Genomic DNA, 230686 nt, shown 5'->3' with positions numbered 1-230686 from the left:
ACTACGCGGAGCGCGCCGCGGCAGGTCAGCGCACCGTGCTGTGGCCGTGGCTGCTGCTGGCGCTGGTCGTGCCGGTGGTGCTGCTGGGCGGGGCGTTCGTGAACGGCGACGACCGAGCCGAGGCGACCACCGTCCACCAGGCCGCGCCCGTCCCGGCGCGGGAGGCGACCGAGGGCGTGTACCGGGCCGGTCTCGACCTCGCACCGGGCACCTGGGCCACCGACGGTCCGAACCCGGGCCGGGAGTGCGGCTACACGCGCACCGGCGTGGACGGCACCGAGGTGTCCCGCGGGGTCCTGAACGGCCCGGCCGCCGCCCGGATCCTCGACGGCGAGTCGGTCGTCCTCAACGGCTCCTGCACCTGGTCGCTCCGCTGACCCGTCGGTCGGGATCGCCCGTCCGCGTGCCCGATCCGTACATTCAGCGGGGTGCGTGACGCCGAGTCGGGACCGGTCCCCGGACCCGCCGTGCTCCGTCGCGAGCCGGGGCGGCTGCTCTGGGAGCAGCTGCTCGAGGACCTGCGCCGCCGCCTGGACTCCGACGCGTTCACCCACGGCTTCCCCGGCGAGCTCGCCCTGGGCCGGGAGTACGGCGTCAGCAGACACACCGTCCGCCAGGCGGTGAAGGTGCTGCGCGACGAGGGCCGCGTCGTCGGGACGCGGGGCCGGCCGTCGCGGCAGGCGGCGCCGGTCGAGACCGCCCAGCGCCTGGGCGCGCTGTACAGCATCCACGAGTCCGTCCGGGCCATGGGCCTGGAGCAGCGCAGCGTCGTGCGCTCCCTGGACGTCCGCGCCGACGGCGTGGTCGCGGCGCGGCTCGGTCTGGAGGAGTCGACACCGCTGGTGCACCTGGAACGGCTGCGGCTGGCCGGTGGCGAGCCGCTCGCGCTGGACCGGGTGTGGCTCCCGCACGACCTGGCCGCGCCGCTGTTGCACGCCGATTTCACCGGGGTCGCCCTCTACCAGCGCTACGCCGAGCTGTGCGGCGTGGTGCTCACCGGTGGCCACGAGACCATCGCGCCGATCCTGCCCACCCCCGCCGAACACCGGCTGCTGGGCGGGAGCCCGTCGACCGCCGCGTTCTCGGTGTCCCGGCTCGGCAGCGCGAAGGGGCGCCCGGTCGAGTGGCGCCGCACGCTGGTGCGCGGGGACCGCTTCGTGCTGCGGGCCGACTTCTCCACCCGCGACGGCTACCAGCTCGACCTGCTCAAGGACCCCGACCGCAGCGACCCGCGTCGCTGAACGCCCCTACGCGGGGCGAGCAGGTTCGGAGCGGACGAGCGCACCGTGTACGGTCCGGGCCCCGACGACGAGCCAGGCCGCCACCAGCAGCACGTACAGCGCCGTCGCGACGACGGCGAGCGCCGGCGTCCCCAGCAGTTCCACCAGCAGGTTCGTGCCGGTCACGCAGGTCCCCAACGGGAAGGTGAAGCTCCACCAGGTCAGCGTGAACGGCAGTCCCCGCCGGGTGGTCCGCAGGGTCACCGCGGCCGCGAGCGCCAGCCACAGCATCGCGAACCCCCACACCGGGACGCCGTAGACCACCGCGACCACCGCCGCGGCGCCCGCGTACGGCTCCGGCACGCTGCCGGGCGCGGCGTTCGCCAGGAGCCCGGCCGCGGTGACCGACTGGCCGAGCGGGCCGAGCACGATCCACAGGGTGGGGACGGCCGCCGCCGGACCGGCCCCGTGCACGACGAGCCGGTGCCAGATCTGCGGGAGCAGGGCCAGCGTCGCGAACAGACTCATCCCGAACAGCGCGACGCAGGCGAGCAGCAGCGTGGTGCGGCCCTGGCCCGGCGCCAGGTGCACGACGAGCAGCGCCCCGGCCGCGGCCGACACCATCGGCGGCACCACCGGCAGCAGCCACGCGGGGGACACCGCGTCCGGCGCGACCGCGTGCCGGGTGATCATCAGATACGGCACGCCGACCGCGGTGACCAGCCCGAACACCGTCCCGACCAGCCACAGCACCGCGCTCGTCGCGAGCGCGGCCGGAGCGCCGAGCACGGCAGGGCCGAACTGGACCGCGCCCGCGCCGACCGTCATGAAGGCCATCGCGACCGCGCCGTAGGACTGCACGGCCACCGGGTCCGCGGCGTGCGCGCGGGCCCGCTCGGGGGAGCGCACCCGGTGTGCCACCGTCGCGGCCACGAGCACCACCAGCAGCGCCGAGGCCAGGCCCCACACCCCGGTCGCCCACGCGGTCAGCAATGGGGAGTGGAACGGCAGCGTCGCGGCGGCCCCGCCGACGATCCCGGTGCCCATCACCGCGGCGAACCAGTTCGGCCCGAACGAGCGGACCGCGTCGCCCGGGGTGTCGAGCCCGCGCAGCAGCCCGAGGCGGGCGAACGCGTGCGGCGCCGGCGGAGCGGTCGCGACCGGGGGACGGAGGTGCGTGGTCATGTCCCCACGGTGGGCCGGTCGGCGACCGGGCGGTACCCGTCGCGGCGTTGCAGAGTCACAATCAGAGGTTGTGACCCTGTCCCCGCGCGTCGCCGACCTCGTGCCCTACGACCTGCTGGTCTCGGTCGCCACCCTGGGGAGCATGGGCAGGGCTGCCGCGGTCCACGGCATCTCCCAGGCCGCGGTCAGCGCCCGGCTCAGGACGCTGGAGGCCGCACTCGGGCTGACCCTGCTGGAACGGTCGCCGCGCGGTACCCGGCTCACCCCGGACGGGGCGCTCGTCGTCGAACGGGCGCGGGCCGTGCTGGACGCCGCGCACGCCCTGGACGAGAGCGTCGCCGCGCTGCGCACCGACCGGGCGGCCCGGCTGCGGGTGGCCGCGAGCTTCACCGTCGCGGAGTACCTGCTGCCCCGCTGGCTGGTCGCGCTGCGCGCCGAGCTGCCCGGCACCGCGGTCACGCTGACCTCGCACAACACCGCCGAGGTGGTCGACGACGTCCGCTCCGGCGACGCCGACCTCGGGTTCGTCGAGGGCCCGGACCTGCCCGCCGACCTCGACGGCCAGGTCGTCGGGCGGGACCGGCTGGTGCTCGTCGTCGCGCCGGACCACCCGTGGGCGCGGCGCCGTGCAGTGGACGCGGCGCGGCTCGCGACGACGCCGCTGGTGGCCCGCGAGCCCGGCTCGGGCACCCGGGAGTTCCTGGAGCGCGCCCTCGGGGACGTCGCGCCCCCGGTGCTGGAGCTCGGCTCGACGACGGCGATCAAGAACGCGGTCGCGGGCGGCGCGGGCCCGGCGGTGATCAGCGGTCTGGCGGTGGCGGCCGAGGTGGCGGCCGGAACGCTGCGGACGGTCCCGGTGCGCGGCGCCGACCTGCAGCGACGACTGCGCGCCGCCTGGCGGCGGGGCCGAGCGCCGTCCGGGCCCGCGCTGGTCCTGGTGCGTCTCGCGGCTCGCCGCTGACCGGTCCCGGGGCACCGCGGCGCGGGTACCCGGCCGCGCCGGACGGGCGCCCGCGGACGGGACCGTCGCGGTGCGGGCTCAGGCCGCCAGGGCCGTGTCGAGGTCGGGGTACCAGGTGATGACCTGGTCCAGTCCGGTCATCCGCACCGGTCGGATCACCGCCCGGTTGTCCGGGCCGGTGACCCCGTCCAGGCGGACCCCGGCCTCGCCGGCCGCCCGCGAGGACCGGACCACCGCCGTCAGACCGTGCGACCCGAGGAACCCGACGCCGGACAGGTCCAGCAGGGCCCGCGCTGGCCGCGTCCGGTGGAGCATCTCCGACATCCGCACCCGGATCGCCTCGGCCTCGGCGAGGTCGACCTCGCCGATCACCTCGAGGACGGTTACCCCGGGCACCGGGGTGTGCTCGCGCAGGCTCACCCGGGGGTGCGGTTCCGGCCAGCTGCCCGTGTGGCCGAGCCGCCGGCGGTCGGGCTCGGCCGCCGTCACGACGGCCACCCTCCGACGTCTGCTCGCGGGCCGTCGGGCGACGACCCGGAGGGACCGGGCTCAGCCGCGGTGGCGGGGGCGGCGCGGCGTGTCCGGGTAGGGCTCGGGGTGGCCGTCGTCGACCGGGCCGGGCCGGGGTGCCTGCGGCGCGGGCGGCGGAGGCAGCGGACGGCCCTGCGGCGAGCCGGGCGGCGCCGGCGCCGTTGGCTGCCCGACGGCACCGGGCGACGGCGCGAGGGTCCGCTCGCGGTCCCGCTCGGCCTGGTCGCGGAGCAGGTCGCGGATCTCCTTGAGCAGGTCCAGGTCGGTCTCCAGGGCCGGGTCCTCCGCGTCGCGCCTGCGGCGGTCCTGGAGCCACTTCATCGGGAAGACGACCAGGAAGTAGATGACCGCGGCAGTGATCAGGAAGGTGATGACGGCGTTGAGGAAGCTCGCGTAGTCGAGCTGCACCTCGTCGGTCAGCGGGATCGTGCCCGGGGGCACGGCGTTCTCCCCGCCGGAGAACAACCGGAGCAGCGGCTCCAGGAACGCCTTGGTGAAGGCGGTGACCACGGACGTGAACGCCGCACCGATGACGACGGCGACGGCCAGGTCGATCACGTTGCCGCGCAGCAGGAATTCCTTGAAGCCCTTCAGCACGCCGGAGCACTCCTCGGGGTCGGGGGCGGGGTGGGTCCGGCGCAGGAGGGTAACCGGACCGGGACCGTCGCGCCCGGCCTGCGGCTGCCCGGTGCAGCACAGCGCCGCCCGGTGCCGCCCGGGCGGTGGGTCAGGCGGTGGGGCCGGCCCCGGCCGCCGGACCGTCCGTGCGGGCGGAGGCGTCCGGGACGCCCGGTCGGGCGGCGATGAGCCGGTCCAGGAAGTCCCCGGCCTCGCGGGCGGCGCGGTCCACGTCGCCGTCGGCGATGGCATCGACGATCCCGGTGTGCGAGATGTCGTCGTCGGTGCCCGCGGTGCCGGGCATCGTGGTCTTCACGCTGTCCGCGACCGCCTCCACCACGCCCCGATAGAGCTCGACGAGCAGGCTGTTGCCCGCACAGCGGACGACGGCGACGTGGAAGTCGGTGTCGGCCCGGGCGGCGACCTCCACGTCCGCGGCGTCCGGCTCCTCCCCGCGACGGCCGCACTCTGCGACGGCGGCGACGGCCCGGTCGCGCTCGTCCAGCGCGGCCCGCAGGACGGTCAGGTCGGCGTCGGTCCGGCGGGCGGCCGCCATCCGGGCCGCCTCGACCTCCAGGGTGCGGCGGACCTCCAGCACCTCGCGCAGCTCCGGGCCGCACAGCGTGCGCAGTGCCCCGGACAGCTCGGTGGTGGCCCGCACGTAGGTGCCGTCGCCCTGGCGCACCTCCAGCAGACCGCCGTGGGAGAGGGCGCGGACGGCCTCGCGGACGGTGTTCCGGCCGACCTCCAACGACGAGGCCAGCTCCGACTCCGGCGGGATCCGGGCGCCGACCGGCCACTCACCGCCGGTGATGGCGGAACGGAGCTGGCCGATGACCTGGTCGACCAGGCCACCGCGGCGCGCTGTGACGAGAGGCACCGGAACATCCTTCCATCCGAACATCCTACGTCTGTAACAATACTGTTTCGTGAGCATTGCTGAGCAGGAGACACGCGCGGAGGAGACCATCGCCACCGGACGGGCCGAGGACATCGGGCCGTCGCGCCGTGGCGCGTTGGTCGGGACCCCACTGCTCGTCGTCGGGGTGGCGCTCGCCGCCGCGAACCTCCGCCCGGCCGTGACCTCGATGTCTTCGGTGCTCGGCGAGGTCCGCGACGGCCTCGGTGCCTCCGCGATCTGGGCCAGTGTGCTCACCGCCGTCCCCACCATCTGCTTCGGTCTCGCCGCGATCGCGGCCCCGCTGCTCGCCCGTCGCCTCGGCACGGCCCGCGCGATCGGCCTGGCGATGGCGGTCCTGACCGGGGGGCTCGTGCTGCGCGTGGTCGACGGCCCGTGGGTCGTGCTCGGCGGCACCTTCGTCGCCGCGGCGGGCATCGCGATCGGCAACGTGCTGATCCCGGTGGTGGTCAAGCAGTCCTTCCCGCACGCCGTCGGCCGGGTCACCGGCATCTACACCGCGGCGCTGGCCGCGGGTGGCGGGATCGGCGCGGCGTTCACCCCGCCGCTGGAGCCGCTGCTCGGCGGCTGGCGCGGCGCGGTCGGGGCGTGGGCGCTGCTGTCGCTGGCCGCACTCGTCGTGTGGGCCGCCGGGGCCCGGCACGGCGAGCCGGAGCCGGTCGTGCGCACCGCGGGGGCCGTGGAGCGACGCCCGATGGTGCGCCGCCCGCTGGCCTGGGTGGTCACCGCGTTCTTCGGGCTGCAGGCCTGCGTCGCCTACGTCGCGATGGGCTGGCTGTCGGAGCTGTTCGTCTCGGTCGGCGTGACCCGCACCGACGCCGGCCTGATGCTCGCTCTGATCAACCTCATCGGCATCCCGCTGAGCTTCATCATCCCGCCGATCGCGCTGAACCGGCCGTCGCAGTCGGGCTGGATCGTCGGGCTCGCCTGCTGCTCGCTGGCCGCCGTCGCCGGGCTCGCGATCGCCCCGGCCGCCGCGCCGTGGCTGTGCACGGTCCTGCTCGGCACCGGCATGGCGGTCTTCCCGCTGGGGCTCGGCGTGATCGCGCTGCGCACCCGCGAGTCCGCCGAGACCACCGACCTGTCGGCGATGGCGCAGGGCTTCGGCTACCTCATCGGCGCGGCGGGTCCGTTCCTGTTCGGGGTCCTGCACGGCGCCACCGGTTCCTGGACGCCGTCGCTGGTGCTGCTCGGCGTGGTGATCGTCGTCGAGATGGTGCTGGGCTGGGTCGCGGGACGCCCGCGGCTCGTCTGAGACCCGCCCGCGCGGCACCGTCGCGGTGATGTATGAGAGCCCCCGGTGCCGCGTCCGGCGTCGTGGGCCCGGTGTACCGTCGTGGGCGTCCGATCTCCCGGCGCATCCCCGCCCGGCGGCGGCCCGAGATCGGGGTCCTCGATCCGTCAGGGAGTACTCGTGACCGACACCGCCCTTCCCCCGGCCGGGGACACGGCGCGGCTGGTCGACCAGACCGGCCCGTACTTCGGCCGCTTCGGCGGCCGCTACGTCCCGGAGGCGCTGGTCGCCGCGCTGGACGAGCTCGAGCAGGCCTATCACGCGGCGATGACCGACGAGGCCTTCCAGGCCGAGCTCGCCGAGCTGCACCGCACCTACTCGGGGCGGCCCAGCCTGCTCACCGAGGCGCCGCGGTTCGCCGCGCACGCGGGCGGTGCACGCATCCTGCTCAAGCGGGAGGACCTGAACCACACCGGCTCGCACAAGATCAACAACGTGCTGGGTCAGGCACTGCTCACCAAGCGGATGGGCAAGACCCGGGTCATCGCGGAGACCGGCGCCGGGCAGCACGGCGTCGCCTCGGCCACCGCCGCCGCCCTGATGGGGCTGGAGTGCGTCGTCTACATGGGCGAGGTCGACACCGAGCGCCAGGCGCTCAACGTCGCCCGGATGCGCATGCTCGGTGCCGAGGTCCGCCCGGTCACCTCGGGCACGCGCACCCTCAAGGACGCGATGAACGAGGCGATGCGCGACTGGGTCACCAACGTGGCCGACACGCACTACCTCATCGGCTCGGTCGCCGGTCCGCACCCGTTCCCGGCGATGGTGCGCGACTTCCAGCGGATCATCGGGGTCGAGGCCCGCCAGCAGGTCCAGGACCTGACCGGTGGGCTGCCCGACCTGGTGTGCGCCTGTGTCGGCGGCGGCTCCAACGCGATGGGCATCTTCCACGCCTTCCTCGACGACACCTCGGTCGAGCTGGTCGGCTTCGAGGCGGGCGGCGACGGCGTCGACACCGCGCGGCACGCGTCGTCGATCGGCGGCGGCGACGTCGGGGTCCTGCACGGCTCGCGCAGCTTCATCCTCCAGGACGAGGACGGCCAGACCCGCGACTCGCACTCCATCTCCGCCGGTCTGGACTACCCGGGCGTCGGCCCGGAGCACTCCTGGCTGCACGACATGAAGCGCGCCCGCTACGAGTCGGTCACCGACGCCGAGGCGATGGACGCCTTTCGCCTGCTCAGCCGCACCGAGGGCATCATCCCGGCCATCGAGAGCGCGCACGCGCTGGCCGGTGCGCTATGCGAGGCGAAGCGCCTGGGCGAGGGCAAGGTCGTGCTGGTCAACCTGTCCGGCCGTGGCGACAAGGACGTCGACACCGCGGCGAAGTACTTCCAGCTCATCGACGACGAGGGCAACGCCGTGACGGACGGAGCGGTCTGATGGCCAGCGTGCAGCAGCGGATCGAGGCGGTCCGGGCCGAGGGCCGCGCCGCACTGGTCGGGTACCTGCCGGTCGGCTTCCCGACCGTCGAGGGCTCGGTCGAGGCGATGCGGGCGATGGTCGCGGGCGGCGTCGACGTCGTCGAGGTCGGGCTGCCCTACTCCGACCCGCTGATGGACGGCCCGGTCATCCAGCGCGCCACCCAGCAGGCGCTGGACAACGGCGCCCGCTCCCGCGACGCGTTCACCGCCGTCCGCGGGGTCGTCGACGCCGGCGCGCCGGCGCTGGTCATGACCTACTGGAACCTCGTCGACCGCTACGGCATCGAGCGGTTCGCCGCCGACCTCGCCGATGCGGGCGGCTCCGGTCTGATCACGCCCGACCTGCTGCCCGACGACTGCGACGAGTGGCTCGCCGCGTCGGAGAAGCACGACCTCGACCGGGTCTTCCTGGTCGCCCAGACCACCACCCCCGAGCGGATGCGGATGACCGTCGGCGCGAGCCGTGGCTTCCTCTACGCCGCGTCGCTGATGGGCGTCACCGGCGTCCGCTCGGTCGGCGTCGAGGCCCGTGACCTGGTCACCCGCGCGCGGGAGCACGCGACCCTGCCGGTGTGCGTCGGCCTGGGTGTGCGGACCGCGGAGCAGGCGGCCGACGTCGCCTCCTACGCCGACGGCGTCATCGTCGGCACGGCGTTCGTGCAGGCCCTGGAATCCGGTGGGCCGTCCGCGGTCGAGTCGCTCGCCCGCGAGCTCGCCGAGGGCGTGCGCGCCGGGGAGCGCGTCTCCGCCTGACGGAGTCACCCGGCCGCGCCCCCGACCAGGGGCGCGGCCGGGCGCGGACGTGCCGCCGCCGTCGGCCCTGTCCGCAGCCCAGCGCGTGCCGTCGGAGGCCGATCGGACGGGACCAGCGGTGGTCGCGCGCGGTGAGCGTGAGGTCCCTGAGAGTCGTCGCGGCGGTCGGCCGTAGGTCGGTAGGCCGACCGGAGCGATCGGACCCGCCCGCCGGACGGCGACGACCGGACGGCGGTGGGCGCTCTCAGGAACGCAACCCCGCCGCGGTGAGGTTCCTATGTTCGTGTCACCGCACCGCGGCCCGCTCCCCTCGGATGCCGTGGCGGTGGCCGGGCTCCCCACCCGGCCGGTTCCACGAACCGGAGTGATCCGATGACCCGCCCCGCCCTGCGCGGACGCACCCCCGGCGTCCGTCCGACCGCAGCGTCGCACCCACGACCGGCCCGAGGCCGGTCGGTGACGGTCCACCGCTCGCGCACCCACCACCCCCGCCCGCTGCGGGCACCCTCACCAGCCGGGCGCACGCCCGGCGGCCGGTGAACCGCCCGGTTCCGCATCCGGTCACCGCACCCCTGCGGCGGGACACCCCGCCGCCCGCCGACGCCTGGCTGGCGCACCGCCGCGCCCGCACGGTGTGGGGATCCGTGCTGGTCACGGTCCTCGTCGGCCCGTCGCTGATCTGGATGCTCCGTTCCGGTCCGCAGCCGCTGCTGCACCAGCTCTCGGTCCTGACCGGGCTGCTCGCACTGTCGGCGATGGTGATCGTCGCGGTGCTGCCGTCCCGGGTGCGCGGACTCTCCGGAGCCCTCGGCCTGGAGACCCTGCTCGGCCTGCACCGCAGGCTCGGGGTGCTGGCCGGGGTGCTCGTCGCCCTGCACCTGGCCTGTGTGGTGGCCGACCACCCGGAACGTGTCGGACTGCTCGTGCCGTTCGCCGCACCGGCCCGCGGCCAGGCCGCCACCCTCGCGACGGTCGCGGTCGTCGTGCTGCTGGTGCTGGCGCTGCGCGGGGTCCGGACCGGCTCGCACGAGGTGTGGCGCTGGCTGCACCTGAGCCTGGCCGCGGTCGTCGTCGGCGCGTCGTCGCTGCACGTGCTGTGGCTGAACAACCTGGTCGGCGACGCCGTCATGGGACCGGTGCTCGGCGGGCTCGGCCTGCTGCTGGTCGCGGTGCTGGTGCTCCGCTGGGGTGCCCGCGCGGCGACCGGCGAGTTCCGGGTGCACGTCGTGCGCCCGGAGAGCCCGACCGTGTCGACGCTCGTGCTCGCCCGGCCCGGCCGGCACGCCGGGCCGTGGTTCCGGCCCGGCCAGTTCGCCTGGCTGCGGCTGGAGCGGATGTCGGTGGAGGAGCACCCGTTCACCATCGCGTCGTCGGCGTCGGACCGTGGGCGGGTCGAGTTCACCGTCCGGCACACCGGCGACTTCGCCGGGCGGCTGCGCGAGCTGCGCCGCGGCGACCCGGTCTGGGTGGACGGCCCGTACGGCTCGTTCACCCCGGACTCGGTGCCGTCGACCGGGCTCGTGCTGATCGCGGGCGGCGTCGGGATCACGCCGATGATGAGCATGCTGCGCACGGCCGCCGACCGCGGCGACCGGCGGCCGTACCGGCTGGTCGTGCACGCCCGCGACCGCGCCGACCTGCTGTTCCGGGCCGAGCTCGCGCACCTGCGCACACTGATCGACCTGCAGGTCACCGAGGTGCTGCGCCGCCCGTCCGCGGACTGGGCCGGGGCCACCGGGCCGATCGACACCGCGCTGCTCGCCGCCGTCCTGACCGATCTCGACGACCCGGCCCGCCGCCTCGACTACTTCGTCTGCGGCCGGCCGCAGCTCGTCGGCGGCGTCCTCGCCACCCTCACCGCGCTCGGTGTCCCGGACGACCGGGTGCACACCGAGCAGTTCGCCCAGGTCTGAGAAGGGGAGAGCCCATGTCGCGCCGGATCCCCGGCCCGCTCCGCTGGTCGGTGCTCGCCGCGCTGGCCGCGGTCGCCGCGGTCGCCGCGGTCGCGCTCGCCCAGTACTGGGTGGCCACCTCGGCCTCCACCGACCAGCAGCAGGGATGGACGCAGACCAGGTGGGGGCCGCTCGGCCCCGCCGATCGCGACCTGCTGCAGAAGGTGCGCCTCGCCGGTCTCTGGGAGGCGCCGACCGGGCAGCAGGGTGAGCAGCAGGCCACCTCGCCGGCGGTCCGCGAGGTCGCGCGCAAGCTCGGCGTCGAGCACCACGACCTCGACGCGTTGGTCCGCTCCACCGCCGAACCGCTCGGGGTCCTGCTGCCCAGCAGACCGAACGACCAGCAGATCGGCTGGATGAACGACCTGACCGCCCGCACCGGGACCGACTACGACCGCCAGTTCGTGCAGCTCCTGCGCGCCGCGCACGGCTCGGTCCTGCCGGTGATCACCGACGTCAAGGTCGGCACCCGCAACGAGCTCATGCGGCAGTTCGCGAACGAGGCGTCGGTGTACGTCACCCGGCACATCGGCTACCTGGAGTCGACCGGGCTGGTCGACTACGCGGCCCTGCCCGCCCCGCCCGATCCGGTGCCGACCGGCGCCCGCAGCGCGACCGACGTCGTCGTGCCGGCCCTGGTGGTCGGGGTCGCGCTGCTCGCCGCGGGTGGGCTGCTCATGACCCTGCGCCGGCGTGGCCGCCCGGCCGCCGGCCCGGCCACCGCCCTCGTCCCCGCCCCGCGCCACCCCCGCGACGGCGCCCGACGGGCCCTGCCGGTCGGCGCGCCCGACCCCTGGGACGAGCTGGCGCACGTGCCGCCGGTCCGGCCCCGGCCCGATCCCGATCCCGGCCTCGCGGACGCCACCCCCCACGACCTCGACCTGGACACCGACACCGGAGCGCCGCCCTCCCGCACCACCGGCGCGCACCGCACCGCCCCGAGGAGCCGATACCGATGAGATCCACCACCAGTCGCAGCAGGACGATCGCGGTCACCGCGCTCGCACTGGGCCTGCTCGTCGCCGGGCCCGCCGCCTACGCCGCCGGGGCCGCCTCCGTCGACCGGGGCGACCGGCCGGCGAACGTCGCATCCGGGCCGTCCGACTGGTCCGGCGGGTCCGGCTCGTCCGACGGGGCCGGGGTCACGTCCGATGCCGCGGGCTCCTCCGGGGGCGGGGGGCACGACCACTCCGGGCACACGGGGTCCGGCTCCTCGGGCCCGGGCACCTCGGACGCGGGCACGAGTGCCGACGGCTCGGGGTCCGGCTCCGGATCGGGCTCCGGTGCCGCCGACGGCCGGGGTTCCGACGGCGCGGGGGGCGGAGCCGCCGGGAAGGCCGACGGGAACGGCCCGGGCGCGCCGTCGGCGCTCGACATCCTTGCCGTCGACTGCTCCGGCAGCAGGCTCACCGCCCACGACGGGTTCCAGAAGGCGCCCCGCTGCGTGTCCACCGCGTTCGGCGAGGTCGCCGACGCCGGCCGCAGCCCGTCGCTGCTGATCACCCAGGCCCCGACGAAGGTCCGCCCGGGGGAGGCGTTCCGCCTGACCGTCAGCACCCGGAACCTGGTCCGCGACCGGTTCCTGCCCGCGGCCCAGGGCGGCTACTACGCCGAGGCGTCCCTGCTGAACGGCCAGGGGCTCCAGCGCGGCCACTTCCACACCGCCTGCCGGATCCTGCCCGACCCGGGCGAGGCACCGGACTCGGCGCCCGACCCGCTGTTCTTCCTGGCCACCGAGGACGGCGGCGGGGGAGCACGGCCGGACAGCGTCACGATCGACGTGCCCGGGGTCGAGCAGACCGGCGAGCTGCAGTGCTCGTCGTGGGCCGGCGACGGGTCGCACCGCACCCCGATGATGCAGCGGGCCAACCAGACGCCCGCCTTCGACTCGGTCCGGATCGAGGTGGGCTGACATGCGACTCTCCGGCCCCTCCTGACCATGGCCGCGGTCGGCGCGGTCGCCGCCGGGGCCGCGACGGCCAACGTCGTGCTCACCGCGGAACCGGAACCGCTGCCCGCAGCGGCTCCCGCCGCCGTCGACCAGGCGGCGGGCTCGCTCGCCCTCCCGGCGGCGCCCGCTCCGACGGTCGCCCCGGCACCGGCCGCGACCGGCACGGTCGCCTACACGGGCCGGTCGACGAACGGGACGGTCACCGTCGACAGCTGGGTCACCGACGGCGCGGTGAAGGCCTACGTCTGCGACAACCGCGGCGTCGAGTCCTGGACGACGGGCACCGCCACCCCCAGCGGTACCACCCGCCTGACCGGCAAGAACGGCGCGGAGGTCGTGTACACCGTCGCCGACGGCGTCGCCACCGGCACCGCCCGCGCCGACGTGCGGTCCTGGGAGTTCACCGCGGCCCGGACCGACGCGTCCGACCCGGCACCCGCACCGGCCCCCGCGCCCGCCGAGGCCCCGGCCACCGGCGGCAGCGGCTACGGCGGTGGGTACTGATGTCCCCCCGCTCGCGGCACGCGGACCGCGACCTCACCGACCCGGTCGGGTTCGCCCCGGTCCCCGCGGACATCCCGAACCCCCGCGGCCCCGAGCACAGCGGCGGCTGGGCCGCCGTCCCGGAGCCGTCCCGGGCACCCGATCACGACCCCGACACGGCCGCGGACCGGTGGGCGGGCACCGCCGACCGGCGCCGCGACGCCGTCGCGGGGGACCTGTTCACCCCGACCGGCCCGCTCACCCCGCCCCCGGGCGGCGGTTCGGGCGCCCAGGGGGGTCACCACGCCGCGCCGCCCGGCGCGGGACGCCGGGACCACCCGTCCCGGCCGCCCGCGCCGGGCCGCCGGTGACGTCCCGCAGTCCGGATGGTCCACGGGCGCCGCGCCGCGAGAAGGTCAACCAGACCGACCAGCTCCGCCAAGCCCTTGACCGCCTCGAGAAGTTCGGCAAGTCGAACTCGATAGGTCACGACCACGCGGCCGACACGAGCGCTTCCGGCTCAGCACCGAGTCCGTCCTGGCCGGCGAACCGATCGTCCCCTACAGCTACCCCGGTCCCCGCAAGACGACGATCTCGGTCCCGGCGACGTTCTTCACCAACGGCTGGGTGCACGTCCTGACCCCAGACGAGATCGCCGCGTACCTCTACGTGCTGTTCCGGTACCAGCAGGCCGACCAGGACCCCCCGACGGCCTGGCTCTGGCCAGCGAGGACTGGGCGCAGGTGTTCGAGAAGGACCGAGTACACCTCGAGCCCTACCGGTGGCTGCACCGCATGGGATCGGTGTTCGCCAACCGCAGCGGGACTCGACGCCGGGACGGAACCGTGCCCGATGCCGGAGAGGATGAGATTTACCCGCCGTCGGATGGGATGCGGTTCTTCCTTCACGGTGAGGGCCTGGACCAGGATGCGGTCACATCGGCTGCTGTTGCCGTTGCCGGCAGACAAGAACATCTCGGGCTCGACGCCGCGCTCGAGCAGTACTGGATCAGGATCAACGAGTAGTCACCCCGTCGCCCCGCCGCTGCGACGACCCCGGTGCCCCCGGTGGATCCAGCGCTATGATCTCCGCCCACTGCCTGGACCGGTGAGATCCAACCCCGTGCACGGAGGGCGTGTGGAGTCGGTGCTGGCGACCCACCCCGGCGTCGCGAGGGCCGCGGTGGTCGGGCTGCCGCACGACCGCCGGGGAGCTGATGGAGCACTGCCGCGCGACGCTGGCCGGCTTCGAGTGCCCGAAGGACGTGCTGTTCGTCGACTCCCTGCCCGAGACCGTCGGCGGGAAGGTCCTGAAGTACCGGCTGCGCCAGGCCCACGACGGGCACTTCACCGCGCACGCGTGAGGGCGCGTGTCGGACGACCTCGCACCGCCCGGCCGGCCGAGCACCTCGGCCGCCGGGCACCGGACCGACCCCGCTCAGGTCGCCGCCGCGACCCCGAGCGTCGGCGCGACGGGCCCGATGGCCGACGTCACACCGGCAGGTCTTGACCCGGCCGCGACGGCACCGATTCGAATCCAGGGTGCCCGCCCCGCGACCCCGAAGGTCCGCCATGACGACGACCGCAGCACCCGACCTGATCACCGTCGAGCAGTTCTTCGCCCCGCCCGCCCGCATCGGGGCCCGGCTCTCCCCGGACGGCACGACCGTCGCCTACCTCGCCCCGTGGCGGGACCGGCTCAACGTGTTCGTCCGCGACCTGGACGGGCACTGGCCCGACACCGACTCCCCGGACGACCCGGCCGCCCGTCGGCTCACCTCCGACGACCACCGCAGCATCGACACGTTCTTCTGGAGCCCCGACTCGCGCTACCTGCTCTATCTGCAGGACTCCGACGGCGACGAGAACCATCACCTGATGCGCGTCGACCCCGGCCGGCCGGACGAACCCGCAGTGGACCTCACCCCCGCGCCGGGTGTGCGCGTGCTGGGCACCCAGTTCTGCGCCGACCGGCCCACCTCGGTCTTCGTCCAGCTCAACCCACGCCGCCCGGACCTGATCGACCTGATCGAGGTCGACCTCGACACCGGCCGATCGACCCCGGTCGCCGAGAGCACCGGCGACACCACCGGCTGGCTGCGCACACCGACCGGGCGGGTCCTCGATGTCGGCATCGACGGGGACGGCACCCACCGGCTCTCGGAACGGACCGCCGACGGGATCCGGACGGTCGGGCGGTTCTCCGGCCTCGACCACCCCTTCGGTCCCGTGCCGTGCGTCCCCACCCCGGACGGCTCGGGGCTGTGGATCGGGTCGCCCCGCGGCTCGGACCGCACCCGCCTGGTCCGGCTCGACCTGGACACCGGTGAGCAGACCGGGGTGGACAGCCACCCGGTGTTCGACCTGGACACCCCGCGCCCCGAGGTCGACGCCCGCTTCCCGTCGTCGCTGATCGTGCACCCGGCGACCGGGGAGTTGCTCGGCGCCCGTTACCTCGGTGAACGCCAGGTGATCCACGCCCTCGACCCGCACTTCGCCGAGGTCCTGCCCCGGCTGGCCGAGCTGTCGGACGGCGACCTCGCCCACGTGTCCTGCGACGACACCGCCCGGCGCTGGGTCGTGGACTTCACCCACGACCGCGACCACCGCGCCACCTGGTCCTACGACCACACCACCGGCACCGCGCGGCGCCTGTTCCGCACCCACCCCGACCTCGACCCGGCCCGGCTGGCGCCGGTCACCCCGGTCACCGTCCGCTCGCGCGACGGCCTGGACCTGCCCTGCCACCTGACGCTGCCGGTCGGGGTGGAGCCCCGGAACCTACCGACCGTGGTGCTGCTGCACGGCGGACCCTGGTACCGCGACAGCTGGGGCTACGACCCCGAGGTCCAGCTCCTGGCCAACCGCGGCTACGCCGTGCTGCAGGTGAACTTCCGCGGCTCCACCGGCTACGGCAAGGCCTTCACCCAGGCCGCGATCGGCGAGTTCGCCGGCCGCATGCACATCGACGCCCTGGACCGGATGATCGCGCAGGGCTGCACCGACCCCGACCGCGTCGCGATCTACGGGTGCTCCTACGGCGGCTACGCCGCGCTCGTCGGGGCCGCGTTCACCCCGGACCGCTTCGCCGCCGCGGTCAGCTACACCGGCATGTCCGACCTCGCCGACCTCGCGCGGCGGGTCGCCCCCTTCGTCCGCAGGGGCGTGGTCAACAGCTACGGCCGCTACATCGGGGACCCCGGCGACCCGGCCCAGGAGGCCGACATGCTCGCCCGCTCCCCCATCAGCCGGGTCGACGACATCACCGCCCCGATGCTGCTGATCCACGGCGCCAACGACGTCCGCGTGCACCGCAGCAACTCCGACCGGGTCGCCGAGGCGCTGCGCGCCCGCGGCGCCGAGGTGGAGTACCTGGTCAACGAGCGGGAGGGGCACTGGTTCGTCAACCCCGACAGCAACATCGAGCTCTACCGCACCCTGGAGCGGTTCCTCGCCCGCCACCTCGGCGGCCACACCGCCGAGCAGGACTGACCCGTGCCCTACCTGCTCCTCGCCGGTGCGATCGCCCTCGAGGTGCTCGCCACGATCAACCTGCGGCTGTCCGAGGGTTTCAGCCGGCTCGTCCCGTCGGTCCTGGTGGTGACCGGGTACATCGGCGCGTTCGGCCTGCTGTCCCTGGTGCTCAAAGCCGGGATCCCGGTCGGGCTCGCCTACGGGATCTGGGCGGCCGCCGGGGTGGCGCTGGTCGCGATCATCGGCGCGGTGTTCCTCGGTGACACCCTGACCCCGGTGCAGTACGGCGGCATCGCCCTGGTCGTCACCGGGGTGCTGGCACTCGAGCTCGGCGCCGCACACTGAACGGTCGACCGACGCCGACCTGCCGCCCGCGGCTCGGCGTCGGTCGCGGTCCCACCTCGATCGTCTGGGGTCCGACGCGTCGCTGCAGGGGTGGCCGTGACTCCCTTCCCACCGGTCGAGCCCCCGGCTGCTGTTCGACCGGCGCGGATGCGGCCCCCGCCGCGCCCGGACCGTCCACCCCCACACCCGAGCCGACCACTCCGGCGCCCGCGCCGAGCAGCGCCGCCGCCCCGGTGCCCGCCGGACTCGCCGCCGTCGACGACGTCCCGGTCGGCGGCGGGCGGGTCTTCGCCGAGCAGCGGGTCGTCGTGACCCGCCCGGACGCGAACACCGTCCTGGCCTTCGACGCGACCTGCCCGCACCAGGGCTGCCTCGTCGACCAGGTCTCCGGGGCCGGCATCTCCTGCCCCTGCCACGGCAGCCTGTTCGCCGTCTCCGACGGGGCCCCGCTCGACGGACCCGCCCGGGCACCGCTCACCTCGCGACCGGTGCGGGTCGAGAGCGGGCAGGTGGTCCTGGCCTGACGGCGCCGAGGTGCCGACCGCTGTCACCCGGGAGCGGGCTGTCCGGCGGCCGCTGAGAGCCCCGCGCGCGACCGACGGGTCCGACTGCTCCGGACGGCGGAACGCTTTCCCGCCCGTCGCGCTCGCGGGTCCGTCCACCGGTCGGGGGACTCAGTCCGCGAACGGCGGCCGCCGCCGGTCGTAGCGTGCTGTCCGCATCGGTTCCGTGGTCGCTCCCCGACCTCCACGCCGCACGACGTGGCCGCCGGATCCGGCGACGCTCCCCGTCGCCGGGCCCGCGCGTCCCGCCCGCGGCGCCGGAGGACCGCCGTGCCCGGGACCTCGACCCCGGGCACGGCGGTCGCACATCCCCGGAATCGGAGCCCGGCCTCAGCCGAGGGTGAACGGGTCGCGGGTGCCGCCGGTCAGCTCCACCCACACCGACTTGTTCTCCAGGTACTCCTCGACGGCTGCGACGCCGTTCTCCCGGCCGAGCCCGGAGTGCCCGAACCCGCCGAACGGGACGCTCGGCGCCACCACCCGGTAGGCGTTGATCCACACCGTCCCGGCGCGGATCCTCCCCGCGACCCGGTGCGCACGGTGCACGTCCTTCGTCCACACCGCACCGGCCAGGCCGTAGGGGGTGTCGTTGGCGAGCGTCACCGCCTCGTCCTCGTCGGTGAACCTCAGCGCCGCGAGCACCGGGCCGAACACCTCCTCCCGGTAGACCGTGGACTCGGGCGTCACCCCGGTGATCACGGTCGGCTGCACGAAGTAGCCACCCAGGCCGGACTCGGCGGCCCCGCCGTAGGCGACGGTGTTGCCCTCCGCCTTCGCCGTCTCCAGGTAGCCGAGCACCTTCTCGTACTGCGTCCCGTTCGCGACGGGACCCATCTCGGTGTCCTCGGCGTTCGGGTCGCCGAGGGTGATCGTCGCCGCGCGCTCGGCGACGAGCCGGACGAGCTGGTCGTGGACGTCGGCGTGCACGATCAGCCGCGACCCCGCCATGCAGGTCTGGCCGGTCGCGGCGAACACGCCGGCGACGATCCCGTTCGCGGCGGCCTCCAGGTCGGCGTCGGGGAACACGACCTGCGGGGACTTGCCACCCAGCTCCAGGGTGACCGTGTTCAGGTTCTCGGCGGCCGCCTTCGCGATCGACCGTCCGGTCGCCGTGGAGCCGGTGAACGCGACCTTGTCGACGCCCGGGTGCCCGGCCAGGTGTGCGGCGGTGTCCCGGTCGTTCGTGGTGACGACGTTGACCACGCCGGCCGGGATCCCGGCCTTCTCGATCAGCTCGGCCCACTTCAGCGTCGAGGCGGGCGCGTGCTCCGACGGCTTCACGACGATCGTGCAGCCCGCGGCCAGCGCGGGTGCGACCTTCCAGGTCATCAGCAGCAGCGGGGAGTTCCACGGCGTGATCGCCGCGACGACGCCGACCGGTACCTTGCGCGTGTAGACCAGGTAGTTCGGGTTCGGCGTGGGGATCTGGCGGCCCTCGATCGTCGGGGCGATCCCGGCGTAGTACTGGTACCAGCCGCCGAGACCGCCCAGCTGGCCGATCATCTCCCGGTACAGCTTCCCGGAGTCGCTGACCTCGGTCCGGGCCAGCGCCTCGGCGTTCTCGGTGATCAGGTCGCCCAGCCGGCGCAGGCAGGCGGCGCGGCCGAACGGGGTCATCGCGCCCCACTCGCCGTCGAGCGCGGTGCGGGCGGCGTCGACGGCGGCGTCGACGTCGTCGGGGCCGCAGTCCGGCACGGTCGCCCAGGGCGCTCCGGTGAACGGGTTCTGCGTCTCGAAGGTGCGGCCGGACGCCGCGTCGGACGGCTTCCCGCCGATCAGCATCCTGAACGTCTCGAGCTCGGCCATGGACGGTCCTCTCTCCAGCGGCTCCTGTGGCGCACACGTCCTCGTCGAGGACCCTACGAACCCGGGCCGCGATTCGCAGCCGGTGCAGGATGGGCACATGGCACTCGATCTGCACCACGTCGTGGACGGTCCGGCCGACGCACCGGCGGTGCTGTTCGGCCCGTCGCTGGGTACCGACCTGCATCTGTTCGACGCCCAGGTGGCGGCCCTGTCCGACCGCTTCCGCTGCGTCCGGTTCGACCTGCCCGGCCACGGCGACTCGGCCCCCGTCACCGGTGACCTGACGATCGCCGCCCTCGGCCGCGGCGCGCTCGCCGCCGCCGATGCCGCCGGGATCGCGGACTTCCACTACGTCGGCGTCTCGATCGGCGGGGCGATCGGCCAGTGGCTCGGCGTGCACGGCGGAGAACGGGTGCGCAGCATCGCGGTCCTGGCGACGGCGGCGCGCTTCCCGAACCCGGACTCGTGGCCGCAGCGCGCGGCGACCGTGCGGGCGGACGGCACCGCCGCGATGGTCGGCTCCCGCCCCGGGACCTGGTACGTCGAGTCCTGGGCGCAGCGCGACCCGGCCGGAGAGCAGCGGCTGCTGGACATGCTGCGCGCCTCCGACGACGAGAGCTACGCCGCCTGCTGCGCCGCCATCGGCGCCTTCGACATCCGCGCCGAGCTGGGCGGGGTGTCGGTGCCGGCACTCGCCGTGGCGGGAGCGGACGACCCGGCGACGCCGCCGTCGTCGCTGCACGAGATCGCCGACGCGATCCCCGGCGCCCGATACGCCGAGGTCGCCGACTCGGCCCACCTGCTGAACTACGAGCGCCCCGACGAGGTGAACGCCCTGCTCACCGAGCACCTGACGGCCCGGAGCTGACCCGCCCCGGCCCGCCAGCGCCGGAGGAAGGGCACTCGGAGGAACGGGTGGCGCGGCGGGCGCGGTAGGCGGCGACGTGCGCGCGGTTCGCGCAGTTGCCGGTGTCGCAGAAGCGCTTGGAACGGTTGCGGGACAGGTCGACCAGCACGGCGTCGCAGTCCTCGGCGGCGCAGCGGCGCAGCCGGGACAGGTCGTCGCGGCGCACCAGGTCGACGACCGACATCGCGATCTCCGCGCCCATCCGATCCGCCAGCGGGGCGTCCTGCGGGGTGACGTGCAGGTGCCAGTCCCAGCCGTCGTGCCGTGCGAGGTGCGGGCGCGCGTCGGTCTCGGCGAGGATGGCGTTGACCAGGGTGACGGTGCCGTCGCGGTCGGGGCCGTCGTCCTCGCCGTGGGCGGGCCACAGCCCGGCCAGCCGCTCGCGGAGCACCCGGACGGCCCGGCGCTCGTCGTCGGAGCCGGCGCGGCGCCCCGAGTACGGCTGCTCGGCCAGCCATGCGGCGAAGCCCGGCACGTCGTCGAGCGGGTCCGGGTCGGCCCGACGGGTGTTCACCAGTGCCGCGGCCGCCGCGAGCAGCACCTGGGTGTCATGGGCGAATTCCATGTTGACCCCTGACATGGTCGGTTCCTAGTGTCAGGAGTCTATGGGTGCTTCGGTCGTGACACGGGATCACGTGGTCCGCGGGCTGGTGTGGGCGCTGGTCTCGGCCGCCGCGTACGGCTTCTCCGGACCGCTCGGTGCGGCGTTCCTGGAGGCGGGCTGGTCGCCCGGGCTCACGACGTTGCTGCGCATCGCCGGCGCAGCGGTCCTGCTCCTCCCGGTGACGGTCGTGATGCTGCGCCGGTACCCGCTCAGCGCGCCGAACGCCCGCAAGGTCCTGCTCTACGGCCTGGCCGCCGTCGCGGGTGTCCAGCTGTGCTTCTTCCAGGCGTTGCAGCACCTGTCGGTGGGCGTCGCGCTGCTGCTGGAGTTCCTCGCGCCCGTGCTGCTCGTCGGCTGGACGTGGGCGCGGACCCGGACCGCCCCGGCGGCGGTGACGCTCGTCGGCTGCCTGGTCTCGCTGGTCGGACTGGTACTGGTCGTCGACCCGTTCGGCCCGCAACGCGTCGACCTGACGGGAATCCTGTGGGGCCTCGGCTCGGCGGCGTGCGTCTGCGTCTACTTCCTCCTCCCCGGCGGCGACGACCGGGATGGCGTCCCACCGCTGTTGATGATCTCCGGCGCGATGGTCGTCGGCGCGGTGACGCTCACGGTGACCGGTCTGCTGGGCATCACGCCGTGGCGCGTGGGGGAGTCCAGCGGGAGCCTGGCGGGCACCGACGTGCCGTGGCCGGTGCTGCTCGGGATGCTGGTCGTGCTCGCGACGGTGCTGCCGTACCTCACGGGGATCATCGCGATCCGACGGCTCGACACGCGGGTCGCGTCGTTCGTGGGGCTGTCCGAGGTGATGTTCGGGGTGCTGGCGGCCTGGGTGCTGATCGCGCAGGTCCCGAGCCTGATCCAGGTGGCGGGCGGGGTGCTGATCCTCGGGGGGATCATGCTGATCCGGCGGGCGGAGAACCGGGTCGCGGCGACGCCGGGGGAGATCGCCACCCAGGGTTGAACGCCACTCACGCTCCCCGACCGGGACGAACGAGTGAACCTCTCCTCGGCCGAGCGCCGGTCACGCCCTTCGCCGGGGGCGCTCGTTGTACGGGTGTCGGTGCCGCTCCCCGCACCGACGGTGCTGCCGGCCCCGACCGGCGTGATGCGAAGCCGAGGTCGACTGTGTCCGACGGTCAGTTCGTCACCAGTTCCTTCTGCGCGAAGGGCGAGTGCGTCGCGGTGGCGGCCGACGCGGCCGGCGTGCGCGTCCGGTCGACGACCGCGGAGGCGATCGTCGTCGGCTTCACCGACGACGAGTGGACGGCCTTCGTCCGCGGGGTCAAGAACGGCGAGTTCGACCTCGACCGTCTGCGCGGCTAGGTGTGATGTCCAGGCAGGTTGGTCAGGCGACTGATCGGCGGTAGGCCGTTGGTTGCGCTGTGGGGCCGGTGGTGATTGTAGAAGTGCAGCCAGCCGGGGAGCGCGTCTCGCCGAGCCGTTTCGCAGGGGTGGAAGCGGGCGTATGCCCACCCGTCGGCGAGGGTGCGGTGGAAACGTTCGATCTTGCCGTTGGTCTGAGGCCGGTAGGGCCGGGTTCGCTTGTGGGTGATGCCCAGTTCGCTGCAGGTGTCACGCCAGGCGTGTGAGCGGTAGCAGCTGCCGTTGTCGGACAGGACCCGTTCGACGGTCACGCCGCGGGCGTTCAACCAGTCCACGGCCCGGCGTAGCACACCGGTGGCGGTGTCGGCTTTCTCGTCGCTGTGGATCTCGGCGTAGGCGACGCGGGAGTGGTCGTCGATGACGGTGTGGACGAACGCTCTGCCGGTGCGCGGCTTGTAGTCGGTTCCCCTGGGCAGTCCGGGAGTGGACCGCTTGTTCAGGGCGCCTTGTCTCGTCCCGGGTTTGATGGAGACCATCAAGCCTGGAGGATGATCGACCGATGGCCGCCCCGAGGAAGTACCCCGACGAGCTGCGGGAGCGAGCGATCCGGCTCGTGTTGGACGCCAAGGCCGACCCGGCGTCCGCGGGCGGGAACATCTTCAAGCGCATCGGCGAGCAGCTGGGGATCAACCCGGAGACGCTGCGGGGCTGGGTCAAGCAGGTCGAGATCGACAACGGCACCAGGCCGGGCACGACCACCGACGACGCGACCCGGCTCGCAGAGCTCGAACGTGAGGTTCGGGAGTTGCGCCGGGCGAACGCCATTCTCAAGTCGGCTTCGGCTTTCTTCGCGGCGGAGCTCGACCGCCCCAGCAGGTAGTCCTCGACTATATCGAGGAGAACAAGACACAGTTCGGGGTCGAGCCGATCTGCGCGGTGTTGAAGGACGCCGGTGTTCCGATCGCCCCGTCCACTTTCCATGCGTCGAAGAAGCGACCGCCCTCGGCGCGGGCACTCACCGACGCCGAGACTTTGAAAGAGATCGAACGGGTGCATCGCGACAACTTCAGCGTCTACGGCAGCCGGAAGGTGTGGGCGGCGTTATGTCGGGAAGGCGGAGTAGGCGGCCGCCGGGTCGCTCGCTGCACCGTGGAACGACTGATGCGCCGCAACGGGCTCCGTGGAGTGTCCCGGCTGCGTGTGCCGCGCACCACGGTCCGAGCCAAGGGCGCGGACAGGCGCCCGGACCTGGTCGAACGGGACTTCACCGCACCCGCCCAGGACCGCCTGTGGGTCGCTGACATCACCTACATCCGCACGTTCTCTGGATGGGTGTACGCGGCTTTCGTGATGGACGTGTTCTCCCGACGGATCGTGGGCTGGCAGCTCTCTCGTAACCTGTACACCGATCTCGCGCTGGACGCGCTCAACATGGGGATCTGGACCCGGCAACGGGCGGGCGCGGACCTCTCCGAGTTGATACACCATTCGGATCGCGGAGTCCAATATGTCGCCGTGCGGTACGGCGAGCGACTCGCCGAAGTCGACGCTGTGGCTTCAGTCGGGTCGGTCGGCGATTCCTACGATAATGCGATGGCGGAGGCGTTCAACTCGCTGTTCAAGGCTGAACTCGTCCGCAACCGGGGCCCGTGGCGAGGCACCGACGACCTCGAGCTGGCCGTCGCCGAGTACATCGACTGGTACAACCACCGCCGCCTACACGGCGAGCTCGGCCTGATCCCGCCCGTTGAGCACGAGGCCCTGCACGCCGTCACAGAACCCGCCCGGCAACCCGCCGGAGCGTGAGAACCGAGCCTCTATCGAACCCGGGACTTGACACCTTGTCGGCGTCCGACGAAGCGGTGTCCGCCTCCGTCGGGGATGTTGCCGAACTTGGTGACGTCGACGTGGATCAACGAGCCGGGGTGTGGGTGTTCGTAGCGGCGTAGGGGCTCGCCGGTGACCCGGTCGATGTGGGAGAGCCGGTTGATCCGGCAGCGGCGCAGGACCGCGTGCACGGTCGAGGCGGCGAGAGCGAGTCGGCCGCCGATCTGTACTGGTCCGAGTCGGTGGTGCCACCGCAGTCGCACGATCTGCTTCACCAGCCTCGGCGGGGTCTTGGCCGGCATCGACCGTGGTCGGGAGCTGCGGTCGACCATCCCGGGCGGGCCCTCGGCGCGGTAGCGGTCAGCCCACTTTCGGGCGGTGCGAGGGGCGACCATGAACATTCTGGCCGCGGTGGAGCAGGTCCAGTCCTGGTCGACGATCAGACGGGCCAGCCGTAGCCGGGCACGCGGAGTCAGCGCAGCGTTAGCGTGGGTCACAAGGGCCTCCGGTTGGTGAAGCGGTTCCTAGACAGCTCCACTTCACAACCGGGGGTCCTCGCCTGTCTCAGCGACAGGCCGTCATCAGCTCAACCTGGAACAACGTCCATGGACATCACAGCTAGGACCGCCCCGCGAACCGTCGCTCCAGCATCGCGCGGCTCTCGTCGGGGGACATGGCCCGGTCGAGGAGCCGGCGCCAGATCTGCCGGTAGTCGGCGACGGCCTGCGGGGTGTCGACGAAGACGTCGTTCTCCGTGCCCTCGACGTTGACCATCGGCCAGTCCGTCTCGGGACGGCGTGGCGTGAAGACGGAGAACGTGCTGGTCGCGCTCGTCCAGCCGGCGTGGAACGGCAGGATCTGCAGCGAGACGTTGGGCTGGTCGCCCCGGCGGATCAGCTCGCCGATCTGCGCCCGCAGCACCTCCTGGTCGGCGCACCGGTGCAGTGCGACCTCGTCGAGGAGGACGTGGAGCTCCAGGGGCGGGGCCTCGGCCCGGTCGGGCTCGATGACGTTCTGCCGGCCGAGGCGGATCTCCACCATGCGCTCGATCTCGCTCCGGGCCTGACCGGCGAACACCTCGCTCAGGAGCAACCTCGCGTAGTCCTCGGTCTGCAGGAGACCGGAGATCGGGATGCTGAACGTTTCCTTGGCCCGGGACTCCGCCTCCAGCGAGATGAGCATGTCCAGGTCGACGCCCGACGGTGCGGGACCGAAGGGCTCCCACCAGCCCGGAGCCTTCGCGTCGTTCGCCCATCCCAGGATCCGCTCGCGTTCGGCGTCGGATGCCTCGTAGATGTCCAGCAGGTCGCGGACGTCACGGAACTTCGGCTCCACCTGCCCCGTCTCGATGCGGGACAGCTTGGAGGGCGAGACCTCGAGGAGCTTCGCGATCTCGGAGAGCTGCCGGTGGCGCCCCGTGCGGAGCTGCTTGAGGGCCCAGCCCAGTCGTTTGCGGACGACGAGTGGGCCGTGTGCCGCGGTCATGACCACACGTCCTCCGGTGGCTCCTGCCGATGGTCGCCCACGATGCTACTGCGGGTGCAATTGCAGACCCCGACGGTGCGTCCGCTCCGCCGCCGGGGGCCGGACCCGCGTGGTCAGCCCGCGGCGACCGCCTGCGCGACGGCCTGCGGGGTCGCGTCGACCTGGGTGCCGTCGACCTTCACGGTCGGGGTGCCGGACACGCCGTCGCGCAGTGCCTGCTGGGTGATCTGGGTGACCCAGGGGGCGTAGCGCTGGTCGTCGACGCACTGGGCGAAGTCGCCGCCCGCGCCGACCTTCTGCCCGAGCGCGACCAGCTGCTCGTTCGGGAGCCCGGCGCCGCCCTCGGCGGGCTGGTTGTCGTAGAGCTCCTTCTCGAACTGCGGGAACACCCCCGCCGCGGCCGCGCACCCCGCCGCGGCGCCCGAACGGGTCGAGTACCGGGTCGACGAGGCCCGGTCCAGGATGGCGATGGGGTGGTAGACGATCTTCGCCTGGCCGGAGGAGACGAGCTGCTCGAGGGTCTGCCCGGCCTGCGCCTCGAACTGCTTGCAGATCGGGCACTGGAAGTCGAGGTAGATGTCGATCGTCTTCGGGGCCGCCTCGTTGCCGACGGTCACGCCCTGCGCGGACGCGTTGGCCGGGACCGCGATCCCGCCCCCGGAGTTCTTCCAGTAGACGCCGACACCGACGACCGCCGCGAAGGCCACGACGACGATCACTGCGATCACCGTGAACTGCGACGGTCCCTTCTTCGCGGTGAGCGGGTTCTTCGCCGCCGCCTTCCGCTTCCCGGTGGCCATCAGGGTCTCCTCCTCGGATGTCCGTGTGCCCCACTCCCGACGACCAGTTGTACGCCCTCTCGTCCCGCAACGGTTCGGCGGGGCGCTGGTCCGTCGCAGGTCAGGGGCCCGGGTGGCGGATCTTCGATCGCGTGTAGAACCATGGGGTCGTGAGTACCGACAGCGCCGTGGACCGGTCCGCACCGGAGACGGACGTCCGTACGGTCGAACTCAAGATCGACGGCATGACCTGCGCGGCCTGCGTCGGACGAGTCGAGCGCAAGCTCGGCAGGCTCGACGGCGTCGACGCGACCGTCAACCTCGCCACCGAGCGCGCGCTGGTCCGGTACCCGTCGGTGACCCCGGTCGCGACCCTGGTCGAGACGGTCCGCAAGGCCGGCTACGGCGCCACCGAGATCCGCCCCACCGACACCGGTGACGAGGCCACCTCCGACGACACCGCGCTGCGCCGGCTGCGGACCAGGATGGCCGTCGCGCTCATCCTGTTCATCCCGCTGGCCGACCTGTCGCTGGCGATGTCGCTGGTGCCGTCGCTGCGCTTCCCGTACTGGCAGTGGGTGGTCGTGGCGCTCGCGCTGCCCGTCGTCGGCTGGGCGGCGTGGCCGTTCCACCGCACCGCGGTGCTGAACCTGCGCCACGGGACGACGTCGATGGACACCCTCGTCTCGCTCGGCGTGATCTCGGCCTCGGTCTGGTCGCTGGGGGAGATGGCCTTCCTCGACACCCGGCAGACCCTCACCGGGTGGGACGCGGTGCTGCACCCCTCCGGGCCGCTCTACCTCGAGGTCGCCGCCGGGGTGACGACGTTCGTGCTGGCCGGGCGGTACTTCGAGGCCCGGGCCCGCCGTACCGCCGGGCGGGTCATGCGCTCGCTCGCCGTGCTGGAGACCGACGAGGTCACCGTCCTGTCCGGGAGTGTGGAGTCCCGCGTCCCGGTGCGACGCCTGCGGGTCGGCGACCGTTTCCTGGTGCGGCCGGGCGAGCGGGTCGCCGCCGACGGCGTCGTCGAGACCGGGCGGGCCGCCGTCGACACCAGCGCGATGACCGGCGAGCCGGTCCCGGCCGCCGTCGGGCCGGGCGACGCCGTCACCGGCGGCACGATCGCCTCGGGCGGGCGGCTGGTCGTCGTCGCCGAGCAGGTCGGGGCCGACACCCGCCTCGCGCGGATGATCGCGGCCGTCGAGCGGGCACAGACCGAGAAGTCCGCGACGCAGCGGTTGGTCGACCGGGTGTCGTCGGTGTTCGTGCCGGTGGTGCTGGGGTTGGCGCTGCTCACCCTCGGGGGCTGGCTGCTGGCCGGTGCGGGGTGGGCCGGCGCGCTGGCTCCCGCGATCGCCGTCGTGATCATCGCCTGCCCGTGCGCGCTGGGGCTGGCGACGCCGACCGCGCTGATGGTCGCGACCGGCCGCGGCGCCGAGCTGGGCATCTTCGTGAAGGGGCACCGGGCGCTGGAGACCACCCGGGCCGCCGACACGGTCGTGCTCGACAAGACCGGCACGCTGACGACCGGGCGGATGGCCGTGGTCGAGGTCGCGGCCGTCCCGGGTGGCGACGCGGCGCAGCTGCTGGCCCGCGCCGCCGCCGTCGAGAGCGGGTCCGAGCACGCCATCGCCGTCGCGATCCGTGCCCACGCCGGTTCGGACGTCCCGGCGGTGGAGGACTTCATCGCGCTGCCCGGGCTCGGAGCCCGCGGCACCGTCGACGGCTGCACCGTCACCGTCGGTCGTCCCCCGGAGGACCCGGGTGCGCTCGCGCCGCGGCTCGCGGAATGGGAGGCGGCCGGGCACACCGTCGTCGCCGTGCACGCCGACGAGGCTCTCGCCGGGCTGATCTCGCTGGCCGACCCGGTGAAGGAGTCCGCGCCGGTGGCCGTCGCCGAGCTGGTCGCGATGGGGCTGCGCCCGGTGTTGCTGACCGGTGACCGGCCCGCCGCCGCGCACGCCGTCGCCGCCGCCTGTGGGATCACCGAGGTCGTCGCGGGCGCGCTGCCCGACGGCAAGGTCGACCACATCCGTGCGCTGCAGGCCCAGGGCCGCACCGTCGCGATGGTCGGCGACGGGGTGAACGACGCCGCCGCGCTCGTCGCCGCGGACCTGGGCATCGCCGTGGGCTCGGGCACCGACGTCGCCCTGGAGGCCGCCGACGTCGTGCTCGTGCGCGACGACCTGCGCGTGCTCCCGGCGACCGTCGAGCTGGCCCGCGCCACGATGGGCACCATCCGCGGGAACCTCTGGTGGGCGTTCGGCTACAACACCGCGGCGATCCCCGTCGCGATGGCGGGGCTGCTGAACCCCCTGCTGGCCGGGGCCGCGATGGCGCTCTCGTCGTTCCTGGTGGTCACCAACAGCCTGCGGCTGCGGAAGGCCGCGAGCTGGGCCGACGGGGCGCTGGGCGGGTCACGCACCCCGGTTGGCGAGGAGAGCACCGACTACGTCGAGGCGCGGGACTGACTCCTGTCCGGGGCCGTCGGTGGGGGATTCCCGCATCCGGTCCGTGGGACTAGCTTCCACCGCCGTGAGCAGCTACCTCGTCGAGCGCCGGACCGTCGCGGACCTGCACGCGTGGCGGGGCTGGTTGCCCTGGGAGGGCCTCGACCCGGACCTGCACCGGGAGTACTCCGGGCCCGAGCGCGGCCTCGGCGCGCGGTACTCGTGGTCGGGCAACCGCCGGGCCGGCCGCGGGACGATGGAGGTCGTCGGTGACGCCGCGGACCAGGTCGACGTCGCGGTGACCTTCGAGAAGCCGTTCCGCTCCACCGCCACCTCGACCTTCCTGTTCGTCCCCGCCGACGGTGCCCGGACCGAGGTCGTCTGGCGGATGACCGGCGAGCAGCGGGGGATCGCCGCGCTGCTGGGCCGCGTCGTGCCGATGGACCGGATCCTCGGCGGCGACCTGGAGAAGGGCCTGACGCGGCTGGGCGTCGCGGCTCGCCCCTGAACGGGCGACCGTGCCCACCGTCCACCGCGACCGCACGAGGTGGTCCCGCGCCGCGGCCGTGACGAGCCGCTGCGCACCGACCGGAATAGCCGGTCGGGCAGCGTGGCTTATCACGGTGTGACCGCACCTCTACCCGATGCGATCGACTCCCGTCTCGACCGGATGCTCGCCGGCATGGAGTGGGAGCTGCGCCGGTCCCGCCGATCCCGGGTGACCGACGGCGCCGTGTCCACGGTGCTCCGCGACACCGCCGGGTTCGTCTTCCTGCACGACGGCCGCGCCGCGGTCCGGGCGGCGGCCGAGCAGGGCTGGACCCCGGTCGCGGCGGGCGACCTCGTCCTGGTCCCGCGGCACGCCGACCTGACCGTCCGCGGCGACGGCGGCGCCGAGGCCACCGTCGTCGAGCTGACGCGGCCCCCGGCCGGGCGGCCCGACGAGGGCCCGCTCCCGGACGCGGTGGTCGCCCGGTCGTTCGGGGCCGCCGAGCCGGGGATGGCGGCCCTGGTCCGCGGCATGGCGTGCGGGTGGAGCACCGTCGGCGGGGCGGTCCGCAGCGGCGACACGGTGATCTGCTCGCGGATCGCGACCACGATCGCGGTGACCGCGGTGCGCATGTGGGTCGAGCAGCAGCCCTGCTGCGCGGACCGGTGGCTGTCCTCCGCGCTGGACCCGCGCATCGGGCGTGCCCTGCGCGCCGTGTTCGCCGACCTCACCCGCGTCTGGACGGTGGCCGACATGGCCCGGGAGGCGACCATGTCCCGGGCCGCCTTCGCCGAACGCTTCACCGAGCTGGTCGGGCGCAGCCCCGCCGGGTACCTGACGGCGGTCCGGGTCGGGGTGGGGCGGGAGCTGCTCGCCGACGACACGGCCACCGTCGCGGAGGTCGCGCACCGGGTCGGCTACCGCTCCGAGCTGGGGTTCGCCCGAGCCTTCCGGCGGGAAGCCGGCATGTCGCCGTCCCAGTGGCGCGCCTCGGCCCGGTCGGTCCGGGCCCGCTGACCCGCCTACGACCGGCTCGGCTCCTGCGGCGCGGACCCGAACGCCAGCCCACCCACCGTCGCCACCACGGCCGCCGCCGCCAGCGTGACGCGGACCCCGACGCCGTCGACGAGCAGCCCGCCGACGACGGCGCCGACGGTGATGCCGAGCTGGAAGCCCGCGACGAGCAGCCCGCCGCCCGCCTCCATCCGGTCCGGCACCACCCGGGCCATCCACGTCGACACGACCGTCAGCCAGGCACCGAACGACAGCCCCCACACCGCGACACCCGCGACGACGACCGGCAGCACCGCGGGGAACGTCGCCACCGACGCGACCCCGGCGGCCAGCACCAGCGGGACGGCGTACCGCACCAGCCGCAGGTACCGGTCCACCAGCATCCCGACGACGAGGTTGCCCACCACCCCACCGGCGCCGAACACCGCGAGCAGCACGGCCACCCCGCCCGCGTCGAGCCCCGGGACGGTCCCCAGCGCGGGCCGGACGTAGGTGAACGCGGCGAAGTGCCCCAGGACGGTCAGCACGTGACCGGCCAGCCCACGCGGCATCCCGGGGGCGCGCAGCGTGTCGACCAGCGGTCGCAGCCCGTCGGCGGCGTCCGGCGCGACCGGGGGCAGCACGGTGCGGATCGTGAGCGCGGTCAGCGCGGACAGGACCGCGACACCGACGAACACGGCCTGCCAGCCGGCCAGCGCACCGAGGTAGACGGCCACCGGCACCCCGGCGACCGTCGCGAGGGTGGTGCCGGTGTTGACCAGCATCATCGACCGTCCGAGCCGGCCCGGCGTGCTCAGCCGGGACGCCACCGCCAGCGACATCGCCCAGAACCCGCCGATCGCGGCACCCAGCAGGAGCCGGGCGGCCAGCAGCACGACGAAGCTCGGCGCGATCGCGACCAGCAGGTTCGACACCGCGGCGGCCGCCGCGAGCACGGTCAGCAGGGCGCGGCGGTCGACCCGCGGGAGCAGCGCGCCGATCGTCGGGGCGACGAGGAGCCCGATGAACGCCGTCGCCGACACCGCCTGGCCCGCCTGCCCCTCGGTGATGCCGAGCGTGGTGGCCATCGGGGTGAGCAGACCGGGCGGGAGGAACTCCGCGAGGATCAGGACGAAGCTCGTGAGGGCCATGACGCCGACGGCGCCCCAGGCGGTGCGGTCCGGACGGGTGGAGGTGGATGTGTCGGTCACGCTGTCAGCCTTCGCCGTGGTGTGGCCGGGTACCCGTCCGATCGTCCGGTGTGACAGACCGGTCGTCCGGATCGGGGCCGTTGGTCAGAGCACGGGTTTCACCGGCAGCTCCCCGTGTGCCGCGAACGAGGTGGCGACGACGTGGCCCGCCGCGCCGAGGTCGAGGAACCGGGGCGGCGGGCCGCCGTCGGTGACGTGCCGGCGCCTGGGATGACGGTCGGGCACCACGTCCGCGGTGACCCCGGCCTCGGTGACCCCGGCCTCGGTGAGCAGCCGGGCGATGCCGTCGATGAGGCCGCGCGGCCCCCGCGCGATCAGGCCTCGACCACCTGCCAGGTGCGCGGGGAGGTCGTCGAGCCGGTGGAAGCACTCCGACGGCGGGTACCAGCCGCCGGTCTCGGACTCGACCAGCATGCGGAGCCGGTACGCCAGCAGCTCCGGTTCCGGCGGCGCACCGCGGACGTACACCGAGTCCGAGATCTCAGTGTGCAGGCGGAGCGCCGGGTGCTCCTCGTGGAGCTCGAGGTGCGTGACGTCCGGCCCCGGGGTGCCGGCGAGCTCCCAGCCGAGGACGCCGGCGGCGTCGATCCGGACGTGCGTCCGCGCCAGATCCTCGACGTCCTCCTGCCAGGTCTGGTCGAGGACGAGGTCGACGGACAGCCGCTCGCCCACGGTCCGCACGGCACCGACCCGTGCCTCGGCCTGGTACTCCGCGACGACCGTCCCGAGCAGCTCCAGGTCGAGCGGCTGCTCCGCCACGCTCACCCGCCCCGCCGCATCTGCTCCAGCATCGCGTTGTACGCCTTCAGCTCCGCGTCGTCGTCCCGCTCGGCCTGCCGGTCCTTGCGGGCGGCCTCCCGGGAGTCGTCGCGCGACCACTGCACCACGAGCGTGACCATCACCAGCAGCATCGGGATCTCACCGGTCGCCCAGGCGATCCCGCCGCCGGTGCGCTGGTCGTCGAGCAGGTCCACCCAGGGCAGCCCGACCTGGCGGTAGAAGTTCTCGCCGAGCACCGTGGAGGAGCTCATCACCGCGACGCCGAAGAACGCGTGGAACGGCATCGTCGCGAGCATGACCGCGAGCCGCCCCAGGTGCGGCAGCCGGTGCGGGGCGGCGTCGACGCCGATCAGCGGCCAGAAGAACAGGTAGCCGACCAGCACGAAGTGCAGGTTCATCAGCTGGTGGGTCCAGTGGAACCGCAGCGCCCCGTCGAACAGCGGGGTGAAGTACAGGACGTAGAACGAGCCGACGAACAGCATCGCCGCGAACGCCGGGTGCGTCACGACCTTCGCGACGCGCGAGTGCACCGCCGCGAGCAGCCACTCCCGCGGGCCGGGCGGGTTGCCGCGGCCCGCCGGGCGCAGCACCCGCAGCGCGAGCGTGACCGCGCCACCGAGGCTCAGCAGGATCGGCGCGAGCATGTTCAGCGTCATGTGGCTGATCATGTGGACGCTGAACATGGACGGGGAGTAGAAGCCCAGCCCCGACGACGTCGCCAGCAGCAGCGTCGCGCAGCCCAGCAGCCAGGCGACGGTGCGCCCGACCGGCCACGTCACCCCGCGGGCCGCCAGCCGTCGCACGGCGGCCAGGTACAGCCCGGCGAGCACCAGCGCGCCGGTGCCGAACAGCAGGTTCCAGCGCCAGTCGACGAGCACCGCGAGCGCCGAGAACGGCCGGGTGATGTCCCAGCCGATCAGGGTCTGCAGCGCCGAGTCGTCGGCGACGACGAACCGCGGCGGCACCAGCCGGATGCTCGCGACACCCAGCGTCGCCACCGTCGCCCCCAGCACCGCGACGACCGGCAGCAACCGGGCCGGCACCGGTCCGGCCGGGTCGGCGACGAGCCCGCGGGCCAGCAGCGCGGTCAGCGGGACCAGGGCCGCGAGCAGCACCGCGACGACGACGGCGACCCGCACGTAGGGCGACCCGCCGAGCGGCCCGGCGTCGGTCACCACCAGCTGGAAGACGACCTCACCGAGCAGGTACACGACCCCGCCGACCGCGAGCAGGCCGCGGACCCGGCCCGCGGTCCGTCCCTCGACGACGCCTCCGTGCGCGCGGAACGCGACCAGTGCGGCGACCAGCCCCAGCCAGGCGGTCCCGGCGACGGCGCGCAGCACGTTGGCGTCGCCGCTCCAGTCGTGCCCGGCCCCGGTCGCGGCGGGGTGCACCGCGGCGGGCACCGCCATCGCGCAGGCGGCGAGCAGCCCGAGCGCGGCGGCGGCCTTCCAGCTCAGCGAGAACGCCGACCCGAGGGCGACCAGCAGCAGCAGGGCACCGGCGAGCGCCCAGCCCAGCGGCTCCTCGATCGTCGCGGCGGCGTCGAGCCACCCGAACGGGCCCACCGACGCCAGGACGCCGGGGGAGTTGCCGGTCATGTCGGCCACCGACAGCCAGCCCGCGGCGATCGCCGACACCCCGGCGACGGTGGCGGCCAGGGTGCCCCGGCGCAGCGCGCGGTAGCCGTGGACGTCGACCGTTCCGGACGTCTGCGGGGCCGCGACCAGCCCGCCGACCAGCAGCGATCCGGCGGCGAGGGCGGTGGCGGCCACGGCCAGGGCCTTCGCGACGACCGTCGCCGCCTTCAGCCCCGGCTCGGGCACCGGCAGCCCGCTCTGCCGCCAGAAGCCGTCGTCGCCGATCGAGACGGCGACCGCGGCACCGGCGCACAGCAGCACCAGGGCGACCGTGAGCGCGGTCAGGAGGGCCCGGCGGTCCTGCCGCGCCGGCACCGCCGGTGCGGGCTGCGCACCGCCGGCCGCGTCGGTCGTCGCCTGCTCCGTGCTCGCGCTCACCGAGAACCCCTCCGCAGGTGGTCACCGGGCACTGACCGCGCCCGTGTCACCTCCGATGGTCCCCGTCCGGCCCGGCGCGCGCCGCACCGGGTCGGACGGGACACGTCAGTTCCCGGTGATCCCGGACCACCAGCGCTGGATCGCCTCCGAGAAGCCCTGCGCGTCCTGCCCGATCTGGCCCGGGTCGGGCAGGTTCGAGGGCAGCGACGGCAACGACGGCAGCTCGGTCGGCAGCGACGGCAGGTTCGTCGGCAGACCCGGGATGTTGCTGGGGATCTGGATGCCGCCGCCGTTCTCGCTGCTCGGGGCCTCGGTCGTCTCGGTGGTCGTCTCGGTGGTGGGCGGTGCGCTGGTCTCGGTGGTCGGCGGTGCCTGGGTGTCGGAGTCGTCGTTGCCGAACAGCAGGAACCCGAGCAGCAGCACCAGCAGCGCGACGACGAGTGCGCCGATCGCGATCCACTTCCCGATCCCCGACGAGCCGAGGTCGCGCTGCTCGGGTTCCGGCTCCGGTGCGACGACCGGTGTCGCGACGGCGGTCGGCTCGGCCAGGATCTCGGCGACGCGCCGGGCGTCCGGGCGCCGCGCCGGGTCGGTGGCGGTGGACTGCGCGATCGCCGTCCGCAGCGGCTCGGGCACGTCCGCGGGCACGACCGGGGCGCGGTTCACGCGCTCGGCGGCGCCCTGGAGTCCCTGTCCCTGGTACTCCTGCCGCCCGGTCCAGACCTCCAGCAGCACGAGGCCGAGCGCGTACACGTCGGTCGGCGGTCCGACCGGGCGGCCCTGGACCTGCTCCGGCGACAGGTACGCCGGCGTCCCGATGATCTCGCCGGCCGCGGTGTGGCCGTCGGCCCCGAGCAGGGCGGCGATGCCGAAGTCGGCGAGCCGGGCCCGGCCGTCGGAGTCGATCAGGATGTTCGACGGCTTGACGTCGCGGTGGGTGACGCCCTGGGAGTGGACGTAGGCCAGGGTCTGGGCGACCTCGGCGCCGATCCGGCGGATGTCCTCGGGCGGCAGGTCCTCGGACGCGATGACGTCCTTGAGCGTCGGCCCGTCGACGAGCTCCATCACCAGGTAGGCGCGGTCGGCCTCGACGGCGAAGTCGTGCACGGCGACCAGGCCGGGGTGGCGCAGGTTCGCCATGACCTGCGCCTCCTGCTCGAAACGCTGGTCGGCACTCGGGTCGTCGGCCGCACCGAAGATCTTCACCGCGACCGGGCGGTTGAGCCGGGTGTCGGTGGCCCGGTGGACGTCGGACATCCCGCCCTGGCCGATCAGCCCTTCCAGCCGGTACCGGCCGCCGAGCAGCTCGGGCTCGGTGATGGGGGCGGGCATCATCCGGGTCGCGTCCGGGCGCGACGGCCGCGGGGCGCCGTAGGCCGCGGTCGGCGGGGTACCGAGGTGGTGGGTCGGGGCCTCGCCGGGCCCGAGGCGCCGGGTCCCGTCCGCGGGACCACCGGGACCACCGGGACCGCCGGGGCCAGGACGGCCGGGGCCGGGGGGCGGCCCGACCCGGCGGGTGGCGTCCGGTGCGTTGCTGCGGGTGGCCGGGTCCTCGTCGGCGCGCCGCGGTGCGGGCCGGGACCCGCCGACGCGACGGGTGAGGTCGGGAGCGGGGCCGCTCGGCGGCCGCTGCCGGCGGTTCCCCGTCCGCCACGGGTCGGACGCGTCCCTGCGGGTGCGCTCCGGATCGTCGCCGCGGGTCACGGGCCCTCCCGGTCTGCTGGTGCGGCCGGACCGCGGGCGCGCGCACCGGCCGTCCGCCGTCGCGGCGGACCTCCTGGCGGGGACCGTACCGTCCGGGGCCGGTCACCCGGGTGGACGGCGCGCCAGCACCACCCGGTGATCCTGCGCCGCGGCGCGGTCAGCGCGCCGCGACCGGTGTGCGCAGGTCGGCGGCGGGGAACGGGGGCCGGTCGTCGAGGCGGACCGACAGCTTCCCGGCGGCCCGCCAGGCGCGGGCGGTGAGGTCGCGGTCGGCGTCGGTGACGAGGTTGCCCATCACCCGCAGCGCCACCGTCATCAGCGCCCGCGACCGCATCCCGACCGGCCCGGCCAGCGGCAGCAGCCGGGGGATCGTGATCAGCCCGGCGAGCCTGCGGGCGATGGAGAACGCCAGGCCGTAGTGCGAGCGCAGGGTCGCGGGCCATGCGCGGTCCAGGTCCGCACCCGAGGCGAGCAGCTCCGCGACCAGGCGTCCGGTCTCCAGGCCGTAGTCGATGCCCTCGCCGTTGAGCGGGTTCACGCAGCCCGCCGCGTCGCCGACCAGCGCCCAGTTCGGCCCTGCGACGCCGGACACCGCCCCGCCCATCGGCAGCAGCGCGGAGCGGACCAGCTCGACCTTCGGGCCGAGCTCCCACTCGGCGCGGCGCGCGTTCGCGTAGTGGTCGATCAGGCCGCGCAGCTTGATGTTGGCCGGGCGCCGGTCGGTGGCGAGCGTGCCGACGCCGATGTTGACCCGGCCGTCGTTCAGCGGGAACAGCCAGCCGTACCCGGCCAGGACCTCGTCGGCCTCGCCACGCAGCTCCAGGTGCGAGCTGATCCACGGGTCGGCGTGCCGGCCGGAGGTCACGTAGCCGCGGGCGGCGACGCCGTAGGCGGTGTCCTGGTGCCACTCGCGGCCCAGCACCCGCCCGAGGGTGGAGCGCGCGCCGTCGGCGACGACGAGCCTGCGGCACCGGACGGAGCGGCCGTCGTCGAACACCACCGAGTCGACCCGGCCCCCGGAGAACGTCACGTCGACGGCCTTGGCGTCCTCCATCGGGGTCGCGCCGGCCTCCAGCGCGACCCGGCGGATGCCCGCGTCGAGCTCGGTGCGCGGGATCGCCGAGCCGTGCGCCGGCAGCGATCCGCCCGGCCACGGCAGCTCCAGGACCTGCCCGAACCCGTGCGCGCGCAGCCCCCGGTTGGTGCCGTGGGAGTCCACCCAGGCACCGAGGCCCAGGTGCCCCAGCTCGGCGATCGCGCGCGGGGTCAGCCCGTCACCGCAGGCCTTGTCCCGGGGGAAGGTCGCGGAGTCGGCGAGGACGACGTCGAGACCGTGCCGCGCCGCCCACGCCGCCGTCGCCGACCCGGCCGGTCCCGCCCCGACGACGAGCACGTCGGTGGAGTCCGGGGTGGTGGCGGGCGGGACGGGACCGGTGCTCATGACCACAGTGTCGCAACCCGGCCGGGCCGCCGCCGCCGAGCGTGCCCCCGGTCACGACCGGGTCAGGTGCCAGAGGATCACGTCGTGGGCGTGGCGGGCCTTGTCGTCGCCGCGGAAGGCGACCTCGTGCACGGCCGTCCCGACGGTGACCGCGATCTGGCTCGAGCTCGCGAACCGGCCCAGCAGGTTCCGGTCGGCGACGAAGGAGACCGAGGAGATCCGGCCGTAGGGGATCGAGGTGATCGCCGTGCGCTTGCCGACGAAGGAGTTGTCCTGCAGGACCATCCGCAGATCGGTCAGGCCGAGGAATCCGGTGCCGGCGCCGATCGCGTCGTACACGGCGATGATCCGCTCGCCCTCCAGCAGGCCGGCGACGACCTTGTCGAGCTGGTCACGCTTGTCGAAGACGGGTTCGCTCATGCCCTCGATACTGCCCGGCGGGCGAGCAGTGTCCGCACCGTCCAGACCAGCGCGGAGACGGCGAACAGCACGACGGTCAGCCACACCCACCGCATCCGGTACGGCTCCTGGTCGAGCCCGGTCGCGTTCAGCGTGCTCAGCGCGCCCTGCCCGATGATCCCGGGCAGGAACATCAGCAGCGCGAGCCCGGAGCCGAGCACCGGGATCCGGACGTGGTTGACCAGTGGTACCCGGGTGCGGGGCAGCGTGAGCAGCAGCAGCCGGTCCCCGGCGGCGTAGAGCGGGAACAGCACGAGGTCGTGCAGCAGGACCGCGCCGGCGAACCACCAGGCCATCCTGACCAGGTCCGGGGATCCGGAGACGATCGCGTACGCCGCCCATCCGGCGAGCGCGAAGCAGCCGAGGGCGGCGAGCAGGCGGCTACCGGACAGCAGCACGGGAGAATCCGATCGTCGCGACCCACTTGGTGTTGTGCACCCCGGGCAGCGCCGGGACGATCAGCCGCGCCGGGTAGCCGTGGTCGGGCGACAGGTCGGCGCCGTTGACCCGCAGCGCGAGCAGCGAGTCCGGCGACAGCGTCTGGGCGCGGTTGAGCAGTGACCGGGAGAACGGGCTCCCCACCTCGACCGACCGCACCTCCGCGGTCGCCGGGTCGGTCACCCCCGCCGCGCGGGCCAGGTCGGTCAGCCGTACGCCCGTCCACACCTGGGAGGTCGACCAGCCCTCGACGCAGGCGAGCGGCAGTTCCGCGGTGTGCTGCGGCAGCGCGGCCAGCGCCGCCCGGTCGAGCACCACCGGTGCCGCGCCGCCGGTCAGGGTCAGTGTCCAGGCGCTCCCGACCGCGGCCGGCGCGATCCCGGAGGCGACGAACGTGCGGTTGACCGGGAAGTCGTTCGGCCCGCCCCGCTCGGTGCTGCCGGGTGCCGTCGTCCGGCCCCGGGGCAGCAGCAGCGCGGTCGACCGGAGCTGGTCGGTGAACTGTCCGACGGTCAGCGCCGCGACGAACAGCATCCCGCCACCGACCAGGGCGATCGCGCCGCGCCGCGACATCGTCGGCGGGTCCGGGACCGGCGCGACGAGCGGGTGCGCCGGCTCGGGACGGGTGTCGGCGAGCGGTGTCGCGAACTCGGCGCGCAGCGACCGGCTCCGCAGCGAGCGGACCATCGTCGGGAGCTTCGTGACCACGTGCAGCGCGAACGAGGCCAGGAACACCCAGGCCGCAGCGTAGTGGCCGTCGTAGAAGGAGAATCCGAAGACGTAGTCGTACTGGACGTTCAGCAGGCCGGTGACGATCAGGAACAGGATCGAGCCGACCAGCAGCACCAGCGACAACCGCTCCAGCAGCAGCACCGGGTTGCGCTCGGGCGGGGTGAACAGCTTCGGGATCACCGACCACAGCTTCGCCAGGACCAGTGGCACCAGCACCATGCCGAGCCCGACGTGCAGGCCCTCGGTGAGGCGGAACAGCCAGGCCGGTGATACCGGCCAGTCGACCCACGGCAGCTGCAGCCCGCCGACGGCGTCGGCGGCCGGGATGGCCTGCTCCCGGCCGTAGGCGAGCCGGTCCAGCAGCCCGGTGAACGCCACGACCGGCAGCCCCACCAGCAGCGGCAGCGCGAACATCGAGGTCAGCCAGGGCCCCCGGATCGGGCTGCGCCACCGCACGAGGCGCCTCACGGCCCGGTCAGTTCCAGGAACACCCGGGCACCGAGGTGCACGTCGGTGACCCGCAGCCCGGCGCGGCCCGCGGTCACCGCCAGCGGGACCGCGCCCTGCGCGGCCCACGGGATCGGCTCGCCCGCTCCGCCGCCGCACAGCACCCGGGCGGTGCCGCGCCAGCTGTGCTCGGCGCGCGGGTCGGCCTCCACCAGGACCGTCCCGCCGCGGGCGAGCAGCCGGGCGGCCCGGGCGAGCAGCGTCGCCGGGTCGCCGCCGATGCCGAGGTTGCCGTCGGCGAGCAGCACATGGGACCAGCTGCTCTCCCCGGGCAGCGGGCCGAACAGGTCGGCCTGGACCATCGCGACGCCCCGGCGGCGGCAGAGCACCCGGGAGACCGCGGAGCCGTCGACGCCGAGGGCGGCGGTCCCGCGCGCGGCGAGCGCGGCGAGCAGCCGGCCGGGCCCGCAGCCGAGGTCGACGGTGGGGCCGGTGCAGTGGCGGACCAGCCAGTCGTCGCAGCCACCGGCGGCCTCGGCCCAGCGGTCGACGTCCAGGGCGATCTCGGTGCCGTCGTCGCAGAGCAGGCGCGACGGTGCGCCGGACAGCGGCATGTCGAAGCCTTCGGCGGTCACGGTCACACCGACACCTCCGGACATCGCAGGGTCAGCTCGGCGACGGCGCGGGCGAAGCGGCTGCCCGGGACCTGCGCGGCGACGGCGACGGCCTCCGCGGCCGTGTCGACATCGGTCAGCGGCTCGGCGAGGACCACCCGCAGCCCGGTGGCACGCAGCGCGTCCAGCGTCCGGTCGCCGGTCTCGGCGGTCGACATCGGCACGCCGTGCAGCGCGGCGGCGGCGAGCGGGTCGCGCAGTCCCAGCACCCACCAACCGCCGTCGGTCGCGGGGCCCAGGACGGCGTCCACCCCCGGTTCGGCGAGCCGGTCCGCACAGCGGGACAGCAGCTCGGTCGACGCCTGCGGGGTGTCCATCCCGACCTGCAGGGTCGGGCGGCCGGGGTGGCGCGCCAGGGCGTCGGCGTGCGCGGCGGCGATCCGCGCGGCCAGCCCGTCCCCCCGCTGCGCGACGACGCCGAGCCCGTCCAGCGCGGCCGCCAGCTCGGTGGCCCCGGTGGCGGCGGCCCGGTCCCCGGTCAACGCGACGACGGTGTCGCCGGGCACCCCGGCGGCGGCGTCGAGGGTGTCGAGCAGCGCCGCCGAGGCGATCGCCGCGGCGAGCTCCGGCGTCGCGGGCGGGCACAGCCGGGTCTTGACCCGGCCCGGCTCGGGGGCCTTCGCGAGGACGACGGTGGTCACGGGGCCGGTCATCGCAGCAGCCGGACCATGTCGCGCCCGGCCCGGACGGTGCCCGTGACGGAGCCGGAGACCTTGGACCGCCCGCCGGCGCGGCGGGAGTAGGCGACCGGGATCTCGTCGAACCGCCAGCCCGCGCCCCCCGCCCGCAGCAGCAGCTCCAGCGGGTAGCCGAAGGCCCGGTCCTCGATCTGCAGGTCCAGCAGTGCCTGCCGGCGTGCGACCCGGATCGGGGCGATGTCGTGCACCGGGACCCCGCGGGTGCGCAGCATCCCGGCGATCACCGCGTTCGCCGCGCGGGCGTGCCAGGGCCACACGCCGGCCGTGTCCGGCACCCGCCGTCCGACGGCGATGTCGGCACGGCCGGACGCGACGGTCTCGGCCATGCCGGGCAGCACGTCGGGGTCGAGGGAGCCGTCGCCGTCGAGGAAGGCCACGAGCTCACCGGTGGCCGCCTCCAGCCCGGCGTGCACGGCGGCGCCGTAGCCGCGTCGCGGTTCGACGACCACGCGTGCCCCGTGCCCACGCGCGACCGCGGCGGTGTCGTCGGTCGAGCCGTTGTCGACGACGATCACCGGCCAGTCGTCGGGCATCCGCTTCAGGACATACGGCAGCGCCTCCGCCTCGTCGAGGCACGGCAGCACGATCTCCGGGTGCACGTCGCGATCCTCACCTCTCTGCCGGACCACCGCCCGCCGGATGCGGGACGGTCCTGCAGGGGGTTCGGACGGCGTCCCTCAGCGGTTCGGGGCGATCGGTGAACGGAGCGGGTCGGTCGCGAAGGCCGTCACCCCGTCGGTGAAGCTGGTCCGGGCGCGGAAGCCCAGCCGGGAGGCGGCGTAGGCCGGGTCGGCGACGACGTGGCGCACGTCGCCGGGCCGGGCGCCGCCGACGATCTCGGGCTCGGGACCGTCCATCGCGCGGGCCAGCTCCGCGGCGAGGTCACCGATGGTGTGCGGCTCGCCGGAGCAGACGTTCGCGGCGCCGAAACCGGTCGGCTCCGGATCGGCGACGAGTGCGGCCGCGTTGGCTGCGGCGACGTCGGTGACGTGGACGAAGTCCCGGCGCTGCCGGCCGTCCTCCATCACCCGCGGCGCCTCACCCCGCTCCAGCGAGGACCGGAAGATCGACGCGACGCCCGCGTAGGGGGTGTCGCGGGGCATCCGGGGTCCGTACACGTTGTGGTAGCGCAGCGACCACACGGTGCCGCCGGTCTGGCGGGCCCAGGCGCTCGCGAGGTGCTCCTGGGCGAGCTTGGTCGCGGCGTAGGTGCTGCGCGGGTCGACCGGCGCGGACTCCGGGACGAGGCCGGACTCGAGGTCCTTGCCGCACTCCGGGCAGCGGGGCTCGTAGCGGCCGGCCTCGATGTCGTCGAGCGCGCGCGGCCCGGGCCGGACGACGCCGTGGTCGGCACAGTCGTAGCGGCCCTCGCCGTAGACGACCATCGACCCGGCCAGCACGAGCCGGTCCACCTTGGCGGCGTGCATCTGCGCCAGCAGCACCGCGGTGCCGAGGTCGTTGTGGGAGGCGTAGTCGGGGGCGTCGGCGGGGGAGACGCCGTGCCCGACCATCGCGGCCTGGTGGCAGACCGCGTCCATCCCCGGCAGGAGCCGGGACAGGGTCTCGCCGTCGCGGACGTCGCCCCGGACCAGCTCGTGGTCCAGCTCCGGGGCCTCGCCGCCGTGGGCCTGCGGCAGCAGCGCGTCGAGCAGGACGACCGCGTGGCCGTCGGCGACGAAGCGGTCGGCGACGTGGGACCCGATGAATCCGGCACCGCCGGTGACGAGAACACGCATGTCCGCAGACGCTAGGGCGTGCCGGCCCCGCTCGCCGGGTGCACGTCCGGCCCGGCAGCGCTGTCCTCGGGCCCGGTCGCGCGGTCGGCGGTCCCGGCCGTGCGGTCGGTGTCCCAGGCCTCGGCGGCGGCCAGCGCCAGGCCGAACAGGCCGGCCCGGGCCTCGCGGGCATCGGTCCAGCCGCGGTGCTCCCACTCCGGCCCGGCGAGCGAGTCCGCGGCGAGGAACACCTGGCCGTAGCCGACCCCGACCCGGCGCGCGGCCGCGACCAGCGCGGACGCCTCCATGTCGACCACCGCGCAGCCCTCGTCGCGGCGTCGCGCGACCCGCGCCGGGGTCTCCCGGAACACCGCGTCGGTGGTCCAGCACCGCCCGACGACGTACGGCACCCCGGCCCCCGCCAGGGTCCGGGCCACCGCGTCGACGCCGTCCGGGTCGGCGTCGATCGTGCGCGACGGCGGCTGGTAGTGGAACGAGGTGCCCTCGTCGCGCAGTGCGCTGCCCAGGACGACGGCGTGCCCCAGCGTCAGCTCGTGCCGCAGCGCCCCGGCACCCCCGACTCCGACGACGGTGCGGACGCCCAGCGCCACGAGGTGCTCCAGGAACATCGCCGCCAGCGGCGCGCCGACGCCCGGGTGCAGCACCGCGACCGGTGTCCCGCCGGGCCCGGTCGTGCGCCAGACCGGGCTGCGGCCGAGCTCGCTGCGCAACACGGTCACCGCCGCGGAGCGTGTCCCGACGTCGGCGACGACCTCGGGGAACCAGCACAGCACCGCCGCGGACGGCATGTCCGGGCGGTGCGGGGTGATCGCCGACGCCCGGATCACGCCCTCGGCGTCCAGGTCGTCCTCGTGCAGGGGTAGGTCCATCGGCGACGATCATCCCCCGCGGACCCGGTCGGGTGGAACCGCAGGTCGACGGGGTGCCCCTCACGCCCGGCGTCCCCGAGACGCCGGTGCGCAGTATCGTCGGCGACCAGCGCCCTGACCCCGGGCGGATCGGAGGGTGGGACAGGCATGGCCGGAGACTTCCGCGGCCCGCCCCCCGCGGGCGGGCGTCCGCCGCAGGGCGAGCCACCGCGCGGTGGCCGTCCCGCCCGGCCCGGCAGTCCCGGCTGGACGAACCAGCCCCGCAACCCGCTGCCCGGTCACGGGGGCCGTCCGCTCCCGCCGCCGTCCCCGCCGCAGCAGCAGCCCGGGGCACCGCCCTCACGCGGGGGCCGCGGACCGCTGCGCAAGCCGCCGCTCGGCCGCGCCGCCGGGGCATCGCCGCCGACCCGGGCCGCCGCGCCGGCGCGCCTGGTGGTCATGCCGCGCCCCGCCGGATCCGGAGCAGGAGGAGCCGGGGCCGGGGTGCATCCCGCGTCGCAGGCGCCCCGCGACGGCCGGGTCACCCGTGGCCCGTCGATGCCGGACTGGCGCCGCGTCGGCCGGGCCACCCGCGGGCGCTGGAAGGCCGTGCTGATCCTGTTGCTGGTCGCGTTCGTCGGGTTCGGCGTCTACCTCGACCAGAACATGACCCGGGTGCAGGCGCTGCCCGCGGACTCCCAGGCGTCGTCGTCGGGGACGAACTACCTGATCGTGGGCTCGGACAGCCGCGAGGGACTCTCCGCCGAGGACGAGGAGCGCCTCGCCACCGGTGATGCGGCGGGCCAGCGCACCGACACGATCATGCTGCTGCACACCGGGAGCTCCGGGAGCGTGCTCGTCTCCATCCCGCGCGACTCCTACCTGCCCATCCCCGGGAAGGGCAGCAACAAGGTCAACGCCGCGTTCGCGTTGGGCGGGCCGGAGCTGCTGGTCGAGTCGGTCGAGGGTGCCACAGGCCTGCGCATCGACCACTACGTCGAGGTCGGCTTCGGCGGGTTCGTCGGCGCGGTCGACGCCGTCGGCGGGGTGGACATGTGCGTCCCCCGCGCGATCGACGACCCGAAGGCCGGGCTGAACATCCAGGCCGGCTGCCAGGAGCTCGACGGGACGACCGCGCTCGGCTACGTTCGCACCCGCGCGACGCCCGGTTCGGACTTCGACCGGGTCAAGCGGCAGCGCGAGTTCCTCTCCGCGCTGCTCGGCAAGGCCACCAGCCCGCTCACCCTGATCAACCCGTTCCGGATGGTCCCGCTGGCGTCCGCGGTGACCGGGACGATCACCGTCGACGACTCCGACCACATCTGGAACCTCGCCGGCCTGGCCTGGGGGATGAAGGGCGTCTCCGGTGGCGACGGCGTGCAGACGACCGTCCCGATCGGCGGCAGTGCGGGCGGGTCGAACCTGCGCTGGGACCGCACCCGGGCCCAGGCGCTGTTCGGCGCCCTGCAGAACGACCAGACCCCGCCGGAGTCCAGCTTCGGCCCGTGAGGGACGCCGGTCAGGCGGTCTTCTTCGTCGACCGCCGACGCGTGGTGGTCGACTTCGCGGGCGTCGCGTCGTCGGTGCCGGTGGCATCGCCGCTCGTGTCCGCGTCCGTGTCCTTGTCCGCGGTCTTCGACCGGGAGGAGGACCGGCGGGCCTGGGTCTTCTTCTCCGTCGATCCGGAACCGGAGTCCGACTTCGTCGACCGTGCCGCGTCCACACTGGCCTGCAGCGCGGACAGCAGGTCGCTCATCGAGTCCCCGCCGTCGTCGGCGGCCTCCGCGGCGGGCGCCGGGCGGGCCTCGCCGTCGGACTTCTTCGCCTCGATCAGGTCGGCCATCGCGTCGCGGTACTCGTCGTGGAACTCCGACGGGTCGAAGTCCGCGCCCATGCTCTCGACCAGCGACGAGGCCATCTTCAGTTCCTGCGGCTTGAGATCGACGTCGTTGTCCAGGATGTCGAAGTCCGGCTCGCGGATCTCGTCCTGCCAGATGAGGGTCTGGAGCACGATCGCCTTGCCGCGCACCCGCAGGAGGGCGAGGGTCTCGCGCTGGCGCAGCGCCACCTTCACCACGGCGGTGCGGTCGGTCTCCTCGAGTGCCTCGCGCAGCAGCGCGTAGGGCTTGGCGGCCTTGGTCTCCGGTTCGAGGTAGTAGCTCTTGTCGAACAGCATCGGGTCGATCTGGTCGTTCGGCACGAACTCGATCACGTCGATCTCGTGCCCCGTCTTCACGGGCAGCGACGCGAGGTCGGCGTCGTCGAGGGTGATCAGCTCGCCGTCGGGGGTCTCGAAGCCCTTCACGATGTCGGCGTAGGTGACCTCCTCGCCGCACACCTCGCAGGTCCGCTTGTAGCGGATGCGGCCACCGTCCTCGCCGTGGACCTGGTGGAACCGGACGTCGTGGTTGGTCGTCGCCGAATAGACCTTGATCGGGACGCTGACCAGCCCGAAGGACACGGCCCCGCTCCAGATCGCGCGCATGCGGTCCCCCCTCGCGTGCCGTCGATGGTGACAGCATGACGGTGTGCAGCCCATGCTCGCCACCCCCGGACCCCTCCCGACCGGCGCCGGTTGGTCGTTCGAGGTCAAGTGGGACGGCATGCGCGTGCTGGCCGAGGTCACCGATGGCGGTGGCGAGCCGGCACTGCGTCTGCGTACCCGTTCCGGCCGCGATGTCACCGCGAACTTCCCCGAGCTCGCCGGTCTGGTGGACCTCGCCCCCGACGTGCTCCTCGACGGCGAGGTGGTACTGCTCGACGGCGGTGTCCCCAGCTTCGCCGCGCTGGCCCACCGGATCCACGGTCCCGCGGGCGGGCGTCCGGTCACCTTCATGGTGTTCGACGTGCTGCGCCTGTACGGGGTGCCGCTGCTCGACCGCCCGCTGTCCGAGCGCCGGGCCACCCTGGAGCGGCTCGACCTCGCCGCTACCCCGCACGTCGAGGCGTCCCCGCTCTACCCGGACGGGGCCGCCCTGCTGGAGGTGACGGCGTCGCGCGGGCTGGAGGGTGTCGTCGCCAAGCGGGAGGACTCGCGGTACCGGCCGGGCCGGCGCAGCCCGCACTGGGTGAAGATCGCCCACCGGCAGTCGCAGTCCTGTGTGGTGGGCGGGTGGAAGCCCGAGCGCGGCGGCGGTGGCGGTCGGGTCGGGGCGCTGCTGCTCGGTGTCCCCGGCCCGGACGGTCTGGAGTTCGCCGGCCGGGTCGGGTCCGGGCTGGCCGGGGCGGCGGTGCAGGACCTGCTCGCCGCCCGGCTGACCGAGGTGCCGGAGTCGCCGTTCGCGCGGCTCCCGCCCCGGGCCGACGCCGCGGACGCACGCTGGTGCTCCCCGACGGTCGTCGTCGAGGTCGCCCACCTCGGGTGGACGGCGGCGGGCCGGCTGCGGCAGCCGGTGTTCCGCGGGATCCGCGACGACGTCGAGGCCGTCGACGTGCGCCGGGAGCCGGGCTGAGGGGCATCCGATCATCACCCGTTCGTATGGTCCGGGCGGCGGTGTGGTTCGGTGTGCGGCGACATCGATGATCCGGAGGTGACCTGCGTGGCGGTCATGCTGACCTGGCGATCCGACCCCGAGACCGACGGCGCCGCGGGCACGGAGTCGGCGCGCATCACGACCACTGCCGGCGGCTTCCGTGCCGTCGGCCGGATCATCCGTGGCGGGGAGGGCGGGGTGCTCACCGCGTCCTACCGGCTCGTCGTCGCGGGTGACGGGACGCTGTCGCGGCTCGCCGTCGACGTCGCCACCGCCGAGGGGGAGCAGCAGCTCACGCTCTCGCGCAGCACCGACGGCGTCTGGCTGGTCGACGACGGCTCCGGCGGCAGCCGCGGCCACTTCGGCGGCGCCCGCGACGTCGACCTCGCCTTCAGCCCGGTGTTCAACGCGCTGCCGCTCCGGCGCCTCGCCCTGCACCGCGAGCCCGCCGAGCACGTGCTGCCGATGGTGTTCGTCGACCTCCCGACGCTGACGGTCGAGAACACCGAGCAGACCTACCGCACCGTGACGGCCGGGTCGCCCGGCACACCCGGTGTCGTCCGCTTCGCCGGCGGGTCGTTCGTCGCCGACCTGACCGTCGACGACGACGGGTTCGTCCTGGACTACCCGGGCGTCGCGTCCCGGGTGAGCCTCTAGCGCTTCACCGGCTCGACGACGTCGCCGCGGCGGCCGAGCTCGCGCAGCTCGGCGAACACGTCGGGGGCGTCGAGGTCGACCGGCACCTCCAGCGGCTCGCGGGTGGAGGCCCACCGCGTCCGCGCCTCGTGCCCGGCGCGGACGGTCGCGGCCAGCCCGCCGGTGGAGGCCAGCGCCCCGCGCATCGCGCCGAGCCGGCCCAGTGCGTCGTCGACGGCGGCGAGCAGCGCGCCCCGGTTGCCCTCGCACATCGCCAGCACCAGCTCGGGGCGGGTCCCGGCGACCCGGGTGCCGTCGGCGAACGAGCTCGCGGACAGGGCGAGGGCGAGATCGTCACCCTGCTCCCAGGCACCGACGGAGGCGAGCACCGCGGCGAACAGGTGCGGCAGGTGCGAGATCCGCGCGACGGCGACATCGTGCTCGTCGACGGCCGCGGGCACCACCCGGGACCCGCAGTCCCAGGCCAGCCCGGCGACGTCGCGCCACACGTCGACGTCGAGACCGTCGTCGGCGGCGACCACCCAGGCGGCGTCGGTGAACAGCTCCGCGGACCCGGCGGACCAGCCGGACTCGGCCGTGCCGGCCATCGGGTGCCCGCCCACGAACCGGGTGCGCGGCGCGAACTGGGCGACCGCGTCCGCGACGGGCACCTTCACGCTGACCGCGTCGGTGAGCCGGCAGGTGGGGGCGACCGCGTCGACCCGCCGCAGCACCGTCTCCAGCGCGGTCAGCGGGACGCACACGACGACCAGCGCGTCGGCCTCGGCGGCCCGGGCCAGCGCGGCGTCGGTGTCGGTGGTGACGTCGAACCCGTCGGCGACGGCGGCGGCCGCGGTCGGCTCGGACGCGGCGGTGCCCCAGACCTCACGCCCGGCGCGGGCCGCGGCCCGCAGCAGCGACCCACCGATCAGTCCGGTCCCCAGTACGCACACCGCTCGCATGCGTCATGAGGGTAGAGACCACCCGTTCCGGGTCCCGCGCGGACTCCACCCGTCGCACCTCCCGGCCCGGTGATCACCGTGTGGGGAGTGTCGGGGCGAGCGACCTGCGCTCCACGCTCCACAGTCGGCGATCATGAACGGGCGAGCAGCGCGGCCCCGCGCGGGGACAGCCGGTAGCCGGTCTCCAGGCTCTCGGTCAGGCCCAGCTCCTTGAGCGCCCGGATGTCGCGCTTGAAGGCGAGGGTGTCCCGTCCGGCCCGCTCCGCGAGCTCGGCGGCCCGGACCCCGGGCAGCTCGGCGACCAGCCGCAGCGTGGGCCGGGTCCAGGGCCCCCGCCGCGACCGGCGGTCCATCCGGTCCAAAGTCGCGACGACCTCGTCGAGGTCCCCGGTCGCGTCCCGCAGCGACTCCCGCGGGTCGGTCCCGGCGAAGCGCAGCCGGATGCGGAACACCGGGTCGGACGGCGCGCCGCGGAACGCGCGGCGCACCCGGTCGGCCGACGGCTCACCGGCGGCGCGGGCGTCGTCGTCGGTGATGGCGGCCGGGTCCACCTCCTCCACGGCGACGACCTCGACGACCCCGGCCGCGGTCCGCAGTGTCGAGCCGGCGACGATCCGGGAGCGCGCCCACCGGCGGTAGACGCGATCGACGTCGCCCTCGGCCACTCCGCGGGCCACGGCCACCGGCAGGATCACCGCAGGGCCCCCTCCAGCGCCCGCGCCAGCCCCAGCAGCACGTCCTCGCCGACGGTGATCCCCACCAGCTGCACCCCGGCCGGCAGCCCCGGTACCGGCACCGGCAGCGCGACGACGGGCCGGTCGAGCAGGTTGAACGGCGAGGTCAGCTGCAGCATCGACGGCAGCACCGGCACCCCGTCGTGCTCGGTCGCGCCGATCGGGGCGGCCCGCAGCCGGGTGGTGGGGCAGAGCAGCACGTCGCAGGAGGCCCCGAGCCGGTCGAGCAGGGCGCGCCCGAGCCGGCGGCGCTCGCGCCGGGCGTCGACGTAGACGTGCGTGGGCACCTCGGCGTGCGGGGCGAGCCGGGCGGCGGTCGCGGGCTGGTACTCGTCGCGGCGCTCGGTAAACCAGTGCCGGTGCGTGGCGTAGGCCTCCGCGCCGGTGATCACGGGGTAGGTGGCGGCGAGCTCGGCGACGCCGGGGGTGTCCTGGGTGGCGACGGGTGCGCCGAGCGCGGTGAGCGCGTCGGCGGCGGCGCGGACGGCGTCGGCGATCACCGGGTCGTGCGGGCGCCACCAGTCGTCGTCGGCGACGCCGATCCGGGGCAGCACCGCCGCGGCCGACGCGCCGGGCTCCCCGAGCGCGGTGCGGGCGACGGCGAGCGAGGCGGCGTCGGCGGCCAGCAGCCCGACCGTGTCGAACGACTCGGCGAGCGGGAACACCCGCTCGCCCGGGATGGCCCCACGCCGCGGCTTCAGCCCGGCGACGCCGCACAGCGCGGCCGGGGTCCGCACGCTCGCCCCGGTGTCGGTCCCGACGGTCAGCGCGAGGTGCCCGGCGGCGACGGCCGCGGCGGACCCGGAGGACGAGCCGCCGGTGATCCGGGACGGGTCGTGCGGGTTGCGGGCCGGGCCGGTGGCCGCGACGTCGCCGGTGGGACCGTAGGCGAACTCGTGGGTGTGGAGCTTCGCGACGACCACGGCTCCGGCGGCCCGCAGCATCGTCACCACCGGCGCGTCGGCGGCCGCGGGCCCGGCGTCGGCCAGCAGCCGCGAGCCGCACCGGGTCGGCAGCCCGGCGACGTCGACGAGGTCCTTGATCCCGACGGCGACGCCGTGCAGCGGCCCCAGCCGTCGTCCCGCGGCGGACAGCGCGGTCAGCTCGGCGGCGCGCTCCCGGGCCCGGTCGGCGTCGAGGGCGATGACGCAGCCGGTGGTGTCGGACTGCAGCCGGGACAGTACGTCGTCGACGTGCTCGGAGGGCGAGAGCTCCCCGGAGTCGAGGGCCCACAACAGGTCGGGGAGCGGCAGCACGCGTTCAGCCTGCCGTCGCTCCCCGCCTCCGACAACCGGTGGTCAGCAACCGGTGATCAGCGCGCGGCCAGCTCCCTGGCGATCTCGCGGGCCTCCTCCGGCGACGACGCCGACGGCTGCCCGTCGCGCAGCGGGCGCCGCGCCGTCTCGGGCAGGAACAGCAGCGTGACGACCCCGATCACCCCGGCTGCCATCAGGTAGTAGCCCGGCCACAGCAGGTCCCCGGTGGCGAGGACGGCCGCGGACATCACCAGCGACACGGTCCCGGCGAACGCGGACACGAAGATGTTGAACGCGATCGACAGACCGCCGTAGCGGATCTGGGTCGGGAACAGCGCCGGCAGGGTCGAGGGGCTGGTGGCGGAGAAGCAGATCAGCAGCAGGCCCATGAGCAGCAGCCCGAGGAACACCGAGGGGATCGAGCCGTTCTGCATCAGCAGGATCATCGGGATGCCGAGCACGATCAGCCCGCCGGCTCCGGTCCACATGATCGGTTTGCGCCCGATCCGGTCGGAGAGCCGCCCGAGCAGCGGGATCACGAACACCGCCAGCCACAGCACGACGATCTGCAGCCACGACGACGTCGTGGAGTCGATCGAGGTACCGCCGTGCTGGTCGACCGTGGTCTCGAGGTAGGTCGGCATGTAGCTGGTGAGCATGTAGTTCGTGACGTTCCAGGCGACGACGACGCCGCCGACCATGACGAAGGTCGGCAGGTACCTCGTGAAGATCATCTTGAGGCCGTCCTTCACCTGGGTGCCCTCGTGCTCCTCGGACTCCGAGAGCATGGTCTGGAACGCCGGGGTCTCCTCCAGCCTGACCCGCAGGTACACCCCGACGATGCCCAGCGGCAGCGCGACGAAGAACGGGATCCGCCAGCCCCAGCTGGACATGTTCTCCGGGCTGAGCAGCAGCGGCAGCACCGAGGCGATGGTGGCGCCGAGGGCGTAGCCGACGAACGTGCCGAGCTCGAGGAAGCTGCCGAAGTACCCGCGACGACGGTCGGGCGCGTACTCGGCGATGAAGGTCATGGCACCGGCGTACTCACCGCCGGTGGAGAAGCCCTGCAGGACACGGGCGGCGACGAGCAGGATCGGCGCGGCCAGCCCGATCGAGGCGTAGGACGGGATGAGCCCGATCAGGAACGTGCCCAGCGCCATCAGGATGACCGTGATCGAGAGGACCTTGGTCCGGCCGATGCGGTCGCCCAGCGGGCCGAAGAACAGTCCGCCGAGCGGGCGGAAGAAGAAGGCGACCGCGAAGGTCGCGAACACCGCCACCTGGGACAGCGGCCCGGGCGGGAAGAACTCGGCCTCGATGGTCGTGGCGAGGTAACCGTAGACACCGAAGTCGAACCATTCGGTGATATTGCCGACCGCGGCCGCCGCGACCGCGCGGCGCATGGTCGCGGGGTCGGTGACGGTGACGCCGTCGACCGCCCCGTCTGCTGTGTCGTCCACTCGTTCCCCCTGGCGACTGGGCACGCCACGGTGACGCTTTCGTCGTAGAACTGTCGATCCGTGGCGTTCTGTCCGATTGCTTGAACAATTCTCCACGACGTTAACGAGGCTCCGCTCCCATTGCCGGATGGGGCGTCGTCGTGGCTGTGAGCGGAGTCATCCGATTCGGTGCTTCCGCAGGCGGGACAGCGCTTTTTCGACGTGGGACCGTGGTCGGCGGGCGCAGATGGCGCCCGTGGGACTCGCAAGCGTCGCGACTCCGCCCGGGTCATCCGGACCCGGTCACCGGACCCGGCGCGTGCCCGTGTGAGGAGGAGCCGTCATGGCTGTGTCGAGCGCCGTTTTCCTGTCGATCATCGCGAGCACGGGGGTGGGCCTGGCGGTCACCTCCGCGCTGGCCGCCTACGCCCAGCGCAACTGGAAGGGCTACGGCCGCGTCTCCGCCGGCTCGGCCGACGAGACCGCCTGAGCGACCGCACCCACGGCGCCGCGCTCCTTCCGGGAGCGCGGCGCCGTCGCGTGTTTCAGCCCGTCGCGGCCAGGGCGAGACCGGCGTACACGGCGACCCCGGCCGGGAACGCCGCCTCGTCGAACACCACCCGGTTCGAATGGTTCGGCGGGGCGAGGGCGGGGTCGACCGACGGGGCCGTGCCCCCAGGAAGGCCAGCGAGCCCGGCACCCGGTCCAGCGCGTAGGAGAAGTCCTCCGCGCCCATCAGCGGATCCGGCATGGCGACGCAGGCGCCGCGGCCGAGCACCTTCTCCGCGACGCGCACCAGCCCGGCGGTCGCCCGGTCGTCGTTGCGGGTGACCGGGTAGCCCGGGACGATCTCCACCTCGGCCGTGCAGCCGTAGGCCAGCGCGGTGTGCCGGCAGTGCTCGGTGACCACCTGGTGCAGCAGCGCGCGCACCGGCTCCGACAACGTCCGCAGCGTCCCGGTCAGCAGCGCGGTCTCCGGGATCACGTTGTCGGTGGTGCCCGCCTCGATCCGGGACACGGTGAGCACCGCTGACTCCTGCGGCCCGACCCGGCGGGTCAGTAGGGTCTGCAGGCCCCCGACCATCGCCGCGGCGGCGGGGACCGGGTCGCAGGCGTCCTGCGGGGCCGAGGCGTGCCCGCCGCGGCCGGTCACCCGGACCCGGAGCACGTCCGCGGCCGCCATGATCGGGCCCGGCCGGTGGTGGAGCTGCCCCGTCGGCACGGTCGAGGAGATGTGCAGGGCGTAGGCCAGCTCGGGGTCCTCGTCGAGCACTCCCTCGTCGATCATGTGCTGGGCACCGTGGAACCCCTCCTCGCCCGGCTGGAACATGAACACCACCCGGCCGGCGATGCGGTCCCGCCGGTCCGCGAGCAGCCGCGCGGCCGAGGCGAGCATCGCGGTGTGGGTGTCGTGCCCGCAGGCGTGCATGACGCCGTCGGTGCCCGAGGCGAAGTCCAGCCCGGTGTCCTCGGGCAGCGGCAGCGCGTCCATGTCGCCCCGCAGGAGCACCGTCGGTCCGGGACGGTCGCCGTCGAGGACCGCGGTCACCGACGTGCACGAGCCGCCGGTGCGGATCCGCAGCGGCAGCCCGTCGAGGGCGCGCAGCACCGCGTCCCGGGTACGGGGAAGGTGCAGTCCGAGCTCCGGGGCGCGGTGCAGCTCGCGCCGTAGCGCCACCGTCCGCGGCTGCAGGACGCGGGCGGCCTCGAGCAGGCCGCCGGGGAGCCCCGCGACCGAGGCGGGCGTGATGGGCATGGACCGATCGTCGCTGACCGGAGCCCGTCCGGCGCCCGCGGGCCCGGTGTGACCACGCGTACCTGGTCGTGGCGTGACTCACAAGCCCGGAGCGACGTACCGTTGACGCGTGCCCACACAGAGCGTTGAGGCAGCCCCGGACACCCGTGGCGCCGCCCTGCCCGGATTCGCGGTCGCCGCGATCCGGGAGGAGGGTCGTTGGCGCTGTGTCCGGCTGGGCTCCGAGGCGCTCGTGGATCTCGACGCGGCGATCGCCGCGCTGCGCGCGCAGCGTTCCACCGGCGCGGTGCTCGGCCTGCTCGACGTCGACGACGAGTTCTTCGTCCTGATCCGCCCGTCCGCGGGCGGGGTGCGGCTGCTGATCTCCGACGCCGTCGCCGCGCTGGACTACGACATCGCCGCCGACGTGCTCGACCTGCTCCGCGTCGAGCTCCCCCCGGACGACGACGCCCTCGACGACGCCTGGCCCGAGGGTGACCTGGGCATCGTGGCCGACCTCGGTCTGCCCGCCGACGAGCTGGAGATCCTCGTCTCCGACCTCGAGCTCTACCCCGACGAGCAGCTGGACACCATCGCCCGCCGGTGCGGGTTCGCGGCTGCGCTGGACGAGCTCGTCGGCTCCTGAGTGTTCCGCCCGGCCGACCGGCTCGCGCTGGGCCGCGCCCTCGACGTCGCGCGCGGCGCCGCGGCGACCGGAGACATCCCGATCGGCGCGGTCGTGCTCGCCGCCGACGGCACCGAGCTCGCCGCGGCCTGCAACGCCCGCGAGGCCACCGGTGACCCGACCGCGCACGCCGAGGTGCTCGCCCTGCGTGCCGCCGCTGCCGTGGTGGGGGAGTGGCGGCTGACCGGGACGACCCTCGCCGTGACCGTCGAGCCGTGCACGATGTGCGCCGGCGCGATCGGGCTGGCCCGGGTCGAGCGCGTCGTGTTCGGGGCGTGGGAGCCGAAGACCGGCGCCGCCGGCTCGCTGTGGGACGTGCTGCGCGACCGTCGGCTCGCACACCGGCCCGAGGTCGTCGGCGGGGTCCGCGCAGGTGAGGCAGCCGCTCTGCTGCGCGAGTTCTTCGGCCGGACCCCGTCCGCCGACCGTGACTGAGCCTGGAGTAACCTCGTCGGCGGTAGCGTGTCCGAGCGGCCGAAGGAGCGCGCCTCGAAAGCGCGTGAGGTTCACGCCTCCGTGGGTTCAAATCCCACCGCTACCGCTGGTCAGAGGGCCGGATCCCCGAGTCGGGGGTCCGGCCCTCTGTCGTTGGTTGCAGTTCCGGTTGCAGTTGCCCTCACGGGCGGGCCTCGACGTCGTCCCGGGGCCACAGTCGAAACCGCGTCGCGGACCACCGGCGCGCGCGTATAGCCTCCGCGGTCGTGCCTTACGAACATCCTCTTGCTTACTTGGTGGGTATCGAGGGCCTGGCGCTGCTGTGGGCTTTCGGTGAGGGGCATGACCCCGACTTCGTCGAAGCTCGCCTGGCCGAGGTTCGACGCCTGTTGGACGAGCGGGAGCGGTTCGGCCCGCCGGTCGAGGTAGAGCATCCGAAGCTGGACGCCGGGTATCGCGCATGGGCCGTCCTACGACACCCCGGACAATGCGGCGTTTGCCCTCGAGGAGCCTCATGTCTGGGGGATCCTCGACGAACTGCCCCCCGGCGACGCACTGGACGCCGCCTGCGGGACGGGACGGCACGCTGCTCGGCTCGCAGCACGAGGGCACCGGGTAGTCGGAGTCGACACATCGCCGGAGATGTTGGACCGTGCGCAGATCAATGCGCCCGCCGCGGATTTCCACGTCGGTGACCTCCACGAGCTTCCGGCCGATGATGGAACGTTCGATGTCGTCGTATGTGCGCTCGCGCTCGCTCACCTGACGGACTTGGCACCGGTCTACGCCGAATTCGCCCGGGTCGTTCGGCCCGGCGGGCACTTGGTCGTGTCCGACGTACACGCTGAGGCTGTCCTGCGCGGCTCGCAGCCGGCCGTCCGAGTGGACGGGCGACCGGCCCGAATCCGCAACTACCGGCACCACGCAGCCGACCACCTCCAACCGGCGTTGAAGCACGGGTTCGAGGTGGTCGGCTGTATCGAGCCGCGCGTATCGGCACTCCCTACGCCTCAGGAGCCGGCGTCGGCCCCGGGACCGTGGGACACCTGGCCGTGGTCGCTCGGCCCGATGATTCCGGAAGCTGCCTCGGCGGCGGCTGAAGGGGAACCTGTGATGGTCATATGGCACTACCGCATGCCCAGCGCTTGAGGTGTCCGGTCACGGACCAGGTTCGCGTTCCGGCGTCGGCGACGCAGGGGGCCGCCAGAGCAAGCCGCCCACCTGAACAGCGACATCGCGGCGGACGGCGGCCACGACATGTTGATACCGCACGGCCATCGCGGTGCTCGACCAGCCCATCACGGACATCACCGTCCGCTCGGTGACGCCGAGCAGCAGCAGGAAGGTCGCCGCCGTGTGGCGAGCATCGTGCAGCCGCCTCTCCGCGACACCCGCCCTGTCGAGCAGCACCTTCCAGTTCGTGTAGTCGGTCCGAGGGTTCAACGGCTGTCCGGTGGGCGTGGTGAAGACGTATCCGGTGTCTGCCCACACGGTGATCCGGAGCGGGACGGTAGTTCCGGCGAGCCGCTAGTGTACGAGGACTGGGCCCTATACAGGGGCCTAGAGGAGGCTCGCCGGGATAGGCGAGTCACGCCATACTGTCTGGGGATAGGGCTCGATACGCTGACGCTGACGGCGACAATTCTGACTGTCGCTGTATTCGATGACGACACATTTGACGAGCACTTTGGCGATGCGGTATCGGTCAATTCCGAGGGTTCTCTTGTCAGCACATCGTATTATGTTAATGTTACCGATGGCCTTAGGTTAGCGAACCGCCGCAGGGTCTCCGTGGGAGTGGCGCCGGTGCGGCGCAGGTGCAGGCCCGCACGTCGGTGTCGTTCGGGGGCGCTCGCGAGACCGTCTCCGGCCTCTGCCTGCGGGCGACCGACGCCGACCTCGTGATCGGGTCCGGCACGGAGGTGACCGGGACGGTGCTGGCCCTGCTCCTCGCGGTCTCGGGGAGGCCGGTCCGGCCGGGGGAGCTCGTGGGGCCCGGCGCGGCCGTGCTCGCGCGGGCGGAGTGATCCCCGCCCACCTCCGACCGTGGTCCGAGGCCGCGGATCATTCCCGGCTCCGATGTGGCCGACCCCTCTCCGCCGCGACAGTGGGTACACACCCCCACACCAGGAGCTGGAGATGACCACGATGACCACCACCCCGGAACCCACCCGCCCCGGAGACCCGGACGCCTACCCCGTTCTCACCGTCCTGATGCTGATGCTGGGCGGTTTCGTACTGCCCGTCGTCGGCTGGCTCGCCGGCGTCGTGATGCTGTGGACCGGTCGCTCCTGGACGGTCGGGGAGAAGTGGCTCGGCACCCTGGTGTGGCCGGGGATCGTCGCCGTGCCGGCGCTGGTGCTGGCAGTAGGCCTCGTGGTGCCCTCGGAGCCGGGCGCCGGGCACTGGGCGATCATCGTCGTCGGGATCGTCGGTGTCCTGGGTGCGCTGGTCGTGCTGCCCTGGACCTTCGTCCGGCTTCTGCGCGCCGCTCGGCCCACCCACTGACGTTGGCAGCGATGCTCGCATCTCGGACGAGATCACCACGATCGAGGGTCTGGGACGACGAGGCGGTCGACGACATCGAGGCACACGGAGTCGGACGGCCGGCGCGATCACTTCGGGTGACAGCGGCATTCGGTTCGGCCGCCGTCGACTGAATCACTCGGACGAGTGGCATCCCCGTCGCCGGAGTAGCCGCAGCCTGCGGTCTTTGTGGCGGCGAGTCATCCGCATCTGCGGGTAAGGGGACCCTGAACGCCAACTCGTTGACCTGCGAAACAACGGATGTCCAACAGTCCGGCCCGCGGAGTTAGCACGACATCCAGCGCGCGTGCCGACGCGTAACCGTCGAATCAGACGCGTCGTTGAGAGCCCGAATGCCCCGTGACCGTCCTCCGCTCCCCGCACCGGACGTCGTACCGGGCGTGCACCGCAGCACATTCGGAGAGGACAACGATGCCCGCTCACAGCGCCACCGCCATCGAGCGCCCGGCGTCCGGCGACCGCAAGCACGTCAGCCGGCGGCGGTTCCTCGGCTACCTGGTCGCCGCCCCCACGCTGGTCGTCGCGGCCGAGATCGGGCGTCAGGCGTGGTTCCCCGGCGTCCCGCAGGCGAACGCGGCGGCGATCCCGTCGCCGCCCCTGCCCGCCGAGCTCTACGACCTGCTCGACGCACTGCGCGACTCGATGCGGCCGACGGCGAACCTCATCCGCATCGAGGTGAACCGCGACGGCACCGTCTCGTTCGCGATGCCCCGGGCCGACAACGGCCAGGGCATCATCACCTCGACGCAGATGATCATCGCCGAGGAGATGAACCTCGACCCCGACCAGGTCGTCGTGACGCTCGCCGACGCCCGTCCGGAGCTGGTGTTCAACCAGCTGACCGCCGGTTCCAGCACGACGTTCTCGACCTACACCCCGATCCGGGTGGCGGCCGCACTCGCGCAGAAGAGGCTGCTCGACGCCGCGGCGAACGAGCTGCGACAGGACGTCAACGTGCTGCGGAGCCGGCAGGGCCTCATCACCGGCAACAACGGTGAGGAGCTGCCCTTCGGCGAGCTCACCGAGATGGCGTCGAGCGCGGTCAACGAGGCCGTCGACGTCGTGCTGAAGGACCGCGAGGAGTTCACCGTCATCGGGACCCCGCGCACCAAGTCCGACGCGCGGGCGATGGTGACCGGGACGAAGAGGTTCGCCACGGACCTGCAGATCCCGGACGCGCTGCCGACCGTCATCTGCCGCGGCCCGAACCTGAACTCGGCCCCGCGCGGGGCGAACAACATCGACGAGGTCCGCACCATGCCCGGCGTCACCGACGTCGTGGAGATGTCGACCGGTGTCGCGGTGCGTGCGAAGACCTTCGGCCAGGCCGTGGACGGGGTCAACGCGCTGGACGTGACCTGGGACGGCGGGACGGTCGAGGGCGAGAACGACCGCTCGGTGCTGGAGAAGGTGCGGGCGGGAGAGCTCCCGCTGGCCGTGCCGCAGGTCCCGGGCGAGACGCTCGAGGGCGACTTCGTCTTCTACTTCCGGAGCAACTCCTCGCTCGAGACCAACTCGGCGATCGCCGACGTCCGCGGCGACACCGCGGAGATCTGGGGCCCGGCGAAGAACCCGATCGCGGCGCAGGCCGAGATCGCGAAGAAGCTCGGCATCCCGCAGAGCGCGGTCACCTTCCACGTCATCGAGGGCGGCGGCTCCTTCGGCCGGAAGCTCTTCTTCGACGCCGCGGAGGAGGCCGCCGAGGTCTCGCAGCTGATGGGCAAGCCGGTCAAGCTCATGTGGACCCGTGCCGACGACTCCCGCCAGGGCCGGATGCACCCGATGTCCACCTGCCGGGTGCGCGCCCAGGTCAGCGGCGACGCCGTCTCGAGCTTCGAGATCCGGCACACCAGCGTCGCCACCGAGGGCAACCCCGGTCTCGGCGAGGCGATCACCGCCGCGGCCCAGAAGGCCCCGGGCGGCAACTACACGGTCTCGCAGGCCCTGTACGTGCTGACCCAGACCAACCCGTACAACGTCGGAGTCGCGACCTCGCTGCTCAACGAGGTCGACATGCGGTTCAACACCTCGTCGATGCGCAACATCTACTCGCCCGACACGTCCACCGCGCGTGAGCTGATGGTCGACCAGATCGCGAACAGGATGGGCAAGGATCCGTACGAGTTCCGGTCGGCCTACACCAAGCTGACGCGCTGGAAGGACGTCGTGGACCGCGCCGCCGAGGAGGCGGACTGGGGCAAGTCGATGCCTGAGGGCACCGCCCAGGGCATCGCGATGCACGTCGAGTACAAGGGTGTCGCCTGCGCGGTCGTCGAGCTCGACTGCCGGCCCGAGACCGTCAACCGCAAGATCCGCCAGGCCCGCACCGGCCCGCGCGTCACCAAGGTGACCTACGTGGTCGACGGCGGCCTGATCATCAACCCGCGCGGCTACGAGGCACAGATGATGGGCGGCATCAACGACGGCATCGCGATGACGCTGACCTCCGGGATGCACCTCGAGGACGGCCACTTCATCGAGGCCAGCTGGGACAACTACTTCTACACCCGGCAGTGGAACACCCCGCCCGAGATGAAGATCATCCTGATCGAGAACTCCGAGGCGCCCGAGCCCGGCGGTGCCGGTGAGTTCGGCGTCGCCGCGACCTGCGGTGCGATCGCGTGCGCCTACGTCCGCGCGACCGGGAAGGTCCCGACCGAGTTCCCGATCCTGCACAACGAGCCGCTGCCCTTCGATCCGTACCCGACGATCCCGCCGGTCCCGCCGTCGCCCACCGACGGGCTCGCGCTCGCCCGCTGACCAGGAGGTCTCCCATGCCCATCCAGACTTTCAAGCTCAACGGCGAGATCGTGACCGTCGACGTCGAGGACGATGTGCGCCTGCTGTGGGTCCTGCGGGACCTGCTCGGGGTGACCGGCCCGAAGTACGGCTGCGGGATCAACGTCTGCAAGGCGTGCACCAGCCACATCAACGGCAAGGCGTTCAACCCGTGCGCCACCCCGGTCGGTGACCTCTCCGACTCCGACGAGGTCACGACGATCGAGGGTCTCGCCGACGGCGACACGCTGCACCCCATGCAGGACGCCTGGATCGAGTACGACGTCGCGCAGTGCGGCTACTGCCAGCCGGGCCAGATCATGGCCGCGGTGGCGCTGGTGAAGCAGTGCGCCGAGGAGGGCCGCACGATCGACGACTCGGCCCTCGACGAGATCCGCAACATCTGCCGGTGCGGCACCTACAACCGCATCCGCGAGGCGATCAAGGCCGGCGCCGGCGCCATGTGAGGTCGTGCGGCGCGCCCCGCACGCCTCACTCCACTAGGCCGTTAGAGTTAACGGTCTGCTTCCCAGACGAAGGACGGATTCGATGAAGAACCGGATGCGCCGCTCCCTGATCGCCCTCGGCGCCCTCGGCGCCGTGGCGTTCCCGCTGGCCGGCATCGCCGCGGCGGACGACGACCGCGAGCACGGCTACCCGAGCAGCCAGAGCCCGACCCAGGGCCTCGACGCAGTGGGCGCCACCGTCGACACCTTCGGTGCGAGCTTCCTCGACGCCTCGGACACGTTCTCCCCGGACGACCGCCCGGACGGCGTCAACGGCACCGACACCGAGTTCCCGCAGGCCGACCCCCGCTTCGTCGAGGGGCCCGCCGGTGGGCTGGTGACGGACGGGCCCTTCGAGTAAGGGGCTCCCCGGCGGCGGGGCCGGCACCCTCCCACGAGGGGCCGGTCCCGCCGTTGTTCCGTGGCCCCGCCGGTCCGCTCGGCCCAGGATCGCTCAGTGCAGGACCTTGAGCCCCACGACGCCGGCGACGATCGCCAGCAGGCACAGCAGCCGCGCCGTCGTCGCCGGCTCGCCGAGGGCGGCCATGCCGTAGAGCGCCGTGCCGACCGCACCGATCCCGACCCAGACGGCGTACGCCGTGCCGACCGGCAGGTCGCGCAGGGCCAGGGCCAGGCCGCCCATGCTCAGCGCCAGCGCGCCCGCGAACAGCAGCGACGGGCCGAGCCTGCTGAACCCGCGGCTCTGCGACAGCGCCGCGGCCCACACCGTCTCCAGCACACCGGAGACCACGAGGTAGATCCATGCCATGACGAACTCCTTCCGGAGGGGATGCGTCGTCTTGGCGTTCCGGGTACGGCGCGTCTCGTCCGGGGAGCCGCCGGGGGCGGTCCGGTACCAGGATGGCGGAGCGCCGCGCCCGGGGCGAGCGATGGTGACCGGTCGGACCGGGACCTACGCTCGACGGGTGCGTCTGCTCGCCGTCGGGCTGCTGTGGCGCTGGGCCGGTAGTAGCGGGCGGTGGGCGAGCCGACGACCTGGCCGTTCACCCCGCCCCGGCGGGCGGTGAGCGCGGCCCGGAACGCATGGAAGTCGTTGGTGAGGACGACGCAGCGATGGTCGGGCAGCCGTTCGGTCATGAGCGCCCGGCTGAACTCGAGGTTCTCCTGCGTCGTCCTCGACCGGTCCTCGCGCAGGATCTTCTCCGACGGCACGCCGTGGGCGACCAGGTAGTCGGCCATCGCGACGGCCTCGGCGACCGGCTCGTCGGGACCGCGGCCACCGGAGGTCACCAGCATCGGGTTCCCGCCCCGCTCCCGCTCCTGGTCCCACAGGGCGGCCCCGCGGTCCAGCCGTCCGTAGACGAAGGCGTAGGCCAGCAGGCTGCACAGCAGGAACCCCAGGTAGGCTGCCAGCAGCAGCGCCGCGAAGGTCAGCGCCGTCAGGAACCGGTTCTCCACGCGCACCATGATCGGGACGAGGACGACGACCGCGAGGCAGGCGAGCCCCGCGAGCAGGGACAGCAGGTTCGCCGGCCGTCGCCCCTCCCTCCGCATCATCACGACGCCGTTGACGAGCAGGAAGCCCGTCAGTACGAGCACACCCACGATCAGCAGCGCCGCGACCACCACCTCACGGGCTCGATGACGCCGATGTCGAGCCGGAGGAGCTGGGCGAACACCGCCATCAGGAGCAGGACCGTCGCCGTCCCGCCGAGCAGCGCGTTGCGGAACCGTCGTCGCTCGACGAGCACCCCGACCACGCACAACGTCGCCGACAGCGCGGCCAGGGCGAACAGGGCACCGGCGACCGTCACCGGGCCACCTCCAGCCGCATCCCGTCGGACGGGCGGTCCGTTCCCCGCACGTGCTTCTCGCCGGTCACCGGTCCTCCTCGTCGCGACGGCGCTCCACCCGAGCCGTGGCTCACCCGATCATGACGCCCGGCCGTCCGGCTGGAGGGAGGTCCGCGCGTCCGGGTGGCTGCCGTCGGGCGGTGTCATCCGTACCGGGGTCCACCAGGAGATGCTGCGCAGCACCCACTCCACCGGCCCGTACCGGAAGTTCCGCATCCACCAGCGGCTCGCGACCACCTGGACCACCAGGATCGCCGCGGCGAACGGCAGCAGGACGCGGTACCCACCCGGGCCGGAGAACGCCGGGACCGAGGTCAGCAGCAGGACCAGCAGTGTCGCCGAGAGGTAGTTCGTCAGCGCGAGCCGCCCGAGCGGGGCGAGGACCGAGGAGACCCACGGCCCGACCGGGGACGCCGTCAGCAGGACGAGGGCGCTCGCGTAGCCGACGGCCATGACGAGCCCGGCGGTCGAGGACACCTGGTCGAAGCCGCTGTTCTCGATCGTGTCGACCTGGATGCTCAGCAACGGCACCGCCGCGACGACGGTCCCGGCCAGCACGGCCGTCCACGCGGCCCGGTTCGGTGCCGCGATCTGGCGGTGCAGGCCGTAGCGGGCGGCGGCGAGGCCGAGCAGGAACAGGCCGGGGATGAGTAGCAAACCACCGCTGGTGAACGTGAGCGCCACGCCTATCGCGACGGCTCCGCCGAGCGCGATCACCGGCCGCGGCAGCCAGGAGGCCGGGAGGAGCACGACGAGACCGACGATCGCGTACGGGAGCAGCGCCTCACCGGGCTGCAGGAGCTGGTGTGCGGCGCCCAGCACACCGAGCGCGAGCAGCCGGCGCAGCAGCACGAGCCACGGACGGGCGGTCCGCCCGGCCGCTCCGTCCAGGAGCAGGGCGGTGCTGAGCCCGAACAGGAACGAGAACAGCGGGAAGAAGCGTTGGTGCGCCGTGACCTCGAGCCACTGGGGCAACGCGCCCTGCCAGGGGCCCGGGAGGGCCGGCAGCCCGGCGATCGCGATCATGTTGACGGGAAGGATTCCGCACAGGGCCAGCCCGCGGAGGGCGTCGAGGGCCTCGACCCGGTCGGTCGCGGTCGGGGGTGCTGGGGCGCTCAGGTCTTGTCGGTGCACCGGTCCAGCATGGCGACCGCGCGACGCGGGCGGATCGGTCCGGAGGCCGGTTCTGCCCGCGGGGAATCGTCCTTTCGGCCGGGTCCCTGCCGTGGGAGCCTCGGATGATGCCGGCGTCCCGCGTTCCGCTCCTGCGATGGCAGTTCGACCTGACGTGGGCCCTGTTCGAGTACCACCTCGAGCGGCTCGACGACGACGAGACCCTCTGGCGGCCGGCCCGCGTCTGCTGGACGGTGCACCCGTCCGACGACGGGACGTGGCGGCCCGACTGGGCGGACTCCGAACCCGACCCGATCCCCGTCCCGACGATCGCATGGCTCACCTGGCACATCGGCTGGTGGTGGTCGGTGACGACGGACCAGCTCCGTGGTCGCACGCCGCCCGACCGCGCCGACGTGGTGTGGCCGGGCGACGCCGCCGCCACCGTCGTCTGGATGCGCGCTCTGCGTGACGAGTGGACGCACGTCCTGGACGGACTGTCCGACGACGACCTCGCCGCGGAGGCCCCGTTCCCGTGGCAGGGGGATCCGGCGATGACGGTCGGTCACACGCTGGCCTGGGTGAACACTGAGCTCGCGAAGAACGCCGCGGAGATCGGGCAGCTGCGGCTGGTGCGCGCGGCATGCCGCTGAGGTGATCTGCGCGGTCAGGCCCTGAGGTCGCGGAATCGTGCCGACGTCGGCACATACTCATCACAGCGGTGTCTGGTGTCCGGTAACGGGCAATGAGTGCATTCCGCAGCGCAACTGCGCCTGGTGAGCGCTAGGTGTGATGTCCAGGCAGGTTGGTCAGGCGACTGATCGGCGGTAGGCCGTTGGTTGCGCTGTGGGGCCGGTGGTGATTGTAGAAGTGCAGCCAGCCGGGGAGCGCGTCTCGCCGAGCCGTTTCGCAGGGGTGGAAGCGGGCGTATGCCCACCCGTCGGCGAGGGTGCGGTGGAAACGTTCGATCTTGCCGTTGGTCTGAGGCCGGTAGGGCCGGGTTCGCTTGTGGGTGATGCCCAGTTCGCTGCAGGTGTCACGCCAGGCGTGTGAGCGGTAGCAGCTGCCGTTGTCGGACAGGACCCGTTCGACGGTCACGCCGCGGGCGTTCAACCAGTCCACGGCCCGGCGTAGCACACCGGTGGCGGTGTCGGCTTTCTCGTCGCTGTGGATCTCGGCGTAGGCGACGCGGGAGTGGTCGTCGATGACGGTGTGGACGAACGCTCTGCCGGTGCGCGGCTTGTAGTCGGTTCCCCTGGGCAGTCCGGGAGTGGACCGCTTGTTCAGGGCGCCTTGTCGGCGTCCGACGAAGCGGTGTCCGCCTCCGTCGGGGATGTTGCCGAACTTGGTGACGTCGACGTGGATCAACGAGCCGGGGTGTGGGTGTTCGTAGCGGCGTAGGGGCTCGCCGGTGACCCGGTCGATGTGGGAGAGCCGGTTGATCCGGCAGCGGCGCAGGACCGCGTGCACGGTCGAGGCGGCGAGAGCGAGTCGGCCGCCGATCTGTACTGGTCCGAGTCGGTGGTGCCACCGCAGTCGCACGATCTGCTTCACCAGCCTCGGCGGGGTCTTGGCCGGCATCGACCGTGGTCGGGAGCTGCGGTCGACCATCCCGGGCGGGCCCTCGGCGCGGTAGCGGTCAGCCCACTTTCGGGCGGTGCGAGGGGCGACCATGAACATTCTGGCCGCGGTGGAGCAGGTCCAGTCCTGGTCGACGATCAGACGGGCCAGCCGTAGCCGGGCACGCGGAGTCAGCGCAGCGTTAGCGTGGGTCACAAGGGCCTCCGGTTGGTGAAGCGGTTCCTAGACAGCTCCACTTCACAACCGGGGGTCCTCGCCTGTCTCAGCGACAGGCCGTCATCAGCTCAACCTGGAACAACGTCCATGGACATCACAGCTAGGTGCCCTGAGAGAGTGTTTGAGAAGATCATGTTGAGGGTGTGACTACGTACTTCTGCTGGCGTCGGGCGGGTTCGCCACGGGCGATGCGGCGGGTGATGGTGTTGATCGCCGCCCAGCGGATCATGGCCTCGGACACTGCGGGGTGGCGTTCGTAGTCCCGGGCCAGGCGGCGGTGCGCGGTGACCCAGGCCAGGGTCCGCTCGACCACCCACCGCCGCGGGAGGACGGCGAATCCGCGCTGCTCAGGCGGTTTGCGCACGATCTCGACGCTGGTGTGCAGGATCGTGGTCGCCCAGTCCAGCAGGCGCCCGGCGAACCCGGCGTCGGCGTAGACGAACCGCACCCTCGTGCGCAGGTAGAGGTCGAGCAGGGTCGACTTGGCGCCATCGCGGTCCTGCACCGACGCCGAGCACACCATCGTGGTCAGCAGCAGGCCGAGGGTGTCGGTCACGATGAACCGCTTCCGGCCGTTGATCTTCTTCCCGGCGTCGTAGCCGCGGGTGTCCCGCCCGACCGTGTCAGCGCTCCTCACCGACTGCGAGTCGATGATCCCCGCGCTGGGTTCGGGGTCGCGGCCCTCATCAGCGCGTAGCTGACGGCGCACGATCGGGAGGATCTGCTCGGTGACCCTCTGCTGCTCCCACCGGTTGAAGTACCAGTACACCGTCTGCCACGGCGGGAAATCAACTGGTAGAGCACGCCACGCGCACCCGGCGCGCACGACATAGAGGATCGCATCCACCACATCACGGCGCGCGTGCTTCTCCGGCCGGCCTCCCGCCCCCGCCGCTGGCAGCAGCGGCTCGATCAACGCCCACTGCTCATCGCTGGTGTCCGAGGGGTACCGCCGCCTACGCCGAGCCACTCCTCCACGATGGACCACACCCGGACGCATCCAGCGCAGACACGCCGACCCGTCTCAAACACGCTCTAAGGTCCGGTCATGGCGATTCGCTGGGAGGCGCTGACGATCGACGCCCGCGATCCGGCCGCTCTCGCGCAATGGTGGGCGGAGACGCTCGCCTGGGAGGTAGTCGATTGGCGCCCTGCGGGAGTGGAGGTGCGCCAGCCCGAGCGCCAGTGAGCCTTTCCCAGTAGGTGCTGGTTGATCATGTGGTTCGGTCGTGCTCGACGTGGAGCAGGACGAGCGCGGCGGCGGTGATCGCGCCGATCCGCCAGGGGCAGAAGCTGACCCGGCGTAGCGCCTTGAAGGTGGTCTTGAGCAGGGAGTTCCCGCGTTCGGCCACAGCCCTGACGGCGGAGTGCAGCGTGTTGACGGTGCGCTTGTCCACCGACAGCCCACCGCCGGTGGGGGTCTTGAACGGGCAGGTCAGGCGGGTGTTCTCACCCTCGTAGCCGAGGTCGGCGAGCACGACGTGGGTGTCGTCGGTCCAGCCCTCGATCGCGTCGAGCAGGCCGGGGTGACCGCGGGCGCAGGTGGTGTCGTGCTCGCGGCCCGGGCGCACCGGGGAGGTCCACAACGGCCACCCGTCAGGCGCGGTGAGGACCTGAACGTTCCCGCCGTGGACGTGGTGCTTACCCGACCACCACAGATCCACTCCCGGGGTCGGTCCGGGAGTGCGGGAGCGGTCAGTGTGGATCACGGTGCCGTCGAGGTGAACGTGGGTGTGCCCGGCGGTGCGGGCCGCGAGCAGCGCGCCGGGCAGTCCAGGCGCGGCGGCGGCCAGAACGTCGATACCTTCGTGCAGGTAGCGGTAGGTACTCGACAGGCTCAGCTGGTTGTCGGCGGCGAGCTGGGCGACCCGGGTCGCGTCGAGGAACCAGCGCAGCACCAGCACCGCGTGGCGGTCACAGTCCAGCGCCCGACGCCCGCGCCGGGTCCCGCGCCGGAGGCGTTCCTCGGCCAACAGCCGCGACAACATGGACGCGGTGGGCTCCCCGATCGGGAGCACGGCGGTGTAGGTGACAGGATCGGGCACGCGGGACCTCGGTGGTGAGTCGATCTTTGAGCGGACCGATCTCTTCTACCGGGGTCCCGCACCCTCGTTGAGCACCTCCACGCCCCCGGCGTGTCGCCGCCAGCCGCTCCCCACTACTGGGAAAGGCTCAGTGTGCGTCGCTCTTCTTCATCTCGGTGCCCGAGGTCAAGCAGGGGAAGAATCGACTGCACCTCGACCTGTACGCGGATGATCAGAACGAAACCGTCGATGCGCTCACGGCGCGAGGTGCGACAAGGGCCGATGTCGGCCAGCCGGGGGATGCGCCCTACATCGTGATGCGTGACCCCGAGGGAAACGAGTTCTGTCTGCTCGACCCTCGCTGACGACGAGCACGCCACGGCGTCGCAGAGATGTCATGGGGATTCCGTGCCCTCGTGGCGCCGTATGTCATGTCTGACGGCTGTTCCCACGAGGAGCGCCAGCACCCCTATGGCGAGCCAGGCCAGTGCCCCGCCGTCGTTGAGCGCATCGGGAAGGAACACCGTCGACAGGAGTAGCAGGAAGAGGTCGATACGCAGCACGGTCCACTTCCATTTTCCGGATGCAACGGAGCATGCGTCGGAGGCGGGGAGCAGGTGGGTGTACCAGTGGAGTGCCGACCTGTCGATCTCCTGTGAACCTCGGGGCTTCCTCGAAGGGGACCGTCGGAGGGGTTGCCTCCGGTGGAAAGGATCGCGTCCTGCCTACGGCTGCCCGCACCCGCGTGACGAATCGTCGCATGTGTCCACCGGCGGCGTCAGGGGGCAGAGTTGCGAATTGTACTGCTGTGATGATGGCGTGTCCCGATGATCTGGCGGGCAGTTCGACCGCCGGCCGATCAGGTGGGAGATGGAGGCGTCTCGGAGCCATCGCGACCGAGGCTTGATCTCCGGCGTGTCCTGGCCCTGCGCCAGGACACCACTGCGAGCAGCACCACGAGCACGGGTATCGCAACGGCAAGCGCCTGGTCCACGCGAACGATTCCGGCGGCGAGCCGGGAACTGTCGTGAAGGAGGCGACCGATGAAGAGCGCGGTCGACGCCCACGCCACCGCCGCGGGTGCCGCGACCAGAACGAACGCGCGGAGCGACAGCTCAGAAACCACCAGCCGCGGGACGAGGGTCCGTACGACGGCGAACCACTGGGACAACACCACCACGGTGCGGGGTCGCGACGCGATGGCCTCGAGACACGAGCGGACCATCGGGACGTCTCGCACACGGGCGAGGGTCGAAGTCAGATCACTGCTCCGGCCTCGGAGAAATGCGAGAAGACGCCCCAGCACGGCCGCGATACAGATGCACGGGACGCTGGCCGTCCACGGTACTGCGCCCGCCGCGCTGAGTACACCGACCGCGATCGGCACTCCGAGCCCCGGCATCACGACGCCGATCAGTAGTGCCGATTCCGCAACCACCAGTGCGGTGGCGACCAGCAGCATCACTTCGCCCGGGCCGGACGAAAGGACGTCTACCAGCACCAGGAGTCTCCGATTGTTGCGTGCGCGGAACGACCACTGTGGCAGGCAACGTCGGCTGATCCACGAACGCCCGGAGTGTTCCGTCGCTGTCAGTCCCACCAGAGACCTTCCACGGTGGCTGCGATCGCGAGATTCCGGAGAGCTGCCGAGCCGGTCCTGCTCTCCGGGCGGTGACGGGTTCCAGGGCGGAGCCCTTCGATCTTCCGACCCACCTGGTCCACCGGCTACGGTGAACAGGTACCGCACAGGCAGCGGATCTCCGACGACATGTCGACGAGGGAGACCCATGTCTGCGATCACCGTCCGGCCGTTCCGGAGAAGCGACCGCGATCAGCTCACCGACCTGGTCAACGGCCATGCCCACGCCGTGATGCCCGGAGTGTCGATCACCGTCAACGCGGTGCTGAGCCGGCTCGAACACGAACCGGACGAGTTCATCGTCGACCCGTGGGTCCAGGAACGAGCCACCCTGGTCGCCGAGCAGCGCGGCCGGAAATCGCGGCTGCCCACATGGTCCGCTACGCCGACCACTCCGGCGTCGGCCCCGACCTGCGTGGCACGGGCGAACTCCGGTGGCTCCTGCAGTGGCCCGACGCGACCTACTGGCCCGACGCCCAACTGGCGGGCCGCTCCGTGGCCGATGCGGCGCTGACCGTCATGCGCTCCTGGAGCGTCCAGGCCGTGCTGGCCGATTTCACTCTCCCCGCACCCGGCCTGACCGGCGTCGCCGAGCAGTGGCCCCACATCGGTCAGCTACTCGACGGACTCGGGTTCGTGAGTCGTCGAAGCGAGCAGGTACTACTGGCCGACGTCTCGGACTTGCCCGCCGACGTCCGTGAGGACCTGACGATCCTCCGGACCCTCGGCGAGTGCGGCACCCGCTTCACCGCCCTGGCGGATGGGCGGGAGGCGGGATACGTGGAGATCGACACAACCGTCAACGGCGCAGGACGGCTGTCCGCTCCGACGGGGTGGGCAGACGTGGGGAATCTGCACGTCACCGAGTCCATGCGCAGGCAAGGTGTGGGATCCGCGCTCCTCGCCACCGCTGCGCAGTGGCTGCGGCTCGCCCGGGCAGATCGGCTGCTGGCATACACCGAACTCGACGAGTCCGACCTGGTCTCGTTCCTGAAGCGGTCCGGGTTCCGGATCGTGACGACGAACCGTCGGGCATGGGTGCAGACCACCCCTGTGCAGCCGGGCGTCTCGTGACCGAGGGAGGCGAACGTGCCGTAGTGGGTGTGCGCAGCGACGTCGCCCGGCGCGTGGGCGGTCCGATCCGGGGCCGACCGGATGACAAGTGAGACTGGAAATGAGACCGAACGCCGAACGCCGGGGGCTCCGCGTGGGAGCCGCCCGGCGTTCTGCCTGTTCAGGCTGGCGGAGGATACGGGATTTGAACCCGTGAGGGATTGCTCCCAACACGCTTTCCAAGCGTGCGCCCTAGGCCACTAGGCGAATCCTCCGCCAAGAAGGTTACGCGACGCCCTCGGTGATCCGACGCGGCCCCCTCGCCGCCCGACGGCGCCGTCCGTGGCACACTGTCCGCGGACCCCGTGCGGCGTCCATCCTGTGAACTCCCCCAGGGCCGGAAGGCAGCAAGGGTCAACAGGCTCTGGCGGGTGCGCGGGGTCCCCTTCTGTCTCCGAGCGGGTCCCCGAAGTGTCGGACCCCTGGGTAGCCTTCCCCTCGTGGCTCTGGCTCTGTACCGCAAGTACCGCCCGGCCAAGCTGGCCGACGTCGTGGGGCAGGAGCACGTCACCGAGCCCCTGGCCACCGCCCTCACCGCGGGGCGGATCAACCACGCGTACCTGTTCTCGGGGCCGCGGGGCTGTGGCAAGACGTCCTCGGCCCGCATCCTGGCGCGGTCGCTGAACTGCGAGCAGGGGCCGACCCCGGACCCGTGCGGCGTCTGCAACTCGTGCATCGCGCTCGCACCCGAGGGATCGGGCAGCATCGACGTCGTCGAGCTCGACGCGGCGTCCCACGGTGGTGTGGAGGACGCGCGCGAGCTGCGTGACCGGGCGTTCTACGCGCCGGCCGAGTCGCGCTACCGCGTGTTCGTCGTCGACGAGGCGCACATGGTCACCACCCAGGGCTTCAACGCGTTGCTCAAGATCGTCGAAGAGCCCCCGGAGCACCTGGTCTTCGTGTTCGCGACGACGGAGCCGGAGAAGGTGCTCCCGACGATCCGGTCGCGGACCCACCACTACCCGTTCCGGCTGATCCCGCCCGGCACGATGCGCTCGCTGCTGGAGAAGATCTGCGGCGAGGAGCAGGTGACCGTCGCGCCGCCGGTGTTCCCGCTGGTCATCCGGGCCGGGGGTGGTTCGGCCCGGGACACGCTGTCGGTGCTGGACCAGCTGCTCGCCGGTGCCGGGCCGCAGGGCGTCACCTACGAGCACGCGGTCGCGCTGCTCGGGGTGACCGACTCCGGCCTGATCGACGACACGGTCGACGCGCTCGCCGCGGCCGACGGCGCCGCCGTCTACGGCGCGGTCGACCGGCTCGTCGAGGCCGGGCACGACCCGCGGCGTTTCGCCTCGGACCTGCTGCAGCGCTTCCGTGACCTGATGCTCGTGCAGGCGGTGCCGGACGCCGCGGAGCAGGGCCTGGTCGACGGCGCCGAGGACGAGCTTGCCCGGATGGCGGACCAGGCCGCCCGGCTCGGTCCGGCGACCCTGACCCGCTACGGCGAGATCCTGCACCAGGGCCTGATCGAGATGCGCGGGGCGACCGCGCCGCGGCTGCTGCTGGAACTGCTGGTCGCGCGGATGCTGCTCCCCGCGGCCACGACCTCTGACGGCGGCCTGCTCGAACGCCTCGAGCGCATCGAGCGGCGCAACGCGATCGCCCCCGACCCCGCCGGCCCGTCCGACGACGGCGCCGCCAAGCGGTTCGTGCGGCCCAGCGAGCGCCCGCCGGCGCCCACCTCCGACGGCGCGGCCCCGGGTGCGGGCGGCGGCGTGCCGGCGCGTTCCGCGGAACGCGACGCCGGGGCCCCGGCCGCCGTTCCCGCCCCGGCGCCGGCGCGACCGGACGAGTCGGCACCGCGGCCCGCGGTGACCAGGGCTGCGGACGGGCCGCGTTCCGCGGAACGCGACGACGAGGCCGCCGGTCCGGCCGCACCGGCACGCTCCGGCGACCGGACGGAGGCCGACCCGCGTTCCGCGGAACACGCTCCGGCCTCCGTCCCCGATGTCCCTGTGCCCGATGCCCCCGTGCCCGACTCGTCCGTCCCCGCCGTGTCGGCGCCTGCCGAGTCCGACCCTGTCGCCCCCGAGGTGGGCGACGGCCCGGTCCCGGCGGACGGCCCCGCGGCGGACGCTCCCGCCACTGGTACCGGGCACACGGACGGCGAGCCCGCCCGGCAGGCCGACGGCCCCGGTGACGGCGCCCGGCGGGCGGACGATCCCGGCCCGGGCGGCGCCGGTGCCGGAGGCACCGAAGAACCGGCAGCGCAGGCGGCCCCGTCCCGGAGCCCCGCTCCGCCCCGCGACGGCGCGCCCCCCGACGCCGTGCCGCCGGAGTCGGCACAGCCGGTGTCGTCGGCGTCGTCGCTGGACGCGACCGCGGTCCGCCGGGTCTGGCCGGAGATCCTCGCCGCCGTCCGTCAGCGCAGCCGCAGCACGGAGGCGCTACTGGTCAACGCCACCGTCCGGGCGGTCGACGGTGACACCCTGGTTCTCGCGATCGGCGCCCCGCCGCTGGCCCGGCGACTGTCCGAGGCACGCAACACCGACGTGATCGCCGACGCCCTGCGCGCCGTCCTCGGGGTCCAGTGGCGGGTCCACTGCGACACCGGGGAGGCCGCGACCGCGCGTCGCGCCGCCGCACCGGACCGCGCCCAGCGGGCGGTGCCGCAGCGTCCCTCGCAGCGCGACGCCCCGCAGCGTGAGCAGGGCGGGCGCCCCGCTCGCCGTCCCGCGGGGGACTCCGACGTCCCGCTGCCGCCGGAACCGCCGCCGGAGGATGCACCGCCGGACCCTCGTGATGCCGGACCGCAGGGGGGCGACGGTCCGGGCGCACGACCGGCCCCGGTGCGGAACCAGGCCGCCGAGGAGGAGGACATGCTCGCCGAGGCCGCCGCCGAGGCGGCGTCGCCGGGCGCCCGTCGTGACCCCGAGGCCGCCGCGCTGGAGATCCTCACCTCGCACCTGGGAGCACGCAAACTCGACCCACGCTGACCCCGGCCCGGACGGAGCGCGGTCAGCGGCGCAGCTGTGCCAGCACCGCCGCGGTCACCGCCGCCGCGATCCGGTCCCGCCCGGCCGGGTCGGTCAGCACGGCGGCGTCGCCGGCGTTGCGCATGTTGACCGCCTCCACCAGCGCCGTCGGGACGGTCGAGGAGTTCAGACCGGCCAGGTCCGGGCGGCCGTCGAGCCCGTCTCGGCCGATGTAGCCGGCCGGGGCGAACCCGGCCGAGCGCAGCGCGTCCCGCAGCCCGGTGGCCAGGCGCAGCGACGCCGGTCCCGTCCCGTGCACGGCGGGCTCGGCGTATGCGACGTGGAACCCGCGGGCCGAGGCCGCCGCGCCGTCCGCGTGCAGTGACACGGCCAGCGCCGCGCCGGCCCGGGCGCCCGCCGCCCCGCGGGCGTCGACACACGGGCCGACACCGACGTCGTCGGAACGGGTGAGGACCACCCGCACGCCGGCGGCCTCCAGCCGGGACCGCACGCGCCCGGCCAGGTCCCAGGTGAAGGCGTGCTCGGCGTAGCCGGCGTTCGTGGAGGTGCCGGTCGTGTTGCACGGTTTGGTCCCGCCGCGCCCGTCGGGGACCGGCCGGTTCACCGCGGCCTCGTTCGCGGCGTTGCCGCCGTTGTGACCGGGGTCGAGCAGCACGACCGGGCGCGGGACCGGTGCCGGCGTGGTCGGCAGCGAACGGGTCGTCGCGGCCGGTCGCGGGGCCGCGTCGACGGGAGGCGGGACCGGCGCCGGCGCACCGCAGCCGGCGCACACCAACGCGACGACGAGCGGGAGGACGGCCGTGGCGGAACGGATCAGGGCGCGCACGGTCGGTCAGCCTGACACGTCTACCCTGGAGAACGACACGTCCGCGCCGGGGAAGCCCCCGATCGCGCGAGCCGGACCCGACAGCGAGGGGTACGCGTGCAACCCGGTCAGCCCGACATGCAGATGATCCTGCAGCAGGCCCAGAAGATGCAGCAGCAGCTCCAGCAGGCGCAGGCCGAGCTCGCGACCGCCGAGGTCACCGGCCAGGCCGGGAACGGGCTCGTCGAGGTCACCGTCACTGCGGGTCTGGAGCCGCGCTCGGTGCGGATCGACCCGAAGGTCGTCGACCCCGAGGACGTCGAGACCCTGCAGGACCTCGTCGCCGGCGCGCTCGCCGACGCGGTGCGCCGTGCGCAGGAGCTGCAGCAGGAGAAGATGGGCCCGCTCGCCGGCGGCCTCGACATGGGCGGCCTGGGCCTCCCGGGCGCCTGAGGTGTTCGAAGGACCGGTCCAGGACCTGATCGACGAGCTGGGACGCCTGCCCGGGGTCGGTCCGAAGAGCGCCCAGCGCATCGCGTTCCACCTGCTCGCCGCGGACCCGGCCGACATCAACCGGCTCCAAGAGGTCCTGCAGACGGTCAAGCAGGGCGTCGCGTTCTGCGACGTGTGCGGCAACGTCGCGTCGGACACCCGCTGCCGCTACTGCTCCGACGCGCGGCGCGACCCGACGCTGGTGTGCGTGGTCGAGGAGCCCAAGGACGTCCTGGCCGTCGAGCGGACCCGGGAGTTCAAGGGCCGCTACCACGTGCTCGGCGGTGCGCTCGACCCGCTGGCCGGGATCGGCCCGGACAGCCTGCGGATCCGTGAGCTGCTCGCCCGCCTCGGCGGCACCGGTCCGGCGACCGATGAGACCGAGATCTCCGAGGTCATCCTCGCGACCGACCCCAACACCGAGGGTGAGGCGACAGCGACCTACCTGGTGCGGCTGCTGCGCGACTTCCCCGGTCTGAGCGTCACGCGGCTCGCGTCCGGTCTACCGATGGGCGGCGACCTGGAGTTCGCCGACGAGATGACGCTCGGCCGCGCGCTCGCCGGCCGACGGGCCCTGTAGACCCGGACACGGAACGGCCGGTCCGTACCGGGCGCGACGCCCCGGTCGTGACCGGCCACCCGGCGCAGCAACCCCCCGCCGCTGCGCCTCCTTCCTGGTGAAATCCCGACTGCTCCTTCGGCGAGCCTCAGCGGGGCTGATGCTCCTTCGGCGAGCCTCAGCGGGGCTGATGCTCCTTCGGCGAGCCTCAGCGGGGCTGATGCTCCTTCGGCGAGCCTCAGCGGGGCTGATGCTCCTTCGGTAAGCCTCAGTCGGTGTCCTCGTCGCCCCACGCGTCCACGTGGTGCGACCGGCCGTGGAGCTGGCGCTGCCTGCGCTCCCACTCCCGGCGGCGCTGCTCGGCGATCCGACGCCACGCCTCGCTCTGGCGCCGGTCGGTCACCCCGATCACGATCGCCGAGAGGACCAGCGTGGCCAGCCCGGCCAGTGCCACTGCCACCAGCGCGATCACGGCGACCACCGCCCCGTACGGGCGCGGTGGTACGTGCCTGTGTGCGGCACCTGCGTCCTGCGGATCATGTCCATCTCCCTTCGTGTGTCGCGGTCGGTCCGTGGTCCCCGTCCGCCACGGTCGGTGTGGCTGCCGTCACGTCCGGGTGATGTCAGCATGCCCGACGGAGCGCTCCCGTGCAATTGCGGACTCAGGGAATTGCACGGAGCTGTAGATTGCACGGCGGGACCGGGGAGGGGTGCGGGGTGGAGCAGGAGCCGACCGGCGCACGACGACGGCTGGGTGCCGAGCTGCGCCGGCTGCGCGTCAACGCCGGGCTGAAGCTGGAGGACGCCGCGGCCGGGGTGGGCTGCTCGGCGTCGAAGATCAGCAGGCTGGAGAACGGCAAGGGGGTGCCGCGTCCGGCCGACGTCGCCGCGCTGGTCGAGGTCTACGGCGGGGTCGCCGGGGTCGAGGCGGAGATGCTCGAACGGCTGGTCACCGAGAGCCGTACCCGTGGCTGGTGGGAGCCGTTCACCGAGGGCCTACGCAGCGACCCGCACTTCCTGCCGTCGCCGGGTCGCTACGCGGCCGCCGAGACCGACGCGACCGCCGTCGCCGCGTTCGACCTGACCGTGCTGCACGGGCTGCTCCAGACGCCCGCCTACGCCCACGCCGCGCTGCGCGCCCGGCTCCCGGGTCGCCCGGACTGGGAGATCGACCAGCTCGTGCGGCTGCGCGGTCGTCGCCACGAGGCGCTCACTGCGACACCGCCGCTGGTGCTCGACGTGGTCGTCGACGAGGCCGTGCTCGTCCGCGCGACCGGCGGTCCCGCGGTGATGGCCGAGCAGCTCGACCGGCTGCTCACGCTGTCGGAGCTGCCCGACGTGACGCTGCGTGTACTCCCGTTCGACGCCGGGTCGCAGCGCGCCCACGCCGGCCGCTTCGCGATCCTGACCGTCCCCGACGCACTCGGACCCGACGTCGTCCACACCGAGGGGCACGCACGGGAGTCGTTCCTGGAATCGCCCACCGACCTGCGCACCTACCGTGAGGTCTTCGCCGAGGTCCGGGCCGCCGCGCTCGACGAGGACGCCTCACGGGATGCGGTCGCGAACCACCGGGACGCGCACCGGACGGCCGTCGTCGAGGGGTCGGGCGAACGGGACGTGCGTACCAGTTCGTAGCACTATCGTGACGCAAGGGTCTACCGGTTGGTAACGGACCGCTATAGGTTTCCCCGTCATCAGGTGTCCTCACGCGCACATCGGGTGGACACCTCTGCCGACGAGGGGACCGGAATGCGCAGACGGTGGATGACGGCGGTCATGGCGGGCGTGCTCGCAGTGGGCATGACCGCCTGCGCGAGCTCGGAGCGCGGAGCGGGCGGCGACGCCGCAGGGGGGACGTTCGTCTTCGGCGCCGCCGGCGCGCCGAAGAACTTCGACCCGATCTTCAACGACGACGGCGAGAGCTTCCGCCCGGCGCGGCAGATGTTCGACACGCTGATCACCTACAAGCCAGGGACCACCGAGCTCGAGCCCGGCCTGGCCACCGAGTGGAAGTCCACTCCGGACGGCAAGACCTGGACGTTCACCCTCCGCGAGGGCGTCACGTTCCACGACGGCACGCCGCTCGACGCGACCGCGGTCTGCGCGAACTTCGACCGCTGGTTCAACATGAAGGGCGCCGCGGCCCAGAGCCAGATGATCTACTACGGCGACGTCTTCGAGGGCTTCGCCAAGAACGAGGGTGACGCCTCGGGCGCACCGCTCTACAAGTCCTGCACGGCGCAGAGCCCGAACACCGCCGTCCTGACACTGAACAAGTTCAAGGGCGCGTTCCCGGCCGCCTTCGGCCTCACGTCGTTCTCGATCTCCAGCCCGACGGCGCTCGAGCAGTACGACGCCGACGCCGTCACCCAGAGCGGTGACTCCTTCACCTACCCCGCCTACGCGAACGAGCACCCGACGGGCACCGGCCCGTTCAAGTTCGAGAGTTTCGACAAGGCGAACAACACGATCACCCTGGTCCGCAACGACCAGTACTGGGGCGAGAAGGCCGAGCTCGACCGACTCATCTTCAAGATCATCCCGGACGAGAACGCCCGCAAGCAGGAGCTGGCCGCCGGCACCATCGACGGCTACGACTACCCGTCCCCCGCGGACTACCAGACCCTGAAGGACCAGGGTGACCAGGTGCTGATCCGCCAGCCGTTCTCGCTGCTCTACATGGGCATCAACACGAAGAACAACCCGAAGCTCAAGGACCTGCGGGTCCGCCAGGCGCTCGCCTACGCGATCGACCGCGAGTCGCTGGTCCGCACGAAGATGCCGGAGGGTTCCGCGGTCGCGAAGGAGTTCATGCCGCCGACCGTCGCGGGCTACGCCGACGACGTCACCGAGTACCCGTACGACCCGGAGAAGGCCAAGCAGCTGCTCGCGGAGGCCGGCGCGCAGAACCTGACGCTGAACTTCTACTACCCGACCGAGATCACCCGGCCCCTACATGCCGAACCCGGCGGACCTGTTCTCGGCGATGTCGGCGAACCTGAAGGCCGTCGGCATCACGGTCAACCCGGTCGCGCGGCCGTGGAACGGCGGCTACAAGGACGACGTCCAGAAGGCCGGCAAGCACGACCTGCACCTGCTCGGCTGGACCGGCGACTACAACGACGCCGGCAACTTCGTCGGCACGTTCTTCGGCCGGGAGAAGGCCGAGTTCGGGCCGCAGGACCCGGCGATGTTCGCCGAGCTGGCCAAGGCCGACGCCATCCCGGACCCGGCCGGCCATGCTGCGGCGTACCAGCAGGCCAACAAGGACATCATGGCCACGTACCTGCCGGCCGTGCCGATCCTGACCACCGGACCGGCGATCGTCGTCGGACCGAACGTGCAGGGCCTCATCCCGTCGCCGCTGACCGACGAGCGCTTCGTCTCCGTCAGCAAGAACTGACCGTGCCCCGGGCGCCGCGGAGATCCCGCGGCGCCCGGCCGCGTGTCCCGCCTCCCACCACTGAGGACATCCACGCATGCTGCGCTTCGTCGCGCGCCGCCTGCTCCAGGTCGTCCCGACGCTGCTCATCCTGTCCGTGCTGTTGTTCGCCTGGCTGCGCTCGCTGCCCGGTGGACCGGCCGGTGCGCTGCTCGGAGACAAGGCGACCCCGGAGTCGATCGCCGCACTCAACAAGACACTGGGCCTGGACCAACCCATCCCGATCCAGTACCTGCACTACCTCGGCCGGGCGCTGACCGGCGACTTCGGCGCCTCCCTCGTCACCGGAGACCCGGTGATCACCGAGCTCGGCCGCGCGCTGCCGGGCACGATCGAGCTCTCCCTGGCGGCGCTGCTGCTCGCCGTCGCCCTCGGGATCCCGCTCGGCTACCTCGCCGCCCGCCACCGCGGCGGGATCTGGGACAACCTGACCATCGTCGGAACGCTGGTCGGCGTCGCCGTGCCGGTGTTCTTCCTCGGCTACGTGCTCAAGCAGTTCCTGGCCGTCGACCTCGGTCTGTTCCCGCCGTCCGGGCTGCAGTCGACCGGCATCGACGCGACCTCGGTGACCGGCTTCCCCACCCTCGACGGCCTGCTCACCCGCGAGTTCGACGCCAGCTGGGACTCGCTGATGCATCTCGTGCTGCCGGCCGTCACGCTCGCGACGATCCCGCTCGCCGTCATCGTGCGGATCACCCGGGCCTCGGTGCTCGACGTGCTGGAGTCCGACTTCGTCCGCACCGCCAACGCCAAGGGTCTCGCGCCGGGCACCGTCCGTGGCCGGCACGTCCTGCGCAACGCGCTGCTGCCGGTCTCCACGACGATCGGCCTGCAGACCGGCCTGCTCCTCGCCGGCGCGGTGCTGACCGAGAAGGTGTTCAACCGGCCCGGCATCGGCACCCTGATCGCCGAGGGCATCGAGCGCCGCGACTACCCGCGGCTGCAGGCCGTGGTGCTGCTCGGCGCACTGATCTACGTGCTGGTCAACCTGCTCGTCGACCTGTCCTACGCCGTGATCGACCCGAGGGTGAGGCTGCGATGAGCGCACCGACCACCTGGGCGCAACGGCGCAGGGACCGGATCGACGACATCGCGGGCCGCAGCCTGTCCGCCGACGCGCTGCGCCGGCTGCGCCGCAGCCCCACCGCGATCGTCGGTGCGGTGATCATCGGGCTGTTCGTGCTGGTCTCGGTGTTCGCGCCGCTGCTGGCCCCGCACGACCCGGCCCAGGCCTTCCCGCAGCTGCTCGACCAGCTCCGCCCCGGCGCGATCCCCGGACCGCAGCCGGGCTTCCCGCTCGGCAGCGACCAGAACGGCCGCGACGAGTTCTCCCGGATGATCCTGGCGTCGCGCCAGACCCTGTTGGTCGGCGTGCTCGCCACCGTGTTCGGGCTAGCGGTGGGTCTGGTCATCGGCGTGCTCGCCGGGGCCTTCGGCGGCTGGATCGACACCGTCCTCATGCGGGTCACCGACGTCCTGCTGTCGATCCCGTCGCTGCTGCTCGCCATCTCCGTCGCGGCGCTGGCGGCCCGGCCCAGCCAGACCACGGTCATCATCGCCGTCGCGCTGGTGAACGTGCCGATCTTCGCGCGGCTGCTGCGCGGGTCGATGCTCGCCCAGCGCGACTCCGACCACGTCCTCGCGGCCACCGCGCTCGGGGTGAAGCGACGGGCGGTGGTGCTGCGGCACATGCTGCCCAACGCGATCGGCCCGGTGATCGTCCAGGCCACGCTGACCCTGGCGACGGCGATCCTGGACGCGGCCGCGCTCTCCTTCCTCGGTCTCGGCGACGCCGACCCGGCCCGCGCGGAGTGGGGCCTGATGCTCGCCTCCGCACAGCCCTACCTCGACGTCCGGCCCGGGCTGGCGGTCTACCCGGCGATCGCGATCATCGTCGTCGCGCTCGGGTTCACGCTGCTCGGCGAGTCGCTGCGCGAGGCCATCGACCCCAAGGGACGCCGATGAACCCCCTGCTGTCCGTCGAGGACCTGTCCGTGCGCTTCGTGCGCCGGGGCGAGGCCGACGTCGTCGCCGTCGACGGGGTGTCGTTCGACGTGCGCCCCGGTGAGGTCGTCGGCCTGGTCGGCGAGTCCGGCTGCGGCAAGTCCGTGACCTCACTGGCGATCATGGGGCTGCTCCCGGGGCGAACCCCCCGGGTGGGCGGCTCCGTGACGTTCGACGACGGGACCGGTAGCCCGACCGACCTGCTCACCCTGTCCGACGCGCAGCTGCGCGAGCGGCGCGGTCGCGACATCGGGATGGTCTTCCAGGACCCGCTGTCGTCGCTGAACCCGGTCGTGTCGGTGGGCGTCCAGATCACCGAGGCGCTCACCCGGCACCGCGGGATGGGAAAGGACGAGGCCCGCCGCGAGGCCGTCTCCCTGCTGGAGCGGGTCGGCATCCCCGACCCGGCCCGACGGGTGTCGGCCTACCCGCACCAGATGTCGGGCGGGATGCGCCAGCGCGCGCTGATCGCGATCGCGCTGGCCTGCCGGCCGAAGCTGCTCATCGCCGACGAGCCGACCACCGCCCTCGACGTCACCATTCAGGCCCAGATCCTGGAGCTGCTGCGCGAGCTCGTCGCCGAGACGGGGACGGCGCTGATCATGATCACGCACGACCTCGGCGTCGTCGCGGGGCTCTGCGATCGGGTCAACGTGCTCTACGGCGGCCGGGTCGTGGAACGCGCGGAGCGGCACGCGCTGTTCGGCGGTCCGCGGCACCCGTACACCTCCGGGCTGATCCGGTCGATCCCGCGGCTGGACTCCGACCCCGCCGCGGAGCTGCCCGCGATGACCGGGTCGGTGTCGGACAACCTGCCCTGGGACCACGCCTGTGCCTTCGCGCCGCGCTGCCCGCGGGCGCTGGAGACCTGCACCTCGGTCACCCCGGTGGCCGACGACGCGGCGGGCCGGCTGCTGCGCTGCCACAACCCCGAGCCGATCGGAGCGACGGCATGAGCCCCCTGCTGGAGGTCGAGGACCTGCAGGTCCACTTCCCGATCACCCGGGGTGTGCTGGTGCAGCGCACGGTCGGGCACGTCAAGGCCGTCGACGGCGTCTCGCTGCGGATCGAGCGCGGCGAGACCTACGGCCTGGTCGGTGAGTCCGGCTGCGGCAAGTCGACCCTCGGGCGGGCGATCCTCAAGCTCACCGAGCCGACCGCGGGCACGGTGTCCTTCGACGGCACCGACGTCGCCGCGCTCACCGGGGAGCCGCTGCGCCGGATGCGCCGCCGGTTCCAGATGGTGTTCCAGGACCCGATGTCCAGCCTGGACCCGCGCCAGTCGGTCGGGTCGCTGCTGCGCGAGGGGCTGGCCGCGCACGGGATCGAGGCCGGCCCGGACCGGCTCGCCGAGCTGATGCGTGCGGTCGGGCTGCCCGAGTCGGCCCTGCGCCGCTACCCGCACGAGTTCTCCGGCGGGCAGCGCCAGCGCATCGGGATCGCCCGGGCGCTGTGCGTGGAGCCCGACCTCGTCGTCGCCGACGAGCCGGTCTCCGCGCTGGACGTGTCGGTGCAGGCCCAGGTGCTCAACCTGCTGCGGTCGCTGCAGCGCGAGCTCGGCCTGACCTACCTGGTCATCGCGCACGACCTGGCCGTCGTGCGGCACGTGTCGGACCGGGTCGGGGTGATGTACCTCGGGTCGATCGTGGAGGAGGCACCCGCCCGCGCGCTCTACGACGGCCCGCTGCACCCCTACACCCGGGCGCTGCTCTCGGCGGTGCCCCAGCCGGACCCGACGGTGGAGGACACCCGCGAGCGGATCCTGCTGTCCGGGGACCTGCCGTCGCCGGCCGCGCCGCCCGCCGGGTGCCGGTTCCACACCCGCTGCCCGTGGCGTCAGGAGGACCGGTGCTCCACCGAGCGCCCGCAGCTCCGGACGCTCGACGGCGACACCACCGGGCACCGGGTCGCCTGCCACCACGCCGAGGCCATCCGCGACGGGGTCATCACCCCGCACGAGGTGACCGCGGAGGAGGCCGACGCCGCCGTCGGCCCGGGCAGCGGCCCGGAGGTACCCGGCCCGCAGATCACCCTCGGCGACGCGATCGGCCGCTGATCGGCCCACCGGTCACCCGTGACCGGGCCGTCCGTACGAGACCTCTCGTGCGGACGGCCCGTTTCGCGCGGTGGTGGAGGGCGTCAGCGCAGGGCGCGGTTGATCGCGCTCACGACGCCCTTGAGGCTGGCGCTGGTGATCGAGCTGTCGATCCCGACGCCCCAGAACACCTTCTCCTCGACGGCGCACTCGACGTAGGCCGCGGCGCGGGCGTCGTCACCGCCGCCCATCGCGTGCTCGTGGTAGTCGAGGACCCGGACGTCGAACCCGATCCCGGCCAGCGCGTCCACGAACGCCGCGATCGGCCCGTTCCCGGACCCGGCGATCTCGTGCAGGTCGGACTCGACGCGCACCGTCGCCACGATCTCGTCGCGGCCCTCGCCGTCGCTGTGGACGCGGTGGCGCACCAGCTTGAGCGGGGTCTCGCGGCCCAGGTACTCGACGTCGAACGCGTCGCGCATCGCCTTGGGCTCGACCTCGCCGCCCTCGGTGTCGGTGAAGGCCTGGATGACGTGGCTGAACTCGATCTGCAGCCGTCGCGGCAGGTCGAGCTGGTGCTCGGTCTTCATGATGTAGGCGATGCCGCCCTTGCCGGACTGGCTGTTGACCCGGATGACGGCCTCGTAGGTGCGGCCGATGTCCTTCGGGTCCACGGGCAGGTACGGGATCTCCCAGGTGTGGTCGGCGACCGGGTGCCCGGCCTCGGCGGCGTCGGCCTCCATCGCGGCGAAGCCCTTGTTGATCGCGTCCTGGTGGGAGCCGGAGAACGCGGTGTAGACCAGGTCGCCGCCCCACGGGTGGCGCTCGTGCACCGGCAGCTGGTTGCAGTACTCGACGGTGCGGCGGATCTCGTCGATGTCGGAGAAGTCGATCTGCGGGTCGACGCCCTGGGTGAACATGTTCATGCCCAGCGCGACCAGGTCGACGTTGCCGGTGCGCTCGCCGTTGCCGAACAGGCAGCCCTCGATGCGGTCGGCGCCGGCCTGGTGGCCGAGCTCGGCGGCGGCGATGCCGGTGCCGCGGTCGTTGTGCGGGTGCAGCGACAGGATCAGCGCGTCGCGACGGGCCAGGTTGCGGTGCATCCACTCGATGGAGTCCGCGTAGACGTTCGGCGTCGCCATCTCGACCGTCGCCGGCAGGTTGACGATCATCGGGTGCTCGGGCGTCGGCTGCCAGATCGCGCTCACCGCGTTGGTGATCTCGACGGCGTACTCCAGCTCGGTGCCGGTGTAGGACTCCGGCGAGTACTGGAAGGTCCAGTCGGTCGCCGGGTACTTCTCGGCGAACTTCGCGACCTCCTCCGCGCCGTCGGTGGCGATCTTGGTGATGCCCGCGCGGTCGGAGCGGAAGACGACCCTGCGCTGCAGGATCGACGTCGAGTTGTAGAGGTGGACGATCGCCGAGTGCGCGCCCTCGCAGGCCTCGAAGGTCCGCTGGATCAGCTCCGGCCGGGCCTGGGTCAGGACCTGGATCTGCACGTCGGACGGGATCGCCTCGTCCTCGATGATCTCGCGGACGAAGTCGAAGTCGGTCTGGCTCGCCGCCGGGAAGCCGACCTCGATCTGCTTGTAGCCCATGCGTACCAGCAGGTCGAACATGCGCCGCTTGCGCAGCGGGCTCATCGGGTCGATCAGCGCCTGGTTGCCGTCACGCAGGTCGACCGCGCACCACAGCGGCGCGGTGTCGATGACCTTGTCCGGCCACGTGCGGTCCGGCAGCGAGACCGGCTCGACCAGCTGATGGAACGGCTTGTACCGGTGCACCGGCATCTGCGAGCCGCGCTGGCGGTTCCAGGCCGGCTGGGTCGCGTGCGGTGCGCCCTGCGGGGTACGGACGTTGCTGCGGGCGCGGGCCTCGTAGGCGTCGGGAGAGGTGGTCACGGGAACTGCTCCTGGATGTCGGACGGTCGTGGCGACCGGCGGACACGCGAAACCCCGCGACGAGGGGCCGGTCGGTTCAGACCCCGCCGCGGCGGCGAAGGAGCAGGCGCGCCATGCCCCCACCGTAGACCCGACCCTCCGTTGCACGGCAACCCGCTGTCCCGGACCGGCGTTGGTGTCACCCGGACGACGGCACGCAACGAAGTGATCACAACCGAGAGCGTTCTCCCTCGTTGTGGGGGCAGTGAGGGCACGGCGGTGCGACCATGACGCCGTCGGAGACAAAGGGGTGTGTGATGGCGGCAACCGTGGGTACGACCGTGCGGCAGGGCGTGGGCATCATCGCGACGATCGTGCGGATCGTGGGCCTGGTGATCGTGGCCATCCTGGTCGCGCACATCGTGCTGACCCTGCTCGACGCCAACCCGGCCAACTTCCTCACCGAGTACATCTCCTCGTGGGCGGCCCAGCTGAACCTCGGCCTCGGTGACCTGTTCACCCCGGCCCAGCCGAAGATGGCCGTCACGCTGAACTACGGGGTCGCGGCGATCCTCTGGCTGATCATCACCACGGTCGTCGTCAGGCTGCTGCGCCGCGTCTGAGGACCGTCCGCTCCGCCAGCCGGGTGAGCGCCTTCGCGAAGATCTCGGCCGGCGGGGTCACGAGCCCGGCCCCGACCTGCCCGACGCCCGCGACCCGTCCGGCCATCCCCGTGTTGATCTGCGGGAGGATGCCCGTACGGCAGACCCGGGTGACGTCGATGCCGCTGGGGACACCGGCGAACTCCAGGATCGGGACGGTCCACCGCCGGCTCTCCCCGAGCGTGATCTCCCGCATCCGGCGGGTGGTGGCCAGTGCGTCCGGCACGGTCCCGCCGACGAACCGCACGATCGCCGGGGCCGTCGCCATGGCGAAGCCACCGATCCCGGCCGTCTCGGTGATCGCCGAGTCGCCGATGTCGGGGTTGGCGTCTGCCGGGCCGTAGTCGCCCAGGAACAGGCCGTCGGCCAGCTGGGCCGGGCCGGTGAACCACTCGTCGCCGGTGCCGGAGACCTGGATGCCGAAGTCGGTCCCGTTGCGCGCCATCGCCACCACCATGGTGGAGCCGTCGACGTCCCGGGCTGCGTCGAGGGCCAGCTTGCACGCGGGCATGGCGAGGTTCAGGAAGAAGTGGTCGTTGCCCCCGACGAACCGCAGTGCCTCCGCGACGTCGGTGCTCGGGACACCGGCGGCGGCCGCCGTCGCGACGAGGTCCGGGCCCAGGTCCCGCAGCAGCATCAGGGTCCCCGCCCGGTTGCGGTTGTGCGCCTCGTCCCCCATCTGCAGCATCTGGGTCAGCACGCCGGTCACGTCGACCGGCTCACCCGCGTCCCGCCGGGCCCGGACGGCGCCGCGCAGCAGCGGGCCCAGCACGTCGCCCATCCAGCGCAGCCGCCGGATCACCTCCGGGCCGTAGGCGCCGTAGCGCAGGACCTTGCCCAGCCCCTCGTTGAGCGAGCAGTGGGCCCGGCGGCCGGTGGCCGGGTCCTCGATCACGAACATCCACATGCCCGGGGTGACGACGCCGGCCATCGGGCCGACCGCCCCGCGGTGGTGGCACGGCTCCAGTGAGACCGAGGAACCCGACGCGAACAGCGCCGCGGCGTCCTCCGGGTCGGTGACCAGTCCCTCCAGCGCGGCGCCGCCCATCAGGGCACCGCGCAGCGGGCCGGATGCACGCTCCCAGGTGATCGGTGGCCCGGCGTGCAGGAACTCTCCCGGGGCGAGGCCGAGGACCTCCGAGGCCGGGGCGACGTCGACGAGTGTCGCGGTGACGTCGAGCATCGCGGCGAGGGCGCGCTCGTTCGCCGCCCGGCGCAGCGGGTCGGTGGCGACGGTCGCCAGATCGGCCGCGGTGCCGCCCATCGGCGGGTGCCAGTCGACCCGGGTGACCGGGACCGCCTGGTCGGCGGCGGCGTCGGCGAGCAGGTCGGTGCCGGTGCTCACCAGCGAGGGGTTGGTCATCGGGCGGCTCCGGTTGTCGTGTCGGCGGGCAGGAGTGCGAGTGCCCGGCGCGTGGCGCCGGCGTGCGAGAGGTGGACCTCCGCGCCGGCCGCGACCAGCGCGTCGATCTGCGCGGCCAGGTCCTGCGGGTCGGCGCCGGTCCCGACGACCGAGACGACGACCGGCACCCGGGACCCGGCGATCGCGGGGGCCAGCACGGAGGCCGGGTCCGGCTCGGCGCCGTGCCCCAGCACCAGGTCGAGCAGGACGACGGCGGTCTCCGGGTCGGCCAGCACGGCCGCGAGGTGCTCCAGGCGCACCGTCGGGTCGATCATCGGGTGGGCGCGGCCACGGGTCCACTCGTCGTCGCCGAAGTCGACGAAGGTGTGGCCGGCCCGGGCAGCGTCCTCGCCCGCGATCTGCGCGGACTCGGTGGCGAGCGTGCCGCCGACGAACAGGCCGCGCAGCCGGTGCCCGCCGGACGCCGGCCGCGCGGTGCCGTGCACCGGCCAGTCCGGGACGGGGCGACCCAGCCGGACCAGGGCGGCCTCGGTCGCCGCGGTCAGGTCGGGCCTGCCCGGCCCGAGCAGCGCGTACTCGACCGGCGTCGTGAGCGTCGCGACCAGCCGGTCGATCCGTTCGGCGACCTCGGCGGCGGGGGGCTTGGACACCAGCACGATCAGCACGACGGCCGGGTCCGCGTCGAGGCGGCGCAGGGCCTCCCGGGTGGCGAGGCCGTCGACCGGCGCGGACAGGTCCCGCCCGCCCACGCCGAGCGCGGCGCGCACACCGACCCCGGCGTGGTCGAGCAGCGCCATCACCTGCTGGCACCCGGTCCCGGACGCGGCGACGAGCCCCACCGGGCCGGGCTCGACGACGTTGGCGAACCCCAGGCCGAGCCCGTCCAGCACGGCCGTCCCGCAGTCCGGGCCCATGACCAGCAGGGATCGCTGCGCGGCGGCCTGCTTGAGCGCCACCTCCTGCTCCACCGGCACGTTGTCGCTGAAGATCATGACATCGCTGCCGGCGTCGAGGGCGTCCATCGCCTCGACGGTGGCGTGCGGCCCGGGCACCGACACGAGCACGACCGAGCCCGGTGCCCTGTCCAGCGCCGTGGCGGTGGTGCGCGGCGGCGCGACCGCACCGGCCCCGCCGTCCGGCGCCGGGCGAGTCGCCTCGGCGAGCGCGCGGTCGACACCCGCCACGGCGGCGGGCAGCGCGTCGTCACCGGTCAGGTGCAGGGCGACGACCAGGTCGTTCGCGCCGGTCCCGGCGGGCACGGAGAACCCCATGCCGGTCAGGACGTCGACGTTGAGCGGGGTGGCCATGGCGACCTGCGCGGCGACCACCCCGTCGAGCTGCTGGGCGGTGCGGCTGACCCGGAGCAGCGTGACCGAGTCGGCGTAGGCGCCGGGCCGGACCTCGACGTGCGTCGTCGTCATGCGGCGACTCCTTCGGTGTGCAGGGCGGACAGGGCGAGCGCGGCGCCGTGGACCATCGCGGCCCCGGAGGTGTGCCCGACGGCGGTGAGTGCGGCGCGGGCCGCGGGCTCGGCCGCCGTGCCGAGCGCGGTGACCAGCGCGGCGAACTGGGGCACGACCTCGCCGCGCAGGGCACACCGCAGGAGCTCGGCGGACAGCAGCGTGGTGCGGTGCAGGTGGGCCAGGACGGCGGCGTCCACCTCGGGGGTGGCGACGCCGGCGGCCCGGTGCAGGGCGAGCCAGCCGCACAGGACGTCGTCGCCGAGCGGGGTGAGTCCCTCGCCGCGTCCGACGAGCCCGGCGACGGCGTCCGGGGTCACCTCGGCCGGCAGGCCGGGGGTCGGCCGGAGCCCGGTGCGGGGCAGCGGGGACCGCGCGGGGACCCGGGTGTCGACCAGCCGCCGGACGACGACCGGCTCGTCGTCGAGGTGCAGGACCTCGCCGTGCACGGCGGCGGTGCCGACGGCGAGCGAGGGGAGCCGGGACCGCAGTCCGCAGGGCACCGGCACCGCGTCCGCACCGAGGACGCCGACGCAGGTCTCGCGACCGTCGTCGTGGACGGCGAGGTAGACGGCGGCGGACCCGCGGTGCACGACCCGGACCGGGCCGTCCGCGGCCCGCCGCAGCAGGTCGCGGACCCGGACGGGTGCGCTGACTCCGATCACGGACCGAAACTAGCCTGGGCAGTCGCGTCCGCCGATGTTAACTTGTGCCACCTTCGGACCGAAGGGGCGGCAACAGTTGCTGACGGAGGGGAACGGGGACCCGGAGTTCCCGGCCCGCGAGGCGCTGGCCCGGCTCGACGCGCTGCACACCGGGCTCACCCGGATCGCGCTGGAGGGCGGGGATCTCGCGGGGATCGCGGCCGAGGTCGGGCGGGTGCTCGACGTGGGCGTCGCGATCACCTCCACCGACGGGCGGGAGCGGGCGTCGGCGCTGTCGGAGGACCAGCTCCGGATGCTGACCGAGCACGACCTCGTCGACCCGACGGGCCGGCTGCGCGTCGAGCGGATGGGGATCGACGGTGTCCCGGTCGCGGGCGGGGAGGCCCGCACCCTGCGGGTCGCGGCCGGTGGGCAGAACCTCGCCCGGCTGGTCTGCGTGCGCCTGGCCGCCCGGCTCGCCCCGGACGACGTGCAGGCGCTGGAGCGCGCCGCCGCGGTGGCCGCGCTGCTGATCACCCGCGAGGAGGCGGTCACCGCCGTCGAGACCAAGTACCAGGGCGACTTCCTGCGGGACCTGCTGCTGCGCCGCACCGCCGACCCCGCCTACGTCGCCGAGCACGCGGACACCCTCGGCTGGGACCTGCGCCGCCCGATGGTCGTGCTGACCGCCGAGCTCGACCCGATCGACGCGCGGGTCCCGGCCGAGCAGTGGCGTGCCTGGCAGAAGCGGTTCTCGGCGGGGTGGCGCCAGGTCTGCTCCGGGCTGGGGGAGGGCATCCCCACCGTCGACTTCTCGTCCGAGGTCGTGACCCTGCTGCCGGTCGACGCGGACCCCGGTCCACCCCCCGGCCGCGACATCGTGCGGCGGGCCGTCACCGCGGTCGCCGGGGACAAGGGCGGCGGGCGACGGCAGTTCTCGGCGGGAATCAGCCGCCCGGTGCCCGACATCGACGCCCTGCCCGGCGCCTACGCCCAGGCACGGCGGGCGGTCGAGGTGGGCCGCCGGATCTCCGGGGGCGGCAGCACGACGTTCTTCGACCAGCTCGGCCTGCACCGGCTTCTCGCGCTCGTCCCGGACCCGGCGGAGCTGGACTCCTTCGTCCGCGACGCGCTGGGCCCGCTCGCCGAGGCCACCACCGAGGCCGCCGAGCTGCGCGAGACCCTGCAGGTCCTGCTCGACACGAACTTCACCGTGGCCGAGGCGGCCCGGGTGCAGTTCTTCCACTACAACACGATGCGCTACCGCGTCGCCAAGCTGGAACGGCTCCTCGGTCCGCTGTCGACGGACCCGAATCTGCGGCTCGACGTCGCCGTCGCGCTGCAGGCGCTGCGCATCGTTGGCCGACCGGGCGGAACGTGAACGACATCCAGCGGAAACCGCACGGCCCGACGCATGCAGGCATCGTGCTGGCGTCATCAATTCGTGCCAGTGAGCCTTTTTCAACCTGCCGTTCCGGCAGCTCAGGGGCCTGGTTGTGTGGGTGCAGACGCCGAGCTGGCGAGCCGGTGACCTGTGCAGCTGTGGTCAGAGCAGTTGCGCTGCAACCTTCGCGATCTCCTGACGCAGAAGCTCGCTGGTCAGGTTGAAAAAGGCTCATTAGCCCGGACTCTTCACGGGCTGTGCCGGTGATCTCCGACCCCAACTGAAGAAAGTGCCTCGTGACCAGGTAAGACAGCGGGTGTCGAAGCCCTGTCCGCCATGGTCGAGGAGGCACTTTCCGAGTGCAGACTACAAGCACGCGCCCACCGGTCATCGTGACCGCCGACGGCGCTGGGGTGGTGTCGCACGTCGGGTCGCGTCTGCTGGCCGATGTCGCCGACCGGACCACGTTGACCAGTGAACTCTCGACCGCGCTCGCACCGCTGCGACGAGCTCGGGCGCGTCATGATCCGGGGCGGGTGCTGGTCGATCTGGCCGTCGCGGTCGCCGACGGGGCCACGAGGATCTGCGAGATCGCGGTCCTGGCCGATCAGGGCGCGGTGTTCGGGTCGGTGGCATCGGACTCGACCTGCTGGCGACTGCTCGACAAGCTCGACGAGCGCCGGTTGTCCTCGATCGCGGCGGGGCGGGCGCGGGCCCGGGAGGTGGTCTGGGCCCAGCACGCCGACGTCGATGGTCGCGCGTTTCCCGCGGCTCGGGTCGCCGGCCGCGACCTGCGCCGGCACGGCCGGGACGTGCTGGTGATCGATCTCGACGCCACGATCGTCATCGCCCACAGCGAGAAGGAACAGGCCACGCCCACGTTCAAGAAGACGTTCGGGTATCACCCGATGCTGGCGTTCTGCGACAACACCGGCGAGTTCCTCGCCGCCCGCTTGCGCCGCGGGAACGCCGGTGCGAACACCGCCGCGGATCACATCAACGTGCTCGACGACGCGCTCGCCCAGATCCCTGACGCGTTCCGTCACGGGCACCCGATCCTGGTCCGCACCGACACCGCGGGCGCCACGAAAGCCTTCCTCGCCCACATCCGAGCGCAACAAGACACAGCGGTGAGCTGTGAGTTCTCCGTCGGCTGGGCCGTCACCGACCGCGAACGCACCGTGATCAGCCTGGTCCCGAAGACGGTGTGGGCCGAGGCGGTCGACGCTGACGGCGGGCACCGTGACGGCGCCGGGCTGGCCGAGATCACCGGCTTGCTCCCCGCCTCCGCGTTGGTCGACTACCCGGCCGGGACCCGCGTTGTCGTCCGTCGCGAACGGCCGCATCCCGGCGCGCAGCTCGATGCGTTCGAGGAGCGTGACGGCTGGCGCTACACCGCGTTCGCCACCGACACCCGCGTCGGGCAGCTCGCCTTCCTCGACGCCCGCCACCGCGCCCACGCCCGGGTCGAGGACCGGATCCGCTGCGGCAAGGACACCGGCCTCAACCACTTCCCGTCCCGGTCCTTCGCCGTCAACGCGGCGTGGTTGACCGTGGTCATGCTCGCGGTCGACCTGATCACCTGGACCCAGCGCCTGCTTCTCGACGGCGACCTGGCGAAGGTCGAGCCGAAGGCGTTGCGCTACCGGTTGTTGCACACCGCCGCGCGGATCACCCGCGGGCAACGCCGAGTCTGGGTCCGTATCCAACGGTCCTGGCCCTGGGCGGTCGATCTCGCCCGCGCGTTCGCGCGGCTGTGCGCGTTGCCTGTTCCTGCTGGTTGATCTCCGAAGCCCGACACGACGAGCGGCGGGAGCTCCCGGCAGAACGCGCAGGCCGGCCCCTTCGCCATGCCCACCCATCGAACGAACCGGACCGGATCCGCCGCCAGCCGATCACGCGGTCAATCCGCAGCTCCGTGAATCACCAGGGTTAGCTTGAGTCGGGTCTCCGGTGCCGTGTGAAGGGATCGCCATGTCGATGTTCAGGTGGGAAGTGGTCGATCCGGGGCCGGGGGAGGCGGTCGCACCCCGCCAGCGGCTCCCCTGGGGGAAGACGGTCGGGCTGGGGATGCAGCACGTCGTCGCGATGTTCGGGGCGACCTTCGTGTTCCCCGTGGTGATGGGGCTGGACCCCAACCTCGCGATCCTGTTCTCGGGCCTGTGCACCGTCCTGTTCCTGGTCGTCTGCAAGAACATGGTGCCCAGCTACCTCGGCACCAGCGCCGCCTTCGTCGGCGGGGTCGCGGCGATCCGGGCGGCCGGCGGCGACTCCGCCGCCGTGACCGGGGCGATCATGGTCTCCGGCCTGGTGCTGCTCGCGATCGGTGTGTTCGTGCACCTCGCAGGCGCCCGGCTCGTGCACCGGGTGCTCCCGCCCGCGGTGACCGGTGCGGTCGTCATGCTGATCGGGTTCAACCTGGCCCCGGTCGTCGCATCGGTGTACTGGCCGGTGGACCAGTGGACCGCGCTGCTCACCGCGACGTTCCTGGTCTGCGCCGCCGTGCTGTTCCGCGGGTTCTGGGGACGGATCGCGGTGTTCCTCGCGCTCGTCTTCGGGTTCGTGCTCTCCTGGCTGCTCGACCTCCTGAGCGGCCCGATCACCTCCTGCGGCGGTGCGGACTGCACCCCGGAGCCGCACTCGCGCGTCTCCTTCGAGGGCCTGGCCGACGCCGCCTGGTTCGGACTGCCCAGCGGGACCCTGGACGACGGCGTCCCGGCCGTGCACGCGCCCAGCTTCTCGCTGATGTTCGTGCTCCTGGTGCTCCCCGGCGTCATCGCGCTGGTCGCCGAGAACCTGGGGCACGTCAAGGCTGTCGCCGAGATGACCGGCGACGACCTCGACCCCTACCTGGGCCGGGCGCTGGGCGCCGACGGCGCCGCCACCGCGCTGGCCAGCCTGTTCGGCGGGTCCCCGACGACGACCTACGCCGAGAACATCGGCGTCATGGGTGCGACCAGGGTGTACTCCACCGCGGCCTACTACGTCGCGGCCGCCGTGGCGATCCTGCTCGGCCTGTGCCCCAAGTTCGGCGTGCTGGTCGGGGCGATCCCCGGCGGCGTGCTCGGCGGGATCACGCTCGTGCTCTACGGGATGATCGCGCTGGTCGGCGCCAAGATCTGGGTGGAGAACGGGGTCGACTTCGGCGAGCCCCGTAACCTCGTCGGCCTCGCGGCGGGCATGGTCGCCGGCATCGGCGGCGTCGCGCTGGACCTGGGCAACGGGTTCGAGCTGGGCGGCATCGCGCTCGGCACCATCCTGGTGATCGTCTACTTCCACGCCGTCGCGCTGCGCGACCGCCGGTCCGGGACGACCGGTCCGTCCGGGACGCCCGCCGGGACGATGGCGACCAGGGTCGACGACGGGGAGGCGAAGGACAGCCCGTGAAGCCCGCACCCTTCGACTACGTCCGCCCGACGGACCTGGCCGGGGCCGTCGCCGCGCTCGCGGCGCCGGACTCGAAGGTGCTGGCCGGTGGACAGAGTCTCGTGCCGCTGCTGTCCATGCGGCTGGCCGCACCGTCCCTGGTCGTCGACATCAACGGGGTACCCGGCCTGGACACGATCACCGAGGTCGGAGGGGGTGTCCGGGTCGGCGCGCTGGCCCGGCACACCGCGGTCCTGGAGTCACCGCTGCTCGCCAGGGTCCAGCCGCTGGTGCCGGCCGCGCTGGCCCACGTCGCGCACCCCACGATCCGCAACCGCGGCACGACCGTCGGGTCCCTCGTGCACGCCGACGCCGCCGCCGAGATGCCGGTGGTGCTGCGGCTGCTGGAGGGGTCGCTCGACGTCGAGGGGCCCGCCGGGCGGCGCACGATCGGAGCGCGTGAGCTGTTCGTCGGCCCGCTGGAGTCGGCGGTCGGCCCGGACGAGATCGCCGTCTCGGCGTTCTTCCCCGCCCTGCCGGCGGGCGCGGGCGTCGCCTTCGACGAGGTCGCCCGCCGGCACGGCGACTACGCCCTGGTCGGCGCGGGGGCGGTCGTCGACGGCGACCGGATCCGGGTCGGCTACCTGTCGGTGAGCGACGTCCCGGTGGTCGTCGACCTGACCGGTGTCGCCCCGGCCGACCGGGCCGACGCCGCCCTCGAGCACCTGGACGCGGCCACCGACATCCACTCCACGGCGGCCTACCGGCGACAGCTGGTCCGGGTCCTGACCGACCGGGTGGTGGCCGTGGCGACCCGGAACGCGACCGCGCAGGGAGGCGGGCGATGAGCGAGACGCTCCACGACATCCGGCTGACGGTGAACGACGTCGTCCACGACCTGCGGGTCCCGGCACGGCGGCTGCTGTCCGACGCGCTGCGCCACGACCTCGGCCTGACCGGCACCCACGTCGGCTGCGAGCACGGGGTCTGCGGGGCCTGCACGATCCTGCTCGACGGCGAGCCGGCACGGGCCTGTCTGATGCTCGCCGTCGCCGCGCAGTCCTGGGCGATCACCACCGTCGAGGGGCTGACTGAGCCCGACGGGTCGCTGTCCCCGGTCCAGCAGGCCTTCGCCGAGTGCCACGGTCTGCAGTGCGGCTTCTGTACCCCCGGCTTCCTGACGACGATCACCGCCGGGCTGCGCCGCGACCCCTGCCCCACCCGCGAGCGGGCCCGCGACATGATCGGCGGGAACCTCTGCCGCTGCACCGGCTACCAGAACATCGTCACGGCGGTCGAGCGGGCCGCCGAGATCGGGGCCGCCCGGTGACCACCAAGCTCATGGGCCAGCGCGTCCAGCGGGTCGAGGACCAGCGCTTCCTGCGCGGCGGCGGCCGCTACCTCGACGACGTCGACCCCGGACCCGGCGTGCTGCACGCCGCGGTGCTGCGCTCCCCGCACGCACACGCCCGCATCCGCGATATCGACGTGTCCGGTGTCCTCGACGTGCCGGGCGTGCACGCGGTCTACACCCACGACGACCTGACCGGCCCGATGGCGGAGCCGCTGCCCGTGCTCATCCCGCACCCCGCGCTGACCCACAGCCGCACCCAGTTCGCGCTGGCCGGCGACGAGGTCAACCACGTCGGGGAGGCGGTCGCGTTCGTCGTCGCCGAGGACCGCTACCTGGCCGAGGACGCCGTCGACCGGATCGTCGTCGACTACGAGGTGCTGCCCGCCGTCGTCGGGATCGCGGCGGCACGCGCGGCCGAGCGGCTCGTGCACGACGACGTGCCCGGCAACGTCGGCGCCCGGCTGGAGCAGGCCGTCGGTGACGCCCCCGCCGCCATCGCCGCGGCGCCACACCGCCTGGAGCTGGACCTGGAGATCGAGCGCAGCGCGTGCATGCCGCTGGAGGGCCGCGGCACCGTCGCCCGCTGGGACCCCGCCCTCGGCCGGCTTGTCCTGTGGACCTCCACCCAGAGCTCCACCGGGGTCCGCGCCGCCGTGGCGGCACGGCTGGGCCTCGACATCGGGCGGGTCGACGTGATCACCCCGGACGTCGGCGGCGGCTTCGGTGTCAAGATCGTCCACCCGTGGCCGGAGGAACTGCTGGTCCCGATGGCCGCCCGCGCCCTGGGCCGGCCGGTGAAGTTCGTGGAGGACCGGCGCGAGCACTTCGTCTCCTCCGCCCACGAGCGCGGCCAGGTCCAGCACGTCGAGGTCGGCTTCGACGACGACGGCAGGCTGCTCGGTCTCGACGTCGAGTTCTGGCACGACCACGGCGCCTACACCCCGTACGGCCTGATCGTCCCGATCATCACCTCGACCCAGCTGCTCGGCCCGTACAAGCCGGGCGCCTACCGGGTCGCCTTCTCCTCGCTCTACACCAACACCGTGATCGTGACGCCGTACCGCGGCGCCGGGCGCCCCCAGGGCTGCTTCGCCATGGAACGCACGATGGACGCGATCGCGGGCTACCTGGGCCGTGACCGCGCCGAGGTCCGCGCGGTGAACTTCATCCAGCCGCACGAGTTCCCCTACGACCACGGCCTGATCTTCCAGGACGGCAGGCCGCTGGAGTACGACTCCGGCGACTACCCGGCCCTGCTGGAGAAGCTGCGCACGCTGATCGACTGGGACGGGTTCGCGGCCTTCCGCCGCGCGTGCGCCGAGCAGGGCCTGACCGTCGGGATCGGGCTGGCCTGCTACGTCGAGGGCACCGGCGTCGGCCCCTACGAGGGTGCGCACGTGCACGTCGCGACGACCGGCCGGGTCACGGTCGCGACCGGGCTCACCACCCAGGGCCAGAGCCACGAGACCGCGTTCGCCCAGATCGTCGCCGACGAGCTGGGGGTGCGGTTCTCCGACGTCGAGGTCGTCACCGGCGACACCCGGCGGATGCCCTACGCGGTCGGCACGTTCGCCTCCCGGGCCGCGGTCATGTCCGGCTCGGCGGTCCTCAAGGCCGCCCGGCGGACGAAGGAGAAGGCCCTGCGGCTGGCCGCCGACGCGCTCGAGGTCGACGTCGCGGACCTGGAGATCGTCGACGGCGTGGTGGGAGTGCGGGGCACCGAGCGGTCGATCCCGCTGGGCACGTTGTCGGTGCTGTCCAACCCGCTGCGCTACGCCTTCGACGAGGCATCGAAGGCCGCCACCCAGTTCTCGGTCGGGGACACCGACGCGTTGCCGGTGCCCGACGGGGAACAGCCGGGTCTGGAGGGCACCGACTTCCACAGCACTCCTCGGGCGACCTACGCCTCCGGGATGCACGCCGCGATCGTCGAGACCGACCCGGACACCGCCGAGATCCGGATCCTGCGCTACGCTGTCGTCCACGACTGCGGTCACCTGATCAACCCGATGGTCGTCGAGGGACAGATCCACGGCGGCGTCGCCCAGGGCGTCGGCGGCGCGCTGTACGAGCGGATGGCCTACGACGAGTCCGGCCAGCTGCTCAACGCGTCCTTCATGGACTTCCTGATGCCGTACGTGTCCGAGGTCCCCGACGGGATCGAGATCGACCACCTGGAGACGCCCTCGCCGCTCAACCCCCTCGGCATCAAGGGGGCGGGCGAGGCGGGCGTCATCCCGGTCTCGGCGGTGATCGCCGCCGCGGTCTCCGATGCCGAGGGCTTCCCGGTCACCGCGATGCCGATCTCTCCGTCGGACCTGTTCAGCCTGCGTGAGGAGCACCGCTCGTGAAGATCAGTGGCAGCAACGTCGTCGAGCACCCGGTCGAGCGGGTCTGGGAGGCGCTGCTCGACCCCCGGGTGCTGGTCGCGACCATTCCCGGCTGCGAACGGCTGGAGCCGACCGGCGAGAACGCCTACGCGATGACGGTGACCGCCGGGGTCGCCGCGATCAGGGGCACCTACACCGGCAGCTGCGCGCTGTCGAAGCTGGAACCGCACGAGTCGCTGGTCATGACCCTGAACGGGGCGGGCGGGCCGGGCACGGTCGACGCCGTCGTCGACGTCACCTTCGACGACCTCGGCTCGGGCGGCACCCGGATCGGCTACACTGCCGACGCGACGGTCGGCGGCATGGTCGGCGGCGTCGGCCAGCGGATGCTCGCCAGCGTGTCCACCCGGATGGCGGACCGGTTCTTCGACGCCGTCGGCGCGGCGATCGGCGCGGGTGGTGCGGCCGCCGTGCCCGCTGTGCCCGCCGTCCCCGGGCCGGCCGTAGCGGTGGCGGAGCCGGCTCCGCTCGTCGGCGCCCCGGCCTACGCCGAGCCGATGACCGGCGCGGAGGTGTTCACGTCCGCGCCCGCCGCCGGGGGCCCGGGCAGCGGTGAGCTCACCCGCGGCATCGGGATCGGCGCGGCGGTCGCGCTGCTGGGCGTGCTGGTCGGCGCCGTGGTCGGGCGTCGCCGGTGAGCGCCGACATCACGGTCGCGACCCCGGCCCGCGAACAGGCCGCCGCGGTCCGGGCCAAGGAGATCTCCGCCCGCGAGCTGCTCGACCTGCACCTGGAGCGGATCGCGCTGCGCAACCCGCGGCTCAACGCGATCGTCTCCCTCGACGAGGAACGCGCCCGGGCCGGGGCCGAGGCCGCCGACCGCGCACTGGCCGCCGGGGCGGAGCCCGGTCCGCTGCACGGGCTGCCGTTCGCGTTCAAGGACACCCACGCCGTCGCCGGCTGGCGGACCACGTACGGCTCCCCGCTGTTCGCCGAGCACGTCCCGGACACCGACGATCTGCTGGTGGAGCGGGTGCGGGCGGCCGGTGCGGTGACGATCGGCAAGACCAACGTCCCCGAGTTCGCGGCCGGCTCGCACACGTTCAACCGGGTGTTCGGCACCACGCTCAACCCGCACGACCCGACCCGGTCCGCCGGCGGGTCCTCGGGCGGGGCGGCGTGTGCGCTGGCGACCGGGATGGTGCCGCTGGCGGAGGGCTCGGACATGGGCGGTTCGCTGCGCAACCCGGCGTCGTTCTGCGGGGTCGTCGGACTGCGGCCGTCCTGGGGGCGGGTGCCGGAGTGGCCGTCGGCGAACATGTGGGAGCCCACCTCGACCGGTGGGCCGATGGCCCGCACCGTCGACGACCTGGCGCTGCTGCTGTCGGTGCTGGCCGGGCCGGACCCGCGGGCGCCGCATGCGCTCGGCGACCCCGGCGCGGCCTTCGGGGCACCGGTCGTCCCGGCGTCGCTCGCCGGGCTGCGGGTGGGGTTGTCCGCCGACCTGGACGGGGCGTTCGCCGTCGACCGGATCGTCCGGGCGGTCGTCGAGGCGGCCGGGGTGGCACTGGCCGGGGCGGGCGCGGCGGTGACCGGCTCGATCCCGGACCTCACGGGTGCCGACGAGTGCTTCCGCACCCTGCGTGCGTGGCACTTCCAGGCCCGGTTCGGTCTGCAGCTGGCCGTGCACCCGACGGAGTTCAAGTCCTCGCTGGCCGCGAACATCCGGGCGGGGGAGTCGCTGACCGGCGCGGACGTCGCCGTCGCGTTCCAGCGGCGCACCACGCTGGCGCACCGGATGCGGGAGTACTTCGCCGACCACGACGTGCTGGTGCTGCCGGTGTCGCAGGTCCCGCCGTTCCCGGCCGACCGGGAGTTCCCGGACACCGTCGACGGGATGCCGATGGACTCCTACCTGGACTGGATGCGTTCGGCGTACCTGATCACTGTGACCGGCTGCCCGGCCGTCTCGGTGCCGTTCGGGACCACTCCCGACGGGCTCCCGGTGGGCGTCCAGATCGTGGCCCGCCACGGCGCCGACCGGTACCTCCTGGAGGTCGCGGCCGCGGTCGAGGCACTGGCGAAGAGTGCCACTCGAACGGTGTTGTGACGGCAGAAGTCGCCATGTCCCACCGCTCGGTCGGTGAGTTCAATCGACATCACCGACCCCAGGCAGGAAGGACCCCGATGACCCGGCGCATCCGGATCGGCATCGACACCGGTGGCACGTTCACCGACGTCGTCGCCTTCGACGAACGGTCGGGCGAGCTCGTCACGACCAAGACGCCCTCCACCCCGGCCAACCCGGCCGACGGTTTCCTCACCGGCATCGACAAGGTCCTGGAGCTGCTGGGGGCGGCCCAGAGGAGCGCAGGCGGAACGAGCATGCGCACCGCCGCCGACATCGAGGCCGTCAGCCACGGCACGACCGTCGCCACCAACCTCCTGCTCGAGGGGAAGGTCGGCCGGCTCGGTTTCGTGACCACCGCCGGCTACGAGGCCATGCTGGAGATCGCCCGCCAGTCGGTGCCGGACGGCTACGGCAACTCCTACTTCTGGGTCAAGCCGAACCGGATCGTGCCCCGCGACCTGGTCCGCGGGGTGGAGGGCCGGCTCGACTTCACCGGCGCCGAGGTCCGCCCGTTCGACGAGGCCGGGGCCCGCGCGACCGCCCGCTGGTTCCGCGACCACGGCGTCGACACCCTGGGCGTCTGCTTCCTCCACGCCTACGCCGACCCCACCCACGAGCAGCGGATGCGGGAGGTCCTCGCCGAGGAGCACCCGGCCGCCGTCGTGTCGCTGTCCAGCGAGGTCCTGCGCGAGTACCGCGAGTTCGAGCGGGCCACGACGGTCCTCGTCGACGCCGCGGTGAAGCCGCGGCTGTCGGCCTACGTCGCCAACATCACCGAGCGGCTCACCGAGTACGACGGCCGCGCGATCCCGTTCTACGTCATGAAGTCCAACGGCGGCGTCCTGTCCGCCGACGAGGTCGTCCACCAGCCGATCACGACCGTCCTGTCCGGGCCCGCCGCCGGGGCGCTCGGCGCCGCGCTGATCGCGCAGGAGGCCGGCTACGACAGGGTCCTCACCTCCGACGGCGGCGGCACCTCCACCGACGTCAGCGTCGTCATCGGGGGCGAGCCGACGCTCACCACCGAGGGCACGGTCGGGCGGTTCCCGTCCAAGATCCCGATGATCGACGTCGTGACCGTCGGCGCCGGCGGTGGCTCGATCGCCTGGATCTCGCCGGAGGGCACCCTCAAGGTCGGCCCGCACTCGGCCGGCGCCGACCCCGGTCCGCTCTGCTATGGCAGGGGCGGCACCGAGGTGACCGTCACCGACGCGCACGTCGTCCTCGGCCGCATCCCCCCGCACCTGCTCGGCGGGGAGATCCCGCTCGACGTCGACGCCGCCCGCGCCGGCATCGAGCGCCTCGCCAAGGAGCTCGACCTGACCCCGGAGGCCTGCGCCGCCGGCGTCCTGGAGATCTCCGCCTGGAACCAGGCCAACGCGTTGCGCCAGGTCACCGTCAAGCGCGGCCTCGACGTCCGCGACTTCGCCCTCACCACCTTCGGCGGGTCCGGCTCCCTGCTGCTGTGCCGGCTCGTCGACGTGCTCGGCGTCCCGACCGTCCTGGTCCCGCCGAACCCCGGCAACGTGTCCGCGTTCGGCCTGCTCACCGTGGACGTGAAGAACGACTACGTGCAGACCCACGTCGCGCTGGCCGACGGGCTCGACCCGGCCGAGGTCTCCCGCGTCGTCGACGACCTCACCGCGCAGGCCGCCGCCGCGCTGGACCGGGAGGGGTTCCCGGACGCGCAGCACGCCTTCGTCCGCACCGCCGACCTGCGCTACTTCGGGCAGGCTTTCGAGGTGCGCGTCCCGGTGCCGGACGGACCCGTCACCCCGGACACCCTGGCCGCGGTCGCCGACGCCTTCCACGCCGCGCACCGGGCCCTCTACGGCTACGACTTCGCGGGCGACCCCGGCCAGCAGGTCGAGTGGGTCAACCTCCGTGTCTCGGGCATCGGCCCGATCCGCCGCCCGGAGATCGCCACCCACGACCTCGTCGCCGACCCGGTCGTCGCCGCGGCGGGCCGGCGCCCGGTCTGCTTCGACGCCGCGCAGGGCTACCTCGACACCCCGGTGTACCGGCGGACCGACCTCGTCCCCGGCGCGGTCGTCGACGGCCCGGCCGTCGTCGAGGAGTTCGGCTCCACCGTCCCGCTGCACCCGGGCTTCACCGCCCGCGTCGACAGCCGCCTGAACATCATCGTGACCCGGAGGGCCGCCCAGTGACCCCAGTGACCCCAGCGACCCCAGCGACCCCAGTGACCCCAGCGACGACGGCGGCGACCGACCGCCCGGCCGACACCGGCTCGCGTCGCGCCCCCACGGCGTTCCCCTTCGGCCCGCTCACCGACGACGCCGGCGCGAGCGCCGACCCGGTCCTCGTCGAGATCGTGCAGGGCTCGCTGACCAGTGTGGAGTCCGAGGTCGAGACCGCCATCGCCCGCACCAGCCGCAGCCCGATGATCCGCGACGCGCACGACTTCCGGGCCGGCATCCACGACCGGAGGCTGCGCAAGCTCACCGGCCGCTCCTACTCCGCGCTCGTGCACCCGATCGCCCGGGAGTTCCCGCTGGACCAGATGCGCGAGGGCGACGTCTTCTTCCACAACGACGTCTACCGCTCCGAGGGCGGCATCGGGCACCTGCCCGACCTGTGCGTCACCGTCCCGGTGTTCGCGGGTCCCGCCGAGGACCGGCGGGTGGTCGCGTTCGTGCAGGCCTTCGGCCACCACGACGACATCGGCGGGGCGGTCCCCGGCTCGATGCCCTCGAACGCCACGAGCGTGTTCGAGGAGGGACTGATGGTCCCGCCGATCCGGCTGTGGGACGCGGGCGTCCCGAACCGGGCCGCCCTGGCGATCATGACGCGCAACTCCCGGATGCCCGACTCGCTCGCCGCCGACCTCGACGCCGAGTGCTCGGCCTGCCTGATGGGTGCCCGTCGCCTCGGTGAGCTCTTCGACCGCTACGGCATCGACACCGTCGAGTCCTGCTTCGACGCGATCATCTCCCGCACCACCGAGACCTACCGCCGGGAGATCCTCGGCCGGATCCCGGTGGGGACCTGGACCTGGGAGGACTACGCCGAGCACGACGGCGTCGACGAGCCCCGCCTGCACGCCCAGCGGATCACGCTCACCCGCACCGGCCCTGACGACCCCGACGGCGAGCGGCTGATCCTGGACTTCGCCGGTACCTCCCCGCAGGCCAAGGGGCCGATCAACCACTGCGGCGACTACTCCGACGGCGTCTTCCTCAAGAAGTGGCTCGCGCCGATCCTGCGCAACCTCGCCGACTCCCCGGAGCGGATGGCCGAGCTCGACGTCAACGAGGGGGTCGTCCCGCTCATCGAGATGCGGTTCCCGCCGCCCGGGACGCTGCTGACACCGGTGTTCCCGGCGCCGACCAATGCGCGCACCTTCGTCATCCTGCGGCTGCTCGGGGTGCTCGCCGGTGTCGTCGCCAAGGCCGTCGACGGCCGGATGCCGGCCGACCAGGAGACGATCCGCTACACAGGCGTCTACGGCGAGGACCTCGAGGGCCGCCCCTACCTCATGCGCGAGGTGCTGGGCGGTGGCTCCGGCGGCCGCTACTACGCCGACGGCGAGGACACCATCCACGTCGTCCCCGACTCGCGGAACCTGCCCACCGAGTTCACCGAGGCCCGCTTCCCGTTCCGGGTCGAGTCGCTGTCGCTGGCCACCGACTCCGGCGGCGCCGGGGAGTTCCGCGGTGGCCTCGGCTACGAGAAGCACGTCCGGATGCATCAAGGATGCGCACTTCATGTCGATCGCGGACCGGTCGATCCTGGCCTGCTGGGGGGGCGGCGGCGGGAAGGCGGGGCGGCCGTTCGAGGTCGTGATCGACCCGGGCGGGCCGCACGAGCGGGTGGTCGACGCGCTGGCCGACGCCGAGCCGGTCCGGGCCGGTGAGGTGATCCGGATCCGCACCACCGGGGGCGGCGGCTGGGGCGACCCGCTGCGCCGCGACCCGGCGGCCGTCGCGCGGGACGTGCTGTGGCGCAAGGTGTCCGCCGCGGCGGCGCTGGCCGACTACGGCGTCGTCCTGACCGGGGACCTCGACGACGGCACCCTCGGCTTCGACGCGGGCGCCACCACGGCCGAGCGCGCGTGCCGCGCCGTGTGGTCCCGCGACGACGACCCGTTCTTCGACCGCGGCCCCGGCTACGCGACCCTGGCCGGCGGGGCCGCGCACGCCGACGTCGACCGGCTCTGAGGTCGCCGTGCGGGTCGTGATCTGCGGGGGCCACGGCAAGACCGGGCGGGCGGTGGCGGCCGCGCTGCGCGCGCGGGGCGCCACCGCCGTCCCGCTGGGGCGCGCGGACGACGTCGCCGCAGCCGCGGTCGGCGCCGACGCCGCCTACCTGATCGCCCCGAACCTGCACCCGGACGAGCCGGCGCTGGTCGCGGGCTGGCTCGACGAGCTGCGTGCCGCGGGCGTCGGCCGGGTCGGCTACCACTCGGTGGCCGCGCCGTACGCCCCGGACATGCCCCACCACCTGGGCAAGGCCAGGGCCGAGGACGTCGTCCGCCGGTCCGGGCTGCGCTGGACGGTCCTGCAGCCCGGCGCCTACCTGCAGAACCTGGACCTGACCGGGCCGCTCCGGGTGCCCTACGACGTGCACGCCGTCTTCGGGTTCGCCGACCTCGCCGAGGTCGGGGCGGCCGCCGCGACCGTCCTGACCGACCCCGGCCACGAGGGTGCCACCTACGAGCTCGCGACGCGCACCGCGACCGTCGCCGAGCTGGCGGCGGAGGCGGGCACGACCGCCGAGCGGGTCCCCGGGCCGTCCGGCCTCGGCCAGGTCTTCGACGCGATGTTCGCCTACTACGACCGGTACGGCCTGCCCGTGGGCACCCGCCCGCTCGCCCATCTCCTCGGGAAGGAGCACCCATGATCGTCGGTGACCCCTGCCGGCGAGCAGGCCCGGTCGCCGGTGGCACGGCGAGCGGCACGGCGGCGACCCCGCTCCCGGGGGTGTCGTCGTGAGGGTCCTGCTGGCACTGGGCGGGAACGCGATGACCGCCGCCGACGGCAGCGCGCGGCCGGAGGACCAGATCGCCGCGGCGCGGGTCGCCGCCGGGGCGGTGGCCGGACTGCTGGCCCGCGACCACGACGTCGTCATCACCCACGGCAACGGCCCGCAGGTCGGGAACCTGCTGGTCAAGAACGAGCTGGCGGCCGCCGTCGTCCCCCCTGTCGGGCTGGACTGGTGCGGCGCGCAGACCCAGGGGACGCTCGGCTTCGTCCTCACCACGGCGCTCGACGCGGCGCTGGCGGCGGCCGGGGTCGACCGGCGCACCGCCGCCGTGGTGACCCGCACCCGGGTCGCGGCCGACGACCCGGGCCTGCTCCGGCCCTCGAAGCCGGTCGGGCGCCACCTCCCGGCCGCCGAGGCCGCCGTCCTGGTCGCACACGGCCAGACCTGGCAGGACCGTGGCGAGGGGGGATGGCGCCGGATGGTCGCCTCGCCCGAGCCGCTCGAGATCGTCGACGGCCCGGCGATCCGGGCCCTGGTCGACGCCGGGTTCGTCGTCGTCGGCAACGGCGGCGGCGGGATCCCGGTCGTGCGGCTGCCCGGCGGCGAGCTGGGCGGCGTCGAGGCCGTCATCGACAAGGACCTCGGTGCTGCGCTGTTCGCCCGCACGGTCGGCGCGGACGTGCTCGTCATCGGCACCGACGTACCGCACGCCGTGCTGCACTTCGGGACCCCGGCCGCCGAGCCGGTCGGCACGATCGGGGTCGAGACGCTGCGCGCCCACGCCGCCGACGGGCACTTCGCCGGCGGCTCGATGGGCCCCAAGGTCGACGCGGCCTGCCGCTTCGTCGAGGGCGGCGGCACCCGCGCCGTCATCACCGACCTCACCCACATCACCGAGGCCGTCACCGGCGACGCCGGAACCGTCGTCGTCCCGTCCTGAGACCGCTGGAGAAGGAGAGTCCGTCATGCCCGACGCCATCGAGGTGCGCAAGGTCCCGATCCACTCCGTGGCCGACGCGAGCGAGCTCGCGTCGCTGATCGACGACGGGGTCCTGCACGCCGACCGGGTCGTCGCGATCATCGGCAAGACCGAGGGGAACGGCGGGGTCAACGACTACACCCGCATCATCGCCGACCGTGCCTTCCGCGAGGTGCTGGTCGAGAAGGGCGCCCCGGCCGCGCAGGTCCGGGAGGTCCCGATCGTCTGGTCCGGCGGCACCGACGGCGTGATCAGCCCGCACGCGACGATCTTCGCGACCGTTCCGCCGGAGGACGTCGTGCCCTCCGACGAGCCCCGCCTGACCGTCGGCTTCGCGATGAGCGAGCAGCTGGCACCGGAGGACATCGGCCGCACGCCGATGATCACCAAGGTGGCCGACGCGGTACAGGCCGCGATGAAGAAGGCCGGCATCACCGACCCCGCCGACGTGCACTACGTCCAGACCAAGACCCCGCTGCTGACCATCCACACCATCCGTGACGCCAAGTCCCGCGGGAAGACCGTGTGGACCGAGCACACCCACGAGTCGATGGACCTGTCCAACGGCTGCACCGCGCTCGGCGTCGCCGTGGCGCTCGGCGAGATCGAGATGCCGACCGACGCCGACGTCATGCACGACCGCGGGCTCTACTCGGCGGTGGCGTCCTGCTCGTCGGGCGTCGAGCTGGACCGGGCCCAGGTCGTCGTGGTCGGGAACGCGACCGGGGTCGGCGGCCGCTACCGGATCGGGCACTCGGTGATGACCGACGCGCTCGACGCCGACGGCATCTGGAAGGCGATCCGCGACGCGGGCCTGGACCTGCCGGAGCGGCCGCACACCTCGGACCTGGACGGTCGCCTGGTCAACGTCTTCCTCAAGTGCGAGGCGTCGCAGGACGGCACCGTCCGCGGCCGGCGCAACGCGATGCTCGACGACTCCGACGTGCACTGGCACCGCCAGATCAAGGCCTGCGTCGGCGGGGTCACCGCCGCCGTCACCGGCGACCCCGCGGTGTTCGTGTCCGTGTCCGCGGCACACCAGGGCCCCGAAGGAGGCGGGCCGGTCGCCGCCATCGTCGACCTGGGGTGAGCGCGCCCCGGACCGCTGCTCGCCGGAGCGCGCGGTCCCGCCCGGCACTGGCCGCCACGGTGGCGGTGCCGGGCGCGGCGAGCCGGATGCGCCAGGCCCCGCACCGGCAGCGTTGGTAGCTCACGACGCCGTCGGAGGTGCGGTGCCGGGACGTGGTGCGCCATTCGTGGTCCAGGGGTGTGCTCACGACGACCACGCTGCTGTAATGGTTCAGTGCATATCAACCCTTACGGTCAGGATCCGGTCCTGCTCGCGGCCGACCTGGTGAACGTGCCGCCGTCGTCGACCGGGGAGCTGGTGGAGCGTTGCCTCGCCGCCGGGGTGTCCCGCGACTGGGAGCCGGTCGGGTCCGACCTGCCCGCCGTGCGGGACTTCCTGCGCCGGTGGGAGGAGGTCGTCGACGCCGGACCCGGCGCGGAGCGTGCACGGCTGCTCAACGCCCTGCTCGCCGAGTCGACCGGGCCGCCGCGGCTCACCGACCACGACGGGCACTGGCACCTGCACCACCGCGACGACGGCCTGGGTCTGGCCGGGGTGCTGCGTGCCCTGCTCGCGACCGGCACCGCCACCCATCTGGCGACCCGGGGGATGGACCGGCTCGGCCGGTGCGCCGCGCAGGGCTGCAGCCGCGTCTACGCCGACGTCTCCCGCAACGGCAGGCAGCGCTACTGCAGCGCACGCTGCGGCAACACCGACGCGGTCCGTCGGCACCGCCGTCGTACGACGGTCGGGTGAGGGGCGGCTCATACCCGAGCGCCAGTCCGTGGGCGAGCCCGTGTGGTCTGGGTCATCGGTGACCGTCCAGATCCTGAAAACGGGCGGTGCTCGCCGGTACTGTTCCGTTCCGACCAGCGCCGCCGATGCGTCACCTGCGCATCACGGCGGTCGAAGTGTGCACCCGACGGCTCCCACGCGGAGTCAGGATTGGAGGTCGGCGTGGCCCTCGTCGTGCAGAAGTACGGCGGTTCGTCGGTCGAGAACGCGGAGCGCATCAAGAAGGTCGCCGAGCGCATCGTCCGCACCCGCAAGGAGGGCCACGATGTCGTCGTCGTCGTGTCCGCCATGGGTGACACCACCGACGAGCTGACCGATCTCGCCGAGCAGATCTCCCCGAAGCCGCCGCTGCGGGAGATGGACATGCTGCTCACCGCGGGGGAGCGCATCTCGAACGCGCTTGTCGCGATGGCGATCCACTCCCTCGGCGCCGAGGCCCGGTCGTTCACCGGCTCGCAGGCGGGGATGCTCACCACGTCCAAGCACGGTGACGCCCGCATCACCGAGGTGAACCCGTGGCGCCTGCGCGAGGCCCTCGACGAGGGGCACATCGTGCTCGTCGCCGGCTTCCAGGGCATGAGCGCGGACTCCCGCGACATCACCACGCTGGGCCGCGGCGGGTCGGACACCACCGCCGTCGCGCTGGCCGCCGCGCTGAACGCCGACGTCTGCGAGATCTACTCCGACGTCGACGGCGTCTACACCGCCGACCCGCGGATCGTCTCGAAGGCCAGCCTGCTCGAGGCGGTCACCTACGAGGAGATGCTCGAGCTGGCCGCGTCCGGCGCGAAGGTGCTGCACCTGCGCGCCGTCGAGTACGCCCGCCGCTACGGCGTCCCGCTGCGGGTGCGCAGTTCCTACAACGACAAGCCGGGCACCCTGGTCTCCGGCTCGATCGAGGAGATCCCGTTGGAGAATCCGATCATCACCGGCGTCGCCCACGACCGGTCCGAGGGCAAGATCACCGTCACCGGCGTGCCGGACACCCCCGGGATGGCGGCGAAGATCTTCCGCACGGTCGCCGACGCGGAGATCAACATCGACATGGTGCTGCAGAACATCTCCAACGTGTCGGACAAGAAGACCGACATCACCTTCTCGCTGCCCCGCACCGACGGTGACACCGCCGTCGCGGCGCTGGAGCGCGCTAAGGCCGAGATCGGGTTCGCCGAGCTGATCTACGACAACGACATCGGCAAGGTCTCCCTGGTCGGCGCCGGCATGCGCAACCACCCCGGCGTCACCGCCAAGTTCTGTGAGGCGCTGTCGGACGCCGGGATCAACATCGAGACCATGAACACCTCGGAGATCCGGATCTCGGTGATCTGCCGCTCCGACCAGCTCGACGACGCGGTGCAGGCGCTGCACGTGGCGTTCGAGCTCGGCGCCGAGGACGACGCGGTGGTCGCCGCCGGAACGGGCCGGTGAGCGGGATGGCCATGGACAAGCCCGTGCTGGCGCTCGTCGGCGCGACCGGTGCCGTCGGCACCACCATGATCGAGATCATCGACGCGCGCGAGTCGGTGCCGTGGGGCGAGATCCGGCTGATCGCGTCCGCGCGCAGCGCCGGCAAGGTGCTGACGGTCCGCGGCCAGGACATCACCGTCCTGGAGCTCGCGCCCGAGGTCTTCGACGGCGTCGACATCGCGATGTTCGACGTGCCGGACGAGGTCTCCGCCGAGTGGGCGCCGATCGCCGCCTCCCGCGGCGCGATCGCCGTCGACAACTCCGGTGCGTTCCGGATGGACCCCGAGGTCCCGCTCGTGGTGCCCGAGGTCAACCCGGAGAAGGTGACCGAGCGCCCCAAGGGCATCATCGCCAACCCGAACTGCACGACGCTGTCGATGATGGCGGCGATGGGTGCGCTGCACCGCGAGTTCGGTCTCGAGGCGCTGGTGGTGTCGTCGTACCAGGCGGCGTCGGGCGCCGGTCAGCCCGGCATCGACCAGCTGCAGGCCGAGATCTCCGCGCTGGCGGGCAAGGACGCCGGCAAGGTCTCCGGCGACGTCGCCGCGGTGCTCACCGAGGCCGGCGTCCCGGTCGGGGACGGCTCGCCGTTCCCCGCCCCGCTGGCGCTCAACGTCGTGCCGTGGGCGGGCTCGCTCAAGGAGGACGGCTGGTCGTCGGAGGAGCTGAAGGTCCGCAACGAGTCCCGCAAGATCCTCGGGATCCCGGAGCTCAAGGTCTCCGCGACCTGCGTGCGCGTCCCGGTCGTCACCACGCACGCGCTGGCGATCCACGCGACCTTCTCCTCGGAGGTCTCGGTGGACGCGGCCCGCAAGGTGCTCGGCGCGCAGCCGACCATCGTGGTGAAGGACGACCCGGCCGCCGGTGAGTGGCCGACCCCGGCCGACGCCGTCGGCGGGGACCCGACCGTGGTCGGCCGGATCCGGCAGTCGCTGGACTTCCCGAACACCCTGGAGCTGTTCGTGTGCGGGGACAACCTGCGCAAGGGCGCCGCGCTGAACACCTACGAGGTGGCGGAGACGGTCGCCGCGGCCGGCTGACCCCTCCTCCACGACGACCCTCGACGACGGCCGCCGTCCCGGACATCCGGGGCGGCGGCCGTCGGTCGTGGAGGGTCTACGGCAGGCGCAGCGTCGAGACGATCGCGCGGTGGTCGGTGCCCGGCACCAGGTGCGTCGAGAAGGACTCCGCGCTGATCCCGCCGGTGTAGACGATGTGGTCGATCTGCGGCCCCAGCCACGCCGGTGCCCAGGTCGGCCAGGTCCCGGCCAGCCCGTTGCCGGTCTGCGACCCGGCGTCGCCGCAGCCCCTGATGGCGTCGCGGAACACCGAGTGGTCGAGGCTGGCGTTGAAGTCCCCGGCCACGATCGCCGGGCTCGTCCCGGAGCACCACTTGGCGACGGTCTCCAGGTCCGAGCGCCACTGCCCGACCGAGCGCGGCACCGGGGCGACGGAGTGGAACGCGACGAAGCGCAGGTCCCCCAGGCCGCCGCCGGTGATCTCGATGTAGTCGAAGCGGACGTCCTTGCCGACCCGGGTGCGGACGTCGCCGAGCCGGTCCGACCAGGCGACGGTGTTGCCGGTGACATCGCGGTCCCAGCGGTCGACGCTCGACGCGGTCAGGTAGCCCAGCGGCTCCAGCAGCGGGGCGATCTCGCTCTCGTAGCGCCCGCCCGCCTCCGGGATCGAGACGACGTCGGGGTTCTGCTCGGCGACGAGCGCGGCGAGGGACCGTGCGTCGGCGTTGCCCTCGTAGACGTTGAGCGCCAGCACCTTCAGCGGGGTCCCGCCGGCGGGGGCGGGGCTCGCCACGGTGCGGGGGAGCACCATCGCGGCGCCGACCAGCGCCACCAGCGCGAGGACGACCGGCACCGGCCAGAACCGGCGGGCGGCCAGAGTGATCAACAGGCCGACCACGACCAGCACACCGAGCGCAGCGACCATCAGCGGCCGGAACGCGATGACCTGCGCGAACGGCGAGTGGGCGTCGAGGCCGACGAGGTCGGGCAGCGTCGCGAGCGCGGCCGCGGCGCCGAGGAGCAGCGCGAACCCCCAGCGCACCCGACCTCCCCGGCGACGGGGCCGCCCACTCGGGATGGGCTGGGTCTCGGAGTCGGGGCGGGGCGGTGCGCTCACTCGGTCCAGTCTGCCCGAGTGGCACACCCGTCCGCCGCGCCCGGGCAGTGCGCTGCGCCGATCGTCTGTGGACGCTCTCAGTGTCCGACTTGCGCAACCGCTCGTCGACCATTCGGCGGCAGCGGGATCACCGAGATGCAGCCCAGCGGGCCTGGAAGATCCACAATTCCCGCTGAGGTGCATCTCGGTGACGCCGACGGCCGTGCGGCCCGGCCGGTCAGGCCCGGGCGCGCAGCAGCGGCGCCGCCACCGCGGCGGCGACGACCGCGACCGACCCGCACACCAGCATCGCCGTGCCGGGGGACGCGGTGTCGACCAGCAGCCCCGCGAGCGGGGTCGCGATCGCGATCCCGAGCGTCGTCGCGGAGCCCTGCAGCCCGGTGACCAGGCCGCGCACCCGGTCCGGGGCGAGATCGCCGATCGCGGCACTGCCCGCGGCGAGCGTCGGCGCGGTCGCCAGGCCCGCCGGAATCAGCAGGAACAGCAGGCTCCACCACGACCAGGCCAGCGCCGCCGGGAGCGTCGCCAGACCGAGGGCGGCGAGCAGCAGCGGCAGGGGCAGACTGCGGCGGGCACTGCCGTAGAGGAACCCGCCCACCAGCGACGCCAGGCACCACACCACGTTGACCAGCGCGATCGCCCACGCCTGCCCGGCGGAGGTGAGGGCGGCGATGAACGCGAATTCGGTGCCCATGATCGCGATCACCGCGGCGGTCACCGTCAGCAGCGCGCCGACCAGCGGCCGTGTCAGCCAGCTGCGCAGCGGTGGGCGGGGGCCGGAGCGGGCGGCCTCGTCGCCGTCGGCGCGGACCGGAGGGTCGAGCCGCCACAGCGCGATCCCGGCCAGGACGAACCCGGCGCCGATCACGCGCATCGTCGCCGCCGAGCCCAGCCACACCGTCAGCAGCGACCCGACGGCGGGCCCGGCCAAGTAGGAGATCTCGACGGTCATCGAGTCCAGCGCGAACGCGGGGCGTCGCCGTCCGGGCGGGACGGCGGCCGCGATGACCTGCCGGACCAGGGAGAACACCGGGAGGGTCAGGACACCGGCGACGAAGGCCGCGCCGAGCAGACCGGCGTAGCCGAGCAACGGCGCGACCGACCAGAACAGCAGGCCCGCGGTCATCGTGAGGGCCAGGACCGGGCGCAGACCGTAGCGGTCGACCACCGTCCCGAGCAGTGGGGCGCCGATCGCCATCCCGGTCGGGACCGCGGCGGCGACGAGACCGGCGGCGCCGAAGCCGTGGCCCAGGGTGGTGACGGTGTGCAGGGTCAGGGTGACGCCGACGGCCGTCGCGGGGATGCGGGCGGCCATGCCGATCGCGGTGATCGCGCCGACCCCGGGCAGGCGCAGCACGTCGGCGAACGCGCCGAGGCCGGTACGCGGTGCGGTGGCGGCGGTGTCGTGCACGACCCCATCCTGACCCGCGCCCCGGCGTCGTCGCGAACCGGTTCCGGGTTTCGACCTGGGCCGCACGGGAAGTCAGTGAGCCTTTTTCAACCTGACCAGCGAGCTTCTGCGTCAGGAGATCGCGAAGGTTGCAGCGCAACTGCTCTGACCACAGCTGCACAGGTCACCGGCTCGCTAGCTCGGCGTCTGCACCCACACAACCAGGCCCCTGAGCTGCCGGAACGGCAGGTTGAAAAAGGCTCAGTGGGTACCGAACACCGCCGACCGCGACGCGGCCGCGCAGCCGCGGGAGCGTCTCGGTCGCACCGGCGGGCCATCCGCCCGCCCCACCCACCACGCGTACGAGGAGGCTCGGCCGTGACTACGTCGCACCAGCCCAAGCCCACCACCACGGACTCCGGCAGCCCGGTCGCCAGCGACGAGCACTCGCTGACCATCGGCCCCGACGGCCCGCTCCTGCTCAACGACCACTACCTCATCGAGCAGATGGCGAACTTCAACCGGGAGCGCATCCCGGAGCGTCAGCCCCACGCCAAGGGCGGCGGAGCCTTCGCGAAGTTCGAGACCACCGAGGACGTCTCGCAGTACACCAAGGCCGCGTTCCTGCAGCCCGGCGTCGAGTCCCGGGGGATCATCCGGTTCTCCACCGTCGCGGGTGAGCGCGGCAGCCCCGACACCTGGCGTGACCCGCGCGGGTTCTCGCTCAAACTGTGGACCACCGAGGGCAACTGGGACATGGTCGGCAACAACACGCCGGTCTTCTTCGTCCGCGACCCGATGAAGTTCCAGCACTTCATCCGCAGCCAGAAGCGGCGCGTGGCGAACAACCTGCGCGACCACGACATGCAGTGGGACTTCTGGACGCTGTCGCCGGAGTCGGCGCACCAGGTCACCTGGCTGATGGGCGACCGGGGCATCCCGAAGTCCTGGCGGCAGATGAACGGCTACTCCAGCCACACCTACAGTTGGATCAACGACGCCGGCGAGATGGTCTGGGTGAAGTACCACTTCAAGTCCGACCAGGGCGTGGAGTGCCTCACCCAGGACGAGGCCGACACCCTCGCGGGCTCGGACCCCGACTACCACCAGGCCGACCTCTACAACGAGATCGAGGCGGGCAACCACCCGTCGTGGACGCTGTACGTGCAGGTCATGCCGTTCGCCGACGCGAAGACCTACCGCTACAACCCGTTCGACCTGACCAAGGTGTGGCCGCACAGCGACTACCCGCTGATCAAGGTCGGGAAGCTGACGCTGGACCAGAACGTCGAGGACTACCACGCCGAGATCGAGCAGGCCGCGTTCGAGCCGAACAACCTGGTGCCGGGAACCGGACTGTCGCCGGACAAGATGCTGCTCGCCCGCGGGTTCTCCTACGCCGACGCCCACCGCGCCCGCCTCGGGGTCAACTACAAGCAGATCCCGGTCAACGCGCCGCGCAGCGAGGTGAACAACTACCAGAAGGACGGCGCGATGCGGATCACGAACACCCGTGACCCGATCTACGCGCCGAACTCCTACGGCGGCCCGGCGGCCGACCCGAAGCGGGTCTCCGAGGCCCTCTGGTACGCCGACGGCGACATGGTCCGCAGCGCGTACACGCTGCGCGAGTCCGACGACGACTGGGGCCAGGCGGGGATCATGGTCCGCGAGGTCTTCGACGACGCCGCCCGCGAACGGTTCGTCGGCAACGTCGCCGGGCACCTGCTCGACGGCGTGACCGAGCCGGTCCTGCAGCGTGCCTTCGAGTACTGGCGCAACGTGGACAAGAACATCGGCGACCGGATCGAGCAGGCCGTCCGCAACGGCGGCTGACCGGTCCGCGCACCGACCGACGGCCCCGGGGACATTCCCGGGGCCGTCGTGCGTCCTAGGCTCGGGCCGTGGAGATCTGGCACAACCCGCGCTGCTCGAAGAGCCGCGCCGCCCTCGCGTTGCTGACCGAGCACGGTGCCGAGCCGACGGTGCGCCGCTACCTCGACGACCCGCCGACCCGCGCCGAGCTCGAACGGGCGCTGGCCGCGCTGGGCACCGAGGACCCGTTCGCGATCACCCGCACCGGCGAGCCGGCGTTCCGCGAACAGGGTCTCGCCGGGGCCGACCGGGACACCCTGCTCGACGCGCTGGCCGCCGAGCCGAAGCTGATCGAGCGGCCCGTGGTGATCGACGGCGACCGGGCCGTCGTGGGCAGGCCGCCGGAGAACGTGCTGGGCCTGCTCGGCGACGCGCCCCGGTGAGTCAGCCCAGGGCGCGGCGCACGAAGTCGACCTCGGTCGCGATCAGGTCCAGCTGGTCGGACACCACCAGCGAGCCGTGCCCGGCGTCGAACCGGCTGACCTCGTAGGGCACGTCCCCGCGCGCGGCCAGCGCGTCCAGGTAGTTGTCGATCTGGCGGATCGGGCAGCGCGGGTCGTTCTCCCCGGCCAGCACCAGGACCGGCACCCGGACCTCGTCGACGTAGGTCAGCGGCGAGGCCTCCCGGTAGAGGTCGGGCAGCTCGTCGGGGGAGCCGCCGAACAACGCCCGGTCGAACGCACGCAGCTGCTCCATCTCGTCGGCGTAGGCGGCGACGTAGTCGGCCACCGGCACCCCGGCGACGGCCGCGGCCCACCGCTGCGGCTGGGTGCCCGCCGCGAGCAGCGACAGGTACCCGCCCCAGGACCAGCCGTCGACGACGCAGCGGGCCGGGTCGACGGTGCCGTCGGCGACCAGCGCGTCCTGCACCGCGGCGACGTCGGCCAGCTCGGTCAGCCCGGGGCGGCCCTCGATCGCGTCGCGCCACGCCGAGCCGTAGCCGGTGGAGCCGCGGTAGTTGACCTCGACGACGGTGAACCCCGCCTCGACCCAGGTGGCCCGACCGGCGTCGAAACGGTCCTCGTCGGCGGCGTGCGGGCCGCCGTGCAGCACGAACACCGCGGGCGCCGGGCCGTCGTCGGTGCGCGGCGCCTCGGCGACGAGGCTGTGCACGGCGCCGCCGGGGCCCTCGGTCCACACGTCGCGCACGGCGACCGAGCCGGGCGGGCGCTCCCCGTGCGGGGCGATCAGGACGTCGTCGGTGCCGTCCGGGCGCAGCGCCCGGATCTGCGACGGGGTGGCCGCCGACGACGCCGAGTACTCCACGGTGCCGTCGTCGCGGACCTCGGCGGACCCGACGCAGCCGGGCGCGGTCGGAAGCTCGGTCAGCTCGCCGGAGTCCAGGGCGTAGCGGAACAGCCGGGTCCTGGCGGCGTGGGTGTGCGCGACGAGCAGTGCCGAGGCGTCCGGGACGAAGCCGCCGACGAGCTCGCCGGGCAGGTCGACCGCGAGCTCGGTGACCTCGCCGGTGGTCGGGTCCCAGACGAGCAGCTCGTCGCGGCCGCGGCGTTCGTGGCCGACGAGCAGCCGCTGGTCGCCCGCGACCGGGGAGAACTCCAGCGCTGCGAGACCGCGGCCGGGTCCGTCGTGCAGGTCGGCGACGGTCTCGCCGGTGGCGACGTCGAGCACCCGCAGCGACGGGTGCCGGGAGTCGCCGTGCTCGGAGTGTGAGATCGCGAGCAGCGTCTCGTCCTCGGACAGCGCGCCGACGCCCGCGTCCTCGGTGTGCCGGTAGACCTCACGGGCGTCCACCCCGGAGCCGCGCTCGTGCACCGACAGGACGGTGCCGTCGTCGGTGGACACGCCGATCGCGGTGATCCGGCGGCCGATCTCCAGACCGGCCGGGTAACCGTCGCCGGCACCGGGGACGGCGGGGACGGTGTCCGCCCCCGCACCGGCGGTCCACGGCTGGGCGACCCAGTGGCCGAACTCGTCGCCGTCGGTGTCGGCGAACCACCAGACCTGTGCGCCGTCCGGGGGGAGTACCGCGGAGGTGGTGCCGTTGCGCCGGTCGGTGACCCGGCGGTGCTCGCCGGTGTCGCGGTCCCAGGCGTGGATCTCGAAGGTGCCGGACGCGTTGGACACGTAGACCGAACGCGACGGTGCGTCGCGGGCCCAGCCGGGCCGGGACATGCGCGCCGCGGTGAACCGGGACCGCCAGCGCTGCTCGCGCTCGTCGTCGAAGAGCGTCGGGGGAACGGGGGCGATCGGGTGCTGGCTCACGACCCGATCGTGCCGAATGCCACGAACGGGTGCACCGGGCGGGGTCGGCGGCCGCGCATCCGGCAGCATGGAGGCATGCGGAGACCGGCCCGGCTGCTGCTCGCCGGGATGCTCGTGCTCTCCCTGGCCGCCGCGGGCTGCGGTGCCGTCGGACCGACGACGGGCACCGTCGCGGCCGGGCCGACCGTCACCGCGTCCGCCGACTCCCACGGCCTGACCCCGGTCCGCTTCGACCACTGGGAGGCACGGCCGGTGACCGCGGTCCCGACCGTGCGGGTGAGACGGGGTACGACGGTGGTGCTCACCGTCGGCAGCGACGTCGCGCGGCGGGTGCTGGTCCCGGAGCAGGGCCGCGCCGTCGACGTCAGCGCCGGGGGCACCGTCACCCTGCGCTTCCTCGCGCTGGGGACGTTCACCGTGCGGGTGGCCGAGCCCGGTGCTGTCCGTGGCGGGACGATCATCGGCCGGGTCGAGCCCTGGCACTGACCGCCGGGGGATCAGGCGAAGGCATCGGCCCGGTCCGCGATGGCGCGCAGCCCCTCGGCGATGTCCACACCGGACGGCGCGGTGTCGGGGTCGACCATCCACTGGACCATGAGCCCGGTGAGCAGCGCCTGGTAGACGGAGCCGAGCACGTGCACGCGGCGGTCCGCGGCGGCCGGGTCGTCGGGCAGCGTGTGGAAGGTGAGGGCCAGGCCCTCGCGGATCTCCCGCTGGGCCTCGGCGAGCTTCGCGCGCAGCTCGGGCAGCCGCTCGGCATGGGCGAGCGCCTCGACGTGGGTGGCCCACAGACGTCGCTGGGTGGAGAACAGGCCGACCACCCGGCTCCAGGTCTCCTCGACCCGTCGCTGCGGGTCGGTGGGCCCGCCCGCGGGCTCGGCGAGCGCCCGGTCGAGCTCCTCGCCCCAGGCCGTCGTCGCCCGCAGCAGGGCCTCGGTGAGCAGGGCGTCCTTGGAGCCGAAGTGGTACCCGATGGAGGCCAGGTTCGTCCCGGACGCGGCCACCACGTCCCGTGCGGTCGTGCGGCCGAACCCCTTCTCATAGAGGCACTGCGCGGCCCCGTCCAGAAGCTCCTCGCGGTGTCCCATGATCGCGGAACCTATCGGGTCGTCACGGACGTCCGTACACCGGCCGTTCACCCGGTCTGCCACCCTCGTGCAACGCTTGCGTGACGCCCGTCACGGCAGGTAAGGACTGTCGTGACGGCGTCCTCGACGGAGTGGGCGCCGGAGCGACGAGGAGTCACCGTGAGCAGACTGCGATTCGGCACCTTCCTGGCCCCGTTCCACCAGCCCGGGCAGAACCCCACACTCGCGTTGCAGCGCGATCTCGAGCTGGTGGAGCACCTCGACCGGCTCGGCTACGACGAGGCCTGGATCGGGGAGCACCACTCCGCGGGTTCGGAGATCATCGCGTCCCCCGAGATCTTCATCGCGGCCGCCGCGGAGCGGACCCGGCACATCCGGCTGGGCACCGGCGTCACCTCGATCGCCTACCACAACCCGTTGTGGGTGGCCGACCGCATGGTGCTGCTCGACCACCTCACCCGCGGGCGGGCGATGCTCGGCTGCGGCCCCGGCTCGCTGCCGACCGACTCGGCCATGATCGGCCTGAACCCCACCGACACGCGCGAGCTGCTCGAGGTGAACCTCGACATCATCATGCGGCTGCTGCGCGGGGAGACCGTCACCGCCCGGACCCGCACCCACACCCTCGTCGACGCCCAGCTGCAGCTGGCGCCCTACTCCGACCCGTGCTTCGACATCACGGTCGCCGCGGTGGCCTCGCCGACCGGGCCGCGGATGGCCGGACAGCACGGGGTCGGGCTGCTGTCGATCGGTGCCACCCTCACCCAGGACGGCTTCGACGCGCTCGCCCACCACTGGGGCGTCGTCGAGGAGCGCGCCGCCCACCACGGGCAGCCGACACCGGACCGCAGCAAGTGGCGCCTGGTCGGGCTGATGCACGTCGCCGAGACCCGGGAGCAGGCCTACCGCGAGGTCGAGTACGGCATCGAGCACTGGTTCCGGTACTTCCAGAAGGTCGCGGCGTTCCCGCAGATGGCGGTGGCGGGCGGTGACGTCAAGGAGATGATCGACTTCATCAACGACGCCGGGATCGGCGCGATCGGCACCGTCGAGGACGCGAAGGCCCAGGTGCGCAAGCTCGTCGACCAGTCGGGAGGGTTCGGCGCGTTCCTGCTGCTCGGCCACGAGTGGGCCGACCCGACCGCGACGAAGCGCTCCTACGAGCTGATCGCCCAGCACGTCATGCCCGAGTTCCAGGGACAGGCCGCGGGCACCCTGGCCGCGAAGGACCGGGCCAGCTCCACGCGGGAGGAGCACGCACAGAGCCAGCTCGATGCCGTCGACACCATGACCAAGCGCTACGAGCAGGAGCGGTCGGGCGGCTGAGCGGTACCGGCGCGGAGGCTACCGGCCGCCGCGCCGGGCACGTCCGGCCCCGGCGCCCCACAGCGTGAGCAGCACCGCACCGGTGGGGGCGGAGAACACGAGGAACCACCAGGGGCTCAGCTCGGTGAGCAGGGCCAGCACGCTGGTCCCGGCGGCAGCCGCGGCGGTCAGGCAGAGCCAGATGATCGACAGGACTTTCATCGCGACGCCGCCGGGCGTCGCGGAGAACACCGTGCCGTCGCGCCGGGCGGCCGCCGAGGCCGCCGGCAGGTCCCGGGTCACCCGGCCCAGGTCGCCCCGGGTGCGCATCCGCCAGACCTCGGTGACGCGCTCATCGTACTCGGCGAGGTCGAGGTAGCCCTCGGCGTGGGCCGCGCGCAACCGGTCGGCGACCGCCTGTCGGTCGGCGTCGGAGATCCGCACGTCCTCGGGTTTCAGCGCCTCGCTCATCTCCTCGATGATGCCTGCGCCGGCCCGGTTCGTGCCAGGTCGTCCGGGTGCCTCGCCCGCAGGCGACGCCGTCGCCGTCGCGGTCACGCTTGCTGCCGTACCCGTGGTCGCCGCGGTGCGGGCGTGGCCCGACGACCCGGCGGGGGTCCTGCGCGGTGACCGTGCCCGCGGCGACACCGGGCAGCGGCCGGGAGTGCCTGCTCCGGTGCGGTGGCGCCCCGACGATGCCGCTGGTGGCCGCGAGCAGGCAGAGCACACCGCCCGCCACGCCCGGCCAGAACCGGCCGCCGCCGGGGTGTTCGTCCGCCGCACGACGGGGATGGCGCCCGGGACGGCCAGGAGTCAGGGAGCGAGCACCAGCTTCCCGACCGCGGAGCGTTCGGCGTAGGCGCGGGTCGCGACGGCGGCGTCGGCCAGCGGCAGCGCCCGCGGCGGCGCCGGGTGCAGCTCGCCGGCGGCGATCCGGCGCAGCACGTCCTCCGCCAGGTCGCGCGAGGCCACCGGGTCGGTACGCGACCAGTCGCCCCAGTCCACCCCGACGACGGTCCGGTTGCGCAGCAGCACGACGTTCGCCGGCAGCCGCGGGATGCCGCCGGAGGTGAAGCCCAGCACGCAGAACCGGCCACCCGTGCCGAGGGCCCGCAGCGCGGCCTCCGCGGCGTCCCCGCCGACCGGGTCGATCACGACGTCCGCTCCCCCGCCGGTGTGCTCGCGGACGGTGTCCTTGAGGCCGTCGTAGCCGACTGCGGCCTCGGCGCCTGCGGCGAGCGCGGCCGCTCGCTTGTCCGGTGTGGACGCGACGGCGAGCACCCGCGCCCCGGCCGCGCGGGAGTGGTCGATCGCGGCCCGGCCGATCCCGCCGCTCGCGCCGAGCACGACGACCCACTCGCCGGGGCGGACCGCGACCCGCTCCCGCAGTGCGAAGGCGATCGTCCCGTGGCTCTCCATCGAGCTCGCCGCGACAGCCGGGTCTACTCCGTCCGGCACCGGCACGAGGAGGTCCTCCGGGACCACGACGTGGCTGGCGAACCCACCGAAGGACATCAGCAGTGCGGCGACCCGCCGCCCGTCCGCGGTCGTCCCGGCGACGGCCGTGCCCGGGGTGAACGGGAGCGGTGGGCGCAGCTGGTAGCCGCCGCGGGCGATCAGGCCGTCGACGAAGCTGACCGCTGTCGCCTCGACCGAGACGAGCACCTCGCCCGGTCCCGGCTCCGGGGTCGGCTCCTCCACCAGCTCGAACCGCTCCGGATCGGCGAACTCCCTGCAGACCACCCGTCGCACCACGCCTCCTCGCCTCGTCCAGCGCGTCCGCGGGCGAGCCTCGCACGCGGGTGCCCGAAGTCGGCCGCCGGTGTGGCCGTGGTCATGGCCGGACGGGGCCGGCCTCGCGCAGCACGTCCCGCACGCTGCGCGGGTCGTGCCCGGTGATCCGTCGCACCGCGTCGCTGGTGGCCGCCTGGGCGCCGTCGGCGATGAGCCCGTCGAGCCCGGCGAGCACGGCCGCGTAGTCGGCGGGCATGCCGTCCGCGACGAGCCGGTCGGCCATCGCGGGCACGTCCACCCGGCGGTGCCGGGCCGCCCGGCCGGTGACCTCGGTCCAGATCGAGCACACGTCGTCGTAGGACAGCGCCTCCGGGCCGGTGACGACCACGTCGTGCTCCGGTGGTGCCGGGTCGAGCAGCAGCGCGGTGGCGACGGCGGCGATGTCCGCGGCGTCGACGAACGGGACCCGTCCGTCCCCGGTGGCGGTGACGACCTCGCCGGCGCGCAGCCCGCGGGCGGCGAGGTGCTCACCGACCAGGTTCTGGGCGAACCACGACGGCCGCAGCACGCACGGCTCCGGGGCCGTGTCCCGGACGACCTGCTGCACGACACCGGGGCCGGGCGTGCCGCGCCCGACCGCCGAGGAACTCAGCAGTACCACCCGGCGCAGCCCCCGCCGGACGGCCCGCTCCAGGACGGGCGCGACCACGGGAGCGGGGTCGGGTGTGGCGACCGGCGGGAGCAGGTACATCCGCTCGACGCCGTCGAACGCCGCGTCGTGGGTCGCCGGGTCCAGCCAGTCGAACCCCGGGGAGGTGGACCGAGCGGCCCGCCGGACGCCGGCCCCCGCGGCGTCCAGGAGTTCGGCGACCCGCCGGCCGGTCGTACCGGTGGCCCCGGTGACCAACACGGTCATCGCGCGGCCTCCACCAGTCCCGTGCGGCCGAGTACCTGCTGGGCCTCCAGCGGGCTCCAGTGGTCGCGGTAGCCGGTGATCCCGTCCGGGCCGACGGTCACGACCGCGACGTAGCGCAGGGTGTAGTCCGTCCCGGTCGCCACGACCGTGCCGCGCACCGCGAACTCGACGACGAGGGTGTCCGGGTCGCCGGTGGTGTGCCGTACCTCGTCGGTGACGGCGGCGGGCAGCAGCAGCTCGTTGTACCCGGCCACGTAGGCGGCGACGGCGTCCCGGCCGGCGAGCGCCCGCGGCGAGCCCGGGGCCACGAACGGGAAGGTCATCGTGCCGTCGGGGGCCCAGAGCGCGGCGAAGCCCGCCATGTCGTGGGCCAGGACGCGGTCCAGGACCGCGTCCACGGCGGCGTGGGCGCGCCGTCGTCGTGCGTCGTCGTCCATTGGGAGGTCTCCGTTACGGCGATACGGTTCCGTCCCGACGACTATGGACGAGACAGGTCCGTCCCGTCCAGTCGCTATGCTGCGACCGTGCCCAGCCCGCGCCGTGCCCCGTCCGGAGCCGCCGTCCTCCGGCCCGAGCTGACCGAGGCGGTCGTCGACGCCGTGCTGGCCGAGCTCGCCGAGGTCGGCCACGGCCGGCTGTCGATGCAGCGGGTGGCGGCGCGTGCCGGGGTCGGCAAGAGCGCGCTGTACCGGCGCTGGCCCGGCAAGGACGAGATGGTCATGGACGTCGTCGGCCGGTTCGGGGTCCCGCCCGAGCCGTCCCCGGACACCGGCACGCTGGTCGGTGACCTGCGTGCCCTCGTCGTCGGGATGCGGGACTGGCTCGACCACCCCCGGCTGGCGCCGATCGTGCCGGACCTGCTTGCGGAGTCCCGGCGGTCGCCGGGCCTGGCAGAGGCGTTCCGGTCCCGGCTCGCCGGGCCGCGCCGGGCCCGGTCGCGGGAGGTGCTCGACCGGGCCGTCGCGCGGGGGGATATCGCGCCGGAGCAGGCCCGCGGGGTGGAGGCGGAGCTCGTCGTCGACCTGCTCGGCAGCGTGCCGTTCTGGCGGCTGGCGGTGCACGGCGGGCCGATCGACGAGGACGGCGCGACCGCCCTCGCCGAGCTCGTCGCGCGCGGGATGACCGCGCCGCGCTGAGCCGGCCGGGGGGCGCATGATCCACTGTTGTCCGGGGTCCGGTCCTCCTCCGGCCGGGCCCGCCGGGGAGGAGCATGGTCGGCGTGTCGTCCGAGCACGGGGAGCCCGGGGCCGCGGGCGACCCCCGGTCCGACGGCCGCAGCACGCGCTGGGAGACGCACCGCGCGCGCCGTCGTGAGCAGGTGGTCGACGCGGCGCTCGTCGTGCTGGGCCGTGACGGGCAGGACTTCGGCCTCGACCAGGTGGCCCACGAGGCGGGTGTCACCAAGCCGGTGATCTACCGGCACTTCGGCGACCGGGCGGCGCTGCTCGACGCGATGGCGGCCCGGGCGACCGACCGGCTCATGGAGCGGCTGATGCCCGTCCTGTACCGGGAGAACGCGGCGCGAACGCGGATCCACGACTCGGTCGACGCGGTGCTGGGCTTCCTCGAGGACTCGCCGGGCGTCGACCTGCTGTTCCGCCGGCGGCTGCCCGGCCAGCGGGGCGAGGTCGTCGACGCGGGCCGAGAGTTCATCGCCTCCGCCCTGGCCGGGGTGCTCGGCTCGTCGGCCGCGGCGCTGGGCATCGAGGAGTCCGAGCTGGTCGGGGTGTGGTCGCGGTCCCTGGTGGGCTCGGTGCAGGCGACCGCGGAGTGGTGGCTGCGCGGCCGCGAGACGGGGACCGCCCCGGCCCGCGAGGTCGTGGCCGAGCACCTGACGGTCCTCATCTGGGCCCAGATCGCTGGTCTGGCCCGGCGCAGAGGGGTCACCCTGAGTGGTGAATCGCCACTCCCCGTCGATACCGTCCCGAAATAGGCGTTACTCCATGTATAGGGTACCGTCCCGACCCGGTCGCCCGGCCGGTCCCTGACACGGCGGCGGCCGCCGGATGTATCTGCGCACGGGCCCCGTCCACCGGGGAACGCCGGGCGCGCAGTCGTGCGGAGGGGGAACCATGCCCGAGGGGACGAACGGCGGGGGAGGTCCGGGACCGGTGCCGGTCCCGTCCGGCGAGCTGGCGCCGGGTGGGCCGCGGGCGAAGGCCCAGGGCTGCCTGTGCTCGGTGCTGGCGAACGCGGCCTACCGGTCGGGGGCGCAGGCCCTCCCCTGCATCGATCCGCGCTGCCCGATGCACGCGCCCCCGTCCGAGGACTGATCCCGCCACGGTGGGGCGCCGCCTGCGCCCCACTCGTCCGGGCAGGGCGGGGACGCACCTCGGGGGATGTGCGTTCCCGTCCTGCCACCTCCCCTCCCCAGGAGGCGACCGTGTTCGACCTGGAGCGTGTCACCGCCGAGCTGCGCCGCGAGCTCGGCGCGGTCCGCGAGGGGCGTGCCGCCGCCCGGCACGCCGGTCTCGTCGCCCAGCTGCGGCTGGCGGGTGAGGTCGGCGTCCGCGACGGCACCACGACGATCCGCGCCGAGTTCGACGCCCCGGCCCCCGCCCTGCGCCTGGGCGCGGAGCTGAACGCACTCCACGGCCGTGGCGGGCTGCGCTCCGAGGTCGTGACCGGCGGCGCCGGGACCCTGCGCTACCAGGTGCGGGTGACGGCGCCGGGCGCCGACCTCGCCCGGGCGACGGGCCTGGTCGACCGGACCGGGCGGCCGGTGCTCGGGCTGCCGCCGGCCGTCGTCGCGGCGGGGCCCGTCGTCGCGGCCGGGGTCTGGCGCGGGGCGCTGATCGCCCGCGGACGGGTCGTCCGGCCGGCCGGGCGTGTCCGGCTGGTGGTCACCTGCCCCGGGCCGGCCGTCGTGCTGGCCCTGGTCGGGGTGGCCCGCGGGTTGGGGGTCCTGGCCGAGCCGCAGGAGACCGTGACCGAGCACCGGGTGGTGGTGCGCGACCCGGAGAGCGTCGAGTCCCTGCTGCGCAGCGTCGGAGCGCCGGGCGTGGCCGAGGTGCTGGGCCGGTTCCCGGTCGTGCCGCGGGCCGCGACGCCTGCGGACGGGTCGTTGCAGACGGTCAACGCCCGCCGCGCCGCGACGGCCGCCGCCGCGACGACGGAGCGTGTCCGGGCCGCGCTGCGGGTGCTCGGCGACGACGTCGTGCCCCACCTGCGCGAGACCGCCCTGCTGCGGCTGGAGCACCCGTCGCTGTCGCTGGCCGAGCTCGGCCGTCTCGCCGACCCGCCGCTGACCAAGGATACCGTCGCCGGACGGCTGCGCCGACTGGTCCGGCTCGCCGGCGTCGCCGGGCCCGACGAGGACTGACCGGGTCGCCACGATCCGCCCGCCGGGTGCACCCGGGGTACGGTGTGGACTCAAGCATTCGCCGCCTAAATTCGTCGAAATCGGGAGGTTGCCTTTCCATGCCTCGGTCCGACTCAGTCGCCAAGAATCCGGAAAAGGGATACGTCGCTCTTCTCGGGTGGAGTCTCAATGCGGTGGAGGCGATCGACCGCTTCGACCGCCGGTACGTCGTCGTGGCCCCGGACTGGGCGGAGAAGTATTGCAAGGAACACGAGATCCCGTACGTCCCGTGGAACTTCGAGCGGCTGAACGACCGTTCGATGGAGATCGCGGAGACCTTGCAGGGGATGGGCGTCGACGTCGCCATCCCGCTGTTCGAGGAAACCGTGGAATGGGCCGGCGCGATCAATTCGGTGCTGCTCGACAACCCGCGGCTGTTCGGGCAGGCGATGCTGCTTCGGGACAAGGCGCTGATGAAGCGTCGCGCGCAGCTCGGCGGGATCCGGGTGGGCATCTTCGAGGAGGCCCACGACCGTGACGACATCGTCCGCTTCCTCAAGCGCGTCAACCAGACCCTGCTGAAGCTCGACGGCGACCCGAACGACCCGATCCACATCAAGGCGTTCGACAAGGCGGGGTGCCTCGGGCACCGCGTGGTGCGCACCTACGAGGACATCGACAACATCCCGGACGAGGAGTTCCCGCTCCTGATGGAGTCCCACCTCGACGGGTGGGAGTTCGCCGTCGAGGCGTGGGTGCACAAGGGGAAGATCAAGTTCCTCAACATCTCCGAGTACGTCACCCTCGGCTACTCGGTGTTCGTGCCGGCGACCCCGGAGCTGGAGAAGTACCGGCCCGCGATCACCGCCCAGATCGAGAAGCTGATCAAGACCTTCGACATCGAGTTCGGCTTCGTCCACCCGGAGTACTTCGTCACCTCCGACGGCGAGATGTACTTCGGCGAGGTCGCGTACCGGCCGCCGGGCTTCAAGGTCTTCGAGCTGCTCGAGCGCTCCTACGGCTTCAACGCCTACCAGGGCCTCGTGCTGGCGTTCGACCCGAAGACCACCGAGGAGGAGATCGACGCCTTCTTCCCGAAGGAGGTCGAGGGTGCCTCCGGCGTGGCCGGCTGCTTCGGGGTCTACCCGCGCCGCCGCGTCGTCAGCAGCCTGCAGATCCCCGAGGAGACCGAGGACGACGACTACTACGAGTCGCACGACCTCACGTCGCCGGTCGAGGAGACGGTGACGAAGAGGACCGCGTTCGGCACACACTGGGGTCTGCTCTACTTCTTCGGGGACGACCCCTACCGGATGCGGGATCTGTTGAAGAAGCAGGAAGAACTCGACTTCTACGTCTGAGGGCGGGTACCCCGCCCACGGCCGTGGAGCCCGAACGAGGGAAGCCGTGTGAAACCGACCGTCGACGTCGCGAGTGGGACCTCCGTGCTGGACAGGCGCCTGGTCTCGCTCGACGACGCCACCCGCGACCTTGCCCGGACCCCGGACTTCGGCAAGACGACGAAGATCCGCAGGGTTCTGGAGCAGCTCCGTCGCGTGCTGTTGCAGGAGGGTGGCCCCGCCGCCGTGCAGGCCCGTGCCCGGCAGCTGGAGGAAGCCGGTGTGTTCGCCGGCACCGACTGGGCCCAACCCGACATCCTCGTCCCGGCGTTCGTCGGGGCGGGGCTGCACAGCGGCGTCGCCGACACGGTGGTGATGGAGGCGACCAGCGAGCTGCGGATGCTCGCGGTCGCCCTGGGGGAGTACGACCACCCCGCGATCTCGGCCGACGAGGCCCGCCAGTTCCTGTCCCAGGTGCTGGCGATGAACCTGGAGCTGCTGTTCACCCCGCCGACCGAGGCGGAGCGGGTCCACGAGGGCCGCACGGCCCAGATGATCCGCGATCTGTTCCGGCACATCGCCGAGGGCATCGGCTACGACAGCATCCTCGACAAGCTGGTCGCCGAGATCTGGCGGATCCTGCGCCAGCGTCCGATCCAGGTCGACCAGGTGACGTCGCTGATCACCCGGCTGTCGGTGTGGCGCGGCGACCCCAGCGTCGACCTGTCCTCCGGGCAGGGCCTCGATCGGCTGATCACCGCGCTGTTCGGGACCACCGAGGCGAGTCGCGAGGACCCGGGCATCGACGTCTTCCGCTCGCGTCTGGAGGCGATGGACACCGGCGGCCTGCAGTACGAGGCGGCCGGGTTCGCCCGGGCCATGCACGACACCGGGCTCGTGTCGCCGTACCACGCGGAGCTGCTGCAGTTCCTGCGGCACGAGAGCGACTACCTGCTCGCCGAGGCGCTCGGTCTGTCCGACACCGGCAAGAACTGCCTGCTGCGCTACCGCGACCTGGTCCACCGGCTGATCGAGGAGGCCGTCACCCCGCACACCGCGCAGTGCATCTACGGTCTGGCGCTGCTGCTCGACCGCGGGATCCTCTACGAACCGCCGGTCGTGCCCGGGCTGTGGCGCCAGATCGCGCTCGAGATCGGCCCGGCCGCCCGAGAACGCCTGGTCGCCGCATTCGGCGAGCAGCCCGAGCCCGAGGTACGGCTGCTGGCCGGCGTGCTGTCGATGCTGGGCCAGCCGCTCGGCGTCGGGCAGGGTGACAACCCCACCTGCCAGTCCGCGCGCGCCCTGTCGATGTGGGCCTACAACGACCCGGACTACCTGCTCCAGATGGTCGTCTGGGCGGCCCGCGACGACGAGATCGTCATGCACTTCGAGGGGCAGCGGATCTCGTCGCAGGAGATCGGGGCCGGGGTCGCGGAGAAGCTGCCGATCGACCTCGACCCGGTGTCGCTGGTCGTCGTCCCGCACCTGGACCGGATCTACGCCGAGATGGGCCGCCGCTGCGCGGACCGGCCCGGTGACCCGCACCGCTGGGTCAACCCGGAGTTCCACGGCTGGTGGGCGGCCCGTGGCTTCCACATCAACGTCGACGTCGGGACCGGCAACCTCATCGACCTCGACGAGTTCCTGCGCCAGTTCCACGCCGGGTACCACCCCGGGTACAACGGCGGTCAGCCGCTGATCCACCCGCAGCCCGCGGGGATCGCGGTCACCGACAGCGCCGCCCGCTACGTCGGCTGGCACGCGATCGCGATCCTGCGGGTCGCACCGGACCCGAACGACGTGATGCGGGTGTACTTCTACAACCCGAACAACGACAGCGGGCAGGACTGGGGCGACGGCGTCGTCGTCTCGACCGCGGGCAACGGGGAGCGGTTCGGCGAGGCGTCGCTGCCGTTCGACCAGTTCGCGTCGCGGCTCTACATCTTCCACGGCGACCCGCTGGAGCACGGGGAGCCCGAGCGGGTGCCCGCCGAGGACATCGCCACGATCGTCGGCTACATCGAACGCAGCTGGGGTGTCGACCGGCTCCCCGCCGGCGCGCTCCAGGCCTCCGACGGCCCGGCGGCCCCGACCGTCTGACCCGGGCCGTGGGGGAGGAACGCCGCCCGGACCCGCCGCCGCTTGCGCCGGGTCCCGCCGAGGAAGCTCCGCCTGCGCCCGGGGCCGTCGACGGGGTGCCGACGGTGCTCGGCGCGGCCGGAGCGGTGCTGCTGACCGGCGGTGCCTGGGCGGTGGTGCTCCGGCCCGGGTCGGCGCTCGCGCTCGGCGCCGCGGTGGCCGGGATGGGTCTGGTCGTCGTGGCGTGGTTGCTGCTGGTGCGCGCACCGGTGGTCCCCGCCCACGCGGTGCGTGCGCTGCTCGCGTGGGCCGCGCCGCTGCTCGTCGCGCCGCCGCTGTTCTCCCGCGACGTGTACAGCTACCTCGCCCAGGGGATGGTCGCGCTCGGCGGGGCCGACCCGCACCGGACCGGTCCGGCGGCCGGGCTGCCCGCCGGGTCGCCGGTCCTCGTGCGGGTCGACGGCTACTGGCGGGGGACTCCGTCGCCCTACGGGCCGGTGACCGACCTGTGGCAGAAGGCGGTCGCCGCGGTCGCCGGGGACGGGGTGGTCGTCGGGGTGGCGGCGTACCGGCTGCTCGCCGTCGTCGCGGTGGCGGGGATCGCGTGGGCCGTGGTGCGCCTGGCCCGCGTGCACGGGGTCCCGCCCGGGACGGCGCTGGCGTGGGGGGTCGCGAACCCGCTGGTGCTCTGGCACGTCGTCGGCGGGATGCACAACGACGGGCCGATGCTCGCGCTGCTGCTCCTGGGGCTCGCCGTCGGGCTGTGCGGGCAGCGGGCGTCGCTCGTCGCCGGCACCGCGCTCGTCGCGCTCGGGGCGCTGGTGAAGGTCCCCGCGGCGGCCGGGCTCGTGGTCCTGGCGGTCGCCGCGATCCGGTCCGCGTCCGGCCGTGCCCACCGGTGGGCCGCGGTCGCACTGGTCGCGGGGGTCTCCGTGGTGGTCGCGCTCGTGGTGTCGGCCGTCGAGGTCGGCGCGGGGAGCTGGCTCGCCGCGGTCTCCGCACCCGGGCAGCTGTTCAGCTGGATGGCGCCGACCAACTGGGCCGCGGCGCTCGCGGGCGTGCTCGGCGCGGACCCGGTCGCGGCGCTGACGGTGGCGCGGACCGTCGGGACGGTGCTCGCCGCGGTGCTCGCGGCCGGGGTGCTCGTGGCGCACGCCCGCGGCCGGACCACCGCGACGACGGCGCTCGGCCTGGTGCTCGGCGCCGTCGTCGTGCTCGGGCCGGTGCTGCATCCGTGGTACCTGCTGTGGGCCCTGACCCCGCTGGCCTGCGTGCCGCACCGCCCGCGGCCGCGGGCGGTGCTGACCGGGGTCGTGGCGGTGTCCGCGGTGCTGGTGCCGCCGCTCGCGGGGGACTTCTCCGGTCGGCCGGGGCAGCTCGTGGCCGCCTACGCGGGCGCGCTGCTCGTCGTCGGCGTGGTGGTGGCGGTGCTCGTCCGGACCCGCGCGCGGGCCCGCGCCGCGACCGGATCATGCTGACCCCGTGGTGAAGGCACTCGCGCCGCGGATCGCGGCGGTCGTCGTCGGCGGGGTGCTGCTGCACCTGGCGTTCCCGCCGCGCACCGTGTGGTGGACCGCGATCGTGGCGTTCGCGCTGCTCTGGTGGGCCCTGTCCGGGGTCCGGGTGCGCCGCGCCGCGTGGCTCGGTGCGGTGTTCGGGTTCGCGTTCTACCTGGCGCACCTGATGTGGATCCAGGACTTCCTGGGCCGCGACTACGGGCCGTTCCCGTGGGTCGGCCTGTCGCTGGTGATGGCGGGGTTCCCGGCGCTCGGCGGCGCACTCGTGGCCCTCGCCGCCCGGTTGCCCGCCGCACCGGTGTGGGGTGCGCTCGCGTTCGCCGCGCAGGAGTGGCTGCAGAGCAGGTTCCCGCTGAACGGTTTCCCCTGGGGCCGGGTCGCGTTCGGGCAGGTCGAGGGCCCGTTCCTGCCGCTGGCCGCGAGCGGTGGGGCCCCGCTGGTGTCGGTCGCGGTGGTCGCGGCCGGATTCTGCGTGGCGGCGTTCCTGCAGCGCCCCCGCCGGGTCGTCGGCCTCGTCCCGGTCGTGGCGATCGTGCTCGTGCTGCTCGCGGTGCCGACCCCGCCCGTCGACGCCCAGGACGGCAACCGGACCGTCGCGGTCGTGCAGGGCAACGCCCCCGACATCGGGCTCGGCCTGTTCTCGGCCGGTCGGACCCTGCGCGCGAACAGCCTCGCCGAGACCTCCGTGCTGGCCGACCGGGTCCGGTCCGGAGCGGTCGCGCGGCCGGACCTCGTCGTGTGGCCGGAGAGCTCGCTGTCGACCGACGGCGTCGACCCGGCGGTCGACCGGGCCGTCGACGCGCTCGGCGTTCCGTTCCTGATCGGCGCCAACTACGAGGCGGGTGCGACCGACACCGAGAACGCCGTGGTCGTCTGGAACCCGGGGACCGGGGCGGGGGAGCGCTACGCGAAGCAGGAGCTCGTGCCGTTCGGCGAGCGCATCCCGCTGCGGGCGGTCACGCAGTACCTGACCCCGTTCGTCGCGCTGGCCGACTTCACCCCGGGTACGGCGCCCGGGGTCCTGCCCGTCGCGGGCACCCGGGTGGCCACGGCGATCTGCTACGAGACCGCCTACGACCACGTGCTGCGCGACGGCGTCGCCGACGGCGGTTCGCTGCTGGTGATCCCGACCAACAACGCCTGGTACGGGCGGGGTGAGATGACGTGGCAGCACCTCGCGATGTCGCGGCTGCGGGCCGTCGAGCACGGCCGGGCCGCGGTCGTCGCGGCGCTGTCCGGGGCGAGCGCGGTGATCCGGCCGGACGGCTCCGTCGTCGCCCGGACCGGGCTCTACACCGCCGACACCCTGGTCGAGCAGGTGCCGCTGCGCACCGAGCTGACGTTCGCGACCCGCTGGGGCGCCTGGTTCGAGCACGGTCTGGCGCTCGCCGGGCTGCTCGCCGCCGCGGCCGGGTACCTGCTGCGCCGCCGGGAGCTCAGCCGGACGTCGACCGGCGCATGAACACCCGCGGGAACCCGCCGGACACCCCGGTGGTCTTCGCGGCGACCGTGAACCCGCCCGCCTCGAACAACGCGCGGGTGCCGACGTAGGCCATCGTCAGGTCGACCCGGGCTCCCCGGTCGTCCACCGGGTAGCCCTCGACGGCCGGTGCTCCCTGGTCGCGGGCGTACCCGACGGCACCGGCGAGCAGGGCGTGCTCGATGCCGCGGCCCCGGTGGCCGGCACGGACCCGGAAGCACCACACCGACCAGACCGGGAGATCGTCGACGCGCGGGATGGTGCGGGAGCGGGCGAACGGCAGCTCCGCGCGTGGGGCCACGGCGGCCCAGCCGACCGGTTCGCCGTCGTCGTGGGCGACGACGCCGGGTGCGACCGCGCGGGTCGTCAGCTCCCGGACGTACTCGCCCCGGGCCCGGCCGGTCAGGGCCCGGTTCCGCGCCGCGGGCAGCCGGTGCGAGAGGCACCAGCAGACCGACGCGTCGGGGGAACGCTTCGGGCCCAGCAGGGTCGCGAGGGCGTCGAAGGAGGCGGCCGGAGCGACGACGAGGGGCACCGCGCCACGCTAGTCCGGGCACGTGTCACCGAGTATCCGGCGCCCGCGGGCCTCGATGCCGTCGTACCCGGGAAGCCGGCCTCGATCAGCGCGGACCGACGGACGGCGACCGGGTGCCAACGACCCGGAAGACGCCGATGGCGGCACCCCCAGTGGGGACGCCGCCGTCGGACGGAGGAACTACTGCCCGGCGCTACGGCCGGGCGGGGTGTCTCAGCGAGGGGACACCGAGGAGGCCTGCGGGCCCTTGGCGCCCTGCGTGACCTCGTAGGACACGGCCTGGTTCTCCTGCAGCTCCTTGAAGCCGCTGCCCTCGATCGCCGAGTAGTGGACGAACACGTCAGCGCCGCCGTCCTCGGGAGCGATGAAGCCGAAGCCCTTCTCGGCGTTGAACCACTTCACGGTTCCGTTGGTCATGGTGACTCCTTGTCATGCAGCTTTCGGACGGAACAACCACGTCGTGCGGCTGCCCGGGTCAGAGGAATTCCCAGACGGCAGCCAGCTTCAGCTACACCAAAGACAGCGGATCCGCCCGCATCATCATTCTGCGGACGCGTGCGAAACACGAAACTCAGAACTACGGTGACCGAGAGGAACGCTACCGCAGCACGCGGTGTGGGCCAAACACCCGTTCCTCCCGGCGGGCCCGGAGGCGACGATCCCGGGTCCGTGACCTGCTGATCATGGTGCCGATCGTGACCCTCGTCACCGACGGGTCGTCGCCCCGGGGACCAGGGCGACGACCCGTCGTCGGGGGATCAGGCGCCGGTGGCGGCCCGCTGCCGCACCGCGATGGGTGCGCCGGCGAGGTCCTCCTCGTTGCAGAGCAGCTTGAGCTCGTAGTACGCGGCCTCCGAGGCCTCGTTGTAGTCGAGGTGGATGGCGATCACGTCCACCGGCTCGCCCAGCCAGGTCTCGGTCTCGCGCAGCCACTGCGCGGCACGTTCCAGCGCGGTCGGGAGGTCGTTGTCGCGGAACTGGACCGGGCGGAACGGTACGTCCTGGATCCCGTCGAGCTGGTGTGCCGGGCGGGGGAGGCCACCGGCCAGTCCCGCGTCGTCCAGTTCGAGCGCTACCGGGTTCTCACTCATTCCTCCAGGATCCCGCATCACACCCTGTCGTCGCACCCCACCACCCCGGCGGGTCGCCCGTGCCCCGGTGGCTCCGACCACGGGTCCGTCGGGCAGCCGGTGGCGATCCGCTACCGGGGAGCGATCGCCCCCTTCCAATCGATGAGCTGGACGACGACGCCGTTGGGGTCGCGGACCTGGAAGGCTCGCTCGCCCCACTCCTCGGTGGTCAGCGGCATGGTGATGGCGACCCCTCCTCGACGAGGCGTGCCGGCTCGCCCTCCAGGTCGTCGACGGTCAACGCGAGGATCTGCCCGGCCGCGTGGACCTCGCGCTGGTCGTCCGGGAGCGTCTCCAGGGCTGCGGCCGTCTCCACGCACCGGCCGTCGCTCGGTCCGGCCAGATGGCGAAGTACGAGTACGAGCTGCACGCCTTCGACGGCCTGGGGCTGTCGGACCTGGACCGGGACGCTGCACTGTCGCACCTGCTGGCCTTCGTCCGTCAGCACGCCCTCGCCGAGCAGGAGGCGCGCGAGGCGGCCCTGGCGTCGTCGCTGACCGACGAGCAGTGAGCCTTTTTCAACCTGCCGTTCCGGCAGCTCAGGGGCCTGGTTGTGTGGGTGCAGACGCCGAGCTGGCGAGCCGGTGACCTGTGCAGCTGTGGTCAGAGCAGTTGCGCTGCAACCTTCGCGATCTCCTGACGCAGAAGCTCGCTGGTCAGGTTGAAAAAGGCTCAGTGGCTCTACTCGTCGTCGTCTCAGGATTCCTGTCAGTCGCATTGCTTCGGAGGTCAACGAGCGACACCGACTCCGACGCTGGCTATAAGCGCCTGGAATCAGACACGCCTTACAATTGCAACTCAACAGAGGAGACATGATGAGTGGCCGGATCATCGTTAATGGATTCGAGATGAATTGCCTGGCGCACATGGCGCACGGCCTTTGGGCACATCCCCGGGACCGACGACGCGGCTACACCGGGCTAGAATACTGGATTGAGCTTGCGGCGCTCCTTGAGCGGGGTCGTCTCGATGCGTTGTTCATCGCCGATGTCTTGGGCGTCTACGACACGTTCCGAAGCAGCCCGGACGCCGCTGTAGCGGCTGGTGCTCAAATTCCAGCAAACGATCCCGCGCTGGTCGTACCAGCCATGGCGGTGGGCACGACGAACCTGTCGTTCGCCGTATCGGTGTCGACAAGCTATGAGTCGCCGTTCGGCCATGCCCGTCGCTTCTCCACCTTGGACCACCTCACTCAGGGTCGGGTCGGGTGGAACGTCGTTACATCGTACCTACCGAACGCAGCCAAGAACTTCGGTTGGGAGCGAATGGTGCTGCATGACGAGCGCTACGACAGGGCCGACGAGTACCTCGACGTGTGCTACCAGCTCTGGGAAGCTAGCTGGGAGGAGGATGCGGTTTCCGTCGACGGGACGACACAAAGGTACGCTGATCCGGCGAAGGTGCACCCGATCGATCATCGCGGCGATTTTTTCTCCGTAGCCGGCCCCCATCTATGTGAACCATCGCCACAGCGAACACCGGTGATCTACCAGGCAGGTAACTCGGCTCGTGGCCGCAAGTTCGCGGCCAGGCACGCCGAGTGTGTGTTTCTCAGCGGGGTAGTCCCAGCTTCGTTGCGGCGCAGTGCTGATGACGTCCGTACGCAAGCTTCGGCGGCTGGACGTGCCCCAGACGATGTCAAGATTCTCACCAGCTTGTCCGTCATCGTGGCCGAAGATGAGACGGCCGTCTGCCGCAAGCGAGAGGAACTCCAGCGGTGGGTGAACGTCGACGGCATGCTGGCTCAGTACTGTGGGACAACTGGATTCGACTTGGCTGCGATGTCCCGATCAGACGTCGTGACTTATCGGGACACGGATCATGGTCAGGGTGGGGCTGCCCTATTTACCAGCGATGTGCAACGTCCCGTCACTGTTGGCGACATCGTCGATAGCATGACCCAGCTTGGCGAGACCACATTGCTAGCAATTGGGACTCCCGTCCAGGTTGCCGATCAGATGGAGGAGTGGATCGATGAGATCGGTCTTGACGGATTCAACATTATTCAATTTCTCACACCGGAAACGTTCACCGATTTCATTGACATGGTTGTTCCAGAGTTGCAGCGTCGGGGCCGCTATCAAACCGAGTACACGCCGGGAACGTTTCGGGAGAAGCTATTTGGTCCCGGTCGGGCACTACTTCCGGATCGGCATCCAGGTGGACTAGTGCGACCACCTGCGTGCGTGCCGTCAGATCAACCGTAGTGGGGGAAATAGACAAACTTAATCTTGTCCTGATGCGCTCGAGTAAACCTAGCCACTTCCGCCGCGGCGTGCAGTGCAGACACGTTCGTGATCAGAATGAGGGGACCAGCATAATCCTCGGCTACTCCGCGGCAGAAATCGATGAAATCCTTGGGAGTGGCTGGCCGTGGCGAGAGCCGAAAACTCTGCTTACGACGGAGCGTGAGCGCTGCGAAGATTGTGCCGTTCTTACCAGGCCCGTCGATGCGGGCATCTATGTCCGGTCGCATCTCGTCCAGGAAGAGGATCTCAGCTCCCCGACTGTGGGCCTCGGCCCGAATGCCAGGGTAGACATCCTCTTCCCACATCCGCACCTCGACGAGGTTCTGCCGAAACGCCGAACACAGTGAGCCTTTTTCAACCTGACCAGCGAGCTTCTGCGTCAGGAGATCGCGAAGGTTGCAGCGCAACTGCTCTGACCACAGCTGCACAGGTCACCGGCTCGCTAGCTCGGCGTCTGCACCCACACAACCAGGCCCCTGAGCTGCCGGAACGGCAGGTTGAAAAAGGCTCAGTGGCCGAGGATGCCGGGGCCGGTGATCGCGCAGAAGATCGGCTGGCCCTACTCCGAGGGGCCGTTGAAGAAGCTGTTGGCCCGGATCCGGCCCGAGTACGTCGGGATCGATCCGTCGGACCGGACCGTCTACGAGCCGGGCGAGATCGCCCAGTGCGACCTGTGGTTCCCCGAGACCCTGATCCCGGTCGCGGCCAGGCAGGCGCGGATCCTGCCGGTGCTGGTGCTGACCTTGGCGTTCTCGAGGTTCCTGTCGGCGACGATGATCCCGTCGCGCCAGGGCGGTGACATCCTGTCCGGGATGTGGCAGCTGATCGCTGCCCTGGGCCGTGTCCCGAAGACGCTGGTCTGGGACCGGGAATCGGCGATCGGCGGCACCGGGAAGGTCTCGGTCCCGGCCGCCGGGTTCGCCGGAACCCTGGCCACGAGGATCCGTCTGGCTCCGGCGAAGGACCCCGAGTTCAAGGGCATGGTGGAGCGCAACAACGGGTTCTTCGAGACCTCGTTCCTGCCCGGACGCGAGTTCGCCTCTCCAGCCGACTTCAACGACCAGCTCGCCGAGTGGCTGGTGACCAGGGCGAACACGCGCACCGTCCGCGCCATCCATGGCCGGCCGGTGGATCTGCTCGAGGTCGACCGCCAGGCGATGATCGTTCTGCCGCCGGTGGCTCCACAGGTCGGTCTGACCCACCGGATCCGGCTGGCCCGTGACTACTACGTGCGCGTCGACACCAACGACTATTCCGTCGATCCGCGGATGATCGGCCGCTTCGTCGAGGTCGTCGCATCACCCACCGCGGTCGAGGTGTTCTGCGGCAACGAGCGAGTCGCCAGCCACGACCGCAGCTGGGGCCGCCACCTGGTGATCACCGACCCGGCCCACGTCGCCACCGCCGCCGACATGCGCCACGCACTGGCCGAGCAACGCCGCGCCCAGCAGCGGTCCCAGCAGTCCGGGACCCGCCGCCACAACGATGGCCACGCCGTCGCGATCCGAGCCCTGCCCGACTACGACGCCCTGTTCGGCGTCGACTTCACCCCCACCGGCCCAGCCGACCCCACGGCCGCGCCCGCAGCGGAAGCGAGCAACCCATGACCGCCACCACGACCGGGGCTGCGCCGAGCGAGGGGTTGCCCTCGATGCTGGCCTACCTGACCCGGGTGCTGAAGACCCCGACGATCGGGCGCTGCTGGGCTGAGCTCGCCGAGCAGGCCCGCGACGAGACCTGGTCGCACGAGGAGTACCTGGCTGCGGTCCTGCAACGCCAGGTCGCCGAACGCGAGTCCGCCGGCACCACGATGCGGATCCGGACCGCGCACTTCCCAGCCGTGAAGACTCTCGAGGACTTCAACCTCGACCACCTGCCCTCGCTGCGTCGAGATGTGCTGGCGCACTTGGCGACCGGGACGTTCGTGGCCAAGGCGGAGAACGTGATCCTGCTCGGTCCACCCGGGCTCGGGAAAACCCATCTCGCGATCGGGCTCGGGGTCAAAGCCGCCCACGCCGGCTACTCGGTGCTCTTCGACACCGCGAACAATTGGATCACCCGCCTCACTGACGCCCACCAGGCCGGACGGTTGGAGGCTGAGCTGAAGAAGATCCGCCGCTACAAGCTGATCATCATCGACGAGGTCGGCTACATCCCCTTCGACCAGGACGCGGCGAACCTGTTCTTCCAGCTCATCGCCTCCCGCTACGAGCAGGGCTCGGTGATGGTCACCTCGAACCTGCCCTTCGGACGCTGGGGCGAGACCTTCTCCGACGATGTCGTCGCCGCAGCCATGATCGACCGTCTGGTTCACCACGCCGAGGTTCTGACCTTGACCGGAGACTCCTACCGGACCCGCCAGCGCCGTGAGCTGCTGGCCAAACAGAACCGCGCCGACCGGGACTGACAGACCAACCGAGGGGTCAAACTTGCCGATCCCCAGGAGGGTCAGTCTTCAGGATCCGTTGACAAAGCTCGCTGGTCAGGTTGAAAAAGGCTCCATGCTCGGACTCGGGGACCCCGGCGTGATCGCCGAGCACGTCGGCCGCCTGGTCGACGACATGGACAAGCGGATCTCATCAATCCCCCGAGACCGGGACTGCCTCCCCGACGCTGACGGACTCCTGTTCGTGGTCCTGGAGGAATACCCCGGTCTGCTGCGCTACCTGGACGCTGCCGACACCAAGATCGGCAAGCGAGTCCGTGGGTACGTGGCCCGGCTACTCGCCGAGGGCCGGAAAGCCGGTGTCCGGGTCGTACTCGTTGCCCAGCGCGCCGAGGCGTCCGTGATCGGGTCCACCGAGCGCGGGCAGTGCTCTACCCGCCTGAGCTTCCGGGTGGACAACCACGACGCGGTCAAGCTCCTGCACCCCGACACCGACCAGGACACAGCGGCTGCACACGCATCCGCCCTTCCTGGCATCGCTCTCGTGTCCTCCCCCGGCCGTCCCCTGACCCGGGTACGGGCACCGTGGATCGGCGGGTACGGCGAGTACGTCTCCCGGATCGGCAGTGCCGCGTGAACGGGAATCGCTCTGCGGAAGCTACCCCCCGCGACCCTGGCCCTCACTTCGGCACGCGTAGCGCGTGCACGGTCGTCGTAGGGCCCGCAACCTTTGTCCCTGACCGGCGGCCGACCTCCGCAGGCTTGCGGGTCCTGCGGCGGCCGTGCGGTCCTGTGGATGCCGTAGTGCGGGTCGGGGTTGCCACCCTGGCCCGAGCCGAGGCCCTGACCGGAGGTCCCGCTGGAGGCACGTCCCGGACGACCATCGCCGGAGGTGACCGGTGACCGCCCTGGTCGGCGGGACCGCCCCGGGCCGGAGGCCCGAGGGGCGGGCCCCGGCCGCCGGAGGCGGCCGCTTGGTAACCATTGGTAACCATTGCGGGCAAGTCTTCCGCCGGGCCGGAGACCCGTCGGAGAGATCGTCGTCGGGAAGTGATGGCATGGCGTTCCCGGCTGTGGGAGTTCACCGGTCTGAAGCGTCTCCGGAACTGCGGCCGGGTGGCTCACACGTCGTCGGGTGGTGCGATCGTCCGGGTGTCCCAGACAGCGGATGGTCCGCGTGCTGGTCTGTCAGGACTCCAGTCGTGCGGTTCGCCGTGGTCCTGTCCTGTGTGTGCTCGGAAGATCGGTGCTGAGCGCTCTGCGGAGGTTGCTCGGGCTCTGACCCGTGTAGCTGCTGACGGCGGCTCGGCGGCTCTCGTGACGCTGACCATGAGGCACGACCGGGGTCACCGGCTGGCCGATCTGTGGGACGCGTTGTCGGCTGCCTGGACGGCAGTCACGTCCGGTTCGGGTTGGACCCGAGACCAGAAGACGTTCGGGGTTGTCGGGTGGGTCCGGACCGTCGAGGTCACCCACGGGGCCAAGGGCTGGCACGTCCACGTTCACTCCGTGGTGGCTCTGGACGGCCCCACTAGCCCGGAGATGATGTGGGCAATGGGAGACCGGATGTTCGCCCGGTGGGAACGATCTCTGAGCGGTAAGGGCTTCTCTGCCGTGGCGGACAAAGGCGGGTTGGACGTCCGGCCGGTCCGGATGACCGGCGAGAGCATCGAACAGGTCTCCGACTACATCTCCAAGATCACTGCTGAGATCACCAGTCCGTCGACCAAGGATGGTCGGAAGACCGGGAACAGGTCTCCGTTCGCGATCCTGCGGGACGCTCTGGCGACCGGTCTGGCCGATGACCTGGACCTATGGTTCACCTGGGAGCAGGTCTCCCACGGGCGTAGGCAGCTCACCTGGTCCCGCTCTCTGCGGGCCCTGGCCGGGGCCGAGAAGTCCGACGACGACATCGCCTCCGAGGACAAGGGTGGGGACGATCTGCTGACCATCCCCCGGGAGTCCTGGGAGCGGATGCGGCACGACGTCGCGGACCTTCTGGACGCTGTGGAGATCGGCGGGGTCGAGCAGGGCGTGAGGTGGATGCGGTCCCGCGGGTTGGGGTTCCGGCTGGTCTCGCGCGGGGATGTCCAAGCGGGAGTGGAATACGCCGTCGGCACCGTCGCCGCCGCGGCCTTCGCCGCGCTCCTCTACGCGATCGTCAGCGGCGGAGACGTCCTCGCCGCCCTCACCGGGATCGTGCAACGTGCACTGTCCACGACGCTCTGACAACGGCCGCGACAGCCCGAGCCGACCCGATCGGCCCGACCGGGCGGACCGGCACGACCGGCACGACCGGCACGGCCGCGGACACGGTGGCCGCCGTGTCCGCGGCCGCGCCACCCGCCGTGGTGCCGCCGTCGGCCCCACGAGCGGCCCGCCGTCCTGGCTGGCGGACGACCGCGGCGCGGTCACCGTCGAGGCGGCGCTGGCGCTCGGCACCTTGGTCGCGGTGACTGCGGCGGCGGTCGGAGCCGTCGCCGCGGTGGCGGCCGGGGTCCGCTGCACCGACGCCGCTCTCGAACTGGCCCGCCAGGCTGCGCGCGGTGACACCGAGCGGGGTCGGGCCGCGGCAGCGCAGCTCGCGCCGGCCGGGGCCCAGCCCGAGCTCCGCGTCGACGGCGATCTCGTCGTCGTGACGGTGCGGGTCCGGCCGGTCGGGCTGCTCCCGGTCACGATCAGCGGCGCCGCGACCGCCGCTGTCGAACCCGGCGTCACGGCAGGCGCGGTCCGTTCCGGGTCGGCGCCGGCGCAGCCCGGTGGCGCGCCATGAGCCCGCACGTCCCGGTACGCCGCGGAGGCGACGCGGGCGTCGCCTCCGTCTGGGCCGCGACGGCCGCAGCGGTGCTGCTCCTGATCGGCACCGTCGGTGTCGACCTGGCCGCCGCGGCGCGCGCCCGGCACGTCGCCTCCGCCGCCGCAGACCTGTCCGCGCTCGCGGCCGCGGGACAGTCGGTGGACGGCACCGCTGCCGCCTGAGCCCGTGCCTCCGACCTCGCCGGCCGCAACGGCGCCGAGCTGCTGACCTGCCGCCTCGACGGCTGGGACGCCCTGGTCGAGACCCAGGTCGCCTGGTCGGGGCTGCTCCCGCTCCGGGGTCCCGCACGGGCGAGGGCACGCGCGGGTCCGGCTCCCGTCGACGCGGGCACGCGCCCGGCGAGCGGGCCCGTGGACGGTTCGGTTCCTGCCGTAGAGCCGTCGTGAACACGCCCGGACGTGATCACGATCTCGGTGAGCGGTCGGCGCCTCCAGATGAACGGACGGCGAAGCCCGGAGCACGCCGTCATCACGATTTCTTACCACGAACGTCCCAACGCAACGGCATTTCGTCGTGGGGGCGTGACCGATCACCGACGTTGCGCGGCCCACATCTGGTCACTGTCGCGACACTCGGGCCTACTAGGAGTCGCGAGGACGGGCAGGGTCCGGTCCGCCCCCGCCACGAAGACCACGCTCCCCAGACAGCGACGACGTCGGAGCGCCCCTGGCGCCCCCGTCCGATGTCGTCGCACGTGGTTGCCACCGGTCCGCCCCCGCCCCCGACGGGCGGGCCGGTGGTACCCTGTCCGGTCCCGCGGTCACCGCGACCCGGTCGGGGTCCCGCCTTCCAGCCCGGCCAGGACCAGATCCAGCACCTGCACCGCCCCGCTCTTGTCCAGCGGGTTGTTGCCGTTGCCGCACTTCGGGGACTGCACGCACGAGGGGCATCCGGTGCGGCACTCGCAGTCCCGGACCGCCGCGCGGGTCGCCGCCAGCCATCGCCCCAGCACCTCGTGGCCGCGTTCGGCCAGCCCTGCGCCGCCGGGGTGCCCGTCGTGCACGAACACCGTCGGGAGCCCGGTGTCGGGGTGCAGCGCGGTGGACAGGCCACCGATGTCCCAGCGGTCACAGATCGCGAACAGCGGGAGCAGTCCGATCGCGGCGTGCTCGGCGGCGTGCAGGGCACCGGGGAAACGTGCCTCGTCGATGCCGGCGTCGGCGAGCGCGTCGGGGTCGATCGTGTACCAGACCGACCGGGTGTCCAGACTCTGCGGCGGCAGGTCCAGCGGCGTCTGGTCGAGCACCGTCCCGTCCGGGGTCCGTCGGCGGTACGCGACGACCTGGCTGGTCACCGTGGTGGCGCCGAAGCAGACCTGCACCGGCCCGCACCGGCGGTGCTCCAGTACCTCGAGCACGGCGACGTCGGAGACCGACTGGGCCTCGGTGCGCCAGTCCGGGGCCTCGGCGTGGACGAGCGCGACGCCGTCGTCGAGGTCCAGCTCGTCGACGACGAAGCTGTCGCCACGGTGCAGGTACACCGCACCGGAGTGGATCGTGCCCGGGGCCGAGCCGCCGTCGACGGTGCCGAGCATCCGCCCGGTGGCCGCCTCGACCACGGCGACCTGCCCGAGTCCGGAGCCGCGGATGTCGACGTGCGCGGCAGGTGCGTCGCCGGTGTCGGGCCAGAACCAGCCGTGCGGTCGGCGGCGCAGCACGCCCTCCTCGACCAGGGCGTCGAGGACCTCCACCGCGGGCGCTCCCCCGAACGTCTCCTCGACGTCGACCGTGGTCAGCGGCATCTCCGCGGCCGCGCACGCCAGCTGCGGAGCGAGCACGTACGGGTTGACCGGATTGAGCACGCAGCTCTCGACCGGCGCACCGACCAGCGAGCTCGGATGGTGGACGAGGTAGGTGTCGAGCGGGTCGTCGCGGGCGACGAGCACGACGAGTGCCTCGTCAGCGGCGCGCCCGGCACGCCCGGCCTGCTGCCAGAACGACGCGCGGGTTCCGGGGAAGCCGGCCTGCACCACCGCGTCGAGCCCGGAGATGTCGACGCCGAGCTCGAGGGCGTTGGTGGTCGCGACCCCGATCAGCTTGCCCGACATCAGGTCGGCCTCCAGCGCACGGCGCTCCTCCGGCAGGTAGCCGCCGCGGTAGGCGGCCACCCGCGCGGCCAGCTCGGGAGCGATCTCGGCGACCTGGCGCTGCGCACCGAGCGCGGTGAGCTCGGCGGCCCGCCGGGACCGGACGAAGGCGAGGGTCCGCGCGTCCTCCAGGACGAGGTCGGCGAGCATCCGGGAGACCTCGGCCCCGGCGGAGCGGCGGACCGGCGCCCCGTTCTCCCCGGTGATCTCGGCGAGCAGCGGCGGCTCCCAGAACGCGACGGTGCGACCGGCATGCGGGGACCCGTCCTCGGTGACGGCGACGACGTCGCGGCCGGTCAGCCGGGACGCGAACTCCTCCGGGCGGGCCACCGTCGCCGAGGCGAGCACGATCGTGGGGCGTGCGCCGTAGCGGGCGGCGAGGCGCAACAGCCGCCGGAGCAGCAGTGCCACGTGCGAACCGAACACCCCGCGGTAGGTGTGGCACTCGTCGACCACGACGTAGCGCAGCCGGCGGAGGAAGGTCGTCCAGCGCCCGTGCCGGGGAAGGAGCGACCGGTGCAGCATGTCCGGGTTGGAGAAGACCCACCGGCAGTGCCTGCGGACCCAGTCTCGCTGGTCTATGGGGGTGTCACCGTCGAAGGCGGCGGGCCGGACACCGTCCGGGGCGAGCCCGTCGAGGGACCGCAGCTGGTCGGCTGCGAGTGCCTTGGTCGGGGCGAGGTACAGCGCCGTGGCCCGCGGGTCCTCGGCCAGCCCGGCGAGCACCGGGAGCTGGTAGACCAGCGACTTCCCCGAAGCCGTCCCCGTCGCGACGACGACGTCGGCGCCGGAGTGCACCAGTTCCGCCCCGTGTGCCTGGTGCGACCACGGGCGGGTCACGCCGCGGGCCGCCCAGGCCGTGCGCAGCGGTTCGGGTGTCCAGCCCGGCCAGTCGACCTGGCGGCCGGGCCGTGCCGGAATCCGCACGACGTGCCGCAACGGGTCGTCGACGGCGCCGACCGGGTCGTCCCCGTCGACACCATGAAAGCCGGGAGGACTGCTGAAACCGGCAGGATCGCGGGAGCCGGCAGAGCCGTCGGAGTCGGTCGGCCTCCCGGCGCCGCGCGCTCCGTCCGGACCGTCGAACCCGTCCTGTGCCGCGAACGCCCCGGCGCCCGGTCCCGGCCTCAGCTGGACCGCCTCCGCCGGACCGGACGTCCACGTGGCGTCGGCACGAGCCGGGTCGAGGCCCGAGCCCGCCAGCACTCGGCGCAGCAGCTCCATCCCGCGCTGCGACCCGTCCGGGCCCTGCGTGCTGTCCGCCGTCGCTCCCACGACCGACCACGATGGCACAGATGTTCGAACGATCCGCGGTCGCTCCCGGTGTCCGCCCCCGGCCGACGGGCGCGGGACGGGCGGATGACAGAAGCGGTTGCGTCGCAGGTGATCTGCGGGTTCCCGGATTGCATCGCGACATCGTGTGGGATTGATCACTTTTGCCAGTTCGTTACGTCTTGTGATCCCAATCGCACTGAGGGATGTCCCACACTCATAGACTGCACCAGCCCGGTCACCGGTGGACGCCGCCCGGGCCCAGTCGACGCCGACGAGGTCGTCGCCGCCCGGCCGGGTCGCGTCACAGTGACCCCGACCCGGCCGCCGGGGACCTCGCCGGCCGGATCCTTTCCACCGGGAGGACACGGATGTCCCAGCCCACCTACCTCGCCCAGGGCCTCGAGCTCGGCGCGGGAGACCTCACCATCGTCGGTGTGGTCGCGGTGGTCGCCCTCGTCGCCCTGGTCGTCGGCGGTCTACTGCTGCGGGAGGTGCTCTCCTACGGCGAGGGCACCCCGAACATGCAGGAGATCGGCCGCGCGGTCCAGGAGGGCGCCACGGCGTACCTCAACCGCCAGTTCCGCACGCTCGCGATCTTCGCCGCGATCGTGTTCGTTCTGCTCTTCGCGCTCCCCGCCGAGGATCTCGGTGAACGCATCGGACGATCGATCTTCTTCGTCGTCGGCGCGGTCTTCTCCGCGATCATCGGCTACCTGGGCATGTGGCTCGCCACCCGCGCGAACATCCGCGTCGCCGCGGCCTCCCGCGAGCCGGGCGGCCGTGAGAAGGCGACCCGCATCGCGTTCCGCACCGGCGGCGTCGTCGGCATGTTCACCGTCGGCCTCGGCCTGTTCGGGGCCGCGATCGTCGTGCTCGTCTATGCCGGCCAGGCGCCCCGCGTCCTGGAGGGCTTCGGCTTCGGCGCGGCACTGCTCGCGATGTTCATGCGGGTCGGCGGCGGCATCTTCACCAAGGCCGCCGACGTCGGCGCCGACCTGGTCGGCAAGGTCGAGCAGGGCATCCCCGAGGACGACCCCCGCAACGCGGCCACCATCGCCGACAACGTGGGCGACAACGTCGGTGACTGCGCCGGCATGGCCGCCGACCTGTTCGAGTCCTACGCGGTGACGCTGGTCGCCGCACTGATCCTCGGCACGGCGGCGTTCGGCCTGCAGGGCCTGCTGTTCCCGCTGATCGTCCCGGCGATCGGCGTGATCACCGCGATCCTGGGCGTCTACCTGACCAAGGCCCGCGCCGGGGAGAACACCCTGCGGGCGATCAACCGCAGCTTCTACCTCTCGGCGCTGTTCGCCGGCGTGCTGTCGATCATCGCCGCCTACGTCTACCTCCCGAGCACCTTCGGCGAGCTGCTGAACCCGACCGACACCAGCGTCGTCGGGCTCGCGGGCGACCCGCGCCTGATCGCCTCGGTCGCCGTGGTCATCGGGATCGTGCTGGCCGCGGTCATCCTCAAGCTGACCGGCTACTACACCGGCACCGAGGACCGTCCGGTCAAGGACGTCGGCGAGTCGTCACTGACCGGTGCGGCCACCGTGATCCTGTCCGGCATCTCGATCGGCTTCGAGTCCGCCGTCTACACCGCGCTCGTCATCTCCGCGGCCGTCTACGGCGCGTTCCTGCTGTCCGGCTCGATCGTCGTGTCGCTGTTCGCGGTCGCACTGGCCGGTACCGGCCTGCTGACGACGGTCGGCGTCATCGTGGCGATGGACACCTTCGGCCCGGTCTCGGACAACGCGCAGGGCATCGCGGAGATGTCCGGCGACGTCGAGGGCGACGGCGTCGACATCCTCACCGAGCTCGACGCGGTCGGGAACACCACCAAGGCGATCACCAAGGGCATCGCGATCGCCACCGCGGTGCTCGCGGCGACGGCGCTGTTCGGCTCCTACCGCGACGCGATCAGCCAGGCGCTGGCCGGGGTGAACATCGCCGCGCAGGACGCCGGGACCGCGTTCGCCTACGAGGTGTTCAGCCCGAACACCCTGGTCGGCGTGATCATCGGCGCCTCGGTGGTCTTCATGTTCTCCGGCCTCGCGGTCAACGCGGTGACCCGCGCCGCGGGCGCCGTCGTCTACGAGGTGCGCCGCCAGTTCCGCGAGCACCCCGGGATCATGGACCGGACCGAGCGCCCGGAGTACGGCCGCGTCGTCGACATCTGCACCCGGGACTCGCTGCGCGAGCTGGCCACCCCCGGCCTGCTCGCCATCTTCGCCCCGATCGCGGTCGGGTTCGGTCTCGGCGTCGGCCCGCTGGCCGGCTACCTGGCAGGTGCCATCGCGACCGGCGTCCTGATGGCGATCTTCCTGGCCAACTCGGGCGGTGCCTGGGACAACGCCAAGAAGCTCGTCGAGGACGGCAACCACGGCGGCAAGGGCTCCGACGCCCACGAGGCGACGATCATCGGCGACACCGTCGGCGACCCGTTCAAGGACACCGCGGGTCCCGCGATCAACCCGCTGATCAAGGTCATGAACCTGGTCTCGGTGCTGATCGCCCCCGCGGTCGTGGTGCTGTCCACCCCGGACGCCAACCCGGTGATCCGAGTGCTCATCGCGATCGTCGCGGTGGTGATCATCGCGGCCGCGGTGGTGGTCTCGAAGCGCCGCACCTCGGCGATCACCGACACCCCGGCCGAGAGCTCGGTCGGTTAGCCGACACCTCGCAGGACCACGGCGGCCGCTCGTCCCATCGGGACGGGCGGCCGTCTTTCGTCTCGGGACGATTCGGATACTCTCCGCCGGACCGCAGTGATCACCCCCGACGGAGGAGCGATGCGGACATCGCGAGGTCTCGCCGCGCTCCTCGTCGCCTCGGCCGTGGTGCTGGCGGGCTGCGGCCCCTCCGGGCCGACCGTCGAACAGTGGACCGACTCGATGTGCGCGGCCGTGCTGCCCTTCGTCCGCACCGCCGTGGACGCGCCCGCGGAGACCCCGGATCCGGCGCAGCGGCTGCGGGCCCTCTCCGACTACCTGACCCGCACCACCCAGGCCGCCGACGGCGCGCTGGGCGACCTGGACCGGCTCGGCCCGGCCCCCGTCGACGACGGCGAGGCCCTCGCCACGCGACTACAGGGCGGGCTCGGCGAGATCCGCTCGGCGTTCTCCGGGGCACGCTCGCGGGTCGATGCCATCGACCCGGCCGACCCGGCCGCGGTGCAGCGTGACCTGCCTGCCGCGCTGGAGCCGCTCGCCCGCCTCGCCGGGACCACCGGGCCGCTCGACGAGGTCACCGGCAACCCGGCGATCGCCTCGGCGTTCCGGGCCTCGACGGCCTGCACGGACCTCACCCGAACGGCAGAGCAGGCCCGCCCGACACCGCCGCCTGGCGGCCCCGCCGATGCCCCGAACGGGTCAACCGGGGAGGGCGGAGGCAGCTGACCCGCGGCGGCGTCCTACCGTCGACCACTGTCCGTGTCCCGGGCCCCCACGGGCCCCGACCCTGGAGCCCGACGATGGCCACCCCCCGCCCGGCGCGCACCGCCCGGGTCCTGCTCCCCACCCTGCTCGCCGCGCTCCTGGCCGGCGGCTGCGCGTCGAGCGTGGCCGGCACCCCCGCGGCGGACCCGGCCCCTCGACCGACCGCGGGCGTCGGCGCCGACCCGGTCGCCTGGGGCGACAAGGTCTGTGGCGCGACCCTGGCCTACTACCAGCCGCTCAACACCCCGCCGAACTACGACGGCGCCGACCTCGCCGGGATCAAGACGCGCCTGTCGGAGTACCTCGGCAAGGTGGCGGCCGGCATCGACACCGGCAAGAAGCAGCTGGCCGCGGCCGGGCAGTCACCGGTGAGCGGCGGCGACGCGTGGGCCACCGCGGTCCGCGACATGCTCGACCGGTCCGGCACGACGATCGCCCAGGCCAAGAAGGACGTCGACGCGATCGACCCGAACGATGTCCAGGGCTTCAAGGGCAAGCTCGACGGTGCCCAGCAGAAGCTGCGGACGATCTCCGGCGCCCAGGGGCTGGACAAGATCGGGCCCACCCCGCGGCTGGACAAGGCGTTCGCGACCGCACCGAAGTGCGTCGCACTCAAGAAGATCAACGGCCCCGCCTGACCCGCTGCGTCACCCGTCCGGCGCTCCCCGCTGGGCAAGGTCGAACATGCGTTCTATGCTTCGCGGGTGCCGCAGATGTCGCTGTTCTCCGCGGAGGCCCGGCCGGCCGGGCTGACCGACCTGGCCGGGCTGCTCTGCGGGCCCGGGCGGATCGAGCGGTTCGGCGCGGGGGACACGGCCCGGTTCGACGTCCCACTGCCGATCGAGGGGCGCGAGACCGCGCTGGCCGCGCTGGCGGCCGCCCGCGGCGTCACCCTCGCCCCCGGGGCGTCCGGGATGCGCAGCGCGTTCCGGCGCGACCTGGTTCCTCTGGCCCGCGCCTGGTGCACGCCGGACGGTCGCAAGCAGATTCCGCCGGACTTCCAGCTCGACGGCGCCGCGCTCCGGCTGTGGGCGCTAGCCGCGGGCACACCCGACCTGCGGGGCGGGTACCTGCTGCTGCTCGATCCACAGGCGTCGTGGACGCACGGCCCGCTGATCGCCGTCGCCACCCGGGCCGGCCTGCCCCCGGCACGGCTCGCCCCGGGGGAACACGGCGCGCCCGGCCCGGCGTTACGCCTGCACGGAGCGCGTCGACTGGCCCGACTGGTGGAACTGGTGGGCCCCGCGCCGCGGATGACGAATCCGGCCGACTGGCCCCGGTACCGCGGCCGACCGGCCGCCTGACCTGCCGAACTACGGCGGGGTCTACGCTGGCGACTCGCCCGCTCCCAGTGGCACGAGCCACGACACGGAGCGACGACGGTGTGAGATCGTGCGATCGTCGACCCCGAAGAAGACGCTCAGCGCAACCGTCCCGGCACGCTCCGGGACCGCACGATGCACCTGTGCGGGGTCGGATAACGGCGACGACGTCGCAGGGACCGCGACGCAGCCGAGGAGATGAGGTAGGACCACGTGGCAGCAGCGACAACGGGAACGACGGGTTCGGCACGTACGTCGGGGGGCAGCACGCGCAAGCCGACCTCGACGGCGAACGCATCCGGCCGCCCGACGCGCCGCCTGGTGATCGTCGAGTCCCCCAGCAAGGCGAAGAAGATCCAGCCCTACCTGGGCAACGACTACGTCGTCGAGTCCTCCGTCGGGCACATCCGTGACCTGCCGCGCGGCGCGGCGGACGTCCCCGCCAAGTACAAGGGCGAGTCCTGGGCGCGGCTCGGCGTCGACGTCGACAACCAGTTCAGCCCGCTCTACATCGTCACGCCGGAGAAGCGCAGCACCGTCTCGGAGCTGCGCGAGGCGCTGAAGACCGTCGACGAGCTCCTGCTCGCGACGGACCCCGACCGCGAGGGCGAGGCCATCGCCTGGCACCTGCTGGAGACCCTCCAGCCCAAGGTCCCGGTCCGGCGGATGGTCTTCCACGAGATCACCGAGTCGGCGATCCGGGCGGCAGCGGAGAACACCCGCGAGCTCGACCAGCACCTCGTCGACGCGCAGGAGACCCGCCGCATCCTGGACCGTCTCTACGGTTACGAGGTCTCCCCCGTGCTGTGGAAGAAGGTCATGCCGAAGCTGTCGGCGGGCCGCGTCCAGTCGGTCGCGACCCGGCTGATCGTGCAGCGCGAGCGTGACCGCATCGCGTTCCGCTCCGCGGAGTACTGGGACATCGCCGCGACCCTCGACGCCGGGGAGAAGGCCACCCCGCGCTCGTTCGGCGCACGGCTGGTGCAGGTCGACGACAAGCGCGTCGCCACCGGCCGCGACTTCGACTCGCTCGGGCAGCTGAAGAAGGGCTCCGCCGAGGTCGTCACCCTGAACGAGGCGCAGGCACGCCGCCTCGCCGAGGGGCTGCAGGACCATCCGATGGAGGTCGCCTCCGTCGAGTCCAAGCCCTACACGCGCAAGCCGTACCCACCGTTCATGACCTCGACGCTGCAGCAGGAGGCGGGCCGCAAGCTGCGGTTCTCCTCCGAGCGCACGATGCGCAGTGCGCAGCGCCTGTACGAGAACGGCTACATCACCTACATGCGTACGGACTCGACGACGCTGTCGGCGACGGCCATCGAGGCCGCCCGCTCGCAGGCCCGTGAGCTCTACGGCGACGCCTACGTCGCGGACTCGCCGCGCCAGTACACGCGCAAGGTGAAGAACGCCCAGGAGGCCCACGAAGCCATCCGGCCCGCCGGCGAGACCTTCCGGACCCCCGGTGCGATCGCCCGCGAGGTCGACGGTGACGATTTCCGTCTCTACGAGATGATCTGGCAGCGGACCATCGCCTCGCAGATGAACGACGCCCGCGGGACCACCGTGAGCATCCGGATCGCTGGCACCGCGGGGACCGGCGAGAAGGTCGTGTTCGCGTCCTCCGGCCGCACGATCACCTTCCCCGGCTTCCTGAAGGCCTACGTCGAGACCATGGACGACGAGTCCACCGGTCAGGCCGACGACGCCGAGTCCCGGCTCCCGGAGCTGACCGAGGGGCAGGCGCTGACCGCCACCGAGCTGGTGCCCGACGGGCACTCGACCAGCCCGCCGTCGCGCTTCACCGAGCCCGCGCTGGTCAAGGCGATGGAGGAGATGGGGATCGGCCGGCCGTCGACGTACGCGTCGACGATCAAGACCATCCTCGACCGCGGCTACGTCTGGAAGAAGGGCTCCGCGCTCGTCCCGTCGTGGGTGGCCTTCGCCGTCGTCGGGCTGATGGAGCAGCACTTCGGCCAGCTCGTCGACTACGACTTCACCGCCGCCATGGAGGACGACCTCGACTCCATCGCCTCCGGGGACGACTCCCGCGTGCACTGGCTGTCCGGCTTCTACTTCGGCGACGAGGGCGCGGACACCGGGTCGGAGATCGCGAAGGCGGGCGGACTGAAGAAGCTCGTCGGCGCGAACCTGGAGGAGATCGACGCCCGCACGGTGAACTCGATCCCGATGTTCACCGACGCCGAGGGCCGCGACGTCGTCGTCCGGGTCGGGCGCTACGGCCCGTACCTGGAGCGGATCGTCGACGGCGAGTCCCAGCGGGCCAACCTGCCCGACGACCTGGCCCCCGACGAGCTGACCGAGGAGATCGCCGAGAAGCTGTTCTCGGTGCCACAGGAGGGCCGCAAGCTGGGCACCGACCCGGTCACCGGCCACGAGATCGTGGCGAAGGAGGGCCGCTTCGGCCCCTACGTCACCGAGCTCCTGCCCGAGCCGGAGGTGCCCGAGGGCGCCAAGAAGAAGCCGGCCAGGCCGAAGCCGCGCACCGGGTCGCTGTTCAAGTCGATGTCGGTCGACACCGTCACCCTCGAGGACGCGCTGCGGCTGCTCTCGCTGCCCCGGATCGTCGGCACGGACCCGGACTCCGGTGACGAGATCACCGCGCAGAACGGCCGCTACGGCCCGTACCTGAAGAAGGGCACGGACTCGCGGTCGCTGTCGAACGAGGAGCAGCTCTTCACGGTCACCCTGGAGGAGGCCCTCGAGATCTACTCCCAGCCCAAGCAGCGGGGCCGTGCCGCCGCGGCTCCGCCGCTGCGCGAGCTGGGTGAGGACGCCTCGACCGGCAAGAAGATGGTGATCAAGGACGGCCGGTTCGGCCCCTACGTCACCGACGGCGAGACGAACGCCAGCCTGCGAAAGGGCGACTCGGTCGAGGAGATCACCGACGAGCGGGCCTCCGAGCTGCTCGCCGAGCGGCGGGCGAAGGCCCCGGCGAAGAAGACCACGACCCGCAAGCCGGCTGCGTCGAAGAGCACTGCGGCCAAGAGCACTGCGTCGAAGAGCACTGCGGCCAAGACCGGCACCCGCTCGGCCGCGGCGAAGAAGACCACGACGCGCAGCACGGCGGCGAAGAGCACCACGACGAAGTCGACCGGGACGCGCACCCGCAAGACCCCCACGACCTGAGTCGAGGACGGACCCCGCACCGGAGCGATCCGGTGCGGGGCCCGTCGTCGTCGACGGGGGCGGGTCAGCCCGCGGCGAGGGCCTTCTTCACCGCGGCGGCGACACGACCGCCCTCGGCACGGCCCGCCGCGGCGGCGTTCGCCTTCTTCATGACCTGACCCATCTGCCGCATGCCGGGCCGCTCCCCGGTCTCGGCCTCCACCTCGGCGACGGCGGCGGTCGCCAGGGCGGCCACCTCGTCGTCGTCGAGCTGGGTCGGCAGGTACCGGGCGAGGACCTCGCCCTCGGCGCGCTCGCGGTCCGCGGACTCGGGACGGCCGCCGTCGGCGAAGGCCTGGGCGGACTCGGCACGCCGCTTGGTCTCCTTGGTGATGACCGCGCGGACCTCGTCGTCGGAGAGCTCCCGGGCGGTGTCACCGGCCACCTCGGCGTTGCCGATCGAGGTCAGGACGGATCGCAGGGTCGTCCGGACCAGCTCGTCCCTGGCCTTCATCGCGGTGGTCAGGTCGGCCCGCAGCTGCTCCTTGAGGGTGCTCACGGGTCGCCACGATAGTCCCGCGTCGTACGCTGGATCGCGTGAGTATCGCTGGGACCCTCGCACGCACCGCCGCCGGAGCCGCCCTGCTCGGGGCCTCGGGAATCGGGTACGCGGCGGGGATCGAGCGGCGGCACTGGACGCTGCGCCGGGTCGAGCTGCCCGTCCTCGACGAGGGTGCGCGGCCGCTGCGGATCCTGCACCTGTCGGACTTCCACCTCATGCCGGGCCAGCGCAGCAAGATGCGGTGGATCGCCGCGCTCGACGAGCTCGACCCGCACCTGGTGATCGACACCGGGGACAACCTGGCGCACCTCGACGCCGTCCCGGGCGTGCTGACCGCGCTGGGGAGGCTGCTGGAGCGGCCGGGCGCGTTCGTGTTCGGCAGCAACGACTACTACGGCCCCACCCGGAAGAACCCGGCCCGCTACCTGCGTCGCGGGGACACCAGGCGGGTGCACGGGGCGGACCTGCCCTGGACCGACCTGCGCGCCGCGTTCCGCGAGCACGGCTGGGTCGACGCCACCCACGCCCGGCACCTGCTCGATGTCGACGGCCGGTCGGTCCGGATCGCGGGCGTCGACGACCCGCACCTGAACCTGGACCGCTACCCGCGCATCGCCGGCCACGACGCCGACGCCGACCTGCGCATCGGGCTGACCCACTCCCCCGAGCCGCGGGTGCTCGACGGCTTCGCCGCCGACGGCTACGACCTCGTCCTCGCCGGCCACACCCATGGCGGCCAGCTGCGGCTGCCCGGCTACGGCGCACTCGTCACCAACTGCGGGATCGACCGGGCCCGTGCCCGCGGGGCGAGCCGCTGGGGCAGTCGGATGCGGCTGCACGTGTCGGCCGGGCTGGGCACCTCGCCGTACGCGCCGGTGCGCTTCGCGTGCCCGCCGGAGGCCTCGCTGCTGACCCTCGTACCGTGGACGACCGGCCCCGATGCGCGGACGGGAACCCCCGCGCAGGCCACTGAGGGCATCGGGTAGAGTTCTCCACGGCTCACGGGGAGACCCGAGTGTCCATCGGGGTGTGGCGCAGCTTGGTAGCGCGCTTCGTTCGGGACGAAGAGGTCGCAGGTTCAAATCCTGTCACCCCGACCACACAAAGGCCCTGGTCAGAGACTCGATAGCGAGCCTGGGACCAGGGCCTTCGTCGTGTCCGGAGTTGCTGCCGGAGCATTTCCGGAGCATCCGCCTACACCGGAGCGGGTGCCGCTCCCTCACCGTCGTCCGGATCTTCATCGTCATCGAGCGCTCGCAGGATGCGATCCGCGTTGTCGGTCCGCCGGGTGTAGAGGTCCAGCGTCGTCGACGCGTGTTCGTGACCGAGGACGCGCTGGACCATGTTGGGCGGGACGCCGTCGTCGACGAGCCAGGTGGCGTACGAGTGGCGCAGATCGTGGAAACGCAGCCCGCCGGCCTGGTTGCGGGCGACGTGGTGCACGGCGGCAGGTTCGCTCCGCAGGGTCTCGACGTGCTTGCGGCCGTCGGTGTCGGTCCACTGCGCCTGCCACCCGTCGTCGAGTGGGACGACGGCACCGAGCAGCCCGGCCCGGACGAGCGAGGGCCGCCAGACGCGGGACCGGAACGAGGTACGCAGCAGCGGCGCCCCGACCTCGTTGGCGAAGATCGGCGCGTTGGGTTCGGTCGGCCAGCGGTCCAGGTGTTCGCGGATGACCGGCAGCAGCCAGCCAGGCAGCGGCACCGTCCGGCGTCCTGCGCGGCTCTTCGGGAAGGGCTTGAACGAGGTGCTTCCCGAGACCTCCACGACGGTCCGGATCACCGACAGCCGGGCCGCATCGAGGTCCAGGGCATCGGTCCGGAGGCCGGCGACCTCACCCCAGCGCAGCCCCGCCCCGGCGGCGGTCGCGACGATCCCGCGGTAGCGCTCCGGGACGACCGGCAGCAGCCTGGTCCGCAGGTCCGGACGACTGACGATCCGTTCGTCGGTGTCGCGGGTCCGGACACGAGGCACGCGGACGTCGTCAGCCGGGTTGAACGGGATCAGCCGGTTCCGCACGGCCGAGCGCAGCACCGCCGACGCGAGTCGCAGCGCCTCGACGACCGTCGCCCGGGACCGGCGCTGACCCAGGTCGCTGACCCACGCCTGGAGCGCCAGGTGATCGATCTTCGACAGCGGGACGTCGCCCCAGCGCGGGAACACGTGAGTGCCCATGATCGAGCGGTCCCGCGCCGCGGTGGTGATCTCGGTGTTCCATGTCGCCATCCACTCGGTGGCGTGCGCGGCGAAGGTCATCCGTCCGGCGTGCGGGGACACGTAGGCACCACGAGTCTTGGATGTCTCGATCTCGGCGAGGAAGGTGGCCGCGTCCTTCTTGAGCCGGAAGGTCTTGGACCGCTGCTTGCCCGACGGGTCCCGGAAGTACGCTCGGTACCGACCCTCGGGAGTCTTGTCGATGAAGCCCATCAGGCCACAGCTCCGATCTTAGTCGTGGGCTCGGGCTCGCCGTCGAGTCAGGCGTGGAACCGCCTGCGCGGGACCAGCCAGCGGCGACCGACGCGAGTCGCGGGGATCTCCCCGTTGCGCACGGACTCGTAGGCGACGCCTCGGGCGATGCCGAGCAGCGCAGCAACCTGGTCGACGGTGTAGGTCAGGGACTCGGTGTCGGTCATGACGTCCTCCGTGGGTCGGTGCCGGGCTGATGGCGGGTGCGGCGTTGTTCGCGTCGTCGTTCGGCGATGCCGAGTGCGATCTCTCGTTCGGCGTCGTTGCGGTGCCCGATCTGGACGACCTGCCAGTCGTTGACCACCAGCACCGACCCCGCCGCGGGGGACTGTTTCAAGATCGGTGTTTTCGGCCCGACACGCCGGGCTGAGGTCCGGCGAGATGGGCACGGACAGTGATGACATCGGACCTTGTGGATCCAAGCGAGGGTGACCCGAAGCCTGCTCGGCAGGCGTCGGCGGAGCGGGCCGCTGCGGCGGCGATGGTGGCCGAGGCGAAGGCGCGCGGGCTGGCGTTGACCGGCCCGGACGGCCTGTTGAAGCTCTTTACCAAGAATGTTCTGGAAACGGCGCTGAACGAGGAGATGACCGAGCACCTCGGGCACGACAAGAACCGGGCCGACCCCGGCCGGGAATCCACCAACGTGCGGAACGGGTCCCGCTCGAAGACGGTTCTCTCGGATGCCGCGGGTGACGTGGAGATCGACGTTCCGAGAGACAGGGCCAGCACTTTCGAGCCGCAGATCGTGAAGAAGCGTCAGCGGCGCCTCACAGATGTCGACGAGGTCGTACTGTCGCTGTATGCGAAAGGGATGACGACCGGGGAGGTTTCCGCACATTTCGCTGACATCTATGGGGCGTCAGTATCGAAGGAGACGGTCTCGCGGATCACCGACAAGGTCGTCGCCGAGATGAATGAGCCTTTCCCAGTAGGTGCTGGTTGATCATGTGGTTCGGTCGTGCTCGACGTGGAGCAGGACGAGCGCGGCGGCGGTGATCGCGCCGATCCGCCAGGGGCAGAAGCTGACCCGGCGTAGCGCCTTGAAGGTGGTCTTGAGCAGGGAGTTCCCGCGTTCGGCCACAGCCCTGACGGCGGAGTGCAGCGTGTTGACGGTGCGCTTGTCCACCGACAGCCCACCGCCGGTGGGGGTCTTGAACGGGCAGGTCAGGCGGGTGTTCTCACCCTCGTAGCCGAGGTCGGCGAGCACGACGTGGGTGTCGTCGGTCCAGCCCTCGATCGCGTCGAGCAGGCCGGGGTGACCGCGGGCGCAGGTGGTGTCGTGCTCGCGGCCCGGGCGCACCGGGGAGGTCCACAACGGCCACCCGTCAGGCGCGGTGAGGACCTGAACGTTCCCGCCGTGGACGTGGTGCTTACCCGACCACCACAGATCCACTCCCGGGGTCGGTCCGGGAGTGCGGGAGCGGTCAGTGTGGATCACGGTGCCGTCGAGGTGAACGTGGGTGTGCCCGGCGGTGCGGGCCGCGAGCAGCGCGCCGGGCAGTCCAGGCGCGGCGGCGGCCAGAACGTCGATACCTTCGTGCAGGTAGCGGTAGGTACTCGACAGGCTCAGCTGGTTGTCGGCGGCGAGCTGGGCGACCCGGGTCGCGTCGAGGAACCAGCGCAGCACCAGCACCGCGTGGCGGTCACAGTCCAGCGCCCGACGCCCGCGCCGGGTCCCGCGCCGGAGGCGTTCCTCGGCCAACAGCCGCGACAACATGGACGCGGTGGGCTCCCCGATCGGGAGCACGGCGGTGTAGGTGACAGGATCGGGCACGCGGGACCTCGGTGGTGAGTCGATCTTTGAGCGGACCGATCTCTTCTACCGGGGTCCCGCACCCTCGTTGAGCACCTCCACGCCCCCGGCGTGTCGCCGCCAGCCGCTCCCCACTACTGGGAAAGGCTCACTGAGCCCTTTTCAACCTGCCGTTCCGGCAGCTCAGGGGCCTGGTTGTGTGGGTGCAGACGCCGAGCTAGCGAGCCGGTGACCTGTGCAGCTGTGGTCAGAGCAGTTGCGCTGCAACCTTCGCGATCTCCTGACGCAGAAGCTCGCTGGTCAGGTTGAAAAAGGCTCACTGCCCGCCCCACCGCTCGCGGAACTCGGCGAACCGCGCCGCGGCGGCGGTCTTGTCGACGACGGGCTCAGACTGACCCCCTAGCGTCGGCTTGGGATTGACCCCCTCTGCACGACGCTGAGGGGGTGTTGTCGGTGGAGGACTGGGCCGAGATCCGTCGTCTGCATCGGGCCGAGGGTGTCCCGATCAAGGAGATCGCCCGCCGGCTGGGGGTGGCCCGCAACACGGTGCGCTCCGCGTTGCGGGCGCCGGGCCCGCCGAAGCGGGAACGGGGCCCGCGGGGATCGCTGGCGGATGCGGTCGAGCCGCAGGTGCGGGCATTGCTGGCGCAGTTCCCACGCATGCCGGCCACGGTGATCGCAGAGCGGATCGGGTGGGAGCACTCGCTGACCGTGCTCAAGGACCGGATCCGCCAGATCCGCCCCGAGTATGTCGGGATCGACCCGGTCGACCGGGTCGCCTACGCACCGGGCGAGATCACCCAGTGCGACCTGTGGTTCCCCGAGACCACGATCCCCGTCGGCCCAGGCCAGGAACGGGTCCTACCGGTGCTGGTGATGACGCTGGGCTACTCGCGGTTCTTGTCCGCGACGATGATCCCCTCGCGCCAGGCCGGGGACATCCTGTCCGGGATGTGGCAGCTGATCAGCGACGTCGGGCGGGTGACCCGCACGCTGGTCTGGGACCGGGAGTCTGCGATCGGCGGGACCGGGCGGGTCTCGGCACCGGCCGCTGCGTTCGCCGGCACTCTGGCCACCCGGATCCGGCTTGCCCCACCGCGGGATCCGGAGTTCAAGGGGCTGGTCGAACGCAACAACGGCTACTTCGAGACCTCGTTCCTGCCCGGACGTCGCTTCGCCTCCCCAGCCGACTTCAACCACCAGATCGACGACTGGCTGGCCCGGGCCAACACCCGCACCGTCCGAGCGATCGGCGGCCGCCCGGTGGACGTGCTCGCCCACGACTACGCGGCGATGACTCCGCTGCCGCCGCTGGACCCGCCGATCGGGCTGGCCCAGCGGATCCGGCTGGCACGGGACTACTACGTCCGCGTCGATGCCAACGACTACTCCGTGGATCCGCAGATGATCGGCCGGTTCGTCGATGTCGCCGCCTCACCGCGCGAGGTCGTCGTCTACTGCGCCGGCCAGGTCGTCGCCCGTCACGACCGCAGCTGGGCCCGCCACGCGGTGATCACCGACCCGGCGCACCAGCACACCGCCGCGGCGATGCGCCGCGCCCTGGCCCACGACCGCAACACCCGACAGGCCGCAGCACGCCGTCACCTCGACGGCCACCCGGTGACCCTGCGCGCACTGCCCGACTACGACGCCCTGTTCGGTGTCGACTTCGTCTCCACTGCCGAGGAAGCGAGCAGCTCATGACAACCACACCACCGAAGATCACCACCGACCCCGCTGGGAGCTCGGGGCCGGCCGGTCCGGTGCTGGCCGCGGTCCCCGACGGACTGCCGGCGATGATCGCCTACCTGACCCGGGTCCTGAAGACCCCGACCATCGCGGCCAGCTGGGAACAGCTTGCCGCCCAGGCCCGTGAGGAGAACTGGTCGCACGAGGAGTATCTGGGCGCGCTGCTGCAGCGCCAGGTCGCCGACCGCGAGTCCAAGGGCACGGTCATGCGGATCCGCACCGCGCACTTCCCCCAGGTCAAGACCTTGGAGGACTTCAACCTCGACCATCTGCCCTCGCTGCGCCGCGACATCCTGGCCCACCTGGCCACGAGCACGTTCGTCGCCAAGTGCGAGAACGTGATCCTGCTCGGCCCGCCCGGGATCGGGAAGACCCACCTCGCGATCGGGCTCGGCGTCAAAGCCGCCCACGCCGGCTACTCGGTCCTGTTCGACACCGCCAGCAACTGGATCACCAGACTCGCCGCCGCGCACCAGAGCGGCCGGCTCGAGGCCGAGCTGAAGAAGATCCGCCGCTACAAACTGATCATCATCGACGAGGTCGGCTACATCCCGTTCGACCAGGACGCAGCGAACCTGTTCTTCCAGCTCATCGCTTCCCGCTATGAACAAGGCAGCGTCATGGTCACCAGCAATCTGCCCTTCGGCCGCTGGGGCGAGACCTTCTCCGACGACGTCGTCGCCGCAGCCATGATCGACCGCCTCGTCCACCACGCCGAAGTCCTGACCCTGTCCGGGGACTCCTACCGCACCCGCGCCCGACGCGAGCTCCTGGCCAAACACAACCGCGCCAGCAACGACTGACCATCACCACACCACGCCGGGGGTCAGTTCCAATCCGTCGCTACGGGGTCACTCCCAACCCGCCGTTGACAACCGGGACGGGCCGCACGAGGTGGACGATGCGTTGGAAGCCCGTGATCAACGCGTTCGCCATCACGTTCGGTGACCGCTGGCCGGGAGCCGAGACCTACTGAGCAACGACGCCGAAACACCGATCACGAGACAGGCCCGATCTCCGGGACGATGACCGTAGGGCCGGTGACGGTGGAGACATCTCGAACCAGTCCGGCGCCCTGGCAGGCGCGGTCCCATGCGTGGGTGAGCCGCTGGACTTCCTCGGCATCGGCTCGTTCCTCAGCGGTCAGTGCACGACGACGGAACACGCTCGTTTCCCTCTCTAGCCCGGACTCTTCACGGGCTGTGCCGGTGATCTCCGACCCCAACTGAAGAAAGTGCCTCGTGACCAGGTAAGACAGCGGGTGTCGAAGCCCTGTCCGCCATGGTCGAGGAGGCACTTTCCGAGTGCAGACTACAAGCACGCGCCCACCGGTCATCGTGACCGCCGACGGCGCTGGGGTGGTGTCGCACGTCGGGTCGCGTCTGCTGGCCGATGTCGCCGACCGGACCACGTTGACCAGTGAACTCTCGACCGCGCTCGCACCGCTGCGACGAGCTCGGGCGCGTCATGATCCGGGGCGGGTGCTGGTCGATCTGGCCGTCGCGGTCGCCGACGGGGCCACGAGGATCTGCGAGATCGCGGTCCTGGCCGATCAGGGCGCGGTGTTCGGGTCGGTGGCATCGGACTCGACCTGCTGGCGACTGCTCGACAAGCTCGACGAGCGCCGGTTGTCCTCGATCGCGGCGGGGCGGGCGCGGGCCCGGGAGGTGGTCTGGGCCCAGCACGCCGACGTCGATGGTCGCGCGTTTCCCGCGGCTCGGGTCGCCGGCCGCGACCTGCGCCGGCACGGCCGGGACGTGCTGGTGATCGATCTCGACGCCACGATCGTCATCGCCCACAGCGAGAAGGAACAGGCCACGCCCACGTTCAAGAAGACGTTCGGGTATCACCCGATGCTGGCGTTCTGCGACAACACCGGCGAGTTCCTCGCCGCCCGCTTGCGCCGCGGGAACGCCGGTGCGAACACCGCCGCGGATCACATCAACGTGCTCGACGACGCGCTCGCCCAGATCCCTGACGCGTTCCGTCACGGGCACCCGATCCTGGTCCGCACCGACACCGCGGGCGCCACGAAAGCCTTCCTCGCCCACATCCGAGCGCAACAAGACACAGCGGTGAGCTGTGAGTTCTCCGTCGGCTGGGCCGTCACCGACCGCGAACGCACCGTGATCAGCCTGGTCCCGAAGACGGTGTGGGCCGAGGCGGTCGACGCTGACGGCGGGCACCGTGACGGCGCCGGGCTGGCCGAGATCACCGGCTTGCTCCCCGCCTCCGCGTTGGTCGACTACCCGGCCGGGACCCGCGTTGTCGTCCGTCGCGAACGGCCGCATCCCGGCGCGCAGCTCGATGCGTTCGAGGAGCGTGACGGCTGGCGCTACACCGCGTTCGCCACCGACACCCGCGTCGGGCAGCTCGCCTTCCTCGACGCCCGCCACCGCGCCCACGCCCGGGTCGAGGACCGGATCCGCTGCGGCAAGGACACCGGCCTCAACCACTTCCCGTCCCGGTCCTTCGCCGTCAACGCGGCGTGGTTGACCGTGGTCATGCTCGCGGTCGACCTGATCACCTGGACCCAGCGCCTGCTTCTCGACGGCGACCTGGCGAAGGTCGAGCCGAAGGCGTTGCGCTACCGGTTGTTGCACACCGCCGCGCGGATCACCCGCGGGCAACGCCGAGTCTGGGTCCGTATCCAACGGTCCTGGCCCTGGGCGGTCGATCTCGCCCGCGCGTTCGCGCGGCTGTGCGCGTTGCCTGTTCCTGCTGGTTGATCTCCGAAGCCCGACACGACGAGCGGCGGGAGCTCCCGGCAGAACGCGCAGGCCGGCCCCTTCGCCATGCCCACCCATCGAACGAACCGGACCGGATCCGCCGCCAGCCGATCACGCGGTCAATCCGCAGCTCCGTGAATCACCAGGGCTAGAACGAAGAACAGCCCCGTCCCCGGGATAAGCACAGGGACGGGGCCGCGTATGGGTCAGTGAGCCCTTTTCAACCTGCCGTTCCGGCAGCTCAGGGGCCTGGTTGTGTGGGTGCAGACGCCGAGCTGGCGAGCCGGTGACCTGTGCAGCTGTGGTCAGAGCAGTTGCGCTGCAACCTTCGCGATCTCCTGACGCAGAAGCTCGCTGGTCAGGTTGAAAAAGGCTCAGTCAGGGAGGACTAGGCAGCGTTCTCGGCGGGCTTGCCCCGGCCCTGGTGACCGGGGGTGTCGATGCCGGAGGCTCGGAACGACATCTGGACCCGGCGGGCGTCGTCCACCCACGGGACGGCGACCAGGTCACGGAAGATCACGGGCTGTCCGAGCTGGGTCTCAGGGGCGACAGCGGATGCGATCTTCACCCCGGCGATCTCCGCACGGTTGTTCTCGGGGTCGTTGACCAGGACGTCCACGATGAACACCGGGAGGCCGGTGGTCTCGTCCTTCGCCTGGTTCCCCGAGCGCTTACGGGAGCCGTCGGAGAGCTGGACGTACTCGGCTCGCTCGGCAACCTTGCCGGTGCCGATGAACTGAACCTTCGTCGTGTCAACCGGGATGGAACGCATTTTAGACAGTCCTCTCGTGTGTTTCGAATGCGGAGAATCGGCCCTCGGGCCACGCATTGCCATAGCGGCAATGGTTTGCTAGATAAAGCAGAACGCGAGAATCAGAATCAGCGCGGCGACAGCGGCGCCTAGGAGAACGGGAAGAACGGACGTCTTTCGGGGGACCTCGGGGGTCCAACGTTCGTGGCTTTCCTCGGGGTCGCCACCCCAGTGCTTAGCCACTACGCCGTGAGCGAAAGCTGTTCGGGCTGAGACGCCCTGAGCCTGGTCCCGGCGGACATGGTCAGCGTGACGACAGCGGTTCTCGACCGGATGGCGACTCCATCGACCGGTAGCGGCTCCAGGACTCGCATGGTGGACAGAACGACGTCCCCGCCGGAACGGCTGACGTGGTCGACCCGGTGTCGTTCTCCACCGTGCAGAACGACGTCACCGGAGCGAATCTCGTCCGCCTTGACCACGTTCAGCGGGTCCGGCTCGGCTTCCTCGCGAGGCGCCGGAGCCCCGTTCGGCCACAACGGCGGCCAGCCGCAGTCCTGAGCGTCGTGGTCGGGAGTGGACGGAGCGTCCACGACCTCAGCAGCGGCCCTGTGGGTTGCTGCCTCGGACTCGACGTGCGCCCCCGCGTCCTCGCACTCGGGGAACGTCGGGCCGTCGTCCGTGGTGATGTTCGGAGTCTGGTCCTCCGGCTCCGCCGTCAGGTTGTGCAGCTCGTCGGCCACGTCCTGGCCGGTAGCGGTGAGGCGGTAGCCGCCGTCGTCGGCGGGCTCGACCAGTCCACGGGACTCCAGAGCCGTCCAGGTGGGACGGCGGGGTGCCAGGACACCGATCAGAGCGAGGCACATGGTCATGGTCAGGCGGTGGAGCTTGGCGGGGGCGGTGGCGTCGTACGTGGTCACGTGGTCCTCCAGCAGTCGATGCGATCTAAGCGAGCTAAGCAGCAAGCTACGGGAATGCTGCGAACTATGCAAGGACTGCGAGCGAGCTAGTACCTGCGAACCTTCTGAGCTGTGCCAACATGGCGACCATGAGCGAGCCCCAGGACCCTCAGCGCCTCGTGAGCACGACGCAGGCTGCCAAGGCTCTGGGTGTCCACCAGACGACCCTGAGTCGGTGGGCGGCTGCCGGACACGTGAAACCAGCCCAGAAGACGGTTGGCGGGCACATGCGATGGAAGCTCGACGACCTTCGGAAGCAGGTTGCAGCAATCACGGAGCCCTGAACTGTGCCACCGATCGACCTCCCACCGTTGCCCCCCCCAATCTGGTGGATTGGGCTCAGGTGCCTGGTACCGGGTTCGGATTCCTCGCAATATTGGTGGAATTCTTTGCCTTATGGCGCCAGCGGCGCTACGAGGTCCGCGATCAGCGGTACATCAATGATATTCAGACTCTAGAGCAACTACAACTTGTGCTCGAAGATATCTGGGAAACACGAGTTCGTGCCGATTTGCACCAGCGCGTAGATCCTGACAAGTGGGCGAAACTTAAAAACCTCGGAATAAGCTCAATACTTCGACTCAGAAACCGAACCGCCTACCACATAGTTGGCGATGAGCTAAGCAGCCTGGATGATCCGCCGACGTATAGACAGATTGTTAGATTGCTTCAGATAGTCGAAACGGGACTGCATATCATCCGCGTGAAGCATCTTCGGTAGCACGTTTGGCCGACGAACCGCCCGCTCACCCCTTACCCCCGGCCACCACCTGTCAGGCAATAGGGTGCCGGTTACAGGTCCGGTCGGTCATACCCTCCGCAAAGATGTCTACCGAACGCCCATCGCTGATTGCGATTCCGGAAGAAGAGAAACCCTTAGCACAGGTGAGCATCCACCATGAGATCCTGCATGCTCTCTGCCAGTCCTCGGCGCTACCGTAACCGGCTCTCATGGCACACCCCGCCGGGTCTTGCGCTCGACTGACCGCGCTGATTCGAGCGTTCACAATCCATCGCCATGCTTCTACCGGGTCCGCCGTATGGTGTTCGTACTTGGCGCCGGTCAGACCGTGCCAGCGCTCAGCGCTGAATCGGAAGTTGCTGTCCTTCGTGCTCACGTCGTCGGTGCCTAAGTGCCAGTGAGCCTTTTTCAACCTGCCGTTCCGGCAGCTCAGGGGCCTGGTTGTGTGGGTGCAGACGCCGAGCTGGCGAGCCGGTGACCTGTGCAGCTGTGGTCAGAGCAGTTGCGCTGCAACCTTCGCGATCTCCTGACGCAGAAGCTCGCTGGTCAGGTTGAAAAAGGCTCAGTGGGTGACCCCCAGGTCCCGCCACCGACCGGTGTCGTTGAGTTCCATCTCAGGAACCTGGAGATCCGTCGTCGCCACGGGTCGATGCTATCGCACAGACGTTCGATCTTGGTCGCACGGCGCGGTGTTCTCGTTCGGTGGGACCACGTGCCCGTTCCGGTCGATCACGTACAGGCGGTTCGTGTCCCGTTGGTGCTCCGGGAAGTAGCGGTTGAGCAACCATCCCTTGACCGCGATCCGGTCTGAGCCCTCGGCGCGGGTGAACAAGTCTGCCACGAGGTCCGGCCAATCAAGGCCGTTCACTGGTCCAGTCATAGCCTGATCCTGTTATCGCTAGTGATTGTGTAGGTCCCGAGCGATTCCCCCCGGGGTTCAACGCCTGAGAGAGTGTTTGAGAAGATCATGTTGAGGGTGTGACTACGTACTTCTGCTGGCGTCGGGCGGGTTCGCCACGGGCGATGCGGCGGGTGATGGTGTTGATCGCCGCCCAGCGGATCATGGCCTCGGACACTGCGGGGTGGCGTTCGTAGTCCCGGGCCAGGCGGCGGTGCGCGGTGACCCAGGCCAGGGTCCGCTCGACCACCCACCGCCGCGGGAGGACGGCGAATCCGCGCTGCTCAGGCGGTTTGCGCACGATCTCGACGCTGGTGTGCAGGATCGTGGTCGCCCAGTCCAGCAGGCGCCCGGCGAACCCGGCGTCGGCGTAGACGAACCGCACCCTCGTGCGCAGGTAGAGGTCGAGCAGGGTCGACTTGGCGCCATCGCGGTCCTGCACCGACGCCGAGCACACCATCGTGGTCAGCAGCAGGCCGAGGGTGTCGGTCACGATGAACCGCTTCCGGCCGTTGATCTTCTTCCCGGCGTCGTAGCCGCGGGTGTCCCGCCCGACCGTGTCAGCGCTCCTCACCGACTGCGAGTCGATGATCCCCGCGCTGGGTTCGGGGTCGCGGCCCTCATCAGCGCGTAGCTGACGGCGCACGATCGGGAGGATCTGCTCGGTGACCCTCTGCTGCTCCCACCGGTTGAAGTACCAGTACACCGTCTGCCACGGCGGGAAATCAACTGGTAGAGCACGCCACGCGCACCCGGCGCGCACGACATAGAGGATCGCATCCACCACATCACGGCGCGCGTGCTTCTCCGGCCGGCCTCCCGCCCCGCCGCTGGCAGCAGCGGCTCGATCAACGCCCACTGCTCATCGCTGGTGTCCGAGGGGTACCGCCGCCTACGCCGAGCCACTCCTCCACGATGGACCACACCCGGACGCATCCAGCGCAGACACGCCGACCCGTCTCAAACACGCTCTAAGCGATTCGATCGCATTCGTAGAGCAGATCACCCTTCGAATCTCGACGTCGTAGTCCAAGAACGGCACGAACTCTTCCCACGCGTTGCGCCATAGCCGGATCATCGCCGCGTACTTACGGCCCCATTTCTCGTCGAGCTCATCCATAGCGATAAGTGCTGCATTCGGGTTGGGCGCGGCATAGATTGGTTTGATGTCGCGCTTCACCGCGTCCCAGTCCTGTCGACCCACCAGCCGGAAAGTGTTTCGGATCAGGTGCACGACGCAGGTTTGGACAATGGTTTGCGGCCACACGTTGGCCACGACCTCCGGGAGTCCTTTGAGGCCGTCGCAGACCAGGAACAGCACGTCACGCACGCCGCGGTTCTTCAGGTCGACCAGCACGCTCATCCAGAACTTCGCGCCCTCACTGCCGACGCCCATCCACAGCCCCAGCACGTCCTTGCAGTCGTCCATGGTGACGCCGATGGCTGCGTAGACCGGCCGGTTGGCGACCTGCCCGTCCCGGACCTTGACGTGGACAGCGTCGATGAACACCGCGGCGTACACCGAATCCAACGGCCGACCAACCCAGTCATTCATCTCGGCGACGACCTTGTCGGTGATCCGCGAGACCGTCTCCTTCGATACTGACGCCCCATAGATGTCAGCGAAATGTGCGGAAACCTCCCCGGTCGTCATCCCTTTCGCATACAGCGACAGTACGACCTCGTCGACATCTGTGAGGCGCCGCTGACGCTTCTTCACGATCTGCGGCTCGAAAGTGCTGGCCCTGTCTCTCGGAACGTCGATCTCCACGTCACCCGCGGCATCCGAGAGAACCGTCTTCGAGCGGGACCCGTTCCGCACGTTGGTGGATTCCCGGCCGGAGTCGGCCCGGTTCTTGTCGTGCCCGAGGTGCTCGGTCATCTCCTCGTTCAGCGCCGTTTCCAGAACATTCTTGGTAAAGAGCTTCAACAGGCCGTCCGGGCCGGTCAACGCCAGCCCGCGCGCCTTCGCCTCGGCCACCATCGCCGCCGCAGTGGCCCGCTCCGCCGACGCCTGCCGAGCAGGCTTCGGGTCACCCTCGCTTGGATCCACAAGGTCCGATGTCATCACTGTCCGTGCCCATCTCGCCGGACCTCAGCCCGGCGTGTCGGGCCGAAAACACCGATCTTGAAACAGTCCCTGAGCACGTTCTAAACCGTCCCCCGGTGAACACACGGGTGGAGCTGTCTCGGGGGTGTATGGCCCACACCAGCGTCAGGAACGCGTGTCTGGGGCCATGAGCCTTTTTCAACCTGCCGTTCCGGCAGCTCAGGGGCCTGGTTGTGTGGGTGCAGACGCCGAGCTGGCGAGCCGGTGACCTGTGCAGCTGTGGTCAGAGCAGTTGCGCTGCAACCTTCGCGATCTCCTGACGCAGAAGCTCGCTGGTCAGGTTGAAAAAGGCTCAATGGCCCCGACCCTGGAGCAGGCCATCGACGTCGCCATCGGGAAAGCGTTCGTCATCCTCGACGGCACCCTGCTGCGCATCGACCGCGTCGGGATGGCCTCGGGCTATGACCGCGGGTTCTACTCCGGCAAGCACAAGTGCCACTGACTCAACGTCCAGGTCATCGCCGACCCCGCCGGCCGGCTGGTGTGGATCTCCCCGCCGCTTCCCGGAGCCCGCCACGACATGGGCGCCGCCCGCGAGCACGGCATCATCGACGCCCTGACCGAGCACCGGATCCGGGCGGCTGCCGACACCGCATATCAGGGCGCCGGCCCGACGGTCGCGGTCCCGCACCGGCGGCGACGCAAGGACCCCGACACCGGCCGGTTCCGTCCGCTGTCGCACAACCAGCGCGAGGTCAACGCCGCTCACTCACGCCGCCGCGGACCCGGTGAGCGGGTCAACGCCGAGCTGAAGAACTGGAAGATCCTGCGCAAGATCCGCTCCAGCCCGAACCGGGCCGGACAGCTCATCGCCGCAGTTCAGACCCTCATGATCGTCAACACCTGACCAGGTTGGCAAAGGCTCACTGCCCGCGGCGCCGGGGCGGTCCCGGTGGCGGGCCGTGACCGGCACCGGGACCGCCCTGCCGACGGCCCGGCTGCTCGCTCCGCCGTTGCCGCTGCTCGCCGCCCCGCTGGGGTGGCTGCTCCTGGGCCCCGCCGGCGCGGTGTGCGCAGCGGGGGTGGTATGGGGAGTGCGGCGCCGGATCGCCACACGGCGGGCCGCGGACCGGGCCGGGTCGACGGCGGCCGAGCTCGCCGACGCACTCGCCCGGATCACCGACGAGCTGCGCACCGGCGCGCACCCCGCGGCCGCGCTGGCCGGGCACGTGCACGACGGGCCGCTCGCCCGCGCGCTGCTCGAGCCGGCCGCGGTGGCCGCGCGGATCGGCGAGCCGGTCCCCGAGGCCTTGCGTCGGACGGCGCGGGGCCCGGCCCGGCGCGACGTCGAGCGGGTCGCCTCGGCCTGGGAGCTCGCCGACACCCACGGTGCCCCGCTCGCCGACCTGCTCACCGGTCTGCTCGACGACATCCGCTGGCGGGTCGCGCACGGAGCCCGGGTGCGAGCCCAGCTCGCCGGGCCTCGGGCGACGGCGTCGGTGCTGACCGCGTTGCCGTTGGCCGGGATCGGTCTCGGGCAGTTGATGGGCATCGCGCCGCTGACCGTGCTGCGTACCGGGCTGCACGGGCCCGCGCTGCTGCTGACCGGGGTCGGCCTCACGGTCGTGGGGGCGGCGTGGGCCGACCGGATCCTGCGTGCGGCGGTGCCGACGTGACCGCGGCCGCACTCGGGCTCGCCGCGCTCGCCCTGGTCGTCGGCTGCGGGCGTCCCGGACCGGGGCGGCTGCGAGGGCTGCGTGCCGTCACCGGGGCGACGACCGCCGCGGCGCCGCCCCGCACCGCGGTCCTCGCGGTGCTCGTTCCCGCCGGGGCCGCGCTCGGCGGAGCCCTCGGCGGGATGGGCGGCGCGGTCGTCGGCGCCACGCTGGGCGGCGGGTTGCTGTGGCTCGCCCGGTGGGCGGCCCGCGGGCCGGCCGCGTCGGTGGACTCCGCGGATCTGGCCGCCGCCTGGGACCTCCTGGCGACTTGCCTCGCCGCCGGTCTCGCCGTGGCTGACGCCGTCGGAGCCGCGGCCCGGCGGCTCGACGGCCCGGCCGGTGAGGCGTTGCGCAGGGTCGCGGGCCTGCTGGCGCTGGGCGCCGACCCCGACGACGCCTGGGCCGCCGCCGGCCCGGTCCCCGAACTCGCCGGGTTCGCCCGCGCGGCGGGCCGGTCGGCCCGCACCGGTGCCGCCCTCGGACGCTCCGCCGCGGCGGAGGCCGCCCGGCTGCGCGCCGGGCTGGCGGATCTCGCCGAGGAGCGGGCGCAGCGCGCCGCTGTCCGCATCACCGCCCCGCTGGGGCTCTGCTTCCTGCCCGCCTTCCTGGTCCTCGGCATCGTGCCGGTCGTGATCGGGCTGGCCGGGGAGGCGTTCGCACGGTGGTGACCACCGCCGCGCGGCAACCGGGTCCGCACTCCGCGGGCCCCCGACGAAGGAGACACCGATGACCCTCACCCGTTCCCTGCTGCACCGCCGGCTCCGCGCACTCGCCTCGGACGACGACGGCATGTCCACCGTCGAGTACTCAGCTGATCGTTAGACACACCGCCTAGAATCGTCCTGTGCGTGCCCTGATCCTGATCCGGTTGTCTCGGGTCACCGACGCCACGATGTCGCCGGAGAGGCAGCGACAGGCGTGTGAGCGCTACTGCCAGGAACGCGGCTGGTCCGTGGTCGGCATCGCCGAAGACCTGGACACGTCCGGCGCCGTGGACCCGCTGAAGCGAGTAGGTGCCGGGCCGTGGTTGCGGGATCGACTGGACGAGTTCGACGTGATCGTTGCGTGGAAGTTGGACCGGGTCGGTCGCAACGCCAGGGACATGTCGTCGCTGGTCAACTTCCTGACCGACCACGATAAGACTCTGGCGACGGTGCAAGACGCGATCGACATCGCGACCCCGGTCGGCCGGATGCTGGTCTACATCCTCGCGACGCTGGCCGAGATGGAGCTGACGTCGATCAGCGACAGGAACACCGCGTCATCGCAGTACCTGATCCGGTCCGGCCGGTGGCGCGGCGGAGTCCTCCCGGCGGGGTACCGCTCGGAGCAGAACCCGGAGGGCTCGGGGCTGGTCCTGATCCCTGATAAGCAGGGCACCGCACCGACCGTGCGGGAGATCGTGGCCCGCGTGCTCGCCGGGGAACGACTGGCCGGGATCGTCCGAGACCTGAACGCCCGTGGTGTCCAGACAGTGAGCCTTTTTCAACCTGCCGTTCCGGCAGCTCAGGGGCCTGGTTGTGTGGGTGCAGACGCCGAGCTGGCGAGCCGGTGACCTGTGCAGCTGTGGTCAGAGCAGTTGCGCTGCAACCTTCGCGATCTCCTGACGCAGAAGCTCGCTGGTCAGGTTGAAAAAGGCTCAGTGTCAGCACCGCCAGCGCTAGCAGGACGGGGACCGTCACGCCCTGCGGTGTCCCGGGAAGTGCGCTCAGCACGGCACACCGACCCCGCGCTCGCGCAACAGCGTCGCGAGCTCGTCGCGGCCCGGTCCTACCCCGGAGCCGCGGCTCCAGACGGCGGTGACGTGGGGGGTGCCGTCGTCGGAGCGGCCCAGCACACCGATCTCGTCGAGCGTCCGACCGGCGCCGGGGCGGCGTCGCATGTGCAGCACGACCTGCACGGCGGCCGTCAGCTGCCCGTCGAGCGCGGCGGGGGACATCCCGCCGAGCCCGGCCAGTGCGCGCATCCGGGCCGGGATCTCGCGGACCGAGTTCGCGTGCACGGTGCAGCCGCCGCCGTCGTGACCGGTGTTCATCGCCGCCAGCAGGTCGCACACCTCGGCGCCGCGGACCTCGCCGACGACCAGCCGGTCCGGCCGCATCCGCAACGCCTGACGCACCAGTTCGCGCAGCGGAACCCCGCCCGAGCCCTCGATGTTCGGCGGCCGGGCGACCAACCGCACGACGTGCGGGTGGCGTGGGGAGAGCTCCTCGGCGTCCTCGACGGTGATCAGGCGCTCGCCCGGGTCGACCGCGCCCAGCAGCGCATTGAGCAGAGTGGTCTTGCCACTCCCCGTCCCGCCGGCCACGAGCACGGCCAGCCGGGCGCCGACGATCGCGCGCAGCAGCGCCTCGCCGGTCGCGTCGAGGGTGCCGGTCCGCCGGAGCGCGGCCAGGTCGTGCCCGGCGGGACGCAGCACCCGCAGCGAGATCGCGGTCCCGGCCGCCGCCACCGGTGGGAGGACGGGGTGTAGCCGGACCCCGGCGTCGGGGAGCCTGCCGTCGACGCAGGGACTCGCGTCGTCGAGGCGGCGGCCCGCGGCGAGCGCCAGGCGCTGGGCGAGTCGCCGGACCGCGGACTCGTCGGTGAAGGTGATGCCGGTGCGGCGCAGTCCGTCGCCGCGGTCGACCCAGACGGCGTCGGGCGCTGTGACCAGCACGTCGGTGGTCATCGGGTCGCGCAGCAGCGCGTCGAGCGGGCCCGCTCCGGTGAGCTCCTGGCGCAGGGTGCGGAGCGCGGCGAGGACGTCCAGATCGGACGCGACCCCACCGGACTCGGCCCGCACCGCAGCGGCGACGGCGGCCGGCCCGGTCTCGCCGCCCGCGTCGGCCAGCCGGGCCCGCACCCGGTCGACCAGCGGGTTCACGACGCCGCCTGCCGGATGCCGGCCGTACCGGAGAGGCGCTCGTGCACGGTCCGGGCCCCGGTGGCCAGCGGGCCCCGCCCGGAACCGGGCGTGCGGCCCCGTTCGAGAGCGCCAGCGAGGTCCCGCTCGGGCCGCATGGTCGTGAGCAGCGGCAGCCCGAGAGAGGTGACGACCTCATCGGGCGTGATCCCGCCGGGGGACGGCCCGCGCACGACGAGCTCCACAGCCCGGGCATGCTCCGCGAGCACGTCGGCGACCCGGGCGGCCGCGGCACAGGACCGCAGCCCGGCGGGCACCACCAGGACGGTCAGGTCGGCTCTGCCGAGAGCGGTGAGCGCGGCATCGGTGGGGTAGCGGGGCAGGTCGCACACGACCGTGCCGCCCGCGCGGCGCCCGGCGTCGAGGACGGCGGTGACCGCGGCCGGTTCGGGTCCGTGCGGGGAGCGCGCGCAGGACAGCACCGACAACGCGGTGCGCCCGGACCCGGCCCGTGGGAGCGCGGCGTGCAGCGACGCGGCGCGTACCCGGCCGTCGCCGACCGACAGCTCCGGCCAGCGCAGCCCGGCCTCCTGCTCCAGCCCGACCATCAGGTCGATGCCGCCGCCGAGCGGGTCGCAGTCGACCAGCAGCGCGGACTCCCCGGCTCGCGCGGAGGTCAGCGCGACCGCGGTGGCGAGCACCGAGGCACCCGCCCCACCGCAGCCGCCGACCACGGCCAGCACCCGGCCCGCCCGCCCGTCGCCCGCTGCGCGTTCCCGGGCGTCGGCGAGGATCCCGGCCAGGCCCGCCTCGCCCTGGGGGAGCTGCACGACCCTGTCCGCGCCGAGGGCGACGGCGAGCTGCCAGTCCTCCGCGGCGGGCTCGCCGTAGACGGTGATCACGACGCCGTCGCGGCGCGGGAAACCGGCCTCGCCGCAGCGCCGGGCCCCGGACCGGTCGAGTAGGACGACCGGTGCACGGGCCCAGGCCCGGCGGGCGTCGGCCGCGTCGACCGCGCGTTGGGCGTCCATGTCGGCTGCTGCCGCGAGCCGTAGCAGCGCGTCGAGCAGCTCGGGATCGTCGGCCACGATCAGGCAGCGCCGGTCCATCGCGTCGTCCTCCACACCGGCCCGCCGGTGCGAGCCCCGGTATCGAGCGTGCGGCCTCGGGAGGGCTCCGCCGGCCTCGATCGCGAGCCTGTGGACAACTTCGTGGAAACGGCTCGGCCTGTGGACAACTCCCCGGTTCCGTCGGCCCCGCGCGGGAGGATGGAGCACAGGGGCGGGCCCTCGCGGGCGTGGGACGCAGGAGCGGCGCCGGAGCCACGAGGAAGGGCGCGGAGGCGGAGGCGTGGGACACGACCGTGTCCGTCCCGGCCCGGACGTAGGACGACCCCCGCCAGGGGGATTGGCGGGGGCCGTCGGGCGGTTCAGCCCCGGGGGGTCGAGCTGAACCCGCTCGGACCAGGTCCGAGCTCGGTCAACTGTAGCCGGAACATGCCGGTCGCGCCCATACTCCGGCCGTGGCCTGCGCCGACCGGTACTGGTGACGACGTCACTCCCGGCTCCCGACGGCGTGAAGTGCGCCACTGACCGGTGGGCGCGTCCGGGCGACCGGCCGCATGCGGCCGGTCACTCTCCGCTGCTGCGCATCGGTCTGCTCGCAGCCGGGCGGAGCGGTGCAGGGACGGTGGGGCACACCGTGGGGTCGACGGTCGAGGATGTGGACGGAGCGGAGGGCCGGGGACGTGCGCTCCGCGTTTCGGGCACGCTGGACGTTGTGCCCGAGACCTCCAGAGCCCCCGCCGCACCGGACCGGACCGCCGGTGCCACCGCCCCCCAGGCGGTGTTCCTCGACCTCGACAACACGATCATCGCCGGGTCGAGTGCGCTGGCGTTCGCGCGGCCGTTCGCCCGTGCCGGTCTGATCGACCGCGCGACCGTCCTGCGCGGGGCGTGGACCCAGCTGCTACTCGTTCTCGCCGGGGCGGACGCGTCCACGATGGACACCCTGCGCCGTCGGATGGTCCTGATCTGCAAGGGCTGGGAGGTGGCGCGGGTCCGCACGATCGTCGCCGAGACGCTGCAGGAGATCATCGGTCCGCTCGTCTACCCGGAGGCGCTCCGGCTGATCGAACACCACCGCCGACAGGCGGCGGAGATCGTGCTGCTGTCGGCGTCGGGGCTCGAGGTCGTCGAGCCGATCGCCGAGCTGGTCGGGATCGAACGGTTCCGGGCGACGCGGATGCACGTCGTGGACGACCGCTACGCCGGGGAGATCGAGTTCTACTGCTACGGCGAGGGCAAGGCCGTCGCGGCCCGGGAGATCGCCGAGGAGCTGGGGTTCGACCTCGCGCACTGCGCCGCCTACACCGACTCGATCACCGACCTGCCGCTGCTGGAGGCGGTCGGCCAGCCGTCCGTCGTGAACCCCGACCGCGAGCTGCGGGCGATCGCCCGTGAGCGGGGGTGGCCGGTGCTCGCGTTCGTCCGCGCGGCGTCCCGGCGGGACCGGTTGTTCCGGATGCGCGACCGGTTGTCGGACCGGTTCGCGGCCGGGGCCCGGGGCGGTGCTCCCGCCGGCTCGGCCATCGAGGCGGAGGGTCCGGACGCCGGCGGGGTCGGTGCGGCGGGGCCGTGGCGGGACCCGGCGATGCTCGGCGCGGCCGCGGTCGGCGGGGTGCTCGCGGCGTTGCTGGCGGGCGCAGCCGTCACCCGTTCCGCCCGCGGCAGTCGCTGACACGACGGCCGGCCTGGGGACAGGTCGGCGCTGCCCGACGTCGGGTGGTCCGCACCTCGCGCGACCAGTGTTCTCGGCTCGCCCCGCCCGATTCCTGCGCACTGCATGACCGGGGAGCGCTCGGCCGCGCGAGCCCGGTACTCGTCGATCAGCGCGTCAGTGCTGGTCGCGGCGCCCCGGACGACGCTCATGTGCTGATCGATCCGTGAGGAGGGGCGGCACGGGACAAGGGGCGACAGGGCAGGGCGCCGGAACAGGGGGCCGCCGGAACAGGGGGCGCGGGGCGGGCATGGAGCGGGGCGGGCATGGAGCGGGGCGCAGGTGCGGTGCCCGGTTGGACCGTGCGGGGGTACGGCGCGGTGACGTCCCCGTTGGTGGTGGAAGTAGCGGCCCTGTCCGGCGTGGCTGACTACGTAGGAGGGGCCACCGCGTGAGTCTCTGCGTGTACCCGCCAAGGAACACGTAGAGAGGTGCCACGCGATGGCCCTGGACCAGTCTGCCCTGCTCGAAGTCCTCGACGCTCTCAAGGTCGCTGATGTCGGTGACCGTGTCCGCACCGCCGCGGAGACGATCTATCAGGCGTTGATCGAAGCCGAGCTCACCGACACGATCGGCGCCGCGCTGCACGAACGCACCGACGTCCGGACCGCCCAGCGCAACGGGCACCGCACCCGCACCCTGTCGACCACTGCCGGTGATCTGGAGCTGCGGATCCCTAAGCTAGTGAGCCTTTTTCAACCTGCCGTTCCGGCAGCTCAGGGGCCTGGTTGTGTGGGTGCAGACGCCGAGCTGGCGAGCCGGTGACCTGTGCAGCTGTGGTCAGAGCAGTTGCGCTGCAACCTTCGCGATCTCCTGACGCAGAAGCTCGCTGGTCAGGTTGAAAAAGGCTCACTAGGCACCGGGAGCTTTTCCCGTCGCTGCTCGAGCGCCGACGTCGGGTCGACCAGGCGTTGTTCGCGGTGGTGATGGAGGCCTACCTGCACGGCGTCTCGACGAGGAAGGTCGACGACCTGGTCAAGGCCCTTGGTGCCGACTCCGGAATCTCCAAGTCCGAGGTCTCCCGCATCTGCTCCGACCTCGATACCGAGGTCGGAGCGTTCCGGGACCGGTCCCTGGCCGAGCAACCCTTCCCCTACGTGTTCCTCGACGCCACCTACTGCAAGGCTCGGGAGAATCACCGGGTGGTGTCCCAGGCGGTGGTGATCGCCACCGGGGTCCGCGCGATGGCTGGCGCGAGGTCCTCGGCTTCGCCGTTGGTGACTCCGAGGACGGGGCGTTCTGGACTGCGTTCCTGCGCAGCCTGAAGGCCCGCGGGCTCGGCGGCGTGCAGTTGGTGATCTCCGATGCCCACACCGGGCTCAAGCAGGCGATCTCGGCGGTGCTGCTCGGCGCGGCCTGGCAGCGTTGCCGCGTGCACTTCCTGCGCAACGTTCTCGCTCAGGTCCCCAAGGGCAACGCCGAGATGGTCGCCGCCGCGATCCGCACCATCTTCGCCCAGCCGAAGGCGGAGATGGTCCGGGAGCAGCTCAACGTGATCGCAGGGATGCTCGGCCGCCAATCAGCCAAGGTCGAGACGATGCTGCGTGACGCCGCTCCCGACCTGCTGGCCTTCGCCGACTTCCCCGCCGCGCACTGGAAGAAGATCTGGTCGACCAACCCGCTGGAACGGCTGAACAAGGAGGTCAAACGCCGCACCGATGTCGTCGGGGTGTTCCCCAACCCCGAAGCGCTGCTGCGCCTGGCCGGCGCCGTCCTGGTCGAGGCTCACGACGAGTGGCAGGCCGGTGACCGCCGCTACCTCGGCGAAGCCACCATGGCGCTGCTCGCACCACCACCGCCCGGCGACGAAACAGTGGCCGGACCCGGACTCATCACGGCATGATCTGACCTGCAGAGACCCTCGCGAGCGACTTACACCATCCGAGGGGACGTCACCCCGTGCCGCGCCGTCCAGCGCCGGCTCTCTGTCGATCAGTACATGAGTGCTGCCCAGACAGCGGCCACCAGCGCTCATGTACTGATCGACGGCGTCGCACGGCCCCACGGCGCACCTGGTGGGCTGGTGACCGGGGCGACGGGCAGGTGTGGGCGGATAGGCAGGCGCGGCGGGCGGACGGCTCGACCGGAGCGGCCCGGCGTGGCCGACGCCGTCCGACAACACCGACGCCGTCCGACAACACCGACGCCGTCCGACAACACCGACGCCGTCCGACAACACCGACGCCGTCCAACAACGCGGCCGGTCAAGCCGATGTAGGCGGTCCCGGACGGGGTGCCGCGGTGCGGAAGGTGTGGGCGTGCGAACCCTGTCAGTTGCGCAAACCGCGGCGCAGGCACGCGCCCAGAGCCCCGACCGCGACCGCCGTCCGTGCGTCGTCGTGCACCTCCCGGCGGTCGTCGCCGGTCACCCTGTGCTGCTGAACCGGTGCACATCGGTGAGGGGGTTGCTCACATCACTTTCCGGGTCTACGAAGGAGCCACGGACCCCGGCCGGGCCAGGGGCGTCTCGGAGGAGAAGAGGCGTCTCCCCTGACCGGGCTCCGTACGTGGGGACCGGGCCACGTCCACGCCGAGCACGCCGCGGGAGGCATGTCGTCGTGGGCCTGCGAACCGGGACGCCGGGCGCCGAGGCCGCGCAACACGGCACGTAGTGCACGCCAGGACGCCGGTTCCCGCGTCGGGCCGGGTGGCGCCCTTCGGGGCACCACCCGGCTCCCTTCATGCGCTCAGCCGGACTGCGCGGCGGCGATCGACAGGCCCTCCCGGCCGCCCGCCTCCCACTCCGCGCAGGTGTGGACAATCCAGCGGGCCAGTCCGTCGGGCGTCCCGGAGGCGAACGCCGCCGCGGCCTCCCGGTACTCCGCGGTGCGGCGCAGGAACCCCACCTCGGGCACCGACAGACCGCGCGGGTCCAACCCGGTCGACATCGCGGTCAGCCGGGCCGCCGCCCGGGCCACGACCCCGTCGGCGGTGCCGAACGGCGCCAGGGTCAGCAGCTCGCCGTGCACGACGGCGACCAGCACCGGAGCCGGCACCGAGGTGCCCCCGCCGATCAGGTCGGCCAGTGCAGTGAGCCGTGCCGACGTCGCCGGGCGCGGCCTGCCCAGCACCTGCTCGTGCTCGTCGGCGGGCACGAGGTCCCCCGCGGCCAGCACGTGCAGCCGGGCGAGCCCCTGCAGCGGGGCCCGGCGCCAGGTGTCGAGGAGCTTGGCGCGCTCGTCGGCGATCCGGACGGCGCCCGCGAGGACCGGGTCGGAGACGTGGTCGGCGGTGACCGGCCGCAGCGGGGCCCCGTCGATCGCGGCGGAGGAGCGGGCGGCGCGCAGGGCGGCCTCGGCAGCCGTCGCGGGCCAGCCGCGCCGGTTGACCGGCTGGTTGTGCACCTCGGTGGCCGCGTCGCGGGCGCGGGCGACCGCCTCGGCGACGCCGGGGAGTGCGGCGAGCGGGGCGAGTGGATCGGCTGCTGCGGGGCGGGCCATGGACGTCATCGTCCCAACCGGCGGGCTACCGCCCGGTAAGTACCCCTGCGGTGTGGACCGCTCGGCGCCCGGTCGTGGTGATCCGTCGACCGCCGGACATCCGCCCGCTCGCCCTCGGGGGTCCCGCGGACACCCTGTCGCACCCGGGAACGGCTCCCCACCTGCGCGGACGGTCAGGTGTGGCGTTGGCGTCCGGTCGGTACCTGTCCCGACAGACGGTGCACGGGCGAGGACGGTTCACTAGCGTCGGACCGCACACGTGTGCGCACACCGAGTGCGCCCGAGGCCGCCACGTCGGCCCGAAGTGACCCGCCGCGTCGAGGAGGACACCAGGACATGGCCGAGTCCGAGAAGAGTTCCGCGCTCAGCGCGCTCTCCAGCGAGAGCAGGTCGTTCCCACCGTCGGAGGAGTTCGCGTCGCAGGCGAACGCCACCGCCGACTGGTACGACCGTGCCGATGACGACCGCGAGGGGTTCTGGGCCGAGCAGGCCGACCGTCTGCACTGGACGAAGAAGTGGGGCACCGTCCTGGACTGGCAGCCCCCGTTCGCGAAGTGGTTCGTCGGCGGTGAGCTGAACGTCGCCTACAACTGCGCCGACCGGCACGTCGAGGCCGGCAACGGCGACCGCGTCGCCATCCACTGGGAGGGCGAGCCCGGAGACTCCCGCACCATCACCTACGCCGACCTGCAGCGCGAGGTCTCCAAGACCGCGAACGCGCTGACCGAGCTGGGCGTCGGCAAGGGTGACCGCGTCGCCATCCAGCTGCCGATGATCCCCGAGGCCGTGTTCTCGATGCTGGCCTGCGCCCGCCTGGGCGCGCTGCACAGCGTCGTGTTCGGCGGGTTCTCCCCGGGCGCGCTCAAGGCGCGCATCGAGGACGCCGAGGCCAAGGTGCTGATCACCAGCGACGGTCAGTACCGCCGCGGCAAGCCGGCCCCGATGAAGGAGAACACCGACGAGGCCGTCGCGGGCACCTCGATCGAGAGGGTCCTCGTCGTCAAGCGGACCGAGACCGACGTGCCGTGGACCGACGGCCGCGACGTGTGGTGGCACGACGTCGTCGACGGTGCGTCCGACCAGCACACCCCGGAGTCCTTCGACTCCGAGCACCCGCTGTTCATCCTCTACACCTCGGGCACCACCGGGAAGCCGAAGGGCATCCTGCACACCTCCGGCGGCTACCTCACGCAGTCCGCGTACACCCACGACGTGGTGTTCGACCACAAGCCGGGCGAGAGCGTCTACTGGTGCACCGCCGACATCGGCTGGGTCACCGGGCACACCTACATCGTCTACGGGCCGCTCGCGAACGGCGCCACGCAGGTGATCTACGAGGGCACGCCGAACACCCCGCACGAGGGCCGGCACTGGGAGATCGTCGACAAGTACAAGGTCTCGATCTACTACACCGCCCCGACGCTGATCCGCACGTTCATGAAGTGGGGCGAGGACATCCCCGCGAAGTACGACCTGTCCTCGCTCAGGGTGCTCGGCACGGTCGGCGAGCCGATCAACCCCGAGGCCTGGATGTGGTTCCGGGAGAAGATCGGCAAGGAGCGCTGCCCGATCGTCGACACCTGGTGGCAGACAGAGACCGGCTCGCAGATGATCGCCCCGCTGCCGGGCGTCACCGCGACCAAGCCGGGCTCGGCCATGCGTGCGCTGCCGGGCATCTCGGCCGCCGTCGTCGACGACACCGGCACCCCCGTCGGCAACGGCGAGGGCGGCTACCTCGTCCTCGACAAGCCGTGGCCGTCGATGCTGCGCGGCATCTGGGGCGACACCGAGCGCTACAAGGAGACCTACTGGTCCCGCTTCGCCGAGCAGGGCTACTACTTCGCAGGCGACGGCGCCAAGTACGACGAGGACGGCGCCATCTGGCTGCTCGGCCGCGTCGACGACGTCATGAACATCTCCGGGCACCGCATCTCGACCACCGAGGTGGAGTCGGCGCTGGTCAGCCACCCGACCGTCGCCGAGGCCGCGGTCGTGGGCGCCTCCGACGAGACCACCGGCCAGGGGATCGTCGCGTTCGTGATCCTGCGCGGGAGCGCGTCGAAGGACGAGGCGAAGGGCGAGCAGGCCATCAAGGCGCTCCGCGACCACGTCTCCAAGGAGATCGGCCCGATCGCCAAGCCGCGCCAGATCCTGGTCGTGGAGGAGCTGCCGAAGACCCGCTCCGGCAAGATCATGCGCCGCCTGCTGCGCGACGTCGCCGAGAACCGGGACGTCGGCGACGTCTCGACCCTCGCCGACTCGTCGGTGATGGACCTGATCTCGTCCGGCATGAGCGAGTCCAAGGAGGACTGACCGGGTCCCCGGGCCCCGCGCGTGCCGCGGGGCCCGGGACCGATGGGCGACACTGGGGTGGTGGACGACCCGATCGAGGTGCGGCGCGGCTTCGTCGTGCCCGCCCGCGAGCTGAGCTGGCGGTTCTCCCGCGCCTCGGGGCCCGGTGGGCAGGGCGTCAACACAACCGACTCCCGGGTGGAGCTGTCCTTCGACCTCGCGGGCTCGCCGAGCGTCCCCGAGGACCTGCGCGACCGGGCCCTGTCGCGGCTGGCGAACCGGCTCGTCGACGGCGTGCTGACTGTCGTCGCGTCCGAGCACCGCAGCCAGCTCCGCAACCGCGAGGCCGCCCGTGGGCGGCTCGCGACCCTGCTCGGCGAGGCGACCGCGGCGGGCCCGCGCACCCGTCGCCCCACCCGCCCGACGCGCGGGTCGCAGCGCCGCAGGCTCGACGCCAAGAACCGGCGCGGACAGATCAAGAAGCTGCGCGGCCGCCCGGACGAGTGAGGCCCCGTCCCCGGCGTGGCGCAGCCGAGCAGCCCGGCGGACCCCGTGGCACGATGGCGGCTCACCGAACGACGGCCGTCCGGGGGATCCCCAGCACCCCGGGCAGGCGAGTGCACCAGCAGGAGGGAAGACGGTGGCCAGCAACAGCCAGTCGGGCAACGCGGAGGTTCCGCCGGTCCTGCCCTCGATCCCGCTCACGAACGAGCCGGGGCCGCGCGACGCGTCCCTCGGCGCCCTCGCGAAGGACGTCACCACCCATCTCTCGACCCTGGTCCGGTCGGAGGTGGAGCTCGCCAAGGCCGAGGTCACGGCCGAGGTGAAGAAGGGCGTGCAGGGCAGCGTCTTCTTCGTGATCGCCGCGGTGATCGGGCTGTTCAGCCTGTTCTACCTGTTCTTCACCCTCGCCGAGTTCCTCTCGATTTGGCTCAACCGTGCCGCTGGCTTCGGGATCACGTTCCTGTTCATGCTGCTCGTGGCCGGCCTGTTCGGCTTCCTCGGCTACCTGCGGGTCCGCAAGATCCGCAAGCCGGAGCGCACCATCGAATCGCTCAAGGACTCCGCGCAGGTGCTCGCCCAGCGCGGCCAGCGCGGTGACCGCGACAACGTCCGCGAGATCGCCGACGGCACCTCCGGGCGGCACGCAGCCGCGGGCTGATCCGACGTGTCCGCGACTGCCGGCACTCCGCCCGGCCCCTCGGTCGTCCGGATCCCCGGTCCGTGGACGCACCGTGCGGTGTCGGCGAACGGCATCCGCATGCACCTCGCGGAGTACGGCCCACCGACCGGCCCGCTGGTCGTGCTGCTGCACGGCTTCCCGGAGTTCTGGTGGACCTGGCGCCACCAGCTCCTCGCCCTCGGCGACGCCGGCTACCGGGCCGTCGCGCCCGACCTCCGCGGCTACGGCGACACCGACAAGCCTCCCCGGGGCTACGACCTGTGGACCCTCGCCGGGGACTGCGCCGGGCTGATCCGGGCGCTCGGGGAGTCGCGCGCCCACGTCGTCGGGCACGACTGGGGCGCCACGATCGGCTGGACGGTCGCCACGCTGCACCCGCGTCTGGTCGTCTCGCTCACCGGGCTCGGGGCGCCGCACCCGATCGTGATGCGGGACGCGCTGCTGCGCGACCCCCTCGGGCAGGGGGCGGCCAGCCGCTACATGGCCGGGTTCCAGCTGCCGCGGCTGCCGGAGCGCTCGCTGCGCGCCGACGGCGGCGCCCGGGTCGGCCGGATCATGCGGGCCTGGGCGGGGCCGGAGTGGGCCGCGACCGCCGACTTCGCCGACGTCGTGGCCCGCAACGCCGAGGCGATGCGGATCTCCACCGTGGCCCACTGCAGCCTCGAGTACTACCGCTGGTCGATGCGCTCCCAGCTGCGCCCCGACGGCCACCGGTTCGCCCGTGAGGTCTCCCGGCCGGTGGGGGTGCCGGTGCTGCAGGTGCACGGGGCCGACGACCCGTGCGTGCTCGACACCACCATGCGCGGCGACGAGCGGTTCGCCGGCGCCGGGCTGACCCACCACACGCTCCCGGCCACCGGGCACTTCCCGCAGCAGGAACACCCCACACACGTCACCGCCCTGATCGGTGCCCACCTGCAGCGCTGCGACGGCTGATCCGAGACCGGTTCCCCGTCGTCCGACGTGCACGGATACGCTCGGCCACCGTGCGGATCCTGATCGTGGGAAGCGGTGCGCGTGAGCACGCCATCGCCGTGGCTCTGGCGCAGGACCCGGAGGTGACGGCGCTCGCCGTCGCCCCCGGCAACGCGGGAACGGCCGCGGTGTCCGAGCAGCTCGGGCTCGACGTCACCGACAACGGTGCCGTCGTCGAGCTGGCGCGGACCTGGAAGGCCGACCTCGTCGTCATCGGGCCGGAGGGTCCGCTGGTCAACGGCGCGGCCGACGCGGTCCGGGAGGCCGGGATCCCCTGCTTCGGCCCGAGCGCCGAGGCGGCCCGGATCGAGGGGTCCAAGGCGTTCGCGAAGGCCGTGATGAGCGCGGCGGGGGTGCCGACGGCCTCGTCGGTCGTCGTCGACAATCCGGCGCACCTCGACACCGCGCTGTCGGTGTTCACCCCGCCCTACGTGGTCAAGGACGACGGATTGGCCGCGGGCAAGGGCGTCGTCGTGTCCGACGACGTCGAGGTGGCCCGCGCGCACGCCCTCGGGCTGCTCGACGCCGGCCACCCGGCGCTGCTGGAGTCGTTCCTCGACGGGCCCGAGGCGTCGCTGTTCTGCCTCGTCGACGGTGCCACCGTCGTGCCGCTGCTGCCCGCGCAGGACTTCAAGCGCGTCGGCGACGACGACTCCGGCCCCAACACCGGCGGCATGGGCGCCTACTGCCCGCTGCCCTGGGCGGGCGAGGACCTTGCCGAGGAGCTCGTCGCCCGGGTCGTCGCGCCGGTCGCCGAGGAGATGGTGCGCCGCGGGACCCCGTTCACCGGGCTGCTCTACGCCGGTCTCGCGCTGACCTCGGAGGGCCCGGCGGTCATCGAGTTCAACTGCCGCTTCGGGGACCCGGAGACCCAGGCCGTGCTGGCGCTGCTGCGCACCCCGCTGTCGCAGCTGCTGTTCGCCACCGCGATCGGCACCCTCGCCGAGCAGCCCGCGATCGAGTGGGCCGAGGGGGCGGCGGTGACCGTCGTCGTCGCCGCGGAGGGGTACCCGGCCACCCCGCGGCTCGGTGACGTCATCACCGGCGCCGAGGGTGACGGCGTGCTGCACGCCGGCACCCGTCGCCGCGACGACGGCGCGGTCGTCTCCTCCGGCGGGCGCGTGCTGTCGGTCGTGGGCACCGGCTCCGACCTCGCCGCCGCCCGGGCCGAGGCCTACGCGCGGCTGACGCCGGTCCGCCTCGCGGGCTCGCACCACCGCACCGACATCGGTCTCAAGGCCGAGCGGGGCGAGGTCAGCGTCCCGGTTGCGCAGGGTTGATGTTACCGCCGCGTAACGCCCGTATGGCCTAGCGCGATTAGTCCGAATGGGTCCACCTGGGTGTTCGAAGGCCGGTTGTTCGATGATCATGAAGAGCCGGTTAAAACGGACACCAGGATTTGATCTCCACCGGTGCGGCGGGGAATCGTCCTGTGGCACAGGGGCACAGCCGGTGCCCCTGAACCTCAGGAGGATCATCATGGCCCACGCTCCCCAGCAGGCCCGTCGTCGTCGCGCCCTCGCCCTCGTGGGTGGCGTCGTCGCCGCGCCGCTCGCCGCCCTGGCGTTCACCGGTACCGCGCAGGCGGCCGAGCTGACCCCGGTCGCCGAGTACCTCGACGAGACCGTCGCCGACACCGACGCGCAGGTCGGCGCGGTCGTCGACGCCCTGGGCTTCGAGGCCGAGTGACACCGGGCGGGCCCCGTGCCCGCCCCGGTTCGTGACTGACCGCGCGCCCGGGAGGGGCTCCCACCCGGGCGCGCGGTCCGGTCCTCCGCGGGCCGCCGCCTAGGCTCGGCGGCGTGACCCGCCTGACCGTCGCCGCCCGCGTCGCCGTCGCCCCGTTCCATGTCATGGACGTCTGGGCCGCCGCCGCCGAGCGGGCCCGCACCCACGGCGACCTGATCAACCTCTCGGCCGGGCAGCCCTCGACCCCGGCGCCGGGACCGGTCCGCGCGGCCGCCGTCGCCGCCCTGGGGTCGCAGGTGCTCGGCTACACCGTCGCGCCCGGCATCGCGGAGCTGCGCGAGGCCGTCGCCGGGCACTACCGGCGGACCCGGGACCTGGACGTCGACCCGGGTGACGTCGTCCTCACCACGGGGTCCTCCGGCGGGTTCCTGCTGGCCTTCCTCGCCGCGTTCGACGCGGGCGACCGCGTGGCCATGGCCCGTCCCGGCTACCCCTGCTACCGCAACATCCTCGCCGCGCTGGGCTGCGAGGTCGTCGAGCTGCCGTGCGGTCCCGCCACCCGGTTCCAGCCCACGGTCGAGATGCTCGAGGCGCTCGACGAGCCGGTGAAGGGCCTGATCGTGGCCAGCCCGGCGAACCCCACCGGCACCGTCCTCGACCCCACCGAGCTCGCCGCGCTCGCGTCCTACTGCGAGGACCGCGGCATCCAGCTCGTCAGTGACGAGATCTACCACGGCATCACCTTCCCGGGCAGCCCCGCGACGAGCAGCGCCTGGGAGACCTCCCGCGAGGCCGTGCTGGTCAACTCGTTCTCGAAGTACTTCTCGATGACCGGCTGGCGGCTCGGGTGGCTGGTCTGCCCACCGCGGCTGCGGCGCACCGTCGAGGGCCTCGCCGGCAACTTCACCGTCTGCCCTCCGGCGCTGCCCCAGCACGCCGCGCTCGCCGCGTTCGACGAGGCGAGCTACGCCGAGGCCGACGCCCACGTCGTGCGCTACGGCCGCAACCGCGACCTCCTCCTCGACGGACTGCGCGCACTCGGGATCACCCGGCTCGCCCCCGCCGACGGCGCGTTCTACGTCTACGCCGACATCGCGCACCTGCTGCACGACGGCGAGGACTCGATGGGCCTGACCTACAGGCTGCTCGACGAGACCGGCATCGCCGTCGCACCGGGGCAGGACTTCGACCCGGTCGACGGCGGCGGCTACGTCCGCTTCTCCTGCGCCGGGACGCCGGAGGCCATCACCGAGGCGCTGGAGCGGCTGCGGGCCTGGGTCTGAACGGGCCTCAGAGCACCAGCTCGGGCTTCACCGCCGTCGCCGTCCACACCCGCTTGCGGTACGCCGCGAACGTCGCCAGTGCCAGCGCGCCGACGAACCAGGCCACCAGCACAGGCACCGCCGTCCCGACGACACCGGCCAGCTCACCGCCGTACATGAGGTGCCGCAGCGCGTCGACGGCGTAGCCCATCGGCATCACGTGGTGCACCGGGTACAGCGGCGCGGGGATGGTCTGCCACGGGAACGTGCCGCCCGCCGAGACGAGCTGCAGCACCATCAGGACCAGCCCGAGGAACTGCCCGACCGCGCCGAGCAGCGCGTTGAGGGCGTGCACGATCGCGGTGAACGTCATCGAGGTCATCCACAGCAGGGCCAGCGTCGCGGCCGGGTGCACCGGTGCGATACCCAGTAGCAGCGACACCACCGCGTACATGCCGGTGACCTGCACGATCCCCAGCAGGCCGGCCGGGATCCAGCCGCCCAGCGCGATCCGCAGCGGGCTCTGCCCGGCCGCGATCGCCCGCCGGGACAGGGGCTGGACCAGCAGGAACAGCACGTAGCCACCGATCCAGGTGGCCAGCGCCATGAAGACCGGGGCCAACCCGGCGCCGTAGGTGTCGGCCTGGGAGTAGGCGACGTCGCGGGTGGCGACCGGGTCGCCGATGTTCGCGGCGGTGGCCTCCCGGACCCCCGGTGCCGGGTTCGGGATGTCGCCCAGCCCCGAGGCCAGGCCGTCGTGCAGCTGCGTCGCACCGCCGGCGAGCTCGCCGGTGCCGGCGTCGAGCCGGCGCGCCCCGTCGGCGAGCCGGTCGGTGCCGTCGACGGCGGTGCGCTCCCCGGCGACGAGCTGGTCCGCCCCGGTCCGCAGCGCGGTGGCGCCGGTGGACAGCTGTGTGGAGCCGTCGGCGAGCTTCCGCACGCCGCCGGACAGCTCGCTCGCGCCGTCGCGCAGGGACCCGGCCCCGTCGGCGGCGCTCGCGATGCCCTGGCTGAGCTGCGGCGCGGACGCGGCCAGCTGCTCGGCACCGTCGGCGACCTGCCCGGCGCCGGACCCCAGCCGGTCGAGCTGCCCGGACACCTGCTGGACGCGGGCGTTGCCGTCGACGAGCGGCTGCTTGGCCGTCGCCAGCGCGGCGAGGGCCTGCTGGACCTGCTCGTCGGTGAAACCGCGTTCGCGCAGCGACGCGGCGATGGTGCCGTCCGCGGCGTCGAGCTGGTCGGCGAGCCGGGCGCTCTCCTGGGCGACCCGGTCCCCGGCCGCGGCCAGCTGCGCGTTGCCGTCGGCGACCTGGCGGGCGCCGTCGGCGAGCCTGCGCGACTGCGCGGGCAGGTCCGCGGTGGCGCTGCGGAGGGTGCCGAGCCCGGTCGCGAGCTCACCCGCGCCCGAGGACAGCCGGTCCGCCCCGGTCGCCGCGGTCCCGGCACCGGAGGCGAGGCTCCCCGCCCCGGTCGCGAGCCGGTCGGCGCCGCCGGAGAGCTGCGTCGCGCCGTCGAGGAGCCGGCGCTGCCCGGACGCGAGCTCGCCCGCCCCGGAGGCCAGTTGGCCCGCCCCGTCGTGGGCGGTCGCCGCGCCGTCGGCGAGCGTCCCGGCGCCGTCCGCGGCCTCCTGGGTCTTGGAGTGGATGGTGGAGAAGCCGGTGAGGAACCGGTCCGCGGCCTGCGTCCCGACCTCCTTGGCGACCGACTCGCGGACCCGGGTGGTGAGGGTGTCGGCGATCGTGCGGGCCAGGTAGTTGTTGGCGTCGTTCGTGGTGAGCACGAGGATCCCCTGGCGCGGGGTGAACTCACCGGAGGACTGCAGGGCCGCGGTGAAGTCGCGGGGGATCGTCAGGGCGAAGGTGTAGACGTTGTCGCGCACACCGCGGTCGGCCTCGGCGGCGGAGACCCGGTGGAAGTCGAACGAGCCGGACTCGGTCAGCTCCGTGGCGACGTCCTGGCCGACGTTCTGGGCCTTCCCGTCGGCGTCGGCGCCACCCGTGTCCTCGACGACGAGCGCGGCGGGCACTTGGTCCAGGCGGGAGTAGGGGTCGCCGTTGGCGTAGAGGTAGAACCCCGCGTAGAGCATCGGGATCAGCAGCAGGGCGAGCACGGCCAGGACCGGCAGCCGCCCGGCGGTGATCCGCCTCAGCTCGCTGATCGCCATCCTGACCGCGCTCATGAGGTCCTCTCCGTGGTGTCGTTCCCGGTGGTGTCGTTCCCGCTGGTCCCGCTGTCGGCCGTGGACCCGGGGGGTTCGGTGGCGTCGGGCGGTTCCGGGGCGGGCTCCGCACCGGGCGGGATCGCCGTACCGGCGTCCTCGGTGCCGATGGCTGTGCCCGGGTCGGGGACCGGCGCGGCCCCGGACGGGCGGCGCAGCAGCCGCCGGGTCCAGCCCTGGGGCAGGTCGTCGGCCCCCTGCCGCGCGACGACGGTCAGCGGCCCCGTCGGGTCCTCGGGCCTGCTGTGCCGCCCGGGCGGTTCCGGGAACGCGCCGGCGTCGCCGCCGCCGAGCCGGACCGCCGGCACCCCCAGCAGCGCCGCCGACCCCTCGGTGCAGGTCACGATCACGGTGAACCCGGCACGGGCGTGCTCGGAGGCCACCTGCCACCAGGTCACCGGCGTGCCGCCGTGCCGGTCCGGCGCAGTCAGGACGAGCACCCGCACCCCGGGCCGGGACGCGGCGAGTGCGGTCATCAGCCCGATCCGCACGGGTGCGGGCACGTCCTCGAACCGTGAGCGCACCCAGCTCTCGGCGCCCCGTGCGCCCAGCCACTCGGTCACCGCCCGCGGGGTGGTGCCGCGCCCGGCCATCGCCAGTTCCTCGCCGACGACGGTCCGCAGCGGCAGCACCGGCTCCGGCTCGCTGACCCCCGGTGTGTCGACGACGGCGACGGCCCGGCGCAGCCGACGGGGGTCGTCGTCGCCGTCGAGGGTGACGGTGCCCTGGTCGGGCCGCATCCGCCCGGCGAGCGCCAGCGCGAGCGCGGTGTGCCCGGACCCGGGGGTGCCCGTGACCAGCAGGACCGAGCCGGCGACGGCGCGCAGCGAGGTCGGCGCGAGCAGCACCCCGTGGGCGCCGTCGACGGCGACGCCATCGGCGACGAGGGCCGTCTCCGGATCGGATGCGGAGACGAGGGCGGACGAGGGGGTGGAGCTGGTCATGACGGTCCTGCTGTCCTGGGTGCCACGGGCCGCGCGACTCCCGGCGATCGCGGGTCCGCGCAGCTCACCGGCACCGGTCGGGGGTCGGGGCCACCGGCGCGCAGCGGTGCGGACGCACGGGCACGACGGCGGCGGAAGCCTAGGCCGACGCCTGCTCCGGCGTCCGGCCGTCGCCCAGTGTGGACCCGATCGTGCGGGCCGACTTGACCTCGGACGACAGTGAGTTGACTCTGCGCGACACCGTGACGGCGGCGACGACGGGCCTCCGACGCGGCGACGGTCGCCGCCGCGGCGGCCGCGTGCCCGCTGCCGATGCCGCCCGACGGGTTCCCGACCGGATCGACGGTGGAGCGGGGCGGCGGCCTCAGTTGCCGAGGGCGGTGCGGGGCAGCATCCCGGGACCACCCGGGGAGCCGGTGCTGGCCGGGCCGACCTCGCCGATCCGGTCCAGTGCCGCCTTGATGTGCTTGTCGCCGACGTCGCGGTGGGTCATCAGCCGCAGCTTGCCCGCGATGGCACCTGCGCGGACCCCGGCCTCGGCGAACGTGGCGATCGTGCCGCGCACGTCGGCCACGTCCACCAGCACGATGTTGGTCTGCGGCTCGCGGACCCGCCAGCCGCGCTCGCGCAGCCCGGCGGCGAGCCGCGTCGCGAGGTCGTGGTCCTCGGCGAGCCGGTCGATCTCCTCCAGCGCGACGAGTCCGGCCGCGGCCAGCACCCCACCCTGCCGGACGCCGCCGCCGAGCATCTTGCGCAGCCGCCGGGCGTGCTCGACGAACTCCGCCGACCCCGCGACGACCGACCCGGCCGGCGCACCCAGCCCCTTGGACAGGCACACCGCGACCGTGTCGGCGCCGACGGTCAGCGCGCCCGGCGGGACCCCGAGTGCGACCGCGGCGTTCCACAACCGGGCGCCGTCGAGGTGCACCGACAGCCGGGCGGCCCGTGCCGCCGCGGCGACGGCGGCGTGCTCCTCCGGAGCGGTCACGGTGCCGCCCGCGGAGTTGTGCGTGTTCTCCAGGCACAGCAGCACCGGGCGCAGCGCGGCGTAGGAGCCGTCGTCGACGGCGGCCCGGCGCACCGCCGCGGCGGTGACCTTGCCGGGGCCCGCGTCGTGCGGCAGCGGCCGCGGCATCCCGCCGGCCAGCCAGGCGGCCGTGCCCAGCTCGAAGTCGAGCACGTGGGCACCCTGCGGGGCGAGGAACGCCTCGCCTCGGCCGAGCCTGCTCATCAGCGCGATCAGGTTGGCCATCGACCCGGTGGGGGTCCACAGCGCGTCGGCGGCGCCGAGCAGGCCGGCGACCCGTTCCTCCAGCTCGCGCATGGTCGGGTCGCCGTCGAGCACGTCGTCGCCGACCTCGGCCTCGGCCATCGCCCGGCGCATCGCCTCGGTCGGCAGCGTGACGGTGTCCGACCGCAGGTCGACGGGCTCACCGGGGGCCGGGGCGGCCGCCGTGCCGCGCGTGCCACCACGCGACGACCAGCGGCTTCTGGGTGACGGGCGCACGCCTCCAGTCTGTTCCATACCGGTCACGGTGAGAACGGCAGGGTCACGAAACGGTCACGGTCCCCTGTCCCACCTGGGCGTCGAGTCCGGTATCTCACTCGTCCGGATGGGGCCTGTCTTGGCACTATGTGGCGATGGCGGCCCCGAAACAGACCGAGAAGGGTGAACGGCGCCGCGCCCTGCTGGTGGCGGCAGCAGCGGACCTGCTGGCCGAGAGCGGGTTCGACGCGATCCGCCACCGCGCCGTCGCCGAGCGCGCCGGGGTGCCGCTGGCCGCCACCACGTACTACTTCTCCTCGCTGGAGGACCTGGTGTCCGCCGCGCTCGACCGGCTGGCCCGCACCGAGCTCGCGGACGCCCACGACTGCCTCGCCCGGCGCGACGACCCGGCCGAGATCGTGCTCGACCTGCTTCTCGGGCCGCGCTCGCGCACCGACGGCCTCGACGCCGTCCTGTGCCGGTTCGAGCGGCTGATCGGCTCCGGCAGGCGCCCGTTCCTGGCCGGGCTGCTGCGGGCCCAGCGCGTCGAGTTCGACGCCCTGCTCGACGAGGCTCTCACCCGCGCGACCGGCCGTCGCCCGGGGCCGGGGGAGGTCCGCAGGCTGACCGCGCTCGTCGACGGCGTCGTCCTCACCGCGCTGATCGAGGCCGACCCCGACCCGCGTGCGGTCGGCCGGGTCGCCCTGCGCGAGGCGTTGGACGTGCTGCCCCGGACGTGAGCCCCCGGGTGTGAGCCCCCGGGTGTGAGCCTGTGCTCCCGACCGTGGCGGGGCCGTGAGCAGCCATTACCATCGCGCCACGTGATTCCCAACGTGCTGGCCGCGCGCTACGCGAGCCCCGAGCTGGTTCGCCTCTGGTCTCCGGAGTACAAGATCCAGCTGGAGCGACGGCTGTGGATCGCGGTGCTGCGCGCCCAGCGCGACCTGGGCATCGAGGTGCCGGCGTCGGTGATCGACGACTACGAGGCCGTCGTCGAGCAGGTCGACCTGGGCTCGATCGCCGCCCGCGAGCGCGTCACCCGGCACGACGTGAAGGCCCGCATCGAGGAGTTCAACGCCCTCGCCGGCCACGAGCACGTGCACAAGGGCATGACCAGTCGCGACCTCACCGAGAACGTCGAGCAGCTGCAGATCCGGCTGTCGCTGGAGCTCGTCGCCGACAGGACCGTCGCGGTCCTGGCGCGGCTCGGGCGTCGCGCGTCGGAGTACGCCGAGCTGGTCATGGCCGGGCGCAGCCACAACGTCGCCGCGCAGACGACCACCCTGGGCAAGCGGTTCGCCACCGCGGCCGACGAGCTGCTCGTCGCGCACGCCCGGCTGGAGGACCTGCGCTCGCGCTACCCGCTGCGCGGGATCAAGGGCCCGATGGGCACCAGCCAGGACATGCTCGACCTCCTCGACGGCGACGCGGCCAAGCTCGACGAGCTGGAGCGGCGCGTCGCCACGCACCTCGGGTTCGCCGAGGCGTTCACGAGCGTCGGGCAGGTCTACCCGCGCTCGCTCGACCACGACGTCGTCACCGCGCTGGTGCAGCTGGCGGCGGCGCCGTCGTCGTTGGCCACGACGATCCGGTTGATGGCGGGTGCGGAGCTCGCCACCGAGGGCTTCGCCCCCGGCCAGGTCGGCTCGAGCGCCATGCCGCACAAGATGAACGCCCGTTCCGCCGAGCGCATCAACGGCCTCATGGTGATCCTGCGCGGCCTGTCGGGCATGACCGCCGACCTCGCCGGGTCCCAGTGGAACGAGGGCGACGTCTCCTGCTCGGTGGTGCGCCGCGTCGCGCTGCCGGACGCGTTCTTCGCCCTCGACGGCCTCTACGAGACCACCCTGACCGTGCTCGACGAGTTCGGTGCCTACCCGGCCGTGATCGCCCGCGAGCTCGACCGCTACCTGCCGTTCCTCACCACGACCGCGGTGCTCATGGCGGCGGTGCGGGCCGGGGTCGGCCGGGAGACCGCGCACGAGGTCATCAAGGAGCACGCGGTCGCCGTCGCGCTGGCGATGCGCGAGCAGGGCCAGGCCGACAACGACCTGCTCCAGCGCCTCGCCGGCGACGACCGGCTCGGCCTGCCCGTCGGCACGCTGGACCGGCTGCTGGAGGACCCGCTGCGCTTCACCGGTGCCGCGTCAGCACAGGTCACCACGGTGACGGAGAAGATCGCCGCGATCACCGCGAAGCACCCCGAGGCCGCCGCCTACACCCCCGGAGGGATCCTGTGAGGCTCGTCCACTCCGGCAAGGTCCGCGAGCTCTACCTCGACGAGTCGCGAGACCCGGCCCAGCTGCTGCTCGTCGCCTCGGACCGGCTGTCGATCTACGACGTGGTGCTCCCGACGCCGGTCCCGGACAAGGGCGCGATCCTCACCGCGCTGTCGCTGTACTGGTTCGAGCGCACCGGCGACCTCGTGCCCAACCACGTCATCGGCACCGACGACATCCCCGCCGAGTTCGCCGGACGGGCCGTCCGCTGCCGTCCGCTGGAGATGCTGCCGGTCGAGTGCATCGCCCGCGGCTACCTCACCGGCCTCGGGCTCAAGGAGTACCAGCGCACCGGCGCCGTCTCCGGCGTCACGCTGCCCACCGGCCTGGTCGAGGGCTCGAAGCTGCCCGAGCCGATCTTCACCCCGACCACCAAGGCGCCGGTCGGCGAGCACGACGAGTTCATGACCTTCGACGACGTCGTGGCCCTGCTCGGCGCCGACACCGCGGCCCGGCTGCGGGACCTGACCCTGGAGGTCTACCGCCGCGGCGCCGAGTCCGCCGCGCAGGGCGGGATCCTCGTCGCCGACACCAAGCTGGAGTTCGGCCGGGACGCCTCCGGCGAGATCGTGCTGGGCGACGAGGTGCTCACCCCGGACTCGTCGCGGTTCTGGCCCGCCGACTCCTACGAGCCCGGTCGCGTGCAGTTCTCCTTCGACAAGCAGTACGTCCGCGACTGGTCCGCCGGTCTGGACTGGGACCGCACCGCTCCCGGCCCCGAGGTCCCCGACGACGTCGTGAAGGTCGTCCACGACCGCTACGCCGAGGTCTACCGCCGGATCACCGGCACCCCCTGGACCTCACCCACCGCCTGACCCGCGTCGCCACCACGCCCTGCCACCGGCCCGCCCGCGGCAGCGCGGCACGTCGCACCCCACCGGCGGTCGCCGCACCCTCCGCGCGGGGTGCGCCGACCACCGGTGGGGTACGACGGACGTGGCGACCCACGCGCGGGGCGCCGGGGAGGCCGCGGGCCGCCGTGGTGGCGGCGCCGAGGTGCTGGTCAGGCCGGGGGCAGGGCGTCGAGCAGGGCCCGGGCGGTCGGAGCGTCGGTGACCAGGCGGTTGAACAGGCCCGCCCTGGCCCCGCCGACGATGCTCGGCACCTTCTCCTCCCCGACGGCGACGGCGATCGTCCGCGGCACCCGGCGCAGCTGGTCCGGGGAGATCCGCACCATCCGGTCGCTGCCCGGGAAGGCGATCGGGCGTCCGTCGGCGCGGTAGAAGTTCAGGCAGACGTCGCCGACGCCGGCGCGCAGCCCCTCGTCGTCGAGGGGGACCGAGGTCGAGATCGAGTCGCGGCCCGCGGGGGGTGCGCCGACGCCGACCAGGGCGGCCTGCGCCCGCGACCAGAACCCGGTGACCCGGCGGAACTCCGGGTCGTCGGCGAGCGTGCGGCTCATCGCCGGTGACGGCATGGCCTGGGTGAACAGGAAGTGCGGGCGCCCGTGCCCGCGTTCGGCGACCGACCGGACGATCTCGTTGGTCTGGTGCCACGCCTCGGGCTCGGCGACCCCGCCGACGGTCGGCACGATCTCGCAGCCGGCCAGTGTGGGCAGCGCGGTGTGGCTCAGCTCCCACACGGCGCGCCCGGAGGACACGAGCAGGACGTCGCCCGCACGCAGACCGGCCTCCCGCAGCGCCTCACCGACCGGTTCGGCGAGCGACCGGCCGAGGTCACCCGTGACGACCGGGGCCAGCCACACCCGGTCCAGCCCGAGCGCGGCGGCGAGCCGGGGCGCGTCGTCGTCGCCGGTGTGCAGCGAGTCCGGGTCGTGCACGGTGATCTGCACGATCCCGACCCGGCGGGCCTCGGCGAGCAGCCGGGAGATGGTCGGGCGCGACACGGTGAGCCGTTCGGCGATCGCGGCCTGGTTGAGTTCGTCGACGTAGTACAGCCGTGCGGCCCGGTGCATCAGCCCCAGGTCGCGTCGGGAGACGTCGTTCGGCGCCATCGCCATCCTCCACTGCGTCGGACCGGTGTCGGTCCAGCCTACTGCACGTTTGTTCAATCAGGAACGGATGTGTTGACGGATGTTCACGGGAGAACGCATGCTCACCGACAGAGGTATGCAGCAGCCCGCATGGCACCAATGGAGGTTTCGCCGTGGCAGAGAACATCCCCACCCGGATGCAGGCGGTGGTCGTGCACGGCCCCGAGGACTACCGCCTCGAGGAGGTGGACGTCCCGAAGCCCGGCTCTGGTGAGCTGCTCATGCAGGTCGAGGCCGTGGGCGTGTGTGCGAGCGACCTGAAGTGCTACCACGGCGCCGCGAAGTTCTGGGGCGACGAGAACCGCCCCGCCTGGGCCCAGACCGGCGTGACCCCGGGCCACGAGTTCGTCGGCCGGATCGTGTCCGGCGACGACGAGGGCCTCGCCCTGCACGGCGTGTCCGTCGGCGACCGCGTCGCCTGCGAGCAGATCGTCCCCTGCGAGCAGTGCCGCTACTGCCTGCGCGGCCAGTACTGGATGTGCGGGCCGCACGACATGTTCGGCTTCCGCAACTTCGACGGCGCCATGGCCCAGTACATGCTGGTCCCGACCCGCGCCAGGGTGCACCGGGTCTCCCCGGACCTGGCACCGCAGCACGCCGCGTTCGCCGAGCCGCTGTCGTGTGCGCTGCACGCCGTCGAGCGCGCCACGATCTCCTTCGACGACGTGGTGGTCGTCGCCGGGTGCGGCCCGATCGGCCTCGGCCTGATCGCCGGCGCCCGCGCGAAGAACCCCCGTCTGCTGATCGCGCTCGACCTCGACGACGAGAAGCTGGAGCTCGGCCGCCGCACCGGCGCCGACCTCACCATCAACATCTCCCGCGAGGACGCGGTCGCCCGGGTCAAGGAGCTCACCGAGGGCTACGGCGCCGACGTCTACCTGGAGGGTTCCGGCGCCGTGCCGGCCGTCGCGCAGGGGCTGAACCTGCTGCGCAAGCTCGGCACCTACGTCGAGTACTCGGTCTTCGGCTCCGAGGTCACCGTCGACTGGTCGATCATCTCCGACGACAAGGAGCTCGACGTCCGCGGCGCCCACCTCGGTCCGCACTGCTGGCCCGCCGCGATCAAGATGCTGGAGGACGGGAAGCTTCCGATCGACGACATCTGCACCCACCAGGTGCCGCTCGCGGAGTTCCAGAAGGCCCTCGACCTGGTCGGCGACACCTCCGGTGCGTCGGTCAAGGTCTCGATCCTCCCGAACGCGTGAGCGCCGCCATGTCGACGACGACATCGCGCGAGACCTTCCTCGACCGCATCGGTATCCCGCACTCCCTGCGCTGGGGCTTCCTCGGCGTGCTGGTCTTCATGACCGGCAACGGGACCGAGTCCAACTTCATCTCCCCGCACATCGAGGCGGTGCTCGGCTCGCCCGAGGCCACCGTCGCGACGATCATCACCGGCTACAGCCTGGCCGTGCTGATCGGCAGCTACCTGTCCGGCGCGCTCGCCGACCTGTGGGGGCCGCGCCGGGTCATGACCCTCGGCGTCGTCGTCTGGGTCGTGTTCGAGGTGTTGTTCCTGCTGAGCCTGCAGCTCGGCAGCCTCCCGCTGGTCGCCGCCACCTACTTCCTGCGCGGCTTCGGCTACCCGCTCTTCGCGTTCGCGTTCCTGGTGTGGATCAACGTCGTCACGCCGTACTCGCGCAACGGCGTCGCCGTCGGCTGGTTCTACGTCATGTTCACCGGCGGCCTGCCCACCCTGGGCTCGCTGTTCGCGCTCGGCATGATCCCGGCCTTCGGCGGCGGCACCGGTGGCGAGACCGCCGCGATGGTCGGCTCGACCGCGCTCGTCGTCGCCGGGTTCCTGATCGCCCGCTTCGGGGTGCACGAGCCGCACGCCACGCAGCGGCTCGCGCCGGCGGGGGAGACCACCGGCCAGGTGCTGACCGCCGGGCTGCGGCTGACCGCGGCCAACCCGAAGATCCTCATGGGCTTCCTGGTCCGGCTGATCAACACCGCGCCGCAGTACGGCATGTTCATCATCCTGCCGACCGTCATCGCGGTGGACCTCGGCTGGGGCCAGAGCCGCTGGCTGACCATGACCGTGTTCGTCTACGCGACGAACATCCTGGTCAACGCGGTGTTCGGGGCGGTGGGCGACCGGTGGGGCTGGCGTCGCACCGTGCAGTGGTTCGGCGTCTTCGGCTCCGCCGTCGGCCTGCTGCTCTGGTGGTACGTGCCGCACGCCGTCCCGGCCGGATCGACCTGGGGCTTCTGGGTCTCGGTCGCCGCGGGCTGCGTGTTCGGCTGCCTGCTCGCCGGGTTCGTCCCGATGGGCGCGATCATGCCCGCGCTCGCACCCGACCACAAGGGCGCCGCGATGGCCATGTACACGACCGCCGCGGGCGGTGCCGCGTTCCTCGGGTCCGGCGTCGTCGCGCTGATGCTGGGGATCGGCGCCGGGAACGTCGGAGTCGTGTGGGCCTTCGTCGCCCTCTACGCGGCCGCGTTCGTAATGGTCTCGTTCCTGAACGTCCCGCAGGACGCCCCCACGCCGCGCGCCGCCGTCGCGACCCCGGTGAAGGAGACCTCGTGACCAGGATCTACGACGACCCCGCCACGTTCGCCGACGACCAACTCGACGGCTTCCTCGACCTCTACGCCGACCGTGTCCGAGGGGTGCACGGCGGCGTGGTGGCCCACCGTGGCGACGGCGACCCCCAGGTCGCCGTCGTCATCGGGGGCGGGTCGGGGCACTACCCCGCGTTCTGCGGGACCGTCGGGCCAGGGTTCGCGCACGGCGCCGTCGTCGGCAACATCTTCACCTCGCCGTCGGCCGCGCAGGCGTACTCGGTCGCGAAGGCCGCCGACCAGGGCCGCGGCGTGGTGTTCAGCTTCGGCAACTACGCCGGTGACAACATCAACTTCGGGATCGCGGCCGATCGGCTGCGGGAGGAGGGGATCGACACCCGCATCGTGGTCGTCACCGACGACGTCGCCTCCGCCGACGAGGAGTCACGGCGCCGCGGGATCGCCGGCGACTTCACGGTGTTCAAGGCGCTGGGCGCCGCCGCCGCGCGCGGCGCGGACATCGACGAGGTCGAACGGCTCGGCCGGGCCGCCAACGCCGCCACCCGCAGCCTCGGCGTCGCGTTCACCGGCTGCACGATGCCCGGCGAGGACGAGCCGCTGTTCTCGGTGCCCCCCGGACACCTCGGGCTCGGCCTGGGCATCCACGGCGAGCCCGGCATCCGCGACGTCCCGATGCTGCCCGCCCGCGAGCTGGCGGAACTGCTGGTCGACGACGTGCTGAAGCACGCTCCCCCGGGAGCCCCCGCCCGGGTCGGGGCGATCCTGAACGGGCTGGGCACCACGAAGTACGAGGAGCTGTTCCTGCTGTGGCGTCACGTCGCGCCGCGGCTGCGCGCCGCCGGGTACGAGCTCGTCGACCCGGAGGTCGGCGAGCTCGTGACCAGCCTCGACATGGGTGGCTGCTCGCTCACCCTGATGTGGCTCGACGACGAGCTGGAGCCGCTGTGGCGGGCGGACGCCTACACCCCCGCCTACCGCAAGACCGCCGCGCCGCTGGCGGCGCTGCGCGAGCCGACCGCCGACGAGCTCGCCGAGGCCGACGCGGTCGTCACCGCGCCCGCGGCGAGCGCCGCGGCCCGGGAGCTGGCGGGCACCGTCCGCGCCGCGCTGGCGGCGACGGAGTCGACGATCCGCTCCCACGAGCACGAGCTGGGCCGGATCGACGCCGTCGCGGGCGACGGTGACCATGGCCGCGGCATGCTCAAGGGCGTCACCGCCGCCACCGCCCGGGTCGCCGAGCTCGGCGACGACGTCGGCGGCGGCTGGGTGCTCCGGCAGGCCGGGCAGGCCTGGGCCGAGCGTGCCGGCGGCACCTCCGGGGTGCTGTGGGGTGCCGCGCTCGAGGCGTTCGGGCGACACCTGGGTGACACCGCCGACGGCTACCCGGCCGCGACCGTCGCCGCCGGGGTCCGCACGTTCGCGACGACCATCGAGCAGCTCGGTGGGGCGCGGGCGGGGGACAAGACCCTGCTCGACGCGCTGCTGCCCTTCGTCGACGAGCTGGAGCGCCGGGTCGGCGACGGCGAGGGCCTGGCCACCGCGTGGACGGCCGCCGCCGCGACCGCGACCGACGCCGCCGCCGCGACCGCCGACCTGCGGCCACGGATCGGACGGGCCCGCCCGCTGGCCGAGAAGAGCGTGGGCACACCCGACGCCGGGGCGACCAGCCTCGGCCTGATCGTCACGGCCGTCGCCGACGCCCTGACGTCGCAGGAGGAGCAGACGTGAGCGAGAAGCTGCGCATCGTGGTGGGCGCCGACGACGCCGGCTACGACTACAAGGAGAAGCTGAAGGCCGACCTGGAGGCCGACGACCGCGTCGCCGAGGTGGTCGACATCGGCGTCGGCGCGGACGGGCACACCGCCTACCCGCACATCGGCGTCGCCGCGGCCCGCCGGATCGCGGACGGGGAGTCCGACCGTGGCCTGCTCATCTGCGGGACCGGGCTGGGCGTGGCGATCTCGGCGAACAAGGTGCCGGGGGTCCGTGCGGTCACCGCGCACGACCCGTTCTCCGTCGAGCGCTCGGTGAAGTCCAACAACGCGCAGGTCCTCTGCATGGGCCAGCGCGTGGTCGGGATCGAGCTCGCGCGCACGCTCGTCGACGGCTGGCTCGACCACCGCTTCGACCCGGCGAGCGCGTCGGCGGAGAAGGTCGCCGCGCTCGACTCCTACGACCGGCGCGACGGCGAGCGCCTCGCCGAGGCGGAGACCGTCGGGACGGACTGCTGATGTTCGACCTCACCGGGTCGGTCGCGCTCGTCACCGGGGCCGCGTCGGGGATCGGCGCCGAGGTGGTCCGGGCGCTCGCCGGGCAGGGCGCGGTGGTCGCCGCCGCGGACCTGCGCACCGACGGCGTCCCGGACGCCCGCGCGTCGACCCACGTCGTCGACGTCGCGGACCCCGACGCCGCGGCGGCCTGCGTCGACGAGGTCGTCGCCCGGCACGGCCGGGTCGACGTGCTGGTCAACTCGGCCGGGATCGCGCGGCTCGCCCCCGCCCTGGAGCTGGGGATCGACGACTGGCGCCGCACCCTGGACGTGAACCTCACTGGGTCCTGGCTGATGGCCCGCGCCGCGGGCCGGGTCATGGTCGGACAGGGGTTCGGGCGGATCGTGAACCTCGCCTCGCAGGCGGCGAGCAGCGGGCTGGAGCAGCACGCGGCCTACTGCGCGTCCAAGGCTGGGATCAACGGGCTCACCCGCACCCTCGCCGTCGAGTGGGGGCCGCACGGGGTGACGGTGAACGCCGTCTCGCCGACGGTCGTGCTCACCGACCTGGGCCGCGCGGCGTGGGACAACCCGGCCGGGGACGCGCACCGCGCCGAGATCCCGGCGCGACGCTTCGCCGAGCCGTCGGAGGTCGCCGCGGCCGTCGTCTACCTGGCCTCGGCCGAGGCCGCCATGGTCAACGGGGCCGAGCTGCGGGTCGACGGCGGGTTCACAGCCCGCTGAGAACGCCCGCCGATCGTCGTCCGCGCGATCCGGCGGCTCCACACGGGGTTCATCTCGGTCGGGTCGGATGGGGCCATGAGCACGCTGCTGGTCTCGCTGTCCGGCCTGACCGACTCCGACGACGCCGACCGCGCCCGCGCCGCCGCGTTCGCCGCGGAGCTGGACCGGCGCGGCGTGCCGCTGACCCATCTCGTGCAGCCCAAGGGCCCCGACGGACCGCTGCGCCGCGGCGACGACCTGGTCCGCTGGATCGCCGGCCGCGTCCGCGCCGGGGACGACCTGCTCCTGCACGGCTTCGACCACACGAGCGACCCGGTGGGCGCCTGGCAGAACGGCACCGTCCCGCGGATCGGGCGGCGCACCGAGTTCGGCGCGCTGCCTCGGCACGAGGCGGGCCTGCGGCTGACCGGTGCCCGGCGCATCCTGCTCGCGACCGGGCTGTCCACCGACGGCTTCGCCCCGCCCGGCTGGATCGCCTCCGAGGGCACCCTCGACGCGCTCGCCGACCTCGGCTTCGGTCTGTGCGCCGACGAGACGACCGTCCGCGCGACCGGCGGTCCGGTGCTGCGCTCGCGGGTGCTCACCTTCCGCTCGTCCGAGCCCTGGCGGGGCGAGCGCCGCGCGGGGGAACGCCGTCGCGGACGGGCGCTGGAACAGCAGGCCGTGCGTACCGCCGAGCGCGGAGGGCTCGTCCGGCTCGCGCTGCGGGCCAAGGACCTGCGTCGCGAGCACCGCGTCGAGACCGCGCTGGCCGCCGTCGACGCGGCGCGCGGAGCGGGCGCCGTCGGCGCCGTGCACCGCACGCTGTTCCCCGCCGCGGCCCCGGCAGCCTAGCTCCCCGGCGGTCGGCTCGGTTGTCCACAGTGTGTGTTCCCCTGTGGACAACCGGTGCCACCTGTGGACAGGTGTCAGGTCCGCCGCTCGCCGAGCACACAGAACTCGTTGCCCTCGGGGTCGGCGAGCACCGTCCAGGACACCTCGTCGGCCGGGACGCGGTGTTGGCCGACGTCGACCCGGGTCGCGCCCAGCATGAGCAGCCGGGCGACCTCGGAGTCGCGCACGCCGTCCGGTCGCAGGTCGATGTGCAGCCGGTTCTTGGTCCGTTTGCCCTCCGCGACCGGCACGAAGATCAACCCGGGGGTGACACCCACGGCCGGCTGGATCTCGAACTCCGCCGCCGAGGCGTTCGCCACCGTCCAATCCAGGGCCTCGGCCCACCAGCGGCCGAGCCGGATCGGGTCCCGGGCGTCGACGACGACCTGCTCCCACTGCAGCGCCATCAGACGGTGATCGCCTTCTCCAGGTCGGGGACCAGGAGGGTGGTGGCGTCGGGACCCAGGTCGTCGAAGAACCGGTAGTGCAGCGCCGGGTTCGCGAGGGTGCCCTCGTGGATCGGGACGACCGTGCGCGGCGCGACCGCCCGCAGGTAGTCGACGGCCTCGGACACCTTCAACCACGGCGCGCCGGTCGGGAGCAGCAGCGTCGCCAGCTCCTCGACGCCCGGCGGGACGTAGGCGTCGCCGGGGTGCAGGAGCGCGCCGTCGACGAGGTAGCCGTTGTTCGCCACCAGCGGGATGTCCGGGTGGATCTGCGCATGGTCCCCGGACCCGACGACGGTCACCTCGGCGCCACCGAGGGCCAGCACGTCGCCGGGGGCGGCGGTGCGGGCGTCGATGCCGTCCAGCTGCTCGGCGGTCTGGCCGTCGGTGACCAGGGCGGCGTCGGGGTTGGCGCGCAGCAGAGTGCGCAGCGCGTCGGCGTCGACGTGGTCGAAGTGCTGGTGGGTGACCAGGATCGCGTCCAGGCCGTCGAGGGTCTCGAAGCCGGTGGAGAACGTGCCCGGGTCGAACAGGAGCCTGGCCGACCCGGTGTCGACCAGGACGCAGGCGTGGCCGTAATGCGTCAGGTGCATGGGACCAGCATGCCCGGTCGGGGGGCGGGGGAACGTCGCTCTACTCAGCCGAGCGCTCGCAGCACGGCCCGTTCCTCGGCGTCGGTGAGCCCGGCCCGGCGCTCCCGACCGGCGCCGAGCCCACGGTCCCACGCCAGCGCGGCGCGAGCGGTGTCGGCGAGCGGGCGGGGTGTCAGGCCCGCGGCGAGCGTCGCAGTGACGTCCCGGTCGACCATGCCCCAGAGTTCCTCCGGCAGCCGGAGCGGCAACGACCGCGGACCGGCCCAGCTCCCCATCCGCTGCTCCACCAGCGTCGGTTCCGGGACCCGGACGAGTTCCAGGTCGCCGGCGCCCACGGCGGCGGCGGTCGCGGCGAGCACCCGGTCCAGGGTGGACCGCGGGCCGGTGCCGTCGTGGGTGCCGGTGGTGCCGTCGGCCGCGCAGGCCACGATCCAGGCGGCGAGGTCGTCGACGTCGACGAGCTGCATCGGCTGGGCGGGCACGTCCGGGACGACCACCCGGCCCCCACGGGCGAACCGGTCCGCCCAGTAGCCGTAGCGGTCGGACAGGTCGCCGTTCCCGCACATCAGCCCGCCGCGCACCACGTGCGCCCGGTCGCCGGCCCGTTCCCGCACGGCCTGCTCGCTCGCGACCTTCGCGGCGCCGTAGACGTCCGGGTCCCGCTTCGCGAGCTCCTCGTCGGGCCGGCCGTGCAGCGGTGCCAGGGTCGGCTGCGCCACGGTCCCGCCGCGCAGCGACAGGTCGGCGTAGGTGTTGACCGAGGAGACGAAGGTCCAGTGCCCGAACCGGCCGTGCAGCGCGTCGAGGGCGTCGCGGACCCACGGCGCCGACATCGTCGCGACGTCCACGACGGCGTCCAACGTGCGCCCGTGCAGCGCCGCGGCCAGCGCCCCGGGCCGGGACCGGTCGGCCGTCACCGCCTCCGCGCCGTCCGGTGGCGCCCCGGAGACCCCACGGGACACGCAGGTCACCGTGTGTCCCGCGGCGAGCGCTGCCGCGGCGACCGCGCGGGAGAGGAACACCGTTCCCCCCAGGACGAGCATCTGCATGGGCCGATGGTGAGGGCACGCACGTCGAGCCGTCGCCCCTGTTCACCGTAGGCTGACCCCGTGGCCAGAGTGGTGGTGGACGTGATGCCCAAGCCCGAGATCCTCGACGTGCAGGGTCAGGCCGTGACCCGGGCGCTCGCTCGGATCGGTGTGTCCGGGGTGAGCGGGGTGCGGCAGGGCAAGCACTTCGAGCTGGAGGTCTCCGACGGCGTCGACGACGAGACCCTGCACCGGCTCGCCGGTTCGCTGCTGGCGAACCCGGTGATCGAGGACTGGACGGTGACCCGGCTGTGAGCACCCGCGTCGGTGTGATCACCTTCCCGGGGACCCTCGACGACGCCGACGCCGCCCGAGCGGTCCGCCGCGCCGACGCCGAGGCCGTCCCGCTGTGGCACGGCGACCACGACCTGCAGGATGTGGACGCCGTCGTCGTGCCGGGTGGGTTCTCCTACGGCGACTACCTGCGCGCCGGGGCGATCGCGAGCCTGGCGCCGATCATGACCGAGGTCGTGGCGGGCGCCGGGCGCGGTCTGCCGGTGCTCGGCATCTGCAACGGCTTCCAGATCCTCTGCGAGGCACACCTGCTCCCGGGCGCGCTCGTCGCGAACGCCGGGCTGCACTTCCTGTGCCGCGACCTCGAGCTGACCGTGGAGAACGCGCAGACCGCGTGGACCAGCGACTACACCGCGGGGGACCGGCTGACGATCCCGCTGAAGTCGCAGGAGGGGCGCTACGTCGCCGACGCCGCGACCCTCGACGAGCTGGAGGGCGAGGGCCGCGTGGTGTTCCGCTACAGCGAGCCCGCCCCCAACGGCTCGACGCGTGACATCGCCGGCATCACCAACCCGGCGGGCAACGTCGTCGGGCTCATGCCGCACCCGGAGCACGCGACCAGCGGGCTGACCGGCCCGTCCGCCGACGGCCTCGGCCTGTTCACCTCGGTGCTGGCCCGGGCCACCGCCTGACCCGGCGCCCGACCCCCCTCGTCGACGCACGGCCCGGCCGGTGGTCCCCGCTGACCACCGGCCGTCTCCGTCTCCGCCCCCCCGGGGCCCGCTGTGGGGAACCCGCCTGTGGGCCCCGGCACCGTGCCGGGACGCGGACCGGGGCGGCCCGTCTACCCTGGCCCCGTGACGCAGTCCCAGGTGCCGGTCGATTCCGTCAAGAACGCCGAGGCCACTCCGGAGCAGCCGCAGCCCTTCCGGGAGCTGGGGCTCAAAGACGACGAGTACGCCCGCATCCGGGAGATCCTCGGCCGCCGGCCCACCGACGCCGAGCTCGCGATGTACTCGGTGATGTGGAGCGAGCACTGCTCCTACAAGTCCTCCAAGGTCCACCTGCGCTACTTCGGTGAGACCACCACCGAGGAGATGCGCTCGACGATGCTCGCCGGGATCGGCGAGAACGCGGGAGTCGTGTCCGTCGGCGACGGCTGGGCGGTCACCTTCAAGGTCGAGTCGCACAACCACCCGTCCTACGTCGAGCCCTACCAGGGCGCGGCGACCGGTGTCGGCGGCATCGTCCGCGACATCATGGCGATGGGCGCGCGCCCGATCGCCGTCGGCGACCCGCTGCGCTTCGGCCCGCTCGACGCCGACGACACCGGCCGGGTGCTGCCCGGCATCGTCGCCGGGGTCGGCGGCTACGGGAACTGCCTCGGTCTGCCGAACGTCGCGGGCGAGGTCGTCTTCGACCCGTCCTACGCGGGGAACCCGCTGGTCAACGCCCTGTGCGTGGGCGCGTTGAAAACCGAGGACCTGCACCTCGCGTTCGCCTCCGGCACCGGCAACAAGATCATCCTGTTCGGGGCGACGACCGGGCTGGACGGCATCGGCGGCGTGTCGGTGCTGGCGTCGGAGACCTTCGACGCCGAGAGCGGCGGCACCGGGCGCAAGAAGCTCCCGAGCGTCCAGGTCGGCGACCCGTTCACCGAGAAGGTCCTCATCGAGTGCTGCCTGGAGCTGTTCGCGGCCGGGCTGGTCGTCGGCATCCAGGACCTCGGCGGTGCCGGGCTGTCGTGTGCGACCTCCGAGCTCGCCTCCGCCGGCGACGGCGGCATGCACGTCGACCTCGACGCTGTCCCGCTGCGCGCCACCGGCATGACCGCCGCCGAGATCCTCTCCTCGGAGTCCCAGGAGCGGATGTGCGCCGTCGTGACCCCGGAGAACGTCGAGGCCTTCCTCGCCGTCTGCCGCAAGTGGGACACCATCGCCACCGTGATCGGCGAGGTCACCGACGGCGACCGCCTGGTGATCACCTCCCAGGGGGAGACCGTCGTCGACGTGCCGCCGCGCACCGTCGCCCACGAGGGCCCGGTCTACACCCGTCCGGTCGCCCGGGACGACGCGAAGCAGGACGCGCTGAACGCGGACTCGCCGGAGGCGCTGCCCCGCCCGGAGACCCCGTCCGAGCTGCGCGCGGAGATCCTGCGGATGGCCGCCGCGCCGAACCTCGCGTCGCGGGCCTGGGTCACCGACCAGTACGACCGCTACGTCCGCGGCAACACCGTCGCCGCGCACGGCGCCGACTCCGGGGTCGTGCAGGTCGACGAGTCCACCGGCCGCGGCATCGCCGTCGCGACCGACTGCAACTCCCGCTTCGTCGTGCTCGACCCGTACGTCGGCGCGCAGCTCGCGCTGGCCGAGGCCTACCGCAACGTCGCGACCTCCGGCGCCGTGCCGCTCGCCGTCACCGACTGCCTGAACTTCGGCTCGCCGGAGGACCCGCACGTCATGTGGCAGTTCGAGCAGGCCGTGCGCGGTCTCGCCGACGGCTGCGCGGTGCTGGGCACCCCGGTCACCGGCGGCAACGTGAGCTTCTACAACCAGACCGGGACGACCGCGATCCTGCCGACCCCGGTCGTCGGCGTGCTCGGCGTGGTCGACGACGTCACCACCGCGGTCCGGTCCGGGTTCGCCGGTGCCGACGGCGACACGATCGTCCTGCTCGGCACCACCGCCGCCGAGTTCGGCGGGTCGGAGTGGGCGCACGAGGTGCACGGGCACCTCGGCGGACGGCCGCCCGCCGTGGACCTGGAGCACGAGCGGCGCCTCGCGCAGCTCCTCGCGGCCGCGGCCGCGGACCGGGCCCTGACCGGAAGCCACGACCTGTCCGACGGCGGCCTGGCCCAGGGCCTGGTCGAGGCCGCACTCGCCGGGGGCCGGGGCGCCCGCGTCGACCTGGCCGGGGTGCACGAGGACTCCTTCACCGCGCTGTTCGCCGAGTCCGCCGGACGGGTGCTGGTCACCGTTCCCGCCGACGGGGCCGACGCGTTCCTCGTCCGCGCCGCCGAGGCCGGCGTCCCGGCGCTGCGGCTCGGCGAGACCGGTGGCGACGCCGTCGACCTGGGCGACGCCGTCGACCTGGGCGACGCCGTCGGTGCGGTGCCGCTCGACGAGCTGCGGTCCGCCTGGGAGGGCACCCTCCCCGCGCGGTTCGGCGCCGTCTCGGTCTGATGTCCGACCTCCTCGCCGACTGGGTCGACCGGGACGTCGAGCCGGAGCGGGCGGTGCGCAAGGCCGCGGTCAGGGAGTCACTGGACGAGCTCGCCCGGCGCGCCCCCGGCCGCAGCGTCGAGGTGCGGGTCCCGCCGTTCGGCGCGGTGCAGTGCGTGGAGGGGCCGCGGCACACCCGCGGCACCCCGCCGAACGTCGTCGAGGCCGATCCGCGGACCTGGATCGCGCTCGCCATCGGCCGCCTGAGCTGGGACGACGCCGTCGCCACCGGGCGGGTGTCCGCGTCGGGGTCGCGGGCGGGGGAGATCTCCTCGTTCCTGCCGCTGCGCACGCCCTGACGGGACGGGAGCGGTGTGCGACGCCGACGTGACCCCTGTCCCCGTACCTGGGGATGGGTGATCTCGGGGCGTACAGTCGTGCCCTGGTCCCGGTACGCCGCCAGCCGAGGAGCGCCGCGTTGAGTTCCGTCCGGAACGAGCACGTCAGCCCTGAACGAACCCTCTCCCTCACCCCTGTCGCCCCCTCCGGCCCCGAGCCCGACGAGTCAGGACCCCGCGAGGAGTGCGGTGTGTTCGGCGTCTGGGCCCCCGGCGAGGACGTCGCGAAGATGACCTACTACGGCCTCTACGCGCTGCAGCACCGCGGCCAGGAGGCCGCCGGCATCGCCGTGTCCGACGGCCGTCGCACCGTGGTGTTCAAGGATCTCGGCCTGGTCAGCCAGGTGTTCGACGAGCAGACGCTGTCCTCGCTGCGCGGGCACCTCGCCGTCGGGCACTGCCGCTATTCGACGACCGGCGCGACGACCTGGGAGAACGCCCAGCCGACGTTCCGCACCACCGCCGCGGGCTCGGGCCTCGCGCTGGGCCACAACGGCAACCTCGTCAACACCGCCGAGCTGCGCGACGCCGTCGCGAAGCTGGAGAACCGCAAGCGGTCCGGGCTGCGTGCGACCACCGACTCCGACCTGCTCACCGAGCTGCTCGCCGCGGGCGCCGCGGACCTCGGCGTCTACGAGGCCGCGATGCGGCTGCTGCCGCGGCTGCGCGGCGCGTTCTCGCTGACCTTCGCCGACGAGAACACCCTCTACGCTGCCCGTGACTCCCACGGCGTCCGCCCGCTGGTGCTGGGCCGCCTGGAGCGGGGCTGGGTCGTCGCGTCGGAGACGGCGGCGCTGGACATCGTCGGTGCCTCCTTCGTCCGCGAGGTCGAGCCGGGCGAGCTCATCGCGATCGACTCCGACGGCATCCGCAGCCAGCGCTTCGCCGCCCCGGAGCCGAAGGGCTGCGTGTTCGAGTACGTCTACCTGGCGCGCCCGGACACCACCATCGCCGGCCGCTCGGTCTACGACACCCGGGTCGAGATCGGCCGCCGGCTCGCCGAGGAGCACCCGGTCGAGGCCGACCTGGTCATCCCGGTCCCGGAGTCCGGCACCCCGGCCGCGATCGGCTACGCCCAGGGCTCCGGCATCCCCTACGGCCAGGGCCTGGTGAAGAACGCCTACGTCGGGCGCACCTTCATCCAGCCCAGCCAGACCATCCGCCAGCTCGGCATCCGGCTGAAGCTGAACCCGCTGCGCAACGTCATCCGCGGCAAGCGCCTGGTCGTCGTCGACGACTCGATCGTCCGCGGCAACACCCAGCGCGCGCTGGTGCGGATGCTGCGCGAGGCCGGCGCGCTCGAGGTGCACGTGCGGATCGCCTCGCCGCCGGTGCGCTGGCCCTGCTTCTACGGCATCGACTTCGCCAGCCGGGCCGAGCTCATCGCCAACGGCGCCGACACCGAGGGCGTCCGACGCTCGATCGGCTCGGACAGCCTCGGCTACGTCTCGGTCGACCAGATGGTCGCCGCCTCCGAGCAGCCGCGCTCGCGGCTGTGCTGCGCCTGCTTCGACGGGGAGTACCCGATCCCGCTGCCGGAGGAGGCCCAGCTCGGCAAGCACCTGTTGGAGGACGTCCCGGAGCCGACGGCGTCGGGTGCGGCCTCTGGCGATCCGGGGCCGTTGTCCGTCGGATACGGTGCCGGGGAAGCGCTGACCCGCCCGTAGCGGCACCCGATCACGACCCCGCCCCGACCTGGAGAGACCACGCATGCCCTCGACCGAGCCCGGCCCCGCCAGCTACGCCTCCGCGGGTGTGGACATCGACGCGGGGGAGCAGGCGGTCGAGCGTTTTCGTCCGTTCGCGGAGAAGGCGACCCGGCCCGAGGTGCGCGGCGGCATCGGGGGGTTCGCCGGCCTGTTCGCGGCGAAGTTCGGCAAGTACTCCGAGCCGGTGCTGGCCGCCTCGACCGACGGCGTCGGCACCAAGGTCGCGATCGCTCAGGCGATGGACAAGCACGACACCGTCGGTCAGGACCTCGTCGCGATGGTCGTCGACGACCTGGTGGTCTGCGGGGCCGAGCCGCTGTTCCTGCAGGACTACATCGCCATCGGCAAGATCGTCCCCGACAAGGTGGCGACACTCGTGCGCGGCATCGCGGAGGGCTGCCAGACCGCGGGCTGCGCGCTGCTCGGCGGCGAGACCGCCGAGCACCCCGGCCTGATGGAGGAGGGTGCCTACGACCTCTCCGCGACCGGTGTCGGTGTCGTCGACGCCGAGAAGATGCTGCGACCCGAGCGGGTCCGCCCCGGCGACGTGCTGGTCGCGCTCGGCTCCTCCGGGCTGCACTCCAACGGGTACTCCCTGGCCCGCCACGTGCTGCTCGACATCGCCCGGCTGCCGCTGGCCGGTGAGCTGGAGGAGTTCGACCACTCCCTCGGCGAGGAGCTGCTCGTCCCGACCCGGATCTACGCCAAGGACTGCCTGGCGATCACCGCCGAGACCGGCGTGCGGACGTTCTCCCACATCACCGGCGGCGGGCTGGCCCGCAACCTGGAGCGGGTGCTGCCCGACGGTCTCGCCGCCACCGTGGAACGCGGCTCCTGGACGCCGGCCCCGATCTTCAAGCTGATCCAGTCCCGCGGCCGCGTCGAGCGTGCGGAGATGGAGAAGACGTTCAACATGGGCGTCGGGATGGTCGCGGTGCTCCCGCCCGAGGACGTCGACCGCGCCCTGGCTGTCCTCACCGCGCGGCACGTGCCCGCCTGGATCCTGGGCGAGGTCGGCCGGATCGGCGACGTCGACGGTGCCGGTTCCGGCGAGCTCGGCGCCCGGGTGCAGCTGCGCGGGGAGCACCCCCGCTTCTGAGCGGCCCGTGCCGTCCGGCTCCGCCGGGACCGGCAGGCCGGTGCGCGGGGTTTCGGTGCGGTGCCCGGCTCCGCGGCGTGTCCCTCCGCCATCCGGCGCGCTCCTCGCACGGCGTCGCGGCGCCGTCCCGGCCTCCGGGCGGGGACGGTCTCCGCGTGGAGATCGCTTACCCGGTAAGCGAACTCGGCGCAGGGTGTGTCGCCGGCGCTCGGTCGGGCGAGTGGCGCGGCTCAGCCGGGCGGCGACCTGGTCCGGGTCTCCTCGACCGTGCGCTACGCCGGTCCCGGCGGCGACGCCGCGTCCTGCGCGGTCGGTCGGTTCCCGGCGCGGTGCGACTCGCGCAGCATCGGGGGGTGCAGCGCGGTCGCCGGACCCCGGCGGAACAACCGGGGCGGACGCCCTCGGCCTCCGGTGACCAGCGTCGTCGTCGGCACGAGGAAGCCGTCGGTGGAGGTCACCTTGCGCTGGAAGTTGCGCGGGTCGAGGGAGGTCTCCCAGACGGCCTCGTAGACCCGGCGCAGGTCGGTCACCGTGAACTCGTCCGGACAGAACGACACGGCGAGCGTCGTGTACTCGAGCTTCGACTTCGCCCGCTCCACACCGTCGGCGAGGATGCGCTGGTGGTCGAACGCCAGCTGCGGCACGTCGTCGACGGCACACCACGCGGACGCGGTGGCACCGCCGCCCGGCGTCGGCTCCGGCATGTCCGGCAGGAGCGCGAGGTAGCCGACGGACAGGACCCGGCCGCGGGGATCGCGGTCGGGGGCGGCATAGCTCGCCAGCTGCTCGAGGTGCCCGCAGACGGCGTTGCCGGTGTCGGTCCCGGTCTCCTCGTCCAACCGCCGACTGGCGGTGTGGACCAGATCCTCCTCCGGGCGCACGAAACCACCGGGCAGCGCCCAGTGCCCGAGGAACGGGGGGCTCGCCCCGTTCGATGAGCAGCACGTGCAGGCGGTCCGACCGTACGGTCAGCACGACCAGGTTGACGGCGACCGCGAACAGGTTGCCGCGCATCTGCTGAACACCTCGGACGTGACGGGACCGGTGACCACGCCTCCCACGGGAGACAGGTCGTGATCTTGCCCTATCCGAGCGGCCAGGGGAAACCGGCCGGTGCGACCGGTCCGGTGAGCGGACTCACCGGTCGGCACGTGCCGCGGCGCCCGGACCGTCGCAACACGACGGGGGCCGGGCGCCGAAGTGGCCGTCAACGCCGAGGGTCGTCGTCCTCGTCGTTGTACTTGGCGGCGAAGTCGTCGTACTCGCCGTAGTCGTCCTCGCGGCTGTCCGTCGTCGTCACCGCCGTCGCACTACCGATCTCCCGCTGCAAGGCGTCGAGATCCATAGAAGGGGAGCTGTACTTGAGCTCACGGGCCACCTTCGTCTGCTTGGCCTTGGCTCGTCCACGCCCCATGGCAGGTCCCCCTTACAACAGGGAAGGGGCGGCCGGCCATTGCGCATGACCCGGCGGCCCCTCTCGTCTCATCAATGTCGTGAGAGCAACCGTACCCTGCTCACCCCGGAACATGCGACGCGGCACCGCCGTCGTCACAGGCGGACCCGGCCGCGGACCGGTGCGTGACACCCGGTTGTTCACCCGGTGGACGCCCCACGGCGGTCCGGCCGGGCCGCGCGTCACCCGCGGCGCGCGGCGCCGCCCGTCCGTTCCCGGGCCGCACGGCCCGGCGGTGGGGTGTCCGGGTCCGGCTCGTAGGAGTCCGGGTCGATCGTGGCCGGGGAGACCCGGTCGTCGGCGCCCGCGGTCAGCTCGGCGTCGACCGGGACCGACCGCTTGAGCAGCGCGAGCGCCACCGGGCCCAGCTCGTGGTGCTGGACGACCGTGCCCACCCGGCCGACGGTCCGGCCGTCGCGCACCACCGGGTCGCCGGTGCGGGGCAGGTCCTCGTCGCCCGCGTCGAGCATCAGCAGCACCGTGCGCCGCGGGGGGCGGCCCAGGTTCGCCACCCGGGCGACGGTTTCCTGCCCCCGGTAGCAGCCTTTGGTGAGGTGCACGGCGGAGCCGATCCAGCCGACCTCGTGCGGGATGGTTCGGTCGTCGGTGTCGCGGCGCAGGCGCGGTGCGCACGACTCCACCCGCAGCGCCTCGAACGCGATCGTCCCGGCGGCCCGCGCCCCGGCGGCGGTGAGGTCCTCCCAGCGGGCGTCCTTCGTGCCGCGGGGGACGACGACGTCCGCCGCGTCCCGGCCCGGCCACGGCATCCGTCGCACGAACCCGCCGTCCGGCAGGGCCGTGACGCCGTTCGGCGCATCGGGAACCGGGAGCCCGGCCGCGGCGAGCACGGCGGGTGTCTCGGGGCCGACGACGGACAGCACGGCCAGCTCGGCGGTGACGTCGCGCGGCTCGACCTTCGACCAGAAGACCATCTTGGACAGGTAGTCGAGCAGGGCGGTGCCCTCACCGGGCTCGGTGTCGAGCCAGACCGTGTCCGCCGACGACGCGACGGCCATGTGGTGCAGCACCCGGCCCTGCGCGTCGAGCACCAGGGCCTCGGTGCCGGTGCCGGGCGGCAGCTCGCTGACGTGCTGGGTGAGCAGCAGGTGCAGCCAGGACAGCCGCTCCTCGCCGGTCACCGCCAGCACCTCGCGGTGTCCGCGGTCGACGACGGCCGCCGAGCGGGCCATCGCCCGCTGCTCGGCCGGCGGGTCGCCGTGGTGCGCGGCGACGGCGTCGTCCGGGTCGGGGGTCGAGCCCTCGGCGTCGGTGGTGTCCGGGGTCTGCTCGGATCCGGGAACGGTCACCGGTCTCCCTCCGCGCCCTCGCGGGGCGCCGTGTCGTCCTGCTGGGGGGCTCCTTCGGCGGAGTCCTCGTCGTCGTGCGCACAGTCGACGCACGTGCCGGACAGGGCCACGTGCGTCGCGTCCAGGCGGAAGCCCAGGTCGGCGAGCGTGCGACTCGCCACATCGGAGAGCAGCTCGGTCGGCGCCTCGTCCACCCGGCCACAGTGGTGGCAGACGAGGTGGACGTGGCGGTGCTGGTGCTCGGAGTAGGTCGGCGCCCCGTGCCCGAGATGGGCGTGCCGGACGACGCCGAGCTCCTCGAGCAGGTCCAGTGTCCGGTACACGGTCGTGATGTTCACCGCCGGTGCCGTCGCCTGGACCCGGGTGCACACCTGCTCGGGTGTCGCGTGCCCCAGCTCCCTGACCGCGTCCAGCACGAGCTGGCGTTGAGGGGTCATCCGGAGCCCACGCCGGTGCAACGTGCCCTTCAGTGTGCTGTCCACGCCGCCGATGGTATTCGGTGTGGCCCGGTAGGATCGGGCCACGAGGACGGTGACCGAACATCGTGTCACGGAACCGTCCGTCGCGGGGCCCGCCACGCCGACGGACGACCGGTGCACGCTGCGTGGTTCGCCGCGACCCCGGCGTCGTGACTACCCTGACCGGCGAGGTCGCGCCGGACCGTCGGTCCGCCGACCTCGAACGTGCCCGTCGAGGGCACCCATGTCGACGACCTGAGGAGAGGCGATGACGGCAGACGGGGCGGACCGCCCGGGCGGTTCCCCGCGGTTCGACGTCGTTCTCCGCGGCTACGACCGACGGCAGGTCGACGAGCACATCGTCGGGATGCAGCGGGTGATGGGCCGGATGCGGGCGGACCTCGAGGCACTGCGGAGCAGGCCGATCCCGCCGCCCATGCCGGTGCCGCCGCCCGGCGGTTTCGCCGTCGGGCCGGCGGGTGGGCCACCCCGCCCGGTGCCGCGTCCCGGTCCACGCCCCGTCCCGGGGCCGCCGGACTCCGACCGGCACGGTGCCGTCGACAGCTTCTCCGACCGCATGCAGGCGATCCTGCAGAAGGCCGAGGAGGAGGCGGAGGAGATCCGCAACAAGGCCCGTGCCGACGCCGAGCGCGTCGTCGCGGAGGCCCGCAAGCAGGTCGACCGCGCCCGTGCCGACGCCGACCGTGCCCGTGAGCAGGGCGACAAGCTCCGCACGGAGGTCAGCGAGCTGACCCGTCGTCGCGACGAGCTGCGCGCCGAGGTCGGGAAGGACCCGGCCGCGGGGGACAAGGCCCGCCACGAGGTCCGACCGGTTCCCGGTCCGGCGCAGAAGCCCGGCGGACCGGCCGGCGAGGCGGCGTCGTCCGACGAGCGTTCCGCCCAGGGGCGCTCCGACCAGGCCAAGGCCCGTCCCGACTCCGCGGACCAGCGGCCCGGTCGTCCCGGCCTGCGCCCGGGTGCCCCGGAGCCGCAGCGTCCCGGTTCCCGGTCCGGCGCCGAGGAGCGCCCGGGGGCCGAGCAGCGGCCCGGCCAGCAGGAGCGTCCCGGTCAGAAGGAGCAGGGCCCTGCGCGTCCGCAGAACTCCCCGAACGGCCGCCCGCAGGCACCCGCGGCCGGTGTCAACGGTGCCGGGGTGAACGGCGCCCGACCGGCGGCCGCTCAGGCGTCGCCGTCGGGCGACGCGGCACCGCGTCCCGGTCCGCGTCCGCAGCCGGGCCCCGGCCCGGGCCGCCAGGACTCCGGGTCCCAGCCCCGGCCCGCCTCGGGTCCGGCCTCGCCCGGCTCCGGTGGCTCGGGCGGCGGCCGTCCGGCCGGCGCGCCACAGCCCGCCCGGGCCGACGGCGCGGGACAGCGGCCGGGCGGTACCGACGGGGACAAGACCGACGGGGACAAGAACTCCGGTCCGCGCCCGGGCCCGCGGCCCGCACCGGGCCCGCGCCCGTCGCCGGCCCCCACTGGGCAGCAGGGTGGCGCCGAGCGTGCCGCTGCCGCCCGCCCCGGGGACGAGCCCGAGCCCGCCGAGTTGTTCCGGCCCGCGTCGGACTCCCGCCCGGTCGAGGCGGAGCCGAAGACGTCGGTGGTGCCGGTCCAGGACCCGGGTCCGAAGTCCGGCGGCGACGCCGAGCGCACGGTCGCGGTCGGCGCCGTCCGCCGTTCCGGTGACACCCCAACGGATGGTTCGCAGAAGCCGCCGACAGGGGACAAGGGCACCGCGGCCGAGGGTGCGAAGGCCGACGTGGAGCCGCCGACGACCGCGAACCCGGCCCCCGGGCGAGGCCCGGCACGACCAGGTCCGGAGGGCGCGCGCAACGGCTCCGGCCAGGCCGGCCACGGTCAGAACGGTCGTAACGGTGCGTCGTCGGGGTCCGAGCCGTCGTCGCAGGGCGGCGGGAAGGGCAACGGCGCGAGCCGCAACGGTTCCGGCACGGCCACCGGGGACAAGGGCCGGACGGACGCGGCGCAGCCCTCGACGGGGACGCGCAGCAGCTGAGGTTCCCCGCGCGGGGCCCGGGACCCCAATAAGGTCCGGGCCCATGCAGCTCGGCTCGTTCACGGTCCCGGTCCTGCCCCTCGTGGCGGTGCTGGGCGCGAGCGTGCTCGTGGTACTGGTCCTGTGGGGGGTGTGGCGTGCGCGCCGCACCTCCGCGCCCGTGCCGCTGCCGCTCGAGCCCCCGCGCACGGCCGCGGACCCGCAGCCGTCCTATGCGGACTGGACCGGTGAGGCGGCCGGTGGTCCGGCCGATCCGCCGCCCCCGGCCCGTGTTCGGACCGTCGCCGACGTGGTCGCCGAGAGCGGCGCGGACACGGGGCCGCTGCCGCGGGTGCCCGCGTACGCCGGCGCGGCCGTCGCGTCCGGTGCGGCGCGGCACGCCGCTCCCGACGACGACGGGGGCGACGGGGGCGACGGCTCGCCGGAGGCACTGTTCGCCCCGGCCGACGAGCTGCCCGACGCGGCCTCTCTCGCCCGGGGCCGTGCCCCGGAGGCGACGGCCGCCGTGTCGCTCGCCGCGGTGCCGCCGGCGTCGGGTGCCGGGGTGTCCGGTGCCGGGGCGTCCGGTGCCGGTGCGCCGGGTGCCGGAGCGTCGGGTGCCGCCGCGGGGGAGCCGCTGCCCCGGCCACGACCGACCCCGCGTTCCCGGTCGACCGGTCTGCGACCGGCCCGGCACACCGATACCGCCGCCCTGACCGATACCGCCGCCCCGACCGATGCCGCCGCTGACCGGGCCACCGCTGACCAGAACGTGCCGGACCGGAACGCGCCGGACCGGAACGACGCGGACCAGGACGCTACGGACCAGGACAGGACGAACCAGGGCGCCGCGGACCAGGACGCAGCGGGCCAGAGCACCACGCACCAGGATGCGGCGGGGACCTCGGACCACCCGGCGACGCCGTCGGCCCCGGAGTGGCCGGTCGCGCGGCTGCGCGTCGTCGACGACCTCACCGACGTCGTCGCGCCCGGCCCGGACGCCACGCCCGCCGCGGTCGAGCAGACCCCGGCCGGAGACGACACCGTGACCCCGGCGACGGAGCGGACCCCGGCCGACCGGCAGGACACCGCGACCGGTCCGCTGCCGCCCTGGTCGGCCGAGCGCACCGAACCGGCGTCCGAGGACCTCCCCGCGACCTCCGCGATACCGGCCACACCGGTCCCCCCCGCCGTACCGACCCCGACCACCGGGGCCACGTCCCGACCGACCCCCGAACCGGTCTCCCGGGCCGTACAGCAGGCCCTCGCCGCCCGGGCCGTGCAGCGGGCGCGTCTGCGCGGCACCGACGCGGTCGTCGACCCGCAGCCCGACGTCCCCGGCGGGGAGCAGCAGGAGCTGCCGCTCGCCGTCGTCCCGACCGCGGGGGCCCGCACTCCGGCGGCCGGTGACGCGAAGGACCGGCTGCTCGGGGTGCTCCTCGAGGACCCGGCCCGCGCCGTCGACGCGACCGAACGGCTCGACGACACCCGCGACCGCATCGTCGAGCTCGACGAGGTCCTGCGCCGCCGCCGTGACGACCTGGCCGGCGCCGTCCGGCGCCTGCACGAGTGCGGGCTCGACCCGGTGCAGATCGGCCGGCTCTCCGGGATGGCCGTCGACGAGGTCCGCACCATCCTCGACGGCGAGGACGCCGAGCGCTGAGCCTCAGCGCAGCACGGTGAACCGCACGCCCGTCCCCGGCGGGGCCTGGGCGAGCAGCGGCAGGTCGGCGGGGTCGACGACGCCGATCACCGGGTAGCCACCGGTCGTCGGGTGGTCGGCGAGGAACACCACCGGCGGCCCGTCCGCCGGGACCTGCACCGCGCCGGTCACCATCCCCTCGCTCGGGAGCTCCCGGTCGCTCCACTCCGGACGCCGCCCCGGGGACGGCCCGTCGAGGCGGACCCCGATCCGGTTCCCGTCCGCCGTCACCGTCCACAGCGGACCGGCGAGGGCGTCGTGCGGGTCGGTGAACCAGTCGTCGCGGGGGCCGGGACGCACCCGCAGCCCCACCACGGCACCGGGCACCGACACCGGGACCGGCCCGGACACCGGGACCCGGCCCGACCACGGGCCGACCGGCAGCTCGTCGCCGTCGGCGACGGGGTCGGGGCCCAGCCCCGACAGCAGATCCGTGCTGCGGCTGCCCAGCGCGACCGGAGCGTCCACCCCGCCCGCGACGGCGAGGTAGCACCGCAGCCCGCCGACCGGAGTCCCGACCGCGAGCTCGGCGCCGTCGGGCAGGTGCAGCGCCCGGTGGGACCCGGCAGGCCGGCCGTCGACGAGCACCGGCGCGGGCGCCCCGGTGACGGCGACGGGCCGGCCGCCCCTGGCGCGCACCCGCAGCCCGCCGCCGAGCAGCTCCAGGCCGGCGGCGCCGTCGTCGTTGCCGACCAGGCGGTTCCCCAGCTCGTAGGCCGGCCGGTCCAGGGCACCCGACGGCGGGACCCCCAGGTGCGCATGCCCGGGACGCCCGCGGTCGGTCACCAGCGCCTGCGGTCCGGCCCGCACCACCAGCAGTGCGTTCACCGGGGCTCGAACCGGACGCGGTCGCCGGGGGAGAACAGCGCCGGCGGGTCGGCGACGGGGTCGAACAGGACGGCGTCGGTGCGGCCGATCAGCCGCCAGCCGCCGGGGGAGCGGCGCGGGTAGACGCAGCTGTAGACGTCGGCGATCCCCACCGAGCCGGCGGGCACCGCGGTCCGCGAACTCTCCAGCCGCGGCTGCTGCAGTGGCTCGGGGAGGCCCCACAGATACCCGAAGCCCGGCGCGAAGCCGCAGAAGTCCACCCGGTACTCCGCGCCGCTGTGGAGCGCGACCACCTCGTCGACGGACAGGCCCGCGGTGCGGGCGACGAGTGCGAGGTCCTCGCCGTCGTAGGTCACGGCCAGCGTGTGGACCGTGCCGGTGCCCGCCTCGCCGACGTCGGCGTCCGCGGCCCGTGCCACCTGCACGACCCGCTCGGTGGTGGCCCCGGGCGCCACCTCGACGAGCACGGTCCGGGCGGCCGGGACCAGCTCCCGCACCTCGGGCAGCCCGGCGTCCCGCACGGCGGCGACGACGGCCGCCACCCCGGCCGCGTCCTCGACCTCCAGCAGCACCGCGTGCCCGCCGCAGGGGCGGACCCGGACCGCGACCAACTAGCCGACCACCCGGTGCAGGACGGCCGAGATGTGCGGCTGCATCGGCTGCCCGACCATCGCGCGCTCGTCGACGTAGGCGAGGTCGCCCTGGTTGACCAGTCCGTAGAGCCGCTTCGCCGCGGTGACCTCCTTGGCCGACGGCGTCCGGGCGACGGCGTCGGTCTCGATCTGCCAGGACCGCATGTCGCCCCGGGGGCCGTAGTAGACCTCGACGATGCCGGTGTTGTGCGCGATCAGCACCTCGATCGAGCCGTCCTCCTGGGGACGCCAGAACCCGGTCTCGCGCGCGGCCTGGCGGATGATGCCGCCGTCGTCGTCGAGCAGCCAGGAGCGTGCCTCGTAGGACAGGAACGGGCGGCCGTCGTGCGCCCAGGTGATCTGCTGGCCGAAGTGGAACGGGCCCTCGATCGTCGGGTAGACGACCTCGCCGGTGCCCCGCCAGGTCCCGACGAGCGGGAGCAGGCCGAGGCAGGCCTCGTGCAGGTCGGGGCCCTGCCGCAGGTTGGCGGTGTCGTCGTCGACGGGCAGGTCGGGCCACTGCGGCCGGTTTCGCTGCGGGGAGTCCGGGGCCGCGTTCTCCGGTCCGGTGATGGTGGTCTGCAGCTCCTCGTCGGCGGCTGCGGCGGGCTCGGGGTCGGTCACGGGGTCTGCTCCTCGGTGTGGTGGTCGTCGGGGTCCCGTTCGGGATCGGGACCCGGCCCGGGCGCGGCGGCGGGCTCGACGACGAACAGGCGACGGAGCAACCAGCCGGCCCAGGCGGCGGTTCCCGCGGACAGGGCGATCAACAGCCCGGTGGAGAACCAGTGCACGACCGGCGACTCTACCGCCGCCCCGGGCCGGGCACCGAGTGCCGTGCCGACGCCCCTCCCCACGCACGAACGGGCCCCTCGTACGAAAGGTTCGTACGAGGGACCCGTTCGTGCGGTCGGGGGCGGCGCCCCGCGGACCGGTCAGGCGACGGCGATCTCCGCGCTGTGCAGGCCCGGCCCGTCGGCGACGAGCTCGGACTGGCCGTTGCCCGAGCGCGACAGCGCCCGGACGGTCCAGGTGCCCGGGGCGGCGAAGAACCGGAAGTCACCCGAGGCCGAGGACACGACCTCCGCGGTGAACTCCCCGGTGCCGTCCAGCAGCCGGACGAAGGCCCCGGCCACCGGGTCGCCACCGGCGATGACGCGGCCGGCGAGCACGGTCTCCTTGGAGAGGTCCGTGTTCGGGGGCAGGGTCAGGTTCTGGTCAGGTGCGGCACACATGTCACTTTGCTCCCAGCTCGATCGGCACGCCGATCAGCGAGCCGTACTCGGTCCAGCTGCCGTCGTAGTTCTTGACGTCGGAGTGGCCCAGGAGCTCGTGCAGCACGACCCAGGTGTGGCTGGAGCGCTCGCCGATGCGGCAGTAGGCGATGGTCGCCTTGCCCTCGTCGAAGCCGGCCTCCTTGTAGAGGGAGGCGAGTTCCTCGTTCGACTTGAAGGTGCCGTCCTCGTTGGCCGCCTTCGACCACGGGATGTTGATCGCGCTCGGCACGTGGCCCGGACGCTGGCTCTGCTCCTGCGGGAGGTGGGCCGGGGCCAGGATCTTGCCGGAGAACTCGTCGGGCGACCGGACGTCGACCAGGTTCTTGGTGTCGATCGCGTCGACGACCTCGTCGCGGAACGCGCGGATCGAGGTGTCGGCCTCCTTGGCGGTGTAGGAGGTCGCGGGGCGGTCCTTGACGTCGGTGGTCAGGGTCCGACCGTCGAGCTCCCACTTCTTGCGGCCGCCGTCGAGCAGCACGACCTTCTCGTGGCCGTAGAGCTTGAACTCCCAGTACGCGTACGCGGCGAACCAGTTGTTGTTGCCGCCGTAGAGCACGACCAGGTCGTCGTTGGCGACGCCCTTGGCCGAGAGCAGCTGCTCGAACTGCTCCTTGGTGGGGATGTCGCGACGGACCGCGTCCTGCAGCTCGTCGGTCCAGTTGACCTTGACCGCACCGGGGATGTGGCCCCCGTCGTAGGCGGTGGTGTCCTCGTCGACCTCGAGGAACACCACCCCGTCGGTCTCCAGGTTCTGCTCCGCCCAGTCGGCGGTGACGAGGACGTCCTCGCGGCTCATGTTCGTTTCTCTCCCGAGTCGTGTCGAGGGTGGGTCAGGAACGCGCGGCGGCGGCGCCACCGCGCAGGCGGGCGAGGAGCCCGTACATCTCGCAGCCCAGGCAGAAGCCGAAGGCCGCGTTGAGGAAGGCCGCCACGAGCGCCGCCGCCGTGGCGACGACACCCAGCACGGTCAGTCCGGACAGGTAGCCGACCGCCGCGACGGCGGTGAACACCAGCCCGACGGTCTGCGAGAAGCGGACCGGGGCGGCGTCCTCGCGCTCGGCGGGCGGACCCAGCCGGGGCGCGACGAGGTGCCGGTAGACCACGCCGTACGGCGCGAACCGCATGCCGGCGAACGAGGCGACGGCGAAGACGACGGCCTGTGCGGTGACGAGCACGCCGCTGCCGGACAGCAGCACCAACGCCAGCACGACGGTGGTGATCGCGGCGGAGAAGCGGACCCCGCGCGGGTCGAGCCGAGGCTCGGAGTGCGCGGATCCGTGGTCCGTGGCGGACATGGGACTCCAGTAACCGGGGTGGGAACCTCGGCGTCGCGGGACGCCGGGCTCAGGACACGCGGGTCAGGAGTCCAGACACAGGCAGCCGGCGAGGCGGCACAGATCAACCGTGCGGCGTCGAGTCAGCGGCCAGTTCACGTCACCGAGCCTAGCTCACGTTCGGCGCGGAGCCCAGCGGTCGGCGCCGACCGGACATCACACACACGTTCTCAACCGGTGGGAAGGGCGGCGACGAGCTCGTCGACGCGCGGGACACCGGAGACCCGCAGGACCTCCGCGCCGCGGGCGTCGAAGACGACCGTCGTCGGGGTCCGCAGCACGCCCAGAGCCCTGGCGACGTCGACGCGCTCGGCCACGTCGATCTCCACGTGCGCCAGACCGGGGTCCGCCGCGGCCAGGTCGCCGAGGACGCGCGCGGTCTGCCGGCACGGAGCGCAGACCGGGGAGGACAGCTGCAGCAGCAGGGCGCGGCGCCCGTCCGGATCGGTTCCGGCCAGGTCCCAGCCCGGCCCGGCGCCGTCGGTCGCACCGCGGTCGTCGCCGGTGGGCCGGAGCCGCCCGGACCGGTTGCGCAGCACCAGCCCCGCGAGCGTCGCCACCACCAGGACGACGACCAGTACCACCGCACCCGTGACGTCCACCGACGCCTCCTCTCAGCCCGCTCAGCCCGCGGAGCGGGACGTACCCGGTCCGGCGCCCACACTCAGGTCGCGCATCGAACCGGCGACCTGCAGCACGTTGTACTCCGGAACGCTCGCCGACGTCGCGGTGAGGCCCAGCGGCAGCGGACCCGGGTCGATGTCCACGGCGAGCGCGCGCAGCATCGAGGTGCGCACCGCGTCCGGCACCGGCTCGTCCGAGCCGTCGAACCGGACGTCGCGCGGGACGACCCGCATGGTGCCGTGGTCGACGACGAGCGCGGCCAGCACGGCAACCCGCGCGTCGGCCCCGTCCACCGGCATCTCCGCGACGAACCGTGCGGCGTTGCGCGGGTCGAGCCCGCGCAGCGTCGGGTCGCCGCCGGCCAGGATCACCGAGTCGATCGCGTTCGCGTCGACGGCCTCGACCGACAGTCGCGTCACCCCGGCGGCGGGCCCCCCGGCGTCGACGACCATCCGGCGGACGTCGTTCGGGCTGATCCGGACGATCCCCTCGGCCGCCGCCGCACGGAACCGGGCCGGCCCGGGACCGGCGAGATCGGAGAGGTCTCCGCGCAGGCCGTACAGCTGCACCTGGAGCTCGGGGGTGCGCAGCGGCCCGACCGGGACACGCTGCAGCGTCATCTCGACGTGGTCGTAGCGGCCGGTCGCGGCCTGGGCGAGCACCGAGAAGCCGTGCACCTGGACACGGGGGTCCTCGGGGAGGTCGAGCCGGTCCCGCAACGAGCGCGAGATGCCCGACTCGACGGCCGCGCCGGTGGCGAGATCACCCACGACGAGCACGGCGGCCATTGCCACGACGGCGACGAGCACGCGACGGACGGGGCGTCCCACGACCGGGCCTCCACAGGATCGGACTACGTCCTGACCAGGGTAGAGAGCCCCACCGCCGGCCCGATGGGCGGCCCCGGGACCCCGGATCGGACCCGATCGGTGGTGAGCACGATCCAGATCGCGGCGTGAAACCCGTCGCTCTGCGGCTGACCGTGGGGTGACGTCCCGGTATCGTCTGCGTATCGCGAGAAGGGGGGAGTCCATGGAACTGCTCCTGCTGACCACGGCTCCGGATGCGGCAGCCGTACTGCCCGCCCTGTCGTTGCTGCCGCACAACGTGCGGACCGCGGCGCCCGAGGTGGCAGCACTGCTCGACGCCGGTCCGCACGACGCCGTCCTGGTGGACGCCCGCTCGGACCTGGTCGCCGCGCGCAGCCTGTGCCGGCTGCTGGGCAGCGCCGGGACCGACGCGCCGGTGATCGCCGTGCTGAACGAGGGCGGTCTGGTCGCGGTGTCCGGCGAGTGGGTGGTCGACGAGATCCTGCTCCCCGACACCGGCCCGGCGGAGGTGGACGCTCGGCTGAGGCTGCTGCGGTCGCGCCCCGGCGCCGAGTCCGCGTCCGGAGGTGGCGCGCTCGTCCTCGGTGAGCTCGGCATCGACGAGGCGACGTACTCGGCGCGGCTCAAGGGCCGGCTGCTTGAACTCACCTACAAGGAGTTCGAACTGCTCAAGTACCTCGCGCAGCACGCGGGCCGGGTGTTCACCCGGGCCCAGCTGCTGCAGGAGGTCTGGGGCTACGACTTCTTCGGCGGCACCCGCACCGTCGACGTCCACGTCCGGCGGCTGCGCGCCAAGCTCGGCGGCGAGCACGAGCAGATGATCGGCACCGTGCGCAACGTCGGCTACAAGTTCGTCCGGCCGTCGCGCGGCGGGCTGTCGGCGCCGCCCGACCAGGACGACGCGGACCCCGAGCCCGTCCCGGACCGTCGGGCGCTGCCCGGCGCCCGGCCCGCGGCCGGCCCGGGACGTGGAGCGTGGGCCCCGCGGTGACCTAGGGTCGGCGCTCGTGGACCCGCAGCAGCACTCCCGTCTCGACGCCGCCACCGTCTCCGCGGTGCAGGATCTGCTGAGGGCGGCGACCGTTGCCGACGGCGCCGAACCGCTCTCCGAGCAGTACCTGATGCACCTGCGCCCGGACACCCCCGCCGACGGCGTGACGCACCTCGTCGTCGCCGGTGACGACGGCGCGGTGGCCGGCTACGCCCAGGTCGACGGCACCCACGCCGAGCTGGTGGTGCACCCCGACGCGCGACGACGGGGGATCGGCGGCGCGCTCGTCACCGCGGTGGAGAAGGTCACCGCCGACCCGCACGTGTGGGCGCACGGCGACCTCGACGCCGCGAAGGAGCTCGCCGCGGGCCGCGGCTACCGCCGGGACCGCGTGCTGTGGCAGATGCGTCGCACCACCGAGGCAGGCCCGCTGCCCGCCCTGACCGTCCCCGACGGCGTCACGATCCGCGCCTTCGAACCCGGCCGCGACGACGACGAGTTCCTCCGCGTCAACAACGCGGCCTTCGACTGGCACCCCGAGCAGGGCGGCTGGACCGGCGCCGAGCTCGCCGCCCGGGGGGCCGAGGACTGGTTCGACCCGGCCGGGTTCCTGCTCGCCGTCGACGACGGCGGCACCCTGCTCGGCTACCACTGGACCAAGGTCCACCCGGCGTCCGGCGACGAGCGGGCGATGGGCGAGGTCTACGTCCTCGGCGTGGACCCGGCCAGCCACGGACGCGGGCTCGGGAAGGTCCTGACCCTCGCCGGGTTGCACCACCTGCACGACCGCGGGCTGGACACCGTCCTGCTCTACGTCGAGGCCGACAACACCCCCGCCGTGCGCGTCTACGAGCGCCTCGGGTTCGCCGTGCACGCCGCGGATGTCAACTACGCCCGGTGAGAACCCTGTCACCGTTCGACGACCGGTGACCATGTTCCGTCGAACGTGTGATGCAGGTCCACCCGGTCGCCGACCCTGTTCATCCCACGTTCATCTTCCGTGGGGGTGGCGTCCAACGGCGGCTCCTAGCGTCTGCGGCCGGGTGGTCACCCCAGACCGCCGTCCCGCAACCGGCTCGTTGCCGACTCGGAGGAAACTGCAGTGAAGACCAAGCGGCGTGCGCCCCGGGCGCGCCTGGCTGCCGTCGGTATCGCCACCACCTGTGCGTTGTTCGTCGCCGGCTGCGGTGCGGCGAACGAGGGCGGCGGATCGGACGCCCAGGGCTCGGGCGTCACCGGCCAGATCTCCGGTGCGGGCGCCAGCTCGCAGCAGGCCGCGATGCAGGCCTGGATCGCCGGCTTCGCCGAGGCCAACCCCGGTGCGACCGTCAACTACCAGCCGGTCGGCTCGGGCGGTGGCCGCACCCAGTTCGTCCAGGGCGGCGTGCAGTTCGCCGGGTCGGACGCCTACCTGGAGGACGAGCAGCTGGAGCAGGCGCGCCAGCGCTGCGGCGGCTCGGTCATCGAGATCCCGAACTACGTCTCGCCGATCGCGATCGTCTACAAGCTCGACGGGGTGCAGGACCTGAACCTGTCCCCGGCGACCATCGCGGGCCTGTTCAGGGGCGAGATCCGGACCTGGAACGCCCCGCAGGTCGCCGCCGACAACCCGGGCGTGCAGCTCCCGGCCACCGCGGTCACCCCGGTGCACCGCTCCGACGAGTCGGGCACCACCGAGAACTTCACCGACTTCCTGAACAAGGCCGCGGCCCAGGTCTGGACCGACGAGGCCGACGGTGAGTGGCCGATCCAGGGTGGCGAGGCCGCCCAGGGCACCTCCGGCGTCGTCGGCGCGGTGAACGCGGGCAACGGCACGATCGGCTACGCCGACGCGTCGCAGGCCGGCGAGCTGGGCAGGGCCAAGGTCAGGCTGGGCGACCAGAACGTCGAGCCGACCGCCGAGGCCGCCGCGAGGATCCTCGAGGAGTCCACCCGCGTCGAGGGCCAGGGTGACACCTCGTTCGCCTTCGAGCTGAACCGGACCGCCACCGGTGGTGCCTACCCGGTCGTGCTGGTCTCGTACCTGCTCGCCTGCCCGACCTACCCGGACGCGGCCCAGGCCGACGCCACCAGGGCGTTCCTGAGCTACGTCGTGGGCCAGGACGGCCAGCAGACCGCCGCGCAGAACGCGGGCTCGGCGCCGATCTCGGACACCCTGCGTGGCCAGATCACCCCGGTCATCGACCAGATCCGCGCCGCGGGCTGATCGTCCGATCTGAGTCGGATGTCATCTAGCCAGGAGCCCCGGGCAGTGTTCATCATGGACACCGAGCCCGGGGTTCCCGGTGCCGTCTCCCCCTGCCCAGCGCACGATCGCACCCCCAGGGATCACTGTGACCACCACAGAAGTCAAGCCTGAGCCCGGAGCGGCGAAGCCTGCCGGTCAGCTTGGCGACCGCATCTTCGCGGGTTCCGCGAAGGGCGCCGGGATCCTCATCCTGGTCGTCCTGGCCGGGGTCGCGGCGTTCCTCGTCTCGGAGGCCACCCCGGCCATCCTCGTGCCGGCGGACCAGGTGCACGGGGGGCTCGCGGCCTACATCGCACCGCTCATCTTCGGCACGGTCCTGGGTGCCGTCATCGCTCTGCTGATCGCGACCCCGCTCGCGGTCGCCGTCGCGCTGTTCATCAGCCACTACGCGCCGCGCCGGCTCGCCCAGGGGCTGAGCTACGTCGTGGACCTGCTCGCGGCGGTGCCCTCGATCGTCTACGGCTTCTGGGGGGCCTTCACCCTCGCGCCCGCCTCGGTCGCGCTGAGCGTATGGCTCAGCGACTACCTCGGCTGGATCCCGCTGTTCGCCGGCCCGCCGTCGGTGACCGGCCGGACGATGCTGGTCGTCAGCGTCGTCCTCGCGGTCATGATCCTGCCGATCATCACCGCGGTGGCTCGCGAGGTGTTCCTGCAGGCCCCGGTGCTCCACGAGGAGGCGGCCCTCGCGCTGGGCGCGACCCGCTGGGAGATGATCCGGCTCGCGGTGCTGCCCTTCGGTCGTTCGGGCGTCATCTCCGGCGCGATGCTGGGCCTGGGCCGTGCGCTCGGCGAGACGATGGCGGTCGCCACGATCCTGTCCGTCTCCGGTGCGGTCACCTTCAACCTGATCAGCAGCGAGAACCCGTCGACGATCGCGGCGAACATCGCCCTCCAGTTCCCCGAGGCATCCGGTCTCGACGTGAACGTCCTGATCGCCTCCGGTCTCGTGCTGTTCCTGATCACGCTGCTGGTCAACATGCTCGCCCGCTACATCGTCGAGCGCCGCCGCGACTTCTCCGGAGCGAACTGAGATGTCCACCGGAACCGAACGCAACCGCACCGACACCGAGGCCCCCGTGACCCGTACCGGTCTGGAGACTCCCGCCGCCACGCCGACGGTGCTGCGGCGGAAGGGCAGCCTGCCGAGCTGGGCCCCGTGGGCCCTGCTCGGGGCCTCCGCGGTCCTGACGGGCGGGCTCGCGGCCCTTCTCGGGTTCGGCATCGGCCTCTGGGCCGTGCTGACCGCCGTCGTCTTCGCGGTCGCGACCTACGTCGTGTCCCGGACCGTCGAGGGCGGCCGCCGGGCGACGGACCGGCTCGTCACCGTCGTCGTCACCACCGCGTTCCTGCTGGCCATGCTGCCGCTGGTCTCGGTCCTCTACACGGTCGTGACCGAGGGCTGGGCCAGGTTCGACGGGGCGTTCTTCAGCCAGTCGATGCGCGGTGTCGTGGGCGTCGGCGGCGGTGGTCTGCACGCCATCCAGGGCACACTGATCATCACCGGGCTCGCGGCGCTGATGTCGATCCCGATCGGCATCCTGACCGCCATCTACCTGGTGGAGTACGGCAACAACTCGCGCCTGGCCCGCTCGATCACGTTCTTCGTCGACGTGATGACCGGTATCCCGTCGATCGTCGCAGGTCTGTTCGCCTACGCCCTGTTCGCGCTGCTCCTCGGGCCGGGGGTCCGGTTCGGCTTCGTCGGTGCGGTCGCGCTGACCGTGCTCATGATCCCGATCGTCGTCCGGTCCACCGAGGAGATGCTCAAGATCGTCCCGAACGAGCTGCGCGAGGCCGCGTACGCGCTCGGGGTCCCGAAGTGGCGCACGATCGTCAAGGTGGTCATCCCGACGACCGCCGGGGGCATCGCGACCGGCATCACGCTGGCCGTCGCCCGCGTGATCGGTGAGACGGCGCCCCTCCTGGTCACCGTCGGTGCCGCGCTCGGGGTGAACCTCAACCCGTTCTCCGGCCCGATGTCGACCCTGCCGGTCTTCTCCTACTACTCCTACGCGGTGCCCGGCATCCCGCGCGAGGCGTTCATCGACCGGGCCTGGACCGCCGCGCTGGTCCTGATGCTCATCGTCATGGTGCTGAACGTCCTCGCCCGCCTGATCTCCCGCATTTTCGCCCCGAAGACCCGATAAGGACCCCCTGACATGGGCAAGAGTGTCGAAGCCAAGGACCTGAACATCTACTACGGGTCGTTCCTCGCCGTCGAGGGCGTCAACATGACGATCAAGCCGAAGACGGTCACCGCGCTCATCGGCCCGTCCGGCTGCGGCAAGTCGACCTTCCTGCGGTCGATCAACCGGATGCACGAGAACATCCCCGGCGCCCGTGTCGAGGGCAGGCTCGAGCTCGACGGCCAGGACCTCTACGGGGCGAACGTCGACCCGGTCGGCGTCCGCCGCCAGATCGGCATGGTCTTCCAGCGCCCCAACCCGTTCCCGACGATGTCGATCTACGACAACGTCATCGCGGGGATGAAGCTGAACAACAAGCGCGCGTCGAAGGCCGAGTTCGACGACACCGTCGAGCGGTCGCTGCGCGGCGCGAACCTCTGGAACGAGGTCAAGGACCGGCTCGAGAAGCCGGGTTCGGGCCTGTCCGGTGGTCAGCAGCAGCGGCTCTGCATCGCCCGCGCGATCGCGGTGCGGCCCGACGTCCTGCTGATGGACGAGCCCTGCTCGGCGCTGGACCCGATCTCCACGCTCGCGATCGAGGACCTGATCAACGAGCTGAAGAACGACTACACGATCGTCATCGTGACCCACAACATGCAGCAGGCGGCGCGGGTCAGCGACTTCACCGGCTTCTTCAACATCGAGGGCACCGGCAAGCCCGGCAAGCTGGTCGAGCTCGACGAGACCAAGACGATCTTCTCCCAGCCGAAGCAGAAGGCGACCGAGGACTACGTGTCCGGCCGCTTCGGCTGATCCTCGCAGCACGTCCGCACGGCGCGAACGCCCCCGGCTCCTCGCGGGGGGCCGGGGGCGTTCGTCGTCGCGGGCCGGGTCAGAGGACCGGGAGTTCGTCCACGGTGCCGCCGGTGACGGCGTAGACGACGTGGTCGGCCAGGTGCACGCAGTGGTCGGCGTAGCGCTCGTGGAAACGGGCCAGCAGCGCGGCGTGGACGGCGGCCGGCACGCCCGCCGTCCAGTCCGGGCCGAACATCAGCTCGAAGACCTGGCGGTGCAGCGCGTCGACGACGTCGTCGTCCTCGTGCAGCTCGGCGGCGAGGACGACGTTGTGGGTGCGGAGCACCTCGACGGCCTTGTCGCCCATCGCCGCGACCCGGGCGCCGTAGTCGGCGAACAGCGGGTGGGCCTGCTCGGCGAGCACCACCTGGTCCCCGCTCCGGACGACGGTGGCGGCGATGTGCCGGGCCAGGTCGCCCATCCGCTCCAGCTGCTGGGCGCACCGCAGAGCGGTGATCACCGCTCGCAGCGGAGCGGCCATCGGCTGGTGGATGTTCATGGTCTCGACGGCGAGGAGCTCGATCGCGTCGCGGTAACCGTCGATGACGGGATCGCGGGAGACTACCTGCTCGGCGAGCCGGGTCCGGTCGGACAGCAACGCCTCGGACGCGTCGCGGAACGCGGCGGCGACGAGCGGACCCATCTCGTCGAGCATCGCCCGGAGCTGCGCGAGGTTGTCGTCGAGCGTCTCCCTGCGCATGGCGACGACCTTAGATCGGAGTCCGCGTCGGCTTCGGCCCGGGACCGGTGAACGCTCGGTGAACGGCGGGGTCAGGCCGCGCGGGCCCGCAGGCCGACCCGCAGGCCGACACGGAAGCGCTCGGTGGAGCCGAGGACGGTCGACTGGACCCCGGTCACCTCGAACCACTCGAGGGCGTGTCCGGCGCGGCTCATGCCGTCCCGGATCGCAGCCTCGACGCTCTCGTCCGAGGTCCCGACGACCTCGGTGACGACGCAGCTCGCGTGTTCCATGCAGCAGACGTGCCCCCGGCGTCTCACCGTCAAACTCGATCGGTCGACCGTTCGCCGAGTGGGGTGTATCGACTGCCCCGAACGGGCCAACGACGCTCTCAGACGGCGAGCGGACCGGGCATCTGGCCGGTGACGACGTACACGATCCGGCGAGCGACGGCGACGGCGTGGTCGGCGTACCGCTCGTAGAACCGCGCGAGGAGCGCGACGTCGACCGCGGCGGACACCCCGTGGGTCCAGTTGCGGTCCATCAGCACGGTGAACATGTGCTGGTGGATGTCGTCGACGGCGTCGTCGTCGGCCTCGAGCTCGTTCGCTGCGTCGAGGTCACGGGTGCGGATGACCCGCCCGGCCTTCTCCGCGAGCTCGACGCCGACCCGGCCCATCTCGGCGAAGTAGGACTTCACCTCGTCGGGCAGCACGGACTGCGGGTGCCTGCGACGGGCGGCCTGGGCGACGTGCAGGGCGAGGTCACCCATGCGCTCGATGTCACCGGCACCGTGGATCGCGGCGACGACGACCCGCAGGTCGGTCGCGACCGGCGCCTGCAGCGCGAGCAGGCCGAAGGCCCGGTGCTCTGCGGCGGCTCGGACGTCGTCGATCTTGACGTCCTCGGAGATGACCTGCTCGGCGAGCTGGAGATCGGCCTCGAGCAGTGCGGTCGTGGCGCGCGCCATGGCACGTGCGACGTCGTCGCACATGTCTGCCAGGCCGGAGGCCAGCTCGTCCAGCTGCTCCTGATAGGTGTCGCGCATGTCCCGAGCCTAGGCCCCCGAGCGGCAACGTTCAGCCGCGGCGGGTGAACCCGCCGTGAACGCTGGACGACATACCCCGTTCGGGGGATACGCGCGGTTCAGTCGCAGTCGGCGTCGTCGGAGGGGACGGCCTGCACCGGAGCCGCGTCGCCGGCACCGACGACGAGCTCCAGCACCCGGCTCGCGGTCGGGTCCGGGACGGGGCGGGCACCCGGCAGCGCCTCCACGAGGGTGTCCGCGGCGTCGGTGTTGTCGGGGGAGTAGCGGACCTGCGTGCCCGGTGCGGCCGTGCCGGGGGTGACGCTGCCGATCTCGTAGCCGCGGTCGCGCAGGTCCGCGGCGACCCGGTCGACGGCACCGGGGCGTCCGGTCGCGTCGACCAGGTTCACGACGGTGCCCGGCCCCGGAGCACCCGCGGAGCGGGAGGCCGGCGCTGTCGCGCTCTCGGGCAGCGGTCCGTGCTCGCGCAGCGCGGAGAACAGCGCGCGTGCCTCGGAACGGCGCAGCTCCAGCTGGCCCCGGGTGTTCGGGGCGTCGCTGACCGGGACGGACAGGAACAGCGGGGCTTCCCCGTCGCCCGCGGCGCCCGACCGGGCGAGCCCGCGGGCGAGGGTGAGGATCTCGCCGGCGTCGGCCCCGTCCGCCGACAGCGCCGACGACACCCCCGCCGCGGAGCGGCCCGGCGCCCCGGGGGTCAGCAGCGAGGTGGTCGAGAGCGCATCGCCCAGCGCCGCGGCGAGCACGCGTTGCTGCCGCCGGACCCGGTTGGCCGGCGAGCTGTCCGCGGTGCCCGCGGCGGAGGCGAAGCGGACCGCGGTGGCCCCGTCGAGCTCCACGGTGCCCGAGCCCTCCACGACCGGGCCGAGCACCGGGTCCACGACCGGGCGCTCGGTGCAGACCTCGATCCCGCCGACGGCGTCGACGAGCTCCGGGGTCCCGGCCAGGTCGAGTGCGACGAAACCGCTCACCGGAATGCCGGTGAGCTGCTGGACGACGCCGACGCTGCAGGCGGGGCCACCGACGTCGTAGGCGGTGGCGAAGGCGGTCCGGGACTCCGCGGGCACGGTGTCGCCGTAGGTGCCGGTCGCGGCGTCGAAGCGCCGGCACGGGGGTCGGGAGACCTCCAGCGTCGCGGGGATCGACAGGATGACGGCCGGGCCGCCGCCCGCGGGCCGGTGGACCAGCACCGCCGTGTCGGTGCGCGCGGACTCCGCGGTGTTCGCGCGGTCCGCCTGCAGACCCAGCACCAGGACGTTCTGGTCATCGGCCTGGGTGTCGGCATCGAGGATCGCGTCGGTGTCCGGGGCGACGGCGACGACGTCGCGGACACCGGCGTGGACCTCGCTGCGCCCGGCGAACCCGAAGGCGGTGGTGACCAGGACGAGCCCCGCGGCCGCCGCCGCGCCGATCCGTAGCGCACGGGCGCGGGGGTCGAGCCGGGCCGGTGGCGGGGCGCCTGCCGGTTCCGGCTCCGCGGAGCCGGAACCGACGGCCTCGTCCGGCGCGGCCTCCTCCGCCGTGGAGGTGTCCGCGGCGGGCGGGTCGTCCCGGTAGCGACGACGGCGGCGGCGCGGCACCAGCGCGTCGACGACCTCGGTGACGCGCGAGTCCGCGGCGCCGCGGCGTGCGGGGCGGGACGGCGCCGCGCCCGCCCCGGCCCGTCCGGCCTCCGCGGTGGCGGCGACCCCGGTGCTCCCGGTGGCCCCTCCGCTCCCGGAGCCAGGGCGCGCTGCGGCGGCCGAGGTCGCACGGGTTCCCGGGCCGTTTCCGGTGGCCGGGGTGGCGGGACGCGCGGTCTCCGGCGCCTCCGCGGGGGTGCGGGCGGGCCGGGCGCCGGCGCCACCGGGAGCGATGGGCGACGGCGGGCGCGGGGCGCCGCCCGGGGGTGGCACCGGGGTGGGGCGCGACGGGGCGGGCGCGGCGGCGTCACGCGGACGTGGACGCTGCGGCGCGGGCGGCTCACCGGGACGGCGCGGTACGGGACCGCCGCGCACGCGTCGCACGCCGGTCGGCGCCGGCCCCGGCGGGGCGTCGGCGGGTCGCGGCTGCGGCTGCGACGGGTGTGCGCCGGTGGCCGGGCGCGGCTGGGCTGCGGAGGGCTGGGCTGCGGGCGGCTGGTCCCTGGACGGCTGTGGCCTGGACGGCTGTGGCCCGGACGGGTGCGCACCGGGGCGCCGCTGCGGGCCCGACGGGTGCGCCCCGGGTGGCGGTACGGGCGGTCCGGGAGGGCCCTGCGGTGCGGGGGGCGCGGGCGGGCCCGCGTCGTCCGGGCGCCGACGCGTACGCCGGGACCGGCGCACCTCGTCGTCGCCGTCCTGCACCGGGCCTCCTCGTCGCAACCGCCGGAGCGGACGCGCGTGACGGGGCGCGGGGTGGGGGGCGCGCCCTTCCGGATCGTGCGGC

At 73.0% G+C, this 230686-nt stretch carries 221 protein-coding genes, 3 tRNA genes, 1 other RNA gene, 13 pseudogenes, 1 riboswitch and 1 other annotated feature (1 of these 240 only partly in view); of the genes and pseudogenes, 140 read left to right on the top strand and 98 right to left on the bottom strand.

Going from position 1 to position 230686, the window contains the following annotated elements; all coding sequences use genetic code 11:
- Positions 1–377, top strand: partial view of a hypothetical protein gene (locus tag XF36_RS23920; protein ID WP_060713696.1) — the 3' portion only. Its footprint begins 28 nt before the window's first position; the window shows 377 of its 405 coding nt (coding positions 29–405); the start codon falls outside the window, past its left edge; it ends in the stop codon at positions 375–377.
- A gap of 51 nt (positions 378–428) precedes the next feature.
- Positions 429–1241, top strand: coding sequence for a GntR family transcriptional regulator (locus tag XF36_RS23915; protein WP_238589002.1), 813 nt, complete (start codon positions 429–431; stop codon positions 1239–1241).
- Between the two features lie 6 nt (positions 1242–1247).
- Here the strand turns inward: XF36_RS23915 and XF36_RS23910 are convergent, their stop codons facing one another.
- A complete protein-coding gene (locus tag XF36_RS23910; protein WP_060713695.1) occupies positions 1248–2405 on the bottom strand; it encodes a TDT family transporter in 1158 nt (385 codons plus the stop codon).
- Between the two features lie 70 nt (positions 2406–2475).
- Between XF36_RS23910 and XF36_RS23905 the strand changes: the two genes are divergently transcribed.
- Positions 2476–3366 (top strand): LysR family transcriptional regulator, encoded by an 891-nt coding sequence (locus XF36_RS23905; RefSeq protein WP_060713694.1) that lies wholly within the window; start codon positions 2476–2478, stop codon positions 3364–3366.
- A gap of 78 nt (positions 3367–3444) precedes the next feature.
- On the opposite strand, the gene XF36_RS23900 is transcribed toward XF36_RS23905, so the two are convergent.
- From XF36_RS23900 to XF36_RS23890, 3 genes and pseudogenes are all read right to left on the bottom strand, one after another.
- Positions 3445–3855: an STAS domain-containing protein gene (locus XF36_RS23900; RefSeq protein ID WP_168169572.1), complete on the bottom strand. Its 411-nt coding sequence runs from the start codon at positions 3853–3855 to the stop codon at positions 3445–3447.
- A 267-nt stretch (positions 3856–4122) separates the two neighbouring features.
- Positions 4123–4494: pseudogene (gene mscL / locus XF36_RS35845) on the bottom strand (large conductance mechanosensitive channel protein MscL); the annotation flags it as partial.
- 130 nt (positions 4495–4624) lie between these two features.
- Entirely contained in the window at positions 4625–5395 is a 771-nt protein-coding gene (locus XF36_RS23890) for a FadR/GntR family transcriptional regulator (protein ID WP_082375618.1), read from the bottom strand.
- Between the two features lie 49 nt (positions 5396–5444).
- On the opposite strand from XF36_RS23890, the gene XF36_RS23885 reads away from it, so the two are divergent.
- The 13 genes and pseudogenes from XF36_RS23885 to XF36_RS32730 all read left to right on the top strand — a co-directional run bounded on the left by XF36_RS23885 (position 5445) and on the right by XF36_RS32730 (position 17633).
- Complete coding sequence (locus XF36_RS23885) at positions 5445–6689, top strand: MFS transporter (RefSeq protein ID WP_082375617.1); 1245 nt, start codon at positions 5445–5447, stop codon at positions 6687–6689.
- Positions 6690–6848: 159 nt separating this feature from the next.
- On the top strand, positions 6849–8111 hold the full coding sequence (gene trpB / locus XF36_RS23880; protein WP_193393985.1) for a tryptophan synthase subunit beta: 1263 nt from the start codon (positions 6849–6851) through the stop codon (positions 8109–8111).
- Positions 8111–8905, top strand: a complete 795-nt coding sequence (gene trpA / locus XF36_RS23875) for a tryptophan synthase subunit alpha (protein ID WP_060713693.1) — start codon at positions 8111–8113, stop codon at positions 8903–8905. The genes trpB and trpA overlap by 1 nt, the downstream gene beginning before the upstream one ends.
- Positions 8906–9441: 536 nt before the next feature.
- Positions 9442–10818 carry a ferric reductase-like transmembrane domain-containing protein gene (locus XF36_RS23870; protein WP_060713692.1) on the top strand — a complete coding sequence of 459 codons (1377 nt, stop codon included), beginning with the start codon at positions 9442–9444 and terminating at the stop codon, positions 10816–10818.
- A gap of 14 nt (positions 10819–10832) precedes the next feature.
- The gene (locus XF36_RS23865) at positions 10833–11816 is read left to right on the top strand and encodes a DUF4142 domain-containing protein (protein WP_060713691.1); all 984 of its coding nucleotides are present in this window, start codon (positions 10833–10835) and stop codon (positions 11814–11816) included.
- The gene (locus tag XF36_RS23860; RefSeq protein ID WP_060713690.1) at positions 11813–12769 is read left to right on the top strand and encodes a hypothetical protein; all 957 of its coding nucleotides are present in this window, start codon (positions 11813–11815) and stop codon (positions 12767–12769) included. The genes XF36_RS23865 and XF36_RS23860 overlap by 4 nt, the downstream gene beginning before the upstream one ends.
- A 27-nt stretch (positions 12770–12796) precedes the next feature.
- Entirely contained in the window at positions 12797–13312 is a 516-nt protein-coding gene (locus XF36_RS23855; protein ID WP_060713689.1) for a hypothetical protein, read from the top strand.
- The gene (locus tag XF36_RS23850; protein ID WP_060713688.1) at positions 13312–13662 is read left to right on the top strand and encodes a hypothetical protein; all 351 of its coding nucleotides are present in this window, start codon (positions 13312–13314) and stop codon (positions 13660–13662) included. Before XF36_RS23855 ends, XF36_RS23850 begins: the two co-directional genes overlap by 1 nt.
- A gap of 372 nt (positions 13663–14034) precedes the next feature.
- Positions 14035–14316, top strand: coding sequence for a hypothetical protein (locus XF36_RS34525; protein WP_060713687.1), 282 nt, complete (start codon positions 14035–14037; stop codon positions 14314–14316).
- Positions 14219–14654: pseudogene (locus XF36_RS35840) on the top strand (AMP-binding enzyme). Before XF36_RS34525 ends, XF36_RS35840 begins: the two are co-directional and overlap by 98 nt.
- 208 nt (positions 14655–14862) lie before the next feature.
- A complete protein-coding gene (locus tag XF36_RS23840) occupies positions 14863–16782 on the top strand; it encodes a S9 family peptidase (protein ID WP_060713686.1) in 1920 nt (639 codons plus the stop codon).
- 3 nt (positions 16783–16785) lie between these two features.
- Entirely contained in the window at positions 16786–17109 is a 324-nt protein-coding gene (locus tag XF36_RS23835; protein ID WP_060713685.1) for a DMT family transporter, read from the top strand.
- Between the two features lie 233 nt (positions 17110–17342).
- On the top strand, positions 17343–17633 hold the full coding sequence (locus XF36_RS32730) for a Rieske (2Fe-2S) protein (protein ID WP_060713684.1): 291 nt from the start codon (positions 17343–17345) through the stop codon (positions 17631–17633).
- Between the two features lie 369 nt (positions 17634–18002).
- Here XF36_RS32730 and XF36_RS23825 read toward each other — a convergent pair whose 3' ends face one another.
- Complete coding sequence (locus tag XF36_RS23825; RefSeq protein WP_060713683.1) at positions 18003–19478, bottom strand: aldehyde dehydrogenase; 1476 nt, start codon at positions 19476–19478, stop codon at positions 18003–18005.
- Between the two features lie 97 nt (positions 19479–19575).
- On the opposite strand from XF36_RS23825, the gene pcaD reads away from it, so the two are divergent.
- Positions 19576–20346, top strand: coding sequence for a 3-oxoadipate enol-lactonase (pcaD, locus tag XF36_RS23820; protein WP_060714937.1), 771 nt, complete (start codon positions 19576–19578; stop codon positions 20344–20346).
- Here the strand turns inward: pcaD and XF36_RS23815 are convergent.
- Positions 20318–20950 (bottom strand): CGNR zinc finger domain-containing protein, encoded by a 633-nt coding sequence (locus XF36_RS23815; RefSeq protein ID WP_082375614.1) that lies wholly within the window; start codon positions 20948–20950, stop codon positions 20318–20320. The genes pcaD and XF36_RS23815 overlap by 29 nt on opposite strands.
- Positions 20951–21005: 55 nt before the next feature.
- On the opposite strand from XF36_RS23815, the gene XF36_RS23810 reads away from it, so the two are divergent.
- Both XF36_RS23810 and XF36_RS32725 read left to right on the top strand, forming a co-directional pair.
- Entirely contained in the window at positions 21006–21950 is a 945-nt protein-coding gene (locus XF36_RS23810; protein ID WP_168169571.1) for an EamA family transporter, read from the top strand.
- A gap of 164 nt (positions 21951–22114) precedes the next feature.
- On the top strand, positions 22115–22312 hold the full coding sequence (locus XF36_RS32725; RefSeq protein WP_060713681.1) for a DUF397 domain-containing protein: 198 nt from the start codon (positions 22115–22117) through the stop codon (positions 22310–22312).
- On the opposite strand, the pseudogene XF36_RS23800 reads toward XF36_RS32725, so the two are convergent.
- Positions 22309–22830 (bottom strand): annotated as a pseudogene (locus XF36_RS23800) (DDE-type integrase/transposase/recombinase); the annotation flags it as partial. The gene XF36_RS32725 and the pseudogene XF36_RS23800 overlap by 4 nt on opposite strands.
- Before the next feature lie 41 nt (positions 22831–22871).
- Here XF36_RS23800 and XF36_RS23790 point away from each other — a divergent pair.
- Positions 22872–24118 (top strand): IS3 family transposase gene (locus tag XF36_RS23790; RefSeq protein ID WP_238588955.1). Its coding sequence is split into 2 segments (ribosomal slippage): positions 22872–23154 and positions 23154–24118, totalling 1248 coding nucleotides; the frame shifts between segments, so codons are not numbered across the junction.
- Positions 23153–23281, top strand: a sequence feature (AL1L pseudoknot). It overlaps the preceding gene by 129 nt.
- 17 nt (positions 24119–24135) lie before the next feature.
- Here the strand turns inward: XF36_RS23790 and XF36_RS23785 are convergent.
- The 3 genes and pseudogenes from XF36_RS23785 to XF36_RS23775 all read right to left on the bottom strand — a co-directional run.
- Positions 24136–24636, bottom strand: a pseudogene (locus XF36_RS23785) (leucine zipper domain-containing protein); the annotation flags it as partial.
- Positions 24637–24757: 121 nt separating this feature from the next.
- Positions 24758–25624 carry a helix-turn-helix domain-containing protein gene (locus tag XF36_RS23780; RefSeq protein WP_145981482.1) on the bottom strand — a complete coding sequence of 289 codons (867 nt, stop codon included), beginning with the start codon at positions 25622–25624 and terminating at the stop codon, positions 24758–24760.
- 113 nt (positions 25625–25737) lie between these two features.
- Positions 25738–26424, bottom strand: coding sequence for a DsbA family protein (locus tag XF36_RS23775; RefSeq protein ID WP_060713679.1), 687 nt, complete (start codon positions 26422–26424; stop codon positions 25738–25740).
- A gap of 149 nt (positions 26425–26573) precedes the next feature.
- Here XF36_RS23775 and XF36_RS23770 point away from each other — a divergent pair, with 149 nt between their 5' ends.
- From XF36_RS23770 to XF36_RS30860, 3 genes are all read left to right on the top strand, one after another.
- Positions 26574–28874, top strand: coding sequence for a heavy metal translocating P-type ATPase (locus XF36_RS23770; protein ID WP_349675515.1), 2301 nt, complete (start codon positions 26574–26576; stop codon positions 28872–28874).
- A 64-nt stretch (positions 28875–28938) separates the two neighbouring features.
- Positions 28939–29361: an SRPBCC family protein gene (locus tag XF36_RS23765; protein WP_238589001.1), complete on the top strand. Its 423-nt coding sequence runs from the start codon at positions 28939–28941 to the stop codon at positions 29359–29361.
- Between the two features lie 117 nt (positions 29362–29478).
- On the top strand, positions 29479–30360 hold the full coding sequence (locus XF36_RS30860; RefSeq protein ID WP_145981481.1) for a helix-turn-helix transcriptional regulator: 882 nt from the start codon (positions 29479–29481) through the stop codon (positions 30358–30360).
- A gap of 5 nt (positions 30361–30365) precedes the next feature.
- Here XF36_RS30860 and XF36_RS23755 read toward each other — a convergent pair whose 3' ends face one another.
- The 13 genes from XF36_RS23755 to XF36_RS23695 all read right to left on the bottom strand — a co-directional run bounded on the left by XF36_RS23755 (position 30366) and on the right by XF36_RS23695 (position 43543).
- Positions 30366–31547 carry an MFS transporter gene (locus XF36_RS23755; RefSeq protein ID WP_060713677.1) on the bottom strand — a complete coding sequence of 394 codons (1182 nt, stop codon included), beginning with the start codon at positions 31545–31547 and terminating at the stop codon, positions 30366–30368.
- Positions 31548–31631: 84 nt separating this feature from the next.
- Positions 31632–32312: a hypothetical protein gene (locus XF36_RS23750; protein ID WP_145981480.1), complete on the bottom strand. Its 681-nt coding sequence runs from the start codon at positions 32310–32312 to the stop codon at positions 31632–31634.
- The gene (locus XF36_RS23745; RefSeq protein ID WP_060713675.1) at positions 32309–34345 is read right to left on the bottom strand and encodes a cytochrome c oxidase assembly protein; all 2037 of its coding nucleotides are present in this window, start codon (positions 34343–34345) and stop codon (positions 32309–32311) included. The genes XF36_RS23750 and XF36_RS23745 overlap by 4 nt, the downstream gene beginning before the upstream one ends.
- Before the next feature lie 105 nt (positions 34346–34450).
- Positions 34451–36049, bottom strand: a complete 1599-nt coding sequence (locus XF36_RS23740) for a serine/threonine-protein kinase (protein WP_060713674.1) — start codon at positions 36047–36049, stop codon at positions 34451–34453.
- A gap of 157 nt (positions 36050–36206) precedes the next feature.
- Positions 36207–37490 (bottom strand): geranylgeranyl reductase family protein, encoded by a 1284-nt coding sequence (locus XF36_RS23735; protein WP_060713673.1) that lies wholly within the window; start codon positions 37488–37490, stop codon positions 36207–36209.
- Positions 37491–37541: 51 nt separating this feature from the next.
- Complete coding sequence (locus XF36_RS23730) at positions 37542–37910, bottom strand: PH domain-containing protein (protein WP_060713672.1); 369 nt, start codon at positions 37908–37910, stop codon at positions 37542–37544.
- The gene (locus XF36_RS23725) at positions 37907–38347 is read right to left on the bottom strand and encodes a hypothetical protein (RefSeq protein WP_060713671.1); all 441 of its coding nucleotides are present in this window, start codon (positions 38345–38347) and stop codon (positions 37907–37909) included. The genes XF36_RS23730 and XF36_RS23725 overlap by 4 nt, the downstream gene beginning before the upstream one ends.
- Positions 38331–39587, bottom strand: a complete 1257-nt coding sequence (locus XF36_RS23720; protein WP_060713670.1) for a molybdopterin-dependent oxidoreductase — start codon at positions 39585–39587, stop codon at positions 38331–38333. The genes XF36_RS23725 and XF36_RS23720 overlap by 17 nt, the downstream gene beginning before the upstream one ends.
- Positions 39584–40207: a methyltransferase domain-containing protein gene (locus XF36_RS23715; protein WP_238589000.1), complete on the bottom strand. Its 624-nt coding sequence runs from the start codon at positions 40205–40207 to the stop codon at positions 39584–39586. Before XF36_RS23715 ends, XF36_RS23720 begins: the two co-directional genes overlap by 4 nt.
- On the bottom strand, positions 40204–40893 hold the full coding sequence (locus XF36_RS23710; protein WP_060713668.1) for a TIGR04282 family arsenosugar biosynthesis glycosyltransferase: 690 nt from the start codon (positions 40891–40893) through the stop codon (positions 40204–40206). The genes XF36_RS23715 and XF36_RS23710 overlap by 4 nt, the downstream gene beginning before the upstream one ends.
- Positions 40890–41537, bottom strand: a complete 648-nt coding sequence (locus tag XF36_RS23705; RefSeq protein ID WP_060713667.1) for a glycosyltransferase family 2 protein — start codon at positions 41535–41537, stop codon at positions 40890–40892. The genes XF36_RS23710 and XF36_RS23705 overlap by 4 nt, the downstream gene beginning before the upstream one ends.
- Positions 41538–41615: 78 nt before the next feature.
- Positions 41616–42674: an NAD-dependent epimerase/dehydratase family protein gene (locus XF36_RS23700; protein WP_060713666.1), complete on the bottom strand. Its 1059-nt coding sequence runs from the start codon at positions 42672–42674 to the stop codon at positions 41616–41618.
- An 11-nt stretch (positions 42675–42685) separates the two neighbouring features.
- A complete protein-coding gene (locus XF36_RS23695; RefSeq protein WP_145981479.1) occupies positions 42686–43543 on the bottom strand; it encodes a nucleoside phosphorylase in 858 nt (285 codons plus the stop codon).
- Positions 43544–43690: 147 nt separating this feature from the next.
- On the opposite strand from XF36_RS23695, the gene XF36_RS23690 reads away from it, so the two are divergent.
- Entirely contained in the window at positions 43691–45031 is a 1341-nt protein-coding gene (locus XF36_RS23690) for an LCP family protein (RefSeq protein WP_082375613.1), read from the top strand.
- A gap of 10 nt (positions 45032–45041) precedes the next feature.
- On the opposite strand, the gene XF36_RS23685 is transcribed toward XF36_RS23690, so the two are convergent.
- Positions 45042–46007: a Ku protein gene (locus tag XF36_RS23685; protein WP_060713665.1), complete on the bottom strand. Its 966-nt coding sequence runs from the start codon at positions 46005–46007 to the stop codon at positions 45042–45044.
- A 52-nt stretch (positions 46008–46059) separates the two neighbouring features.
- Between XF36_RS23685 and ligD the strand changes: the two genes are divergently transcribed.
- Both ligD and XF36_RS23675 read left to right on the top strand, forming a co-directional pair.
- The gene (gene ligD / locus XF36_RS23680; RefSeq protein ID WP_060713664.1) at positions 46060–46974 is read left to right on the top strand and encodes a non-homologous end-joining DNA ligase; all 915 of its coding nucleotides are present in this window, start codon (positions 46060–46062) and stop codon (positions 46972–46974) included.
- A 96-nt stretch (positions 46975–47070) separates the two neighbouring features.
- On the top strand, positions 47071–47652 hold the full coding sequence (locus XF36_RS23675; RefSeq protein ID WP_064485675.1) for a putative glycolipid-binding domain-containing protein: 582 nt from the start codon (positions 47071–47073) through the stop codon (positions 47650–47652).
- Here the strand turns inward: XF36_RS23675 and XF36_RS23670 are convergent.
- From XF36_RS23670 to XF36_RS23655, 4 genes are all read right to left on the bottom strand, one after another.
- Entirely contained in the window at positions 47649–48593 is a 945-nt protein-coding gene (locus XF36_RS23670) for a prephenate dehydrogenase (protein ID WP_060713663.1), read from the bottom strand. The genes XF36_RS23675 and XF36_RS23670 overlap by 4 nt on opposite strands.
- Positions 48594–48724: 131 nt before the next feature.
- On the bottom strand, positions 48725–49288 hold the full coding sequence (locus XF36_RS23665) for a hypothetical protein (RefSeq protein ID WP_060713662.1): 564 nt from the start codon (positions 49286–49288) through the stop codon (positions 48725–48727).
- Positions 49285–50583, bottom strand: a complete 1299-nt coding sequence (locus XF36_RS23660; RefSeq protein WP_082375612.1) for an amidase — start codon at positions 50581–50583, stop codon at positions 49285–49287. Before XF36_RS23660 ends, XF36_RS23665 begins: the two co-directional genes overlap by 4 nt.
- 56 nt (positions 50584–50639) lie before the next feature.
- A complete protein-coding gene (locus XF36_RS23655; RefSeq protein ID WP_060713661.1) occupies positions 50640–52043 on the bottom strand; it encodes an MFS transporter in 1404 nt (467 codons plus the stop codon).
- Between the two features lie 322 nt (positions 52044–52365).
- Here XF36_RS23655 and XF36_RS32720 point away from each other — a divergent pair, with 322 nt between their 5' ends.
- On the top strand, positions 52366–52512 hold the full coding sequence (locus XF36_RS32720) for a hypothetical protein (RefSeq protein WP_020626980.1): 147 nt from the start codon (positions 52366–52368) through the stop codon (positions 52510–52512).
- A gap of 55 nt (positions 52513–52567) precedes the next feature.
- Here XF36_RS32720 and XF36_RS23650 read toward each other — a convergent pair.
- Positions 52568–53778: pseudogene (locus tag XF36_RS23650) on the bottom strand (M20 metallopeptidase family protein).
- A gap of 109 nt (positions 53779–53887) precedes the next feature.
- On the opposite strand from XF36_RS23650, the gene XF36_RS23645 reads away from it, so the two are divergent.
- From XF36_RS23645 to XF36_RS23630, 4 genes are all read left to right on the top strand, one after another.
- Positions 53888–54403, top strand: a complete 516-nt coding sequence (locus XF36_RS23645) for a tRNA adenosine deaminase-associated protein (RefSeq protein WP_020627335.1) — start codon at positions 53888–53890, stop codon at positions 54401–54403.
- The gene (locus tag XF36_RS23640) at positions 54404–54877 is read left to right on the top strand and encodes a nucleoside deaminase (protein WP_060713660.1); all 474 of its coding nucleotides are present in this window, start codon (positions 54404–54406) and stop codon (positions 54875–54877) included.
- A 21-nt stretch (positions 54878–54898) separates the two neighbouring features.
- Positions 54899–54983 (top strand) — tRNA-Ser (locus tag XF36_RS23635).
- 326 nt (positions 54984–55309) lie between these two features.
- Positions 55310–56026, top strand: coding sequence for a class I SAM-dependent methyltransferase (locus tag XF36_RS23630; RefSeq protein ID WP_349675575.1), 717 nt, complete (start codon positions 55310–55312; stop codon positions 56024–56026).
- A gap of 9 nt (positions 56027–56035) precedes the next feature.
- Here the strand turns inward: XF36_RS23630 and XF36_RS23625 are convergent, their stop codons facing one another.
- On the bottom strand, positions 56036–56368 hold the full coding sequence (locus tag XF36_RS23625; RefSeq protein ID WP_060713659.1) for a tyrosine-type recombinase/integrase: 333 nt from the start codon (positions 56366–56368) through the stop codon (positions 56036–56038).
- Between the two features lie 326 nt (positions 56369–56694).
- Between XF36_RS23625 and XF36_RS23620 the strand changes: the two genes are divergently transcribed.
- From XF36_RS23620 to XF36_RS23600, 5 genes are all read left to right on the top strand, one after another.
- Positions 56695–56904: a hypothetical protein gene (locus XF36_RS23620; RefSeq protein ID WP_060713658.1), complete on the top strand. Its 210-nt coding sequence runs from the start codon at positions 56695–56697 to the stop codon at positions 56902–56904.
- Positions 56905–57016: 112 nt separating this feature from the next.
- Positions 57017–57385, top strand: coding sequence for a hypothetical protein (locus XF36_RS23615; protein WP_060713657.1), 369 nt, complete (start codon positions 57017–57019; stop codon positions 57383–57385).
- Between the two features lie 450 nt (positions 57386–57835).
- Positions 57836–60184 (top strand): molybdopterin cofactor-binding domain-containing protein, encoded by a 2349-nt coding sequence (locus XF36_RS23610; protein ID WP_060713656.1) that lies wholly within the window; start codon positions 57836–57838, stop codon positions 60182–60184.
- 14 nt (positions 60185–60198) lie between these two features.
- The gene (locus XF36_RS23605) at positions 60199–60669 is read left to right on the top strand and encodes a (2Fe-2S)-binding protein (RefSeq protein ID WP_060713655.1); all 471 of its coding nucleotides are present in this window, start codon (positions 60199–60201) and stop codon (positions 60667–60669) included.
- 82 nt (positions 60670–60751) lie between these two features.
- A complete protein-coding gene (locus XF36_RS23600) occupies positions 60752–61069 on the top strand; it encodes a hypothetical protein (protein WP_060713654.1) in 318 nt (105 codons plus the stop codon).
- 93 nt (positions 61070–61162) lie between these two features.
- Here the strand turns inward: XF36_RS23600 and XF36_RS23595 are convergent, their stop codons facing one another.
- The 4 genes and pseudogenes from XF36_RS23595 to XF36_RS23585 form a co-directional block, all read right to left on the bottom strand.
- Entirely contained in the window at positions 61163–61477 is a 315-nt protein-coding gene (locus tag XF36_RS23595) for a DMT family transporter (RefSeq protein ID WP_060713653.1), read from the bottom strand.
- 20 nt (positions 61478–61497) lie between these two features.
- Positions 61498–61563, bottom strand: a riboswitch (guanidine-III (ykkC-III) riboswitch).
- Between the two features lie 144 nt (positions 61564–61707).
- Positions 61708–62136 (bottom strand): annotated as a pseudogene (locus XF36_RS35835) (YdcF family protein); the annotation flags it as partial.
- Positions 62137–62276: 140 nt separating this feature from the next.
- Positions 62277–62483, bottom strand: a complete 207-nt coding sequence (locus XF36_RS23590) for a hypothetical protein (protein ID WP_060713652.1) — start codon at positions 62481–62483, stop codon at positions 62277–62279.
- 117 nt (positions 62484–62600) lie between these two features.
- Entirely contained in the window at positions 62601–63656 is a 1056-nt protein-coding gene (locus XF36_RS23585; RefSeq protein ID WP_202968438.1) for a DUF418 domain-containing protein, read from the bottom strand.
- A gap of 107 nt (positions 63657–63763) precedes the next feature.
- On the opposite strand from XF36_RS23585, the gene XF36_RS23580 reads away from it, so the two are divergent.
- The gene (locus tag XF36_RS23580; RefSeq protein WP_060714932.1) at positions 63764–64288 is read left to right on the top strand and encodes a DinB family protein; all 525 of its coding nucleotides are present in this window, start codon (positions 63764–63766) and stop codon (positions 64286–64288) included.
- Positions 64289–64418: 130 nt separating this feature from the next.
- On the opposite strand, the gene XF36_RS23575 is transcribed toward XF36_RS23580, so the two are convergent.
- Together XF36_RS23575 and XF36_RS23570 are read right to left on the bottom strand one after the other, a co-directional pair.
- Complete coding sequence (locus XF36_RS23575; RefSeq protein ID WP_082375268.1) at positions 64419–65411, bottom strand: IS481 family transposase; 993 nt, start codon at positions 65409–65411, stop codon at positions 64419–64421.
- A gap of 151 nt (positions 65412–65562) precedes the next feature.
- Positions 65563–66432, bottom strand: coding sequence for an IS5 family transposase (locus XF36_RS23570; protein ID WP_060713651.1), 870 nt, complete (start codon positions 66430–66432; stop codon positions 65563–65565).
- 48 nt (positions 66433–66480) lie between these two features.
- Here XF36_RS23570 and XF36_RS32715 point away from each other — a divergent pair, with 48 nt between their 5' ends.
- Positions 66481–66621 (top strand): VOC family protein, encoded by a 141-nt coding sequence (locus tag XF36_RS32715; RefSeq protein ID WP_168169570.1) that lies wholly within the window; start codon positions 66481–66483, stop codon positions 66619–66621.
- A 25-nt stretch (positions 66622–66646) separates the two neighbouring features.
- Here the strand turns inward: XF36_RS32715 and XF36_RS23565 are convergent, their stop codons facing one another.
- Entirely contained in the window at positions 66647–67420 is a 774-nt protein-coding gene (locus XF36_RS23565; RefSeq protein WP_060714360.1) for an HARBI1 family protein, read from the bottom strand.
- A 212-nt stretch (positions 67421–67632) separates the two neighbouring features.
- Here XF36_RS23565 and XF36_RS31835 point away from each other — a divergent pair, with 212 nt between their 5' ends.
- Complete coding sequence (locus tag XF36_RS31835) at positions 67633–67821, top strand: VOC family protein (RefSeq protein WP_145981477.1); 189 nt, start codon at positions 67633–67635, stop codon at positions 67819–67821.
- A 30-nt stretch (positions 67822–67851) separates the two neighbouring features.
- Here the strand turns inward: XF36_RS31835 and XF36_RS32710 are convergent, their stop codons facing one another.
- Together XF36_RS32710 and XF36_RS23555 are read right to left on the bottom strand one after the other, a co-directional pair.
- A complete protein-coding gene (locus tag XF36_RS32710; RefSeq protein ID WP_168169569.1) occupies positions 67852–68019 on the bottom strand; it encodes a hypothetical protein in 168 nt (55 codons plus the stop codon).
- A 296-nt stretch (positions 68020–68315) separates the two neighbouring features.
- Entirely contained in the window at positions 68316–68957 is a 642-nt protein-coding gene (locus XF36_RS23555; protein ID WP_145981476.1) for a hypothetical protein, read from the bottom strand.
- 286 nt (positions 68958–69243) lie between these two features.
- On the opposite strand from XF36_RS23555, the gene XF36_RS32705 reads away from it, so the two are divergent.
- Both XF36_RS32705 and XF36_RS23550 read left to right on the top strand, forming a co-directional pair.
- Positions 69244–69609, top strand: coding sequence for a hypothetical protein (locus tag XF36_RS32705; protein ID WP_168169568.1), 366 nt, complete (start codon positions 69244–69246; stop codon positions 69607–69609).
- A complete protein-coding gene (locus XF36_RS23550) occupies positions 69591–70169 on the top strand; it encodes a GNAT family N-acetyltransferase (protein ID WP_168169567.1) in 579 nt (192 codons plus the stop codon). The genes XF36_RS32705 and XF36_RS23550 overlap by 19 nt, the downstream gene beginning before the upstream one ends.
- Positions 70170–70335: 166 nt before the next feature.
- Here XF36_RS23550 and XF36_RS23545 read toward each other — a convergent pair.
- Positions 70336–70423: transfer RNA gene (locus tag XF36_RS23545), tRNA-Ser, on the bottom strand.
- An 80-nt stretch (positions 70424–70503) separates the two neighbouring features.
- On the opposite strand from XF36_RS23545, the gene ffs reads away from it, so the two are divergent.
- Positions 70504–70598, top strand: an RNA gene (ffs, locus tag XF36_RS23540) — signal recognition particle sRNA small type.
- A 50-nt stretch (positions 70599–70648) separates the two neighbouring features.
- The gene (locus tag XF36_RS23535) at positions 70649–73144 is read left to right on the top strand and encodes a DNA polymerase III subunit gamma and tau (RefSeq protein ID WP_060713647.1); all 2496 of its coding nucleotides are present in this window, start codon (positions 70649–70651) and stop codon (positions 73142–73144) included.
- A gap of 22 nt (positions 73145–73166) precedes the next feature.
- Here XF36_RS23535 and XF36_RS23530 read toward each other — a convergent pair whose 3' ends face one another.
- The gene (locus XF36_RS23530) at positions 73167–73970 is read right to left on the bottom strand and encodes an N-acetylmuramoyl-L-alanine amidase (RefSeq protein ID WP_349675514.1); all 804 of its coding nucleotides are present in this window, start codon (positions 73968–73970) and stop codon (positions 73167–73169) included.
- A gap of 117 nt (positions 73971–74087) precedes the next feature.
- Here XF36_RS23530 and XF36_RS23525 point away from each other — a divergent pair, with 117 nt between their 5' ends.
- The 3 genes and pseudogenes from XF36_RS23525 to XF36_RS35830 all read left to right on the top strand — a co-directional run.
- A complete protein-coding gene (locus XF36_RS23525) occupies positions 74088–74402 on the top strand; it encodes a YbaB/EbfC family nucleoid-associated protein (RefSeq protein ID WP_060713646.1) in 315 nt (104 codons plus the stop codon).
- 1 nt (position 74403) lies between these two features.
- Positions 74404–75021 (top strand): recombination mediator RecR, encoded by a 618-nt coding sequence (gene recR, locus XF36_RS23520; protein ID WP_060713645.1) that lies wholly within the window; start codon positions 74404–74406, stop codon positions 75019–75021.
- Between the two features lie 81 nt (positions 75022–75102).
- Positions 75103–75198: pseudogene (locus tag XF36_RS35830) on the top strand (hypothetical protein); the annotation flags it as partial.
- Between the two features lie 70 nt (positions 75199–75268).
- Here the strand turns inward: XF36_RS35830 and XF36_RS34520 are convergent.
- Entirely contained in the window at positions 75269–75472 is a 204-nt protein-coding gene (locus tag XF36_RS34520; protein WP_139318855.1) for a hypothetical protein, read from the bottom strand.
- Between the two features lie 245 nt (positions 75473–75717).
- Between XF36_RS34520 and XF36_RS23510 the strand changes: the two genes are divergently transcribed.
- The 6 genes and pseudogenes from XF36_RS23510 to XF36_RS23485 all read left to right on the top strand — a co-directional run bounded on the left by XF36_RS23510 (position 75718) and on the right by XF36_RS23485 (position 82505).
- The gene (locus tag XF36_RS23510; RefSeq protein WP_060713644.1) at positions 75718–76638 is read left to right on the top strand and encodes a helix-turn-helix domain-containing protein; all 921 of its coding nucleotides are present in this window, start codon (positions 75718–75720) and stop codon (positions 76636–76638) included.
- 165 nt (positions 76639–76803) lie between these two features.
- Positions 76804–78406, top strand: a pseudogene (locus XF36_RS23505) (ABC transporter substrate-binding protein).
- A gap of 76 nt (positions 78407–78482) precedes the next feature.
- Positions 78483–79487: an ABC transporter permease gene (locus XF36_RS23500; RefSeq protein ID WP_060713643.1), complete on the top strand. Its 1005-nt coding sequence runs from the start codon at positions 78483–78485 to the stop codon at positions 79485–79487.
- Positions 79484–80410: an ABC transporter permease gene (locus XF36_RS23495; RefSeq protein WP_060713642.1), complete on the top strand. Its 927-nt coding sequence runs from the start codon at positions 79484–79486 to the stop codon at positions 80408–80410. Before XF36_RS23500 ends, XF36_RS23495 begins: the two co-directional genes overlap by 4 nt.
- Positions 80407–81405 (top strand): ABC transporter ATP-binding protein, encoded by a 999-nt coding sequence (locus XF36_RS23490; protein WP_060713641.1) that lies wholly within the window; start codon positions 80407–80409, stop codon positions 81403–81405. Before XF36_RS23495 ends, XF36_RS23490 begins: the two co-directional genes overlap by 4 nt.
- Positions 81402–82505 (top strand): ABC transporter ATP-binding protein, encoded by a 1104-nt coding sequence (locus tag XF36_RS23485; protein WP_060713640.1) that lies wholly within the window; start codon positions 81402–81404, stop codon positions 82503–82505. The genes XF36_RS23490 and XF36_RS23485 overlap by 4 nt, the downstream gene beginning before the upstream one ends.
- A gap of 83 nt (positions 82506–82588) precedes the next feature.
- Here XF36_RS23485 and leuA read toward each other — a convergent pair whose 3' ends face one another.
- The gene (gene leuA, locus XF36_RS23480; RefSeq protein ID WP_060713639.1) at positions 82589–84385 is read right to left on the bottom strand and encodes a 2-isopropylmalate synthase; all 1797 of its coding nucleotides are present in this window, start codon (positions 84383–84385) and stop codon (positions 82589–82591) included.
- A gap of 296 nt (positions 84386–84681) precedes the next feature.
- Between leuA and XF36_RS23475 the strand changes: the two genes are divergently transcribed.
- On the top strand, positions 84682–84987 hold the full coding sequence (locus XF36_RS23475) for a hypothetical protein (protein WP_075308864.1): 306 nt from the start codon (positions 84682–84684) through the stop codon (positions 84985–84987).
- Here XF36_RS23475 and XF36_RS23470 read toward each other — a convergent pair.
- From XF36_RS23470 to XF36_RS23460, 3 genes are read right to left on the bottom strand one after another with little or no spacing between them, the layout of a single operon-like run.
- Positions 84965–86389: a DUF1116 domain-containing protein gene (locus XF36_RS23470; protein WP_060713638.1), complete on the bottom strand. Its 1425-nt coding sequence runs from the start codon at positions 86387–86389 to the stop codon at positions 84965–84967. The genes XF36_RS23475 and XF36_RS23470 overlap by 23 nt on opposite strands.
- Complete coding sequence (locus XF36_RS23465) at positions 86386–87810, bottom strand: FdrA family protein (protein WP_060713637.1); 1425 nt, start codon at positions 87808–87810, stop codon at positions 86386–86388. The genes XF36_RS23470 and XF36_RS23465 overlap by 4 nt, the downstream gene beginning before the upstream one ends.
- The gene (locus XF36_RS23460) at positions 87807–88514 is read right to left on the bottom strand and encodes a DUF2877 domain-containing protein (RefSeq protein ID WP_060713636.1); all 708 of its coding nucleotides are present in this window, start codon (positions 88512–88514) and stop codon (positions 87807–87809) included. The genes XF36_RS23465 and XF36_RS23460 overlap by 4 nt, the downstream gene beginning before the upstream one ends.
- Before the next feature lie 76 nt (positions 88515–88590).
- On the opposite strand from XF36_RS23460, the gene XF36_RS23455 reads away from it, so the two are divergent.
- The 17 genes from XF36_RS23455 (at position 88591) to XF36_RS23380 (ending at position 109352) form a co-directional block, all read left to right on the top strand.
- Complete coding sequence (locus XF36_RS23455; protein ID WP_060713635.1) at positions 88591–89874, top strand: PucR family transcriptional regulator; 1284 nt, start codon at positions 88591–88593, stop codon at positions 89872–89874.
- Positions 89875–90236: 362 nt separating this feature from the next.
- Positions 90237–91661 (top strand): IS1380 family transposase, encoded by a 1425-nt coding sequence (locus tag XF36_RS23450; RefSeq protein WP_060710764.1) that lies wholly within the window; start codon positions 90237–90239, stop codon positions 91659–91661.
- A gap of 196 nt (positions 91662–91857) precedes the next feature.
- Entirely contained in the window at positions 91858–93264 is a 1407-nt protein-coding gene (locus XF36_RS23445) for a uracil-xanthine permease family protein (protein WP_082375900.1), read from the top strand.
- Positions 93261–94091 carry an FAD binding domain-containing protein gene (locus XF36_RS23440; protein ID WP_060713634.1) on the top strand — a complete coding sequence of 277 codons (831 nt, stop codon included), beginning with the start codon at positions 93261–93263 and terminating at the stop codon, positions 94089–94091. Before XF36_RS23445 ends, XF36_RS23440 begins: the two co-directional genes overlap by 4 nt.
- Positions 94088–94573, top strand: coding sequence for a (2Fe-2S)-binding protein (locus tag XF36_RS23435; RefSeq protein ID WP_060713633.1), 486 nt, complete (start codon positions 94088–94090; stop codon positions 94571–94573). Before XF36_RS23440 ends, XF36_RS23435 begins: the two co-directional genes overlap by 4 nt.
- Positions 94570–96948 carry an aerobic carbon-monoxide dehydrogenase large subunit gene (cutA, locus tag XF36_RS23430; protein WP_060713632.1) on the top strand — a complete coding sequence of 793 codons (2379 nt, stop codon included), beginning with the start codon at positions 94570–94572 and terminating at the stop codon, positions 96946–96948. The genes XF36_RS23435 and cutA overlap by 4 nt, the downstream gene beginning before the upstream one ends.
- Positions 96945–97625 carry an SRPBCC family protein gene (locus XF36_RS23425; protein ID WP_060713631.1) on the top strand — a complete coding sequence of 227 codons (681 nt, stop codon included), beginning with the start codon at positions 96945–96947 and terminating at the stop codon, positions 97623–97625. Before cutA ends, XF36_RS23425 begins: the two co-directional genes overlap by 4 nt.
- Complete coding sequence (locus XF36_RS23420) at positions 97622–99037, top strand: amidase (RefSeq protein ID WP_082375605.1); 1416 nt, start codon at positions 97622–97624, stop codon at positions 99035–99037. The genes XF36_RS23425 and XF36_RS23420 overlap by 4 nt, the downstream gene beginning before the upstream one ends.
- Positions 99038–99114: 77 nt before the next feature.
- Entirely contained in the window at positions 99115–101226 is a 2112-nt protein-coding gene (locus XF36_RS23415) for a hydantoinase/oxoprolinase family protein (RefSeq protein WP_060713630.1), read from the top strand.
- Between the two features lie 32 nt (positions 101227–101258).
- Positions 101259–102932: a hydantoinase B/oxoprolinase family protein gene (locus XF36_RS23410; RefSeq protein ID WP_414706207.1), complete on the top strand. Its 1674-nt coding sequence runs from the start codon at positions 101259–101261 to the stop codon at positions 102930–102932.
- Positions 102859–103236 carry a hypothetical protein gene (locus XF36_RS34515; RefSeq protein WP_082375603.1) on the top strand — a complete coding sequence of 126 codons (378 nt, stop codon included), beginning with the start codon at positions 102859–102861 and terminating at the stop codon, positions 103234–103236. Before XF36_RS23410 ends, XF36_RS34515 begins: the two co-directional genes overlap by 74 nt.
- A gap of 7 nt (positions 103237–103243) precedes the next feature.
- Entirely contained in the window at positions 103244–103918 is a 675-nt protein-coding gene (locus tag XF36_RS23405) for an SDR family oxidoreductase (RefSeq protein ID WP_060713629.1), read from the top strand.
- Positions 103919–104006: 88 nt separating this feature from the next.
- A complete protein-coding gene (locus tag XF36_RS23400; protein WP_060713628.1) occupies positions 104007–104942 on the top strand; it encodes a carbamate kinase in 936 nt (311 codons plus the stop codon).
- A 25-nt stretch (positions 104943–104967) separates the two neighbouring features.
- The gene (locus XF36_RS23395) at positions 104968–106071 is read left to right on the top strand and encodes a ring-opening amidohydrolase (RefSeq protein WP_060713627.1); all 1104 of its coding nucleotides are present in this window, start codon (positions 104968–104970) and stop codon (positions 106069–106071) included.
- 213 nt (positions 106072–106284) lie between these two features.
- Positions 106285–106806 (top strand): CGNR zinc finger domain-containing protein, encoded by a 522-nt coding sequence (locus XF36_RS23390; RefSeq protein ID WP_060713626.1) that lies wholly within the window; start codon positions 106285–106287, stop codon positions 106804–106806.
- 201 nt (positions 106807–107007) lie between these two features.
- Entirely contained in the window at positions 107008–108273 is a 1266-nt protein-coding gene (locus XF36_RS23385) for an aspartate kinase (protein WP_060714928.1), read from the top strand.
- A gap of 5 nt (positions 108274–108278) precedes the next feature.
- Entirely contained in the window at positions 108279–109352 is a 1074-nt protein-coding gene (locus XF36_RS23380) for an aspartate-semialdehyde dehydrogenase (RefSeq protein WP_060714927.1), read from the top strand.
- Positions 109353–109428: 76 nt separating this feature from the next.
- On the opposite strand, the gene XF36_RS23375 is transcribed toward XF36_RS23380, so the two are convergent.
- Together XF36_RS23375 and XF36_RS23370 are read right to left on the bottom strand one after the other, a co-directional pair.
- Positions 109429–110373: an endonuclease/exonuclease/phosphatase family protein gene (locus XF36_RS23375; RefSeq protein WP_060713625.1), complete on the bottom strand. Its 945-nt coding sequence runs from the start codon at positions 110371–110373 to the stop codon at positions 109429–109431.
- A 292-nt stretch (positions 110374–110665) separates the two neighbouring features.
- A complete protein-coding gene (locus XF36_RS23370; protein WP_060713624.1) occupies positions 110666–111859 on the bottom strand; it encodes an MFS transporter in 1194 nt (397 codons plus the stop codon).
- A 357-nt stretch (positions 111860–112216) separates the two neighbouring features.
- Between XF36_RS23370 and XF36_RS23365 the strand changes: the two genes are divergently transcribed.
- Positions 112217–113674, top strand: a complete 1458-nt coding sequence (locus XF36_RS23365) for a catalase (RefSeq protein WP_060713623.1) — start codon at positions 112217–112219, stop codon at positions 113672–113674.
- 68 nt (positions 113675–113742) lie between these two features.
- Positions 113743–114096 (top strand): arsenate reductase (glutaredoxin), encoded by a 354-nt coding sequence (gene arsC / locus XF36_RS23360; RefSeq protein ID WP_060713622.1) that lies wholly within the window; start codon positions 113743–113745, stop codon positions 114094–114096.
- A 1-nt stretch (position 114097) separates the two neighbouring features.
- Here the strand turns inward: arsC and XF36_RS23355 are convergent, their stop codons facing one another.
- Entirely contained in the window at positions 114098–115936 is a 1839-nt protein-coding gene (locus XF36_RS23355; RefSeq protein ID WP_060713621.1) for a prolyl oligopeptidase family serine peptidase, read from the bottom strand.
- A gap of 75 nt (positions 115937–116011) precedes the next feature.
- On the opposite strand from XF36_RS23355, the gene XF36_RS23350 reads away from it, so the two are divergent.
- Positions 116012–116422 carry a hypothetical protein gene (locus XF36_RS23350; RefSeq protein ID WP_060713620.1) on the top strand — a complete coding sequence of 137 codons (411 nt, stop codon included), beginning with the start codon at positions 116012–116014 and terminating at the stop codon, positions 116420–116422.
- Between the two features lie 11 nt (positions 116423–116433).
- On the opposite strand, the gene XF36_RS23345 is transcribed toward XF36_RS23350, so the two are convergent.
- On the bottom strand, positions 116434–117024 hold the full coding sequence (locus XF36_RS23345; protein WP_020623579.1) for a TetR/AcrR family transcriptional regulator: 591 nt from the start codon (positions 117022–117024) through the stop codon (positions 116434–116436).
- Positions 117025–117183: 159 nt separating this feature from the next.
- Here XF36_RS23345 and XF36_RS23340 point away from each other — a divergent pair, with 159 nt between their 5' ends.
- On the top strand, positions 117184–118350 hold the full coding sequence (locus XF36_RS23340) for an LLM class flavin-dependent oxidoreductase (RefSeq protein WP_060713619.1): 1167 nt from the start codon (positions 117184–117186) through the stop codon (positions 118348–118350).
- Positions 118351–118368: 18 nt separating this feature from the next.
- On the opposite strand, the gene XF36_RS23335 is transcribed toward XF36_RS23340, so the two are convergent.
- From XF36_RS23335 to XF36_RS23320, 5 genes are all read right to left on the bottom strand, one after another.
- Positions 118369–118800, bottom strand: coding sequence for a DUF1707 SHOCT-like domain-containing protein (locus tag XF36_RS23335; protein WP_060713618.1), 432 nt, complete (start codon positions 118798–118800; stop codon positions 118369–118371).
- A complete protein-coding gene (locus XF36_RS35825; protein ID WP_414706259.1) occupies positions 118682–119056 on the bottom strand; it encodes an excalibur calcium-binding domain-containing protein in 375 nt (124 codons plus the stop codon). Before XF36_RS35825 ends, XF36_RS23335 begins: the two co-directional genes overlap by 119 nt.
- Positions 119057–119142: 86 nt before the next feature.
- Complete coding sequence (locus XF36_RS23330) at positions 119143–120081, bottom strand: NADPH:quinone oxidoreductase family protein (protein ID WP_060714926.1); 939 nt, start codon at positions 120079–120081, stop codon at positions 119143–119145.
- 82 nt (positions 120082–120163) lie between these two features.
- On the bottom strand, positions 120164–120979 hold the full coding sequence (locus XF36_RS23325) for an NmrA family NAD(P)-binding protein (protein ID WP_060713617.1): 816 nt from the start codon (positions 120977–120979) through the stop codon (positions 120164–120166).
- Positions 120976–121416, bottom strand: coding sequence for a nuclear transport factor 2 family protein (locus XF36_RS23320; RefSeq protein ID WP_060713616.1), 441 nt, complete (start codon positions 121414–121416; stop codon positions 120976–120978). Before XF36_RS23320 ends, XF36_RS23325 begins: the two co-directional genes overlap by 4 nt.
- Positions 121417–121503: 87 nt before the next feature.
- Between XF36_RS23320 and XF36_RS23315 the strand changes: the two genes are divergently transcribed.
- The 8 genes from XF36_RS23315 (at position 121504) to lnt (ending at position 130678) form a co-directional block, all read left to right on the top strand.
- Entirely contained in the window at positions 121504–122115 is a 612-nt protein-coding gene (locus tag XF36_RS23315; protein WP_060713615.1) for a TetR/AcrR family transcriptional regulator, read from the top strand.
- A gap of 83 nt (positions 122116–122198) precedes the next feature.
- The gene (locus XF36_RS23310) at positions 122199–122912 is read left to right on the top strand and encodes a TetR/AcrR family transcriptional regulator (protein ID WP_168169565.1); all 714 of its coding nucleotides are present in this window, start codon (positions 122199–122201) and stop codon (positions 122910–122912) included.
- Positions 122913–123051: 139 nt separating this feature from the next.
- Positions 123052–123252, top strand: coding sequence for a hypothetical protein (locus XF36_RS32700; protein WP_168169564.1), 201 nt, complete (start codon positions 123052–123054; stop codon positions 123250–123252).
- Between the two features lie 110 nt (positions 123253–123362).
- Positions 123363–124301, top strand: a complete 939-nt coding sequence (gene whiA, locus XF36_RS23305) for a DNA-binding protein WhiA (RefSeq protein WP_060713613.1) — start codon at positions 123363–123365, stop codon at positions 124299–124301.
- 98 nt (positions 124302–124399) lie between these two features.
- Positions 124400–125641, top strand: coding sequence for an ATP-grasp domain-containing protein (locus XF36_RS23300; protein WP_060713612.1), 1242 nt, complete (start codon positions 124400–124402; stop codon positions 125639–125641).
- An 84-nt stretch (positions 125642–125725) separates the two neighbouring features.
- Positions 125726–127720 (top strand): hypothetical protein, encoded by a 1995-nt coding sequence (locus XF36_RS23295; RefSeq protein ID WP_238588997.1) that lies wholly within the window; start codon positions 125726–125728, stop codon positions 127718–127720.
- Positions 127721–127815: 95 nt separating this feature from the next.
- Positions 127816–129177, top strand: coding sequence for a polyprenol phosphomannose-dependent alpha 1,6 mannosyltransferase MptB (gene mptB, locus XF36_RS23290; RefSeq protein ID WP_060713610.1), 1362 nt, complete (start codon positions 127816–127818; stop codon positions 129175–129177).
- A gap of 4 nt (positions 129178–129181) precedes the next feature.
- Positions 129182–130678 (top strand): apolipoprotein N-acyltransferase, encoded by a 1497-nt coding sequence (gene lnt, locus XF36_RS23285; RefSeq protein WP_145981473.1) that lies wholly within the window; start codon positions 129182–129184, stop codon positions 130676–130678.
- Here lnt and XF36_RS23280 read toward each other — a convergent pair.
- The 4 genes from XF36_RS23280 to XF36_RS33450 form a co-directional block, all read right to left on the bottom strand.
- On the bottom strand, positions 130653–131231 hold the full coding sequence (locus XF36_RS23280; protein WP_060713609.1) for a GNAT family N-acetyltransferase: 579 nt from the start codon (positions 131229–131231) through the stop codon (positions 130653–130655). The two genes, lnt and XF36_RS23280, sit on opposite strands and share 26 nt — an antisense overlap.
- Positions 131232–131444: 213 nt before the next feature.
- Positions 131445–131648, bottom strand: a complete 204-nt coding sequence (locus XF36_RS23275; RefSeq protein WP_020627798.1) for a cold-shock protein — start codon at positions 131646–131648, stop codon at positions 131445–131447.
- A 341-nt stretch (positions 131649–131989) separates the two neighbouring features.
- Positions 131990–132322, bottom strand: a complete 333-nt coding sequence (locus tag XF36_RS23270) for a hypothetical protein (RefSeq protein ID WP_060713608.1) — start codon at positions 132320–132322, stop codon at positions 131990–131992.
- Between the two features lie 208 nt (positions 132323–132530).
- Positions 132531–132677: a hypothetical protein gene (locus XF36_RS33450; protein ID WP_202968437.1), complete on the bottom strand. Its 147-nt coding sequence runs from the start codon at positions 132675–132677 to the stop codon at positions 132531–132533.
- A gap of 27 nt (positions 132678–132704) precedes the next feature.
- On the opposite strand from XF36_RS33450, the gene XF36_RS32695 reads away from it, so the two are divergent.
- Together XF36_RS32695 and XF36_RS30835 are read left to right on the top strand one after the other, a co-directional pair.
- Entirely contained in the window at positions 132705–132872 is a 168-nt protein-coding gene (locus XF36_RS32695; protein ID WP_168169563.1) for a hypothetical protein, read from the top strand.
- Positions 132873–133176: 304 nt separating this feature from the next.
- Positions 133177–134568, top strand: a complete 1392-nt coding sequence (locus XF36_RS30835) for an LLM class flavin-dependent oxidoreductase (protein ID WP_082375897.1) — start codon at positions 133177–133179, stop codon at positions 134566–134568.
- Here the strand turns inward: XF36_RS30835 and XF36_RS23255 are convergent.
- Positions 134559–135038, bottom strand: a complete 480-nt coding sequence (locus XF36_RS23255; protein ID WP_060713606.1) for a hypothetical protein — start codon at positions 135036–135038, stop codon at positions 134559–134561. The genes XF36_RS30835 and XF36_RS23255 overlap by 10 nt on opposite strands.
- Before the next feature lie 78 nt (positions 135039–135116).
- On the opposite strand from XF36_RS23255, the pseudogene XF36_RS23250 reads away from it, so the two are divergent.
- The 6 genes and pseudogenes from XF36_RS23250 to XF36_RS33035 all read left to right on the top strand — a co-directional run.
- Positions 135117–136217 (top strand): annotated as a pseudogene (locus XF36_RS23250) (Mu transposase domain-containing protein); the annotation flags it as partial.
- Positions 136214–137017, top strand: coding sequence for an IS21-like element helper ATPase IstB (istB, locus tag XF36_RS23245; RefSeq protein ID WP_060713604.1), 804 nt, complete (start codon positions 136214–136216; stop codon positions 137015–137017). The pseudogene XF36_RS23250 and the gene istB (XF36_RS23245), both read left to right, overlap by 4 nt.
- Before the next feature lie 58 nt (positions 137018–137075).
- Positions 137076–137633: a hypothetical protein gene (locus XF36_RS23240; RefSeq protein ID WP_145981472.1), complete on the top strand. Its 558-nt coding sequence runs from the start codon at positions 137076–137078 to the stop codon at positions 137631–137633.
- A 416-nt stretch (positions 137634–138049) separates the two neighbouring features.
- Positions 138050–139225, top strand: coding sequence for a DUF4244 domain-containing protein (locus XF36_RS34510; protein WP_349675574.1), 1176 nt, complete (start codon positions 138050–138052; stop codon positions 139223–139225).
- Entirely contained in the window at positions 139203–139769 is a 567-nt protein-coding gene (locus XF36_RS23230) for a TadE family type IV pilus minor pilin (RefSeq protein ID WP_238588996.1), read from the top strand. Before XF36_RS34510 ends, XF36_RS23230 begins: the two co-directional genes overlap by 23 nt.
- The gene (locus XF36_RS33035; RefSeq protein WP_060713602.1) at positions 139766–139975 is read left to right on the top strand and encodes a pilus assembly protein TadG-related protein; all 210 of its coding nucleotides are present in this window, start codon (positions 139766–139768) and stop codon (positions 139973–139975) included. Before XF36_RS23230 ends, XF36_RS33035 begins: the two co-directional genes overlap by 4 nt.
- A 599-nt stretch (positions 139976–140574) precedes the next feature.
- Here XF36_RS33035 and XF36_RS23220 read toward each other — a convergent pair.
- Positions 140575–143124 carry a DEAD/DEAH box helicase gene (locus XF36_RS23220; protein ID WP_060714922.1) on the bottom strand — a complete coding sequence of 850 codons (2550 nt, stop codon included), beginning with the start codon at positions 143122–143124 and terminating at the stop codon, positions 140575–140577.
- A 419-nt stretch (positions 143125–143543) separates the two neighbouring features.
- On the opposite strand from XF36_RS23220, the gene XF36_RS23215 reads away from it, so the two are divergent.
- From XF36_RS23215 to topA, 5 genes are all read left to right on the top strand, one after another.
- Positions 143544–145847, top strand: coding sequence for a sodium-translocating pyrophosphatase (locus XF36_RS23215; RefSeq protein WP_060713601.1), 2304 nt, complete (start codon positions 143544–143546; stop codon positions 145845–145847).
- Between the two features lie 120 nt (positions 145848–145967).
- On the top strand, positions 145968–146573 hold the full coding sequence (locus XF36_RS23210) for a hypothetical protein (protein WP_145981471.1): 606 nt from the start codon (positions 145968–145970) through the stop codon (positions 146571–146573).
- Positions 146574–146647: 74 nt separating this feature from the next.
- A complete protein-coding gene (locus XF36_RS23205) occupies positions 146648–147250 on the top strand; it encodes a hypothetical protein (RefSeq protein WP_060713599.1) in 603 nt (200 codons plus the stop codon).
- Between the two features lie 75 nt (positions 147251–147325).
- Complete coding sequence (locus XF36_RS23200; protein ID WP_238589363.1) at positions 147326–147916, top strand: hypothetical protein; 591 nt, start codon at positions 147326–147328, stop codon at positions 147914–147916.
- 339 nt (positions 147917–148255) lie between these two features.
- Positions 148256–151081 (top strand): type I DNA topoisomerase, encoded by a 2826-nt coding sequence (gene topA, locus XF36_RS23195; protein WP_414706206.1) that lies wholly within the window; start codon positions 148256–148258, stop codon positions 151079–151081.
- A 64-nt stretch (positions 151082–151145) separates the two neighbouring features.
- Here the strand turns inward: topA and XF36_RS23190 are convergent, their stop codons facing one another.
- On the bottom strand, positions 151146–151619 hold the full coding sequence (locus tag XF36_RS23190; RefSeq protein WP_020627793.1) for a GatB/YqeY domain-containing protein: 474 nt from the start codon (positions 151617–151619) through the stop codon (positions 151146–151148).
- A gap of 38 nt (positions 151620–151657) precedes the next feature.
- Here XF36_RS23190 and XF36_RS23185 point away from each other — a divergent pair, with 38 nt between their 5' ends.
- Together XF36_RS23185 and XF36_RS23180 are read left to right on the top strand one after the other, a co-directional pair.
- Complete coding sequence (locus XF36_RS23185; RefSeq protein WP_060713596.1) at positions 151658–152608, top strand: metallophosphoesterase; 951 nt, start codon at positions 151658–151660, stop codon at positions 152606–152608.
- Positions 152609–152645: 37 nt separating this feature from the next.
- Positions 152646–152722 (top strand) — tRNA-Pro (locus XF36_RS23180).
- Positions 152723–152816: 94 nt separating this feature from the next.
- Here the strand turns inward: XF36_RS23180 and XF36_RS23175 are convergent.
- The 3 genes from XF36_RS23175 to XF36_RS32685 are packed head-to-tail and all read right to left on the bottom strand — an operon-like array spanning position 152817 to position 154425.
- Complete coding sequence (locus XF36_RS23175; RefSeq protein WP_064485491.1) at positions 152817–154049, bottom strand: tyrosine-type recombinase/integrase; 1233 nt, start codon at positions 154047–154049, stop codon at positions 152817–152819.
- A gap of 47 nt (positions 154050–154096) precedes the next feature.
- On the bottom strand, positions 154097–154255 hold the full coding sequence (locus tag XF36_RS23170; protein ID WP_060713595.1) for a helix-turn-helix domain-containing protein: 159 nt from the start codon (positions 154253–154255) through the stop codon (positions 154097–154099).
- Positions 154252–154425, bottom strand: coding sequence for a hypothetical protein (locus tag XF36_RS32685; RefSeq protein WP_168169439.1), 174 nt, complete (start codon positions 154423–154425; stop codon positions 154252–154254). Before XF36_RS32685 ends, XF36_RS23170 begins: the two co-directional genes overlap by 4 nt.
- Positions 154426–154485: 60 nt before the next feature.
- Between XF36_RS32685 and XF36_RS23165 the strand changes: the two are divergent.
- Positions 154486–155001 (top strand): annotated as a pseudogene (locus XF36_RS23165) (transposase); the annotation flags it as partial.
- 30 nt (positions 155002–155031) lie between these two features.
- Here the strand turns inward: XF36_RS23165 and XF36_RS23160 are convergent.
- The gene (locus XF36_RS23160; protein ID WP_060714360.1) at positions 155032–155805 is read right to left on the bottom strand and encodes an HARBI1 family protein; all 774 of its coding nucleotides are present in this window, start codon (positions 155803–155805) and stop codon (positions 155032–155034) included.
- A 480-nt stretch (positions 155806–156285) separates the two neighbouring features.
- Here XF36_RS23160 and istA point away from each other — a divergent pair, with 480 nt between their 5' ends.
- The 3 genes from istA (at position 156286) to XF36_RS23145 (ending at position 160319) form a co-directional block, all read left to right on the top strand.
- Positions 156286–157545 (top strand): IS21 family transposase, encoded by a 1260-nt coding sequence (istA, locus tag XF36_RS23155; protein ID WP_145981219.1) that lies wholly within the window; start codon positions 156286–156288, stop codon positions 157543–157545.
- Positions 157542–158393, top strand: coding sequence for an IS21-like element helper ATPase IstB (gene istB / locus XF36_RS23150; RefSeq protein ID WP_060713594.1), 852 nt, complete (start codon positions 157542–157544; stop codon positions 158391–158393). Before istA ends, istB (XF36_RS23150) begins: the two co-directional genes overlap by 4 nt.
- Positions 158394–158894: 501 nt before the next feature.
- Complete coding sequence (locus XF36_RS23145; protein ID WP_060710764.1) at positions 158895–160319, top strand: IS1380 family transposase; 1425 nt, start codon at positions 158895–158897, stop codon at positions 160317–160319.
- Positions 160320–160707: 388 nt separating this feature from the next.
- On the opposite strand, the gene XF36_RS23140 is transcribed toward XF36_RS23145, so the two are convergent.
- Both XF36_RS23140 and XF36_RS23135 read right to left on the bottom strand, forming a co-directional pair.
- Complete coding sequence (locus XF36_RS23140; RefSeq protein WP_060713593.1) at positions 160708–161091, bottom strand: hypothetical protein; 384 nt, start codon at positions 161089–161091, stop codon at positions 160708–160710.
- Positions 161092–161312: 221 nt separating this feature from the next.
- Positions 161313–161990, bottom strand: a complete 678-nt coding sequence (locus XF36_RS23135) for a hypothetical protein (protein ID WP_060713592.1) — start codon at positions 161988–161990, stop codon at positions 161313–161315.
- 119 nt (positions 161991–162109) lie between these two features.
- On the opposite strand from XF36_RS23135, the gene XF36_RS23130 reads away from it, so the two are divergent.
- Entirely contained in the window at positions 162110–162313 is a 204-nt protein-coding gene (locus XF36_RS23130; RefSeq protein WP_349675513.1) for a helix-turn-helix domain-containing protein, read from the top strand.
- Between the two features lie 1423 nt (positions 162314–163736).
- On the opposite strand, the gene XF36_RS23120 is transcribed toward XF36_RS23130, so the two are convergent.
- Together XF36_RS23120 and XF36_RS23115 are read right to left on the bottom strand one after the other, a co-directional pair.
- A protein-coding gene (locus XF36_RS23120; protein ID WP_060713651.1) for an IS5 family transposase occupies positions 163737–164605 on the bottom strand; the annotation gives its coding sequence in 2 pieces (ribosomal slippage) (positions 163737–164494 and positions 164494–164605; 870 coding nt in all).
- 19 nt (positions 164606–164624) lie between these two features.
- Positions 164625–165653: pseudogene (locus XF36_RS23115) on the bottom strand (IS256 family transposase); the annotation flags it as partial.
- Between the two features lie 421 nt (positions 165654–166074).
- Between XF36_RS23115 and XF36_RS34500 the strand changes: the two are divergent.
- From XF36_RS34500 to XF36_RS23095, 5 genes are all read left to right on the top strand, one after another.
- The gene (locus tag XF36_RS34500) at positions 166075–166221 is read left to right on the top strand and encodes a hypothetical protein (protein WP_238588995.1); all 147 of its coding nucleotides are present in this window, start codon (positions 166075–166077) and stop codon (positions 166219–166221) included.
- A gap of 39 nt (positions 166222–166260) precedes the next feature.
- Positions 166261–166626 carry a transposase family protein gene (locus XF36_RS30825; RefSeq protein WP_238588994.1) on the top strand — a complete coding sequence of 122 codons (366 nt, stop codon included), beginning with the start codon at positions 166261–166263 and terminating at the stop codon, positions 166624–166626.
- 55 nt (positions 166627–166681) lie between these two features.
- Positions 166682–167395, top strand: coding sequence for a type II secretion system F family protein (locus tag XF36_RS23105; RefSeq protein ID WP_060713588.1), 714 nt, complete (start codon positions 166682–166684; stop codon positions 167393–167395).
- A complete protein-coding gene (locus XF36_RS23100) occupies positions 167392–168105 on the top strand; it encodes a type II secretion system F family protein (RefSeq protein WP_082375597.1) in 714 nt (237 codons plus the stop codon). The genes XF36_RS23105 and XF36_RS23100 overlap by 4 nt, the downstream gene beginning before the upstream one ends.
- Positions 168106–168281: 176 nt before the next feature.
- A complete protein-coding gene (locus tag XF36_RS23095; RefSeq protein WP_060713587.1) occupies positions 168282–168992 on the top strand; it encodes a recombinase family protein in 711 nt (236 codons plus the stop codon).
- A 153-nt stretch (positions 168993–169145) separates the two neighbouring features.
- Here XF36_RS23095 and XF36_RS23090 read toward each other — a convergent pair whose 3' ends face one another.
- Together XF36_RS23090 and ssd are read right to left on the bottom strand one after the other, a co-directional pair.
- Positions 169146–170303 carry a TadA family conjugal transfer-associated ATPase gene (locus XF36_RS23090; RefSeq protein WP_060713586.1) on the bottom strand — a complete coding sequence of 386 codons (1158 nt, stop codon included), beginning with the start codon at positions 170301–170303 and terminating at the stop codon, positions 169146–169148.
- A complete protein-coding gene (gene ssd, locus XF36_RS23085; protein WP_060714918.1) occupies positions 170300–171391 on the bottom strand; it encodes a septum site-determining protein Ssd in 1092 nt (363 codons plus the stop codon). Before ssd ends, XF36_RS23090 begins: the two co-directional genes overlap by 4 nt.
- 670 nt (positions 171392–172061) lie before the next feature.
- Between ssd and XF36_RS23080 the strand changes: the two genes are divergently transcribed.
- From XF36_RS23080 to XF36_RS23070, 3 genes and pseudogenes are all read left to right on the top strand, one after another.
- Positions 172062–173021, top strand: a complete 960-nt coding sequence (locus XF36_RS23080) for an HAD family hydrolase (protein ID WP_238588993.1) — start codon at positions 172062–172064, stop codon at positions 173019–173021.
- A gap of 480 nt (positions 173022–173501) precedes the next feature.
- Positions 173502–173741, top strand: a pseudogene (locus XF36_RS23075) (transposase); the annotation flags it as partial.
- Between the two features lie 173 nt (positions 173742–173914).
- Positions 173915–174903 (top strand): annotated as a pseudogene (locus XF36_RS23070) (IS256 family transposase); the annotation flags it as partial.
- Positions 174904–175747: 844 nt separating this feature from the next.
- On the opposite strand, the gene XF36_RS23065 reads toward XF36_RS23070, so the two are convergent.
- Positions 175748–176500: a hypothetical protein gene (locus XF36_RS23065; protein ID WP_060713584.1), complete on the bottom strand. Its 753-nt coding sequence runs from the start codon at positions 176498–176500 to the stop codon at positions 175748–175750.
- Between the two features lie 336 nt (positions 176501–176836).
- On the opposite strand from XF36_RS23065, the gene acs reads away from it, so the two are divergent.
- The 7 genes from acs (at position 176837) to XF36_RS23035 (ending at position 183922) form a co-directional block, all read left to right on the top strand.
- Entirely contained in the window at positions 176837–178813 is a 1977-nt protein-coding gene (acs, locus tag XF36_RS23060) for an acetate--CoA ligase (protein WP_060713583.1), read from the top strand.
- A 42-nt stretch (positions 178814–178855) separates the two neighbouring features.
- Positions 178856–179299 carry an alternative ribosome rescue aminoacyl-tRNA hydrolase ArfB gene (gene arfB, locus XF36_RS23055; RefSeq protein WP_086002413.1) on the top strand — a complete coding sequence of 148 codons (444 nt, stop codon included), beginning with the start codon at positions 178856–178858 and terminating at the stop codon, positions 179297–179299.
- Between the two features lie 133 nt (positions 179300–179432).
- On the top strand, positions 179433–179954 hold the full coding sequence (locus XF36_RS23050; RefSeq protein ID WP_060713582.1) for a phage holin family protein: 522 nt from the start codon (positions 179433–179435) through the stop codon (positions 179952–179954).
- A 6-nt stretch (positions 179955–179960) separates the two neighbouring features.
- The gene (locus tag XF36_RS23045) at positions 179961–180911 is read left to right on the top strand and encodes an alpha/beta fold hydrolase (RefSeq protein WP_060713581.1); all 951 of its coding nucleotides are present in this window, start codon (positions 179961–179963) and stop codon (positions 180909–180911) included.
- Between the two features lie 50 nt (positions 180912–180961).
- Positions 180962–182230 carry a phosphoribosylamine--glycine ligase gene (gene purD / locus XF36_RS23040; RefSeq protein WP_060713580.1) on the top strand — a complete coding sequence of 423 codons (1269 nt, stop codon included), beginning with the start codon at positions 180962–180964 and terminating at the stop codon, positions 182228–182230.
- 199 nt (positions 182231–182429) lie between these two features.
- A complete protein-coding gene (locus XF36_RS31815) occupies positions 182430–182639 on the top strand; it encodes a hypothetical protein (protein ID WP_145981470.1) in 210 nt (69 codons plus the stop codon).
- A gap of 164 nt (positions 182640–182803) precedes the next feature.
- A complete protein-coding gene (locus tag XF36_RS23035) occupies positions 182804–183922 on the top strand; it encodes a pyridoxal phosphate-dependent aminotransferase (protein ID WP_202968593.1) in 1119 nt (372 codons plus the stop codon).
- A 7-nt stretch (positions 183923–183929) separates the two neighbouring features.
- Here XF36_RS23035 and XF36_RS23030 read toward each other — a convergent pair whose 3' ends face one another.
- The 3 genes from XF36_RS23030 to XF36_RS23020 all read right to left on the bottom strand — a co-directional run bounded on the left by XF36_RS23030 (position 183930) and on the right by XF36_RS23020 (position 188588).
- Positions 183930–186080, bottom strand: coding sequence for a YhgE/Pip domain-containing protein (locus XF36_RS23030; protein ID WP_060713579.1), 2151 nt, complete (start codon positions 186078–186080; stop codon positions 183930–183932).
- The gene (locus tag XF36_RS23025) at positions 186077–187063 is read right to left on the bottom strand and encodes an ATP-binding cassette domain-containing protein (RefSeq protein WP_193393983.1); all 987 of its coding nucleotides are present in this window, start codon (positions 187061–187063) and stop codon (positions 186077–186079) included. The genes XF36_RS23030 and XF36_RS23025 overlap by 4 nt, the downstream gene beginning before the upstream one ends.
- A gap of 364 nt (positions 187064–187427) precedes the next feature.
- Positions 187428–188588: a threonine aldolase family protein gene (locus tag XF36_RS23020; protein WP_060713578.1), complete on the bottom strand. Its 1161-nt coding sequence runs from the start codon at positions 188586–188588 to the stop codon at positions 187428–187430.
- A gap of 116 nt (positions 188589–188704) precedes the next feature.
- On the opposite strand from XF36_RS23020, the gene XF36_RS23015 reads away from it, so the two are divergent.
- From XF36_RS23015 to XF36_RS23005, 3 genes are all read left to right on the top strand, one after another.
- Positions 188705–189289: a TetR/AcrR family transcriptional regulator gene (locus tag XF36_RS23015; protein WP_060714916.1), complete on the top strand. Its 585-nt coding sequence runs from the start codon at positions 188705–188707 to the stop codon at positions 189287–189289.
- Positions 189290–189370: 81 nt separating this feature from the next.
- Positions 189371–190789 (top strand): adenylosuccinate lyase, encoded by a 1419-nt coding sequence (purB, locus tag XF36_RS23010; RefSeq protein ID WP_202968436.1) that lies wholly within the window; start codon positions 189371–189373, stop codon positions 190787–190789.
- Positions 190786–191643, top strand: coding sequence for a phosphoribosylaminoimidazolesuccinocarboxamide synthase (locus XF36_RS23005; protein ID WP_060713577.1), 858 nt, complete (start codon positions 190786–190788; stop codon positions 191641–191643). Before purB ends, XF36_RS23005 begins: the two co-directional genes overlap by 4 nt.
- Positions 191644–191831: 188 nt before the next feature.
- On the opposite strand, the gene XF36_RS23000 is transcribed toward XF36_RS23005, so the two are convergent.
- Positions 191832–192782 carry a sugar-binding transcriptional regulator gene (locus XF36_RS23000; RefSeq protein WP_060714914.1) on the bottom strand — a complete coding sequence of 317 codons (951 nt, stop codon included), beginning with the start codon at positions 192780–192782 and terminating at the stop codon, positions 191832–191834.
- A 152-nt stretch (positions 192783–192934) separates the two neighbouring features.
- On the opposite strand from XF36_RS23000, the gene XF36_RS22995 reads away from it, so the two are divergent.
- From XF36_RS22995 to XF36_RS22970, 6 genes are all read left to right on the top strand, one after another.
- A complete protein-coding gene (locus XF36_RS22995) occupies positions 192935–194026 on the top strand; it encodes an alcohol dehydrogenase catalytic domain-containing protein (protein WP_060713576.1) in 1092 nt (363 codons plus the stop codon).
- Positions 194023–195354 (top strand): RbtT/DalT/CsbX family MFS transporter, encoded by a 1332-nt coding sequence (locus tag XF36_RS22990; protein WP_238588992.1) that lies wholly within the window; start codon positions 194023–194025, stop codon positions 195352–195354. Before XF36_RS22995 ends, XF36_RS22990 begins: the two co-directional genes overlap by 4 nt.
- A complete protein-coding gene (locus tag XF36_RS22985) occupies positions 195351–197078 on the top strand; it encodes a dihydroxyacetone kinase family protein (protein ID WP_060713575.1) in 1728 nt (575 codons plus the stop codon). The genes XF36_RS22990 and XF36_RS22985 overlap by 4 nt, the downstream gene beginning before the upstream one ends.
- On the top strand, positions 197075–197581 hold the full coding sequence (locus tag XF36_RS22980) for a ribose-5-phosphate isomerase (protein WP_060713574.1): 507 nt from the start codon (positions 197075–197077) through the stop codon (positions 197579–197581). Before XF36_RS22985 ends, XF36_RS22980 begins: the two co-directional genes overlap by 4 nt.
- The gene (locus XF36_RS22975) at positions 197581–198303 is read left to right on the top strand and encodes a GolD/DthD family dehydrogenase (protein ID WP_060713573.1); all 723 of its coding nucleotides are present in this window, start codon (positions 197581–197583) and stop codon (positions 198301–198303) included. Before XF36_RS22980 ends, XF36_RS22975 begins: the two co-directional genes overlap by 1 nt.
- A gap of 75 nt (positions 198304–198378) precedes the next feature.
- The gene (locus XF36_RS22970) at positions 198379–199137 is read left to right on the top strand and encodes a DUF2334 domain-containing protein (protein WP_060713572.1); all 759 of its coding nucleotides are present in this window, start codon (positions 198379–198381) and stop codon (positions 199135–199137) included.
- Positions 199138–199211: 74 nt separating this feature from the next.
- Here the strand turns inward: XF36_RS22970 and XF36_RS22965 are convergent, their stop codons facing one another.
- From XF36_RS22965 to XF36_RS22955, 3 genes are read right to left on the bottom strand one after another with little or no spacing between them, the layout of a single operon-like run.
- Complete coding sequence (locus tag XF36_RS22965; protein ID WP_060713571.1) at positions 199212–199583, bottom strand: VOC family protein; 372 nt, start codon at positions 199581–199583, stop codon at positions 199212–199214.
- A complete protein-coding gene (locus XF36_RS22960; RefSeq protein ID WP_060713570.1) occupies positions 199583–200215 on the bottom strand; it encodes an MBL fold metallo-hydrolase in 633 nt (210 codons plus the stop codon). The genes XF36_RS22965 and XF36_RS22960 overlap by 1 nt, the downstream gene beginning before the upstream one ends.
- Before the next feature lie 44 nt (positions 200216–200259).
- A complete protein-coding gene (locus XF36_RS22955) occupies positions 200260–201264 on the bottom strand; it encodes an NAD-dependent epimerase/dehydratase family protein (RefSeq protein WP_060713569.1) in 1005 nt (334 codons plus the stop codon).
- A gap of 60 nt (positions 201265–201324) precedes the next feature.
- Between XF36_RS22955 and purS the strand changes: the two genes are divergently transcribed.
- The 6 genes from purS (at position 201325) to purM (ending at position 207904) form a co-directional block, all read left to right on the top strand.
- Positions 201325–201558, top strand: a complete 234-nt coding sequence (gene purS / locus XF36_RS22950; RefSeq protein ID WP_043278022.1) for a phosphoribosylformylglycinamidine synthase subunit PurS — start codon at positions 201325–201327, stop codon at positions 201556–201558.
- Positions 201555–202229 carry a phosphoribosylformylglycinamidine synthase subunit PurQ gene (gene purQ, locus XF36_RS22945; RefSeq protein WP_060713568.1) on the top strand — a complete coding sequence of 225 codons (675 nt, stop codon included), beginning with the start codon at positions 201555–201557 and terminating at the stop codon, positions 202227–202229. The genes purS and purQ overlap by 4 nt, the downstream gene beginning before the upstream one ends.
- A 165-nt stretch (positions 202230–202394) precedes the next feature.
- Positions 202395–204719, top strand: a complete 2325-nt coding sequence (gene purL / locus XF36_RS22940; RefSeq protein WP_060713567.1) for a phosphoribosylformylglycinamidine synthase subunit PurL — start codon at positions 202395–202397, stop codon at positions 204717–204719.
- Positions 204719–205057 carry a sterol carrier family protein gene (locus XF36_RS22935; RefSeq protein ID WP_060713566.1) on the top strand — a complete coding sequence of 113 codons (339 nt, stop codon included), beginning with the start codon at positions 204719–204721 and terminating at the stop codon, positions 205055–205057. Before purL ends, XF36_RS22935 begins: the two co-directional genes overlap by 1 nt.
- Before the next feature lie 119 nt (positions 205058–205176).
- Entirely contained in the window at positions 205177–206763 is a 1587-nt protein-coding gene (gene purF / locus XF36_RS22930) for an amidophosphoribosyltransferase (protein WP_060713565.1), read from the top strand.
- Positions 206764–206806: 43 nt separating this feature from the next.
- Positions 206807–207904, top strand: a complete 1098-nt coding sequence (gene purM, locus XF36_RS22925; protein WP_060713564.1) for a phosphoribosylformylglycinamidine cyclo-ligase — start codon at positions 206807–206809, stop codon at positions 207902–207904.
- A 272-nt stretch (positions 207905–208176) separates the two neighbouring features.
- On the opposite strand, the gene XF36_RS22920 is transcribed toward purM, so the two are convergent.
- The 4 genes from XF36_RS22920 to XF36_RS22905 form a co-directional block, all read right to left on the bottom strand.
- A complete protein-coding gene (locus XF36_RS22920; protein ID WP_064485489.1) occupies positions 208177–208785 on the bottom strand; it encodes an NUDIX hydrolase in 609 nt (202 codons plus the stop codon).
- A 326-nt stretch (positions 208786–209111) separates the two neighbouring features.
- Complete coding sequence (locus XF36_RS22915; protein ID WP_060713563.1) at positions 209112–209318, bottom strand: DUF3073 domain-containing protein; 207 nt, start codon at positions 209316–209318, stop codon at positions 209112–209114.
- A gap of 221 nt (positions 209319–209539) precedes the next feature.
- The gene (locus tag XF36_RS22910; RefSeq protein ID WP_060713562.1) at positions 209540–210664 is read right to left on the bottom strand and encodes a YgfZ/GcvT domain-containing protein; all 1125 of its coding nucleotides are present in this window, start codon (positions 210662–210664) and stop codon (positions 209540–209542) included.
- A complete protein-coding gene (locus tag XF36_RS22905) occupies positions 210661–211101 on the bottom strand; it encodes a Fur family transcriptional regulator (RefSeq protein ID WP_082375892.1) in 441 nt (146 codons plus the stop codon). Before XF36_RS22905 ends, XF36_RS22910 begins: the two co-directional genes overlap by 4 nt.
- A 289-nt stretch (positions 211102–211390) precedes the next feature.
- Here XF36_RS22905 and XF36_RS22900 point away from each other — a divergent pair, with 289 nt between their 5' ends.
- Both XF36_RS22900 and XF36_RS22895 read left to right on the top strand, forming a co-directional pair.
- Positions 211391–213133 (top strand): hypothetical protein, encoded by a 1743-nt coding sequence (locus XF36_RS22900; protein ID WP_060713561.1) that lies wholly within the window; start codon positions 211391–211393, stop codon positions 213131–213133.
- A gap of 43 nt (positions 213134–213176) precedes the next feature.
- Positions 213177–214775: a hypothetical protein gene (locus XF36_RS22895; RefSeq protein WP_060713560.1), complete on the top strand. Its 1599-nt coding sequence runs from the start codon at positions 213177–213179 to the stop codon at positions 214773–214775.
- 3 nt (positions 214776–214778) lie between these two features.
- Here XF36_RS22895 and XF36_RS22890 read toward each other — a convergent pair whose 3' ends face one another.
- From XF36_RS22890 to XF36_RS22855, 10 genes are all read right to left on the bottom strand, one after another.
- Positions 214779–215642, bottom strand: coding sequence for a biotin-dependent carboxyltransferase family protein (locus XF36_RS22890; RefSeq protein ID WP_060713559.1), 864 nt, complete (start codon positions 215640–215642; stop codon positions 214779–214781).
- Positions 215639–216253 carry a 5-oxoprolinase subunit B family protein gene (locus tag XF36_RS22885; RefSeq protein ID WP_060713558.1) on the bottom strand — a complete coding sequence of 205 codons (615 nt, stop codon included), beginning with the start codon at positions 216251–216253 and terminating at the stop codon, positions 215639–215641. The genes XF36_RS22890 and XF36_RS22885 overlap by 4 nt, the downstream gene beginning before the upstream one ends.
- Positions 216254–216898 carry an FABP family protein gene (locus XF36_RS22880; RefSeq protein ID WP_020626033.1) on the bottom strand — a complete coding sequence of 215 codons (645 nt, stop codon included), beginning with the start codon at positions 216896–216898 and terminating at the stop codon, positions 216254–216256.
- Positions 216895–217065 (bottom strand): hypothetical protein, encoded by a 171-nt coding sequence (locus tag XF36_RS32680; protein ID WP_168169561.1) that lies wholly within the window; start codon positions 217063–217065, stop codon positions 216895–216897. The genes XF36_RS22880 and XF36_RS32680 overlap by 4 nt, the downstream gene beginning before the upstream one ends.
- Before the next feature lie 141 nt (positions 217066–217206).
- Positions 217207–217506, bottom strand: coding sequence for a DUF1416 domain-containing protein (locus XF36_RS22875; RefSeq protein ID WP_020626035.1), 300 nt, complete (start codon positions 217504–217506; stop codon positions 217207–217209).
- A 1-nt stretch (position 217507) separates the two neighbouring features.
- Positions 217508–218344 carry a sulfurtransferase gene (locus XF36_RS22870; RefSeq protein WP_060713557.1) on the bottom strand — a complete coding sequence of 279 codons (837 nt, stop codon included), beginning with the start codon at positions 218342–218344 and terminating at the stop codon, positions 217508–217510.
- Between the two features lie 34 nt (positions 218345–218378).
- Positions 218379–218843 (bottom strand): DUF4395 domain-containing protein, encoded by a 465-nt coding sequence (locus tag XF36_RS22865; protein WP_060713556.1) that lies wholly within the window; start codon positions 218841–218843, stop codon positions 218379–218381.
- A gap of 63 nt (positions 218844–218906) precedes the next feature.
- Entirely contained in the window at positions 218907–218981 is a 75-nt protein-coding gene (locus tag XF36_RS35820; RefSeq protein WP_350662235.1) for a putative leader peptide, read from the bottom strand.
- 71 nt (positions 218982–219052) lie between these two features.
- Complete coding sequence (locus tag XF36_RS22860) at positions 219053–219484, bottom strand: thioredoxin family protein (protein WP_060713555.1); 432 nt, start codon at positions 219482–219484, stop codon at positions 219053–219055.
- Between the two features lie 21 nt (positions 219485–219505).
- Entirely contained in the window at positions 219506–220336 is an 831-nt protein-coding gene (locus tag XF36_RS22855) for a DUF2993 domain-containing protein (protein WP_060713554.1), read from the bottom strand.
- A gap of 202 nt (positions 220337–220538) precedes the next feature.
- On the opposite strand from XF36_RS22855, the gene XF36_RS22850 reads away from it, so the two are divergent.
- The 6 genes from XF36_RS22850 (at position 220539) to pstB (ending at position 226514) form a co-directional block, all read left to right on the top strand.
- The gene (locus XF36_RS22850) at positions 220539–221327 is read left to right on the top strand and encodes a winged helix-turn-helix transcriptional regulator (RefSeq protein ID WP_060713553.1); all 789 of its coding nucleotides are present in this window, start codon (positions 220539–220541) and stop codon (positions 221325–221327) included.
- Positions 221328–221343: 16 nt separating this feature from the next.
- Positions 221344–222228, top strand: coding sequence for a mycothiol synthase (gene mshD, locus XF36_RS22845; protein WP_082375595.1), 885 nt, complete (start codon positions 221344–221346; stop codon positions 222226–222228).
- Positions 222229–222429: 201 nt separating this feature from the next.
- Positions 222430–223533 carry a phosphate ABC transporter substrate-binding protein PstS gene (gene pstS, locus XF36_RS22840; RefSeq protein WP_060713551.1) on the top strand — a complete coding sequence of 368 codons (1104 nt, stop codon included), beginning with the start codon at positions 222430–222432 and terminating at the stop codon, positions 223531–223533.
- A 127-nt stretch (positions 223534–223660) separates the two neighbouring features.
- The gene (gene pstC / locus XF36_RS22835) at positions 223661–224605 is read left to right on the top strand and encodes a phosphate ABC transporter permease subunit PstC (protein WP_060713550.1); all 945 of its coding nucleotides are present in this window, start codon (positions 223661–223663) and stop codon (positions 224603–224605) included.
- 1 nt (position 224606) lies between these two features.
- Positions 224607–225722 carry a phosphate ABC transporter permease PstA gene (pstA, locus tag XF36_RS22830; protein ID WP_060713549.1) on the top strand — a complete coding sequence of 372 codons (1116 nt, stop codon included), beginning with the start codon at positions 224607–224609 and terminating at the stop codon, positions 225720–225722.
- A gap of 12 nt (positions 225723–225734) precedes the next feature.
- Positions 225735–226514 (top strand): phosphate ABC transporter ATP-binding protein PstB, encoded by a 780-nt coding sequence (gene pstB, locus XF36_RS22825; RefSeq protein ID WP_060713548.1) that lies wholly within the window; start codon positions 225735–225737, stop codon positions 226512–226514.
- A 79-nt stretch (positions 226515–226593) separates the two neighbouring features.
- On the opposite strand, the gene XF36_RS22820 is transcribed toward pstB, so the two are convergent.
- From XF36_RS22820 to XF36_RS35010, 4 genes are all read right to left on the bottom strand, one after another.
- Entirely contained in the window at positions 226594–227256 is a 663-nt protein-coding gene (locus tag XF36_RS22820; RefSeq protein ID WP_060713547.1) for a phosphate signaling complex PhoU family protein, read from the bottom strand.
- Positions 227257–227327: 71 nt separating this feature from the next.
- On the bottom strand, positions 227328–227528 hold the full coding sequence (locus tag XF36_RS22815; RefSeq protein ID WP_060713546.1) for a dodecin domain-containing protein: 201 nt from the start codon (positions 227526–227528) through the stop codon (positions 227328–227330).
- A 98-nt stretch (positions 227529–227626) separates the two neighbouring features.
- Entirely contained in the window at positions 227627–228283 is a 657-nt protein-coding gene (phoU, locus tag XF36_RS22810) for a phosphate signaling complex protein PhoU (protein ID WP_060713545.1), read from the bottom strand.
- Between the two features lie 98 nt (positions 228284–228381).
- Positions 228382–230175 (bottom strand): LCP family protein, encoded by a 1794-nt coding sequence (locus tag XF36_RS35010; RefSeq protein ID WP_060713544.1) that lies wholly within the window; start codon positions 230173–230175, stop codon positions 228382–228384.
- Between the last annotated feature and the right edge of the window lie 511 nt (positions 230176–230686).

It is taken from the genome of Pseudonocardia sp. HH130629-09, assembly GCF_001294645.1.
Taxonomy (GTDB): Bacteria; Actinomycetota; Actinomycetes; order Mycobacteriales; family Pseudonocardiaceae; genus Pseudonocardia.
This window is presented reverse-complemented; position numbering and strand designations above follow the sequence as displayed.

Excerpts from the sequence above, each read along its gene's own strand:
- XF36_RS23910 (WP_060713695.1), bottom strand. The coding sequence starts at position 2,405 with ATGACCACGCACCTCCGTCCCCCGGTCGCGACCGCTCCGCCGGCGCCG.
- trpA (WP_060713693.1), top strand. The coding sequence starts at position 8,111 with ATGGCCAGCGTGCAGCAGCGGATCGAGGCGGTCCGGGCCGAGGGCCGC.
- XF36_RS23865 (WP_060713691.1), top strand. The coding sequence starts at position 10,833 with ATGTCGCGCCGGATCCCCGGCCCGCTCCGCTGGTCGGTGCTCGCCGCG.
- XF36_RS23860 (WP_060713690.1), top strand. The coding sequence starts at position 11,813 with ATGAGATCCACCACCAGTCGCAGCAGGACGATCGCGGTCACCGCGCTC.
- XF36_RS23855 (WP_060713689.1), top strand. The coding sequence starts at position 12,797 with ATGGCCGCGGTCGGCGCGGTCGCCGCCGGGGCCGCGACGGCCAACGTC.
- XF36_RS23850 (WP_060713688.1), top strand. The coding sequence starts at position 13,312 with ATGTCCCCCCGCTCGCGGCACGCGGACCGCGACCTCACCGACCCGGTC.
- XF36_RS23840 (WP_060713686.1), top strand. The coding sequence starts at position 14,863 with ATGACGACGACCGCAGCACCCGACCTGATCACCGTCGAGCAGTTCTTC.
- XF36_RS23825 (WP_060713683.1), bottom strand. The coding sequence starts at position 19,478 with ATGGCCGAGCTCGAGACGTTCAGGATGCTGATCGGCGGGAAGCCGTCC.
- pcaD (WP_060714937.1), top strand. The coding sequence starts at position 19,576 with ATGGCACTCGATCTGCACCACGTCGTGGACGGTCCGGCCGACGCACCG.
- XF36_RS23815 (WP_082375614.1), bottom strand. The coding sequence starts at position 20,950 with ATGGAATTCGCCCATGACACCCAGGTGCTGCTCGCGGCGGCCGCGGCA.
- XF36_RS23780 (WP_145981482.1), bottom strand. The coding sequence starts at position 25,624 with ATGACCGCGGCACACGGCCCACTCGTCGTCCGCAAACGACTGGGCTGG.
- XF36_RS23775 (WP_060713679.1), bottom strand. The coding sequence starts at position 26,424 with ATGGCCACCGGGAAGCGGAAGGCGGCGGCGAAGAACCCGCTCACCGCG.
- XF36_RS23735 (WP_060713673.1), bottom strand. The coding sequence starts at position 37,490 with ATGAGCACCGGTCCCGTCCCGCCCGCCACCACCCCGGACTCCACCGAC.
- XF36_RS23730 (WP_060713672.1), bottom strand. The coding sequence starts at position 37,910 with ATGAGCGAACCCGTCTTCGACAAGCGTGACCAGCTCGACAAGGTCGTC.
- XF36_RS23710 (WP_060713668.1), bottom strand. The coding sequence starts at position 40,893 with ATGACCGGCCCCGTGACCACCGTCGTCCTCGCGAAGGCCCCCGAGCCG.
- XF36_RS23700 (WP_060713666.1), bottom strand. The coding sequence starts at position 42,674 with ATGCGTGTTCTCGTCACCGGCGGTGCCGGATTCATCGGGTCCCACGTC.
- XF36_RS23695 (WP_145981479.1), bottom strand. The coding sequence starts at position 43,543 with ATGGACCTACCCCTGCACGAGGACGACCTGGACGCCGAGGGCGTGATC.
- XF36_RS23690 (WP_082375613.1), top strand. The coding sequence starts at position 43,691 with ATGGCCGGAGACTTCCGCGGCCCGCCCCCCGCGGGCGGGCGTCCGCCG.
- XF36_RS23685 (WP_060713665.1), bottom strand. The coding sequence starts at position 46,007 with ATGCGCGCGATCTGGAGCGGGGCCGTGTCCTTCGGGCTGGTCAGCGTC.
- ligD (WP_060713664.1), top strand. The coding sequence starts at position 46,060 with ATGCTCGCCACCCCCGGACCCCTCCCGACCGGCGCCGGTTGGTCGTTC.
- XF36_RS23675 (WP_064485675.1), top strand. The coding sequence starts at position 47,071 with ATGCTGACCTGGCGATCCGACCCCGAGACCGACGGCGCCGCGGGCACG.
- XF36_RS23670 (WP_060713663.1), bottom strand. The coding sequence starts at position 48,593 with ATGCGAGCGGTGTGCGTACTGGGGACCGGACTGATCGGTGGGTCGCTG.
- XF36_RS32720 (WP_020626980.1), top strand. The coding sequence starts at position 52,366 with ATGGCTGTGTCGAGCGCCGTTTTCCTGTCGATCATCGCGAGCACGGGG.
- XF36_RS23615 (WP_060713657.1), top strand. The coding sequence starts at position 57,017 with ATGACCACGATGACCACCACCCCGGAACCCACCCGCCCCGGAGACCCG.
- XF36_RS23610 (WP_060713656.1), top strand. The coding sequence starts at position 57,836 with ATGCCCGCTCACAGCGCCACCGCCATCGAGCGCCCGGCGTCCGGCGAC.
- XF36_RS23605 (WP_060713655.1), top strand. The coding sequence starts at position 60,199 with ATGCCCATCCAGACTTTCAAGCTCAACGGCGAGATCGTGACCGTCGAC.
- XF36_RS23600 (WP_060713654.1), top strand. The coding sequence starts at position 60,752 with ATGAAGAACCGGATGCGCCGCTCCCTGATCGCCCTCGGCGCCCTCGGC.
- XF36_RS23595 (WP_060713653.1), bottom strand. The coding sequence starts at position 61,477 with ATGGCATGGATCTACCTCGTGGTCTCCGGTGTGCTGGAGACGGTGTGG.
- XF36_RS23580 (WP_060714932.1), top strand. The coding sequence starts at position 63,764 with ATGCCGGCGTCCCGCGTTCCGCTCCTGCGATGGCAGTTCGACCTGACG.
- XF36_RS23570 (WP_060713651.1), bottom strand. The coding sequence starts at position 66,432 with ATGCGTCCGGGTGTGGTCCATCGTGGAGGAGTGGCTCGGCGTAGGCGG.
- XF36_RS32715 (WP_168169570.1), top strand. The coding sequence starts at position 66,481 with ATGGCGATTCGCTGGGAGGCGCTGACGATCGACGCCCGCGATCCGGCC.
- XF36_RS23565 (WP_060714360.1), bottom strand. The coding sequence starts at position 67,420 with ATGTTGTCGCGGCTGTTGGCCGAGGAACGCCTCCGGCGCGGGACCCGG.
- XF36_RS32705 (WP_168169568.1), top strand. The coding sequence starts at position 69,244 with ATGTCTGCGATCACCGTCCGGCCGTTCCGGAGAAGCGACCGCGATCAG.
- XF36_RS23525 (WP_060713646.1), top strand. The coding sequence starts at position 74,088 with ATGCAGATGATCCTGCAGCAGGCCCAGAAGATGCAGCAGCAGCTCCAG.
- XF36_RS23500 (WP_060713643.1), top strand. The coding sequence starts at position 78,483 with ATGCTGCGCTTCGTCGCGCGCCGCCTGCTCCAGGTCGTCCCGACGCTG.
- XF36_RS23495 (WP_060713642.1), top strand. The coding sequence starts at position 79,484 with ATGAGCGCACCGACCACCTGGGCGCAACGGCGCAGGGACCGGATCGAC.
- XF36_RS23490 (WP_060713641.1), top strand. The coding sequence starts at position 80,407 with ATGAACCCCCTGCTGTCCGTCGAGGACCTGTCCGTGCGCTTCGTGCGC.
- XF36_RS23485 (WP_060713640.1), top strand. The coding sequence starts at position 81,402 with ATGAGCCCCCTGCTGGAGGTCGAGGACCTGCAGGTCCACTTCCCGATC.
- XF36_RS23475 (WP_075308864.1), top strand. The coding sequence starts at position 84,682 with ATGGCGGCAACCGTGGGTACGACCGTGCGGCAGGGCGTGGGCATCATC.
- XF36_RS23470 (WP_060713638.1), bottom strand. The coding sequence starts at position 86,389 with ATGACCAACCCCTCGCTGGTGAGCACCGGCACCGACCTGCTCGCCGAC.
- XF36_RS23465 (WP_060713637.1), bottom strand. The coding sequence starts at position 87,810 with ATGACGACGACGCACGTCGAGGTCCGGCCCGGCGCCTACGCCGACTCG.
- XF36_RS23445 (WP_082375900.1), top strand. The coding sequence starts at position 91,858 with ATGTTCAGGTGGGAAGTGGTCGATCCGGGGCCGGGGGAGGCGGTCGCA.
- XF36_RS23435 (WP_060713633.1), top strand. The coding sequence starts at position 94,088 with ATGAGCGAGACGCTCCACGACATCCGGCTGACGGTGAACGACGTCGTC.
- XF36_RS23415 (WP_060713630.1), top strand. The coding sequence starts at position 99,115 with ATGACCCGGCGCATCCGGATCGGCATCGACACCGGTGGCACGTTCACC.
- XF36_RS23395 (WP_060713627.1), top strand. The coding sequence starts at position 104,968 with ATGCCCGACGCCATCGAGGTGCGCAAGGTCCCGATCCACTCCGTGGCC.
- XF36_RS23380 (WP_060714927.1), top strand. The coding sequence starts at position 108,279 with ATGGCCATGGACAAGCCCGTGCTGGCGCTCGTCGGCGCGACCGGTGCC.
- XF36_RS23350 (WP_060713620.1), top strand. The coding sequence starts at position 116,012 with ATGCGGAGACCGGCCCGGCTGCTGCTCGCCGGGATGCTCGTGCTCTCC.
- XF36_RS23345 (WP_020623579.1), bottom strand. The coding sequence starts at position 117,024 with ATGGGACACCGCGAGGAGCTTCTGGACGGGGCCGCGCAGTGCCTCTAT.
- XF36_RS23335 (WP_060713618.1), bottom strand. The coding sequence starts at position 118,800 with ATGAGCGAGGCGCTGAAACCCGAGGACGTGCGGATCTCCGACGCCGAC.
- XF36_RS23325 (WP_060713617.1), bottom strand. The coding sequence starts at position 120,979 with ATGACCGTGTTGGTCACCGGGGCCACCGGTACGACCGGCCGGCGGGTC.
- XF36_RS23320 (WP_060713616.1), bottom strand. The coding sequence starts at position 121,416 with ATGGACGACGACGCACGACGACGGCGCGCCCACGCCGCCGTGGACGCG.
- XF36_RS32700 (WP_168169564.1), top strand. The coding sequence starts at position 123,052 with ATGCCCGAGGGGACGAACGGCGGGGGAGGTCCGGGACCGGTGCCGGTC.
- XF36_RS23300 (WP_060713612.1), top strand. The coding sequence starts at position 124,400 with ATGCCTCGGTCCGACTCAGTCGCCAAGAATCCGGAAAAGGGATACGTC.
- XF36_RS23275 (WP_020627798.1), bottom strand. The coding sequence starts at position 131,648 with ATGACCAACGGAACCGTGAAGTGGTTCAACGCCGAGAAGGGCTTCGGC.
- XF36_RS23270 (WP_060713608.1), bottom strand. The coding sequence starts at position 132,322 with ATGAGTGAGAACCCGGTAGCGCTCGAACTGGACGACGCGGGACTGGCC.
- XF36_RS32695 (WP_168169563.1), top strand. The coding sequence starts at position 132,705 with ATGGCGAAGTACGAGTACGAGCTGCACGCCTTCGACGGCCTGGGGCTG.
- XF36_RS30835 (WP_082375897.1), top strand. The coding sequence starts at position 133,177 with ATGAGTGGCCGGATCATCGTTAATGGATTCGAGATGAATTGCCTGGCG.
- istB (WP_060713604.1), top strand. The coding sequence starts at position 136,214 with ATGACCGCCACCACGACCGGGGCTGCGCCGAGCGAGGGGTTGCCCTCG.
- XF36_RS34510 (WP_349675574.1), top strand. The coding sequence starts at position 138,050 with ATGGCATGGCGTTCCCGGCTGTGGGAGTTCACCGGTCTGAAGCGTCTC.
- XF36_RS33035 (WP_060713602.1), top strand. The coding sequence starts at position 139,766 with ATGAGCCCGCACGTCCCGGTACGCCGCGGAGGCGACGCGGGCGTCGCC.
- XF36_RS23220 (WP_060714922.1), bottom strand. The coding sequence starts at position 143,124 with ATGGAGCTGCTGCGCCGAGTGCTGGCGGGCTCGGGCCTCGACCCGGCT.
- XF36_RS23215 (WP_060713601.1), top strand. The coding sequence starts at position 143,544 with ATGTCCCAGCCCACCTACCTCGCCCAGGGCCTCGAGCTCGGCGCGGGA.
- XF36_RS23210 (WP_145981471.1), top strand. The coding sequence starts at position 145,968 with ATGCGGACATCGCGAGGTCTCGCCGCGCTCCTCGTCGCCTCGGCCGTG.
- XF36_RS23205 (WP_060713599.1), top strand. The coding sequence starts at position 146,648 with ATGGCCACCCCCCGCCCGGCGCGCACCGCCCGGGTCCTGCTCCCCACC.
- XF36_RS23200 (WP_238589363.1), top strand. The coding sequence starts at position 147,326 with ATGTCGCTGTTCTCCGCGGAGGCCCGGCCGGCCGGGCTGACCGACCTG.
- XF36_RS23175 (WP_064485491.1), bottom strand. The coding sequence starts at position 154,049 with ATGGGCTTCATCGACAAGACTCCCGAGGGTCGGTACCGAGCGTACTTC.
- XF36_RS23170 (WP_060713595.1), bottom strand. The coding sequence starts at position 154,255 with ATGACCGACACCGAGTCCCTGACCTACACCGTCGACCAGGTTGCTGCG.
- XF36_RS23160 (WP_060714360.1), bottom strand. The coding sequence starts at position 155,805 with ATGTTGTCGCGGCTGTTGGCCGAGGAACGCCTCCGGCGCGGGACCCGG.
- istB (WP_060713594.1), top strand. The coding sequence starts at position 157,542 with ATGACAACCACACCACCGAAGATCACCACCGACCCCGCTGGGAGCTCG.
- XF36_RS23140 (WP_060713593.1), bottom strand. The coding sequence starts at position 161,091 with ATGCGTTCCATCCCGGTTGACACGACGAAGGTTCAGTTCATCGGCACC.
- XF36_RS23130 (WP_349675513.1), top strand. The coding sequence starts at position 162,110 with ATGGCGACCATGAGCGAGCCCCAGGACCCTCAGCGCCTCGTGAGCACG.
- XF36_RS34500 (WP_238588995.1), top strand. The coding sequence starts at position 166,075 with ATGGCCCCGACCCTGGAGCAGGCCATCGACGTCGCCATCGGGAAAGCG.
- ssd (WP_060714918.1), bottom strand. The coding sequence starts at position 171,391 with ATGGACCGGCGCTGCCTGATCGTGGCCGACGATCCCGAGCTGCTCGAC.
- XF36_RS23065 (WP_060713584.1), bottom strand. The coding sequence starts at position 176,500 with ATGGCCCGCCCCGCAGCAGCCGATCCACTCGCCCCGCTCGCCGCACTC.
- acs (WP_060713583.1), top strand. The coding sequence starts at position 176,837 with ATGGCCGAGTCCGAGAAGAGTTCCGCGCTCAGCGCGCTCTCCAGCGAG.
- arfB (WP_086002413.1), top strand. The coding sequence starts at position 178,856 with ATGGGCGACACTGGGGTGGTGGACGACCCGATCGAGGTGCGGCGCGGC.
- XF36_RS31815 (WP_145981470.1), top strand. The coding sequence starts at position 182,430 with ATGGCCCACGCTCCCCAGCAGGCCCGTCGTCGTCGCGCCCTCGCCCTC.
- XF36_RS23035 (WP_202968593.1), top strand. The coding sequence starts at position 182,804 with ATGGACGTCTGGGCCGCCGCCGCCGAGCGGGCCCGCACCCACGGCGAC.
- XF36_RS23030 (WP_060713579.1), bottom strand. The coding sequence starts at position 186,080 with ATGAGCGCGGTCAGGATGGCGATCAGCGAGCTGAGGCGGATCACCGCC.
- XF36_RS23025 (WP_193393983.1), bottom strand. The coding sequence starts at position 187,063 with ATGACCAGCTCCACCCCCTCGTCCGCCCTCGTCTCCGCATCCGATCCG.
- XF36_RS23020 (WP_060713578.1), bottom strand. The coding sequence starts at position 188,588 with ATGGAACAGACTGGAGGCGTGCGCCCGTCACCCAGAAGCCGCTGGTCG.
- XF36_RS23015 (WP_060714916.1), top strand. The coding sequence starts at position 188,705 with ATGGCGGCCCCGAAACAGACCGAGAAGGGTGAACGGCGCCGCGCCCTG.
- XF36_RS23000 (WP_060714914.1), bottom strand. The coding sequence starts at position 192,782 with ATGGCGCCGAACGACGTCTCCCGACGCGACCTGGGGCTGATGCACCGG.
- XF36_RS22975 (WP_060713573.1), top strand. The coding sequence starts at position 197,581 with ATGTTCGACCTCACCGGGTCGGTCGCGCTCGTCACCGGGGCCGCGTCG.
- XF36_RS22970 (WP_060713572.1), top strand. The coding sequence starts at position 198,379 with ATGAGCACGCTGCTGGTCTCGCTGTCCGGCCTGACCGACTCCGACGAC.
- XF36_RS22965 (WP_060713571.1), bottom strand. The coding sequence starts at position 199,583 with ATGGCGCTGCAGTGGGAGCAGGTCGTCGTCGACGCCCGGGACCCGATC.
- XF36_RS22960 (WP_060713570.1), bottom strand. The coding sequence starts at position 200,215 with ATGCACCTGACGCATTACGGCCACGCCTGCGTCCTGGTCGACACCGGG.
- XF36_RS22955 (WP_060713569.1), bottom strand. The coding sequence starts at position 201,264 with ATGCAGATGCTCGTCCTGGGGGGAACGGTGTTCCTCTCCCGCGCGGTC.
- XF36_RS22935 (WP_060713566.1), top strand. The coding sequence starts at position 204,719 with ATGTCCGACCTCCTCGCCGACTGGGTCGACCGGGACGTCGAGCCGGAG.
- purM (WP_060713564.1), top strand. The coding sequence starts at position 206,807 with ATGCCCTCGACCGAGCCCGGCCCCGCCAGCTACGCCTCCGCGGGTGTG.
- XF36_RS22915 (WP_060713563.1), bottom strand. The coding sequence starts at position 209,318 with ATGGGGCGTGGACGAGCCAAGGCCAAGCAGACGAAGGTGGCCCGTGAG.
- XF36_RS22905 (WP_082375892.1), bottom strand. The coding sequence starts at position 211,101 with ATGACCCCTCAACGCCAGCTCGTGCTGGACGCGGTCAGGGAGCTGGGG.
- XF36_RS22900 (WP_060713561.1), top strand. The coding sequence starts at position 211,391 with ATGACGGCAGACGGGGCGGACCGCCCGGGCGGTTCCCCGCGGTTCGAC.
- XF36_RS22895 (WP_060713560.1), top strand. The coding sequence starts at position 213,177 with ATGCAGCTCGGCTCGTTCACGGTCCCGGTCCTGCCCCTCGTGGCGGTG.
- XF36_RS22875 (WP_020626035.1), bottom strand. The coding sequence starts at position 217,506 with ATGTGTGCCGCACCTGACCAGAACCTGACCCTGCCCCCGAACACGGAC.
- XF36_RS22870 (WP_060713557.1), bottom strand. The coding sequence starts at position 218,344 with ATGAGCCGCGAGGACGTCCTCGTCACCGCCGACTGGGCGGAGCAGAAC.
- XF36_RS22865 (WP_060713556.1), bottom strand. The coding sequence starts at position 218,843 with ATGTCCGCCACGGACCACGGATCCGCGCACTCCGAGCCTCGGCTCGAC.
- XF36_RS22850 (WP_060713553.1), top strand. The coding sequence starts at position 220,539 with ATGGAACTGCTCCTGCTGACCACGGCTCCGGATGCGGCAGCCGTACTG.
- pstA (WP_060713549.1), top strand. The coding sequence starts at position 224,607 with ATGTCCACCGGAACCGAACGCAACCGCACCGACACCGAGGCCCCCGTG.
- pstB (WP_060713548.1), top strand. The coding sequence starts at position 225,735 with ATGGGCAAGAGTGTCGAAGCCAAGGACCTGAACATCTACTACGGGTCG.
- XF36_RS22820 (WP_060713547.1), bottom strand. The coding sequence starts at position 227,256 with ATGCGCAGGGAGACGCTCGACGACAACCTCGCGCAGCTCCGGGCGATG.
- XF36_RS22815 (WP_060713546.1), bottom strand. The coding sequence starts at position 227,528 with ATGGAACACGCGAGCTGCGTCGTCACCGAGGTCGTCGGGACCTCGGAC.
- phoU (WP_060713545.1), bottom strand. The coding sequence starts at position 228,283 with ATGCGCGACACCTATCAGGAGCAGCTGGACGAGCTGGCCTCCGGCCTG.